General features: G+C 70.5%; 131 protein-coding genes, 8 tRNA genes and 1 pseudogene. 63 read left to right on the plus strand and 77 right to left on the minus strand.

Annotated elements, in window-relative coordinates:
- Both G4D86_RS44025 and G4D86_RS44030 read left to right on the plus strand, forming a co-directional pair.
- A partial coding sequence (locus tag G4D86_RS44025; RefSeq protein WP_164000961.1) for an efflux RND transporter periplasmic adaptor subunit occupies nucleotides 1-977 on the plus strand: 977 nt, incomplete at its 5' end.
- A gap of 17 nt (nucleotides 978-994) precedes the next feature.
- On the plus strand, nucleotides 995-4,135 hold the full coding sequence (locus tag G4D86_RS44030) for an efflux RND transporter permease subunit (RefSeq protein WP_164000963.1): 3,141 nt from the start codon (nucleotides 995-997) through the stop codon (nucleotides 4,133-4,135).
- Nucleotides 4,136-5,718: 1,583 nt separating this feature from the next.
- Here G4D86_RS44030 and G4D86_RS44035 read toward each other — a convergent pair.
- Nucleotides 5,719-6,822, minus strand: a complete 1,104-nt coding sequence (locus G4D86_RS44035) for a putative NPN-dependent ornithine cyclodeaminase (RefSeq protein WP_164000965.1) — start codon at nucleotides 6,820-6,822, stop codon at nucleotides 5,719-5,721.
- 93 nt (nucleotides 6,823-6,915) lie between these two features.
- Here G4D86_RS44035 and G4D86_RS44040 point away from each other — a divergent pair, with 93 nt between their 5' ends.
- Nucleotides 6,916-8,856: a PAS domain-containing sensor histidine kinase gene (locus tag G4D86_RS44040; RefSeq protein WP_164000967.1), complete on the plus strand. Its 1,941-nt coding sequence runs from the start codon at nucleotides 6,916-6,918 to the stop codon at nucleotides 8,854-8,856.
- A gap of 1 nt (nucleotide 8,857) precedes the next feature.
- On the opposite strand, the gene G4D86_RS44045 is transcribed toward G4D86_RS44040, so the two are convergent.
- Nucleotides 8,858-9,418 carry a protein-tyrosine phosphatase family protein gene (locus G4D86_RS44045; RefSeq protein WP_164000969.1) on the minus strand — a complete coding sequence of 187 codons (561 nt, stop codon included), beginning with the start codon at nucleotides 9,416-9,418 and terminating at the stop codon, nucleotides 8,858-8,860.
- Between the two features lie 182 nt (nucleotides 9,419-9,600).
- Here G4D86_RS44045 and G4D86_RS44050 point away from each other — a divergent pair, with 182 nt between their 5' ends.
- Nucleotides 9,601-10,308 carry a LysM peptidoglycan-binding domain-containing protein gene (locus tag G4D86_RS44050; protein ID WP_164000971.1) on the plus strand — a complete coding sequence of 236 codons (708 nt, stop codon included), beginning with the start codon at nucleotides 9,601-9,603 and terminating at the stop codon, nucleotides 10,306-10,308.
- 80 nt (nucleotides 10,309-10,388) lie between these two features.
- Here the strand turns inward: G4D86_RS44050 and G4D86_RS44055 are convergent, their stop codons facing one another.
- Nucleotides 10,389-11,264 carry a LysR family transcriptional regulator gene (locus tag G4D86_RS44055; protein WP_164000972.1) on the minus strand — a complete coding sequence of 292 codons (876 nt, stop codon included), beginning with the start codon at nucleotides 11,262-11,264 and terminating at the stop codon, nucleotides 10,389-10,391.
- A gap of 108 nt (nucleotides 11,265-11,372) precedes the next feature.
- Between G4D86_RS44055 and G4D86_RS44060 the strand changes: the two genes are divergently transcribed.
- The gene (locus G4D86_RS44060) at nucleotides 11,373-11,672 is read left to right on the plus strand and encodes a YiaA/YiaB family inner membrane protein (RefSeq protein ID WP_164000974.1); all 300 of its coding nucleotides are present in this window, start codon (nucleotides 11,373-11,375) and stop codon (nucleotides 11,670-11,672) included.
- Nucleotides 11,673-11,688: 16 nt separating this feature from the next.
- On the opposite strand, the gene G4D86_RS44065 is transcribed toward G4D86_RS44060, so the two are convergent.
- Nucleotides 11,689-11,958, minus strand: coding sequence for a hypothetical protein (locus G4D86_RS44065; protein ID WP_164000976.1), 270 nt, complete (start codon nucleotides 11,956-11,958; stop codon nucleotides 11,689-11,691).
- 76 nt (nucleotides 11,959-12,034) lie between these two features.
- On the opposite strand from G4D86_RS44065, the gene G4D86_RS44070 reads away from it, so the two are divergent.
- Nucleotides 12,035-12,739 (plus strand): ATP-grasp domain-containing protein, encoded by a 705-nt coding sequence (locus G4D86_RS44070; protein ID WP_164000977.1) that lies wholly within the window; start codon nucleotides 12,035-12,037, stop codon nucleotides 12,737-12,739.
- Nucleotides 12,740-12,742: 3 nt separating this feature from the next.
- Here the strand turns inward: G4D86_RS44070 and G4D86_RS44075 are convergent, their stop codons facing one another.
- From G4D86_RS44075 to G4D86_RS44090, 4 genes are all read right to left on the minus strand, one after another.
- Complete coding sequence (locus tag G4D86_RS44075) at nucleotides 12,743-13,513, minus strand: eCIS core domain-containing protein (protein WP_164000979.1); 771 nt, start codon at nucleotides 13,511-13,513, stop codon at nucleotides 12,743-12,745.
- 10 nt (nucleotides 13,514-13,523) lie between these two features.
- Nucleotides 13,524-13,907: a hypothetical protein gene (locus G4D86_RS44080; RefSeq protein ID WP_164000980.1), complete on the minus strand. Its 384-nt coding sequence runs from the start codon at nucleotides 13,905-13,907 to the stop codon at nucleotides 13,524-13,526.
- A 349-nt stretch (nucleotides 13,908-14,256) separates the two neighbouring features.
- Nucleotides 14,257-15,315 (minus strand): type IV pilus twitching motility protein PilT, encoded by a 1,059-nt coding sequence (locus G4D86_RS44085; protein ID WP_240360821.1) that lies wholly within the window; start codon nucleotides 15,313-15,315, stop codon nucleotides 14,257-14,259.
- A 207-nt stretch (nucleotides 15,316-15,522) separates the two neighbouring features.
- Complete coding sequence (locus tag G4D86_RS44090; protein ID WP_164001206.1) at nucleotides 15,523-16,674, minus strand: metallophosphoesterase; 1,152 nt, start codon at nucleotides 16,672-16,674, stop codon at nucleotides 15,523-15,525.
- Nucleotides 16,675-16,917: 243 nt separating this feature from the next.
- On the opposite strand from G4D86_RS44090, the gene G4D86_RS44095 reads away from it, so the two are divergent.
- From G4D86_RS44095 to G4D86_RS44105, 3 genes are all read left to right on the plus strand, one after another.
- Complete coding sequence (locus G4D86_RS44095; protein ID WP_164000985.1) at nucleotides 16,918-17,361, plus strand: cytochrome c oxidase assembly factor Coa1 family protein; 444 nt, start codon at nucleotides 16,918-16,920, stop codon at nucleotides 17,359-17,361.
- A gap of 57 nt (nucleotides 17,362-17,418) precedes the next feature.
- On the plus strand, nucleotides 17,419-17,946 hold the full coding sequence (locus G4D86_RS44100) for a hypothetical protein (RefSeq protein WP_164000986.1): 528 nt from the start codon (nucleotides 17,419-17,421) through the stop codon (nucleotides 17,944-17,946).
- Between the two features lie 108 nt (nucleotides 17,947-18,054).
- Nucleotides 18,055-18,855, plus strand: coding sequence for a TIGR00266 family protein (locus G4D86_RS44105; RefSeq protein WP_164000988.1), 801 nt, complete (start codon nucleotides 18,055-18,057; stop codon nucleotides 18,853-18,855).
- A gap of 89 nt (nucleotides 18,856-18,944) precedes the next feature.
- Here G4D86_RS44105 and agmC read toward each other — a convergent pair whose 3' ends face one another.
- The 5 genes from agmC to G4D86_RS44130 form a co-directional block, all read right to left on the minus strand.
- A complete protein-coding gene (gene agmC / locus G4D86_RS44110) occupies nucleotides 18,945-21,341 on the minus strand; it encodes an adventurous gliding motility protein AgmC (protein WP_164000990.1) in 2,397 nt (798 codons plus the stop codon).
- Between the two features lie 53 nt (nucleotides 21,342-21,394).
- Nucleotides 21,395-21,931 (minus strand): heme NO-binding domain-containing protein, encoded by a 537-nt coding sequence (locus G4D86_RS44115; protein ID WP_164000992.1) that lies wholly within the window; start codon nucleotides 21,929-21,931, stop codon nucleotides 21,395-21,397.
- Nucleotides 21,932-22,053: 122 nt separating this feature from the next.
- Nucleotides 22,054-22,548, minus strand: coding sequence for a hypothetical protein (locus G4D86_RS44120; protein ID WP_164000994.1), 495 nt, complete (start codon nucleotides 22,546-22,548; stop codon nucleotides 22,054-22,056).
- Nucleotides 22,549-22,561: 13 nt separating this feature from the next.
- A complete protein-coding gene (locus G4D86_RS44125; RefSeq protein WP_164000996.1) occupies nucleotides 22,562-23,065 on the minus strand; it encodes a cupin domain-containing protein in 504 nt (167 codons plus the stop codon).
- Nucleotides 23,066-23,098: 33 nt separating this feature from the next.
- Nucleotides 23,099-23,878: a class I SAM-dependent methyltransferase gene (locus tag G4D86_RS44130; protein WP_164000998.1), complete on the minus strand. Its 780-nt coding sequence runs from the start codon at nucleotides 23,876-23,878 to the stop codon at nucleotides 23,099-23,101.
- A gap of 111 nt (nucleotides 23,879-23,989) precedes the next feature.
- On the opposite strand from G4D86_RS44130, the gene G4D86_RS44135 reads away from it, so the two are divergent.
- A complete protein-coding gene (locus G4D86_RS44135; protein WP_164001000.1) occupies nucleotides 23,990-25,315 on the plus strand; it encodes a citrate synthase in 1,326 nt (441 codons plus the stop codon).
- A 17-nt stretch (nucleotides 25,316-25,332) separates the two neighbouring features.
- On the plus strand, nucleotides 25,333-26,280 hold the full coding sequence (locus G4D86_RS44140) for a tetratricopeptide repeat protein (protein WP_164001002.1): 948 nt from the start codon (nucleotides 25,333-25,335) through the stop codon (nucleotides 26,278-26,280).
- A gap of 101 nt (nucleotides 26,281-26,381) precedes the next feature.
- Here G4D86_RS44140 and G4D86_RS44145 read toward each other — a convergent pair whose 3' ends face one another.
- On the minus strand, nucleotides 26,382-31,367 hold the full coding sequence (locus G4D86_RS44145; protein WP_164001004.1) for a beta strand repeat-containing protein: 4,986 nt from the start codon (nucleotides 31,365-31,367) through the stop codon (nucleotides 26,382-26,384).
- Nucleotides 31,368-31,417: 50 nt separating this feature from the next.
- Nucleotides 31,418-34,432, minus strand: a complete 3,015-nt coding sequence (locus tag G4D86_RS44150) for a hypothetical protein (RefSeq protein ID WP_164001006.1) — start codon at nucleotides 34,430-34,432, stop codon at nucleotides 31,418-31,420.
- A gap of 163 nt (nucleotides 34,433-34,595) precedes the next feature.
- Between G4D86_RS44150 and G4D86_RS44155 the strand changes: the two genes are divergently transcribed.
- Complete coding sequence (locus G4D86_RS44155) at nucleotides 34,596-34,889, plus strand: hypothetical protein (protein WP_164001008.1); 294 nt, start codon at nucleotides 34,596-34,598, stop codon at nucleotides 34,887-34,889.
- Nucleotides 34,890-34,961: 72 nt separating this feature from the next.
- Here G4D86_RS44155 and ychF read toward each other — a convergent pair whose 3' ends face one another.
- From ychF to G4D86_RS44185, 6 genes are all read right to left on the minus strand, one after another.
- On the minus strand, nucleotides 34,962-36,071 hold the full coding sequence (gene ychF / locus G4D86_RS44160) for a redox-regulated ATPase YchF (RefSeq protein ID WP_164001009.1): 1,110 nt from the start codon (nucleotides 36,069-36,071) through the stop codon (nucleotides 34,962-34,964).
- Between the two features lie 45 nt (nucleotides 36,072-36,116).
- The gene (gene atpF / locus G4D86_RS44165) at nucleotides 36,117-36,662 is read right to left on the minus strand and encodes a F0F1 ATP synthase subunit B (RefSeq protein WP_164001011.1); all 546 of its coding nucleotides are present in this window, start codon (nucleotides 36,660-36,662) and stop codon (nucleotides 36,117-36,119) included.
- 129 nt (nucleotides 36,663-36,791) lie between these two features.
- Nucleotides 36,792-37,025: an ATP synthase F0 subunit C gene (locus G4D86_RS44170; RefSeq protein ID WP_164001014.1), complete on the minus strand. Its 234-nt coding sequence runs from the start codon at nucleotides 37,023-37,025 to the stop codon at nucleotides 36,792-36,794.
- A gap of 138 nt (nucleotides 37,026-37,163) precedes the next feature.
- Nucleotides 37,164-38,249, minus strand: a complete 1,086-nt coding sequence (gene atpB, locus G4D86_RS44175) for a F0F1 ATP synthase subunit A (RefSeq protein ID WP_164001016.1) — start codon at nucleotides 38,247-38,249, stop codon at nucleotides 37,164-37,166.
- Nucleotides 38,249-38,653: a hypothetical protein gene (locus G4D86_RS44180; RefSeq protein WP_164001018.1), complete on the minus strand. Its 405-nt coding sequence runs from the start codon at nucleotides 38,651-38,653 to the stop codon at nucleotides 38,249-38,251. The genes atpB and G4D86_RS44180 overlap by 1 nt, the downstream gene beginning before the upstream one ends.
- Complete coding sequence (locus G4D86_RS44185; RefSeq protein ID WP_164001020.1) at nucleotides 38,650-38,919, minus strand: AtpZ/AtpI family protein; 270 nt, start codon at nucleotides 38,917-38,919, stop codon at nucleotides 38,650-38,652. The genes G4D86_RS44180 and G4D86_RS44185 overlap by 4 nt, the downstream gene beginning before the upstream one ends.
- Before the next feature lie 433 nt (nucleotides 38,920-39,352).
- On the opposite strand from G4D86_RS44185, the gene G4D86_RS44190 reads away from it, so the two are divergent.
- Together G4D86_RS44190 and G4D86_RS44195 are read left to right on the plus strand one after the other, a co-directional pair.
- Nucleotides 39,353-39,874 carry a YbhB/YbcL family Raf kinase inhibitor-like protein gene (locus G4D86_RS44190; protein ID WP_164001022.1) on the plus strand — a complete coding sequence of 174 codons (522 nt, stop codon included), beginning with the start codon at nucleotides 39,353-39,355 and terminating at the stop codon, nucleotides 39,872-39,874.
- Nucleotides 39,875-40,114: 240 nt separating this feature from the next.
- Nucleotides 40,115-42,712 (plus strand): ATP-binding protein, encoded by a 2,598-nt coding sequence (locus tag G4D86_RS44195; RefSeq protein ID WP_164001208.1) that lies wholly within the window; start codon nucleotides 40,115-40,117, stop codon nucleotides 42,710-42,712.
- A 2-nt stretch (nucleotides 42,713-42,714) separates the two neighbouring features.
- On the opposite strand, the gene G4D86_RS44200 is transcribed toward G4D86_RS44195, so the two are convergent.
- Together G4D86_RS44200 and hemL are read right to left on the minus strand one after the other, a co-directional pair.
- Nucleotides 42,715-44,496: a serine/threonine-protein kinase gene (locus G4D86_RS44200; RefSeq protein ID WP_164001024.1), complete on the minus strand. Its 1,782-nt coding sequence runs from the start codon at nucleotides 44,494-44,496 to the stop codon at nucleotides 42,715-42,717.
- On the minus strand, nucleotides 44,480-45,775 hold the full coding sequence (gene hemL / locus G4D86_RS44205; protein ID WP_164001026.1) for a glutamate-1-semialdehyde 2,1-aminomutase: 1,296 nt from the start codon (nucleotides 45,773-45,775) through the stop codon (nucleotides 44,480-44,482). Before hemL ends, G4D86_RS44200 begins: the two co-directional genes overlap by 17 nt.
- 499 nt (nucleotides 45,776-46,274) lie before the next feature.
- Here hemL and G4D86_RS44210 point away from each other — a divergent pair, with 499 nt between their 5' ends.
- Nucleotides 46,275-47,249, plus strand: a complete 975-nt coding sequence (locus G4D86_RS44210; RefSeq protein WP_164001028.1) for an aldo/keto reductase — start codon at nucleotides 46,275-46,277, stop codon at nucleotides 47,247-47,249.
- 15 nt (nucleotides 47,250-47,264) lie between these two features.
- Entirely contained in the window at nucleotides 47,265-47,762 is a 498-nt protein-coding gene (gene rraA / locus G4D86_RS44215) for a ribonuclease E activity regulator RraA (RefSeq protein WP_164001029.1), read from the plus strand.
- A gap of 4 nt (nucleotides 47,763-47,766) precedes the next feature.
- Here the strand turns inward: rraA and G4D86_RS44220 are convergent, their stop codons facing one another.
- From G4D86_RS44220 to G4D86_RS44245, 6 genes are all read right to left on the minus strand, one after another.
- Nucleotides 47,767-49,683, minus strand: a complete 1,917-nt coding sequence (locus tag G4D86_RS44220; protein WP_164001032.1) for a WD40 repeat domain-containing protein — start codon at nucleotides 49,681-49,683, stop codon at nucleotides 47,767-47,769.
- A 229-nt stretch (nucleotides 49,684-49,912) separates the two neighbouring features.
- A complete protein-coding gene (locus G4D86_RS44225) occupies nucleotides 49,913-50,875 on the minus strand; it encodes a hypothetical protein (protein WP_164001034.1) in 963 nt (320 codons plus the stop codon).
- Nucleotides 50,876-51,006: 131 nt separating this feature from the next.
- Nucleotides 51,007-51,081: transfer RNA gene (locus tag G4D86_RS44230), tRNA-Arg, on the minus strand.
- A 14-nt stretch (nucleotides 51,082-51,095) separates the two neighbouring features.
- Nucleotides 51,096-51,169, minus strand: a tRNA-Arg gene (locus G4D86_RS44235).
- Between the two features lie 16 nt (nucleotides 51,170-51,185).
- Nucleotides 51,186-51,258: transfer RNA gene (locus tag G4D86_RS44240), tRNA-Glu, on the minus strand.
- A 52-nt stretch (nucleotides 51,259-51,310) separates the two neighbouring features.
- Nucleotides 51,311-51,451 (minus strand): hypothetical protein, encoded by a 141-nt coding sequence (locus G4D86_RS44245; RefSeq protein WP_164001036.1) that lies wholly within the window; start codon nucleotides 51,449-51,451, stop codon nucleotides 51,311-51,313.
- Nucleotides 51,452-51,546: 95 nt separating this feature from the next.
- On the opposite strand from G4D86_RS44245, the gene G4D86_RS44250 reads away from it, so the two are divergent.
- A complete protein-coding gene (locus G4D86_RS44250) occupies nucleotides 51,547-52,677 on the plus strand; it encodes a hypothetical protein (protein WP_164001037.1) in 1,131 nt (376 codons plus the stop codon).
- Nucleotides 52,678-52,778: 101 nt separating this feature from the next.
- Here G4D86_RS44250 and G4D86_RS44255 read toward each other — a convergent pair.
- The 3 genes from G4D86_RS44255 to G4D86_RS44265 form a co-directional block, all read right to left on the minus strand.
- Nucleotides 52,779-52,852 (minus strand) — tRNA-Leu (locus G4D86_RS44255).
- 6 nt (nucleotides 52,853-52,858) lie between these two features.
- Nucleotides 52,859-52,930: transfer RNA gene (locus tag G4D86_RS44260), tRNA-Ala, on the minus strand.
- Between the two features lie 114 nt (nucleotides 52,931-53,044).
- Nucleotides 53,045-53,197 carry a hypothetical protein gene (locus tag G4D86_RS44265; RefSeq protein ID WP_164000957.1) on the minus strand — a complete coding sequence of 51 codons (153 nt, stop codon included), beginning with the start codon at nucleotides 53,195-53,197 and terminating at the stop codon, nucleotides 53,045-53,047.
- A 120-nt stretch (nucleotides 53,198-53,317) separates the two neighbouring features.
- Between G4D86_RS44265 and G4D86_RS44270 the strand changes: the two genes are divergently transcribed.
- The 3 genes and pseudogenes from G4D86_RS44270 to G4D86_RS54395 form a co-directional block, all read left to right on the plus strand.
- Nucleotides 53,318-54,088, plus strand: a complete 771-nt coding sequence (locus tag G4D86_RS44270; protein WP_240360822.1) for a helix-turn-helix domain-containing protein — start codon at nucleotides 53,318-53,320, stop codon at nucleotides 54,086-54,088.
- An 88-nt stretch (nucleotides 54,089-54,176) separates the two neighbouring features.
- Nucleotides 54,177-54,566: a VOC family protein gene (locus G4D86_RS44275; protein ID WP_164001041.1), complete on the plus strand. Its 390-nt coding sequence runs from the start codon at nucleotides 54,177-54,179 to the stop codon at nucleotides 54,564-54,566.
- Nucleotides 54,567-54,690: 124 nt separating this feature from the next.
- Nucleotides 54,691-65,259 (plus strand): annotated as a pseudogene (locus G4D86_RS54395) (non-ribosomal peptide synthetase); the annotation flags it as partial.
- A 63-nt stretch (nucleotides 65,260-65,322) separates the two neighbouring features.
- Here G4D86_RS54395 and G4D86_RS44320 read toward each other — a convergent pair.
- The 3 genes from G4D86_RS44320 to G4D86_RS44330 all read right to left on the minus strand — a co-directional run bounded on the left by G4D86_RS44320 (nucleotide 65,323) and on the right by G4D86_RS44330 (nucleotide 65,566).
- Nucleotides 65,323-65,393: transfer RNA gene (locus tag G4D86_RS44320), tRNA-Ala, on the minus strand.
- 22 nt (nucleotides 65,394-65,415) lie between these two features.
- Nucleotides 65,416-65,491 (minus strand) — tRNA-Pro (locus G4D86_RS44325).
- Nucleotides 65,492-65,494: 3 nt separating this feature from the next.
- Nucleotides 65,495-65,566 (minus strand) — tRNA-Gly (locus tag G4D86_RS44330).
- Between the two features lie 369 nt (nucleotides 65,567-65,935).
- On the opposite strand from G4D86_RS44330, the gene G4D86_RS44335 reads away from it, so the two are divergent.
- The 4 genes from G4D86_RS44335 to G4D86_RS44350 all read left to right on the plus strand — a co-directional run bounded on the left by G4D86_RS44335 (nucleotide 65,936) and on the right by G4D86_RS44350 (nucleotide 72,386).
- Nucleotides 65,936-67,294: a hypothetical protein gene (locus tag G4D86_RS44335; protein WP_164001047.1), complete on the plus strand. Its 1,359-nt coding sequence runs from the start codon at nucleotides 65,936-65,938 to the stop codon at nucleotides 67,292-67,294.
- A 134-nt stretch (nucleotides 67,295-67,428) separates the two neighbouring features.
- The gene (locus tag G4D86_RS44340; protein ID WP_164001049.1) at nucleotides 67,429-69,978 is read left to right on the plus strand and encodes an ATP-binding protein; all 2,550 of its coding nucleotides are present in this window, start codon (nucleotides 67,429-67,431) and stop codon (nucleotides 69,976-69,978) included.
- 118 nt (nucleotides 69,979-70,096) lie between these two features.
- The gene (gene mgtE, locus G4D86_RS44345; protein ID WP_164001050.1) at nucleotides 70,097-71,422 is read left to right on the plus strand and encodes a magnesium transporter; all 1,326 of its coding nucleotides are present in this window, start codon (nucleotides 70,097-70,099) and stop codon (nucleotides 71,420-71,422) included.
- 40 nt (nucleotides 71,423-71,462) lie between these two features.
- Nucleotides 71,463-72,386 carry a DUF6929 family protein gene (locus G4D86_RS44350; RefSeq protein ID WP_164001052.1) on the plus strand — a complete coding sequence of 308 codons (924 nt, stop codon included), beginning with the start codon at nucleotides 71,463-71,465 and terminating at the stop codon, nucleotides 72,384-72,386.
- 1 nt (nucleotide 72,387) lies between these two features.
- Here G4D86_RS44350 and G4D86_RS44355 read toward each other — a convergent pair whose 3' ends face one another.
- Both G4D86_RS44355 and G4D86_RS44360 read right to left on the minus strand, forming a co-directional pair.
- Nucleotides 72,388-73,290, minus strand: coding sequence for a tetratricopeptide repeat protein (locus G4D86_RS44355; protein WP_164001054.1), 903 nt, complete (start codon nucleotides 73,288-73,290; stop codon nucleotides 72,388-72,390).
- The gene (locus G4D86_RS44360) at nucleotides 73,290-73,577 is read right to left on the minus strand and encodes a hypothetical protein (RefSeq protein WP_164001056.1); all 288 of its coding nucleotides are present in this window, start codon (nucleotides 73,575-73,577) and stop codon (nucleotides 73,290-73,292) included. Before G4D86_RS44360 ends, G4D86_RS44355 begins: the two co-directional genes overlap by 1 nt.
- Nucleotides 73,578-73,743: 166 nt before the next feature.
- Between G4D86_RS44360 and G4D86_RS44365 the strand changes: the two genes are divergently transcribed.
- From G4D86_RS44365 to G4D86_RS44385, 5 genes are all read left to right on the plus strand, one after another.
- On the plus strand, nucleotides 73,744-74,853 hold the full coding sequence (locus tag G4D86_RS44365; RefSeq protein ID WP_164001059.1) for an AAA family ATPase: 1,110 nt from the start codon (nucleotides 73,744-73,746) through the stop codon (nucleotides 74,851-74,853).
- A complete protein-coding gene (locus G4D86_RS44370; protein WP_164001061.1) occupies nucleotides 74,853-75,710 on the plus strand; it encodes a hypothetical protein in 858 nt (285 codons plus the stop codon). The genes G4D86_RS44365 and G4D86_RS44370 overlap by 1 nt, the downstream gene beginning before the upstream one ends.
- A gap of 118 nt (nucleotides 75,711-75,828) precedes the next feature.
- Nucleotides 75,829-76,278 (plus strand): NADAR family protein, encoded by a 450-nt coding sequence (locus tag G4D86_RS44375; protein ID WP_164001063.1) that lies wholly within the window; start codon nucleotides 75,829-75,831, stop codon nucleotides 76,276-76,278.
- Nucleotides 76,275-77,108, plus strand: coding sequence for an SDR family NAD(P)-dependent oxidoreductase (locus G4D86_RS44380; protein WP_164001065.1), 834 nt, complete (start codon nucleotides 76,275-76,277; stop codon nucleotides 77,106-77,108). Before G4D86_RS44375 ends, G4D86_RS44380 begins: the two co-directional genes overlap by 4 nt.
- On the plus strand, nucleotides 77,105-77,455 hold the full coding sequence (locus G4D86_RS44385; RefSeq protein ID WP_164001068.1) for a hypothetical protein: 351 nt from the start codon (nucleotides 77,105-77,107) through the stop codon (nucleotides 77,453-77,455). The genes G4D86_RS44380 and G4D86_RS44385 overlap by 4 nt, the downstream gene beginning before the upstream one ends.
- A 7-nt stretch (nucleotides 77,456-77,462) precedes the next feature.
- On the opposite strand, the gene G4D86_RS44390 is transcribed toward G4D86_RS44385, so the two are convergent.
- Nucleotides 77,463-79,145, minus strand: a complete 1,683-nt coding sequence (locus G4D86_RS44390) for a rhomboid family intramembrane serine protease (RefSeq protein WP_164001077.1) — start codon at nucleotides 79,143-79,145, stop codon at nucleotides 77,463-77,465.
- Nucleotides 79,146-79,352: 207 nt separating this feature from the next.
- Between G4D86_RS44390 and G4D86_RS44395 the strand changes: the two genes are divergently transcribed.
- From G4D86_RS44395 to G4D86_RS44405, 3 genes are read left to right on the plus strand one after another with little or no spacing between them, the layout of a single operon-like run.
- On the plus strand, nucleotides 79,353-80,243 hold the full coding sequence (locus G4D86_RS44395) for an alpha/beta fold hydrolase (RefSeq protein ID WP_240360826.1): 891 nt from the start codon (nucleotides 79,353-79,355) through the stop codon (nucleotides 80,241-80,243).
- A gap of 34 nt (nucleotides 80,244-80,277) precedes the next feature.
- Entirely contained in the window at nucleotides 80,278-81,315 is a 1,038-nt protein-coding gene (locus G4D86_RS44400; RefSeq protein ID WP_164001082.1) for a sensor histidine kinase, read from the plus strand.
- A complete protein-coding gene (locus G4D86_RS44405) occupies nucleotides 81,312-82,034 on the plus strand; it encodes a LytR/AlgR family response regulator transcription factor (RefSeq protein WP_164001084.1) in 723 nt (240 codons plus the stop codon). Before G4D86_RS44400 ends, G4D86_RS44405 begins: the two co-directional genes overlap by 4 nt.
- 15 nt (nucleotides 82,035-82,049) lie before the next feature.
- On the opposite strand, the gene G4D86_RS44410 is transcribed toward G4D86_RS44405, so the two are convergent.
- The 6 genes from G4D86_RS44410 to lspA (G4D86_RS44435) all read right to left on the minus strand — a co-directional run bounded on the left by G4D86_RS44410 (nucleotide 82,050) and on the right by lspA (G4D86_RS44435) (nucleotide 87,016).
- The gene (locus G4D86_RS44410) at nucleotides 82,050-82,439 is read right to left on the minus strand and encodes a hypothetical protein (protein WP_164001086.1); all 390 of its coding nucleotides are present in this window, start codon (nucleotides 82,437-82,439) and stop codon (nucleotides 82,050-82,052) included.
- 140 nt (nucleotides 82,440-82,579) lie between these two features.
- Nucleotides 82,580-83,089, minus strand: a complete 510-nt coding sequence (locus G4D86_RS44415; RefSeq protein WP_164001088.1) for a KdsC family phosphatase — start codon at nucleotides 83,087-83,089, stop codon at nucleotides 82,580-82,582.
- Nucleotides 83,090-83,097: 8 nt separating this feature from the next.
- Nucleotides 83,098-84,264: an MXAN_5187 C-terminal domain-containing protein gene (locus G4D86_RS44420; protein ID WP_164001090.1), complete on the minus strand. Its 1,167-nt coding sequence runs from the start codon at nucleotides 84,262-84,264 to the stop codon at nucleotides 83,098-83,100.
- Between the two features lie 41 nt (nucleotides 84,265-84,305).
- Complete coding sequence (locus tag G4D86_RS44425) at nucleotides 84,306-85,613, minus strand: prolipoprotein diacylglyceryl transferase (protein WP_164001092.1); 1,308 nt, start codon at nucleotides 85,611-85,613, stop codon at nucleotides 84,306-84,308.
- 122 nt (nucleotides 85,614-85,735) lie between these two features.
- On the minus strand, nucleotides 85,736-86,356 hold the full coding sequence (gene lspA, locus G4D86_RS44430; protein ID WP_164001094.1) for a signal peptidase II: 621 nt from the start codon (nucleotides 86,354-86,356) through the stop codon (nucleotides 85,736-85,738).
- Nucleotides 86,357-86,389: 33 nt separating this feature from the next.
- Nucleotides 86,390-87,016 carry a signal peptidase II gene (lspA, locus tag G4D86_RS44435; RefSeq protein ID WP_164001096.1) on the minus strand — a complete coding sequence of 209 codons (627 nt, stop codon included), beginning with the start codon at nucleotides 87,014-87,016 and terminating at the stop codon, nucleotides 86,390-86,392.
- Between the two features lie 141 nt (nucleotides 87,017-87,157).
- On the opposite strand from lspA (G4D86_RS44435), the gene G4D86_RS44440 reads away from it, so the two are divergent.
- Nucleotides 87,158-87,511 (plus strand): hypothetical protein, encoded by a 354-nt coding sequence (locus G4D86_RS44440; protein ID WP_164001098.1) that lies wholly within the window; start codon nucleotides 87,158-87,160, stop codon nucleotides 87,509-87,511.
- A 55-nt stretch (nucleotides 87,512-87,566) separates the two neighbouring features.
- Here the strand turns inward: G4D86_RS44440 and G4D86_RS44445 are convergent, their stop codons facing one another.
- Nucleotides 87,567-89,186, minus strand: a complete 1,620-nt coding sequence (locus G4D86_RS44445; RefSeq protein WP_164001100.1) for an endonuclease/exonuclease/phosphatase family protein — start codon at nucleotides 89,184-89,186, stop codon at nucleotides 87,567-87,569.
- 190 nt (nucleotides 89,187-89,376) lie between these two features.
- Here G4D86_RS44445 and G4D86_RS44450 point away from each other — a divergent pair, with 190 nt between their 5' ends.
- Complete coding sequence (locus tag G4D86_RS44450; RefSeq protein ID WP_164001102.1) at nucleotides 89,377-90,138, plus strand: Mut7-C RNAse domain-containing protein; 762 nt, start codon at nucleotides 89,377-89,379, stop codon at nucleotides 90,136-90,138.
- A gap of 266 nt (nucleotides 90,139-90,404) precedes the next feature.
- Here G4D86_RS44450 and lepB read toward each other — a convergent pair whose 3' ends face one another.
- Nucleotides 90,405-91,277: a signal peptidase I gene (lepB, locus tag G4D86_RS44455; RefSeq protein ID WP_164001104.1), complete on the minus strand. Its 873-nt coding sequence runs from the start codon at nucleotides 91,275-91,277 to the stop codon at nucleotides 90,405-90,407.
- A 192-nt stretch (nucleotides 91,278-91,469) separates the two neighbouring features.
- On the opposite strand from lepB, the gene G4D86_RS44460 reads away from it, so the two are divergent.
- From G4D86_RS44460 to G4D86_RS44470, 3 genes are all read left to right on the plus strand, one after another.
- Nucleotides 91,470-92,393: a DUF2381 family protein gene (locus G4D86_RS44460; RefSeq protein ID WP_164001106.1), complete on the plus strand. Its 924-nt coding sequence runs from the start codon at nucleotides 91,470-91,472 to the stop codon at nucleotides 92,391-92,393.
- A gap of 10 nt (nucleotides 92,394-92,403) precedes the next feature.
- Nucleotides 92,404-92,904, plus strand: a complete 501-nt coding sequence (locus G4D86_RS44465) for a hypothetical protein (RefSeq protein ID WP_164001108.1) — start codon at nucleotides 92,404-92,406, stop codon at nucleotides 92,902-92,904.
- Nucleotides 92,905-93,299: 395 nt separating this feature from the next.
- Nucleotides 93,300-95,621, plus strand: coding sequence for a Kelch repeat-containing protein (locus tag G4D86_RS44470; RefSeq protein WP_164001110.1), 2,322 nt, complete (start codon nucleotides 93,300-93,302; stop codon nucleotides 95,619-95,621).
- 103 nt (nucleotides 95,622-95,724) lie between these two features.
- Here G4D86_RS44470 and ileS read toward each other — a convergent pair whose 3' ends face one another.
- The 7 genes from ileS to G4D86_RS44505 form a co-directional block, all read right to left on the minus strand.
- Complete coding sequence (ileS, locus tag G4D86_RS44475; protein ID WP_164001112.1) at nucleotides 95,725-98,625, minus strand: isoleucine--tRNA ligase; 2,901 nt, start codon at nucleotides 98,623-98,625, stop codon at nucleotides 95,725-95,727.
- Nucleotides 98,626-98,660: 35 nt separating this feature from the next.
- On the minus strand, nucleotides 98,661-99,626 hold the full coding sequence (locus G4D86_RS44480) for a hypothetical protein (RefSeq protein WP_164001114.1): 966 nt from the start codon (nucleotides 99,624-99,626) through the stop codon (nucleotides 98,661-98,663).
- Between the two features lie 37 nt (nucleotides 99,627-99,663).
- Complete coding sequence (locus G4D86_RS44485) at nucleotides 99,664-99,987, minus strand: hypothetical protein (RefSeq protein WP_164001116.1); 324 nt, start codon at nucleotides 99,985-99,987, stop codon at nucleotides 99,664-99,666.
- Between the two features lie 25 nt (nucleotides 99,988-100,012).
- On the minus strand, nucleotides 100,013-101,053 hold the full coding sequence (locus tag G4D86_RS44490; protein WP_164001118.1) for a TadE/TadG family type IV pilus assembly protein: 1,041 nt from the start codon (nucleotides 101,051-101,053) through the stop codon (nucleotides 100,013-100,015).
- Nucleotides 101,050-102,708, minus strand: a complete 1,659-nt coding sequence (locus tag G4D86_RS44495) for a pilus assembly protein TadG-related protein (RefSeq protein ID WP_164001120.1) — start codon at nucleotides 102,706-102,708, stop codon at nucleotides 101,050-101,052. The genes G4D86_RS44490 and G4D86_RS44495 overlap by 4 nt, the downstream gene beginning before the upstream one ends.
- Nucleotides 102,708-103,472 carry a TadE/TadG family type IV pilus assembly protein gene (locus G4D86_RS44500; RefSeq protein ID WP_420821888.1) on the minus strand — a complete coding sequence of 255 codons (765 nt, stop codon included), beginning with the start codon at nucleotides 103,470-103,472 and terminating at the stop codon, nucleotides 102,708-102,710. Before G4D86_RS44500 ends, G4D86_RS44495 begins: the two co-directional genes overlap by 1 nt.
- Nucleotides 103,473-103,657: 185 nt before the next feature.
- The gene (locus tag G4D86_RS44505) at nucleotides 103,658-105,091 is read right to left on the minus strand and encodes a sigma 54-interacting transcriptional regulator (RefSeq protein WP_205520349.1); all 1,434 of its coding nucleotides are present in this window, start codon (nucleotides 105,089-105,091) and stop codon (nucleotides 103,658-103,660) included.
- Nucleotides 105,092-105,169: 78 nt separating this feature from the next.
- Here G4D86_RS44505 and G4D86_RS44510 point away from each other — a divergent pair, with 78 nt between their 5' ends.
- Together G4D86_RS44510 and G4D86_RS44515 are read left to right on the plus strand one after the other, a co-directional pair.
- Nucleotides 105,170-106,177: an ATP-grasp domain-containing protein gene (locus G4D86_RS44510; RefSeq protein WP_164001122.1), complete on the plus strand. Its 1,008-nt coding sequence runs from the start codon at nucleotides 105,170-105,172 to the stop codon at nucleotides 106,175-106,177.
- A 172-nt stretch (nucleotides 106,178-106,349) separates the two neighbouring features.
- Complete coding sequence (locus G4D86_RS44515; protein ID WP_164001124.1) at nucleotides 106,350-107,021, plus strand: DsbA family oxidoreductase; 672 nt, start codon at nucleotides 106,350-106,352, stop codon at nucleotides 107,019-107,021.
- Nucleotides 107,022-107,102: 81 nt separating this feature from the next.
- Here G4D86_RS44515 and G4D86_RS44520 read toward each other — a convergent pair whose 3' ends face one another.
- A complete protein-coding gene (locus G4D86_RS44520; RefSeq protein WP_164001126.1) occupies nucleotides 107,103-108,113 on the minus strand; it encodes a hypothetical protein in 1,011 nt (336 codons plus the stop codon).
- A 254-nt stretch (nucleotides 108,114-108,367) separates the two neighbouring features.
- On the opposite strand from G4D86_RS44520, the gene G4D86_RS44525 reads away from it, so the two are divergent.
- The 4 genes from G4D86_RS44525 to G4D86_RS44540 all read left to right on the plus strand — a co-directional run bounded on the left by G4D86_RS44525 (nucleotide 108,368) and on the right by G4D86_RS44540 (nucleotide 113,913).
- Nucleotides 108,368-109,678 carry a hypothetical protein gene (locus G4D86_RS44525; protein ID WP_205520350.1) on the plus strand — a complete coding sequence of 437 codons (1,311 nt, stop codon included), beginning with the start codon at nucleotides 108,368-108,370 and terminating at the stop codon, nucleotides 109,676-109,678.
- A gap of 225 nt (nucleotides 109,679-109,903) precedes the next feature.
- Entirely contained in the window at nucleotides 109,904-110,764 is an 861-nt protein-coding gene (locus G4D86_RS44530; protein ID WP_205520351.1) for a carboxypeptidase regulatory-like domain-containing protein, read from the plus strand.
- A 143-nt stretch (nucleotides 110,765-110,907) separates the two neighbouring features.
- Nucleotides 110,908-111,357 (plus strand): hypothetical protein, encoded by a 450-nt coding sequence (locus G4D86_RS44535; RefSeq protein ID WP_164001129.1) that lies wholly within the window; start codon nucleotides 110,908-110,910, stop codon nucleotides 111,355-111,357.
- 192 nt (nucleotides 111,358-111,549) lie between these two features.
- Nucleotides 111,550-113,913, plus strand: coding sequence for a sensor histidine kinase (locus G4D86_RS44540; RefSeq protein ID WP_240360827.1), 2,364 nt, complete (start codon nucleotides 111,550-111,552; stop codon nucleotides 113,911-113,913).
- 1 nt (nucleotide 113,914) lies between these two features.
- Here G4D86_RS44540 and G4D86_RS44545 read toward each other — a convergent pair whose 3' ends face one another.
- Nucleotides 113,915-115,018 carry a TolB family protein gene (locus tag G4D86_RS44545; protein WP_164001134.1) on the minus strand — a complete coding sequence of 368 codons (1,104 nt, stop codon included), beginning with the start codon at nucleotides 115,016-115,018 and terminating at the stop codon, nucleotides 113,915-113,917.
- A gap of 7 nt (nucleotides 115,019-115,025) precedes the next feature.
- Nucleotides 115,026-116,654 (minus strand): golvesin C-terminal-like domain-containing protein, encoded by a 1,629-nt coding sequence (locus G4D86_RS44550; protein ID WP_205520352.1) that lies wholly within the window; start codon nucleotides 116,652-116,654, stop codon nucleotides 115,026-115,028.
- Nucleotides 116,655-117,094: 440 nt separating this feature from the next.
- On the opposite strand from G4D86_RS44550, the gene G4D86_RS44555 reads away from it, so the two are divergent.
- Together G4D86_RS44555 and G4D86_RS44560 are read left to right on the plus strand one after the other, a co-directional pair.
- The gene (locus G4D86_RS44555; protein ID WP_164001136.1) at nucleotides 117,095-117,832 is read left to right on the plus strand and encodes a metallophosphoesterase; all 738 of its coding nucleotides are present in this window, start codon (nucleotides 117,095-117,097) and stop codon (nucleotides 117,830-117,832) included.
- A 61-nt stretch (nucleotides 117,833-117,893) separates the two neighbouring features.
- Nucleotides 117,894-118,475, plus strand: coding sequence for a TIGR02265 family protein (locus G4D86_RS44560; RefSeq protein ID WP_164001138.1), 582 nt, complete (start codon nucleotides 117,894-117,896; stop codon nucleotides 118,473-118,475).
- Nucleotides 118,476-118,484: 9 nt separating this feature from the next.
- On the opposite strand, the gene G4D86_RS44565 is transcribed toward G4D86_RS44560, so the two are convergent.
- Both G4D86_RS44565 and G4D86_RS44570 read right to left on the minus strand, forming a co-directional pair.
- A complete protein-coding gene (locus G4D86_RS44565; RefSeq protein WP_240360828.1) occupies nucleotides 118,485-119,510 on the minus strand; it encodes a hypothetical protein in 1,026 nt (341 codons plus the stop codon).
- A 427-nt stretch (nucleotides 119,511-119,937) separates the two neighbouring features.
- Nucleotides 119,938-121,848 (minus strand): potassium transporter Kup, encoded by a 1,911-nt coding sequence (locus G4D86_RS44570; RefSeq protein ID WP_164001142.1) that lies wholly within the window; start codon nucleotides 121,846-121,848, stop codon nucleotides 119,938-119,940.
- Nucleotides 121,849-122,091: 243 nt separating this feature from the next.
- Here G4D86_RS44570 and G4D86_RS44575 point away from each other — a divergent pair, with 243 nt between their 5' ends.
- A complete protein-coding gene (locus tag G4D86_RS44575) occupies nucleotides 122,092-124,857 on the plus strand; it encodes a sensor histidine kinase (protein ID WP_240360829.1) in 2,766 nt (921 codons plus the stop codon).
- 64 nt (nucleotides 124,858-124,921) lie between these two features.
- On the opposite strand, the gene G4D86_RS44580 is transcribed toward G4D86_RS44575, so the two are convergent.
- Nucleotides 124,922-125,467 (minus strand): hypothetical protein, encoded by a 546-nt coding sequence (locus G4D86_RS44580; RefSeq protein WP_164001144.1) that lies wholly within the window; start codon nucleotides 125,465-125,467, stop codon nucleotides 124,922-124,924.
- Between the two features lie 248 nt (nucleotides 125,468-125,715).
- Entirely contained in the window at nucleotides 125,716-127,716 is a 2,001-nt protein-coding gene (locus G4D86_RS44585; RefSeq protein ID WP_164001146.1) for a S9 family peptidase, read from the minus strand.
- A gap of 253 nt (nucleotides 127,717-127,969) precedes the next feature.
- On the opposite strand from G4D86_RS44585, the gene G4D86_RS44590 reads away from it, so the two are divergent.
- Nucleotides 127,970-128,923, plus strand: a complete 954-nt coding sequence (locus G4D86_RS44590) for an acyl-CoA desaturase (protein ID WP_240360830.1) — start codon at nucleotides 127,970-127,972, stop codon at nucleotides 128,921-128,923.
- A gap of 15 nt (nucleotides 128,924-128,938) precedes the next feature.
- Here the strand turns inward: G4D86_RS44590 and G4D86_RS44595 are convergent, their stop codons facing one another.
- Entirely contained in the window at nucleotides 128,939-129,598 is a 660-nt protein-coding gene (locus tag G4D86_RS44595; RefSeq protein ID WP_164001149.1) for a hypothetical protein, read from the minus strand.
- A gap of 283 nt (nucleotides 129,599-129,881) precedes the next feature.
- On the opposite strand from G4D86_RS44595, the gene G4D86_RS44600 reads away from it, so the two are divergent.
- The 3 genes from G4D86_RS44600 to G4D86_RS44610 all read left to right on the plus strand — a co-directional run bounded on the left by G4D86_RS44600 (nucleotide 129,882) and on the right by G4D86_RS44610 (nucleotide 131,786).
- On the plus strand, nucleotides 129,882-130,481 hold the full coding sequence (locus G4D86_RS44600; protein WP_164001151.1) for a hypothetical protein: 600 nt from the start codon (nucleotides 129,882-129,884) through the stop codon (nucleotides 130,479-130,481).
- Nucleotides 130,482-130,680: 199 nt separating this feature from the next.
- Entirely contained in the window at nucleotides 130,681-131,286 is a 606-nt protein-coding gene (locus G4D86_RS44605) for a hypothetical protein (protein ID WP_164001153.1), read from the plus strand.
- A 164-nt stretch (nucleotides 131,287-131,450) separates the two neighbouring features.
- Entirely contained in the window at nucleotides 131,451-131,786 is a 336-nt protein-coding gene (locus G4D86_RS44610; protein WP_164001156.1) for a hypothetical protein, read from the plus strand.
- Nucleotides 131,787-131,840: 54 nt separating this feature from the next.
- Here G4D86_RS44610 and G4D86_RS44615 read toward each other — a convergent pair whose 3' ends face one another.
- On the minus strand, nucleotides 131,841-135,452 hold the full coding sequence (locus tag G4D86_RS44615) for an ABC transporter permease/M1 family aminopeptidase (protein ID WP_164001158.1): 3,612 nt from the start codon (nucleotides 135,450-135,452) through the stop codon (nucleotides 131,841-131,843).
- Nucleotides 135,449-136,363: an ABC transporter ATP-binding protein gene (locus G4D86_RS44620; RefSeq protein ID WP_164001160.1), complete on the minus strand. Its 915-nt coding sequence runs from the start codon at nucleotides 136,361-136,363 to the stop codon at nucleotides 135,449-135,451. The genes G4D86_RS44615 and G4D86_RS44620 overlap by 4 nt, the downstream gene beginning before the upstream one ends.
- A 140-nt stretch (nucleotides 136,364-136,503) precedes the next feature.
- Between G4D86_RS44620 and G4D86_RS44625 the strand changes: the two genes are divergently transcribed.
- From G4D86_RS44625 to G4D86_RS44635, 3 genes are all read left to right on the plus strand, one after another.
- Entirely contained in the window at nucleotides 136,504-136,959 is a 456-nt protein-coding gene (locus G4D86_RS44625) for a VOC family protein (protein ID WP_164001162.1), read from the plus strand.
- Nucleotides 136,960-137,333: 374 nt separating this feature from the next.
- Complete coding sequence (locus tag G4D86_RS44630) at nucleotides 137,334-138,473, plus strand: hypothetical protein (protein WP_240360831.1); 1,140 nt, start codon at nucleotides 137,334-137,336, stop codon at nucleotides 138,471-138,473.
- Nucleotides 138,474-138,711: 238 nt separating this feature from the next.
- Nucleotides 138,712-139,713: a lipocalin-like domain-containing protein gene (locus G4D86_RS44635; protein WP_164001166.1), complete on the plus strand. Its 1,002-nt coding sequence runs from the start codon at nucleotides 138,712-138,714 to the stop codon at nucleotides 139,711-139,713.
- 260 nt (nucleotides 139,714-139,973) lie between these two features.
- Here the strand turns inward: G4D86_RS44635 and G4D86_RS44640 are convergent, their stop codons facing one another.
- Nucleotides 139,974-140,354 carry an MBL fold metallo-hydrolase gene (locus tag G4D86_RS44640; protein ID WP_164001168.1) on the minus strand — a complete coding sequence of 127 codons (381 nt, stop codon included), beginning with the start codon at nucleotides 140,352-140,354 and terminating at the stop codon, nucleotides 139,974-139,976.
- Here G4D86_RS44640 and tnpA point away from each other — a divergent pair.
- The gene (tnpA, locus tag G4D86_RS54400; protein WP_420821889.1) at nucleotides 140,353-140,730 is read left to right on the plus strand and encodes an IS66 family insertion sequence element accessory protein TnpA; all 378 of its coding nucleotides are present in this window, start codon (nucleotides 140,353-140,355) and stop codon (nucleotides 140,728-140,730) included. The two genes, G4D86_RS44640 and tnpA, sit on opposite strands and share 2 nt — an antisense overlap.
- A gap of 75 nt (nucleotides 140,731-140,805) precedes the next feature.
- A complete protein-coding gene (locus tag G4D86_RS44645; RefSeq protein WP_164001170.1) occupies nucleotides 140,806-141,633 on the plus strand; it encodes a hypothetical protein in 828 nt (275 codons plus the stop codon).
- A 112-nt stretch (nucleotides 141,634-141,745) separates the two neighbouring features.
- On the opposite strand, the gene G4D86_RS44650 is transcribed toward G4D86_RS44645, so the two are convergent.
- From G4D86_RS44650 to G4D86_RS44665, 4 genes are all read right to left on the minus strand, one after another.
- Complete coding sequence (locus G4D86_RS44650; RefSeq protein WP_240360832.1) at nucleotides 141,746-142,060, minus strand: MBL fold metallo-hydrolase; 315 nt, start codon at nucleotides 142,058-142,060, stop codon at nucleotides 141,746-141,748.
- A 146-nt stretch (nucleotides 142,061-142,206) separates the two neighbouring features.
- Complete coding sequence (locus G4D86_RS44655) at nucleotides 142,207-142,494, minus strand: hypothetical protein (protein ID WP_164001172.1); 288 nt, start codon at nucleotides 142,492-142,494, stop codon at nucleotides 142,207-142,209.
- Between the two features lie 143 nt (nucleotides 142,495-142,637).
- Nucleotides 142,638-143,102 (minus strand): beta-lactamase family protein, encoded by a 465-nt coding sequence (locus G4D86_RS53495; RefSeq protein ID WP_240360833.1) that lies wholly within the window; start codon nucleotides 143,100-143,102, stop codon nucleotides 142,638-142,640.
- Nucleotides 143,103-143,512: 410 nt separating this feature from the next.
- A complete protein-coding gene (locus tag G4D86_RS44665; RefSeq protein ID WP_164001174.1) occupies nucleotides 143,513-145,900 on the minus strand; it encodes an ATP-binding cassette domain-containing protein in 2,388 nt (795 codons plus the stop codon).
- A gap of 96 nt (nucleotides 145,901-145,996) precedes the next feature.
- On the opposite strand from G4D86_RS44665, the gene G4D86_RS44670 reads away from it, so the two are divergent.
- A complete protein-coding gene (locus G4D86_RS44670) occupies nucleotides 145,997-146,392 on the plus strand; it encodes a hypothetical protein (RefSeq protein ID WP_164000959.1) in 396 nt (131 codons plus the stop codon).
- Between the two features lie 98 nt (nucleotides 146,393-146,490).
- Here G4D86_RS44670 and G4D86_RS44675 read toward each other — a convergent pair whose 3' ends face one another.
- Nucleotides 146,491-146,778, minus strand: a complete 288-nt coding sequence (locus G4D86_RS44675) for a hypothetical protein (RefSeq protein WP_164001176.1) — start codon at nucleotides 146,776-146,778, stop codon at nucleotides 146,491-146,493.
- A 51-nt stretch (nucleotides 146,779-146,829) separates the two neighbouring features.
- On the opposite strand from G4D86_RS44675, the gene G4D86_RS44680 reads away from it, so the two are divergent.
- Entirely contained in the window at nucleotides 146,830-148,113 is a 1,284-nt protein-coding gene (locus G4D86_RS44680; protein ID WP_164001178.1) for a phytoene desaturase family protein, read from the plus strand.
- Nucleotides 148,110-148,988 carry an RNA polymerase sigma factor SigJ gene (gene sigJ, locus G4D86_RS44685; protein WP_164001180.1) on the plus strand — a complete coding sequence of 293 codons (879 nt, stop codon included), beginning with the start codon at nucleotides 148,110-148,112 and terminating at the stop codon, nucleotides 148,986-148,988. The genes G4D86_RS44680 and sigJ overlap by 4 nt, the downstream gene beginning before the upstream one ends.
- Nucleotides 148,989-149,025: 37 nt before the next feature.
- Here the strand turns inward: sigJ and G4D86_RS44690 are convergent, their stop codons facing one another.
- From G4D86_RS44690 to G4D86_RS44700, 3 genes are read right to left on the minus strand one after another with little or no spacing between them, the layout of a single operon-like run.
- Nucleotides 149,026-149,970: an alpha/beta hydrolase gene (locus G4D86_RS44690; RefSeq protein ID WP_164001182.1), complete on the minus strand. Its 945-nt coding sequence runs from the start codon at nucleotides 149,968-149,970 to the stop codon at nucleotides 149,026-149,028.
- Between the two features lie 39 nt (nucleotides 149,971-150,009).
- Complete coding sequence (locus G4D86_RS44695) at nucleotides 150,010-150,609, minus strand: TetR/AcrR family transcriptional regulator (RefSeq protein ID WP_164001184.1); 600 nt, start codon at nucleotides 150,607-150,609, stop codon at nucleotides 150,010-150,012.
- Nucleotides 150,610-150,667: 58 nt separating this feature from the next.
- Entirely contained in the window at nucleotides 150,668-151,108 is a 441-nt protein-coding gene (locus tag G4D86_RS44700) for a group II truncated hemoglobin (RefSeq protein ID WP_164001186.1), read from the minus strand.
- 171 nt (nucleotides 151,109-151,279) lie between these two features.
- Between G4D86_RS44700 and G4D86_RS44705 the strand changes: the two genes are divergently transcribed.
- Nucleotides 151,280-153,742: a PAS domain-containing protein gene (locus tag G4D86_RS44705; protein WP_164001189.1), complete on the plus strand. Its 2,463-nt coding sequence runs from the start codon at nucleotides 151,280-151,282 to the stop codon at nucleotides 153,740-153,742.
- 6 nt (nucleotides 153,743-153,748) lie between these two features.
- On the opposite strand, the gene G4D86_RS44710 is transcribed toward G4D86_RS44705, so the two are convergent.
- Nucleotides 153,749-154,633, minus strand: a complete 885-nt coding sequence (locus G4D86_RS44710) for a 5'-3' exonuclease (protein ID WP_164001191.1) — start codon at nucleotides 154,631-154,633, stop codon at nucleotides 153,749-153,751.
- Nucleotides 154,634-154,849: 216 nt separating this feature from the next.
- Here G4D86_RS44710 and G4D86_RS44715 point away from each other — a divergent pair, with 216 nt between their 5' ends.
- From G4D86_RS44715 to G4D86_RS44725, 3 genes are all read left to right on the plus strand, one after another.
- Nucleotides 154,850-155,209, plus strand: a complete 360-nt coding sequence (locus tag G4D86_RS44715; protein WP_164001193.1) for a DUF4398 domain-containing protein — start codon at nucleotides 154,850-154,852, stop codon at nucleotides 155,207-155,209.
- A 26-nt stretch (nucleotides 155,210-155,235) separates the two neighbouring features.
- A complete protein-coding gene (locus G4D86_RS44720; protein WP_205520353.1) occupies nucleotides 155,236-156,804 on the plus strand; it encodes an OmpA family protein in 1,569 nt (522 codons plus the stop codon).
- 72 nt (nucleotides 156,805-156,876) lie between these two features.
- Nucleotides 156,877-157,458 (plus strand): GNAT family N-acetyltransferase, encoded by a 582-nt coding sequence (locus G4D86_RS44725; RefSeq protein WP_164001195.1) that lies wholly within the window; start codon nucleotides 156,877-156,879, stop codon nucleotides 157,456-157,458.
- Here G4D86_RS44725 and G4D86_RS44730 read toward each other — a convergent pair.
- The 4 genes from G4D86_RS44730 to G4D86_RS44745 form a co-directional block, all read right to left on the minus strand.
- On the minus strand, nucleotides 157,455-159,560 hold the full coding sequence (locus G4D86_RS44730) for a S9 family peptidase (protein ID WP_164001197.1): 2,106 nt from the start codon (nucleotides 159,558-159,560) through the stop codon (nucleotides 157,455-157,457). The two genes, G4D86_RS44725 and G4D86_RS44730, sit on opposite strands and share 4 nt — an antisense overlap.
- A 106-nt stretch (nucleotides 159,561-159,666) precedes the next feature.
- Nucleotides 159,667-161,892, minus strand: coding sequence for an ATP-binding protein (locus G4D86_RS44735; protein WP_164001199.1), 2,226 nt, complete (start codon nucleotides 161,890-161,892; stop codon nucleotides 159,667-159,669).
- Nucleotides 161,893-162,006: 114 nt separating this feature from the next.
- Nucleotides 162,007-162,789: a hypothetical protein gene (locus G4D86_RS44740; protein ID WP_164001201.1), complete on the minus strand. Its 783-nt coding sequence runs from the start codon at nucleotides 162,787-162,789 to the stop codon at nucleotides 162,007-162,009.
- A gap of 127 nt (nucleotides 162,790-162,916) precedes the next feature.
- The gene (locus G4D86_RS44745) at nucleotides 162,917-163,678 is read right to left on the minus strand and encodes a DUF1338 domain-containing protein (RefSeq protein ID WP_164001202.1); all 762 of its coding nucleotides are present in this window, start codon (nucleotides 163,676-163,678) and stop codon (nucleotides 162,917-162,919) included.
- Nucleotides 163,679-163,799: 121 nt separating this feature from the next.
- Here G4D86_RS44745 and G4D86_RS44750 point away from each other — a divergent pair, with 121 nt between their 5' ends.
- Nucleotides 163,800-164,528, plus strand: coding sequence for an SDR family NAD(P)-dependent oxidoreductase (locus G4D86_RS44750; RefSeq protein WP_164001204.1), 729 nt, complete (start codon nucleotides 163,800-163,802; stop codon nucleotides 164,526-164,528).
- The last annotated feature ends 221 nt before the right edge of the window (nucleotides 164,529-164,749 follow it).

Here is a 164,749-nt window from a genome sequence, read left to right on the forward strand (position 1 = left end):
AGTACCTCGGCTCGCTGATGTCGCGGCAGAGCGTCACGGTGCTGCCGCAGGTGGGCGGCTACGTGCGCCGCATCCACGTGAAGCCCGGCCAGCAGGTGGAGGCCGGAGCGCCCCTGCTGGAGGTGGATGCGCGCGAGGACACGGCCGCGCTCGACAGCGCCCAGGCCCAGCTCAGCTCCACCAAGGTGAACCTGGAACTGGCCCGCCGCACCCTGGCCCGCACGGAGGCGCTCCAGAAGGAGGGCCTCGCGAGCGCGCAGGAACTGGAGGCCGCCCGCGCCCAGGTGGAGGCCGCCGACGCCGCGTCGCGCTCCTCCGCCGCGCAGGTGACACAGCGCCAGGTGCAGCTGCAACTCAACGTGGTGCGCGCGCCCTTCGCCGGCACCGTGGGGGACGTGCTGGTGCGACTGGGTGACTTCGTCAGTGCCACCACGCCGCTGACCAGCGTGGCGCAGGCGGATGTCCTCGAGGTGAGCGTATCGGTGCCCTCCTCGCGCGCCCGTGCGCTCAAGCCCGACACGGTGGTGGAAGTCCTCGACGCGAAGGGGAAGGTGCTGCTCACCAGCACCGTCTTCTTCATCGCGCCGCAGGCCGATCCGCGCACTCAGTTGGTGGAGGTGAAGGCCGCCTTCCGCAACACGGTGGGCCTGCGCCCCAACGAGATGGTGCGCGCGCGCATGGTCTACTCCGTCCGGGACGCCCTGCAGATTCCGGCGCTCGCGGTGGTGCGCCAGAGCGGTCAGCCCTTCGCGTTAGTGGTGCACGAGAAGGATGGCCAGACAGCGGTGGAGCGCCGCCCCATCACCCTCGGTGCACTGGGTGAGATGGCCTACGTCGTGGAGAAGGGCCTGGAGGTGGGAGACCTCGTCGCCATCTCCTCCATGCAGGCGCTGCGTGACGGCATGCCCGTGAAGGTGAAGGCCGCGCCGCGTGCCGAGGCGTCAGCCGGCGGCACTCCCTTCGGTAGCAGCCGCTGAGCAGAGGAACAGAGCCCATGTTCGTCGACTTCTTCATCCGCCGGCCCGTCTTCGCCATCGTCTGCTTCATCCTGCTCACGCTGGTGGGAGCCGTTGCGATTCCCTCGCTGCCCATCGCCCAGTATCCGGACCTGGCACCACCGCAGGTGACGGTCAGCAGCACCTACGTGGGCGCCAGCGCCGAGGTGGTGGAGAGCGCCGTCACCATCCCGCTGGAGCAGGAGCTCAACGGCGTGGAGGGCATGCGCTACATCACCTCCACCAGCAGCAACGACGGCACCAGCACCGTCATCATCACCTTCGAGCCCACGCGTGACATCGAGGTGGCCGCCGTGGACGTGCAGAACCGCGTCAGCCGCGCGTCCGCCCGCCTGCCCGCGCAGGTGAACCAGTCGGGCATCGTCATCAACAAGGCCTCCAGCCAGATTCTGATGTCGGTGGCCCTCTTCAGTCCCGACGAGCGATACGACGCGAAGTTCCTCAGCAACTACGCTGACGTGAATCTCAAGGACGCCATCAAGCGCGTGCGCGGCGTGGGCGAGGTGCGCATCTTCGGCGAGCGCAAGTTCTCCATGCGCCTGTGGCTGGACCCCACGGAGCTGGCGCGCCGCAAGCTCACCCCGCAGGACGTCACGCGCGCACTCCAGGAGCAGAACCTCCAGGTGGCCGCGGGCCAGGTGGGCCAGCCGCCCTCCGACAAGGACCAGCCCTATCAGCTCGCGGTGCGGGCACGGGGCCGGCTGGTGGAGCCGGACGAGTTCGGCGACATCGTCCTCATGCGCCAGAACGACGGCAAGAGCGTGCGCGTGAAGGACGTGGGCCGTGTGGAGATGGGCGCGGAGAACTACAGCTCCCTGCTGCGCTTCGGCGGCAAGGCGGCCGTCGGTCTCGCCATCTTCCAGCTGCCCACCGCCAATGCGCTCGACGTGCGCGACGGCGTCTACGCGGAGCTGGCGAAGCTCTCGCAACAGTTCCCCCCGGGCATGCGATTCCAGACGGGCACGGACACGACGCTCGCGGTGCGCGCCACCATCCACGAGGTGCTCCGTTCGCTGGTGGAGGCGATTGCGCTCGTCATCCTGGTCATCTTCCTGTTCCTGCACGGCTGGCGCAGCGTGCTCATCACCGCCTTCACCCTCCCCGTCTCGCTGGTGGGCACCTTCGCCTTCGTCAGCTTGATGGGCTTCTCCATCAACACCCTCACCCTCTTTGGCCTGACGCTGGCCACGGGCCTCGTGGTGGACGACGCCATCGTCGTCATCGAGAACATCGAGCGGTTGATGATGGAACGGCACCTGACGCCCGTGCAGGCCGCCCGTGAGGGAATGAAGGAGGTGTCCGGCGCAGTCATCGCCATCTCCATCGTGCTGGTGGCGGTGTTCGTCCCGGTGGCCCTGTTCCCCGGCACCACGGGCGCCATCTACCGCCAGTTCGCACTGACCATCACCGCGTCGGTGGCCCTCTCCACCTTCTGCGCCCTCACCCTGACGCCCGCCCTGAGTGCTCGGATGCTCAAGCACCAGCAGGGTGAGAAGTGGGTGTTCTTCCGCTGGGTGGACCGGGCGCTGGACGCGACTCGGACCGTGTACGGCCGGGGCCTGCGCCGGCTGCTGAAGCACCCGGTCATCATCCTGGGCGCGTTCCTGCTGTGCATCGGCGCCACGGTGGCGCTGTTCAAGGCGACGCCCACGGGCTTCATCCCCGACGAGGACCAGGGCTACCTCATCATCTCCGTGCAGGGACCTGAGGGCATGGCGCTCGCCCAGACGGAGAAGGTGATGGCGGAGGTGGAGGCGGTGCTGAAGGACCAGCCGGAGGTGCGCGTCATCTTCGCCAACGGCGGCTTCTCACCCCAGGGCTCGGGCCCCAACATGGCCAACATCTTCGCCGCGCTGAAGCCCTGGAGCGAGCGGCCCGGAAAGGACCAGTCGGTGGCCGCGCTGGTGGAGCGGCTGCGCGCACCGCTCAGTCGCATCGGCGGGGCGCGCGTGGTGCCCTTCCAACCTCCGGCCATCCGCGGCGTGGGCAGCGTGGGCGGCTTCCAGTTCGTCGTCGAGGACACCGCCGGCACCAGCTCGCTGGACCAGCTTGCCTCCGCCGTGCAGACGCTCGTGGCCAGGGGCAACGAGGACAGCCGGTTGCGCGGTGTCTTCACCGGCTTCAATGCCGACACGCCGCTACTCGACGTGGAGGTGGACCGGCAGAAGGCCAAGGCCCTGGGTGTCCCCATCGAGCAGATCTTCGGCACGATGCAGGTCTACATGGGCAGCCAGTACGTCAACGACTTCAACTACGCGAACCGCGCGTACCGCGTCTACGTCCAGGCCGAGCAGCAGTTCCGCGACAGCCCGCGCGACATCGGCGCCTTCTACGTACGCAGCGACAGCGGGGACATGATTCCGCTGGAGTCACTGGTGAAGGTGGAGCCCACGGTGTCCGCGCAGGTCATCCGCCACTACAACCTCTTCCGCTCGGTGGAGATCAACGGCCAGGCGGCGCCGGGCGTGTCCTCTGGGCAGGCGCTGGAGGCGATGGAAGCCCTCGCCGCGCAGCACCTGCCGCTGGGCATGAGCACGGAGTGGACAGGCATCAGCCTGGAGCAGAAGCAGAGCGGCGGACAGACGATGGTCATCTTCGGCCTGGGCCTGCTCTTCGTCTTCCTGGTGCTCGCGGCGCAGTACGAGAGCTTCACCCTGCCGCTGGTCATCATCCTCTCGGTGCCGCTGGCCATCATGGGTGCGCTCGGGCTTCAGCTGCTGCGCGGGTTTGCCAACGACGTGTTCTGTCAGGTGGGGCTGGTCATGCTGGTGGGACTCGCCAGCAAGAACGCCATCCTCATCGTGGAGTTCGCGGAGCAATTGCGCGAGGGCGGCAAGAGCGCCCTCGACGCGGTGGTGGAGGCGGCCGAGGTGCGCCTGCGTCCCATCCTCATGACGTCGATTGCATTCCTCCTCGGCGTGGTGCCGCTGATGACGGCGTCGGGCGCGGGCGCGGCGTCGCGCAACTCGCTGGGCACGGCGGTGTTCGGCGGCATGCTCGTGTCCACGGTGGTGAACTTCGTGTTCATCCCCGGCCTCTACGTGCTGATGCAGCGACTGCGCGGCGAGGCCAGGCGGACCGTCAGCGACCTGGTGGCTCCGCCGGCTCCGTCGCACTGAGACACGCCAGCAGCCGGGTCGAGCGACTTGTGGCGCCAGGGGCCGACCTTGTCCGGGTGTTGGCGGTTACGCGCCCGTTACACCCGCGCGCGCGGCTCGGGGCAACACTTCGTCCGGTCCGGTCAGAGGGGCCGGTCCGTCTCTCCGGACGACCCTGAAGAGGAAGCCAATGCGCGGATGGCAGGTGACAGTGGCAGTACTGGCTGCAGGCCTGGTGGTGTGTGGTGACGCCGGGGAGCCGGGGCCGGGGCCTGTCGTGGGAAACGAGACTGGCGAGCGCGTGGTGGAAGCCCTCTGCGCGCGCGAGGAGCGGTGCGGGGTGTACGCCAGCACGGAAGCCTGTGAACGGGACCTGCGACGCTGGGGCTGGGGTGGGATGTGGCTGGGACTGGGGACGCGCCATGACGCGGCGTTGGCGTCAGGCCGGCTGAGCTATGACGAGGGCGCGGCCGAGCGCTGTGTCGCCACCCTCCGCGACAGCGACTGCCGCCTGCCCGCACTGACCTTCCTCGCGCGACAGCGGGGCATCGAATACGAGCCGGCCTGCCAGGTGCTCCGCGTCGAGGCACCCGCGAGCACCTGCCGGCTCCATGCGGAGTGCGGTGGCGAGGCCTGGTGCCACTTCCCGGGAGACGGCACACCCGAGGGTACCTGCCAGCCCCGGAGTGCGGAGGGAGAGGTCGCCGTCCATCTCATTCAATGCGCACCAGGACTCGTCCTCGCCGAGCCCGGCGGCCGCTGCCAACGTCCCGCTGAAGAGGGAGAGGTCTGCTACCTGCCAGGAGGCGCCGGCATCACCCACCCGTGCGGGCCGGGACTGTGGTGCGACCAGGACGGCGGGACGTGTCAGCGAGCCAGCGCCGAAGGTGACGCGTGCGGAGCCTTCGGGATTCCGCCGTGCGACGAGTCACTCGTATGCAAGGAGGGGCACTGTGGCCGCCGTTCCCGCCCGGGCGAGTCGTGCCGAGCAACACCTGTCCTGTCCACCCTCTACCGCAACGACTGCCAGGAGGAGCTCTTCTGTGACGCGGACCGGGGGGAGCTCGGCACCTGCCGGGAGCAACTCGGAGTGGGCGTCGCCTGCCGCGAATCCTTCGAATGCGCCGGGGACCTGAAGTGCGTCAGCCCCGAACAGGCGCCCGATGGGCCGGGCTTCTGTCAGGAAGAGCCCGGCCTCGGTGCGCCTTGTGCACGGAGCAAGTTCTCCTTCTCCGGCTGTGCCAAGGGCCTCGTCTGCTCCGAGGAGAGCGGACGGTGCGTCCCCTACGTCCCCGAGGGAGAGCGCTGCGGCCCGGAGGCCCTGTGCGCGACGGGCCCGTGCGTGAACGGTCATTGCGCCCCCTATGAAGCCCTCTCCCGCCAGCAAGCGCCGGGCCCGGGCAACCCGCTCCCCCCCATCATCGTCCGCATCAAGAGCCTTGCTCCTCGCGGTCCGGGTCCACGTCCGACGGGCGTTCCGGACAGGGCACACTCCGCCAGTCTGCCGCCATGAGAGGAGCGGTCCCGGGGAAATACCGGGACGACGCGACGACTCGCGGAGGGCGCTGAACGTGGGGCTGGCCGCGCCGTCCCGGCCGCCCTGCTCAGCCCGCCTTCGGCGCCGTGCCACGCGCCGTCAACTCGCGCTCCACGTACAGCCGCAGGATGTGCATGAAGTCCTGCGCGTTCGTCACCACGCCGAAGGCCTGGTGCGTGCCGCGGTCCTTCAGCTTGCTCACCACGAACTCGGACGAGTCCACGCAGATGGTGGGCAGCTCGCGCAAGGAGCCGTCCTTCTCCACCACGAAGGCCGGCAGCATGTTGCCCGTGGCGATGGCGTGCAGCGCGGTGGCAATCAGCACCGACATGGTGGCCTTCACCGCGTGACGGCGCATGGCGTCCTGCGCGGCCAGGTTGTCGGTGACGACATCCGGCAGCGGCCCGTCGTCGCGGATGGAGCCCGTCAGCACGAACGGAACCTTGTGCACCACGCACGCGTGCATGATGCCGTTGGTAATCACCCCTGACTCCACCGCCTTCGCAATCGAGCCCGCCGCGCGCACCTTGTTGATGGCGCGCATGTGCAGGCCATGGCCGCCGGAGGTGGCCTCGCCCGAGCCGCTCATGCCCAGCGTGGTGCCGAAGATGGACGCCTCGATGTCGTGCACCGCCACCGCGTTGCCCGCCAGCAGCGCGCCCACGAAGCCGTTGGCGATGAACCACGTCATGTCCGCGCGCGCCCGCGAGTGCACCAGCGCCGGCCCCGTCACCCACACCGGGTAGCCGCCGCGCTCGCGCTCCTCCACCAGCAGCCGCGCCATGTGCCCGTAGTCGATGGGCTTCTCGCGCGACACCTCGCTCGTCATGAACTTGAACTCTCCCTCACCGCCCTCGGTGAGGTAGGCCATGTTCACGTACACGCCCTGGCTGCCGTCCTCCGCGTGGCCCACCACCACGCGCTCGCCCGCGCGCACGCGCCGGCCCTCGCGGGCCCACAATTCGCCCTGGGCATCCAGCACGAGCGCGCAGTCCATGCGAGGCTCGCGCGGCATGCGCCAGGCGCCGCCGACGCGCACGTAGGTGGGGAGGTTGGTGGTGGAGAAGAAGCCCTCCGGCAGGACGCCGTCCGCGGGCGCCGGCTGGAAGCGCGCGTCCGGACACTGGGCGAAGCGCGCGGCCGTGAAGTCGGGATGGGGAATGGTGCTCACCCCGGCACCATGCGCGGACCCACCCATCCTGTTCAAGTCTCTTGGCGTAGACTTGTCTCCTCCCCCAGCGCAGGCGTCCTTCCGGAGTACCCGGTGACCGTCCTCGACTTCCAACTGCTCTTCGAGAAGAGCCCGGGCCTCTTCCTCGTCCTCGCGCCGGACGCGGACTTCACCATCCTCGCCGTCACGGACGCCTACCTCCGCGCGACGATGACGCGCCGCGGGGACGTGCTCGGCCGGCGCCTCTTCGACGTGTTCCCGGACAACCCGGAGGAAGCCCAGGCCACCGGCACCCGCAACCTGCGCGCCTCGCTGGAGCATGCCCTGGCCACCCGGGCCCCGGACGTCATGCCCCTGCAGAAGTACGACATCCCCCGCCCCGGGGGCGGCTTCGAGGAGCGCCACTGGAGCCCCGTCAACACCCCGGTCCTCTCCGAGGACGGGCAGGTGCGCTACCTCATCCACCAGGTGGACGACATGACCGAGGTGGTGCGCCTCACCCGGCTCGGCGAGCGGGACCGCGGTGAGCTGCTGGCGCTCCAGCGGAACGTGCGTGCCCGCACGGACCTGCACGCGCTGATGGAGCACGCCCCCGCCGCCATCGCCGTGATTCGGGGTCCGGGCCACGTCTACGACTACGCCAACGCGGAGTACCTCCAATTGGTCGGCCGCGAGACAGTCGTGGGCAGGTCCGTGCGCGAGGCGCTGCCCGAAATCGCGGCCCAGGGCTTCATCGACGTGCTGGACCGGGTGTACGCCACCGGAGAGCCCTTCATCGCCGACGAGCTCGTCGTCAGCCTGGACCGCTCGGGCACCGGGAGCCTGGAGGACCGCTTCCTCAACTTCGTCTTCCAGCCCACCCGCGCTCCGGACCGGGCGGTGGACGGCATCTTCCTCCAGGCGGTGGACGTGACGGCCCAGGTGCGGGCCCGGCGCGAGGTGGAGGAGGAGCGCGCCCGCCTGCACGCGGTGCTGGAGAACGCTCCCATGGCGGTGGCCATCGCGGACGCCTCCGGCCGCGTCGTGCTCGCCAACAAGCGCATCGAGGCCGAGCTGCGCCACCCGGCCCACTCCACCACCCAGCACGCGGACTACCACCAGTGGCCCATCCTCCGGCCCGACGGCCTGCCCATCGCCACCGAGGACTACCCGCTCATCCGCGGCCTGCGCGGCCTGGAGGCCCACGGCGAGGAGCTCAACTACGTCTTCGGGGATGGCAGCCAGGGCGTGGTGGAGGCGCACTACGGGCCCGCCCGTGACGCGCGCGGAAACATCATCGCCTCCGTCGTCTTCTTCCGGGACATCACCCAGCGCCGGAAGCTGGAGGAGGAGGCGCGCCAGCGCGCCGGGTTCGAGCAGCAGCTCATCGGCATCGTCTCGCACGATTTGCGCAACCCCATCAGCGCCATCATCCTGTCCACCACGACGCAGCTGCGGCGCACGGACCTGGACGAGCGGCTGCGCCAGCCGCTGGGCCGCATCCTCTCCTCCGCCGAGCGCGCCAACCGGCTCATCCGAGACCTGCTCGACTTCACCCAGGCCCGGCTGGGCGGCGGGATTCCCACGCGGCCAGGGCCCCTGGACTTCCATGCCTTCACCCGGCAGGTGCTGGACGAAATCCAGGTGGCCCATCCCGAGCGCGAGCTGAGGGTGGAGCAGCACGGAGACGGCCAGGGCGCGTGGGACGCGGACCGGCTCGCGCAGCTCGTCGTCAACCTGCTGGGCAACGCCCTCACCTACAGCCCCGCGGGCAGCCCGGTGAGCATGACGACGCGGGGCGAGACTCGCGACGTGGTGCTCGAGGTGCACAACACCGGCGTCCCCATCCCCGCCGAGCTGCGGGCGCGCCTCTTCCAGCCGATGCAGCGCGGCGACAACGGCGACACGCGCAGCCGCAGCGTGGGGCTGGGGCTCTACATCGTCGACCAGATTGTCCGCGCGCACGGCGGCGGCATCACCGTGACGTCCCTGCCGGACGAGGGCACCACCTTCACGGTGCGGCTGCCGCGAGCGCCCCACTCGACGCCCGGGTGAGTCAGTCCTCGGTGTCTTCAGCGGACGGCGGGTTGCTCAGGTGGCTGTAGGCGACGGCGGTCAGGGCCTTGAGCTCGGGCACCTGCCACGCCACCTCGTGCTTCGAGCGCCAGTCCTCCGCCCAGGCCATGAAGGTGCGCAGCTGCGCGGCGCTGGGGGCCACCTGCCAGCGCTGCCGCTTCGCCAGCGTCAGCGCCTCCAGCGGCGGGTGCCCCAGCGCCACCATGCAGCACAGCGCCAGCAGCGCGCTGCGCCCCACGCCGTGCTCGCAGTGGATGTAGACCTTGTGGCCCTGCGCCAGGCGCTGCGTCACCCACTCGACGCCGTCGTCAATCATGTCGCGGCGGATGGCGCGCATGTCCTCCGTGGGCAGGTGCAGCAGGGTGATTCCGTGCTCGCGCAGCACGTGCTCGTCGTCGCGCTCCTCCACCCGCACGTCCACCACGTAGCGGATGCCCAGCTTGCGCGCGAGGTGCTCCGCCGCCTCGATGGGGAAGCGTCCCCCCACCGCCAGCGAGGGCAGCACCCAGTCCAGGTTCAGCCTCCGGAAGGGCTCGCTCATGTGCTCACGGTAGGGATGCCCGGCCCATCCCGGGAGGGCCCCACACTGGGAGGCACGGCCCACCAGGGCTGTAGGTGAAAAACACAGGGGGTACGCAACTTCGAATCTCAGGCTGCGAGAATCATGGCAAGTCCCACCGGTGATGCCCCCCGGCGTCGCCTCAATCTTTCGGAGCCCCCTCCATGAGCTACCGCATTCAGTCGGGTGACACCCTCTCCGGCATCGCCAAGCGCTACAACACCAGCGTCAGCGCGCTGATGAAGGCGAACCCGCAGATCAAGAACGCGGACCTCATCTACACCGGCAAGAGCCTGAACATCCCCGGCTCCAAGGACAGCTTCGAGCCTTCGAAGGGCGGCAAGCCGGGCTCCAAGCCGGGTTCCTCGACGGGCAGCTCCGGCACCAAGGGCACGCAGGGCTCGCAGGCCACCGGCACCAACGGCGGCAACGCCCCCACCGGCAGCGCCTTCGACATCGCGAAGTCGCACCTGAACAAGAACGCGGGCTCGCTGAAGCTGGAGAAGAACGGCGTCGGCAGCGACATGGAGGACTGGGTCCCCAACAACGTCAACTGCGCCAACTTCGTCTCCGCGTGCCTGGAGCAGGCCGGCCTCATCACCAACGCGCAGCACGACAACTCGGTGATGGGCCTGCAGGCCAAGCTGGACAAGGACCCGGACTTCAAGCGCGTGTCCCTGCAGGACGCGAAGCCCGGTGACGTGGTGTCCTTCAAGGTCGGCAGCGGCCAGCACGTGGTGATGTTCGCGGGCTGGAAGGACGGCAAGCCCCAGTTCATCGGCTCCAACAACGTGAACTCGGACGGCTCGCAGCGCATCACCATCAGCTCGATGAACTACCCCATCATGTCCATCCACCAGCACCGCGGCTGAGCTTCCGCGCGGCACTGAGTGAAGCCCACGGGGCTCCGGGTTCCGTCCTCCCAGGACGGGCGCGGGGCCCCGTTGGCGTTCTAGGGCTTGGGCGCCAGCGCCAGCGCGGCCTGCAGGAGCGGGCTGCGGGTGGCCGACTTCCGCCACACGGCGTGGATGACACCCGAGCCCGCGCCGGGCAGCGGCCGCGCCACCACGCCCGCCTCGCGCGGACCGCCGGGCAGCAGCGACGCCAGCAGCGAGTAGCCCAGCCCCGCCGCGACGAAGCCGAGAATCGTCTCCGACGAGTCCGCCTGGTGCAGCCGCTTCGGCTTCACACCGGCCCGCGCCAGTTCCGCGAGCTGCAATTCACGCAGGTGCTTGTCCGTGCTGTACGCGATGAAGGCGTCGTCCTTGAGCTGCGACAGCTTCACCTGTGCGCTCTTCGCCTGCGAGTGGTGCGAGGGCAGCACGAGGAACGGGTGCGTGCGCCCCACCTCGCGCGCCTCCACGTCGTCGGGCACCTCCGGCAGATGGTCCACCACCAGGTCCGTGTCGCCCGAGCGCAGCACGTCCAGCGCGGGCACCTTGGACTCGAAGAGGGCCACCTCGATGTCGGGCCGCTTCGCCTGGAGCCGCCGCAGCCACGCGGGCAGCAGGTAGCGCAGCACGTGGCCGGAGGCGTGGACGCGCAGCGTGCCGCCCACCTCGCCCTTGCGCAGCGACTGCACCACGGTGTCGAGCGCCTCCAGGAAGGGCGCCACGTGCGCGTACAGCGCGCGGCCCCCCGGGGTGAGGACGACGCGGTCCTTGCCCACGCGCTCGAAGAGGGGCACTCCGACTTCGTCCTCCAGGCGTTTCACCTGCTGGTGCACCCCGGGCTGCGTTATCGGATACGGGAATGAGCGCGCCGCTCGCGCGTACCCTTCCGCGCGCGCCACCCGGTAGAAGCCCTCGAGCCGCTGGAGCTGAATCATTCACTGAAGGTTATCAATGGCGCATGGACTAGTTCCATGTGCTTTACGACGCGCAGGTGCATTGTTCTTCCTGTCAGCGAGTACCAATCGTCCCGAGGAGGAAGCACCATGTCCCGCGCCACGCCGAAGGTCGTCGTTCCCCACAGCACCGCCTGGGTCGCCCAGACCTGGCTGTCCTTCGTCCTGTCCGTCGGCGTCACGGCGGTGGGCATCTGGAACCTGCCCGTGGACATCTGGGTGAAGTCCTTCCTGGCCATGGGGCTGCTCTTCACGGTGGGCTCCACCTTCAGCCTGTCGAAGACGGTGAGGGACCAGCACGAGATGGAGCAGCTCGGCACGCGCATCGACGAGGCCCGCGTGGCCCGGCTCCTCTCCGAGCACGACCCGGTGGCCCCGCCGAAGCTGTGACGCGAAAGCGCCGTGCTCAGCGCAGGGGGCGCTTGAGGCAGTAGGTGCTCTCGTGCACCGTGACGAGCTCCCAGCCCTGCAGGCCCAGGAGCTTGAGCTGCGCGATGGTGGCCTTGGTCGATGACTCGCCGGGCCCCCATTGAGGCTGCATGCAGTGGTAGTCCCAGCGCGGAGTGCCCGCCCCCGCCTGGGCGTCCGCGGGGGGAACCCACGGCACCTGGGAAGCGGCGCAGCCGGCCAGGAACACGAGTGCGAGCAGGAGGTTGCGGCGCGTCTGGGTTTGCATGTGCTTGTCACCTCGAAGAGGGCCGGGGTTGGAGTGGCCCTCCGAAATCGCGACGGGTTGTATATAGGTTCCCGCCATGTTCCACGGACTCACCCTGCTCATTCCCGACAAGGCCGACCCGGAGCGGGACGCCGTCGCGCTCACATGGGAGGCAGGAGGCGGCACGGTGCTGAGGCTGGGGCGCTTCTGGAGCCCGCCCGACGTGGACCGCACGCGGGTGCGCCTCTATGGCAACGACACCTTCTGCCTGGTGCTGGCGCAGAAGCTGGGCCTCTCGCTCGTGTCCCCGCCGGATGACCTGCTGCTGAAGGTGGACGCCTCGCTCGTGAAGCGCGAGGTGCGCGGCGCCACGCTGGAGCAGGTGGCCTCGGAAGCCTTCCCCCGCTTCATCAAGCCGCTGGTGCCCAAGGTGTTCCGCGCCGCCGTGTGGCCGGGGCCTGAGGCGCTCGCGGAGGAGTGCCGGGGGCTGGCGCCGGAGACGCCGGTGCTCTCGTCGGAAGTCGCCTCCCTGCGCGCGGAGGCCCGGGGCTGGGTGCTCGATGGGCGCGTGCGCACGTGCGCGGTGTACGAGGGCGAGGGCTCCGTGGCGGAGGCCGAGGCGTTCCTCGCCACCGTCGCGCGCGCGGCACCGCTGCCGCGCACCTGCGTGCTGGACGCGGCGCTCGTCGAGGGCCGGGGTTGGGCGCTGCTGGAGGCCAACGCCGCATGGGGCGCGGGACTCAACGGCTGCGACGCCGCCGAGGCGGCCCGTTGCATCACCGAGGCCACGACAGCCGCCTGACGCTCAGGGCGCGCCGCGCCCTGCCTGAAGACACACGAGCGCCTCGTCCAACAGGGGCAGCGCGGCCTCCGTCCATCCCTTCAGCTTCGCGCGCGCAGGCAGCGGAACGCTCGGAGGAATGAGGCCCACCAGCGCGGCGTCCTCGATGAACTGCGCCTGCTGCTCGGGGTTGAGCTGGGCCCAGCGCAGCGCCTGGCCCACGGCCTTGCGCCAGTTGTAGCCGTCCCCCCACCACTGCGCCGCGAGCGCGGCGCTCAGGTACGCGGTGCCGCCGTGCTGGTGCTGCCACACGTGCGTCAGCTCATGCACCAGCAACCCGAACCCCGGAGGCCCGCGCCCGGGGACGAAGACGATGTCGCCGTGCACGAAGGCCCGGCGGGACACACCCAGCAGCCCCAGCCGTCCCTCCTTCACCCGCACCCGCGCGTAGTCCAGGCTCTCACTGAAGATGGGGTGCAGCCGCGCCACCTCCTCCTCCGTGAGACGGCGCCCCGGCGGCTCGAGCCCCGTCAGAACCTGCACCGCGCTGACCACGCGCCCGGCCAGCATCAACACCAGGTCCGCCGGCAATTGCGCCACGCGTATCAGCCCGCGCTTCAACCGGGGCAGGCCTTCGCAAGGATGCCCGCGCACGCACTGCGCCGTGCCTCCCGCCAGCGAGCCCAGCACCACGCCCACGCCGCGCACCACGCCGAGCGACGCGCTCGCCACGCCCGTCAGCAGGCCATGCCCCGCGTCCACACACCGCTCCGGGAACGAAGGCGCGCGGCTCACCGCGAACTCCTCAGCGTGCGCCCGCAGCCGCGCGAAGACTGGCCACGCCCAGCACGGACTCCATCAACTCGCGCAGCGAGCCGGGACGCCACGGGCGCGCCAGGGCGAAGTGGGTGAGGCACGAAGCGCTGTACGCCGCCGCCGGCTCCGGCCGGAAGTGCGTCGACACCAGGATGCGCGGACCCACGAAGCCCCGCTCCACCAGCCGCACCAGGAAGGCCGGCACCGCGGTGCGCTCGGCGGTGTCCAGGTCCACGACGAGCGCGTCCGGCGTCGCGCCCGCGTCCAGCCGCCGGTCCGCCGACGCCGTGCCCAGCGCGTGGATCAGCTCGAACCCCGACGCCAGCTCCCGGCCAATGGCCAGCCGCAGCAGGGGCGCTTCGGACACCAGCATCACCCGGAGCCCCGAACCAGTCCCACCAGGCCCCGGCGTCAGACGCAGCGCGCCAACCTCCCCCAGGATGGGTGAGGGAACGGACTGCAGACGGCTGGAATGGTGGGCGGGGGCGTAGGACACACCCGGAGAGTAACCAGCAATAGCGGAAATATCAAGCTTTACTTCAATCTCAGTGAAAACCGGCGGTGTGGACCCTGGTGAACCCACATCGGCCACGCCCCGGAACCGCAGGGCAATGAACACACGTTCAGTGTGTCAACCCTGACTCCTGACCGCCTGCACTGGAGTGCAGTTGACCCACACGATTCTCGCTGTCTTGGAAGCAGCGGGCCCCAAGGCCCGGGGCTCAGTCGAACTCGAGCGCGCGCTGGAAGTCGGCGGGGTTCGAGGCCGCGCCCTGCGCAATCTCCAGGGTGATGATGCCGTCGCGGTAGAGCCGCGTCAGGTGCTGGTCGAAGGACTGCATGCCGAACATGTCGCGGCCCTTCTCGATGACGTCCTTCAGCTCGTTGGCGCGGTCCTCGCGGATGTACTGCTCCACGGTCATCGTCTGCGTCATGATTTCCAGCGCCACCGTGCGCCCCTTGCCGGAGGCCCGGGGCAGGAGCCGCTGGGAGATGGTGGCCTTGAGGCAGTCCGCCAGGCGCATGCGCACCATGGCCTGCTCCTCCGAGGGGAACACGGACACCAGGCGGTTGATGGTGCGCGACGCGTCCGTGGTGTGCACCGTGGACAGCACCAGGTGGCCCGTCTCGGACGCCTTGAGCGCGATGTCGATGGTCTCCATGTCGCGCATCTCGCCCACCAGAATCACATCCGGGTCCTGCCGCAGCGCCGAGCGCAGCGCGCGGGCGAAGCTCTCCGTGTCCGGGCCAATCTCCCGCTGGGAGATGGAGGACTTGATGTTCTTGTAGATGAACTCGATGGGGTCCTCGATGGTGAGGATGTGCAAGCTCTCGTTGCGATTGATGTGGTCAATCATCGCCGCGAGCGTGGAGCTCTTCCCCGAGCCCGTCGCCCCCGTCACCAGCACCAGCCCGCGGTCATTGCTCGCAATCTTCTTCAAGACTTGCGGCAGCCCCAGCGTGTCGATGTTGGGAATCTCGTCCGGGATGATGCGCAGGATGCACGCCAGCGAGCCGCGCTGCCGGTAGATATTCACGCGGAAGCGCGCCACGCCCTGCACGCTGTACGACGTGTCCAGCTCCTGCAGCGAATCAATCTGCGCCTTCACGAGCTGGTCGGGGATGATGTGCATCGCCACCTGCTTCGTCTGGTCCGGAACCAGCTTCTCCATCTTCAGCGGCCGCAGCACGCCGTTGACGCGGTAGATGGGAGGGTCTCCCGGGCGGAAGTGAATGTCCGAGGCGCCGTTCTGAACGCCCACCGAGAGAAGCTTGTTCAACGTTGTCAAATCCACCGAGAAGACCCCTCACCGCTGCGCAGCCGCGCGGATTCTAGGTGAATGCGCCTTCAGGTACAGGGGCACGGAGTGGGCCTGGCCAGACGCAACCGGGATACGGGTAAACCCATACCCGAATGGGTAGACCCGTACTCGCCAGCCAGCGGCCGTCCATGCGGGCGCCCGGCACAGAAGGCCGCTCTCAAAGTCTTACACCGCGGTGACGAGCGTGAGCTCCGCGATTTCGGGCGAGGGGCCCAGGCGCAGCGGCGGTCCCCAGTAGCCGGTGCCCCGGTGGGTGTAGACGCGCACGCCGGCGATGGTGGCCAGCCCGCTGATGACGGGTTGCTGTAGCTTCACGAAGAACATGAAGGGGAACACCTGCCCTCCATGTGTGTGCCCGGAGAGCTGGAGGTCCACCGCCACGCCGGCCTGGGCCACATGGAGCGCCGTACGTGGTTGGTGCGCCAACAACAAGCGCGGCACGCCCTCCGGAGCCCCCGCGAGCGCGACGTCGGGACGGCAGGCGTGGGCGGGGATGATGTGGCCCGCGTCGTGGTCCGTCACGCCGGCCACGGTGAGCCGCGCGCCGTCGCGCTCCACCACGCGGTGCTCGTTCTGGAGGACGGTGAGCCGCAGCCGGGCCACCTCCGCCACCCACGCGAGGCCACCGTGGTAGTACTCGTGGTTGCCCGTCACGTAGAAGACGCCCAGGGCGGCGCGCAATTCCGACAGTGGCTGCACCTCGTCGCGCAGCGCCTCCACGTGGCCGTCCACCAGGTCGCCCGTCACCGCGATGATGTCTGGCTTCAGCGCGTTCACCTGCTCCACCACGCGCCGCAGCCAGCGCCCGTCCAGCGTGGGGCCGATGTGGATGTCTGAAATCTGCACCACCTTCAGCCCGTTCAGCCCCGCCCCCAGCCCGACCACCGGCACCGTCACCCGCTCCACCCGCGCCAGGCCGCGCGCGGTGACGAACGCGTACACCACCGCCGGCAGCGACACGCCCAGCACCGCCAGCGCGCGGCCCCGGGCAAGCGCCAGCGAGTCCTCCACCACGCCCGTCCACTGCAGCACCAGGCCGATGAGGTCCGCGGCCACCACCGCGCTCAGGACGATGCCGAAGGCGCCCAGCCACACGTACGCCGTCCACTGGAGCGCGCGCGTCCACGGCGTGGGCTCGCGCCGCGACATGAACATCCCCACGGGCAGCGACACGAAGAGCAGAGCCACCAGCACCGGGCCGAGCACGCTCCACGGCGCGGACCACTGGGGGCTCACGAACAGCCGCGCGGCGATGTACGCGTGCAGGCCGCCGAAGACGGTGAGGATGCCGCCCAGGGACACCAGCCATCGCAGCATCATCCCGGGGCGCGGCCGACGCCTCGCCTTACGCTCCGCACCTTGAGAGCGCTCCGTTACGGACTCCGCGCCTCGAGAGCGCTCCGTTACGGACTCCGCGCCTTTGGACAGCTCCGCCACGGACAGGCACCTCCACCAGGGGTTGACACGCACCGCTCGGGAAGGCGGAACATAACGGCTGCCTCCGTCCCTCGCCCGGCAACCTGCCTGCCTGCCCATCTCCCGCGATATGGAGAGTCGCGCATGCCCCGCCTCCCCCGTGACAGCGCCTGGAAGAGCTGGCTCTTCGCCGGAGCCCTGGTGCTCGGCGGACTCGGGTGCTTCTCCGGGGGCGTGGCCTGGGCGCTGCGCTCCATCTACCGGGGCATGGAGCAGGAATTGCGGCGGGACGACGTCCACCGGCTCGCCCTGCGGACGGCGGAGGCGTCACCGCGCGCCACGGAGCTGCTGGGCGCGCCGCTGACCAGCACCACGCTCACGCTGCGCGCGCACGGCACCACGCCCGAGGCGGGGCTGGTGGACTTCGACCTGGACGTGCGGGGCCCGCGAGGCCACGGCGTGCTCCAGGCCCAGGTGGCCTACACGCCCCGGGTGTGGACGCTGCGCCGGCTGGTCCTCCGTCCGGAGGGCGGCACCGACGTGGAGCTTCCCGCGGGCGACAGCACACCCGCACGCCCTCCGGACTGAGCACCGCCCTGCCGGCGGACGCGGCTGCGGGGGCTCGGTGCTGGCTACGTTGAAGGCATGAAGACCTCACGCCTCCTGATGTTCGGCCTGCTCGCCGCGGCTCCGGCGCTGGCCAGTGAGCCCACGCAGTACCTGGACCTGCGCACCCCCGCAGCGTCCCTCACCGCCCGCGTCACCAAGGACGGGCTCAGCAGCCCGGACCTCCAGCTGGGCCTCGCGGACACCGCGCTGCGCGGCCGGGCGTTCGGGCGCCCGGTCAACATCGCGCTCGGCGATGACCACATCGGCGGCATCTACCTGGGCGGCCCCGTGGACCTGAAGCTGAAGGAGGACGGGGACATCCTGGAGGCGCGAGGCTCGTTCGGCGGCCAGCTCACGAACTTCAAGGTGAGCCCCAAAAGCCTGACGGGCACGGTGGGCCGGTGCAGCTACCAGCTCACGTCCGCGAAGGAGCAGGACCGCTACCAGGGCACGCGCTCCTGCGGCTTCGGGCTGGAGAACCCGGTGACGCTGTCGATTCCGCCGGCCATCGCGGACGACGACGAGACGCTCGCGGCGACGCTGTCCATCGTGCTGGCGCAGTAACCGCGTTGCAGGGCGGCCTGCGTCCGCGACATGTCCGCGCACGCTCGTGGGTTGAGCCATGCGACGGGGCGGGTATGGTGCGCCGTCCCTTAACGACGGAGCGTGTCCATGGCGCAGATGCACGAGGTGGACTTCCACATCTACGGCGAAGACCTGCAGTTCGTCGAGGTGGAGCTGGACCCTGGAGAAGCAGCGGTGGCCGAGGCCGGCACCCTCATGTACATGGAAGACGGCATCGAGATGGAGACCATCTTCGGTGACGGCTCGGAGAAGAAGAGCGGCTTCCTCGGCTCGCTGCTCGGCGCGGGCAAGCGGCTTCTGACGGGCGAGTCCCTCTTCACCACCGTGTTCCTCAACCGCGCCGGCAGAGGCAAGCGCAAGGTGGCCTTCGCCGCGCCCTACCCCGGGAAGATCATCCCGGTGGAGCTGGGCAAGCTCGGCGGAGAGCTGATTGCGCAGAAGGACAGCTTCCTCGCGGCGGCCAAGGGCGTGTCGCTGGGCATCGCCTTCCAGAAGAAGCTGGGCACCGGCCTGTTCGGCGGCGAGGGCTTCATCATGCAGCGGCTCCAGGGTGACGGGCTCGCCTTCATCCACGCGGGCGGCACGCTGCACGAGCGGACGCTGGGCCCCGGCGAGCTGCTGCGCGTGGACACCGGCTGCATCGTCGCCTTCACGCCGACGGTGGACTACGACATCCAGATGGTGAGCGGCATCAAGACGGCCTTCTTCGGCGGCGAGGGCCTCTTCTTCGCCACGCTGCGCGGGCCGGGCCGGGTGTGGCTCCAGTCGCTGCCCTTCAGCCGGCTCGCGGGCCGCATCCTCTCCGCCGCGCGCCCCGGTGGCGCGCGCGACGAGGGCAGCGTGCTGGGCGGCGTCGGCCTGGGCTCCCTGCTGGGCGGCGACGAGTAGCAGCACCCGTGTCACCGGGCCGGCGGCCTTCCGTGAGGAAGGCGCCGCGCCGGTGGCCGGGCGGGCCAGGTCGCCGGGCCCAGTGCGGACTACCGCCTGCGCCGTCTCGCCGCGGCGGCCAGTGCCACCAGCGCCCAGACTCCCGCCATGCCCGCCGGAGCCGCGCCGCACCCGCAGCCCACGTCGAGCGCCGCGGGGCCGCGCACCTGGAAGCGGGTGGCCGGAGACACGGGCCCCGCCGCCGCTCCCGTGACGCTTCCACGCGCCTGCGCCGTGACGCTGTGCTCGCCCACGGACAGGGCCTGGTCGGCGGGCACCGGGTGACGGAAGGCGCCCGTCGCGTCGGCGACTGCGATGGCCACCTCGGCACCGTCCACCGCGAGCGAGACAGACGCCCCGGGCGCGGCGACGCCGGCGAACAGCGGCGTGGAGTCCACCACCTCGCCCTCGGCGGGCACCACCATCACCGGCACCTCGCGGACGCCCGCGTCGGATGTCCCCGTGCCCGCGTCGGATGTGCCCGTGCCCGCGTCGTCGCCGGCTCCCGCGTCCGGCACCTCCGTGCCCGCGTCCGTCTCACCTGAGCCCGCGTCCGCGGGCAGCGCCTCGAAGCGCGTGTACTGGGAGAACGGCCCGCTCTCGCCCGTCTCGGTGTGGGAGTGGACGGTGACGCGGTGCGGACCCGGCGTCAGCGGGCTTTCCTCGGGCACCTGGTAGCGGAAGCGGCCGAACGTATCCACGGGGATGGTGATTTCCGTCCCGTCATCCACCTCCACGCCCACCGTGAGGCCGTTGGGAGCCACCCCCGCGAACAGCGGCGTGGGGCCGACAGTCTCACCGTCCGCGGGAATCACGAGGATGGGCGGCACCAACACCCCGCCGTCCTCCAGCGTGGCGGCGACGCTGAACGTCGTCTCGATCGAGCGCACGCTGTACGCGCCCAGCGACTCGGCCACCATCGTCACCCGGTGATCGCCCGTGGTCAGGGGGTCGATCAGCCCGGGGTAGCTCCCGGAGAACTTGCCGTCAGAGCCTGAACCGACCTGGAGGACCTCCACGTCGTCGATGAAGACGACGACTCGCACGCCCGGGTCCGTGGAGCCCTGGAAGGAGGGACGGGACGGCACGCCCACCGCCCCGTTCGGGGGAGCGATGACCGAGGGCACCATCGGCGACTTGTAGGACGCGAGGTACTGCTGGCCGACGCCCGCGCCGCCCGCGCCCGCGCCATGCACGGTGCCGTCGAACGCCGTCGTCCCGGCGGCGCCACCCGTCACGTCCATCGAGCAGCCCAGCACCGCCCCCTGCACCAGCGCATACCCGCCGCTGCCGCCCCCGCCCGGACCCAACTGGCGGATGGCGTCCGTCACACTGCCTCCCGCGCCGCCTCGCACCTGCACGCCACCACAGTCCGCCCCCCCGGCGGCGCGCACGACGACGGCACCGCCCGCGCCTCCACCGCCCGCGCCATCCCCATCCGCGGTGAGGGGCACCGAGCCGCCGTTCGCGGTGAAGAGGCCAGTGCCCGTCACCGTATTCGCCCGCACGAGCACGAAGCCCCCGCCCGCCCCACCGCCAGAACCGTCGTCGTCGTTGCCCTCCCCCGCGCCGCCGCCCGCACCGAAGAGGGCCTGGTCCACGAGCGAGTACGTCATGGCCGCCCCCCCGAGCCCGCCCTCGTCCCGGCTGCTGTCCGCGTCCGAGGCGGTGCGCCCGCCGACGCCGCCCACTTTGCCGTGCCCGCCACCGCCACCGCCCGAGTTGTGGCAGTTGCCACCGCCACCCCCGTTGACCAGGTGGCCACGCCCGGAGGCCACGCCGAAGCGGCCCACCACCACGCCCTCACCCTTGAGGGAGCCTCCCTGCGCGGGCTGCAGGTCCAGCCCGGTACACCCCTTGAGGTTGGTGTGGTTGGCGAAGACGCCACCCCGGAAGCCCGCGCCGTCCGCGCTGATGACGCCGTGGTTCGTCACCGTGCCCGTGGCGAGGAAGGCGACGATGCCACCACTCTTGCCATCCCACGGGGGCGCGACGATGGCGGTCCCGGTGGGCACGGTGACGTCGGTGTACTCGGGCACCGCCACCACCTGCGCGCCCGGGACGGAGTAGCTGTTCACCAGGGGCGCGGTGAGCCGCAGCTGGGCGGGTGCGGTGCTCACGGACGACACGCGTGCCAGCTCCCAGCGTCCCACCGCGCCCGGCACCACCGAGGTGGAGCCGCCCGAGGCCGTGGTCGCGGGGAAGCCGTTGCTCTGGTGGATGAGCACCAGGGCCTGGGCCTTCAGGCCGCCGACCTGCGCCACGCGCACCACCTTGCTCCCGGCCGGCGTGTCCGTCGACACCGGCTCGGCGAAGTTGACGACGAGCTGGGCCTGCGTGACGGAGAGGGGGCCATCCCGGCCCGTCCCCTGTACGAAGGAGTCCAGCTCCGCCAGCGCGGGGAACGCCGTGTGGAGTACGAGCACGAAGAGGGGAGCAAAGCGCATGGGGCCTCCATGGTGCCCCAGAACCCCGGTGCACGGCGAGCGGGGGGCCCCCTTCAGGAGAGCTGGCTGACCTCCAGCTCGCAGGTGGGGGCGCCCTGGTGCATGCACCGGCGCTCGCTCACCACCACCGGCTGGCCCAGGTGCCGGGCCAGCCCGCGGATGGTGCCGATGCCCAGGCCACACAGCTTCCGGGGTGACGAGTAGGACACCTGGACCAGGTCGCGCCGCACGCGCTGGCAGACGACGCTCGGGGAGCGGAGCCGCGAGTCCCGGCGCACCTGCTGGTGGAGGCGCTCCACGTGCTCCACCATGTCGAGCACCGTCCACTGCGGCTCGACGAGGACGCCGTACGTACGCAGGAGGCTCGGCCCGAGCCGCTCGCCCAGCTCTTCCAGGACGCGCTGCCTTGGCTTGCCCGTCATCCGCGCCGCCGTGTCCACCAGCAAGAGCACTTCCTGATCCGGGTAGTCGCGGAACGCCAGGTAGATGCGCCGGGGGAGGCCCGCCTGCTCCAGCAGGGAGTCCCAGCCGCGAGGCCCCAGCCGATGCTCGGCATAGCCTCGCAGCTCGTGGAAGATGACGCCTTGCATGCCCGGCCCCCTCGGTGCAACGCATTGCGTTCCACCGCACCTGCAAAGTTGCGCGCGAGGGGGTACCACGTCCTCCTGCCCTCCAGGGTGATTGCACCGAGGGCGGGGTCCTGCGTTGAACATCACTCCTTCGCGGCGGTCAGGGCCCTGACATTGCGGGGTGCGAAGAAGGGCTGGCGCAGCAGGCGCGGCAGGACGCGCTTGTCGACGCACCAGAGCTGGAGGGCGTCCTCCCACTCTCCCAACTCAGCCACCGCGCGCACGTCGGGCGCGTCGCGGTAGAGGCTGTTGAGGTTGTGGACGAGGGCGGAGAGGTCCTCCACCTCCCAGCGCTCGGAGACGTCCCCGGCGAGGACCTGCAGCTCGAGCACGGGGCGCTCGCGCACGTCCACCACCTTGAAGCGGCGGGCGGCGCCGCCCATGGCGGTGGTGAGCGAGCCCACCAGTTCATCGGGCCGGACGCCGTAGGCCACGCTGAGGCCACCCTCGAGGAGGCCGGCGTCGCACAGGCGCAGCAGCGAGATGTGGGGAGGCTCCTCGTGCCGCACCACCTCGGCGGCGGCGTCGCGGTCCTTGAGGAGTCGCTCGCGGGCGAGCAGGTCGAGGGGGAAGGCCATTCGGCCCGGCAGCCTATCGCTCCTCGCCGCTCCAGTAGTCCACTTCGGCCGACAGGGGCAGGATGGCGGACAGCGTGCGCGCGGCCTTGTCGCCTCCGGGGGCGGCGCCCGCGAAGAGGACCACCTTCTTCGAGTCCGGGTACACGGTGATGTCCGGCTCCACCATCGTGGAGAACGCGAGGTAGCGCAGCAGCTCCTCGCCGTCGTTGACGAGCTGGTGCGCGCCCTCGGGGCCGATGGGGAGCGCCACGTAGTCCCCCGCCTTCACCGCGACGGTGTCCTCGCCGATGCGCAGCCGTCCGGTGCCGGAGAGGATGAAGTACGCCTCCTCGTTGGCCGTGTGGAAGTGGCGCGGCCACGCATGCTTGCCGGGAGGCAACTCCATCATGCTGCACCCCAGCTTGCGGCCCTTCGCGGCGGCGCCGAGCTGCTTGCGGCGGTAGGCCACCGTCGGGCCCTGCGTGACTTCGTTCCAGGGGACTTCCGGCTCGTGGACGACGTGCGGGTGGGAGGACATGGCAGGGGCTCCTTGCTGTGGACAACGCGCGTCTCAGGGACGCGTCGCCATCAGGGCGAAGATGCGGTGGGGAATGGACAGCGGCTCCTGCGGGAAGCGCTCGGCGAGCAGGGCCGCGAAGGTGGTGTCGAAGCGCGCCACCGCGGAGGCCGGAAGGGACGCGCCCACCCGGGCGTTGGCGCGGATGCGGCCTCGCCAGGACTCGTGGGTGTAGGGCACCGTCACGTCGAAGGTGAAGGACTCCAGGCCGGTGAAGCCCGCGTCGGCGACGTCGCGGAACCACTGCGGGTAGATGCCGATGCCCTGGCCGAAGCCGAGGTACGTCGGCGGCGGGCCGGGGTTGAAGGCGTCGATGAGGGACTCGGTGGCCTCGACGACGCTGCCGGCGGGGGCCAGCCAGTCGTTGTGGGCGATGACGAGCCGCCCCCCCGGGACGAGCAGCCGTGCGGCCTCGCGCGCGGCCGTGGGCCGGTCGAACCAGTGCCAGCACTGCCCGGCGACGACGAGGTCATAGGACTCCGAGGGCAGGCCGGTGCGCTCGGAGGGGGCCTGGTGGAAGTCGATGCGCAGGCCCGCCTCGGTGGCGAGCCCTCGCGCGGACTCCAGCATGGGCGCGGACACGTCGAGCGCGGTGACGGTGCAGCCCTTGCGCGCGAGTCCCCGGGCGATGGTGCCGGTGCCCGTGCCCACGTCCACCGCGCGCACGCCGGGCCGCAGGAGCCCCTCGCGGGCGAGCCGCTCGAAGAAGGCGTCCGGGAAGCCGGCGCGGTGCCGGGCGTAGTCGGAAGACGTGCGTCCGAAATCCACCTGCATGACAGGGCTCCTCTCCACGCATCGGGCCGGGGTGGCCCGGACCACGGGCGCGCACGTGTCGACAACGTATCCAGTCGAGTCGACAATGGGCGCCGTGGAGGCGTGTGAGACATGAGTAGGCGCAAGGGCGGTCGCTCTCAATCTCGATTCGACCATCAACGTGAGGAGGAGCTGCTGCCAGCGGCGGAGGCAGCGGCGCTGCTGGGGGTGAAGCGGGCGACGCTCTACACGTACGTGAGCCGGGGGCTCGTGCGCTGCGTGCCCGAGCGGGGGACGAAGGAGAACCGCTATGTGCGCGCGGACCTGGAGCGGCTGAAGGCACGTCACGACGCGCGGGCGGGGCACGCGGCGGTGGCCTCGGGGGCGCTGCGGTGGGGCGAGCCAGTCATCGACTCATCGGTGTCACAGATAGGCGGAGAGGACCTGGTGTACCGGGGGCACTCGGCGGTGGCGCTGGCGGTGGAGGGGCGCGGCTTCGAGGACGTGGCGGAGCTGCTGTGGTCGGGGACGCTGCCGGCCCAGGCGGCACGATGGTCGGCACCGGAGCTGGCCTTCCCGCCGTCGGAGCTGACGCGGCTGCTGCCGAAAGGCACGCCACCGGTGGCGGCGCTGGCGGCGCTGGTGCCCCTGCTGGGGGCGAGGGACCCGGTGCGCTTCGCGGCGCCACCCGAGGGAGAGAAGGCGCGGGCGCGGCGGCTGTTGCGGCAACTGGCGGCGTGGGTGTGCGTGGCGTCGGCACCGGGCCGGGTGGCGAGGGCGCTGAAGGAGGAGACGGTGGCGGCGTCCCTGGCGACGGCGTGGAACACGGGCGTGAAGCGCGCGCCGGAGTTGATCAACCGGGCGCTGGTGCTGCTGGCGGACCATGAGCTGAACGCGTCCACCTTCACCGCGCGGGTGACGGCGTCGTCGGGCGCGGACCTGTATGCGTGCGTGAGCGCGGCGCTGGCGACGCTGTCCGGGCCGAAGCACGGCGGGGCGTGTGACAGGGTGGAGGCGCTGCTGGCGGAGGTGGGCAGGCCGGAGCGCGCGGCGGAGGTCGTGTACGAGCGACTGCGGCGCGGCGAGTCGGTGCCGGGCTTCGGCCACACGCTGTACCCGGATGGAGACCCGAGGACGCCGCCGATACTGGAGGCGACCCTGTCGGTGCGGCCGGAGGCGCCCCGCGTCCGGGTGGCGAGCGCGGTGAAGGAGGTGATGCGGGAGGCGGGGCATCCACCGCCGTCGGTGGACCTGGGGCTCGTGATGCTGGCGGACGCGCTGGGCCTGCCGCCGGGGAGCGCGGCCACGCTCTTCGCCGTGGGGCGCGCGGCGGGCTGGGTGGCGCACGTGCTGGAGCAGCGCGAGCAGGGCCACCTGTTGCGTCCTCGGGCCCGCTACGTGGCATCGAATCGCCCCGGAATGGGCGCCCATTCCGAAGCTGGCGCAAAGCCCGGCTGAGGCCTTGCAAGCGCCCGATGATATGGTCGGTCCCCAGCGACTTTGACGGCGAGACCTCACATCATTCCCAGAACGGTAAAGCCATGCTTTGGCGGCCTTCCTTCATCAACAATCTCGTCCTCTTGTTTCTGATATCCACCCTGCAGCTCTTTCAAGGTGTGGCGCAAGCAGAGACACCCCGGGCCACAGCGGACTTGAGCTTCGTCAACGGAATCTCAGACCCCCTTTTCCGCGGCTGGCCACTGGTAGTCTTTATTGACGTAAGACACTCACAAGGGGCGCTCGCGAGAATCACCGGAGACAAAATAACGCCCATCACAATTACCACCACTGCAAGAAGTTGGGCTCACCTGGTCAAGCTTGTCGTCAGGAATACCCAGGGAGTCGTCCAGAGTTGGCCCTTCCAGTTGGTGAGGACGCCGAGCAATAGCCTCGTCCTCGACGCCAGCCATTCGGGCCGCCTGATGGTGACGCTGTCGCCGTCGGCCACAGCCGCAATCAAGCAGGGCAAGTACAGGCTACGTCTCTGGTTTGATACCCGGAAGGAAACCACCGAAGCGAGCTGGAAGGGGTGGGCGACAAACGAGGTAGAACTTGTGATCAGTGAAGCACCCACAAGCCTGACCCCAGAGCAGAGATGTGACATGGGACACATGTTTGCCGGCTACCATGTTGCCCAAGGCAACTCCTCACAAGCACTCGCGGCACTGGATTCCGCCTTGACTGAGGCTCCAGAAGAAGTCCTCTGCCTCTCAGCGAGAGCTGAACTTGCCGTTTCAATGGGCAAGACCTACGAGGCCATCGACTTCTATAAACGAGCCATTCTTGCTCAAAACGCCCTGCCCTCGACCGAGCCACGCGGCGACGGAGTACCAGGCATCGAATGCCGAGCGCTCACGAACTCACTTCCGCCAGGTGAGCGCGACCCGCTGGTCGAGTGTGGATACAGAAGAAGCACCCCCTAGAAACACCCGGGCCCCACCCGGATGGCGCATGCCACCCAAGCGGGGCCCGAGAAGCGCCTCACCGGGAGTGCCCGGTGAGGCGGTGACTTCCGTGCTTCGTGCTACCGCGACGCCGTCTTCTGGAAGCCGGGGTCGGCGGCAATCTCCAGCCGGCCGATGCCGAAGCCGCTGCTGCCGACCACGTCATCGCCCAGCTTGTTGCGCAGCAGGCCCTTGAAGCGCCCGCCCAGGTTGGCACCGTCGAACACCACGCCCGACTCGGCGCCCGGCGCCAGCTCCAGCTTGAGCTGGTACAGGACGCTGCCCGTGGGAATGGCCGTGTCCGTCGCCACCGCGCCCGAGCCCGCGGCCTTCTGGCTGAGGCCGCTGGTCAGCACGCCCGCCATCGGACCACTCACCGGCAGCACCGCCGCCACCGCCGGCACCGACGCACCCGCCGACAGGATGGCACCCGCGGTGATGGCACCCTGCGCCGCCAGCCGCACCTTCGTCGCGTCCATCGGCAGGTTGAAGCCCACGCCGTAGCCGCTCAGGTCCTCGGCGGCCACCACGTCCAGCACCAGCTGCGTGCTCGTGGAGGCCGGATTGCGCATCAGCCGGATGCGCCCACCCGCCGGGTCCGTGTACGCCAGCGTCGCGCCGTACACGTCGAACGCGCTGGAATCGGCGCCCACCAGCGAAGCCGCCGACGCCGCCAGCACGTAGCCCTGGCCGGAGCGGTCCACCGTGAGGTCCGTGAAGCGCGCCACACCGGACTGCGCCGCCACCGTCACCGTGCCACCGAGCACCGCGCCATTCGCGTTGCCCAGCGCCAGCGAGACAGAAGCCTGCGACGTCGCCGTGTTGCCGAACGCATCCACCAGGCGCACCGCCACCGCGTTCAGCGGCAGCCCGTTGGGCGTCGAGCGCGGCTGCGCGGAGAACTCCACGCGCGTGGGCGCGCCGCCGACGATGGCGAACGGAGCGCTCGTCGCGGGCGTCAGCGCCCCCAGCCGGGCCTTCAGCGTGTAGCCCTGCCCGGCCTTCTGCAGCACCAGGTCCGGGAAGGTCGCCACGCCACCCGACACCGCCGCCGTCAGCGTGCCGCGCAGCGTGTCACCGCCAGGATTCGCACCCAGCGCCAGCGTCACGTCACCGCTGCCGCTCGTCGCGTTGCCGAACCGGTCCGTCACCAACACCTGCACCGCCGGGCCCATCGCCGAGCCCGCCGGCGTCGTCGCCGCCACCGGAGCGAAGGCAATCGCGGACGCCGCCGCCGGAGTGACGGTGACGGGCCGTGAGTAGACGACGTACAGCTCGGTGAACGCAGCGTTGTACGCCACGAACACCATCTCCGTGTCGCCCACCTTGTCCAGCGACAGCCCGGGGAAGGTGGCCACGCCGTTGACGAGGCCCACCTCGCGATTGCCGCCCACCGACGCGCCGTTCGGGTTGTTGTCGGGGTCCACCGCGGCCGACACCGTCTCACCCGCCGAGCCGAAGCTCGACACCCGGTTGCCGTACGCGTCCTGCGCTTCCACGATGATGGTGCTCATGGGTGCACCGGCCACCACCGTCGCCGGAGGCTGCGTCGTCACCCCCAGCTGGGCCATGGCCCCGGCCGTCACGTTGAACGCGGTGCTGACCGCCGTCAGGCTGCCGGTGGCCGCCTCCAGCGTGTAGCCCGTGCCCGCCTTGCGCACGCCCAGGCCGGTGAACTGCACCAGGCCGTTGACCGCGTTGCGCGACACCGTGCCCGACAGCGAGGCCCCCGTCGGGTTGTTGGCCAGTCGCAGCGTCACCGTGGCGCTCGAGGACGCCCGGTTGCCCAGCGAATCACGGAGCTCCACCTGCACGGGGCCGAAGTCGTCGCCCGCCACGACGCTCCCCGGGTTCGTCAGGAACGCGAGGCTCGCCACCGCCGACGCCACGTTGAACGTGTTGCTCGTCGCCGCGGGCACGGAGCCCAGGGTCGCCGACAGCGTGTAGCCGGTGCCCGCCTGGGTGACGGACAGGTTCGCGAAGGTCGCCACGCCGTTGGAGAGCCCCACCGACGTGCCGCCCGTCAGCGCGCCCCCACCCGGGTTGGCGCCCAGCGCGAGGCCCACGTTGCCGGAGGCGTTGGTGGCCCGATTGCCGAACGCATCCGAGGCCGCCACCTGCACCGCGGGGGTGATGGGCTCACCCGCCGCGATGTTGCTCGGCTGCTGGAGGAAGGCCAGCGAGGCCGGAGCCGCGGGGACGATGTCGAACGTGCTGCTCACCGCCGCCGGCAGCGAGCCCGACGTGGCGCGCAGCGTGTAGCCCGCCGCCGCCTTCTGGATGTTGACCGACGTGAAGCGAGCCACGCCCGCCACCGCAGCTTGCGACACGCTGCCGCCCAGCGTACCGCCGCCGGGGTTGGCGCCCAGCGACAGGTTCACCGTGGCAGTGGAGTTCGTCAGGTTGCCGTATGCGTCGAACAGCTCCACCTCGATAGCGGCCAGGGCCTGGCCCGCGACGCCATTCGTGGGCTGGCTGCGGTAGACCAACGAGGCCGCCGCCGCCGGAGCGATGTCGAACGAGGTGCTCGTCGCGTCGGTGAGCCCGTCCGCCGTGGCGCGCAGCGAGTAGCCCGTGCCCGCCTTCTCCAGGCGCACCGCGCCGAAGGTGGCCACGCCCGCCACGGCCGACTCCGTCACCGTCCCCAGCAGCACACCGCCCGCCGGGTTGGTCGCCAGCGCCACCGTGACGCTCGCCGTGGAGGCCGTGAGGTTGTCGAACGCGTCCAGGATGGACACGCGCATGCCCGGGTTCAGTGCCGCGCCCGCGGTGCCGTTGGACGGCTCGCGGGAGACGACCAGCTTCGCCGGGTCCGCCGCGGAGATGGCGAACGTGCTGCTCGTCGCCTCCGTGAGCGAGCCGGAAGTGGCCTTCAGCGTGTAGCCCGTGCCGGCCTTCTGGACATGGACCGCGGAGAAGCGGGCCACGCCGTTCTGGGCCGCGACGGCCACGGTGCCACCGAGCACCGCACTTGCGCCGCCCTCCAACGCCAGCGTCACTTCGTCCGTGGACGACACCGTGTTGCCGAACGCATCACGGATGGTGACTTCGACGGCCGGAGCCAGCGCCTCACCCGCCACCGCGTTGGATGGCTGACCGGTGAAGGCCAGCGCCGCCGCCGCCGCGGGCGCCACGTCGAACGTGACACTCGCCACGGACTCCAGCTGCCCGGACGCCACCACCAGGGTGTAGTCCAGCGCCGCCACGTTGATGGACAAGTCAGAGAACGTCGCGAGGCCCGCCTCCGCGGCCACCGAGAGTGTGCCGTGAAGCGTCGTGCTGCCCGGGTTGGCCCCCAGCGCCACAGCCACCGTCGCGGTGGACGCGGCCCGGTTGCCGTAGGTGTCCAGCAGCTCCACCTGCACCGCCGGGGAGATGGACACGCCGGCCGTGGCCGCGCTCGGCCCTGTCACATAGGCCAGCCGCGCCGCCGCCGCCGGGGTGATGACGAACGTGTTGCTCGTCGCCTCCGTAAGTGCACCGGAAGTGGCCTTCAGCGTGTAGCCCGTACCGGCCTTCTGGACATGGACCGCGGAGAAGCGGGCCACGCCGTTCTCGGCCGCGACGGTCACGGTGCCACCGAGCACCGCACCCGCGCCGCCCTCCAGCGCCAGCGTCACCTCGTCCGTGGACGGCACCGTGTTGCCGTACGCATCGCGAATCGTGACTTCGACGGCCGGAGCCAGCGCCGCGCCCGCCACCGCATTGGACGGCTGGCCAGTGAAGGCCAGTGCCGCCGCCGCCGCGGGCGCCACGTCGAACGTGCCGCTCGTCACGGCCGCCAACTGTCCGGAGGTGACTTCCAGGGTGTAGCCCCGGGCCGCCACGTTGATGGACAGGTCAGCGAACGTCGCCAGGCCCGCCACCGCGGCCACCGAGCTCGTGCCGTGCAGCGTCGTGCTGCCCGGGTTGGCCTTCAGCGCCACGGCCACCGTCGCGGTGGAAGCAGCGCGGTTGCCGTACGCGTCCAGCAACTCCACCTGCACCGCCGGGGAGATGGCCACGCCAGCCGTGGCCGCACCGGGCCCCGTCACGTAGGCCAGCCGCACCGCCGCCGCCGGGGTGATGGCGAAGGCGGAGGAGTCCACCGCCGCCAGCGAGCCGAAGGTGGCCTTCAGCGTGTAGCCCGTGCCCGCCTTCTGGACGCTCAGCGCATCGAAGGTCGCCACGCCGTTGGCCACCGCCACGGAGGCCGTGCCGCCCAGGGTGGCGCCGTTGGCGGCCACCAGCTCGAGGGAGACATTGCCCTCGGCCTTCTTCGCCACCTTGCCGCGCGAGTCGAGCACCGTCACCCGCACCGGCGCCAGGGCAGCGCCCGCCACCGTGGAGTCCGCCGGCTGCGAGGTGAAGCTCACGCTGGCCGGCACGCCGGGCCGCACGTTGAAGGCCGCGGACTTCACGCCGAGCGAGCCCGAGGAGAAGGCCAGCACGTAGCCCTGGCCGTCCTCTTCGATGGTCAGCTCGTTGAAGGTGGCCACGCCGGCCACCGTCTGCGCGCTGGTGTTGCCGGACAGCGTGGCACCCGCGGTGCCGCCCTCCAGCGCCACCGTCACCGTGGACACTTCCTCGGGGACGTTGCCGTAGGCGTCGTGCAGGCTGACGGCCACCGGAGCGAGCACCCCGCCGACATCCACGTCCGTCGGGACGCTGGTGAGCGCCATCACGGAGGCGGGAGCCGGGCGCACGGCGAAGGCCGCGCTGGCCGCCGTCTGCGTGCCCAGCTGCGCCGACAGCTTCATGCCGGCGGCCGCCTTCGCCACGGAGAGGCTGGTGAAGTGCGTCACGCCATAGTTCAGCGGAGCGCGGGTGGCGCCTTCGAGCCGGGCACCTTCGGGAGCACCGGTGAGCGTCAGCTGCACCGTCCCACCGCGGTCGGTGAGGACGTTGCCGCTGGCGTCGACGAGGGCCACTTCGACATCCCCGAGCTTCTCACCCGCCCGGACCGAGCCGGGCTGGGTGCGGAAGACCAGGGTGGCCTCCGCGGGCTGGGGCTTCGGGTCGTCACCGCAGGCGGTGGCGAACAGCGCCGCGAGCAGCGTGAGACCGACAGCAATGCGCTGTGACACGTGGTTGCGCTCCAGAAGGAACGAATGAGGGGAAGAGGACGCGCGCATGTTCACGGCCGCCCTCCGTAGCGGTTGAGGAGCTGGCTCAGGTCCTGCTCATCCACCGCGTTGGCGGTGCCGACGAGGTCCTGGTTCCAGTCGTAGTAGGGCTTCGCCTGGGTGGCCGGAGTGGTGCCCAGACGGTTGGCCGTGGCCAGCAGGTCCACGAAGTCGAGCTGCCCGTTGCGGTCGTAGTCACCGTTGCCGGCCACGCCGCGCTCGGCGGTGGCGGACGGATAGATTTCCCACATGCCGCGGCCGAAGGTGGAGACGCGCAGCAGGCCGCCCGTGCGGCCGACGAACATGTCCGTCACCTTCACCAGCGGCAGGCCCGCGCCGTAGCGCTCCCACGTGGCCCCCTGGTTGAGGGTCCGGTACACGCCCAGGTCCGTGCCCGCGAAGAGCGTCTGGTTGGTGGTGTCCGACAGGTCGAAGCGCACCACGTTGACCGGCACGTCGGGCAGGTCGCCGGTGATGTTCTGCCACGTCGTGCCGCGGTTGCGCGTGAGGAACACACGGCCCACGCCCGGCGCGAGGGTGCCGCTCGGCGCCACGCTGGAGCCCACGAACATGTCGCCCGGGGTGATGCCGGTGTGGTTCGGCGGGAAGTCCACGCTGCTGGTGAAGGTGGGGAACTCGGTGCCTTCAACGGTGCCATTGCCGTTGAGGTCCACGCCCATCAGGTTCGTCTGCGTCCACGTGCAGGACGCGGCCGGCGTGTCCAGCGTGCAGCCGGACATGATGCGGAAGCGCCCGCCCGAGGCCGCGACGCCGTAGAGGCCGTCCACCGTGGTGGAGACGCCCAGGGCGCGCACCTGGTTGCTGGTGATGCATGCGCCCAGGTGCTGCCACTGGCGGCGGTCCGTGCCGACCGGCGTGCCCACCAGGCGGAAGACGCCGAAGGTGGTCCCGGTGATGGCCGCCGGCCGGTTGCCGGAGCGGAGGCCGACGACCTTGGTGAGGAACGTCACCGCATCACCGGCGCAGCCGCCCGTGGCCGCGGTGGTGGGCGGCGCCAGGGTGCGCCACGTGCCAGCGATGCCCTGGTTGCAACCGTTGGTGGACGCGTCGTCCGGGTCGCACCAGCGGGTGGAGCTGTTCTGCACCGAGCCCCAGAAGATGCTGTCCTCGCCCACGCGGGACGCGGCCACGCCGATGCCGTCGCCGCCGATGACCTGGTTGAAGGTGGTGGGGGAGCTCGCCGTGTCGCGGAAGCGCGTGCCGTTGTCCTGCAGGCCCGCGAAGGCGACGAACTGGTTGCCCGTGGCCGGGTCACCCGACGCGACGTTGTACATCAGGTGCGTCGCCAGGCCCCGGTTGGGGAAGCGCCACGTCACCGTCTCCTGGTTGATTTTGCCGGGGTTGAAGACGTTGGTGGACGTGAAGAGGCCACCGTCGCTGCCCGCCATCACCATGTAGCCGGTGGGCGTGCGCAGCACCTGCGTCACGTGCCAGTCGGCGTGGACGTACGGCAGCAGGCCGTCATCCGTCGTGGAGCCGTCCGTGTACGTGGGCAGCCAGTGCGACACCGCCTCCCAGATGGGCTGGTTGGACAGGCCGTTGATGGTGCGCAGGCCGCAGTAGGTGCCACCGAGGATGACGCGGTTGTCGTCACCCGGGTCCACCGCGACGGTGGAGTTGTACCAGGCCTGCCCGTTGTGCACGTTGACGCTCACGCACTGGGAGGTGTCCAGGAACGTCATGTTGCGAATCTGGCCGTCACCCTGGCCATTGCCGGACACGTCCTGCCACGTGTTGCCCGCGTCCAGGGAGCGCCAGATGCCCGCGCCCGCGGCGATGCTGGAGCGCTTGCCCGTCAGTGCGAACAGCACCGTGCGCGTCGGGTCCTCCGGTGCCGTGCCCGAGGCCAGGGCGATGTGGTTGACGTCCGTCAACGTGGCCGGGTTGTTGTCGAAGTCCGGCAGCGCGTTCGCCACCAGGCGCGAGGACCAGGACAGGCCCGCGTTCGTGCTCACCCAGATGTCGCCCTGCACCGCCGTGGAGGCCGTCGGCGCCGCCGCAGTGGGGCTCGCATAGGCCGTCCCGCTGATGGCCCAGCGGCTCACGCCGCCCACCTGGCCGGTATAGGCAATGGTCCACACGGTGTCCGGCGTCTGCGTGCCGGCGTTGGGCAGGTCCAGCAGCTGGAAGGACGCGCCCGAGTCGGTGGAGCGGTACAGGCCCGCCTCCGTGCCCACCAGGATGATGTTGGGCGCGCTCGGGTCCACCTTCATGGCGCGCACGCGCAGCGCCCGCACCGTCAGCCCGCCCGAGCCGGCCGGGTACGTGCCGGACAGCGCCACCGGCGTGCCCCAGCTCGAGCCGCCATTGGTGGTCTTCACCACCTGGCCGCCGGCCAGGTCCGTGAAGTCCCCCAGGCCCAGGTACAGCGTGTCCGGGTCCTGCGGGTCCATGGCCATGTCACCCACGGCCAGGTTGCCCAGCGTCTCCGTCACCGGGTGCCACGTCGGGTCCGGCGCGAAGAAGTCGTACGTCTTCCACACGCCGCCGCCGGAGGTGGAGATGTACGCGACGTTCTGGTCTCTCGGGTCCACCGCGATGTTGGTGAGGCGGCCGGAGTCCACCTGCGTGTAGAGCGTGCCGTTGTATTGGAACTTCGCGTCCGTGGGCCCCAGGTTCACCCAGGAGTTGGCGTTCTGCCCCAGCCCCTTCAGGCCCGGTGCGCGCGGCATCAGGTGCGCCCAGCGCTCCGACTCGGCGCGGGCCTCGGCCAGCAGCGTGTCCGTGCCCTGCGCGGTGGGGATGCCCCAGTAGGCCTTGTGGGCCATCCAGCGGGCGAAGGCATCGTCGATGTCCTCTTCGCGGTAGGAGTCCTCGAAGAGCTCTTCCTCGACTTCGGCCTTGAGCTGCGGGGGTGCGTCTTCGCCGGGCTGCTGCATGAAGTCCTCGAAGCGCAGACGGCGCTGCTCCTCGGCCCACGTGCGATACGCACGTACGGACGCGGGAGCCGCCAACGCCAGGACACCAGCACCAACAGCCATGGAGACGACAACTCGTCTTCGCATGTGCAAGCGGATCTCTCCAGAGACGGGATTACGGGGTGTGCGGGGGGGGATGGGCACACACGGTAACGGGACACACACCCGTACAGTCAAATCGTGAAAACTCGGTACGGCTGGCAAACAAGCGGTTTGGCAGGCCGGGGCGTCACGGGGAGACTCCCGCGCCGTGGACTCCCGACGCACGCACCCCCGGCTCGCCCTGCTGTCCCTGCTGGGCAACATCTCCCTCGTTGCCTCGTGGGCCGTGCTGCTGACGCGGCCCGCGGGCTGGCAGGTGGTGGGCCCGGTGCTGCTCGCCGGCTTCCTCGTCCTGCGCGTGGGAGGGGCGTGGTTCTACGCGACACGCCAGTCCGGCGGCTCTTCCGTCGCGCGCCGCAGCGCCCTCTTCACCACCGCGCTCGCGCTGGTGGCCGTGGGCCTGTGGGTGTTCACCCTGCTGCGCGGACCGGGCCGGCTCTAAAACGCCAAACGCATCGCGGGCGCTCCCTGGTGGGAAGCGCCCGCGCGGTACGACCCGGTCCTGAAGTGCGGCCTACACGTTGAAGCGGAAGTGCATGCAGTCGCCGTCCTGGACGACGTACTCCTTGCCTTCCACGCGCAGCATGCCCTTCTCCTTCACGGCGGACTCACTGCCCAGCTTCACCAGGTCCTCCCAACGCATGACCTCGGCCTTGATGAAGCCGCGCTCGAAGTCCGAGTGGATGACGCCGGCCGCCTGCGGGGCCTTGTAGCCCTTCTGGATGGTCCACGCGCGGCACTCCTGCTCGCCCACCGTGAAGTACGTCCACAGGCCCAGCAGCTTGTAGCCCTCGCGCGCTATCTTGTGCAGGCCCGGCTCCTTGAGGCCCGCGCTCTCCAGGAAGCCCGCGCGCTCCTCCTCGGGGAGTTGCTGGATTTCGGACTCCATGGCGGCGGCGAGCACCACCACCTCGGCACCCTCCTGCTTCGCCATCTCCCGCACGGCCTGCACGTGCTTGTTGGAGTCCTCCTTGCCAATCTCCGACTCGCCGATGTTGGCCACGTACAGCACCGGCTTGTCGGTGAGCAGGAAGAGGTCGCGGATGACGGCGCGCTCTTCTTCCGTCAGCTTCTGCGCGCGCACGGTGGTGCCCGCGTCCAGGCCCGCCTTCACGCGGTCCAGCAGCACGAGCTCGGCCTTCGCCTCGTCGCCCGCCTTGCCGCCGACCTTGGTGTTCTTCTGGGTGCGCTCGCGGCGCTTCTCCACCGTCTCCAGGTCCTTGAGGCACAGCTCCGTGTCGACGACGTCCCGGTCCCTCACCGGGTTCACCCCACCCTCGACGTGGGTGACGTTGTCGTCCTCGAAGCAGCGCAGCACGTGGAGCACCGCGTTCACCTGGCGGATGTTGCCAAGGAACTGGTTGCCCAGTCCCTCGCCCTTGGAGGCGCCGCGCACCAGGCCGGCGATGTCCACGAACTCGAGCGAGGTGGGAACCTTCTTGAGCGGCTTGATGAGCGCCGTCAGCTTGTCCAGCCGGTCATCCGGCACGGGCACCACGCCGACGTTGGGTTCAATGGTGCAGAAGGGGTAGTTGGCCGCCTGCGCGCCCGCGGCCGACAGCGCGTTGAACAGGGTGGACTTGCCCACGTTGGGGAGCCCGACGATGCCGATGGATAGAGCCATGGTGATTCCCTGGAACGCGCGCGCCGGGGGGCGCGCTTCCCCGAACTAGGCGGTGCGACTGACAGCGCCGGTGCCGCTTGGCGCCAGGCCCTGCACGAACTGGTCGGCCAGCGCGCGGTGCTTGCTGTCGTCCATGCGCTCGTTGATGAGCTTGCCGGCCACCTCAATGGACAGGTCCACCGCCATGGCGCGGACCTCGGCGATGGCCTTCGTCTTCTGCTCCTCGATCTCGCGGCGGGCGCTGAGCTTCAGCTCCTCGGCCTCCTTGCGGCTCTTGGCCATCAGCTCCTCGCGGAACTTCTCCATCTCCGCCTGGATGCGGCGGGTGTCCTCGGCGGCCTGGCGGCGGGCCTCGGCGATGGCAGTCTTCTGGTCGGCGAGCAGCTTCTCCGCCTCGGCGCGCTCACGCTTGGCGCTCTCGACGGCGTTGGCAATCTGCTTCTCGCGCTCCTGCACCAGCTGCAGGATGGGCCCCCACGCCTTCCAGCGCAGGACGAAGAAGACGATGACGAAGGTGACCAGGGTCCAGAAGATGAGGCCCGGTTGGACCGACACGAAGCTGCTGGCGGCGAGGACAGGGGGCAGGAGCATGACGGGTGTCCGGCGTGAGGGAGGGAGGGTTCGAAATCGACGGTGACTGCGACCGGCGAAAGTCGGCACCCGCGATGGACACCCGCGGGTACCGACTCGAGTCCGGTGAAGCTTCGGACTGCGCTCGCCTTAGGAGGCCTTGGTGGCGAGCAGGATGCAGACGACCAGCGCGAACAGCGTGGCGCCTTCGATGAGGGCCGCGGCGATGATCATGGTGGTGCGGATGTCACCACCGGCGGCCGGCTGACGGCCCGTGGCGTCCATGGCGGCGGCGGCGAGCTTACCGATGCCGAGGCCGGCACCGATGATGGAGAGGCCAGCGCCGATACCGGCGGAGAGGAAGGCGAGAGCGAGGTTCGTCATGGAAGCACTTCTTCTTTCGTAGGTGATGACCCGCTTGTGGGGGGGTCGGTTTCATCCCTTTGGGACTACCTCCAGCGGCCTTTCGAACCGCCGGGTCTTCAACGCGGGGCGCCTGAGACCGCGCGCCCCGCCAACTCGTCAGTGGTGGGCGCGGCCGTGGTCGTGGCTGGCGCCACCCTCGTGGTGGCCCTCGTGGCCGTGGTCATCGTGCGCGTGGTGGCCCATGGCGACACCCATGCCGATGAACAGCGCGGACAGCATCGTGAAGACGTACGCCTGCACGAAGGCCACGAACAGCTCCAGCAGGTAGATGGCGAACGCGAAGGGCACGCTCACCGCGGCAACCCCGGGGTGGCCGAGGATGAAGATGAGGCCCAGGAGGAAGAAGAGGACGACGTGGCCCGCCAGCATGTTGGCGAACAGACGCATCGTGAGGGCGAAGGGCTTGGTGAACAGGCCCAGGATTTCCACCGGAATCATGATGGGCCACAGCCACGGGGCCACGCCGCCGGTCAGGTGCTTGAGGTAGCCGCCGATGCCCGCCGCGCGGATGCTGGCCGCCTGGGTGACGATGAAGGTGCACAACGCCAGGGCCAGCGTGACGGCGATGTTGCCGGTGGCCGTGGACATCCAGGGCACCAGGCCCAGCAGGTTCATGAAGAGGATGAAGAAGAACGCCGTCAGGAGGTACGGGACGTAGCGCGGGCCCTCCTCCTTGCCGATGTTCTTGATGGCCAGCTCGTCGCGCACGAAGAGCACCAGCATCTCGATGAGGTTGGCGCCCGTGCCGCGCGGCACCAGCTTCGTCTTGTCGCGGTTGCTCCAGACGAGCATGGTGATGAGCAGCAGGGCCGCCGACGCGAACATGAACACCGTGTGCTTGGTGAGGGACAGGTCCAGGCAGCCCTCCATGAGGCCCGGCATCACCTCGCCGTGGTCCGTCATCTTCGGCGTGCACGCGCCGTCGTGGAACGGGATGAGGAGGGTGGGCAGCGTCCCCAGGTGGATGGGCTTGCCCAGGGGGACTTCCAGCTCCATCTCCCGCGAGTCGGTGACGTGGTGGAGGATGTACCCCGGCACGTCTTCACCGTGCTCACCGGCAGCCGCGGCACCGTGCTCACCCGCGGCGGCGCCGTGCTCTCCAGCGGCGGCCTCACCGTGCTCCGGAGAGGCCCACGCCACGGCCGCGAACAGACTGGCGATCAGCACCATTGCCTTGCGCATCACTCGTCTCCGCCCGCCGCGCTCTTGGACGCGGCTATCACGTAGCTCACTTCAATCAACTGCAGCGCGAAGTAGACGCCGAAGAAACCGGCGACGAATGGCAACGCAGCCATTCCGCGCGACATCACGCCCAGCAACCCCGCCAGCACACTCACCGCCCTGAGGCCGAACACCACACCCACCACCTTCAGCGCGGCGTTGAGGTCGTGCCGCAACGCCCGCCGATTCAGCCCCAGCGCCACCGCTCCGCTGAGCGCCGCCAGCCCCACACCCCACAGCGCGGCGACCTTGTCCTCCACCAGCTTCGGCAGCAGCGCGGCGATTGCCACGCCCACCACCGCCACGCCCGCCTCCAGCCCCGCGTGCGCCCCGAAGGAGTCCTTCTTCGCGCCCTTCCCCGTCACTTCCGCTTCCCCAGTCGGGCCATCTCCCGGAGGAATCCGTAGAAGCCCACGCAAATCCCCAACAGGCTCAGTCCCACCAGCAGCCACGGCCCCGTCCCCAGCCACTTGTCCAGCCAGTAGCCACCCAGCACACCCACCACCGCGCCACCCGTCAGCTTCCACACCGCCGCGAGGTAGGGCTCCGCGGCCCTCATCTGGCGCGCCGTCTCGCCCAGCTCGCCGCCGTCCGAGGCCGGCTTGTCTTCCCGGGGTTCCTTCTCCGCCATTCGACGCCTCCCCAAACCCCGGGAAAACCTCGGGTTTCCTGCGCCACCCGACCCCATCCCCAGCACGCGCGGGCGCCGCTTAGCACCGAATGAGCGGCACACGCAACCGCTACCATCCAGCCCTGGACACCGGCCCCCAGCGGCGATTGCGGCATCCGGAAGCTGCGCTATCGCGATCTGCCCGAGCAGGGGAGAAAACCCTCGCTCCCCGCCTGGCGCGCCGGGTGGCGCTCAGGCTGGAAGCGCCCCGCCTCCTGTCCGCCTTCCAGTCCTGGCGGAGTCCTGGGGGCTCCCATCAAGCAGGGCGGAGGGGCAGGCCGCTCCGTCCCCCTGGCAGCCGGGGCGCCAGCGCTCGCCCCACCGCTCCTCGTCTCCCGGGGGCGGGCGTCGCCAGCTTGCTCTGGCAAATCCCATTCGCATCTCGGAGGACTCCATGCCGAAGCCCCTCGCGCTCACGTCCCCCCGCTTCAAGGACGGAGACCTCATCCCCATCGCCTACACGGGCGAGGGCGATGACCTCTCCCCACCCCTGCAGTGGTCGAACCCGCCGGCCGGGACGAAGAGCCTGGCGCTCATCGTGGAGGACCCGGACGCGCCGGACCCGCGCAACCCCCAGATGACCTGGTCCCACTGGGTCCTCTACAACATCCCTCCCGGCACGCAGGCCCTGCCCGAGGGCGCCACCCCGGACGTGCTCCCCGCGGGCGCGCGCCAGGGGCTGAACGACTGGAAGCGCCAGGGCTACGGCGGCCCCATGCCGCCGGTGGGCCGCCACCGCTACTACTTCCGGATGTACGCGCTGGACACCGTGCTGCCGGATTTGGGCCGGCCCACGCGCCTGGACCTGCTGGACGCCATGGATGGCCACATCCTCGGCGAGGCGGAGCTCATCGGCCTGTACCAGAAGGTCCACCACCGCAGCGCCGAGTACGACGCGGGCGGCGCGCCTCGCTGAGCACGCGACGGGCCCCGGCCCTCGCGCCCCGTCCCGCGCTGACGGGGCGCGTCGGCCGTTCGCCTGACACGGGACGGCCCCGCCGTTCTAGGGGAAAGCCCTGAGGCGCGGCCCTTTGCTGTGGGCTGGTGGGCGAAGTGAGGGGGTCACCCCTACCCCCCGGCTTGAAAGCAGTGGAAGAGTTGGGGGGCCGTGACCGCCGCCACCAACCTCCGGGCTACCTACAGCCCCTTCGATGCGATGCCCCTGGGCGTCGCCGTCATCCGGGACCGCCGCTTCGTGTACCTGAACGAGGCCCTGCTGACGTTCCTGGGACGCCCCTACGAGTCGCTGCTGGGGCAGCCCTTCACCTCGGCGCTGGACGAAGCCAGCGCGGCGGAGCTGGCCGGGCGTCACGCGCGGCGGATGCGGGGCGAGCTCGTCCCCACCATCTACGAGGCGACGGTGCGCACCGCCACGGGCGACCGGCGCACGGAGATGACCGTCATCCCCAACGGAGAGGACTTCGTGGTGATGGTGCGGGACGCCACCTCGCGCAGCCGGCGCCGCGCGGTGCTGCAGCGACTGGCGGAGCTGGGCGCGGGGCTGCCCGCGCTGCGCACCGAGGGCGAGGTGCTGCGCCGGATGTTCTCCGGGCTGGAGGAGCTGGGGCTCGCCTTCGCCTGGCTGTCCCCCGAGGGCCCGGGCGTGCGGCTGGGACAGACCTTCGTGCCACCGGAGCTGGTGCCTCCGGAGGCCCAGACGCTGAGCGGCCGCTGGGTGCGGGACGTGGTGGGCCAGTGGTCCCTGGTGCTGGAGCGGGCCTGGAGCGAGGGCGCGGCCTACTCGCCGGAGCTGCCGCAGGAGGCGGGGCGGTTCCTGGAGGCGAGCGGCCCCGCCCTCGCGGACGAGGTGCGCGTGGGACTGCAGCGCGCCGGGCAGCCGCACGTCATCGCGGTGCGCATCGACGTGGAGGGACAGGGGCGGGCGATGCTCGCGCTGGCGGGGGACTGGCTTCGCGAGGAGGAGCTGCCGTCGGTGCGGCTCTTCGGCGCCCAGGTGTCCGCGGCGCTGGACGCGGCGCTCACCATCTCCCGGCTGTCCGCGCAGAACACGGCACTGGCCTCGCTCAACCGGCTGGCCTCGGAGGCGGCCTCGGCGCCGCACCCACATGCCTTCTTCGGCCCGGGCACCGCGGAAATCGTCGACCTGCTGGGCTGCGACGCGGTGGCCCTGCTGCTGCCGATGGACGGCGCGCCGGAGGTGGAGCTGGCGTACGCGACCGGCCTGGAGGACGACACGTCGGAGCACTTCGCCCACCTGTGGCAGGCGGGTGGCCTGTCCGGCCAGGCGCAGCGGGACGGAGCGCCGCTGGAGCGGGACGTGAGGGCCTGCCCCGGCCTGCTGCGCGACGAGCTGGCCCGGCAGGGCTTCCACACCGTGGTGGTGGTGCCGCTGCGGGTGCGCTCGCGGGGCGTGGGCACCCTCACCGTGCTCTTCCGCGAGCAGCGGCCACTCACCCCGCTGGAGCGCGAGACGCTGCAGGCCATGGGCAGCCACTTCGCGGCGGCCATCGAGTCCCACCGGCTGCTGCACGAGCTGCGCGGGCGCGCGGAGGACATGGCGCTGCTGCACGAGGTGGCCAAGGCGCTGGCGGCCACGCTGGAGCTGGACAAGCTGATGGCCACCGGCGTCACCAGCCTGGCGCGCATCGTCGACACGCCGGATGCGTACGTGCTGCTGCCGGACGTCACCGGTGAGCGGCTGGAGATTCGCTCCGCCACGGGCGGCCACCCGGAGCTGCTCGGGCGAAGCATGCCGCTGCTGCCGGCCTACTCCTCGCTGTCGGCGATGGCGTTCCACACGCGCGAGGTGGTGCTCGTGGAGGACGCCGAGGCGGACCTGCGCGTCAACCAGGAGATACGGCGCGCGGCGGAGGGACGCGCCTTCCTGGTGCTGCCGCTGGTGGTCCACGAGCGGCCGGTGGGCGTCATCATGGCGGTGGAGACGCGGTGGCCGCGCCGCTTCACGCCCGCGGAGGTGGAGCGGGCGAGCGCCATCGCCAACCAGTTCGCGCTGGCCCGCGAGGGCGCGCGGCTGGTGGAGGACCTGAAGGCCAGCTACGTGGAGCTGGCGCGGACGCAGGCGCAGCTCGTGCGCCGCGAGCGGCTGGCGGCGCTGGGCGAGCTGTCCGCGGTGGTGGCCCACGAGGTGCGCAACCCGCTGGGCGCCATCTTCAACTCGGTGGCGTCCATCCGCCGCATCATCGGGCCGGACAGTCCGGCGGTGCCGCTGGTGGACATCGTGGGCGAGGAGGCGGACCGGCTCAACCGCATCGTCGCGGACCTGCTCACCTTCGCGCGGCCGCCCGCGCCGCACCCGTACGCGGTGCCGCTGTCGCCGCTGGTGGAGGACGCGGTGCGCGGCGCGCTGGCGGAAGCCGCTGGCAAGGTGCGCGTGGAATTGGAGCTGTCGGACGACGTGCCGTCGGTGACGGTGGACGAGCGGATGATGCGGCAGGCCTTCCTCAACCTGGCCATCAACGCGGTGCAGGCCATGCCCCAGGGCGGCATGCTGCGCGCCAGCGTGCGGCGCGCGCCGGGCTCGCCGGAGGTGGAGGTGCAGTTCGCCGACAGCGGCCCGGGCATCTCCCCCGAGGTGCGCGCGCGCATCTTCGAGCCCTTCTTCACCACCAAGGCCAAGGGCACCGGCCTGGGCCTCGCGGTGGTGAAGCGCATCATCGAGTCGCACCAGGGACGGGTGGCGCTGGAGTCCCAGCCGGGACAGGGCACCACCTTCCGGCTCTACCTGCCCCTGGATGGGTCCGCGGCCCAGGTGGCGGTGGCCGAGGGCTTCTGAAACTACGGGTGGTGCACCAGCGCCCAGGCCACGCCGAGCCCCAGCGCGCACGCCCCCGCGAAGATGCCCGCGGCGAGCAGGGCGCGGCGGCCCCGTGACGGAGGCACCGTCGCGGCCTCGCCTTCTCCGGTGATGGCGCGGACCAGCTCCAGCCGCCGCGCCTCCACCGACGCCGAGTCCAGCGACTGGGAGATGTCCACGCCGAAGCCCACCTGCGTCTCGCGCGGCGCGCGGCGTGGCGCGGACTTCGCCCGGGGGGTCATCACCGGCGTCACCGTGTCCTCCCTACCGGGGAACATGGGAACGGGCCGGGCACCGCTGGCCCGCGCGGCCTCGGCCTGTTCAATCGCCACGAGGACCTTCGACGCCTCCAGGGCCTCGGTGGCGGCGGCGTCCGGCACGCGCTTGCCGGGAACGGGCACCTTCGACGCCTCCAGCGCTTCGGTGACGGCGTCCGGCACGCGCCCGTCGGGCCCCGGTAGCTTCGACGCTTCCAGGGCCTGGGTGACGACGGCGTCCTCCGCTCGCGGCCCCACTCCGTACAGCGCCGTCACGCCGGCCGTGCCTCGCGGCGCGCCATGCGCTTCCGGGGCGCCGGCACCGCCACGCTCCGCGATTGAAGCACCGTGCGCTGTCGAAGCGTCGGCTCCGGCTGAAGCGTCCGGGCTCTCGGCGTCGGCGCGCTCCTGCGGTACGAAGTCCTCGGGCGTGTCGATGCCGCTGTGCTCGAAGGCGAGCGCGTTGGGCGGGGTGAGCACGGCGACGCTCACCTCGCGCTCGGTGCGCTTGCGGGACGCGTCCTCGCGCAGCAGCTCGCTGAGCGCGTTCTCCTCCGCCACCTTCTCGCGCGGGAAGGCGCTCTCCATGAGGCGCGCGACGTCCGCGTCGCCCACGTTCGGGGTCAGCTTCACCTTGATGCGCGCCAATTCCTCGCCCAGCGCCACCGCGTCCGGGAAGCGGTGCTCCGGCTCGGACGCGAGCGCGCGCATCAGCAGCGCGTCCAGGCTCGCCGGCACGCCCTGGCGGATGCGCCCCGCGGGCTCCCACGTCGGATACGCCGCGCGCCGCCAGCGCTCCACCGGGTCTCCACGCTGCGCCAGCGGCTTCCAGGCCACCAGCTCCCACAAGAGCGCGCCCGCCGCGTACACGTCCGCGCGCCGGTCCACGAAGCGCTTCCGCGCCTGCTCCGGCGACATGTACGTCAGGTTGCCAATCACCACCCGCGGCGCCGTCTGCTGCTCCTTCAGCGTGGACTGCGCCGCGCCGAAGTCGATGATCTTCACCTCGCCCGCGTAGCTGAGGCACACGTTGGCGGGGGACAAATCCCGGTGCACCAGGTGCAGCGGGTGGCCCTCCTCGTCCTTCGCGTCGTGCGCGTACGCGAGCCCCTCGCACAGTCGCTGTCCCAGGTGCAGGAGGATGCCCAGCGGGATGGTCCTGCCGAGCTGCCGCAGCCGGTACGCGAGCCGGCTCAGCGTCTTGCCCTGCACGTACTCCATGGACAGGTAGAGCTCCCCCTCCACCTCGCCCATGGCGTAGACGCGAGCGATGTTCGGGTGCGCGAGCCGCACCATCACCCGGGCCTCGTCGCGGAAGCGGCCGACGAAGCGCGGGTCCGCCATGAGCTGCGGGAGGACCTTCTTCACCACGACGGCGCGGCGCTGCGGCTCCTCACGCGCGAGGAACACCTCACCCATGCCCCCGGCGCCAATGCGGCGCACGAGGGTATAGGGACCGAAGCGAACGGGGCCCGCCAGGGGCTCCGGCTCAACCGGTCTTGCCAAGCGAGCGGAAGGCCTTTCTCGCCGCCGCGAGCACGTGCGCCACTTCGGGCTCGCCAATGGCCAGCGAAACGAACGCCGCCTCGAACTGGCTCGGCGGCAGGTAGACACCCTCGTTCAGCATGGCGTGGAAGAAGCGCCCGAAGCGCGCCGTGTCCGCCTTCTTCGCGGTGGGGTAGTCGTAGACGGCCTCGCTCGTGAAGAACACGGTGAGCATGCTGCCCACGCGGTTGATGGTGACGGGCACCTCCGCGGCCTTCGCCTCGGCGGCGAGCCCTTCCGCCAGCATGCGGCTCACCTCTTCCAGCCGCTTGTACGTGCCGGGCGCCGCGAGCGCCTTGAGGCACGCCATGCCCGCGGCCACCGCCACCGGGTTCCCCGACAGCGTGCCGGACTGGTACACCGGCCCCGCCGGCGCCACCTTCGACATGATGTCCGCCCGGCCGCCGTACGCGCCCAGCGGCATGCCACCGCCAATCACCTTGGCCATGGTGGTCAGGTCCGGCTTCAGCCCGTACAGCTCCTGCGCGCCACCGCGCGCCAGCCGGAAGCCCGTCATCACCTCGTCCATGACGAACAGCACGCCGTGCTTCTGGCAGAGCGCCTGGAGCCCCTCGAGGTAGCCCGGCTTCGGCACCAGCACGCCCATGTTGCCCACCACCGGCTCGATGATGGCGCAGGCGATGTCCTTGCCCTTCTCCGCGAAGAGGCGCTCCACCGCACCCAGGTCGTTGAAGGGCGCGGTGAGGGTCAGCTTCGCGAGCGCCTGCGGCACGCCCGGCGAGTCCGGCAGGCCCAGCGTCTCCACGCCGCTGCCCGCCTTCACGAGGAACGGGTCACCCGCGCCGTGGAAGCAGCCCTCGAACTTGAGGATGAACTCGCGGCCGGTGAAGCCGCGCGCGACGCGAACGGCGGCCACGGTGGCCTCGGTGCCGCTGGAGACCAGGCGCACCATCTCCACCGCCGGCATGGTGGCGCAGATGAGCTCGGCGAACTCGACCTCGGCCGCGGTGGGCGCGCCGTAGGTGGTGCCGCGCTTCGCCGCGTCGATGATGGCGTCGATGATGGGCGGGTACGCGTGGCCGAGGATGAGCGGACCCCAGCTGCCGACGAGGTCCACGTAGCGGTTGCCGTCCACGTCCGTGAGCCACGCGCCAGCGCCCTCACGGAAGAAGATGGGGTCACCTCCCACGCCTCGGAAGGCGCGCACCGGAGAGTTCACCCCACCCGGGATGCGCGCCTGCGCACGGGAGAAGAGGGCCTGACTGTGAGCGTGGTTCATGGCGCGTTCCATAACACGCGGCGCGGGCTCGTCTGCCGTCCACCCATGCCCGCTCCCATGCCCACCGCTTCTCCGTTCCGTCAGGGCCCGATTATGGACGCAGCCCTCGGGAACGGAAGAAACAGGTTTCACCGCAAATCGTCCTAGATTGGATTCTTCCAGCCGGGCTCGGTGAAGGGAGTGCAACGGGCCCATGGAGGAACGCCTGCGGACGTGAACGTGGTGGGCATCGCGAGCGGTGAGCGCGGCCGCCTGCCTGGTGGCCGGCATGGCGGGCACAGGTCGCGCGTCCCTGACAGGAGTACTCCGAGCAACCTCCCGTCCGACCCTGGACAGGTCCTCCGGCCGGAACGTCACTCAGCGGAATGAACATTCCTTCCGCCGGAGTCGGGCCCGGAAACCCGAGCGCTCCCGTACCCTTCCCTTTACCTTCGTGCCCGCAAACCTCGGCGGGGCCCGGACGTCCGGCGACGGCCTCACCGAGCCGGGAGAGACGCGCATGACGCAGAAGACGATGGAAGCACGGAAGGCACTCGGCACGAGCGACCTGAAGGTCTCGCCGCTGTGCCTGGGCGGCAACGTGTTCGGCTGGACGTGCGACGAGGCCACCTCGTTCGCGGTGCTCGATGCCTACGTCGAGGGCGGCGGCAACTTCATCGACACGGCGGACGTGTACTCGCGCTGGGTGCCGGGCAACAAGGGCGGCGAGTCGGAGACGATTCTCGGGAAGTGGCTGACGGAGCGCGGCGTGCGCAACCGCGTGGTCATCGCGACGAAGGTGGGCGCGCAGGTGGAGAGCGGCGCCGGCCTGGGCAGGGAGCACATCCTGCGCGCCGTCGAGGACTCGCTGCGCCGGCTCCGGGTGGACACCATCGACCTGTATTACGCGCACTACGAGGACCCGAAGACGCCGCCCGAGGAGACGATGTCCGCGTTCGACTCGCTCGTGCGCGCCGGCAAGGTGCGTGCGCTCGGCGCGAGCAACCACACGCCGCAGCGGCTCACGGAGTCGCTGGAGGCGTCACGGCGCGGCAACCTCGCTCGCTACACGGTGCTGCAACCGGAATACAACCTGGCCGCGCGGTCCTCCTACGAGGGAGCACTGCGGGACATCTGCGAGCGCGAGGGCCTCGCGACGGCCCCCTACTACGGGCTCGCCTCCGGCTTCCTCACCGGCAAGTACCGCAAGGGCCAGCCGACGCCGCCGTCTCCTCGCGCCGCAGGCGTCCTGAAGAAGTACGACAACGCGCGCGGCTGGGGCGTGCTGGAGGCGATGGACGGCGTGTCCAAGCGCCATGGCGCGACGCTCGCACAGGTGGCGCTCGCGTGGCTCGGCACCCAGCGCACCGTCGTCTCTCCCATCGCGAGCGCGACGTCCGTCGAGCAGGTGCGGGATTTGCTCCGGGCGTTCAAGTTGAAACTGGACGCGGAGGACCTCCGTGCGTTGGACGTTGCGTCCTCACGCGAGCCCTGAGCAGGCTCGAATGCCATGAGCGAGTCCACGACCCTGAAGACCGCCGACCTCTGCGACGAGCACGCGGGCAGCGCGCACTTCCAAATCGCCGAGCCCGGCTTCCTCGACTACGGCGGCCGGCGCGGCTTCTCCGGCCCCATCAGCACGGTGCGCGCGCCGGAGGACAACTCCCTGGTGCGCAAGGCGCTGGAGGAGCCGGGCCAGGGCCGCGTGCTGGTGGTGGACGGCGGAGGCAGCCGCCGCTGCGCGCTGGTGGGTGACATCCTGGCCATGCTCGCGGAGAAGAACGGCTGGGCCGGTGTGGTGGTGAATGGCTGCATCCGCGACGCGGAGGAGGTGGGCCGCACCGCCGTCGGCGTGAAGGCGCTCGGCACGCATCCGCTCAAGAGCAGCAAGCGCAACGAGGGCCAGCGCGACGTGGAGGTGCGCTTCGCCGGCGTCACCTTTACGCCGGGCCACCACCTCTACGCGGACGCGGACGGCATCGTCACGTCGGAGAAGGCCCTGCGCTGAGACCTCAGCGGTGAGGCGCAACCTCCGAGCCCATCCAGGAGTCCCACGCCTCACGAGGCCAGATGACCGCCGTCGTGTCCGTGCTCCCCGAGGCCAGCCACCGGCCATCCGCGGAGAAGGCCACGGCGCGCACGTCATCGCGATGTCCTTCGAGCACTCCGAGCAGCCGCCCATCCAGCCCGCACACGCGCACCTGCCCGTTCTGGTTCCCGAGGGCCACGTGCTGACTGTCCTCGGAGAAGGCGAAGGCCGAGATGGGCACCGGTGACTCCAGCCTGCGCTGGCGCTCCGGGTGCTCCAGGTCGACGAGGACGAGCGTGCTCGGCTGCTCGATGAAGGCGAACCACCGGTCGTCAGGGGTGAACCGCAGTTGCCACGGCGTCGAGTCGCGCGGGAACTGCTCGCAGCACAGCGCCCGACGGTCCAGGTCCCAGATGCGGATGACGGTATGGGCCTCCGGCGGCGACCTGTAGCTCTCCCACGTCGCCAGGAAGCGCCCGTTCCGGGAGAGCGCGCGAGCCTCGCCCTTCACGAGGGGCAGGGGCACCTTCCGGAGCTGCCGTCCCGTGCGCGCGTCGTGCACGATGGCGGGACGCTCCTCTTCATCCTCGCGGAAGTGCGCGAGCAGCGCGGCGTCACCCGACCAGCTGACGCGGTAGGGCCTGAAGCCTCCCTCGGCCTCCACCTCGGCGCCCGTAAGGCCGTCGACGATGACGTCTGGCCACGTGGAGACCCACATGTTCCCGTCCGCCAGGCATGAATGCTCGATGTAGCCGTGACGGGCCCTGAACCGGCGGAACATGTCGTCACACGACACCTGGGTGCCCGTCGCGCAATCCCAGACGCGCAGGGTGCCATCCCACGCGTAGGTCAGCAGCCGGCGCCCATCCCGGGAGAAGGTGACGTCCCAGACACCGCCACGGTGGGCGCGGGCCGGGCCCAGCCTTCCCGTCGACACCTCCAGCGGCAGGAGGGTGGGGCCCTTCCCATAGAAGGCCACGTAGCGCCCATCTGGGGAGGGCACCGGCCGTCCCAGCTCGCCGCCGCAGTCCGTGGGAAGGGGGAACTCCCGCACCATCGCCCCGTGGCGGTGAAGCTCGACCGTGCCGTCCCCCATCTTCACCAGCGTGCCGTCGGGGAGGGAGCACCGCGCGAACGGCAGCGACTCGGGCTCGGTGGGCACCGGCGTACCCGTGCGGGTGTGGAAGGTCATGGGAGACGGATGCGCTCGCGTTTCGAATGCGCAGGTCACCTGCTGGCCATCCCGGGAGAAGTGCATCCAGGGCAGGTAGCTCGGAACGCCATGCACCGCCCATTGCAGGGCTCCGGTCTCGAAGTCGAAGGCGCACAGACGCGCGGGAGGGAGGGCCCTCCACTGCTGTTCGATGGTGAAGACCTGCGTGCCGTCGGGCGAGAAGGTGACGAGCTCTGTGCCAGCGACCGCGTCCTCCTGGCACACCTGGCGAAGGGGCTCGTCACGCTCCAGGTCGAGCACGGCGAAGCCATCCGGTGCTTCGGTCGCGGCCAGCAGCGTCCGGCCATCGAAAGAGAGTGAGAGACAGCGGACGGCTCGCGCGAGCGTCCAGCGCCGCAGCTCGGTGCCGTCCTCCGCGTTCCACAGGCGCACCGTGCCGTCGTGCGCCGCCGTGACGATGCGCTCCGCGGACACGTAGAGCGCCGCGCGCAGGATGTCCGTGTGGCCCGACAGGACGGCGCGCTCGCGGCCGTCCTCCAGGTCCCAGACACGAGCCGTCAGTCCCTTGGCCGACACGAGCCGCCGGGAGTCAGGCGAGAAGCCGACCGCGAACAGCCCGCCGAGGCTCGTATCCGGGGGATGCCAGAAGCGGTGGGTGCCGCAACGGGAGAGGGCTCCTGGGGGCAGCAGGTCACCGAAGACGTCCAGCCGGGCGGGTTCGCGCATATCGGGGCACGCGCGCAGACGGCCAGCGCCAGGATTCCTGACGGGAAGCGGCACCCGCCCATGCACCGAGGCGTGATTCCGCCGCGACGCATGCTCAGCGGCCCGAGCATGCCTCGACCGAGGGGGACCCGCACAATGAGCCAGGGCCCACTCGCCGCTCCGCCACTCCGCCCGCACCCTCGCCGTTCAGGCAGAGCGGCCCACCGGCCTCTCCGCGACGCGCCCTCCCCTACCCGCGCCGCCACCACTTCTTCCGCGCCGCCCGCACGTCGGACCAGTCCACCAGGCAGTCCTGCACGTTCTCCTGGCCGCGCTGCGCGTCGGGCATGTCGCCGGACTCCACGCGGGCAATCAACTCCGGCAGCCGCTCATAGAACGTGGGCGAGCGGTACTGCGGGTGCAACGTCCACAAGCCCGGCGCCGTGCCCTGGAAGTCCAGCCGCCACAGTCCACGCCGGACCAGGGTCCGCGTGACGAGGTTCTCCGGCTCGCGGTACGGCGGATTGCCCGCACGCAGTGCGCGCAGCACGTGAATCGGAGGCGCCAGCTTCGCGCGCAACGGGCCCACGCGACGCACGAAGGCGTCCCGGTCCACGAAGAAGACGCGGCTGCTGAAGCGGCGGTAGCGAAAGGCGCCGGGCACTCGCCCGTCCGGCTCGAACCAGCGCGGGGCTCCCGCCACCGTGCCATCCGCCCGGGGCGGGCCCGAGAGCGGACTGCAGCTCACCAGCTCCTCACGCGCCGCGAGCTGCGCCTCCGCCTCCGCCATCCAGGTGCGCGAGCCGCCACCGATGAGCATGTCCGCGTCCAGGTGCAGCACATGCCGATGCGCCGCCGCCGCCAGCCCGAAGAAGTACGAGTGGTACGGCCCTCCACGCGAGTCCTTCATCGGCAGCCGCGTGCCCCCGAAGAACTGCTCGGACAGGGCGCGGGTGGTCTCCAGCGAGTAGTCCACCGCCACCACGCGGATGCGCGAGTCACCGGCGGACAACTCCGACAGCAGCCGCTCCATCTTCGGCTTGCGCTCCTCCCATGCTCCCGCGAAGCGCGCACCCTGACTACGGTGCAGGTCGATGACCAGCAGCACCTCCTGCACGGAGGGACCGAGCTGGCGGAGCTGGTGCGGAAGGATGAGCCGCGCGTGCGGATAATCCGTGGGCGCGAGGTTGATTTGCAGGGTGACGGGACTCACTGCGTGTCCCCTTGCCACACCCGAGCCTCACGACACAACTGACGGAGATGCACGCCCCGGGGATCGAACCCGGCGAAGTCGGTACGTCAGACCGATGCCGTCTCCAGCTGGCTCGGCGTGCAGACGACATGTGGCCCTGGCAGGAATCGAACCTGCGGCCTCTCGGTTCGCACCCGAGCGCTCTCAATCCGCTGAGCTACAGGACCTGAAGAAAGACATGTGGCCCTGGCAGGGATCGAACCTGCGACCTCTCGGTTCGCAACCGAGTGCTCTCATCCGCTGAGCTACAGGACCAGAAGGGAACTGCGAGTGCCCCGTACGGGAGTCGAACCCGTCTTTCCGCATTGAGAGTGCGGTGTCCTCCGCCAATAGACGAACGGGGCAGGAGGCCGGCTCGGGCCTCGACATGCCCCGTCAGTTGACGGGGAGCGAGGCTCAGAAGCCGGGACGGCTGTTACGGAAGGAAGCGATTCCGTCCAGCCACTCGAGCTCGTCGGGAACGGGCTCGGGCTCGGGGGTCGCGGCCGGAACGGCGAGGCCACGGACAATGTCGTTGCGACGGTCGATGTTCTTCATGGTCACCGCTCCTTTCAGAGGGAAATGACGTACGGGAAACGCGCCTCCTGACACGGGGTTTTCGCTCGGGAGCCCGCCTGCCCTACGCTCGCGCCATGACGGAAAAGGACCGGCTCACGCAGATATGGGACGAGCACGCCGCGTCGGATGCCTGCTACGAGCGCGAGGTGGCGCTGCTCGAAGACCTGGGCCTTCCGGGAGAAGACACGGAGGCGGCGGACTACCAGACGCTCACCCCCGAGGGCCGCGTGCTCTTGGCTGAGGGCGTGATGGAGCTGCGGCGAAACTCCCGACTCTTCGAGGAGGGCTTCACCGCCCTCGCCGAGCTGGACCCCACCCTCCTGCACCCGTACCTCGGAGAGCTGTCACACCAGCATGAATTGGAGTCGCTGGCCTGGACGGATGCGCCTCCCTCCGTCCTCGCTCCGCTGATGGCCGAGCTGAAGACAGACTGGCATCCGCGTAGGGATGTGTCCGTGGAGGACCCGGTGGCCGCGGCGGCCCTGGCGCTCGCGCGCTCCGGACGCGAGGGCGCGCTGCGTGCGCTCGAGGCGTGGGTGGGGGCGCTCGACGCGGGCGCGCGGCAGGAAGCGTTGAGCTGGCTGCGCCGCGCCAACGTGGTGCAGCGCACCTCCGGAAAGCTGGTGCGCAACTTCACGTCCACGTGTCTGGAGGCGCTCCCGGAGGAGGCCGCCGAAGACACACTGACGGAAGCACCCGTGGCGCGCGGGGCGCTGTGGCGCTCCATTCCCGACACGCCCTGCACGAAGTGCGGCTCCGAGTTACAGGATGCGCTCCTGCTCGACGGCGAGGCCGCGGATTGTGGACTGCCCTGGCCCGCGCGCCTGCCCACGTGCCTCACCTGTCTCACGGCGGGCGGGACGGTCCACGTGGAGCTGTCACCGGACAACACGCTGTCGAGCCTGGGCGCGGACGGGACTTCCGCGCACTCCCGAAGCGTGGAACCTCCGGAGTATCAAGAGGTCGAGTTCGTGCGCGGACGCACCTGGCGCAGCATCATGATGAGCGACGGGGAGCGGCTCCATCGGCTGGGCGGAGCACCTTCCTGGGTCGAATACCCGGAGGCGCCACCGTGCCCGCGCTGCAAGGAGCCCATGCATGCCGTGGGTCAGGTGAGGGACGAAGAGGCCCTCTTCTCCGACGTGGGCATGCTGTACGGCGTGGCGTGCGAGGCGTGCCACATCATCAGCACGTTCTCGCAGTAGGACAGAGCGCTCCGACAGGGAATCGAACCCTGTTCACACGGTAGACGGCCGTGCTGCGATCCAATCGCATCCCGGAGCAGAAACGGGACAACGGACAACCATGCCGCGGGCGGGAGTCGAACCCGCAACCTCTGCATTCTGAAGGCAGCGCCTCTACCAATTGGGCTACCGCGGCGTTGAGTGGAACCACCGGGATTCGAACCCGGACCTCTCGGATGCGAACCGAGAATTCTCCCATTGAAACCATGGTCCCATGTCTGTGATTGATGCTGGAGTGAAGTGACCCGGAAAAGCGAGAGGCCGGGTCCCCTCTGGGAGCCCGGCCTCTGGTCTCTTCGTGCCTCGTCTTTCGACGGGACGCGGAAGGTCAGAATCCGGGTGGACTGTCGCCAGCGATATCTCCCAGCATCGCGGCATCAAGAGCGGTGAACAGGCGGGCGAGCGCGAGCGCGTCGATGCCGATGACAGTGTCGTTCAGGTATTCGGGATTCATCGGGCTCGTCAGGTTCGCCGTGTTCATGGTCACCGCTCCTTTCAGCGAAAATAGACGCGCGTTAAATCCATCCCTGACACGTGACAGGTTTTTTGCCCTCGGCCATGCTCCGGGGCCACGGACGGGTGCACGATGGAAGCCGGTGGTGTGGTGACGGGATACGAGGAGTGGGCACCGCCCGCCTCCCTGGCGGAGGCGGTGGACGCCTTCTGGCGCTTCACCGCGCCGCCCCCCGGTGCCGCGCACCTGAGCCACCGGGTGCTGCCCGACGGCTGCACGGACCTCATCTTCCAGTTCCGCGGCGCGCGAGGCCCCACCTGGCTGGCCGACCCGCAGCTCGTCGTCGTGGGCCCCATGGAGCGCTTCGCGCTCGTGGACATCGAGCCCGGCGCGGTGAGCTTCGGCGTCCGGCTCCGGCCCGGGTGGGCACTTCCCCTGCTCGGAGTGAGTCCTCGCGAGGTGTGCGGGCTCAACGTCCCCGTGGCGGACTGCGCGCCGGACCTCGCCGTACTCCAGCGACGGATGGAGGACTGTGCATCACCGGCGCGGGCCCTGGCCCTGTTCCAGGAGACCTTCGCGCGGCGGCGGGCCTCCTCCGGTGCCTCGCCATCCCCCCGCGCAGGGCAGGCGCTGCGCTGGCTCCAGGCGTCGGGAGGCCAGGTGCGCATGTCCGACCTGGCGCGCACCCTGCGGGTCAGCGAGCGCACCCTGCACCGCGACGTGCTGGACGAGGCGGGCGTCGCGCCGAAGCTGCTTGCCCGGGTGCTCCGCTTCCAGCGGGCCCTGGGCCTGCTGCGCTCCCCGGCGGGTGAGGACCTGTCCTCCGTGGCCCTCACGTGTGGCTACTCCGACCAGGCCCACCTGTCGCGCGAGGTCCGTGAGCTCGCGGGCGTGACGCCTGGCGTGCTCGCCGGCTAACGCCCTGTCCGATTCCTTCAAGACAGGCCGGGCGCACCGTGCGAACACCGCCTCACGCTGCTTCCACCTTCCACCGGAGTGCTCCGCCATGAAGCTCGGCTACGTCATCGTCTACGTGCAGGACGTCCCCGCCACCGTCGACTTCTACGAGAAGGCCTTCGGCCTGCAACGCCGCTTCCTCCACGAGAGCAACAGCTACGCGGAGATGGAGACCGGTGCGACGGCGCTGGCCTTCGCGGCGGAGAGCATGGCGAAGGACAACGGCCTCACCGTGCGCCCCAACCGCGTGAAGGAGGACGCGGCCGCGGTGGAGGTGGCGCTCGTCACGACGGACGTGCAGGCCGCCTACGAGCGCGCGGTGAAGGCCGGCGCCCGGGCCGCCCAGCCTCCCAAGCAGAAGCCCTGGGGGCAGACGGTGGCCTATGTGCGGGATATCGACGGCGTGCTCGTGGAGCTCTGCACCCCCATCACCACCTGAGTGAAACACACACGCTCCTGGCGTGAAGGGCGCCATCGAAACGCCTTCTCACTGCCGGAGAGCGGAAACATGAGAAGGTGATAGCCCGAATATCCTCCTCACCATGGATTCAACGGGGTCGAGGATGGATGGCGGGGCCGCCGCGCTCACGCCGGAGCAGAAGCGCGCGCGCCTGGCGGAGCTGTTGCGGAACAAGGCCCGTGAAGTCCACCGGGTCCCCGTGTCCTTCGGTCAGGAGCGGCTGTGGTTCCAGGACCGGCTCAGCCCGGGCAGCGCGGCCTTCAACATTCCCGTGGCCGTGCGCCTGTCCGGGACGCTGGATGACGCGGCCCTGCGCGCCAGCCTCCAGGCGCTGGTGCAACGCCATGCGTCACTGCGCACCACCTTCGTCGAAGAGGACGGGCGCCCTGTCCAGCTGGTCGCCGCGTCGGGGAGCGTGTCCCTGCCCGTGGTGGACCTCCAGGGTTTGCCAGAAGCCGATCGCGAGACCGAGGCGTGGCGGAGGCTCACCACCGATGCGTGTCAGCCCTTCGACCTGGAGAAGGGGCCGCTGCTGCGCACCGTGCTGTACCGGCTGGGTGCGCTCGAGCACGTGCTGCTCCTCAACCTGCACCACATCGTCTCGGACGGCTGGTCCCTGGGAGTGCTGGTCCGGGAGCTGAGCGCGCTGTATCCGGCGCTCGCGGCGGGACAGCCCTCGCCGCTGCCCGCGCCCCGCATGCAGTACGCGGACTATGCCGCCTGGCAGCGCGAGTACCTCCAGGGCGAAGTGCTGGAGTCCCAGGTCCGCTGGTGGCGTGAGCGGTTGGACGCGGATGCGGTGCTGGAGCTGCCCACGGACCGGCCTCGCCCGGCCGTGCCTTCCGGACGCGGCGCCCGCCTCACGGTGGTGCTGCCCCCGTCGCTGCTCGAGGGGTTGAAGTCCCTGGCGCGCGCGGAGGGAGGCACCCTCTTCACCGTGCTGCTGGCCGGCTTCCAGGCGCTGCTGCACCGCTACACGGGCCAGCCGGACATCGTGGTGGGCACGTCCGTCGCGGGCCGTGGCCGCGCTGATTTGGAGGGCCTCATCGGCCTGTTCACCAACACCCTGGCGCTGCGCACGGACGTGTCCGGACAGCCCGCCTTCCGCACGCTGCTGGGCCGCGTGCGCGAGACGACCCTGGGCGCGTATGCGCACCAGGATGTGCCCTTCGAGAAGCTGGTGGATGCGCTCAAGCCCGGGCGCCAGCTCAGTGTCGCGCCTCTGTTCCAGGTCGCGCTGACCTTGCAGAACGCCCCCATGCCTCCGCTGCGGCTGCCGGGGCTGGTGATGGATGCGCAGCCGGTGGACAACCGGACCAGCAAGGCGGACGTGTCCCTGCTGGCGGTGGAGCTGCCGGAAGAACAGGGCCTGCGCCTCGCCGCCGAATACAACACGGACCTGTTCGAGCCCGGCACCGTGCAGCGGCTGCTCGCGCACCTGAGCACGTTGCTCGAAGCCGCCGTCGCGAATCCGGACCTCCGCATCTCCGAGCTGCCCCTGATGGAGTCAGCCGAGCGTCAGCGGATTGGCGGTGCGTGGACCGGCACGTCGGCGCCTTTTCCCGAGGCGTGCATCCACACGCTCTTCGAGGCGCAGGCCCGGCGCACTCCCGACGCCGTGGCGCTGCGGTTCCGGGGACAGTCGCTGACGTATTCGCAGCTCGACGTCCGTGCCAACCAGCTCGCGCACGCGCTGCGCCGCCGGGGCGTGGGGCCGGAGACACGTGTCGCGCTCAGTGTGGAGCGCTCGCTGGAGCTGGCGGTAGGGTTGCTCGGCATCCTCAAGGCGGGTGGTGCCTGGGTGCCGGTGGATCCGCTGCTGCCGCGTGAGCGACTGGCGTTCATGCTGGAGGACAGCGGCGCCTCGGTGCTGGTGACACAGTCCGCCTTGCTGGAGCGCTTCTCCGAGGCGCACCACGCCCGCGCGATCTGCCTCGACTCGGAGAAGGACGCGCTGTCTCGCGAGCGCACGGAAGCGCCGGTGACGGGCGTGGAGCCGTGCCACCTGGCCTACCTGCTCTACACGTCCGGTAGCACCGGCACCCCCAAGGGCACCGCCGTCGAGCACCGCGGCGTCGCGAACCTGGTGACGCAGGAGGCAGTGGCGTACGGCATCGGCCCGGACAGTCGCGTGTTGCAGTTCGCCAGCCTCTCCTTCGACCTGTCCGTGGAGGAGGTCTTCACCACGCTGTGCTCCGGCGCCACGCTGGTGCAGGCGCCGCTGGAGGAGTTGATGCCCGGCGCGCCGCTGCAGAAGCTGCTGCGCGACGAGGCCGTCACCGTCATCAGCCTCACCCCAGCGGCCCTCGCGGCCACGCCCGTCGAGGAGCTTCCGGCGCTGCGCACCATCATCTCCGGAGGTGAGACCCTGCCCGCCGAGGTGGTCGCGCGCTGGGCCACTCCGGGCCGGCGCTTCGTCAACAGCTACGGCCCGACAGAGGCCACGGTGGTGGCCACGCTCACCGAGTGCGTCGCGGACGGGCGCGTGCCCTCCATCGGCCGCCCGCTGGCCAACGTGCGCGCGCACGTGCTGGACGCGCGCGGCGAACCCGTGCCCGTGGGCGTGAAGGGCGAGCTGTTCATCGGCGGCGTGGGTGTGGCGCGCGGCTACGCGGGAAGGCCGGGGCTCACCGCCGAGCGCTTCCTGCCGGACCCATTCTCCGGTGAGGCAGGAGCGCGCCTGTACCGCACCGGCGACGTGGTGCGCTGGCGCGAGGACGGCACGCTGGAGTTCGTCGGCCGCGCGGATGCGCAGGTGAAGGTGCGCGGCTTCCGCATCGAGCTGGGTGAGGTGGAGGCCGCGCTGTCGAAGCTGCCCCCGGTGCGCGAGGCCGTGGTCATGGCGCGCGAGGACGGCCCCGGAGGGAAGCGCCTGGTGGCCTACGTCGTGGCGCACGAGGGCGTGCAGACGGACAGCGCCGCGCTGCGTGCCGCACTGAAGGAGACCCTGCCCGAGTACATGGTGCCCTCGGCCATCGTGGTGCTGCCGGCCATGCCGCTCACGCCGAATGGCAAGGTGGACCGCAAGGCCCTGCCGGCCGCGGACCTCTCGGGGATGGCCGCGCGGGAATACGTGGCACCGCGCACAGCCACCGAGGAGCGCCTGGCAGGACTCTGGCAGGAGCTGCTCGGCGTGAAGCGCGTGGGGGCCGAGGACAGCTTCTTCGACCTGGGCGGCCACTCGCTCCTGGCCACGCAGGCAGTCAGCCGCATCCGTCACGCGTTCGGCGTGGAGCTGCCTCTTCGCCGCCTCTTCGAGTCCCCCACCGTCGAAGCGGTGGCTCGCCTCATCGACGAGGCCCTCGCGGGACGGGCGGCACCGGCGCCGGCCAGACGCCAGGAGTCGCGCCCGCGGCCCACGCGTCCCCTGGAGGATGTCGCGCGCGAGCTGGAGTCACGGAGCTCCGGGACACGCAAGGCCGTTGCGTCTGAAGAGGCCCGGCGCCTGCTGGTGGAGTGGAACGCCACGGCCTCCGAGTACCCGCGTGACTCCACCCTGCCCGAGGTCTTCGCTCGGGTGGTGGCCCGCTCCCCCGACAAGGTCGCCGTCGAGTTCGGTGACGCGACGCTCACCTACCGGCAACTGGATGAGCGCGCGAATCAGCTCGCCTGGCACCTGCGTGGCCTGGGTGTTTCCACCGATTCGCGCGTGGCCGTGGCGCTGGAGCGCTCGCTGGAGCTGATTGTCTCGCTGGTGGGAATCCTCAAGGCCGGTGGTGCCTATGTGCCGCTGGACCCGGGGTATCCGCGTGAGCGACTCGCCGCGATGGTGGAGGACGCAGCGCCTCACGTGCTCATCACCACTCGAGCCTTCGTCGAGGCGCTCCCAGCGGTGACGCACGCGGTGCTCGTGGAAGAGGCTCGACTCTCCGAGCAGCCCACACATGCGCCGCCGCACACCGCGCATCCTCGCAGCCTTGCGTATATCGACTTCACGTCTGGCTCGACGGGGCGGCCCAAGGGGGTCGGCACTCCGCAGGCCGCCGTGCTTCGCACCGTCTTCGGGGTCGACTACGCGCACCTCGGGCCGGATGAGACGTTCCTCCTCATCGCTCCCGTGTCCTTCGATGCGTCCACCCTGGAGCTATGGGGGCCGCTGCTGCATGGGGCCAAGCTCGTCGTCTTCCCGCCACGTCCTCCCAGCGACCTGAAGGAACTCGAAGCCGTGCTGGTGAAGCACGGGGTCACCACGCTGCACCTCACGGCGGGCCTGTTCACCCAGGTGGTGGAGCACGGCCTCACCGCACTGCGCGGTGTGAAGCAGCTGCTCACCGGTGGTGACGTGGTGAGCGCGCCGCATGTGCGCCGGGTGCTGGAGGAGCTGCGCATTCCGGTGACGGCCTGCTACGGCCCCACCGAGGGCACCCTCTTCACCTCCTGCCACCGCATGACGGACGTCGCCCACGTGGGCACCTCCGTCCCCATCGGCCGGCCCATCGGAAACACGCAGGTGTATCTGCTGGATGCCTCCGGCCAGCCCGTGCCCGTGGGAGTCACCGGAGAGCTGTTCGTCGGTGGCGATGGCGTGGCCCGTGGCTACGTGGGCCAGCCCGCTCTCACCGCGGAGCGCTTCGTTCCGGACTCCTTCTCCGGTGTGCCCGGAGCACGGCTCTACCGCACCGGTGACCTCGCGCGCTGGCGGAGTGACGGCGTGCTGGAGTTCCTCGGTCGTGCGGATGCCCAGGTGAAGGTGCGCGGCTACCGCATCGAATTGTCCGAAGTCGAAGCCGCCCTGCTGGCGTGCGACGGGGTGAGAGAGGCAGTGGTGCTCGCTCGCGAGGATGCGCCGGGTGACAAGCTCCTCGTGGGTTATGTGGTGGGCCCCGAGTCGCCCAACCCAGGAGCGCTCCGCGCGCTGCTCAAGGAGCGGCTGCCCGAGTACATGGTGCCCTCGGCCGTGGTGGTGTTGGACGCCTTCCCTCTCACGTCCAACGGCAAGGTGGACCGCAAGGCCCTGCCCACACCGGATGCCACCCTGCTGCGCCGCGCGCCCTCTCGGGCTCCGCGCACGGACACCGAGCAACTGCTCGCGACGCTCTATGCAGAGGTGCTCCACACCGGAACGGTGGGCGCCGAGGACGACTTCTTCGAGCTGGGTGGCCACTCCCTGAGCGCCACGCAGGTCCTCTCGCGCATCCGCCGCGCGTTCCAGGTGGAGCTGCCCCTGGCTGACTTCTTCACCGCGCCCACAGTGGAGGCCGTGGCCCGCCGCCTGGAGGCCCTGGGTGCCGTGCGGAACGCGCTCGCGGTGCCGGCGCTCAAGCCCGCGCCGCGCGGCGAAAGCCTGCCCCTGTCCTTCGCGCAGCAGCGCCTGTGGTTCTTCGCGAAGCTGGAGCCCGAAAGCGCCGCCTACAACCTGCCCGCGGCCGTGCGACTGGAAGGCGTGCTCGACGTGCCCGCCTTCGCACGCGCCCTGCGGGCCTTGCAGCAGCGCCACGAGTCCCTGCGCACGACCTTCCGCGACGCAGAAGCAGGCCCAATCCAGGTCATCGCTCCCGAGCCTCCACTCCCCGCCGGGTGGATGGACCTGGAGACAGTGCCGGAGCAGGAGACCGCGCTGCGGGCCCTCGTCGAGGACGAGGCGCGACAGGTCTTCGACTTCGAAGCCGGCCCGCTCTGGCGCGTGCTCCTGGTGCGCCTGGGCGAGCAGCGCCACGTGCTGCTGCTGACCATGCACCATGTCATCTCCGATGCGTGGTCCATGGGCGTGCTCATCCAGGAATTGACCTCCCTGTATGCAGCCCACCTGGAGGGCCGGACGCCACAACTGAAGCCGCTGCCGGTGCAGTATCCGGACTTCGCCCTCTGGCAGCGCGGCTGGCTGCGCGATGAAGCGCTGGAGGCACAGCTCGGCTGGTGGCGGCGACAGCTCCACGGCGCACCGCGCGCCCTGGAGCTTCCCACCGACCGCCCGCGTCCCCGGACCCAGTCCTTCCGTGGCGCGGCCTGGCCCTTCCAGTTCCCCCGCGCGCTGTCGGATGCGATGCACGCGCTCTGCCGCCGCGAGGGCGTCACGCCGTCCATGGTGGTGCTCGCCGCGTTCCAGACCCTGCTGGCCCGCTACAGCGGACAGGAGGACGTCTGCGTGGGCTCGCCCATCGCCGGCCGGCACCACGCCGAGTTGGAGGGGCTCATCGGCTTCTTCGTCAACACGCTGGTGCTGCGCACTCGGCTGGACGGAGACCCGACCTTCCGCGAGCTGCTCGGCCGCGTGCGCGACGTGGCGCTCGGGGCGTACGAGCACCAGGACGTCCCCTTCGAGAAGCTGGTGGAGGCGCTGCGGCCCGAGCGGGATTCGAGCCGCTCGCCCCTCTTCCAGGTGATGCTCGCGTATCAGAACGCGCCCATGCCCGAGATGATGGGCCCGGGCTTGAGCCTTCACCGCATCGAGGTGGAGGGCAGCACCGCGAAGTTCGACCTGACGCTGGCACTGAGCGACACGGACCAGGGGCTCAAGGGCGTGCTGGAGTACAACACCGACCTTTTCGACGCGGCGACCGCGGGCCGCATGGTCGGCCACCTTCGCACGCTGCTGCAGGAGGCCCTCGCCACGCCGGAGCGCCGCCTCTCCGCGCTGCCCATGCTCACATCCGGAGAGCGTCACCTGTTGTTCGAGGCGTGGAACCAGCCCGCCACTGCCACGGCGGAGGACGCCTGCCTGGAACGGCTGCTCCAGGCGCAGGCCCGTCTGTGGCCGGAGGCCGTCGCGGGGGACCATGAGGGCCACGCCCTCACCTGGGCAGAGCTGCACGCGCACTCTCGCCAGGTGGTCCGTGGGCTGCGCGCGCGGGGCGTGGTGGCACCGGCTGCACCGCCGCCGCTTGTCCCCGTGCCGCGCACGGGCCCCGTGCCTTTGTCCTTCGCTCAGCAGCGACTGTGGTTCATCGACCAACTGGAGCCCGGCGGCGCCACGTACAACATGCCCGCCTTCGTACGGCTGGAAGGTGCGCTGGACGTGGAGTCACTCCGGCGCGCGCTCTCGGAGTTGATGCGCCGGCACGAGGCGCTGCGGACCACCTTCATCCAGGTGGACGGTGAGCCGCGCCAGCGCATCGCTCCCCACGAGGAACTGCGACTGGACCTCGTGGACCTGAGTGGACTGGCGCCCGAGGCCGCCGAGGACACGCTGCGAGGGCAGCTTCGCGGGCAACTGCGGCACAGCTTCGACCTCGCCACCGGCCCGCTCATCCACGCGCGGCTGTGGAAGCGGGGGCCGCTGGAGCACGTGCTCGCGCTGAACATGCACCACATCGTCTCGGACGCGTGGTCCATGGGCGTGCTGCTGCGTGAAGTCGCGGCGCTCTACGAAGCCTTCAGCCATGGCCGGCCCTCGCCGCTGCCCGCGCCCTCGCTCCAGTACGCGGACTATGCCGTCTGGCAACGCCAGTGGCTCCAGGGCGACGTGCTGGACGAGCAGCTCTCCTGGTGGCGCCAGCACCTCTCGGGACTCGCAACGCTGGAACTGCCCACGGACAGGCCGCGCCCGCCCGTGCGGACGTTCCACGGTGCCCAGGTCCCTGTCGTCCTCTCGTCCGTGGCCTCTCGCGCGCTCCGGGCGGTGTGCCAGCAGGCGGGAGCCACGCCCTTCATGGCGCTGCTCGCCGTCTTCCAGGTGTTGCTGTCGCGCTACACGGGACAGGAGGACATCGCCGTCGGCTCGCCCATCGCGGGCCGGCACCACGGTGAACTGGAAGGGCTCGTCGGGTTCTTCGTCAACACGCTGGTGCTGCGCGCCCACGTGGACGTTCGTGCTTCGTTCCTGCACCTGCTGCGACAGGTCCGCGAGACGGCCCTGGGGGCCTATGCCCATCAGGACGTGCCCTTCGAGCAACTGGTGGAAGCGCTCCAGCCCGCGCGAGACTTGAGCCGCGCCCCGCTGTTCCAGGTGCTCTTCGCGTTGCAGAACACGCCCATGCCTTCGCTCCGGCACGGGGCGCTGTCGCTGCACCCACTGGAGGTGGAAGGTGCCGCGGCCAAGTTCGAGCTGCAGCTGAACCTGATGGAAGCGCCCGAGGGCTACCAGGGCACGCTCGACTACAACACCGACCTGTTCGAGGCGCAGACCGCCGCGCGCATGGCGGCCCACTTCGTCACGCTGGTGGAGGCCCTCGCCACCCGGCCCGACGCGCCCCTCGCATCGGTCTCCATGCTGACGACTGCCGAGCGACGGCGGCTGCTGGTGGAGTGGAATGCCACGGCTTCCGAGTACCCGCGTGACTCCACCCTGCCCGAGGTCTTCGCGCGGGTGGTGGCCCGTTTCCCCGACAAGGTCGCCGTCGAGTTCGGTGACGCGGCGCTCACCTACCGGCAACTCAATGAGCGCGCGAATCAGCTCGCCTGGCATTTGCGCGACCTTGGCGTGTCCACGGACTCGCGCGTGGCCGTGGCGCTGGAGCGCTCGCTGGAGCTGATTGTCTCGCTGGTGGGCATCCTCAAGGCCGGTGGCGCCTACGTGCCGCTGGACCCGACGTACCCGCGCGAGCGGCTCGCCGCGATGGAGGAGGACGCTCGTCCCACCGTGCTCATTACCACGCGCGAGCTGCTGGCGAAGCTGCCCGCCGACGGACTGTCCACCGTGGTGCTGGGAGAGGTGTCCCTGGCGGGCCTGCCCACGCAGGCGCCGTCCATGACCGCGCTGCCAGATAGCCTCGCGTATATCGACTTCACGTCTGGCTCGACGGGCCGGCCCAAGGGTGTGGGCACTCCGCAGGCCGCCGTGCTTCGCACCCTCTTCGGGGTCGACTACGCGCACCTCGGACCGGACGAGACGTTCCTCCTCATCGCCCCTGTGTCCTTCGATGCTTCCACCCTGGAGCTGTGGGGGCCGCTGCTGCATGGGGCTCGGCTCGTTGTCTTCCCACCGCACTCGCCCTCGGATGTGTACGAGCTGGAGTCGGTGTTGGTGAAGCACGGCGTGACGACGCTGCATCTCACAGCGGGACTCTTCTCGCAGATGGTGGACAGCCACCTGCCCGGGCTGAAGACGGTGAAGCAGCTCCTCACCGGCGGTGACGTGGTGAGCGCGCCCCATGTCCGGCGAGTGCTGGAAGGAATGTTCATTCCGGTGACTGCCTGCTACGGCCCGACGGAGGGCACCCTCTTCACCTCCTGCCACCGCATGACGGACGTCGCCCACGTGGGCACCTCCGTGCCCATCGGCCGACCCATTGGCAATACGCAGGTATACCTGCTGGATGCCTCCGGCCAGCCCGTGCCGGTGGGCGTCACCGGAGAGCTGTTCGTCGGTGGCGATGGCTTGGCCCGTGGCTACGTGGGCCAGCCCGCTCTCACCGCGGAGCGCTTCGTCCCGGACTCCTTCTCCGGTGTGCCTGGTGCACGGCTCTATCGCACCGGGGACCTCGCACGCTGGCGGAGTGACGGCGTGCTGGAGTTCCTCGGCCGCGCGGACGCGCAGGTGAAGGTGCGCGGCTACCGCATCGAGTTGTCCGAAGTCGAAGCCGCCCTGCGCTCACTTCCCGTCGTGCGCGAGGTGGCCGCGATGGTTCGCGAGGACGTCCCCGGCGACAAGCGACTGGTGGCCTACGTCGTCGCAGACCCAGACGTGGCCTGGGAGCCGGAGGCGCTGCGCCATTCGCTCGCGGCCCGGCTGCCGGCGTTCATGGTGCCCTCCCACCTGGTGAAGCTGGAGGCACTGCCGCTGACGCCAACTGGAAAGGTCGACCGACGACGCCTGCCCGCACCGGACACCCAGCTTCGGAGCGAGAGCGCGCCCTTCATCGCGCCCCGGACTCCACTGGAAGAACAGCTCGCCGCGGCCTTCGCGGACGTGCTGCGTGTGCCTCGCGTGAGTGTCAGCGACGACTTCTTCGCGCTGGGCGGCCACTCGCTGCTGGCCCTGCGCCTGGTCTCCCGCATCCGCGAGCACACCGGGCAGGTGCTACCGGTGGCGGTCCTCTTCCAGGACTCCACGGTGGAGCGGCTCGCGCGGCGGATGCAGCAGGCGTCCGTCTCCACGCGCAACCTGGTGCTGTTGGACGTGGGGAACTCTTCCGAGCGTCCCCTCTTCCTCGTGCACGGTGGCGGAGGCAGCGTGCGGGGCTACTCCGAACTGGTGCGCGAGCTGCGCGGCCACGGCCCCGTATACGGCCTGCACGCTTCCGAGTCGGACGACGACGTCTCCATCGAAGCCCTGGCGCGCGACTACCTCGCACAGGTGCGCGCCGTGCAGCCTCGCGGGCCCTATCTGCTGGGAGGTTGGTCCTTCGGCGGACTGGTGGCGTACGAGATGACACTCCAGCTTCAAGCCGCGGGCGAGCCGGTGGCGTTGCTGGCCCTCCTGGATACCGAAGCGCCCGAGACACAGCCGCGTCCGGCGCCGGATGGGCTCGGCCTGCTGGCGGCCTTCGGCCGGATGCTCGGCGTGTCGTGGCAGGACCTGCAGCTGGACCTGGAGCACCTGCGAAGCCTGGAGCCGAAGGAGCAATTGGCCCGCGTGCTGGAGCAGTCGCCCTCAGTCGACGCGGACGGTGCCGAGCGGCTCTTCGCCCTCGTCCAGCGGCTCGCCGCCGCACAGCAGGCCTACGTACCGGCCAGCACCTGGGCGGGCCCGGCGCTCCTGTTCCGGAGCACCGACTCCCGCATGCGTCCGGAAGACCTGGGCTGGCGCGCGTGGCTCACGGGCGCGCTCACGGTGTGCGAGGCGCCTGGAGACCACTTCACGTTGCTGAGCGCGCCTCACGCCACACAGGTGGCGGAGCGGCTCGGCCATCAGTTGTGGAACCACCGGGAATCGAACCCGGATCTCCCGGACGCCAGCCGGGTGCTCTCCCGTTGAGCCATGATCCCATGTGAAACAGGGTGTTTCGAGTCGGGATGACTGGATTCGAACCAGCGACCTCGCGCACCCCAAGCGCGCGCTCTTGTCCAAGCTGAGCTACACCCCGATAAGCAGTCGGCGGGACTCGAACCCGCATTGTCCTGAGTGGCGCTCAGGTGCCTCACCTCTCGGCCACGGCTGCATGTGTTGCGCACTGACCCGGAAACGGCAGAGGCCGGGTTCCCCTCTGGGAGCCCGGCCTCTGGTCACCTCGCGGCTTCGGGTGACGAAGCGTGCGGGCGTCAGAGTCCGGGCGGTCGACCGCAAGCGGCGGGACCAGGCACGGGGGCGGGAGCGGTGGCAGCAGGGTTGTTGAGGGCTTCGAGGTTCATCAGGTTCGCCGAGTTCATGGTCACCGCTCCTTTCAGCGAAAAGAGACGCGGCGGAAAATCAATGCCTGACACGGGGCTGTCGCATCCTCCGTGTGACACCTCTGGCCACCTGGGGCTGACCCGAGGGGGCGAATGGAGGTAAGAGGGGGAAGGGGCCCTGCTGGACGGCCTCCCCCCCGATGAAGACCGCTCCCCTGCTCGCCCTGACAGCGCTGGTCGCCCTCTGTGGCTGTGCGGCCTCCGACGACTCCTGCATCACCACGCCCCTCTTCAACGGAGGCTCCTCCGGCCCGCCCTCGTTCCGTGTGGGTGTCCCGGCGTCGCTCGAGGTCTCCGCCGTCCAGACGCTCTCCTGCAACGACAGCGCCGCCTCCCAGGTGCCGGACAGCGTCTCCGCGGAGGTGTTCGACCCGGACAACCACCTCCTCCCCTCCGAGGTGAGTCTCACAGTGAACGGAGTGTCCGCCTCCGTCCGTTTCACTCCCAGGACGAGCGGGCGCCACCACGTCCTCGTCGCCTTCGCCCCCGTGGGCAGCGTCCAGCAGCTGGGCGTCTACGTGGCGAAGGACTGGAGCGGGCGCCCCACCGCCACCACGCTGCCGCTGCCCCGCTGCACGCAGCTGGACCGCACCACGCGGGGCACCTGGGTGTGTGATGGCGTGGCGCTGCACGAGGGCGGGCGCACGCAGCGGCTCGGTACCTCCACCACGCTGGCGCCGGACGTGGCGGTGGTCGGGAATGTCGTCTGGGTCGTGGGCAGCGAGGGCCGCGTGCGCCGCTTCGTGGACACGGGCACCGACCTGGAGCTGACCGGCTCGCTGCTGCTCAGCCTCACGGCGCCGGTGATGACCATCCAGAGCCGGCTCGCCTCGGAGCGCGAGCTGTGGGTGCTCGACAGCCAGCGCCTGCACCGCTTCACCTTCTCGGACACCGGCGTCCTCGCCGCCGCGGGCGCCACCCCGTGGACCTCGGGCGCCGAGGGGCCCATGGGCACCGACAGCGCGTCGGGCCTGCTGGTGCGCACGTCCATGGACCGGGTGCGGGTGGTGCGAATCACCGCCTGGCCCAACAGCGAGGCGTGCCCGTTCCAGCTCGGGCCGGACGGCGCCTTCGCCGCCACGGGCGAGCCCTGCCTGCCGCTGCCGGGCCTGCCCGTGGGCTTCGAGGAGGGCGTGGTGTGGACGCGCGTCGGCGAGCCCTTCCAGGCGGCCGGGCAGACGCTGCGGCGGTGGGTCGTCTCCGGCGACACGCTCGTGGAGCAGGGCACGCTGGTGCTGGACGGACAACAGATTGAGGCCGTCGTCTCTCCGCTGCGCGCGGGCTTCATCGTCCCCGACATCCGCCTGGGCACCCACGCGGGCGCCTTCTCCGTGCTGCCGGTGGTGTCCCCGGAGCAGGGCCCACTGGGCCTGGAGCTGCTCCCTGGAAACCCGGCGCTCGGCACCGAGCTGCGCCTCGTCTCCCCCCGCTTCTACTGGGAGGGCGACAACCGCGTGAACAACGCCAGCACCGTGGTGTACGAGCGCTCCGCGGGCTGACGTGCGGACGCTCCTCGCGGAAGTCCTCCCACCGCCGGTGCCGCGAGCGGGGAGGATGGCAACGCGCCGCTCCGCCATCACCTTTGACCCGGATGAAGGAAGCCAGTCCAGGTGCGAGGGAGGCGCTTCCTCCCATGTTCATCGTGGAGGCTCCACCGGGTGCGGGGCTGGACCTGGAGGCCATGCTGGCGCCCCTGGGTCATGCCATCCAGCGCGTGAGCGCCGGGGACGCGGTACCCAGGGGAGGCTCCGCCGGGTCCCCTGCCTGCGTCCTCATCGACGCCCGGAGTGACTGGACAACCGGGTTCGAGACCGCCTTCCACCTGCGCGCGACGCCGGAGCTGGAGCGCACGCCACTGCTGCTGGTGGGGAAGACTCCGTGCGAGGAGGCCGCCCTGTTGCGAGGCTACGCGCTGGGCCGGGTGGACTTCCTGATGGAACCGCTCCACCCGGAGGTCGTGCGCGCCAAGATACGGACGTTCCTCGAGCTGCGGCGCAAGGAAGACTCCGGGCACGAGGCCCAGGCGCGTGCCGGCCATGCGGAGGCCCAGGCGCGCGAGAGTGAGCGCATGCTGCACACCCTGCTCGGAAACATCCCGGGCATGGTCTACCGCTGTCACCGCGAGCCTCCCTGGCCCCTGGTCTACGCCAGCGAGGGCTGCCGGGCCCTCTGTGGCTACGGGCCCGAGGACTTCACCCGGGGCGACATCCGGTGGGGAGACCTCGTCCCTCCGGAGGACTCCGCGCGAATCACGAAGGAGGTGCAGGACGCGCTCGCCGCCCGCGTCCCCTTCACCCTCACCTACCGCATCCACACGCGCTCCGGAGAGGAGCGGTGGATGTGGGAGCGCGGGGTGGGCCTCTACGGGCCCGAGGGCAAAGCCGAGATGCTGGAGGGCTTCATCACCGACGTCACCGCCTTCCGGCACGCGCAGGAGGAGCGGGAGCGGCTCCTGGCCCGGCAGCAGTCGGAGCGGGACCGGCTGGAGTCCATCCTCCAGCAGCTCCCCGTCGCGGTGCACATCGCCGAGGCCCCCTCGGGGCGGACGCTGTACGCCAACGAGGAGGCCGAGCGAGTCCTCGGCCACGCGATGCTGGAGACCACCTGCATCAACGACTTCGCCCGCTACCGCGCCGTCCACCCGGACGGGCGCCGCTACAAGGGGGAGGAGTACCCCATTGCCCGGGTGCTGCTCACAGGCAACCCCTGGAGCGAGCGAGACGTGCTGTACAGCCGGCCCGATGGGGCCCTGCGCATCTTCCACCTCAAGGCCGGCCCCATTCGGGACCGCCAGGGCCAGCTCCAGGCGGTGGTGGCCGGCTTCGTCGACATCACCGAGCTGAAGCGGTCCAAGGAGGACCAGACCTTCCTCGCCAGGGTGAGCAACACGCTGGCCAGCTCGCTGGAGGCGGAGGCCACGCTCTCCCAGGTGGTGCGGCAGTGCATCCCCCACCTGGGCGACGGCTGCTTCCTGGACCTGGTGGACCCCGAGGGCGGCCTCCACCGGCTCGCGGTGGCGCACACAGACCCGGCCCGGGAGCTGCTGGTCCGGGAGCTGTCCCGGCGCTACCCGCTCCAGCTCGAGGCCCCGCACGGGCCCGCCGCGGCCGTGCGCACCGGGGAGACCTGGTGCGAGCCCTTCGTCGACGACGCGGTGCTCTCGCGCATCGCGCTGGACGCGCCGCACCTGGAGCTGCTGCGCGCGCTGGGCATCACCTCGATGCTGTCGGTGCCCCTGCGCGCCAGGGACCAGGTGCTCGGCGTGCTGACGTTCATCCACGGGCGCCCGGACCGGCACCATGACGCGCAGGACCGGCGCGTGGCCGAGGACCTGGCGCGCCGGGCCTCGCTCGCGCTGGACAACGCCCGCCTCTATGACGAAGCCCAGGCCGCGGTGCGCGTGCGCGACGAGTTCCTCAGCGTGGCCTCGCACGAGCTGCGCACGCCGCTGACGCCCCTGCAGCTGACGCTCGCCACGCTGGCGCGCGAGCTGTGGCGGGACGGCATCGCCTCCCAGGACGCGCGGGCGCGGCACCACCTGGACATGGCGCGCGCGCAGGTGCGCAAGCTGACGGCGCTGGTGGGCGCGCTGCTGGACGTGGGGCGCCTCAACCACGGGCGGCTGGCGCTGGAGCTGGCGGAGACGGACCTGGGCGAGGTGCTGCGCGAGGTGGCGAACTGGTTCGCGCTCGAGGCGGCGAAGGCGGGCTCGAACCTGAAGCTCGAGTACTCGGAGGACACGCACGGCCGATGGGACCCGCTCCGGCTGGAGCAGGTTGTCACCAACCTGCTCTCCAACGCCATCCGCTATGGCGCCGGCCGCGACATCCATGCCCGCGCGGAGGACCTGGGAGACCAGGTGCGGCTGACGGTGCGGGACGAGGGCATCGGCATCTCCCCGAAGGACCAGGAGCGCATCTTCGGCCGCTTCGAGCGGGCCGTGTCCGGCCGGCACTACGGCGGCCTGGGGCTGGGCCTCTACATCACCCGCAACCTCGTGGAGGCGATGGGCGGCCGCATCCAGGTGGAGAGCCAGCCGAAGGAGGGCTCCACCTTCATCGTCACCCTGCCCCGCGCCGGCCCCCGGACGGAGAGCGAGGCCGCCGAGACGACCAGCCGTCCGGTGAAGGTGCACGGGGCCGTTGGAGCCCACACGGACGGTGCGGGCTCCGGCCCCGGGTAACAGTCGCGAGAAAAAGCGCGGAAAGTCGCCTGCCTGCCTCTCGCGGTACCCACGGCTCGGGTGTAGAGAGGCCCGCGCGCCGCGTGTACCGAGCGCTCCACCCGCCGGAGGTGAGCCGATGATGGAAAGCCCCCAGAGCGCCGCGCTCTCCATGGAGGACCTGCACGAGGCGTGGCCCGTGCTCTCCATCGACGAGCGGCTGGAGGGCTTCCGGCTGCTGCCGCCCGACGTGGCGGACGACTTCTTCATCGGCCTGTCCGCGCGAGACCAGGCGGAGCTCATCCTCCACCTGCCCCCCGGCGAGCGCCGCACCTGGGTGCGCGTGCTGCCGCCGGACGACCTGGCGGACCTGGTGCAGGCGGTGGAGCCCGAGCAGGTGGACGCCATCCTCTCGCAGCTCGACGACGCCAGCCGCCGCGAGGTCAACGTGCTGCTGGCCTACGCGGAGGACGACGCCGGCGGTCTGATGAATCCGCGCTTCGCCCGCGTGCGGCCGGAGATGAGCATCGACGAGGCCATCGGCTACCTGCGCAAGCAGGCGCGCGAGAAGGTGGAGACTGTCTATTACGCCTACGCGCTGGACGCGGGACAACACCTGCTGGGCGTGCTGTCGCTGCGGCAGCTGTTCCAGGCCGCGCCCGACAAGAAGGTCGCGGACGTCATGCAGCGCGACGTCATCACCGTGGCGGAGAACACGGACCAGGAGGCGGTGAGCCGGCTCTTCAGCGAGCACGGCTTCATGGCCCTGCCGGTGCTCGACGAGCAGCAGCGGATGAAGGGCATCGTCACGGTGGACGACATCGTCGACGTGGTGCAGGAAGAGGCCACCGAGGACATCCAGAAGGTCGGCGGCATGGAGGCCCTGGAGGCGCCCTACTTCGAGGTGGGCTTCTTCGGCATGCTGAAGAAGCGCATCGGCTGGCTGCTGGTGCTCTTCCTCGGGCAGATGCTCACCGCCACGGCCATGAGCAGCTTCGAGGACGAAATCGCCAGCGCCGTGGTGCTGAGCCTCTTCGTGCCGCTCATCATCTCCTCGGGCGGCAACTCCGGCAGCCAGACGTCCACGCTCATCATCCGCGCGCTGGCGCTGGGGGAGATGCGGCTCAAGGACTGGTGGCGCGTGGCCAAGCGCGAGGCGCTGTCCGGCGTGGTGCTCGGCGTGGTGCTCGGCGTGGTGGGCCTGTTGCGCATCGTCATCTGGCACTCGGTGTCCGACGCGTACGGCGAGCACTTCTTCCTCTTGGGGTGCGCGGTGGCCCTGTCGGTGCTGGGCGTGGTGACGTTCGGCACGCTGGCCGGCTCCATGCTACCGCTGGTGCTGCGGCGCTTCGGGTTCGACCCCGCGAGCGCGTCCGCGCCCTTCGTGGCCACGCTGGTGGACGTCAGCGGCGTGGTCATCTACTTCACCGTCGCCAGCCTGATTCTGCGCGGTACGCTGCTCTGACGCTGGCGGGCCGGTAGCCTTCCGCGCGGGAGGCACGGCCATGATTCGCACCACCCTCAGGCGCACGCTCACCCTCGACGCCCCGGAGGAGCCCGGCCGCGCCGCGCACGTGTCCGCGGCCAGTGGCCTGGTGCGCGCGGGGGCGTGGCTCTACATCGTCGCGGATGACGCCCTGCACCTGGCCGTCTTCCCGGTGACGGGCGACGCACCGGGGAAGAGCGTGCGCCTCTTCCCGGGCACGCTTCCCGGCGAGCCCAAGGCGCGCAAGGCGGCCAAGCCGGATTTGGAGGCGCTGTGCCTGCTGGGGCCGCTCGGGGACGCGCCGCATGGGGCGCTGCTGGCGCTGCCCTCGGGTTCCGCCCAGACGCGGCTGCGTGGGGCCGTGGTGCCGCTGGGCGCTGACGGGACGCTGGCGGGCCTGGTGCGGACGGTGGACTGCACGGCGCTGTACGCGCAGCTCTCGCGGGAGCTGGGGCCGCTCAACATCGAGGGCGCGGCGGTGGTGGGCGGGCGGCTGCGGCTGCTCAACCGGGGCAACGGGGACGTGGGCGTGGACGCGCTGGTGGACCTGGACCTGGAGCGCGCGCGGCGCGGGCTGGAGGTGGGCACGCTGGGCCCGGACGTGGTGCGCACCACGCGGCGGTGGGAATTGGGCCGGGCCGGTGGCGTGCGGCTGTCCTTCACGGACGCGTCGCCGCTGCCGGACGGGCGGCTCGTCTTCACGGCGGCGGCGGAGGACACGCGCGACGCCTACGCGGACGGGAAGGTGACGGGCTCGGCGGTGGGCGTGCTGGCGCCGGATGGCTCGCCGGTGTTCCTGGACGCGGTGGACGCGAAGGTGAAGCTGGAGGGCGTGGACGCGCGCGTGGAGGGTGAGCGCGTGCACGTGTTGCTGGTGGCGGACGCGGACGACCCGGCGGTGGCGGCACCGCTCTACGAGGCGGTGCTCGACGTGCCGGCGTGAGTCAGTTGTGCTCGGTGGAGGCTTCTTCGGGCTTGCCGCCCACGGCCTCCAGCGAGCTGCGCGCCGGGCGGTTGCGGTCGAAGGCGGCCTCGCGGCCCACGGCCTCCGAATGCGTGTTGGCGATGCGCTTGCGGGCGCGGGAGATGTAGTCCTGCACGAGCGAGGGGTCCGGGTGCGTCTTCAGCGCCTCCACCCAGGTCTCAATCGCCTTCTCGTTCTCCCCGGAGTCGGCCTTCAGCTTGCCCATCTCGAAGAGGGCGTGCGGGGCGAGCTCGGACTCGGGGAAGCGCGTGCGCAGGTCCGCGAAGGCGCGCGAGGCCTCCTGGCGACGGCCCTCCATCATCGCGATGGCCTGGGCCTGGAGGAAGAGGGAGTCGTCCACGAAGGCGCTGGTGGGGAAGCGCTCGGTGAGGCGGCGCGTCTCCAGCTCGCACTGCTGGTAGTCCTGCAGCTCGAAGTAGAGCTTGGCCACCTGGTAGTGCAGCTCGGCGCCCTGGGGCGGGTTGAGCTTGAGGGCGGCGGTGAGCTGGTCGATGGCGCCGCGCAAGTCGCGGTAGTGCACGCGCAGCAGCTCCGCGAGGATGATGCGGGCGTCGAGCGCCTCGGGCGAGTCGGGGCACTGCTGGATGAGCTCGCGGTAGACGCCGACGGCTTCCTTCACCTTGCGCTGCTCCAGCCAGTAGACGTCGGCGGCACCCTTGAGGGCGCGGGCGCGGAGGACGAGGGCCTCGGCGGACTCGTCGTGGCGGAGGGCGTCGAAGGCCTTGCGGTACTCGACGAGGGCCTCGTCGGGACGCTTCTCGAAGGTGGCGTCGCGAGCGCGCTGGAGGTGGTCCACGGGCTTGTCGCGGCAGCCCGAGCTGGCCAGGGCCAGGAGGGCGAGCGCGAAGCGCAGACGGCGCACTAGCAGGCCTCCGGAATCACGGCGACGCAGCGGGAGTCCTCGCAGCGCACGCACTCGGCGATGGGGGAGACGTCGGTGACGCATACGTTCACGCGGGACGTGCGGGGACAGTCCTCGGAGGTGACGCAACGGTAGACCTCCCCGTTGTCACGGGTGATGTCCTGGGCCGTCGAGCCACAGACCTCCAGGTCATTGCATCCGAGGAGGCCCACCGCGATGGCGGCAAACGCTCCATAAGCGTCGCGTCTCACGGCGGCGGTTCTAGCCGGATTCGCCCGCGCCGTCACGGAACGCGCCGTTTGCCTGCCCGCTGTCTGGCCGGGCGGGCCAGGAGGGGGAAACCGGGAAGACTAGTGTGTCAGGAAGAACCCGGGTGCCTCGTTCCAGGTGCCTCAAGGCCTCCGGGTTGTGGCACCGTGGTGGCTACGCGCGGTTGGGAACCGAGGTCACCGGATGCCATTCAAGCTCAAAGTACGGAACTACCGAGCGCTCCGTCACGTTGAGTGGAGCCCGCAGGGCGTATGCGCGCTCGTTGGGCCGAACGGCGCAGGCAAGAGTACGCTTCTGGATGTGCTCCAACTGCTTCGTCACACCTTCGAGCACGGGATGGCCCGCGCCGTCAATCAACGAGGAGGGATAGGCAGCATCAAGCATTTCGAGGCAACTCCGGATGGCGCCGTGGACTTCTCTCTTCAGCTAGGCAACTCAACGTGGCGCATCGTCACAACATCAGACGAGATTGGTGAGTTTGAATTCCTGAACGAAGGAGACCTACAGCTAGGCGCCCGACAAGACGACTACCTTGAACTTGGCGGCAAGGAACTGCCTCCCGACGAAAGAAGCCTGCTCCGCGTTGCCTCGGATACTTTCCAGCTCTCAGCTGACGCCACCATCCTCCGCAACCTCCTTCAATCCTACCGTTGCTACGTGGAGTACCACCTAGCTCACCTGCGCGAGAGCGGCTCGACCACCACATCGGACAAGACGCTGGACCTGCATGGGCGCAATGTCTTTTCCCTTCTGCGTAACTGGAGGGACGCGCGTGCCGACCGCATCCGGTACGACTTCGTGATGGACAACCTCCGCAAGCTCTTCCCGGATGTCTTCGCGGACTTGGACTACGAGACCGCAGGGACGACAGTAACGGTGCGGGTGCTGACACCAAAGCTCGATAAGAGCTATCCGATTACCTTCGCGCCCAACGGTCTGCTCGTTGCCCTGCTACACCTGTGCGCGGTTGCTTCGGTTCCCAACGAGGGCGTCGTCGCCATCGACGAGGTGGAGAACTCGCTCCACCCCTTCGCCATCAAGCACCTCATCGAGGCGTTCCGGACCTGGTCCGCGAAGACGAACAGCACCGTGCTGCTTGCCACTCACTCGCCCGTAGTGCTCGACCAGTTCCGCGAGTGCCCCGAGCAGGTGTTCGTCATGGAGAAGGGCCAGCGCACCAACCCGATGCCGCTGCCCAAGGTCCGAGATCCTGAGTACCTCTCGCACTTCTCGCTGGGCGACCTCTATGCGCACCTGGAGTTCGGCTCTCCGGTGGAGCCGCAACAGAGCTGATGAAACAGGTCGTCCTCATCACCACGGGCCGGTGCGAGCAACTCGCACTGGGCGACTCGCTGAAGCGCTACTTCCCGGACGCGACGTTCCTCGCGCCGGAACCTCGCGACTCATTCACGAGCACGCGCATACGGCTGACCGCTGCACCACCACCCCGGCCGGGTGGCCCGCTGTCCGTGGTGGACCGGCTTGCGCAGGCCATGGTCGCGATGACCGACCCTGGCCGCAATGGTGTGCCCCCGGACCTCGTCATCGCCGTCGATGACGTGGAGCTGGTGAACCTGGACCAGCTCGAAGTGGTGACCTCGACACTCCGGAACGCGGTGAAGCGCCATCTGGACACCTTCGCGTGGTCCAGCGCCCGGAGGCGGGAGCAGGCCGCGGAGCGCGTCCGCGAGCACTGCTCCTTCCACCTGATGTGCCCCATGGTGGAGGCGTACTTCTTCGGTGAGCCCCAAGCCCTGACGCGCGCTGGCGCGAGGCGAGCCTCCGCCGTCGATGCACGCGCCCACGACCTGGAAGACTTCGCGACCGAAGAGGCCTCGTTCCTCTCGATGCCCGACGGCTCGAAGCACTGGGCGACTCCGGACCGCAAGAAGCACCCGAAGCGTTATCTCCAGTACCTCATCGACCCGGAGGGTGCGGATGCGAGGTCCTACCGCGAGGCTGAAGGCGGTAGACGCGCGCTGAGTGAGCTGGACTGGCCCGGCGTGCTCTCCGTCGAGGACCACACCCAACTGGCCCGCTCGCTCTTCTCGGACCTCGCCGATGCACTGGGCGTGGACAATCCCTGCCCTGGCCCGTGTCACCCGCTCACGGCAAGTCGACGCGCGGACCGCGTGTTGCGCAATCTCTGAGTCATGCCCGAATGGGCCTCGCCCAGGCTCGCGTCAGGTGGACTGCCGGACGACGTCGGACTCGTGTTGTGCCGTCCCAGGCACTGACGCGTTAGGCTGTGCTCCAGGAGTCCCGCTCATGCCCGAGGTCATCGAGTTCTACAGCGTCACCGACGACCACGGCTGGTGCTCGAACTTCGCGCCCTACCCCATCAAGCTCCGCGGCAAGACGTGGCCCACGAGCGAGCACTACTTCCAGGCCCTGAAGTTCGAGGACGCCGACGACCAGGAAGAAGTCCGCCTGACCCGCACGCCGATGCTCGCCGCGCGCATGGGGAGAGACCGCAAGCGCAAGCTGCGCCGCGACTGGGAGTCCACCAAGGTCTCCGTCATGCGCGAGGCCGTCCGCGCGAAGTTCACCCAGCACGCGGACCTCACCCGCCTCCTGCTCGATACCGGTGACGCGAAGCTCGTCGAGCACACGGACAATGACGACTACTGGGGTGATGGCGGCGACGGCAGCGGGAAGAACATGCTCGGCCGCATCCTGATGGAGGTCCGCGAGGAGCTGCGGAAACAACACGCATGAGCCTGCCCCCGCGTCCCCGAGCCGTCGTCACCGGTGCAGGCAGTGGCCTCGGCCGCGCGCTCTGCGAGGAGCTCGCACGGCGACAGGCCCGCGTGCTCGTCTCCGACATCAACGCCGCCGCCGCCGAGGAGACCGCCCGGCGCGTCACCGCCTCCGGTGGCGAGGCCCACATCCACGTGTGCGACGTCTCCAACCCCGAGCAGGTGGAAGCTCTCGCCATGGCCGCCGAGCGCGCCCTCGGCGGCGTGGACCTGCTCGTCAACAACGCGGGCGTGCTGAGCGCGGGCCGCGTGGGAGAGATGCCGCTCGCGGATTGGAAGCACGTGCTGGACGTCAACCTGTGGGGTGTCATCCACGGCTGCCATGCCTTCGTCCCCCGGCTTCGCAAGCAGGGCTCGGGGCACATCCTCAACATCGCCTCGGCGGCGGGGCTCCTGTACGCGCCCGACCTCGCGCCCTACAACGCGTCCAAGGCCGCGGTGGTGGCGCTCTCCGAGACACTCTCCGCCGAGGTGCGCGCCGCCGGCATCGGCGTCACCGTCGCCTGCCCCACCTTCTTCCGCACCAACATCGCCAGCGCGGGCCGCTACTCCGACGGCACGCTCCGCACCCTGGGGACGCGGATGGTGGAGACGGCCCGCGTGGGCCCGGACGTCGTCGCCCAGCGGCTCCTGAAGGCCGTGGACAAGGGCGCGCTCTACGTGCTCCCCATGGCCGATGCACGGTGGGGCTGGCGCTTGCGGCGCCTGGCTCCCGGCCTGTTCCACCGCGCCGTCATCGCCTTCGATGGCTACGTACGCAAGCGCCTGTTGCGGCCGGGCAAGCCATGAGCACACCCGCGACTTCCCTCCGCGGCAACACCTCCACCGCGAGCGCCATCGCCACGGGTCTGTTCGTCCTCGCGGCGCTCACCGTGGGTGGCGGCGCGCTCGGGCTGACCGTGGGCGTGCTTTCGGACAAGGCGGTGAACCATGACGCGCACGGCTTCCCGGGCCTCTTCGGCCTGCTCGTGGGGACTCCGGTGGGCGCGCTGCTCGGGCTCGTCCTCGGCCTGTTGCTGCTCAAGCGTCAGTCTTTCAGTCAGCGATTCCGAACGGGCGCACTCGCGCTCGCGGTGGCTGCGGCCTGTGCGCTCGGCCTGTTCGGCGCGGTGCAGCTCGAGCTCATGCGCTGGTAGGCCCGCCTCACGGCGCCGCCGCGCACAGCTCCAGCTCGACGAGCGTCGCCGGCAACTGGCCGTCCTTGCCCGGCACGCAGAAGGGCTTCACCAACTGCCGCGCCTCGTCCTTGCGCCCCTGCTCCACGAGCACGTGCCCCAGCTCTTCGTGAAGCATGCGCGGCAGCCCGGTGCCCGTGAAGAAGTGCTCCAGGATGTGTTCCTCGGAGAGCGCGGTGCGCAGCTCCCGCTCGGCTCCGGGCAGGTCGTTCGCGTCCATCAGCACCATCGCCTGGAACAGGTGTGAGCGCGGGTCTCTCGGGTAGCGCTCCAGCAATTCCTTCGCCTGTGCCATCCCCTGCCCATTCGTCTTGGGCAGTGACTCCTCGGGAATCAGCTCCAGCTCCAGCACGGAGTCCTTCCAGTACTGGAACGCGAACCCCACGCTCACCACCAGCGCCACCGCCGCCAGTATTCCCACCGCGCCCACCGGCAACGTCGCGGGTGGCACCGGCTCCTTCCGCGACCACACCCGCGCCAGCACCATGCCCACCGCGCCTCCGGCCAGCGCGCCGCCCACGTGCGCCGCGAAGTCGACCTCCCCGCCCGTGCGCGACATGCCGAGCGGTATCAGCGACGGCACCAGCAGCTGCAATGACAGCACCTGCATCTGCGCCCGCTCCGCCCCCGCCGGGATGCGCCGGCTCAGCGCCAGCAGCGCCGCCAGCAACCCCATCAACACGCCCGACGCCCCCACTGACACCACCGTGTCGGCGTTGATGACCATCGACAGCGCCCCACCGCCCAGCGCCCCCGCGAGCAGGAGCAACCCCGTCCACGCGCGGCCCACCAGCCCTTCCACCGTCGCCGTCACGAACCACAGGCAGAAGCCGTTGAGCGCCAGATGGAAGATGTCCCCGTGCAGCAGCGGCGCCATCAAGAGCCGCCACCACTGTCCCGCCTCCACCAGCCCCGAGTTCACCCCGCCCATCGCCACCAGCGTCCGCACGCCCGGCGCAAGCAGCCCGTCCCCCTTCTCCCCCACGCCGAAGAGCTGCTCCGCCGCGAAGCCCAGCACCAGCACCGCCAGCAGCGCGGGCGTCAGCACCGACGTCCGCTCCGGCGGCTCCGCCAGCGCCTCCTCCACCACCACCTGGCGCGGCTCCGACAGCACCCGGCGCAGGTAGCGCGCTGACACCTTCGCGCGGCGCCACGTGCTGGTCCACACGGTACCCGGCGCCGTGGTGTCCACATGCGTCGCGTGCAGGTGCACCTTGTGGAACAGCCCCAGCCGGTACTGCTCCAATCGCTGACGGTCCTCGTCCGTCAGCGGCCCACCACCCACCTCGATGACCTGGAGCCCCACCGGCAGCTTCGAGCCGCTCACCGTGCCCGTGTACTTGAGGCACTCCTTCCCGATGCGCTCCAGCGCCGCGACATCCAGGCCGAAGCGCCGCGAGGGCTCCCGCTCGCGGTCCACGATGCAGACCATCGCCGCGGACAACCCATCCGAGTACGTCAGCACCACGTCCGAGGCCGCGGCCAGCTCCTGCGCCTCCGGCAGTGGCCCCTCCTGGAAGCCCTGCTCCGCCACCAGCCGTCGGGCGAGGTACCGGGCGAAGGACTCCTCTTCCACGGGGACCACCGGCGTGGCGGCGCCCTCCGGCGCGGGCTCGGAGGAGAGGGAGTCGGGCGGCTGCGGGGTGAGCAAGGGGACGTCCCTTCGCGACAGGTGACGCGCGCTAGCGTGCCCGAAACCCGAAGGCCCCCGCCAGCCGCCCCTCCCCCGCGCCACTCATCCCGCCCATGAACCGCTCATGGAGTATTCGCGGTGGCCACGCCCCGGGTGCGTACCGTTCGTTGCGTACCCACTCGGGAGTCGCCCATGTGCCGTTGCCGTGCACCCCTCCTCGTTTCGATGATTGCCGTTGTCCTGCTCACCGGCTGCGCCACGACCTCGGGCGCGAGCGCGGCGTCCGCGCCCCAGCCCTTCCACGTGGAGCGCTCCGGGAAGGGCCGCCCGCTCGTCTTCATCCCCGGCCTCGCCTCGTCCGGTGAGGTCTGGAACGAGACGGTGGCGCACCTGCAGGGCAAGTACGACTGCCACGTCCTCACCCTCGCCGGCTTCGCGGGCCAGCCCGCCATCCCCGCGCCCTTCTTCGCCACCGAGCGCCGCGCGCTCGCGGACTACCTGCGCGCGCAGGGGCTGGAGAAGCCCATCCTCGTCGGCCACAGCCTCGGCGGCGTGCTCGCGCTCGCGGTGGCCGCGGACGTGCCGGAGCTGGTGGGCGGCGTCTTCATCGTCGACAGCCTCCCCTTCCTCCCCGCCTCCATGGACCCGAGCGCCACGGCCGACAGCGTGCGCCCGCGCGCCGAGGAGATGCGCACCCTGATGCGCATGCAGACGGTGGAGCAGCGCAGCATGCAGTCGCGCATGGCCCTGCGGAACTTCATCTCCGACGATAAGAAGGTGGACGTCGCCGCGCGCTGGGGCGCCGACTCGGACGCCGAGACTGTCACGCAGGCGTTCTACGAATTGAGCACCACCGACCTGCGCCCCGAGCTGCCGCGCATCACCGCCCCCACCGTGGTGCTCGGCTCGTGGGTGGCGCTGAAGGGCCGTGTCCCGCGCGAGGCCGTGGAGGCCGTCTACCAGAGCCAGTACGCGAAGCTCCCCGCCCACCGCGTCGTCCTGAGCGATACGGCCCGGCACTTCATCATGTGGGACGACCCGGAGGGCTTCTTCCGCGAGCTCGACAGCTTCCTCGGCGCCCACGCGTCCGTGGCCCAGGTGGAGCCTCACCACTGAGTGTGATGGACTCCCCTCTTCCCGGAGCTTCTCGATGACGTCCTCGCGCGCCAGGGTCTACGTCGCATGCCAGCTCGGTGGCTGGGGCCTCTACGCCCTCGTCAACAGCGTGCTGGCCTGGCGCGCCCCCATCGCTCCCCTCGGGTGGTGGCTGTTCTCCCTCTCGGGCGCCGTGCTCACCCACGTGGCACGCTCGCGGCTCCCTCTGCGCGAGTGGGCGTCGCTGCCCCTGCCCAATCTGAGCGTGCGCGTGCTGGCCACGGCGCTGGGGCTCGGGCTGGTGCAGGACCTGGTGGCCTTCGTGCTGGGCGTGTTCGTGCTGCACCTGTACACGCTGGAGGAGGCCTCGCTGTTCGGCTTCATCAGCAGCACCATCATCTGGACGCTGATGATGCTGATGTGGCTGGTGCTCTACTTCGCCATCCACGCCGTGCAACGCGCGCGGCGGGCGGAGCTGGAGCGCTGGAAGCTGGAGGCCGCCGCCCAGGCCGCGGAGCTGCGCTTCCTCAAGGCGCAGCTCCAGCCGCACTTCCTCTTCAACTGCCTCAACAGCGTGCGCGCCCTCATCTCCGAGGACCCCGCCCGCGCGCAGGAGGTCGTCACCCGTCTGTCCGCGCTGCTGCGCTATGCCCTCGCCGCCCGGGGGCCGGAGACGGTGCCCCTGGAGCGCGAGCTTCAAGTCGTGCGCGACTACCTGGGCCTCGAAGGCGTGCGCCTGGAGTCGCGCCTGCGCGTGCGCGAGGACGTGGAGCCCGCCGCGCTCGGCGTCCCCGTGCCCGCGATGCTCGTGCAGACGCTGGTGGAGAACGCCATCAAGCACGGTGTGGGCCTGACACCCGAGGGCGGTGAGGTGGCCGTCTCCGCCTACGTGCGCGACGGCGCGCTACTGCTCGAAGTCGCCAACACCGCCACGCCCCCTTCCACCACTTCGCGTCCGGAGAGCAGCGGCGTGGGCCTCCGCAACGCCAGCGAGCGGCTGCGCCTCCTGTGCGGCGCGGGTGCCTCGCTCCACCTCGACCAGACGCAGGCGGCCCTCACCACCGCGCGCGTCCGCATCCCCCTTTCCGCATGAGAGTCCTCATCGCCGACGACGAGCGCCTGGCCCGCACGGAGTTGCGCCGCCTGCTGACCGCCTTCCCCGACGTGGAGGTGGTGGGCGAAGCCGCGCACGTGGAGGAGACCTGCCGACAGGTGGAGGCGCTGTCCCCGGACCTGCTGCTGCTCGACATCCAGATGCCCGGTGGGACGGGCTTCGACGTGCTGGCCCGCCTGGAGGAGCCGCCGGACGTCGTGTTCACCACCGCATTCGATGAGCACGCCGTGCGCGCCTTCCAGGTGAACGCGCTCGACTACCTCCTCAAGCCCATTGAGTCCGCGCGGCTCGCCGAGGCACTGGAGCGCGTGCGCCAGCGCGGCCACGGGGCCCACGCGCCCGCACCTTCGCAGCCGGCACCGGGCACTCCGCTGGAGCGCGTGTTCGTCCGGGACGGAGAGCGCTGCTGGCTGGTGCAGCTGTCGCAGGTGCCGCTCATCGCCTCCGAGGGCAACTACGCGCGGCTCGTGCTCGAAGGGGCGCAGCCCCTGCTGCTGCGCTCGCTGAGCTACCTGGAGGAGCGGCTGGACCCGGCGCGCTTCTTTCGCGCGAGCCGCCAGCACCTCATCAACCTGGACTTCGTCGAAGCACTGGAGCCCGGCCCGGGCGGCACGCTGGTGGTGCGCCTGCGCGGCGGCCGCGAGGTGGAGATGTCGCGGCGCCAGTCGCAGCGCTTCCGCGAGCGGATGACGCTCTGAAGCCCGGCGCTCGCGTCAGTTGTTGCCCAGCTTGGGCGCCTTGCCAGAGGTGAGCACCGCGTCCACCGCGGCCACCGAGCCACGGCGGCGCTTCAGCTGGCGCCCCTTCTCTTCCATCTTCTCGTAGTGCTTCATCAGCCCCGCGAGGTGCGCGTTCGCCGCCTGGCAGTGCACCTCCGTCACCTGCTGGTGACGGCGGCCCAGCTCCTCCCACGTCTGGAGCATGGCCTGGTTGCCCAGGAGCCGCTCCTCGACGGAGTCGAGCACGATGTCCATCTCCTGCTCTTCTGCTTCCAGCGAGGCCAGGCGCGCCTCGGCCTCGGGAGGGGGCGACATGCAGCCCGTCGACAGCGAGAGTCCCACAGACGCCACGGCCAGCCCGAGCCACTTCCGCCGAATCCCCACGTCGCCTCCCAAGTGTCTCGCGCGGTCCACCGGCCTCATGCGCGAGACCCAAACTAGGGAGGCACCCCCGGAGCGACAACCCGGGCAGGCACCCCGGGCGACCGTTTTTTCAGCAGGCGACGCTTCTCAGCCGCCGATTCTCAGGGTGCCTGACGGTGGCGGAGGATGAACTCGCACACCTCGCGGGCCGCGCCGAAGCCCGCGGGCTTCTGGGCCACATAGTGCACCTGTGAACGCACCTCGTCGGGGGCTTCCGGCGGCACGGCGGAGAAGCCCACCGCCTTGAGGAGCGGCAGGTCCACCACCTCGTCGCCCATGTAGCCACACCGGTCCGCGGAGACCTTCAGCAGCTCCAGCAGCTTCTCGAAGTGGGCCACCTTGTCCTGACTACCGAAGTGCACGTGTTTCAGACCCAACGACTGCATGCGCATCTGCGCGGAGAGGCTGTCGCCGCCGGAGATGACGGCGACCTCGAGCCCGGCCTCCTGCAGGCGCTTGATGCCCATGCCGTCGCGCACGCTGTACATCTGCGTCCACCCGGAGTTGGGCACCCAGAAGATGCGGCCGTCGGTGAGTGTCCCGTCGATGTCGAAAATCATCACCGACAGGCGGCTCACCCGCGACTTGAGCGAATCCAGGTCCTGGTTCATTCAGGCGCCTACTTCGGAACGGCCTTGAGCGAGGCCTTGCCGTCCTTGATGACGACCTTGAACTCCACGGCCTTGGCGTTGTGCTGCTTGAGCAGCTCCGGCACCTGCTTGCGCAGCGTGGCCGCCACCGACTCGTAGGACAGCTTGGAGGTGTCCTCCTGGCAGCGGCGCTTCGCGGTGACGTACGCGTCGTACACGGCCCGCAGCTTGTCGTCGGACATGCCGCCGGAGCCACCCGCCGCGGGAGGCCGGGGCGCTGGGGTGGCCGCCGAGGGGCCCGTCGGCGTCCGCGCGGTCGCCGCACCCGGCGCCGTGGGAGCACGCGCGGGCGGCACCGCCGGAGCCCCGGGATTCGTGGGCGCCTTCGCGGCCATGCCCGGAGGCGCCGCCGGGGTGCCTCGCGCGGGAGTCCCCGCCAGGGGCGACGTCACCGTGGGCAGGCCGCGCGGAGGCGTGCCCGCCACCGGCGCCACCGAGGGCACCGCCGGAGCCACCGCGGGCGTGCCCTTGAAGGGCGTGCCACCAGCGGCCGGAGTGATGGGCGGCACGGCGGACAGCGGCGCCACCGCCGGGGTGCCGCGCGCGGACGGCGTGAGCGGTGCGACGCCCGGGGCCACGGCGGGAGTGCCCCGTACAGGCGTGCCGCCCGGAGCCGGAGTCGCGGCGCCGGCCAGCGGCGGCTCGTTGGCGGGACGGGGGTGGAGGATTTCCTCCACCTCCTCGAACTCCATGTCGGTGATGTCCTCCGGCAATTCCACCACGCCCTTCTGGGCGTCCTTGCCGGGGGAGGCCTGGCGCTTCTCCGCGCGGCGGCGGGCCTTGAAGAGGTCCCGCTTGTACGTGCCGGCCTCAATCTCCTGCAGCGTGCGCAGCCACAGCCGCTCGTAGGTGAGGTACTTGCCGTGGATGCTCGCCACGCGGAACTTCGCGGCGGTGCTGCGGATGAAGGTGCCCTTGAGGCGCAGGAAGCGCTTCTTCAGGTCCGCGTGCGCGTTGGTGGGCGGGTGGCGCTCGTTGCCCAGGAAGTACTGCTCGTAGAGGTTGCGCAGGGAGGCCACTTCCGCCTCCAGCGCCTCGCACTCCTGGAGCACGTTCTCGCTGGAGCTGGAGTCCGCCGCGCCCTGCTTGCTGGGGGTGTTCCTGGCGGCGGCCGGTCGGTTATCGGGAGGCGGCATGACTCTCTAGAGTGTCCCCAAGTGGCGCTCGCGGATCAACCTCACGCGGCCGAAGGTGTCGGCCCCAGGCCGCCCGCCGCCTCGCCCACCTTGCCGCGCCCGTGGCGCGCCAGCAGCACCGCGCCGAAGCCGAACATGCACAGCGAGATGAACTGGCTGGTGGAGATGTTGTACCAGGCCTCCAGCGGTACCACGTTCGCCAGCCCGTGCGCGCCCGTGGACTCCAGCAGGCCGTGCAGCGTGCCGCGCTCCACATCACCACGGAACAATTCCACCGTGCTGCGCAGCACCGCGTACGCCATCAGCCACAGCGCCAGGATGTGCCCGTGGAAGCGGCGGAAGCGCCGCGCGTACATGAGCCCCACGAAGAGGACGAGCTGGCCCACGGACTCGAAGAGCTGGGTGGGATAGACGCCCAGGGTGTGGCCGTGCTGCGCCACCCAGTCGGCCATGCGCACCGCGCCGGGCGCCGCCTGGTGGAGGATTTCCCCTGTCGCCTCCACGACGTAGCGCACGTCGTCCACCTGCGACGAGTACGCCAGGCTGGACGTCCCGCTGAGCTGGCCGAAGAGGTCCTGCGCCATGCCGCCACCGGGGAAGTGCACCGCGGTGGACGCCGTCGCGGGCGCCACGTCACCCCAGCAGCAGCCGGCGCTGAAGCAGCCCAGCCGGCCCAGGCACTGGCCCAGCGACACGGTGGGGATGCACACGTCCGCCAGCCGCAGGAAGTCCATGCCGTTGGCGCGCGCGAAGAACCAGCACGCCACCGACGCGCCAATGAGGCCGCCGTAGAAGACGAGGCCGCCGCCCAGCGAGAGCACCTGCGTCCAGTCCTTCGCGTAGTCCTGCCAGTTCACGAGCACGAAGAGCAGCCGGCTGCCGCCGATGCCGCCCACCAGCGCCCAGAAGGCCATGTCCATCACCTGCTCGCGCCGCTTCGGGCCCTCCACGTCCACCCACGAGCCGTCGACGAGCTGCACCTTGCTCCACTCGTCCTGCGCCAGGCGCCCCGCCACCGACACCGCGGCGATGAAGCCGCCCGCCAGCAGCACGCCGTAGGTGTGCAGGGGAATGCCCTCGCCCTTCGCGCCCGGGAAGGCGCCCGCCGGCAGCGCGTACTTCAGGCCGTACCACGCCAGCACCGCGCCGATGCCGCCGAAGGCCGCCGCACGCAGGAGCCGGTCCATGGACGTGGCCGGCGCGCGCGTCTTCGTCTTCTCGTCGAGCGGGCCCACCGCGCCGCGCCAGCCGTTGAAGGCGATGTACGCCACCGTCCCCGCTGCGACCGCGTACAGCAGCAGCTGCGTCCAGAGGGCGGTGAAGGTGAAGCGGAAGAGGACGGGAAGCATGGAGACCTGCCGGGGGAGGCGGGAGGGGCGTGAGCCGCGCGAAGGCTACCCTCCTCCGCCGGCGGGGCAAGGCGTGGGAGCGCGCCGGCGCCTGGCCGGCTGCTCGGTCTGCGGGCGGGTGCTTAGGCCTTGGCCTTCGCGTTGGGGGCGGCGGGGGCCGGCTTCTCCTTCCGGACGAAGGCATCCACCAGCAGCATGCCCACGCCGATGCAGATGGCCGAGTCCGCAATGTTGAAGGACGGCCACGTCGCCTTGTCGAACCAGTGCGCCTCGAGGAAGTCGATGACGAAGGCGCGCGCGAGCCGGTCGATGTAGTTGCCCAGCGCGCCGCCGAGCACCAGCGGCAGGCCCCACAGCGCCCACCGCTCCTCGGGCGCCGTGCCGGACAGCTTCCGGAAGTAGTAGGTGATGAGCAGCACCGCGCCCAGGCTCACCACGTGGAAGAGGGGGCCGCGCGTCGAGGGCGGCAGGCTGCGGAACAGGCCCCACGCCGCGCCCGGGTTCTCCGCGTAGCGGATGCGGAAGAAGTTCTCCGCCACCTCGATGTGGCGCTTCGGGCGGTAGTGCAGCCCGTCGAAGCCCTGCGGCGGCGGGGACGAGTACATCGCCCCCAGGCGCTCACCAAGGCTCTCCTTCCCATCCATCTGGGTGGTCAGGTCGCGGACGACGAGGTACTTCGTCCACTGGTCCAGGACGATGACGCCGAGGGTGACGGCGAGGAGGATGACGTATTTGCGCGGCACGGACAGGGGCTTACACCACGAGCCCCCCGCCCGTCACGGATTGGGGCTCTCCGTCAGCGGCGCGGTGACGGGCTGCGGACGGCGCACCCGCAGCGAGTCCAGCAGCATGAAGGCCACGCCCACGCAGATGGCGGCGTCCGCCACGTTGAAGGTGGGCCACCGCATGCCGGGCTGGTTGCGCCAGTGCCAGTCGATGAAGTCGATGACGTAGCCGCGAATCAGCCGGTCCACGAAGTTGCCCAGCGCGCCGCCGGTAATGAGCGCCAGGGCCACGCGCACCAGGCGCTGCTCCACCGCCGTGCGCCGGTACATGAGGAAGATGAACGCCAGCGCCGCCAGGCTCACCACGTGGAAGAAGGCCTTGCGCACCCCGTCCGGCAGGTTGCCGAACAGGCCCCAGGCCGCGCCCGGGTTCTCCACGTAGCGGAAGTGCCAGTAGTCCTCGATGAAGCGGTGCGGCCTCGACACCCGGCGCGGGCCGTCCACCGGCGGCGGGTCGTTGTCCAGGTTGCGCTCGGCGAGGAAGCCCGTCACGCGTGCCAGCCCCTCCTGACCATCCAGCGCATTGGTCAGCCGGGACACGGCCAGGTACTTGGTCACCTGATCTGCTGCGAGCACGGTGACCGCCACGAGGATGAGAAGGCGGAGAGGGGCTTTCATGATGCGTCCCATTCCTCTAACCCGCTCCACGGATTCCTGACAACCCGGAGAGCCCCCCGGCGGCAGCCGGCCCGCCTGCTCTGTCTCCCGGCCGGCACCGGTTTCGGGCATGGTGCCCGCATGCCGCCTGTTGAGCCCGACGTGAATCCTCCTGCATCCGACATGCCCCCACCCACCGAGGCCGCCGCGAAGCCGGCGAAGCCCTCGCTGATGGCCCGCTTCAAGAACCTGCTGCTGGAGTACGGGCCGCTGGCGCTGCTGATGAACTACGTCATCTTCGGCCTGGTCATCGTAGGCTTCTACGCGGCCATCCAGCTCGGCTTCCAGGCGGAGAGCACGGGCGCGAAGGCCGGGAGCTGGGCGGCGGCCTATGCCGCGTCGCAGGTGGTGAAGCCGCTGCGGCTGGCCGCCGTGTTCATGCTGACGCCGCTCGTCGCCCGGATTCCTCCGGTGGCGCGGTTCATCGAGCGCAACAAGCACAAGTGGAGCTTCTGAAGGCCGGCGGCGGCACCGGGGAGCCCGGGCCGCCGCACATGCTTCGAGTCCCGCTTCAGAAGTTGGGGACGTGGAAGTCCTTCACCACGCCCATGTGCTGCATGCTGGCGGCCCCGCTGTCGCTGGAGAGCGCCGGTGAAATCTCCGAGATGGGCGTGTAGACGCGGCTGTCGAGCACCAGCCCGTTGGCGAAGGTGCTGAAGCTCGTGGCCCCCCTGATGACGGTGGCCTGCTGGTACTGGCGCAGGTCCGAGTCCGCCAGCACGTGGTCATACGGCTTGGTGCGGCCGGCGTTGGTGCCGTCCTTGTTGTTCTTGTCCACCGGGTGGGGGCCGGCGGTGTCCACCACCTGCTTGAAGGTGGTGAGGCAGGCCTCGGAGCGCGTGTCCGTGTTGAAGTCGCCGCCAATGACCAGGTAGTCGCTCGCGGGGATGTTGGCCTTGATGCGGGCGACGAGGCTCGTGGCCTCGGCGTTGCGGTCACCGGAGCTGGACGTGAGCAGGTGCACGCTGATGGCCCAGAGGTCCTTCGGGCCGGGGATGTCGATGCGCGCCCAGGCGAAGTCGCGGTTGGAGACGTTGGGGTCGGTCCACTCGCCAGACTCGATGATGGGCCAGCGGCTGATGATGCCGTTGGGAATCTGCGCGCCGGACTCGCGGAAGTAATAGAAGCCGGTGCCAATCTGGTCGACCATCGAGCGCATGTCCGCGGCCGAGTCCGTCAGGTAGTTGAACTCCTGGATGAGCACGACGTCCGGCTTCACGCCCTGCATCAGCCGGATGCCGTGGCCCGGGTTGTAGTCCTGGCCGTTCCCGCTGGTGATGTTGGCCGCCATGACGCGGATGTCCGTGTAGCCCTGGGGCGGCGTGCCCGCGTCCGTCCCGGCGTCCGTGACGGTGCCCGCGTCGGTTCCAGTGCCTGCATCCGTGCCGCCAGTGCCCGCGTCCGTCCCGCCAGTGCCCGCGTCCGTCACCGTGCCCGCGTCCGTGCCGCCAGTGCCCGCGTCCGTCACCGTGCCGGCGTCCGTCACCGTGCCCGCGTCCGTACCGCCGGTGCCCGCGTCCGTCACCGTGCCCGCGTCCGTGCCGCCGGTACCCGCGTCCGTGCCGCCGGTGCCCGCGTCCGTCCCGCCAGTACCCGCGTCCGTCACCGTGCCCGCGTCCGTGCCGCCAGTGCCCGCGTCCGTCACCGTGCCCGCGTCGGTGTCGTCGATGCCCGCATCGCCCTTCGGTCCGCCGTCCGCCTCGGTGCCCGCGTCCTTCGAGCCGCCCGCGTCCGTCTCCACGGGGATGACGCCAGCGTCGGCCCCCGCGTCCTCGCTCCCGGCATCGTCCGTGCCCGCGTCGAGCGCCGCGCAGACCTCGTTCGGCACGCAGTAGCCCGCGCCGCCGTCCTCGTTGCCCACGCAGCACGCCGCCTGGGACGGCTCACACGCAGCCTGCGGATCACACGCCGGCACGCAGATGGAGCGGCCGTAGTGCTCGACGAAGCGGCAGGACGCCCCCTCCGGGCAGGTGGTCGCCGCGCGCGAGGGCTCGCAGTCCGCCCACAGCACGCCACCGTCCGCCAGCGGCAGCGGGACCTGCGGGGTTACCGGGTCCTCCCCACCGCAAGCGAGGACGAGGGCCGTGAGCGACATCGCCGCACACAGGAGGGAAGTAAGCGTCTTCTTCATGCGGACGAGCCCGATGTTGTGGTGTCGAGGGGGGGTGCTGGGCCGTCGCGCCAGGGCGCGGACGACCCGGTGAGTATAGAAGGTTGCCGTGTGACAGTCTTGTGACTTACCGCTCGGCTACATGTTTACACCCACGATTTCCGGCCTAGGAGCCATGGAAGCCCGGACAGAGCCGTGCGATGGAGCGCGCATGCAGCCAAAGCCCGGGGTGACGGTGCGCTTCTACGGGGCGCTGAACGACTTCCTGCCGCCGGAGCGGAGGGGTCAGGAATTCACCCACGCGCTGCAGGGCACGCCCTCGGTGAAGGACCTCATCGAGTCGCTGGGGCCGCCGCACCCGGAGGTGGACGTGGTGCTGGTGGATGGGGAGCCGGTGGGCTTCGCGCACCGGGTGGCACCGGGCTCGCGCGTGGTGGCCTACCCGCCCTTCCACTCGCTGGACATGGCACCGGAGGCGCGCGTGGGGCCGCCGCCGCAGGAGGTGCCCCGCTTCGTGCTGGACGTGGGGCTGGGGCGGCTGGTGGGTTTCCTGCGGATGCTCGGCTTCGACTCGCTGTGGCGCAACGACTACGCGGACGACACGCTCGCGCGCCTGTCGCATGACGAGGACCGCATCCTGCTCACGCGAGACATCGGCGTGCTCAAGCGGGGCGAGGTGGTGCGAGGCTACTTCCCCCGCTCCACGGACCCCGCGCACCAGTTGGTGGAGGTGGTGCGCCGCTTCGGCCTCGCCTCGCGCATGCGGCCCTTCTCCCGGTGCCTGGCCTGCAACGGCCCACTGACCTCCGCCGAGCCAGACGCCGTGCGCGGCCGGATTCCCGAGCGCGTGGCGGAGCAACACTCCCGCTTCCAGCAGTGCGCCGATTGCCGGCGCGTCTACTGGGCGGGCACCCACCAGCAGCGCATGCAGGCGCTGGTGGACAAGCTACGCGCGCTGGGAGACGCGGGGTAGGCGCGCCTCAAGCCCGAAGGGCGAGGCTCCACTTCCTTCGCATTCAGCAGGTGCGCTTCGTGGTGGAGCGGAGCAGGGTTTGGCCAAACGGCCCGCGGCGCACGGTGGGAGCGGCGTCGCCGAGCAACCTCCGCGTTCCCTTCACCTCCGCGCGCGCAGCCTGATGCGGGTGGCGCCGCTGACGGGGCTGGTGAACGTGCTGGATTGAAATTCCCAGGACGCCAGAGTGCACCCGGTGGCGGAATGCACGAACCGAGGACGGGGCGTTATGGGACGCGCTGGCCGATGCGCGCCCAGCGGACTCCCCGCGTGGGGGACAGCGAGAAGTGCACGGCGGTGGCCACGCCCTTGAGGTGGTTCATGGGCACGGCGCCCCAGTAGCGCGAGTCGTAGCTGTTGTCCCGGTTGTCCCCGAGCACGAACAGGTACCCTTCGGCCACGCGGCAGCCGCTCCCCGATGCCTCCATGCCCTGGGGACAGCCGCTCGCGTCTTTCGGAAACGTGGAGGGTGCCACCTCGGGACTCTGCCGGACCTGGTAGTGGTGCGCACCGAGTGTCTCCGCGTACAGCTCGCATCCGCCTCGTGGGTCGGTGAACTCGAGGCCCGCGCAGTCCGGGAGGCGCTCCCTCGCGACAGCCTGCCCATTCAGGAAGAGCTGCCCGTTCCGGAGAGCCACCGTGTCTCCGCCCACGGCGACGACGCGCTTGACGTAGTTCTTCGTCGGGTCGTCCACGCTGGTGAATACGATGACCTCTCCGCGCTCCACCGGGCGGCGGCGCATGGGCGCGGATACCGTCTTGTCCGAGAAGAACTGATCGCCGTAGAGCAGCGTGGGCTCCATGCTGGCACCAGGGACCCTCCAGGGCTCGGCCACCAGGGTGCGGACGCCCATCACAGCCTGCCCGCCCAGGATCGCAAAGCAGACCACGCAGAGCACGGTGATGCCGCGCGAAGGGACGCCTTTCGCGGGAGGTGCCACGCGTCCCGCGTCCACCGCGGCGGCCAGAAGGACCCCCAGCAACGTCACTAGCGCCGCCACTCCCACGAAGGGCACCAGCGCGAAGCAGATGAGCACAGCCGCGAGGAAGAAGAGGCCGCGCCCCCACAGCCCCAACGCCCAGTGCCCTGCCCCAGGCATGGGCACGAGGCTCACCAACACCGCGAGGACACGGCGGCGGCGGGACACGCGTGGAGGAACAGGGGATGCGGGAACAGGTACCTCGGACATGGCCTCACAGTAACGCAGCCGGTGGAGATGCCCACTGCGCGCGGACCACCCGATGACTGCTCGTCTTGGAATCACTTCAAGACCTGCTAGGTTTCCAGCACCATGCGGCCCTCCCTACCCACACGGTCTGCCCTGCTGGTCGTGCTGTTCGCGTCTACCGCCCTCGCCGGTGACCGCGACGCTCTTTCCGTCCGAAGCCTGCTGCTCTCCGAGCACCCGGATGACGCCACCCATCGCGTCTACGTGAAGGGACAGGTCGTCACGGCGCTCCGCTTCGAGCAGCTCGTAGACCCGACCCGGACGAAGCTGCTCGGATGGGAAGGCCGGTTCGAGCCACTGGGTGTCGTGGGCCGCAAGGTCATCCTGGAGCCGCTCCGGGACCTCGACGCGGACGAAGGCATCCCCCTGCTGGTGACGCTCGCGGATGGAACGGAGGTTCCATTCCTCCTGCGGCCGCCCCAGCCGGAAGCGACTTGGCGAGCCGACCAGCAGGTCAACGTGTTCAAGGACCGCGAGAGCCATGCGGCCATGTCCTCGGCGCTGAATGACGCGCTCAAGGAGAACAGGGTCCTGAAGGAGCAGAATCAGCGCTTCCGCGAGGAGGAAACCTCCGAGGACCATGCGCTCGCGGCATTGCTGGCCTCTGGGGCCCTGGAGCAGACACCGTTCGTGATCGCCTCCTACTTCTCCGGCAAGGATGAGGAGCTGGTGGGTACCGGCTCTGTGTACAAGGGCAAGGGAAAGGTGGGGGTCGTGCTCAAGCTCAAGAACCTCCATGCAAAACAGCCGTGGAGCATGAAGTCCGCCCGGCTGACGACGCTGAAGAGCGGCAGTGAGCGGCCGTTCGCCGTACGCGCCACGACCCCATCCATCGCTCCGGGTGCGTCCGGGGTGCTCGCCTTCGTCGCGGACAAGAGCGCGTTCATGGACGGTGGAGCGCTGACGACATTGTTCCTGGAGGTCTACCGGCACGACGGGGTCCGGCAGGCCTTCGTTGAGTTGGAACCGCAGCTTGGTGCTAAGTAACGCCAGAGGCATGTCCTCCCACCACTTCGCGCTCCTGTATTGCGCCGCCCTGCTTGTGACGACCTCGGGCTGTCCCGGCTCCGCGACGAGCGGTGTGGCCCTTCGCTCGGACGGAACTCCAGGACCGGAGGAGTGTCCGGAGAAGACCCGTGAGGTGATGGGCTATCTGGGGCTGCACGTCGGAGACGCCGCGCTCGTGCAGATCGACGCGAACCAGCCCCTCAGGTCGCCCGTCGTCCTCTACGAGGGCCCCATCGAAAGCGTGCTCGAGGACGACCTGGGCATCATCGAAGCACCCAGCCGGCTCTATGGTCGCGTCTGGACGAGCGGGCCCCAGGTGGTCATCCGGTACTACGAGGCCCATCGGCTGAGTGACGGCAAGAGACTGCCCATCTGCGCCGTGGCCCGGCTCGGCTCCGGGCAGCTCCGCAAGCGGCCCGAGTCCAAGCCCGGAACCGCCATCATCGACACCTACGTCACAGGGGCCTTCATCGTGGAGGAGTTCAGGTGAGAGGCCTCACAGGCCTCCCCTGAAGCAGGGTCCACCGAGCGCGAGCAGAGGACATGCCCCGAACCTCCGAGGCACGTCCCCATCACTCGCGAGCGAGGCGGATGCCACCAGGACGGCGAGCAGGGCGAACCGGGCAGGTAGGGGGTTCCACATGGGACCTGGACCGCACCAGGTCAAAGCAGACATCACCATGCCCGGCGCGCCAGATGGCAGACGTGCGACATCCGGGCAGGGATTTGCAAATGCTTGCTGCAAGGGTTTACTCCCGGCGCCAGCCTCCCGTTCCTGACGGCGGGCCGGTGCAAGGAATTGCCCTTCCCATCAATCACTGCTCGTCCACCTCGGTTTCCGGGGGCCGAGGCCATTCCCTGCTCCCCTTCAGGCAAGGACTCTAGATGCACAAGCGAAGCAAGGCACAGTGGTCACTGCTCTGCCTCATGGCCGTGGTGGTGTCTTCCACGCTGGGCTGCGGCACGCCCCCTCCCACCGAGCAGACCCCACCCGCCTCGGGCTCCGTCCAGTTCGCGGGCTCCGTTCCCCAGGCGCTCGCGGGAGATGACGTCACCCGGGTCACCGTCACCCTCACGGCCACGGGTGCGCCCACCACCACCACGGCGCTGACCCTGGCGAACGGGACCTGGAGCGGAACGCTCTATCAGGTGCCCGCGGGCACCGACCGCACCTTCACCGCCGAGGCCTTCAACGCCGAGGGCGTGCTGCGCTATCGGGGTCAGGCCACGGGCGTCACCATCACCGCGGGCGAGACGGCGGTGGTCGCCATCACCCTCCAGGCCATCGACACGACTCCTCCGTTCGACAACACCGTCCCCTGCATCGACTCGCTCGTGGCCTCGGCCAGCATGGTGCTCCCGGGCGGCAGCATCACCCTGACGGCCACGACGCATGACGCGGACGTGAATGACACGTTCGCCCATGCCTGGACGGCCACGGGCGGCGGCTTCTCCTCCACGGGAACGACGACGACGTGGACCGCTCCTCAGACTCCAGGGGCCTATGTCCTCACGCTCACCGTGACGGACTCGCGTGGTGCGTCCGCCAGCGTCAACGTCACCGTCAACGTCATCTCCACGGACGGAGGGACGGCGGGCAACGCCAGCATCAGCGTCTCCTTCAACACGTCACCCACCGTGCGAGGCATCACCGTCTCCCGCTCGCCGGTGCCGGTGGGCCAGGGCACCACCGTCACCGTGGATGCCATCGACGGCGAGGGCGACGCGCTGGCCTATCAATGGACGGCCTCCTGCACGGGCACGTGGACCCAGGCAACCGCTTCGAGCGCGACCTTCACGCCCAACGCGGTGCCCGCCGGCGAGTCGTGCGGAAACTGCGCGCTCACCGTCGCCGTGATGGATGCGCGGGGCGGGCAGAGCCAGGGCACCCTGCGCATCTGCGTGGGCCCGGAGACGGGCGTGAGCATCCCGCCCCGCATCGTCCTCACCCACCAGTCCGCAACCTCCGTGGCCGGCGGCGGCAACGTCACCCTGCGAATCCTGGCCGAGGACGGCGACGGCAGCGCGCTCAGCTTCCACTGGGCCGCGAGCACCGGCACGGTGGGCACGCCGACGAACAGCTTCACCTCCAGCGAGGTCCACTGGACGGCCCCGGCCTGCGTGGACTCGGGCGCCTTGCCGACCCTCACCGCCACCGTCACCAACGCGAAGGGCTTCTCCGCCTCGCATACGTTCAGCGTCGGCGTCCTCAACGGCTCGGATTGCGGCAGCAGCGGCGTGGGGCGGTGGATTGCCACCGGCAACATGCTCACGGCGCGCTACCTGCCCACTTCGGTCCTGCTCGCCTCCGGCAAGCTGCTGGTGTCGGGAGGCTTCAACACGGACGTGCTGGCCTCGGCGGAGCTCTATGACCCGGCCACGGGCACCTGGAGCGCCGCGGGCATCATGAGCCGTGGGCGCTGGTACCACACGATGACGCTCCTGCCCTCCGGCAAGGTCCTGGTCCTTGGCGGCGGCACCAACGTCACGGCCACCGGCGAGCTTCGCAATGTCGACATCTACGACCCCGCGACCAACTCCTGGACGGCGGGCGAGCCCATGACCTTCTCACGCTCGGGACACACGGCCACCCTGCTCCCCTCGGGAAAGGTGCTGGTCACCGGAGGAACCTCCGCCGAGACGGGCGGCGGCCGCTTCCCCGAGCTGTATGACCCGGCGACCAACACCTGGACGCCCCTGGGCCCCGCGTACCCGCGCGCCTACCACGTGACGATTCCCCTGCCGTCCGGGAAGCTCCTTCTCGTGGGCGGTAGCGCCAGCGGCGAGCTCTACGACCCGGCCACGGACACGTGGGCACTTGCCACGGGCCTCCTTGGCACGACCTGGGACCGCGCCTGGCTGCAGCCCTCCGGAAAGGTGCTGCTGAGCTATGGGGCCTCCTTCGCGCTGTATGACCCGGTGACCCATACCCAGTCGAACGTGGGCACGCTGGTCCACAACCGTTCGTCCTCGGCCAGGGTGATGCTGCCGTCCGGCAAGGTGCTCGTCACCGGTGGCACCCAGGACACCGGTATCATCACGGAGCTCTTCGACCCGGCCACGGGCACCTCGTCCTTCTCCGTGAACATGCCGTCATCCCGCTACGGCTGCGTCGACTTCCCACTTCCGTCGGGCAAGGTGCTCATCGCGGGCGGCTACTCCGCGAGTGGTGGGTACTTCAACACGGCCCTGCTCTACACGCCCTGAGGTGATGACCCGCGCTCGCGGGCAGCGTGAGTGACGAACAAAAAGAGGCCCCGCGCGCGGAGCTGGCGCGGGGCCTCGGTTCCTTCGGACAGGCGTCGCGGGCTCAAGCCGCCAGCGCGTCGCGGCACTTGAGGCACACGTCACCGCCGTGCCCCACGGCCTCCGAGTACGTCCAGCAGCGCGGGCACTTCTCGCCCTTCGCCGGCAGCACCTCGGCCATGACGCGCAGGCCGTCGCCGAACGCCTGCGCCACGTCCAGCACCTGCGACTTCTCACCGGCGGAATCCGACAGCTCCACCTGGCTGGTGATGAACAGGCCGGGCAATTCGTCCAGGTGCGCCTTCAGGAAGTCGCGCGCCTTCGCATCCGCCGTCAGCACCACCCGCGCCTCCAGCGACGCGCCGATGAGCTTGTCCCGCCGCGCCGCCTCCAGCACGCCCTGCACCGCGCTGCGCACCGCGAAGAGCTTCCCGTACCGCTCCGCCAGCGCCGGGTCCATCTTCGCCGCCGGCTCCGGGAAGCCCGCCAGGAACACGCTCTCCGCGGACGTGCCCGGCAGGTACTGCCACGCCTCTTCCGCCGTGAAGCTCATCACCGGCGCCAGCAGCCGCAGCAGCACCGACGCCACCTCGTGCAGCACCGTCTGAGCGCTGCGCCGCGCCTGGCCGTCCGTGCGCGACGTGTAGAGCCGGTCCTTCAGGATGTCGAAGTACACCGCGGACAAGTCGCCCGCGACGAAGTCCAGCACCGTCGCGTAGACGAGGTGGAACTCGTAGTCCTCGTACGCCTTGCGCACCCGCTCCACCACCTGCGCCAGCCGGCCTCGCGCCCACTGGTCCAGCGGCAGCAACTCCTCCGCCGGCACCGTGTGCTTCGCCGGGTCGAAGTCATACAGGTTGCTCAGCGCGTAGCGGATGGTGTTGCGGACCTTCCGGTAGCTCTCCGACAGGCCCTTGAGAATCTGGTCCGACAGGCGCACGTCGTTGCGGTAGTCGCTCGCCGCCACCCACAGGCGCAGCACCTCGGCGCCGTACTGGGTGATGATCTTCTCCGGCGCGACGGTGTTGCCCACGCTCTTCGACATCTTCTCGCCCTTGCCGTCCACCACGAAGCCGTGGGTGAGGCAGGCCTTGTACGGAGACATGTCGCGCGTGCCCACCGCCACCAGCATGGACGAGTGGAACCAGCCGCGGTGCTGGTCGCTGCCCTCCAGGAAGAGGTCCGCCGGAATCCGCTGCCGCTTCTCCAGCACCGCGGAGAACATGCACGCCGAGTCGAACCACACGTCGAGGATGTCCGTCTCGCGGCGGAACTCCGTCTTGCCGCAGCGCGAACACTTGAAGTCCGCGGGCAGGAACTCCTTCACCGGCGTGCGGTACCAGACGCCCACGCCCTCGGTCTCCACCCGGTCCGCCACCTTGTCCATCAGCTCGGGAGACACCACCGCCTCCTCGCAGCCCTCGCAGTAGGCGATGCAGATGGGCACGCCCCACGTGCGCTGGCGGCTGATGGTCCAGTCCGGCCGCGTCTCCAACATTCCGCGGATGCGGCTGTGCCCCCACGAGGGCACCCACTGCACCTTGTCCACCTCGTCCAGCACCGCCTGGCGGAACGTCTTCTCGCCGCGGAACGGCTTGTCCAGCGGGATGAACCACTGGTACGTCGCGCTGAGGATGATGGGGTTGTGGCAGCGCCAGCAGTGCGGGTAGCTGTGCGCCACCGTGTCCTTCGCGTCGTTCAGCAGCGCGCCCTTCTCCACCAGCGTCGCGATGACGAGCGGGTTGGCCTCGAACACCTTCTTGCCCGTGAGCGCCTCGCCCACCGTGTCGTCGTAGCGGCCGTCCGGGCGCACCGGGTTGTAGATGTCCAGCCCGTACTTCAGGCCGACCTCGTAGTCCTCCTGGCCGTGCCCCGGCGCCGTGTGCACCAGGCCCGTACCGGCCTCCAGCGTCACGTGCTCACCGAGCAGGATGCGGCCGCGCCGCTCGTAGAACGGGTGCTGGTACGTCAGGTGCTCCAGCTCCTCGCCGCGCACGTAGCCGAGGATGCGGGACGGGTCCACCAGCGCCGCCGCGGACACCTCGCCGCCGGGCAGCTCCACGTGCTTCACCGCCAGCTCGTCCGCCTTCACCTCCGCCAGCACCTTGGGCAGCAGGTCCTTGGCCACGCAGATGACGCGCGCGCCGAGCTGGTAGAAGACGTACTCGAACTCCGGGTGGACGGCGATGGCCAGGTTGGCCGGCAGCGTCCACGGCGTGGTGGTCCAGATGACGAACGCGACGTCCTTGCCCTTGAGCACGGGCAGCTTGTCCGCCACTTCGGGGCCGGCCTTGAAGGCCACGTACACGGACGGGGACTCGTGGTCCTCGTACTCCACTTCCGCCTCGGCCAGCGCCGTCTGGTCGGTGAGGCACCAGTACACCGGCTTCTTGCGGCGGTAGAGCATGTCCCGGCGCGCGAAGTTGGCGAGCTCGCGGATCTCCTGCGCCTCGTAGGGGAAGTCGAGCGTCTTGTACGGCTTGTCCCACGACGCGAAGGTGCCCATGCGCTGGGCCTCGCCCTTCTGGATTTCGATGAACTCCAGCGCGTAGGCGCGGCACGCCTCCAGGAAGGCGTCGCGCGACAGGGTGCGCTTGTCCACCTTCTTGTCCTTGAGGCGCTTCTCCACGGCCTGCTCGATGGGCAGGCCGTGCGTGTCCCAGCCGGGGATGAAGTCGCACAGGCGCCCGGCCATGTTGCGGTACTTCACCACGATGTCCTTGAGGACGCGGTTGAGCGCGTGGCCGGCGTGCAGGTGGCCGTTGGCGTAGGGCGGGCCGTCCGGCAGCACGAAGCGCTCGGCGTTCGCGTTGCGCTCCAGAATCTTGCCCCAGATGCCCCGCTCTCCCCACCACCCGAGCATCCGCGGCTCGAGCTGCGCCAGGTTCCCCTTCATGGGGAACTCCGTGCGCGGCAGGTTGACGCTGTCCTTGTAGTCCTTCTCTTTCGGGGGCGTGTCGCTCATGGCGAGAGCGGCCGTAACACGCTCCCCTGGTGCCTTCAATCGCCGCCGGGAGTCGCCGCCTCCGGGGCGACGGTGCGGCGCAGCACCACCACGGACAGCTGCCCGGGCGCGAGGGGCTTGAGGATGAGCTCCACCTCCTCCTGCCCGGCCCGGAAGCGACGGGGCTTCGCCTCCTTGAAGCCCGCCTTCGCCAGCTCCGTCTTGTAGAAGGCGTCGACGTCCGCCTCCTTCGCGCGCACCGAGTAGGTGACGGAGCGCACCGTCTCCAGGTCGCTCGTCAGGACGCCTTCCGCCCCGGAGTACACCGGCGCCACCGTGGACGTGGCGCCCGGCGGCTTCGACATGTCGGCCTCGCCCAGATACAGCGTGGTGGTGCCGTCCGGGTTGGGCTGGAAGATGACGGAGTAGGTGATGAACCGCTCGGGGTCCAGGGCGGTGAGCATCGGCTCGCGCAGCTTCTGCGGCTGCTGCTCCACGGGGGCGACGTAGAGGCCCCACTCCAGCCACCGCTCCACGATGTGCTGCATCAGCGGTTCGATCTTCTCCGCGCTGCGCACCGCCTTCATCCGCACGGGGACGCCGTCCGCCAGCATCACCCCCGGCACGTCGATGATGTCCTTCACCCGGGGCACGTCCCAGACGAAGGGCTGCTTGTAGACGGGCGGCAGATTCATGCCCGGCGGTATCTCCGTGTGGAGGGGCTCCGGCTCCAGCTCCTCGACCGGGGGCAGGTAGTTCGACTTCGGAGGCGGCAGCATCTGCGGAGGCGGCGTCACCGCGGGCGGCTTCGCGGCCGCCGCGCTGGAAGGCTTCGCGGGCGCCGCGCTGGAAGGCTTCGCGGGCGCTCCGCCGGACGGCTTCTCCGTCTTCGGGGGCTTCGCCTTCTGCGCGGGCTTGTTCGCGGCGGGGCGTGCACTGGCGTCCGCCGGGGCTGAAGCCCGTTCTTCGGCCGCACCGGTGCCACTCAGGCCCAGCACCAGCACCAGCACACTCCACTTCATGCGCTACCTCGGCTCCACGGCCCGCGGCTCCCGTCCGTCATTGGTCTTCCGGCACGGACGCCGCCTTCTCCTTCCCGCTGGGCCCGTCCTTCGGGCAGCTGGTCTTGCACGTGTTGAAGGTCCGCTCGTACTTCTTGGTGCACTGCGTGGCGCAGGCCTGGAAGCGGGCACCGTCGCCGCCCTTGCTGGGCATGGCGGGAGAGGGGCAGCGGTCCAGGCAGGCCTGGAGGCTCTCGCCTCCCTTGGTGGCACAGTTGCCCTCGCACGTGGCCCGGTCGGCCAGGGCCGGAGAGGTGGTCAGCAGCGCGCCCAGGAATGCCATGGTGGCCAGGGCGAAGAAGGAGGGTCGCGTCGTCTTCATGGGTGGGCTCATCCTTGTCTGTGTTTCAGTCGCAATCTCTACCGAGGAAGCAGCGGCCCTTGCCCAGTCGTCTCAGCCACGAGTAACCGTACGTGGGCGTGGACAGCGCCATGGGGGAGCCGGGCGTGGTGGGGAACATGCCGGAGCCCCGCAGCTGGTCCAGGATGGGATACTGGTTCATGAGCATCTCCTCGCCCGGCGCGCTCATGAAGAAGTAGCGGGAGTTGATGGGCGCGGGGAAGCCGAGCACCGCCAGGGGCATCATGTCCGCCATCCACGGGATGATGATGGCCGTGGGCAGGTAGGTGCCGTACACCGCGCTGAAGAAGGGCAGGTTGAGGCAGGGAATGGGGACGTAGATGGGCGGATTCATCTCGTACGGCATCTGACCGAGCAGCATCTGGCAGGTGCGCGTCTCGCTGCTGAGGATGTTGCCGCCGGCCAGGCCCCAGTCATCCACCAGCATGCTGAACTCGCCCTGGCACTGGCCCGCCACCGGGCGGCCCGTGGAGCACACGCGCAGGTTGCTGAAGTTGGTGTCCACGTGCTGCTCTTTGTACAGCCCCTTCTCCCCGTTCCCGTTGTTCTCCAGGAAGGAGGTGGGGATGCGAATCGCGGTCAGGTCCGCCTGGGCGGTGCAGTGCGCGGGGCCCTGGTCGCGGTAGATGAGCCGCGTGGCCACGGTGCCCTCCCAGTCCGGCCCGGCGCCTCCGGTGTCGCAGTTCACCGTGAGGTTCTGCCCCCGGGTGAAGGCCTGGGTGATGCCCGCGGCCCGGTTGATGTACGACAGGCCGTTGAAGTCCGCGTAGCGGCGCGCGGCGTCCCGGCCCGCGTCCTCCACGGAGTCGTCCGCCTCGGTGTAGTCGAGGGCGGTGGTGTGCATCTTCCGGTGGGTGCTGTTCCACAGGGCGGAGATGGCGGACTCCTGCACCTTCAGGGACAGGTAGCCCACCTCCGCGAAGTGGATGCCGAAGGCGATGACGGTCACCATCAGCGTGGTGCCAATCGCGGTCTCAACGAGGGCCGCGCCACGCTCACGGCGGCGGGACGGGATGCGCTGGCTCATTGAATCCCCTTGAAGCCCACGCCGCGGAGGGCGTCGAAGGTGTCGGCCGCGACGCCGGACGCGTTGCGCAGGGTGTTGGAGGCGTCGTTCAGGCCGGAGTCGTCGATGTCCGGCGCGACGAGGGTGGCGCGCCAGTACGGGTTGAGGAGGTTGGGCGGCTCGGCCCAGTGCTCGATGCCGAGGCTCTCACCGCGGTGGTAGTAGGTGATGCCCGTGGCCAGCGCCGTCTGCACCGAGTTGGGCGTGCCGTCCGCCAGCGTCAGGCCCCGCGAGTCGAACTCCGTGCCGGGGCCGCTCGACTTGAAGCGGAAGCGGGTCATGAAGTTCCAGGGGTCCGCCACCGGGCGCGCGGCCATGTCCCGCTGCACCAGCGCGAAGTTCTTGGGCTGCGCGTAGTTGTCGTCCTCGTCGACGACCTGCAGGGTGTTGTAGTCGACGAAGGCCGGCCAGATGCCGGGGCAGCTGGAGATGCCGCCCGTGCACGGCACGAGGAAGTGGACGAAGGGCATGGGGTCGCGGCCGCCGGTCCACTGGTGCCGGAAGCTGATCCCCGAGGCCACCACCTCCGACTTCACGTCCTCATTGGACCCCGGCATGACGGGCGGGCACGGCAGGCCGCCACCGTTGAGGATGTGCAGGTAGATGCCGAAGATGGTGCCCTCGTCCTGCGCGGTGACGGCGGAGCCGTAGGGCGGGAGCATGTTCATCACCGCGTCCATGGTGCCCAGGATGGCGGGCTGCTTGAAGTACGCCGTCCCCTCGCCCGTGAGGATGAGGAAGCTGGTCCGGCCCGAGCGGACCATGGCCAGGAGGAGGCGAATCATGTGCGGCACGTAGTGCTCGAACGAGCGGTGGGTGACGAAGCGGTAGCCCCGGCTGCCCATGGCCGCGTTGACGGCGTGGGCCACCGTCAGGGGCAAATCACACAGGGCGCCGCTGTCCGTGCAGGCCATTCCGCCCCGCAGCTCGCTGCGGTTCAGCGTCAGGCCCCCGGGAGTGCGCCACTCCGAGCGGCGGCCCCCTGGCGCGGCCCGGTCCGTGATTTCCCGGGCGAACTGCTGGTCTCCCAGTGAGTCCACCAGGTCGCCGTAGGTTTCATGTTGCGAGGTGTAGATGGCGAGCTGCGCCGTCTGGTGGAGCAGCAGCTGCAGTGCGGCCCGGATATCCGCGCCCCGGAAGATGGGGTCGATGATGCGGTCCTCGTTGCGGAAGGCGTTCATCAGGGCGTTCAAGTCACTCACGCCCTTGCGGCCACACCGGCAGGCGCGGGCGCAGGCCCCGTTGAAGGGCGCGCAGGCGCACAGAATCTGCATCAGCTGGTAGGGCCACTTGGCGCTGCTGAAGGACGAGCGCGCGCCGTTCAGGTAGGCCCGGTACATCGTGGTCCAGGAGATGATGCTCTGCGCGCCAGCCTGGGCCACCGCGTGGCCAATCTGCACACGGTTGAGCACGGCGATGTTGTTGAACGTGCGCGCGGTCGCCACCGCGTTGGTGTAGGCGGCCGCGTCCGCCACCGTCTGCACCTCGATGCGCTCACGCACCTTCATCGAGTAGGACAGCGTCAGCACCACCATCAGCACCACGAGCAGCATGCTGAGCACGAACAGCACCATCGTCTGTCCGCGCCGGAGGGAGGAGAAGCGGGGCGCGTTCATCAGGGCACCGGTGGGCAGTTGGGGGTGGGGAAGAAGCGGGACTTGAGCGGCGTCATCATCCGCATCGTGAAGGTCGTCTCGATGGGGAAGACGTACTGCTTCCGGTTGTAGCGGTTGAGCATCTCCGTGCTCAGGTCACCGGCGAGCGTGAACGGGCTCGTGGTCTCCCCGCGGTTCCAGTTGGCGTTGCGCTCCGCGAGGATGAGCGGGTTGGCCGCCGTGTAGTCCTCGATGCCCAGGTGCGCCATGAACATGCGGGACATCACCCAGTTGGCGAAGGGGATGCGCAGCGGGAACCAGTAGATCATCCGCACCTCGAGCTGCCGCAGGTGCCCGGGCTCGTCGAAGCCGCGGTCCTGTGGGCTGCCCACGCCGCCGCCCTCGATGTGCCGGTAGATCCACACGATGCTGCCGTCATGCCCGTTGTCGATGCCGGCCGAGTAGCGGTTGTCCCGGCGGGCCGCGAAGGCCGCCGCCAGCTTCTGCGCGGGGCCCGTCCCGGGCGTGGCGCTGCCCAGGTAGGAGTGGAACGAGGGCAGCAGCGAGAGGATGGCCGAGTGGGTCATCCTCTCGCAGTCGCCGTAGCCGACCGACCCTGCGCGCGTGGCCCGGAAGACGGCGTAGTGGGCCAGCACCCGCGCCTGCATCATCATGAAGAGCTGCAACGTGCCCAGCACGAGGAACACGACGAGGGGAAGCGTCAACGCCGCCTCCACCATCGCCTGCCCGGATTGCCTCCCTCCCGCTGGACGCAGTGAATTCATGGCGCCCATATGTTCCGGGGATTCCACTCGGATCGCACATCCGTCAACTTGACGGGACCTGACAGACCTTCGCCCTACAGGAGACCACACCTCTGTAACAGGACTGTGTCGAGCGCCGGACACCCAGGCCTGAAGGGACGGGTCCTCCGGAGGGGGCGGGGACGGCCGGCCGGACAGCGGGGAGCCTAGCGCGGCTTCATGCCCTTGGTGTCGAGCTGGTACTTCTTCACCAGCCGTTCAATCGACTTGCGGTGCAGGCCGCTCTCGCGGGCGGCGCGGGAGAGGTTTCCCTCGCAGCGCGTCAGGACGCTGGTGACGTACTCGCGCTCGAAGTTCTCCAGCAGCTGCTCCTTGGCGTCCTTGAAGGAGAGGTGCTCGTTGAAGGGCAGCGGCCCCTCGCGGGCCTGGCCGCGCACGCGAGGCGGCAGGTGGGTGGGGAGGACCTCCTCACCCTCGCTGAAGGTCAGCACGTGCGACAGCACGTTCATCAGCTCGCGCACGTTGCCCGGCCACGCGTAGGACATCAGCATGCCCAGGGCCTCCGCGGAGAAGCGCTTCTTGCCGTGCTTGCCGACGACTTCCGGATCCGCCAGCGCGCGCTTGAGGATGAGCGGGATGTCGTCCCGGCGCTGGCGCAGCGGCGGCAGCTGCACCGTGATGACGGACAGGCGGAAGTAGAGGTCCTCGCGGAAGTTGCCCGCCTGAATCTCCTTCACCAGGTCGCGGTTGGTGGCGGCGATGACGCGACAGTCCACCTCGATGACGTCGTTGCCGCCCACGCGCCGCACCTCGCGGTTCTCCAGCACGCGCAGCAGCTTCGGTTGCAGGTCCAGGCGCAGCTCGCCCAATTCGTCGAGGAAGATGGTGCCGCCGTGGGCGCGCTCGAAGGCGCCGGGGCGGCCGGCCACCGCGCCGGTGAAGGCGCCCTTCTCGTGGCCGAACAGCTCGCTCTCGATGAGGTTGGGAGGGATTGCGCCGCAGTCCAGCACCTCCATGGGGCCCTGCGTGCGGCCGGACAGCTCGTGGATGGCGCGCGCCACCAATTCCTTCCCGGTGCCCGTCTCGCCCTGGATGATGACGGACACGTCCAGCGGGGCGATCTTCTTGATGAGGCCGAATATCTGCCGCATCTTCATGCTCTGCCCCACCATGCCGCACAGCTCGCTGTCGCGGTCGGGCTCGATGGTGACCTCTTCGTCCAGCGGCGCGAAGGTCAGCATCGAGGAGCCGGCGCGAATCTGCGAGCCGGGGGACAGGTAGGCGCGTTCAATCCGCCGCCCGTCGAGGAACGTGCCGTTGGTGGAGCCCAGATCCACCAGCAGGTAGCCGCGCTCGGTGAACTGGATTTCGAAGTGATGGCGGCTGGCGGTGCGGTCCTCCACGAGGACCAGGTCGTTGCCGGGATGAGCGCCGCAGCGCAGGCGCTCCTTGTCGCTGACCACGGAGCGGCCGGTGTCCGGGCCGGAGGAGACGGACAGCCGACACTTGTGGAGCTTCACCGTGGTGCGGGGGTCCACCACGAGCGTCTCCCCCAGGAGCGGGGAGTGGGCGAGGTCCTGCCCGATGTCGCCGGGGCTGGTGTGGATGTCATCAGGGTGCTGCGGAGGGGGAGCACTCATCTGACGTGAGGATAGCAAACGGCACCCACTCGGCCCGCCCTGTCGGGTGGGACGGTGCTAGGCTCCCGCGCCCCGCCCATGTCTCCCCGCAAAGTGAAGTCGAAGAAGGCCCCGGCCCTGCCTGGGCTCCAGGCACCCGAGCGTCCCGCGCGAGCGCCCCGCCGCCCGCGCGCGAAGAAGACGGTAGCCATCCTGTCCCGCAAGCGGTCTCTCTATTCCACCCGCCGGCTGGTGGAGGCCGTGAAGGAGCGGGGACACCGGCCGTTGGTGTTCGACACACTGCGCTGCTGCCTGTTGCTGGCCCAGGGCGCGCCGAGGATGACGTACCGCGGTGTCGAGGTGCGCGGCGTGGACGTGGTGGTGCCGCGCATCGGCGCGTCGATTACGGCCTACGGGCTGGCGGTGGTGAACCACTTCGAGATGATGGGCGTGCCCGTCCTCAATCCGCCCACGTCCATTGCCCGCAGCCGCGACAAGCTGCGCGCGCTGCAGTTCCTGGCGCGCGCGGGGCTGGACATCCCCCGCACGGTGATGGCGCATGACCGCAGCAACGTGCGCCGGCTGGTGGAGGAGGTGGGAGGGCTGCCCATCATCATCAAGCTCATCAAGGGCACCCAGGGCGTGGGCGTGATGATCGCCCACACGCTGCCGGAGGTGCAGACCATCCTGGATACGTTCTGGGACCTGGGTCAGGAAATCGTCCTCCAGGAGTTCGTGGCGGAGAGCGAAGGGCGCGACGTGCGGGCGCTCGTGGTGGGCAGCCGGGTGGTGGGCGCCATGCGCCGCAAGGCGAAGAAGGGCGAGTTCCGCTCCAACATCCACCGTGGCGGCGAGGGGCAGGCAATCGAGCTTCCGGCGTCCTACATGGAAGCAGCGGTGCAGGCCGCGCGCGTGCTGGGGCTGGAGGTGGCGGGCGTGGACATGCTGGAGGGCCGCGCCGGGCCCCGGCTGATGGAGATCAACTCCAGCCCGGGCTTCGAGGGGCTGGAGGGCGCCACGGGGCAGGACATCGCCGGGGCCATCATCGACCACGCGCTGGTCTACGCCGAGCAGAAGGCGGGCGGGTTGCGGGCTCGCGAAGGGTGAGCAAGGAAGCGCTGACCCCCACCGTGTGAGGTTGCCCGCACGCTTGGAAGCAGGCGGGCCCCCAGGGCAAGGCGCCTTGCATGCTCCTCAGGAACACAGGAATGCAATTCGTGCCGGGTTGTCCTGAGGAGTTGGCATCGGCGTGGAGAGCCCTCTAATCTGGCGGCCCTCCATGAAAACGCTGCACAAGCCGCTGCAGATCACCGTGTACCAGGATGTGCTCTGTGCCTGGTGCTACCTCGCCGACCAACGCCTGGACGTGCTGCGCCAGGAGTTTGGCGAAGCCCTCCGCTGGAGCGTCAGGCCGTATCCGCTGCGCCTCCAGGACGCGCTTCCCACGGAGCGCGAGAAGCGCGGGCTCGTGGAAGAAGTGCAGCGCGCGCAGCGCGAGCCGGACCCCGCCGCGAGCCTGCTGTCCACGGACCTGTGGCTCGGGGGAGACCCTCCGCGCACCAGCGTGCCGGCGCTCGCGGCGCTCGAGGCCGCGCGGCTCCAGGGCCCGCAGGCGCGCGCGTTCCTCGCGAAGTCCATGCAGCGCGCCGCGCTGGAGCAGGGCATCAACGTGTCCCGCACCGACGTGGTGTTCGAGCTGGCGTCGCGCGTGGGCCTGGCGATGAACGAGTTCTCCGCGGCCTTCCGCTCGGAGGAGACGCGCCGGCTCATCCTCGACGAGCACCGCGACGCGGCCAACCGCGGCGTGCGCGGCGTGCCCACGCTGGTCATCGGCGGCCGGTGGATGCTGTGCGGCCTGCGCGAGCTGACCGAGTACCGCGAGCACATCCTCGCGTGCCTGGGGAAGTCCTCCGTGCCGCGCTCGGGTTCCGCCGAGCGGCTGGTGCACTGAAGCCCCCGGGCCCGCGCTACTTCGCGCGGGCCCTTGCAGCGCCCCCCGGGCCCGCGCCACTTCGCGCGGGCCCGTTGCGTTTCAGGCCTCCTCCGCTCCGTTGCTGACCGCCAGGTAGAGGCCCGCGAGCAGGAGCTGGAAGAAGGCCGCCGCGGGAAGCACGCCCACGCAGCAGGCCAGGACGCCCGCCATGGTGATGAGGGAGCCGAGCAGGAACGTCCCCACCATGGCCAGGCGCTGCCCGCGCGCATAGGCGAAGCAGCGGCGCAGCGTCTCGACGGGGCTGGGGTTCTCGCTCCGCGCCATCTCCGGCTGCACCAACATCAAGGGCAGTATCAGCCACATGCCCGGGAAGATGTAGAGCACACCGCCCACGAGCACCATCATCGCCAGGCTGGGCCCCAGTGAACCGAGGACCCGCACCAGCTCCGCGGACGTGTCCTGCCCTCCGTTCGCGCCCGTCCAGTCCGCGCCCCGGAGTGCGTCGAGGCCTCCCGTGAGGGCCGCCGCGCCCAGCGCGCCGCCGAAGATGAGCACCACGACGGGAATCATCAGCGCGAAGGTGAGCAGCGTGGTGAGCAGGTACGGCACGGCCTTGTGGAACTGGGTGAACATCCGCGCCACGTCCGCGCGCCGGCCGTCGAGCACGTCGAACAGCATCCGCATGAAGCCGATGGACACCAGGCCCTGCACCACCGTCGACAGGATGAAGCCGATGACGAGGAACAGGCCCGTCACCGCCCAGTGGTCCGCCATCCCGCCGACGAAGGAGAGGATCTGGGAGATGACGTTGCCCACCAGGGAGCCGGCGATGACGATGAGCACGCCGACGCAGATCATCACCCACTCGCGCTTGAAGGCGCCCCAGCACGTCTCCAGCAGCGCGCCGACGCTCCATTGCTCACGGCTCAGCGCGAAGGCCTGCCCCAGCCCGGCGCGCTCGCGGCACGTGGGGCAGGTGAGCTGGAGGCCGCCCTCGCTGCACGTGTCGCACATGAAGTTGCCGCAGCGCGTACAGGTGCGCGACGCCCGCTGCTCGGGGTGAAGCGGGCAGAGCGCGCCCGCCCCCCGTCCGAAGTCCATCTCCGCCATGGTTCCCCGCTCCTCGCTTGGCGGCCCACCAGTCCACCCGGCTCGGGCCGCACACATTTCCACCTACACTACCCGGGGCAGTGTCCACCAGAGGACGGCAGAGGGTATCGTGCGAAGGGGAAGGCGCTCTGGGCGGGGCGATCAGCCAGGGAAACGTTCCCCGGTGTGAATTTCCGTCGCCTTGCCGCGTCTCCTCCCGTGTGGTCGCGAAAGTGGAGAGCCTGCCGCTCCACTCCGCCCAGGAGAATGCTCACATGCGCCGCCTGCTCGCACTCGCCATCCCGCTCGCCCTGATGATGGGGACCGGCTGTGTTGCCCACGTTCATGACGGCCCGTACCGGAGCACCTACCGGACGGTCGAGGTGGACTACAGCTACTCGGGTGACCACCCCGTGCCGGACGAGTACGGCGGGGGCTGGTGCTCGGACGTGCACACGCACGTGCACGACTACCGGCCGACGACGACGTACTACACGTACACGGACAACGTGTACTACTACCGGGGCCCGTCGGTGGTCTGGTACTGGGACTACCACCCGCTCGTGGTCGGGGGTTACTGCAACCTGCACGGGCGCCACTCCCACGACTACTACCCGAGCTCCGGCCCGGGCTACCGCTACGAGCGCAACCGCGGCTACGTGTGGGACCGGACGCACCGGGCTTCCCCCGTGTACAGCTACGTGGGCTCCTCGCGCGGCGCGGCTCGCTCGTCGAACTACAACAACCGTGACTCGTCCTACAGCCGTCCCCCGCCGCCGTCCGGCACGGGCTACGGCACGACGCCTCCGCGTGGCAGCGGCAACGGCAACAACGGCGGCTGGGGCAACGGCGGCAGCCACTCCGGTGGCGGCTACGGCAACAGCGGCAACGGCAACAACGGCGGCTACGGCAACGGCAACTCCGGCAACGGCAACTCCGGCAACGGTGGTGGCTACGGCAACCCGCCTCCCGGGCGCGGCGGTGGCCGGGGCCACGGTAACGACGACGACGACAACCACGGCAACAACGGTGGCGGCTACGGCAACGGCAACCACGGCGGCGGTAACTCCGGCAATGGCAACGGTGGCGGCTGGGGCAACTCCGGTAGCGGCAACGGCAACTCCGGCAACGGCAACTCCGGTGGCGGCTACGGTGGCAACTCCGGCAACGGCAACTCCGGCAACGGCAACTCCGGTGGCAACTCCGGCAACGGCAACTCCGGTGGCAACTCCGGCAACGGCAACTCCGGTGGCAACTCCGGCAACGGCAGCGGCTGGGGCAACTCCGGCAGCGGCAGCTCGGGTGGCAGCTCTGGCGGTAGCGCCACGCCGCCTTCGGGCCGTGGCAACTCCGGCGGCCGGGGCAACAGCAGCGGCAGCAGCAGCGGTGGCAGCAGCAGCGGCAGCGGCTGGGACCGTGGCGGCAGCAGCCGGGACTCCTCCAGCGGTAGCAGCAGTGGTAGCAGCAGCGGCAGCGGCTGGAGCAACGGTGGCTCGCGCTCCGGCTCCAGCAGCAGCGGCTCCTCCTCCGGTTCGACGCCGGCGGGACGCGGCCGCTCCGGCAAGAGCAACGGCGGCTGGCGCTGACCTGAGGACCGCCGCGCACCGGAGCGGGTATTCCGGAGCGCGGCGGGTGACGCACCCAGGCTGATGGATTCCCGACACCGGGCCGTGTCCCCTGTCCGAGACGGACAGGCGGGCCGCCCGGTGTCTCTCTTTGCGCAGTGCACACTCCACCTGGCGTCGGGCAGGGGACGGACGGCGGGCGGGGTGGATTGCCGCCGCGAGAGGCCGTGAAGATGTTGCCGGCCGATGAAGCGCCCTTACCTGATTGCCACCTGTGTCCTGCTTGGGCTCGCGTCGGGCTGCGGCTCCGGCGGTTCTACACCCGACCCCGGCGTCCGCACCGAGGATGCCGAGGCCGTGGACCTGGACAACCTCCGCATCCGCATCAGCGGCCGCGCCGAGGTGCTGCCCGAAGCCGCGCGCCTGCTCGAGTCCCGGGGCCAGTCGCTCCCCTCGCTGGATGGCGTGCCCATCTCCATCGAGGAGCCGCTGCGCCTGTCCGTCAATGACGTGAACGCCAGCCTCGGCACCGGCGCGCTGTCCGGAGACGGAGACTTCAGCGTGGACGAGGTGCCCGTGCGCGAGGTGCACCAGAGCGTCGCGGTGGGCATCGTCGCGCCGGGCTTCGTGCACACGGCCACCGTCGTCTACGACACCGCCTTCACCGGCGCACGGCCGCGCACGGACCTCATCGACGTGCACGCCTGGGCACTGCCGGAGGCCTTCCACGACGCGCTCTCCGCCGCCGTGGGTGAGGCCCGCCTGCGCGGCCACACAGGGGACAAGGCCGTCACGCTGCGCGACGCGGGCTTCGTGCTCGGCCGTGTGGTGGACCTGGACGGCCGCCCCGTGGTGGGCGCCCGCGTGACGCTCGACCGGGACGACCTGGCCGACCGCGTCTACTACCCCACCGAGGACTTCGCCGCCGTGAAGCAGGACGGCACCGACGTGCACGGCCTGTTCCTCTACGTCCACACCGGCGCGGACGCGGACACGTTCCGCCTGGGCGTGGAAGGCGCGGACGCGTATGTCCCGCGCAACGTGGGCGCCGCGCCCGGCTGGGGACTCTTCCTCACCGTGTACCCGGGCAACTTCCCGCCTCCGTAGTGGCGGAGAGCGGGCACGCCGCCTGCTCCCCCGCTCCCTTGCTCTCCTGACGGACGCGCCGGGCCCGCGGGCTCGGAACGTGCCTCGCTCCCACCTTGCGGACGGAGGTGCGCGTTGCGCACCGCGGACGGAGGTGCGGCGCCATGGAGCGACACATCATGCGGGGCTACGCGAGCCTCCCGGTGCGCAAGCACGAGCGCTCGCCCGCGACTCGCCGCCGGCCGCGACGGTGGCTCCCGGAGGACCGCTTCGAGCGGGACAATGCCCTCGCCTCCCTCTGGGGCATGGTGGGCGCCACCGTGGCGCTGTTCCTGGCGCCCGGGGTGAATGGCTTCATCGCCGGTTGGGCGGGCAGTGGAGCCCTGGGCGGCTCGCGGCGGGCGCTGCGGGTGGCGCTGCTGGCCGTGGGGCTCGCGGCGCCAGCGCTGTGGCTCCTCCTGGGTCCGCTGCACCTGCCCGTCCTCGGCCTGTACCCGGGCGTCGGCACGGGGAAGGCCATCCTCCTGTCGGTGGCCGGGCTGCTGCTGGGCGCGGGGGCGCGGGGCCTGCCGTCATGGGCGGCACGCGGCCTTCGCTCGCGCTCACGGGCCTGAAGCCTCGCGCAGCTCTCGCGCGCCCCCCGACCGCCCACCTGTCGACGCCCTGCCCCGCTGGCCGATGCCGGACCCGCGCGCGAGATGCATGACTTTCCGGGGCGCCCATGCCGAAGGACGGGCCCTTCCTGGACCGGGCCCGCTGCCTGGCCGCAGGGCTGGAGGAAGACCGCGCTTCGGGGGACGCCAGGGATGAGCAGGACCGGAAGGCCCCAGAGTCGCACCGCGGCCACGGTCCGCGCGCTGGCGTGGCTCGCGGCGCTGGGCGTTCCCGCCATCGGGGTGCTGACCCTGGTGGGCCACGTGCGCAACGTGACGGTGCTGCGGTCGGTGATGCCCGGCTACCCCGAGACCCAGCCCACGACCGGCCTGGCGCTGATGCTCGGAGGACTCTCGCTGGGCCTGCGGCTGTCACGCCGTGCCTCCGGGCTCCGCTCCGCGCTGGCGGTGGCCTGCGCGGTGGCGATGCTGGCCATTGGCGCGGTGAGCCTCCTCCATGACGTCACGGGGCTGGACGCGGGCCTGGTCGCGGCGATGAGTCGCTCCTCGCCGCTCACCTCCGTGTGCCTGGTGCTGCTGGGCTCCGCGCTGGCGATGCTGGGAAGCCCCCGGCGGCGGGCGAAGACGCGGGACGCGCTCACGGTGCTGGCGATGCTGCTGGCGCTGCTGGGCTTCAACGGCCTGCTGCTCGGCCCGCTGGTGGGGGAGGCCCCCCTGCCCTTCCTCGCGCAGCGGAGCATGGGCCTGTCCACGTCGATTGCGCTGATGCTGCTGGGCCTGGGGACGCTGTGCGCGCGGCCGCAGCAGGGGCTGGTGGCCCGCGTCACGCGCGACACGCTCGGCGGGTTCCTCGCGCGCCGGCTCGTCCCGGTGGCGCTGCTGGGGCCGCCGCTGCTGGGCGTGGCGCTGGTGCTGCTGTACGGCGCGGGCCTCATCAACCACGAGGCGAAGCTGCCCCTCTTCGCCACCGTGGTGTGCGCGGGCGGCACGGGGCTGGTGCTGCTGGCGGCGCGCGCGCTGGACGTGCTCGAGGTCCGCCGCCGGGAGACCACCGCCGCGCTGGAGGCCTCCGAGGCGCGCTACCGCGGGCTGCTGGAGACGGCGCCGGCCCCGGTGCTCACGGTGGACGCGCGCGGCCTCTTGCGCTTCGTCAACGCGGAGGCGGAGCGGGTGTTCGGCTACCGGCGCGAGGAGCTGCTGGGGCGCGAGGTGGAGGTGCTCGTTCCCGAGGGACTCTTCGGCGGCCGCCGCCTGGATGCCGCGCCGGATGAGCGCGCCCTGCACGGGCTGCGCAAGGACGGCTCGCAGGTGCGGCTGGAGGTGCGGCTGAGCCTCGTGTCGGACCAGGAGGGGACGAGCCTGCTCGCCCTCCTCCGCGACGTCACCGAGCGCGAGCGGTTCCTCGCCGGGGTGCAGCGCGCCCACGAGGAGGCGGAGATGCAGCGCAGCCTCCTCCAGGTGGTGCTGGACCATGCGCCCGTGGGCGTCGTCTTCGTGGACCCGGAGGCCGGCACGGTGGTGACCAACCGCGTCGCCGACCTGATGTATGACCTGCCCCAGGCGCCGATGCGGCAGGCCGAGTACGTGAAGCTCCTGCGCTACCCGGACGGGCGACCCGTGGGGATGGAGGAACTGCCCTCCGCGCGCGCCGCCGCGACGGGCCAGGCGGTGGGCCCGGAGGAGTACCTCATCGTCCAGCCGAACGGGCACACCGTGCCCGTGCTGGCCACGGCGGCGCCCATCCCCGGGCCCTCGGGTGGGCCGCGCGGCGTGGTGGTCAGCCTGCAGGACCTCACCACGCGCCACGAGCTGGACCAGCTGCGCGAGGAATACGTGGGCCTCATCTCGCACGACCTGCGAGGCCCCCTGCAGGTCATCAACCTGCGGGCGAGCCTGCTCCAGCGCGGCCTGCACGCGCGCCACCTGTCGCGCGAGGAGGGGCTCACCGAGTCCATCCTGCACAGCGTGGGGTGGATGAGTTCCATGATTGAAGACCTCCTGGAGGGCTCGCGGCTGGAGGCGAAGCGGGCCCCGCTGCGCCGCGAGCCGAGGGACCTGGTGCGCTTCCTGGAGGAGACGCTGGAGCGCGACGTGCCCCCGAACCTGCGCGAGCGCTTCCGGCTGGAGGTGGCCGGCCCGGTGCCGCAGGTGTGGCTGGACCCGACGCGGCTGGAGCGGGTGCTGGCCAACCTGCTCGGCAATGCCGCGAAGTACAGCCCGCCGTCCCTGCCGGTGGTGGTGCGTGCCCGGGCACAGGAAGGGCGGGTGGTGGTGTCCGTGAGCGACGAGGGCCCGGGGCTGGCCCCCGAGGACGCCGCGCACATCTTCGACAAGTACTACCGCACGCAGCAGGGCAGCGCGGCTGACGCGAAGGGGCTGGGCCTGGGGCTCTACATCAGCCGCCTCATCGTCGAGGCGCACGGCGGCCACATCTGGGTGGAGAGCGAGCCCGGCAGGGGCGCCACCTTCCTGTTCAGCCTGCCGGTGGAGCCCCCGCGCGAGGAGCCCGGCCCCGGCCCGCTGCCGGGCGCGACGGGGCCGGGGAACAACGCCTGAGTCACGGGCGCCGGGCCACCCAGCGCGGCAGCCAGTCCGCGCCCTTCGCGGTGGTGAGCCGCGTCTGCCCGGTGCCATCCGCGCGCATCAGGTACACGTCCGTGTCTCCCTGGCGCTCGGACACGAAGGCCAGGTACTTCCCGTCCGGGCTCCACGCCGGCATGTCGTCCCGCTGCTGGCCGTCCGTCAGCGCCACCGGCGCGCCGCCGGCCACGGGCGCCACCCAGATGCGGCTCTTGCCACCCGGCAGGCGGCTCACGTACGCCAGCTTCTGCCCATCCGGGCTCCACGCAGCCTCGCGCTCCTCACCCTCGACGGCCGCGCCGGACACCGGCCGCAGGTTCGCTCCGTCCGGGCGCACCAGGTAGAGCTTGTCCTGGCCCTGGCGGTCGCTGATGAACGCGAGCCACTTCCCGTCAGGGCTCCACTGCGGCGAGCGGTCCTCCTTGTGGAAGGCGGTGATGCGCCGCTCCTGCGTCCCGTCCGCGCGCGCCACGTAGATTTCCGGGTCGCCCTCGCGGCTGCACACGTAGGCCACCTCCGTCCCGTCCGGTGACACCGACGGCTCGAAGCAGCCCTGCTTCACCTGCGTGAGCGGCACCTCCGGCACGCCCTCGCGAGGCTGGAGCTTCACCACGTCGCTGAAGCCCTTCGCGTCGGACTCGGCCACCAGCCACGCGCCGTCCGGTGACCAGCTCGCGTTGCGCGCGCGCGCCCGGGGTGCGTTGAGCGGCACCGCCGCCCCGCCGCCTTCGAGGGGCACCACGCGCAGCTGCTGGAACTGGAGCCCGCCCTGCTCGCGCACGGCCACCACCAGCAGTGACTTCCCGTCTGGCGACGGCGGGCCGGGGTACTCGTCCTCCTCGCCCTTCGTAAACTGGGTCTCCTTCCCGTCCGGAGTCGCCAACCACACGTCCTTCTGCCCCGCCCGCTCCGACAGGAAGGCCACCACGCCCGGAATGGCGCGTGCTTCTTCCTTCGACAGCGGCCCGGCGCCAGACGCCCCGCCACACCGGCCGGAGCACCCGACGCCGAGCACGGCGAGCGCGGTGAGACACCGCGCCCGCCACGGCCAGGAACGCTGCTTCCGTTCGAGGCCCCGCATCGTCATCTCAGCGAACCTGGATGGCGTCCGCCATGACGACGTAGCCCGCGGTGGTCCAGCGGCTCAGCTGCACCTTGTTCCAGCCGGCCGGGAACGACCAGGTGCCCAGCGTGTTCCACTTGCTGCCGTTGGCCTGCTGGTTCACGTTGACCGTCACGTTGCCCGAAGAGGTGGTGACGATGAAGGGCGCGGCCGGAGCACGGTTGGTGCCCGCCACCCACCAGGCGTCGATGGTCTTCGTGGCGGCGGCCGGCAGGTAGAACTCGAAGACGGCCGGCGCGGAGACGGCCTCGGTGGCGGCGTAGTAGTAGCCGCTGCCGTAGTAGCCGGTGCTGTAGCCGTCCGTCCACGTGCCCACGGTGGAGAAGCGCGCGTTGGCGGCGTTGTTGTTGGCGTTGTTGCTGTCGACGACGATGGCGCCCGTGGGCGTGCCGCCGTCACCGCAGTAGCTCTTGATCTTGCTGATGTACGAGGACCACGGCCAGTTCGGACCCGGGTCCGTGCGGGTGGCCGGCTGCAGCCGCCCGTGCGCCACGATGTGGTAGCTGTCGCGGACGATGCCCTGGCCCTGGGTGATGTCGCAGGACAGCTTCGCCGAGGCGTCAATCTGGCCGGCGGGGAACGAGGACTGGCTGGCGAAGCCGCCGTGCTCGATGCCGACGGAGAAGTGGTTCACCGACACGCCGTTGCTGCCGCACATGACGCTGCCGTTGAGGCTGCAGTCATAGGAGGCGCCCACGTGCCAGGCGCGGCTGGACTCGCGCACGAGCTGCGAAATCTCCGTGCCGCCCTCGTTCACCACGTAGTGGGCGCTGACGCCCGCGTCGGGGTTGACCAGCCAGCCCCAGCAGCCCGCGTAGTTGCCCTCACAGGTGTGGATGATGATCATCGACACGTCCGTGCCCGTCGGACGCGCGTTGTAGTTGGGCGAAGGGTGCCAGATGGAGGCGGCGTAGTCCGGGCCGGCCGCGAGGGCCTGCATGCGCGGCAGGGCGAACTTCGCCTCCACCGACGCGGGCTCCAGCGAGACGGCGACCTTGCCGTCGGGGGTGAAGGCACCCTCGCCCGAGCGCAGCACGGCGTACACGTCGTTGTGGATGTAGTGCGCCTGCACGTCGGCGTCGGCGATGTCCGTCAGGCGGACGGCCACCGGGGCCCACGCGCCCAGGTCCGCGCGGTCGATGCCCGCCTCGGCGGCGTACTTCGACAGCAGCGCGGCGCCCGCGCGGAGGTTGGCGAGCGCTTCGGTGCGCACGGCCGCCTCGGACACGCCGGCCAGGGCCGCGCCCTCGGTGATGTGCTTCCCACGCAGGGCCAGGAGGCCGAACGCGGCGGGACGGCCCTCGAACTCCTCGGCGCCCTGGACGAACTCCCAGCGCGTCTCCGCGTAGGAGATGGCCTTGAGCAGATTCACCGGGACGTTGAACTCACCGGCGGCCTTGGCGAACAGCGCGTCCAGCTGCACGGGGGTGCGGCGGGCGGCGTCCGCCACCGCGCGGGCGGCGTCCTGGGCCGCGTTGGACGGCGTCTCCGAGGCGGGGGGCGCCTCCGGGGCCGGGGCTTCCGGCTGGGGACCGCAGGCCGTCAGGGCCATGGCCGCGGCGGCGGCCGCGAAAGTCTTGCGCAGCAGATGCATGGGAACTCCAGTGAGGGGGGTCAGCAGCTCCACGGTCCGCCCCCACTTCCGGGAGCGGCGCAGGGGCGGGCCATGAGCAGCATGCGTGCCAATCACGCTCTCCCCGCGAAACCCTGCTTTCCTGACTCCAGGTGGAGCATGGATGCTCCACTCGGGAGTCAAGAAATCGGCCGCCGTTACGCCTTTGAAACCTCGCAACCCCTTGGAATCATGGACCCCAAGACTCCAGGGCCCCCGACCTGGTGCGTCGGAGTGGCCCCTGCGTGTCTCACTGACGCATTCCGGGACAGGCGCAAGGTAAACAAATTTTACTCTTTTCCCGTACCTCTCGCTTTTTGGCGTGGCGCCGGAAGCGAAAGGGGGAGGCCGCCCCTCCGGGGTGCATGCCGGGAGGCAGGGCGGTGCCGACAGCGACGGGGGCTTCCGCTATGAGGAGGGGCATGCGGCTCTTCGGTATTGGCGACACGCACCTGCCCTCCACGCGGCAGAAGGACATGCACCGCTTCGGGTGGACGGAGCATCCGCTCCCGCTCCAGCGGGCGTGGGACGAGCGGGTGCGCCCGGAGGACGTGGTCATCGTGGCGGGCGACATCTCCTGGGGCACACGCGCCCACGAGGTGCTGGACGACCTGGCGTGGCTGGACGCTCGGCCGGGCCGCAAGGTGCTGGTGCGCGGCAACCATGACTACTGGTGGGGCGACTCGGCGTCGAAGCTGCGCAAGCTGCTGGAGCCGTACCGCACGATAGAGGGCTTCCTCCAGAACAGCGCCGTCGTCATGGGCCCGTGGGTGATTGCCGGCAGCCGGCTGTGGACGGCGCCCGAGGCCCCGCCCATGCCCGGCGGAGAGATGGGCGACGAGCCGGCGGACCTCGGCTACGTGGAGCGAGAGACGCGCCGACTGGCGGCTTCTTTCGACGACGCGAAGAAGAAGGAGGCGGCCAGCCCCACGCCGCTGGTGCGCGTGGTGGCGGTGCACTTCCCGCCGGTGTACGCGAACCAGAAGGCCACCGCCTTCAGCGAGCCGATTGAAGCCTTCGCGCCGAAGGTGTGTGTCTATGGACACCTGCACGCGGAGGGAATCGCCGCGGGCTTCACGGGGGAGCGGGCCGGGGTCAAGTACGTGCTGGCGTCGTGTGACGCGGCGCGCTTCGCGCCGGTGCTCCTCGACGAGGTGTAACTCAGGCTAGGGTCCCGCCACTTCCTTCCGGGGGCCATGGGCGGGAAGCAGGAGTGGTGTCATGCCGTCCAACAAGGCGGAGCTCGCCTCGCGCATCGCCGCCGCGAAGCCCGGCGACTCGGTGCGCGGGCTGTTCTTCAAGACGGTGTTCGGCGTCCTCGAGCAGCACGGCGGCCGCTCCGCGGTGGAGGCGGTGCGCGTGGGCGAGCTGGCGACGGACTACTGGGAGCTGCGCTCGTACCCGGTGCAGGACTTCCTCACGCTGCTCTACCGCGCGGCGGACGCGCTGGAGGACACGCTGGGGCCGGAGAACGCCGTGTACCACGCGTGCGGCGAGACGGGCGTGACGCGCTACTCCACCGGGCCGGGCATGCTCATCTTCGGCATCATCTCCCGGGGCGACCCGCAGAAGCTCTTCGCGGGCGCGCAGATGGGCTACAGCGCGGCCGTCTCCTACGGCAGCCGGGAGTACCTCACCACAGGGGCGAAGTCCGGCACGCTGCGCGTGCGCCGGGACATGCTGCCGCCCGCGTACCATGAAGGCATCCTCACCGGCGCGCTGAAGGTCCTGGGGCTGAAGGGCACCGCGAAGGCCCAGGCGCACGGCATCGACCGCGTGGACTACGACATCCAGTGGGAGTAGCGCCGCGCTTCAGTCCACGCGGGTGAAGGTGACGTCCAGCTCCGCCACCACGCGCTCGCCGACGGAGGCCTGGCAGGTGAAGGTGTGGTCATTGCCCTCGTGCGCGCGGCGGACGGCGCCGAACGTCACCGTCTGCCCGGCGAACGCGAGGCTGTCCGCGGACAGGCGCACGTCCTTGGTGAGGCAGCGCGCCCAGGGCGCACCCTCCAGGCGGCGCAGCAGCGTGGTGGCCACGCGAGTCATGCCGCTCGCCACAATCGCCACCGGCATCACCGGGTGCAGTGCGAAGTGGCCCTTGCACATGTCCGGCGTCACCGGGCCGAGCGTGGCGCGCAGGGACTCGCCATCCGGGCGCCAGTCGCGCAGGGCCAGCGGCTTGCTGTACGGGTTCTGCCGCAGCTTGGCCCACTCCTCGGGGGTGCGCTGCACGCTCTCGTCCCGGCGCGGCTCGCGGCGCATGTCCACACGCGCCTCACCGAACAGGCGCGTGAAGGCGGCGGCGGAGAGGACGTTGTAGTCCACCTCCAGGCGGAACAGCGGCGTGCCGTCCTCCAGCGACAGCAGCGTCTGCGCGGTGGCGGTGCGCTTGCCGGTGAACTGCGCGCGCGCCAGGCCCCAGAGCAGCTCCGTGGAGCGGGCCATGGCCTCCGGGCGCAGCCACTGCCCGCGCGCGCCGCACGCCAGGTAGAAGTGCTGGCCGTCCTTCGGCGACATCAGCGCGGACGCGCACGAGCCGAGGATGGCCAGGTGACGCCCCGACTCCGCGATGCTGATGGGGCCGGCCTCCGCGTCCGGGTCCTGCTGCACCGGGATGCGCGCGACGACCTCGCCCTCGCCCATCACCGTCACGTCCTTCAGCGCGTAGTACGGATCGCGCACGCAGATGCGCGGGTACAGGTCCGCGTGCGTCAGCACCGTGTGCGGCGCCAGCCCTTCGAGCGTCTCCAGCGGCTCCTGCGCCTGATTCCAGGAACCCTGGGTGGCGCCGGTGGTGACGAGCGAGGGAGCGGGGACGAAGGAGGTGGCGTCGAGCATGGGAGACTGACCTTTATTCGGACACAGGGTGTCGGGGGACACCTGCTCGCCTTGTAACCGAGGGAGCTTCCGGTGGTACAGAACTTTTTCTGTTACCCGGAAATATTCTCGTCCGAAGGCCCGAATAGTTGCCTCCACCCGGTAATTTTATGTCGGAGACATAAAATCGAGCATGGCTCGGCCGGTCGGAAGCTGCCCGGGGCGGAGAAGTTTCGCATCCGACGCAGGGAGTCAAGTACGGACTGGGGTGAAGCCCACCCCTTGGCTCGTAAATGTCCACCAATGAATCCGAGTACTTAGGAAAGCCCGGATTCGGGGACACACGAAGCCCTCCAGCGGACATCGGGGGGCTACCAGGGGGCGTCGCGGAAGGGCTCGGGGACGCGGGCGCGCAAGCCGGGAGACACCCCGGCCCGTCAGCAGCCGCCTACAGCTCCACCTGGCTGCCCAGCTCCACCACGCGGTTGGGCGGAATCCGGAAGTACGCCGTGGCGCTGCGCGCGTTGCGGCTCATCCAGGAGAAGAGCGCCTCGCGCCAGATGGCCATGCCCGGCTTCTTCGTCGGAATCAGCGTCTCCCGGCCCAGGAAGAAGCTCGTGCCCATGAGCTGGAACTGGAGCCCCTTCTCCCGGCAGCGCTTCAGCACGTCCGGGATGCTGGGGTTTTCCATGAAGCCGTAGCGCGCCACCACCCGCACGAAGCCCTGCTCCAGCGGCTCCACCTCCACCCGCTCCTCGCCCGGCACATGCGGCACGTCTTCCGGCAGAATCGTCAGCAGCACCACCTGCTCGTGCAGCACCTTGTTGTGCTTCAGGTTGTGCAGCAGCGCCGGCGGCGTGCCCTCCGCGTTGCCCGTCATGAAGATGGCCGTGCCCGGCACCCGCACCGGCGGGTGGTCCCCGAAGCTGTCCAGCAGCTCCTTCAGCGGAATGCTCGCCGCGCGCAGCTTGCCCGCCAGGATGTCGCGCCCCCGCTTCCACGTCGTCATCAGCGTGAAAATCATGAGCGCCAGCAGCAGCGGCAGCCACCCGCCAGCGACAATCTTCACCGTGTTGGCCGCGAAGAACGACAGGTCCACCACCAGGAACAGGCCCGCAATCGGCAGGGCCAGCGCCCGGCCCACGCCCCACCGCTCGCGCGCCACCACGTAGGCGAGGATGGTGGTGATGGCCATCGTCGTCACCGCCGCGATGCCGTACGCCGACGCCAGCGCGCTCGAGGAGCGGAAGGTCAGCACCAGCGCCACCACGCCAATCAGCAGCACCCAGTTGAGGCCGGGCAGGTAGATCTGCCCCATCTCCTCCGCCGATGTGTGCACCACCTCCATGCGCGGGCTGTAGCCCAGCTGCATGGCCTGCCGCGTAATCGAGAACGCCCCGGAGATGAGCGTCTGCGAGGCGATGATGCCCGCCGCCGTGGCCAGTGCCACCAGCGGGTAGAGCGCCCAGTCCGGCGCCAGCAGGTAGAACGGGTTGCGCGCCGCGCTCGCGTCACGCAGCAGCAGCGCCCCCTGGCCCAGGTAGTTGAGCGTCAGCCCCGGCAGCACCAGGAAGAACCAGGCCCGCTTGATGGGCTTCCACCCGAAGTGGCCCATGTCGGCGTAGAGCGCCTCGCCGCCCGTCACCACCAGGAACACCGCGCCCAGCACCAGGAAGCCGTGCTTGCCGTTGTGGAGGAAGAAGAGCGCGCCCTCGTGGGGTGACAGCGCCCACAGCACATCCGGGTTGTGCAGCACCTCCTTCAACCCCAGCACCCCCAGGGTGGCGAACCACACGCACATGACGGGGCCGAACACCGCGGCGATTCCCGCCGTCCCGTGCCGCTGCACCAGGAAGATGATGACGATGATGACGAGCGTAATCGGGATGACGTAGGGCTCGAAGACGGGCGTGGCCACGTTGAGGCCCTCCACCGCGCTGAGCACGGTGATGGCCGGAGTGATGACCCCGTCGCCGTACAGCAGCGCCGCGCCGAAGATGCCCAGCGTCACCAGCACCGGCCGCGCCTTGTGCACCTGCCCCCGGGGGCGCTGCATGGCCAGCGCCATCAGCGCGAGGATGCCCCCCTCCCCCCGGTTGTCCGCCCGCATCACGAAGATGAGGTACTTCACCGACACCACGGTGACGAGCGACCAGAAGATGAGCGACAGCACGCCCAGCACGTTCTCCGGCGTCGGGCTGACGCTGTGCGGGCCGTGGAAACACTCGCGCAGCGCGTACAGCGGACTCGTCCCGATGTCGCCGTAGACGATGCCCAGGGCCCCCAGGGCCAGGAGCGCTGTTCGCTTGAAGGAGTCCGGGGCCTCGCGGGCTGCTGCTCCGCCCGAGACTCCCGTCATGGTGGCTTTCACGCCCCCCGCTTTAGCCGAACCCCGGCCGTGAGCAACGGACGTGACACGCCGCTCCCCGCTTTCCAACGCCAGGGTACACCTATGTACGCCCGGGTAGGTACGCACCGGGAGCCACAGGACCGCGGACCGGGGTTGCGCGTACGAGGCCAACAGTCGGGGACGCGGGGTGTTGGCCACCCGAGAAGCCAACCTGTCCCGGCACACCGGGGTCATCCCCCGTTCGTGACCTCCATGTTCCCATTCCTGAACGGGGGCGCGATGACCAGCTCGGCGGTTTCCAGATGGGGTGAGCCTTGGCAGTACGGGGCGCAGGCACCAGAGGTGGAGGAGCGGCTGGCGCTGCTGGCCGAGGCCTCGCGGGTGCTGGCCGACGTCAGCCTGGAGCCCCCGGCCGTCATGGAGCGGCTGTGCGAACTGGTGGTGCCCCTGCTGGGCGCGGCCTGCGCGCTGCGGCTGACGTCCGAGGACGGCCGGTGGCTGCGCACGGTGGCCTCGGCCTGTGCCTCGCCGGAGACGCGGCCCCTCTTCCAGTGCCTCATCGCCCCGGTGCTGCGCGCGGACGAGGGCCCCTCCGCCGAGGTGCTGCGCTCGGGCCAGCCACTGTGGGTGCCGCGCCAGGAGGTGGAGGAGCTGCGCCGCCTGGTGCCGCCGCAGCACTACGGCCTTTTGGAGCGGCTTCCCTTCACCCGCTCGCTGGTGCTGCCGCTGCGCACGCGGGGACGGGGGCTGGGGACGCTCACCGTGTGGCGGGAGCCGGCGGCGGCGCCCTTCGAGGCGGGGGAGCAGCTGCTCCTCCAGGAGCTGGCGGACCGGGCCGCGCAGGCGCTGGACGTGGCGCGTGCGTACGCGGGGGAGCGGCGGGCCCGGCAGGCGGCGGAGGTGGCCGCGGGCCGGCTGGCGCGCCTGCAGCGGGTGACGGCGGAGCTGTCCCAGGTGCTCACCGCGCCGCGCGTGGCGGAAGTCGTGGTGGACCAGGGCGTGGAGGCGGTGGGCGCGCGCGGCGGCGGCTTCTGGCTGGTGGAGCCCGGCGAGGGACAGGCCCGGCTGCTGCGCTGCACAGGTGAGGACGCGCGCATGCTGTCCGGCGTCTTCAGCGTGGTGCCGCTGGAGCACGCCTCGCCCATCGCCGAGTCCATCCGCGAAGCGCGCCCGGTGTGGCTGGAGACGCCGGACGCGCTGGCCCTTCGCTTCCCGGAGCTGGCCGAGCGCTGCCGGCGGGCCCAGGGCAGCCCGGCGCCCTCGTCGGTGTGCCTGCCGCTGTCGGTGGACGGGCGCGCGCTGGGGGCGCTGCTGTTCACCTTCTCCGAGCCGCACGCCTTCGACGACGACGAGCGCGCCTTCCTGGAGCTGCTCGCGCACCACGCCGCGCAGGCGCTGGCGCGAGCCCGACTGCTGGAGCAGGAGCAGCGCGCGCGGGCGGCGCTGCGCGAGGCGCACCAGACGCTGGCCGCCATCATCCAGGCGTCGCCCGCGGCCATCATGCTGCTGGACATGGACGGCAGGGTGCGGCTGTGGAACCCCGCCGCGGAGCGCATGTTCGGGTGGACGGCGGACGAGGCGCTCGGCCAGGTGATGCCGGCGGTGCCCGCGTCGCGGCAGGAGGAGTTCCACCGCTACCTGGAGGGCGTGGCGCAGGGCCGCGTGCTGACGGGCGCGGAGACGGAGGGGCAGCACCGGGACGGCACGCCCATCCAGGTGGCGCTGTGGACGGCGCGGGTGTGCCCGCCGGGCGGTCCCGTGCAGTGCCTGGGCATCCTGGTGGACATCACCGAGCGCCGGCGCAGCGAGGACGCCCAGCGCTTCCTCGCGGGCGCGGGCGGGGTGCTCGCCGCGAGCCTGGAGCAGGAGGAGACGCTGGAGCGCGTGGCGCACCTGGCGGTGCCCGCGTACGCCGAGACGTGCGGCGTCTTCCTCGCGGACGAAGCGGGCGGGACGCGCTGCGTGGCCACGGCGTGCGTGGACGACGGCGCCCCGCGCACACCGGAGGGTGCCCCGGGCCCGGGAGCCGCTGTGTCCTCCGACGCACCGGCGGGTGTCCCTGCCCCGTGCCTCGAGGTGGTGTCACGCGTCATGGCGTCCGGAGAGCCGGCGCTGCATCCAGGCCTGGACCAGGACGAGTCCGGGGACGCGCGTGCCTGGCTGTGCGTGCCGCTGCAGGTCCGCGGGCAGACGCAGGGGGCGCTGACGTTCGTCACCTCGCGGCGCCCGTACGACGCGAGGGACCTGGAGCTGGCGCAGGAGCTGTCGCGGCGGGCGGCCCTCGCCATCGACAACTCGCGGCTGTACCGCGAGGCGCGCCAGGCCATCCGCCTGCGCGAGGAGTTCCTCTCCATCGCCAGCCACGAGCTGAAGACGCCCATCAGCGCGCTGCAGCTCCATGTGCAGCTCCTCCAGGCGGCCCTGGAGCGCTCACCCGGCGGCATTCCTCCCGAGCGCCTGCGCCGGGGACTGGAAGTGGTGGGACGCCAGCTGAAGCGGCAGACGAAGCTCGTCGACGAGCTGCTGGACGTGTCCCGCATCAGCGCGGGACGGTTGGAGCTGAGCCTGGAGCCGCTGGACCTCGGCGCGCTGGTGCGCGAAGTGGCCGAGCGCTTCGAGCCCGAGCTGGCGCGCACCGGCACGTCGCTGGAGCTGGCGCTGGTGCCGGACGCCCTCGGACAGTGGGACCGGCTGCGGCTGGACCAGGTGCTCACCAACCTGCTGTCCAACGCGGTGAAGTACGGCCGGGGCCAGCCCGTGCGCGTGGAGCTGACGGCCACCGCCGAGCGCGTGCGCCTGGACGTGCGTGACGGGGGCATCGGCATCGGCGCGGAGCACCTGTCACGCCTCTTCCACCGCTTCGAGCGCGCCGTGTCCGAGCGCAACTACGGCGGCTTCGGGCTGGGGCTCTGGATTGCGCGGCAGATGGTGGAGGCGATGGGCGGTCACATCGCCGTGTGCAGCAACCTGGGCGTGGGCTCCACCTTCACCGTGGAGCTGCCCCGGGCCGCGAGGTGAGGGGCGCCTTGCGCGTCCCCCACCCGGGAGCGCCGTGCGCGTTGCGCACGGCGGGCCCCGCGGCTCACAGCGCCAGGAGCAGGATGGCGGCCTTCTCCTCGGGGGAGGCGGCCATGAACTCGTCCGGCAGCCAGACCTCGGACGGCGGCGTGGAGGCGACGTCGCAGCTGCGCCTGCCCACGTAGAAGCGGCCATCCTCCTGCGCCTTCAGCCGGTAGGTGCAGTCGCGGACGTAGACCTTCATCTCGTTGGGGCTCAGCTTCAGGTCCACCGGGCGCCCGCCGAAGCCGCCCTTGGCGACAATCGCGTCGCCGTCCTTCGCCACCTTCAGGTTCACCGTGGCGCCGCCCAGCACCCCCTTCACCTGACCGTCCTTCACCTCCAGCGTGACGGTGCCCAGGTACGTGCGGCCCCGCAGCTCACCGGGGCCACGCGTGAGCTGGAAGTCCATCCCCGTCACCTCTCCCGGCGTCATCACCAGGTTGAACTGCTCGCGGGCAATTCGCAGGTTGATGGCGTCCTGTCGGGGCGCCGACACCGCGACCCCCGCCCCCAGCAACATCCCCACCACCAGCACACCCCGGCGCAGCGGCATCAGAAAGCGCTTCATACGGAATCCTCCCTCTCCCAGGCTTGGCTCCGGGAGTCTTAACGTCCGTCCGCACAGCACATACCGGCCAGGCCTCCACCCCGCGCCAACCTCCGGGAATCACACCTGGAATCTGCGCACGGCCCCGGCTCCTCCTCGCGGCCCGCATGCCCGCCCGCCCGCTCGCCAGCCCCGCCCCGGGAGCGGGCTCCCATGTCGGGCCCGCCCCTGGGAAACGGGCTCCGAGGCCGCAAGTCGCACGAAGCCGGCTATTTCGAGCCGGAAGCGCCACCCGCCTGCGCGGGCGGAGTGCCCAGGTGCTTCTCCAGGAACATCAGCGCGGTCATCTGCGCGTAGTCGCGGTTGTCTTTCTTCTGGAAGCCGTGGCCCTCGTCGGTGGCCAGCATGTACCAGACGTCCGAGCCGCGCTTGCGCACCGCCTGGACGACCTGCTCCGCCTCCGACTGCGGCACGCGCGGGTCATTGGCCCCCTGCTGCACGTAGAGCGCGGCGCGAATCTTCTCCACCGCGCCCAGCGGGGAGATGCGCTCCTGCACCTTGCGCACCTCGGCGTCGCGCTCGTCGCCGTACTCCGCGCGCCGCAAGTCGCGCCGATACGCCTGCGTATTCTGGAGGAAGCTGCCCAGCGAGGAGATGCCCACCACGTCCACCGCGGCCTTGATGCGCTCCGGGTAGAAGGTCACCGCCGCCAGCGTCATGTAGCCGCCGTACGAGCCGCCGTAGACACCCACCCGCGCCGCGTCCAAATCCTCACGCGAGGCGATGAAGTCCAGCGTCGCGCCGATGTCCGCGAGGCTCTGCTCGCGCTTCACGCCGTCGTCCATGGCCCGGTACGTCTTGCCGTACCCGTCCGAGCCGCGCACGTTGGGCACCAGCACCGCCATGCCCAGCTCCGTCACCAGGTACTGGGTGAAGTTGCTGAAAGTGGGGAGGCTCTGCGACTCGGGGCCGCCGTGGAAGACCACGACGACGGGCACCTTCCCGGTGGCGTGCTTCGGCTTGTAGAGGAAGGCCGGCACCTTCACGCCGTCGGTGGACGGGTAGCGCACCAGCTCCGGCATCGTGAAGATGTCCGTGTCGATGCCGCCCACCTCCGAGCGCGTCCACCGCGTGGGCTTGCGCGTCTTGAGGTCCACCGTCCACACGTCCGAGGGCGAGCGTGCGTCGCCCATCGCGAACGCCAGCAGGTCCGAGCGCTGGAGCGGGAAGCGCAGCGTGGACACCACGCCCTTCGGAATCTCCACGGGCGCCAGCTTCTGCGTGCGCGTGTCCAGCAGGTACACGCGGACATAGCCGTCCTCGTTGAGGCCCACCGCGAGCTGGCGGCCGTCCGACGACAGCGCCGCGCTCACCACGTTCCACCGCACCGACTTCGTCAGCGACACGGGCGTCCCGGTGAGGGGCGCCTTCGCCAGCTCCAGGCGGTACAGCTCGGCGAAGTCGCCGTAGCGGTCCGTCACGAAGTACACGGCCTGGCCGTCCTGGGTGAAGACGGCGGCGCCGACGCTGCCCTTGCCCTCCTTCGGGGTGAGCTGGCGGCGCTCGCCCGTCTCGAGGTCCACCACGTGCAGGTCGGCGTCGTCCACCGCGCGAGTCTGGATGACGAGCAGCTTCGAGCCGTCCGGAGAGAACTCCACCGGGAGCCATGTCCCCTCCGCCTCGGTGACGCGGCGGGCCTGCTTCGGGTCGCTGGTGGAGGCCACGTACACGTCCGTGTCCTTGCCGTTGCGGCCCGTGCCGCCGTACGTCACCTGGCGGCCGTCGCGCGACACGCGCAGGCCTTCGTGGCGGCTCTTGCCGTCGGTGAGCAGCTCCGAGCGGCCCGTGCGGCGGTCCAGGCGGAAGAGCTGGAAGAACTCACCGCCGCCCTTGTCCTGCAGGTAGTAGATGGCCTGCGGGTTGCCGGGCTGGAAGCGCGCGTTGTTGATGGGCTCGTCCGTGAAGGTGAGCTGCGTGCGCGCGCCCATGGGCATCTCCACCACGTGAAGCTGGTTGGTGTCCGCGAAGCGCGTGGCGATGAGCACCTGCTTGCCGTCGCCCGTCACGTCCACCAGTGAAGCCGAGCGCGCCTCCAGATATTGGTCCAGCCGCTGGCGCAGTTCCGGCGGCACGGGCGGCACGTTGCTCACCCAGACGTTCGGCTGACCGGGCAGCGGGGCGATGCCGGGCACCTGCGACGGCGCCTTGGACGAAGGCGCGGCCTGCGCGGCGAGCAGCGACACGATGAGGGGAAGGGCTCCAAGGGTCATGGGCGCGCAAGGTAGCAGCGCCCCTCTGAGCAAACCTAGACGTGGGTACTCGCGACTGCATCCTGACGCACAGCGACAGTGTCCCTCTTCGAGCTGCGCCCGAACCCACTCCCTCCGCCCTGTCCACGCCGTGCACGGCGCACCGTGAACGGCGTTGACAGTGCCGCCCGCGCGCCCGTGCAACCGCGCGGAATCAGGCCCTGTCCAAGGTGGCAGGGCGCTTGCGATGGCCTCCCTCCGAAAGGAGCAGGCCATGGACACGCGGTGGGGTGAGGCGAAGCTGGACGCGGGGAAGGTGTTCCGCTGGTGCCTGGTGCACGTGGGCGCGGTGGCGGGCGGCTGGCTGTTCTTCTCGTGGAGCGCGGTGGCCGTCTTCGCCGTGCTCACGGTCGTGACGATGTGTCTGGGCGTGTCGGTGGGCATCCACCGCGGCCTCATCCACCGCGCCTTCCGCGCGCCGCTCGAGGTGGAGCGAACGCTCGGCTTCGTGGGCACGCTGGCGGGCCTGGGCGGCGTCATCGGCATGAGCCGCATGCACCACCTGCGCGACTTCCACCAGAACCAGCCGGAGGCCGACTGCCCTCCCTACTTCGGCTACCGCGATGGCTTCGCGCGCGTCATGGCGTACGCCCTCTTTCACACGTGGCACGCACGGGACATCGCCGTGTACCCGCCCGTGGAGCCGCGCGTCGCGGAGGACGCGTTCTTCCGCGCCCTGGAGCGCGCGGGGCTGTGGCTCCAGGTGCCCCTGGCCCTGACGCTGTATGCGATTGGCGGCGCCTCGTGGGTGGCCTGGGGTGTCTTCGTGCGGCTGGCGCTCACGCAGGACGGCTTCTGGTGCGTCCACTTCGTGAGCCACGTGGAGGGCGAGCAGCCCTACGAATTGCCCGGCTGCGCGGAGCAGGGGCGCAACGCGGGGTGGCTCGCGCTCGTGAGCATGGGTGAGTCGTGGCACAACAACCACCATGCGTATCCGGGCTCGGCGCAGATGGGGCTCGGCTGGCGGCAGCCGGACCCGGGCTGGTGGACGGTGCGCGCGCTCGCCGCGCTGGGGCTCGTGCACGACGTGAAGGCCCTCGCGGACCTGCCGCTGCGCGCCGGGGCTCGCAGGCGGAAGGAGCCCCGGCAGCCCTCGCGGCGCCAGGGTGGCCGCAAGCCCCGACCTCCCATGCGGCGCCACGGAGGGCCCCGCTTCCAGCCCGTGTGAGGCACGCCCGGCGCTTCAGAAGGCCCAGCCCACCGACAGGTCCACGCGCTCGCCGACGGACCAGGAGTGGGTGCGGGTGTCCTGATGGAGGACCACCCCGTCGGAGTTGGGTCCCGACGCACTAGACTTCAGGATGTCGCTGGCATACCGGGCGTCGAGCCCCGCTCCGAACTGGATGGCGAGCCCCCGCCCCACGATGGTGCTGTACCCCAGCAGGGCCGCGCCGCCGACATTCCAGCTCCGAAAGTCGGACGGGCCGAAGGCCAGCGTCCCTTCGCCGCCGCTCTTATGCCATTGATGGGACACCCCGAGCCGTGGCGACACCCAGAGTCCCTCGGGCGCGGTCCCCGTCAGGAAGATGCGGGCCAGCGGCTCGGCGCCCAGCAGGTACCCGCGCTGGTCGGACGCCCCGTTGATGCCGGGATTGCCCACGACCTCGGAGCGGTACTCCGAATGGGAGAGGCCTGCCCGCAGGCCGAGCCCCACTGACAGGCGCGGGCCCACCACGCGCTCACCGCTCACCTCCAGCAGGCCGTTCCCAAGGAGTCGCAAGACGGAGATGCCCAGGATGGTCTGGCGCGCCTCCGGCTCGGACGGAGGCGACGCGTCCGTCGTCGCGGCGCTCGCGGACATGGACAGCAGGACGGTCATCAGCAGCGTGTGAATGTGCTTCATCGGTGAGAGCCCCCTCTTGAGAGTGGATGGGCCCGGCCTTCCGGGCGTGTGCTCGGGCCTTGTGCAACCGCCGTGCACAACGTCGCGCCAGAGGGAACACCGGGACTCAAGGGCAGCTCACTGTGCCAGCGTGTCAATGCCTCACGGGCAAGGCCTGTCACGCTGACACCCTGGGCGCGCACTCCACCGACAAGAAAACGGAACCCGTGGCTTTCGTGCCCGGCCCGGCCTCTTTAGGAGGCGCGGGTGAAGTGAATCCTGACGGGGGAGGTCATAAACGAAGATGACGAAGACCCATGTGCTGGTGGCCGTGGTGCTGTCCGCGCTGACTGCTTGCGGTGGTGACGAGAACGACGACGGGAACCCCACCCCGCCCGCCGAGACGGACAGTCGACCGAACATGACCGGGAGCTACGCCGTCTCCGGCACGATGACAGTCTCGGGCAACGGAAGCTCCGACACCACCCAGGTGCGGGACACCGTGCGGATTGCCAACGACACGACCTCCACTTCCAAGGCGGCGCTGCGCCTCGACGTGGCCTCCCTGGGCTGCGGCCCTCGCGCGAGGATGAGCGCGGAGAAGGCCTTCACCGTGGCCAGCACGTCGTGCCCGCTGCCTCCGGAGAACGGCTGCACGTATACGCTGGAGTACTCCAAGGGTAACGGCCACAGGGATGGCAACGGAACGCTCTTCGTGACGCTCCAGGGGCAGTTGACGGCCCGCTGCGGCGGAGGGACGGCCGCCGCTGCCATCTCCATGGAGCTGACCGGCTCGCGGACGGGCCAGTCGCGGCCCGGCACGCGCGAGGACGCGCTCACGGGCACGGCGCCCACCTCGCTGCGCGCCACGATGGACCGGCTGGCGCTCTCCGCCCCGCACTAGACGTGACGGCCGCTCCACGGCCACACCGTGGAGCGGTCCCTCTCGGGGCAGATCAATGCCTCACAGTCAATGCCTGCCACGCTGACGCGCTGAATGCTTGCCCCGCGGACAAGAAAATGGAGTCCGCGACTTTCGCGCCGGGCCCCGTCTCCCTAGGAGGCGAGGATGGAGTAGACACTCCAGTGGGAGATCATGAACGATGATGACGAAGACCCGTCTGTTGGTGGCCGTGGTGCTGTCCGCGCTGACTGCTTGCGGTGGTGACGAGAACGAGGGAAGCGCTGATGACGCCCCCGTGGAGCTCGACCAACGCTCCTACATGACGGGGACCTACGTCGGCCTGGTGACGCTGACGCACGGGAGCGGCGTCGGTTCTGTCGTCACCGAGTTGCAGGACGCCCTGGTCATCACCAATGACAAGACCTCCACCTCGAAGGCGGCGATTCGCCTCGACATACGCATCATGGGCTGCGGCACCCGGGCGGTGGTGACCGGACCGCGGTCCTTCACCGTGAGCGAGACGACCTGCCCGCTGTCCTCGGAGCCCGGCTGCACGACCTCGATGAACTACACCGGGGGCGGTGGTGAGAGGGATGCCGAAGGGAATCTCCAGGCCTCCCTCAAGGGGCACATCACGGTTGACTGCGGCCCCGGCGAGGACTCGAAGCTCGACGTCTTCATGACCATGAGAGGCTCGCGGCTGAACCAATCCCTGCCCGGCACACGCGAAGACGCGCTCACGGGCATGGCGCCCACCTCGCTGCGCGACGCGATGGACAGGCTGGCGCCCTCCGCCTGGCGTTGAAGCGCAGCCCCGCCCTTCGACTCCGGCCGCGGGCCTGACACCGTCCGACGTGCATTCCGAGCCTGCCGCTCCACGGCCACATCGTGGAGCGGCGGCTCACACCTGGCACCCGACTCCACTTCGAGGCAGGCAACCCGCGCCGGGCTATTGCAGACTGTCCCGACATGAATCGATGGAAGCTGGCGTTCTTCGCGGTGCTGGGGCTCTGGGTGCTGACGCTGGTCGTCGGGGCGTACTCGGCGGTGGACGGGGCCGTCAGCGCGACCTATCAGCGTGAGGGCTACGCGGACTGCGAGGCGCACCGCGACTGGCTCGACGCGATGCTGCGCGGGCAGGTGACGCGCGCGGAGGTGAAGACGGCCCGTCCCAAGGTGACGCGCACCGTGGAGGACCACAGCGCCGTGCTGGAGCCCGGCGACGTCAGCGTCCACTACGACGCGAACGGCCGGTACCTCTCCTCCCAGCTCGGCGCGAGCAGCACGCCGGGCTACGAGCCGTAGCCGCGCACACGCGGGACGGGTACCCGGATAGGCGGGCCCCGTCCCGAGCGAAGCTCACAGCTTCAGCACCGCGCTCTCACGCCGCAGCTGGAGCACGCGCACGTCCGGGTCCACCACCCACCGCTCGGGAGCGAAGTCGGCGCGCACCGTCACCTCCGCCTTCTCTCCCGCGCCCAGCACCACCGTCTTCCGCGCGTCCCGGTAGTCGGGGGACTGGGTCGCCGGGCCCTTCGCGGCCTCCTCCTCCGTCCGCTCCGGGAAGCGCTCGCCCTTCACCGCGGCCACCTCCACCGGCATGCGCCCGGTGCCGGTGTTCTCCACCGTCACCGTGGCCACCCACTGCGCGCCCTCCTGCTTCACGCTGGCGGCGGACAGCCGGTACTCCGGCACGTGGACCTCGTGGAACCACTGCTGGACGAAGGCGTCATAGGCCGCCGCGTCCTTCGCGAAGGGCCGCATCGCCGCGGTGAAGTCCTGCAGCACCGGGTGGTCCGCGCTGGAGATGTACTGGCGCAGGAAGGCCTGAAGGCCCGCGTGCATCGCCTCGCGGCCGAGCAAATCTTCCATCATCCAGAACACCCAGCCGCCCTTGTCGTAGAGGACGGTGTTGTCGCCCTCGCGCGAGTTGTCCAGCTTCACCAGCGACTGCTCCGCGTCCAGATGGCGGTCCTTCGCGTAGCGCTCCTCCAGCCGCTTCGCGATTTCCATCCGCATCGCGGGCCCTTCCAATTGCTCGGCCAGCTTCAGCGCCGAGTAGTGCGACGTGCCCTCCGACAGCACGTCGCCGCCCGGGCCCTTGCCCGGAATCAGCATGTTGCCCCACCACTGGTGTGCCGCCTCGTGCGCGGTAATCAGCAGCACCGCGTTCGCCTTCGACGTGCTCTTGGTGAGGAAGCCGATGCTCTCCGAGAAGGTGATGTTGGTGGCGAAGCCCTGCGCGTACGTGGCCAGGCCGGGGAACTCGGACAGCTTCAATTCCTTCCATGGATACGGGTAGAACCACTCCGAGTAGTACTTGCGCGCCGCGTTCAGTCCGCGCCGCATCTCCTCCACGTTGTAGACGTGGGACGGATGATGGAAGACGGCCGTGCCCTCACCGCGCAGCACCGTCCACTTCCCCGCGACGATGTTGAACATGCTCATCGGGTGGTCGCTCTTCCACACGCTGGCGCGGCGGCCGTCCTTCACCTCGTCGCTCTCCAGCACACCCGCGGAGTTGAGCGTGTAGTCCGCCGGCCCCGTCACGCGGATGCGCGTGGTGAAGGGCGTACCCATGCCCCAGGCGGCCTCCGTCTGCCCCTCGTAGTACCTGTCTGAGTACACGCGTGGCTCGTACTTGTTCTCCTTCGGGTCCACTCCAATGTCGTCGAGGAAGCCGATGACGGGCGCGAACGAGGGACCGAAGCTGGTGAGCACCACGCCCGACGGCAGGATGAACTCCTCCACCTTCCCGCCGCTCTTCGTCGCGCCCCGGGGGAAGCGGCCGTGGAAGTCGAAGCCCACGCGCAGCACCGTGCCCGGCTGCATGCCGCCCACGGGCTTGAAGACATACAGCCGCGAGCGGTCCTCCGCCTCGGACTCCTTCCCATCCACCGTCCAGCGCACGTCCTCCCAGTGGTCCCCGCCGGTGAGGGCGAAGGACTCCAGCGCCTTGTCGTGCCGGTTCACCAGCGTGTACGTGCCGCGCGTGTGGAACGTGCCGGCCTCGGGCTCCAGGTCCACGTCCAGGTCCACGTCCTGAATCGCGGGCTGCGGCGCGTCCTTCCACGTGGCCAGGTTCTTCTGCCAGTACTCCTTGGCGCGCTTCTTCGCCGCGTCCCCCTGCCAGCCCTGCCCCACCTGCACCGCCGCGCCGATGAGCGCCACCGCCGGCACCACCATCCACGGCGTCAGCCGCCACGCGCCGCTCAAGAGCCCGCGAGGCTTCAGTCGCTCCAGCAGGCTCACCGAGTCCGGCGCCCGCCGCCCGTCCAGCCGCACCGCCAGCGCCGCGAAGAACGCGGCCAGCCCGAGCGCGCCCACCCGGTTGAGGACGAGCACCGTGCGGTCCAGCTCGAACGGCCCCAGGTCCGACCACAGCACCGTGCCCCACAGCGGCCAGTTCGTCGCCCAGTTCAGCTCGCCGCGCACCGCCGCGAAGCCGGTGAGGCACAGCACCGCGAGCGCAAGGCCATACGCGCCGAAGCGCCCGCCGGCCACCGCGCGCGCCGCCAGCACGAAGCACGTCCACAGCACGAAGGTGGGCAGCATCAGCAGCCCCCAGACGATGGCGTACGGCACCAGCGACACCGGCACGTTGCCCTGGGCCAGTTGCACCAGCGACACCGCAAGCCACGTCACCATCAGGATGGCCACGCCCACGAGGCTGTTGGCGAACGCCTTGCCCAGCAGCACCGACAGCGTGCGCACCGGCGTGGCGTCATGGATGGGCGCGAAGAAGTAGGCGCGCTCCCGCTCCAGCGACTCCACCGTGTAGAACATGAGCAGCAGGCACACGAGCGTGGACGCCTGCCCCATGCTCCGCACCGCGAAGTGCCCCGGCGTCGCCAACAGCGGCGTGTCGAACGGGCCCACCGCGTTGAGCGACTGCACCACCGTCTGCAGCAGGATGATGGGCACGAAGAGGTAGAGCCCCGGCTGCGACAGCAGGCCCCGCGCCTCCACGCGCGCCACGTCCCACAGCCCGGACAGCAGCCCCGGCGCGCGCACGCCCATGTTCAGCGACGCCAGCGGCGCGTGCTCGCGGAAGGTCCCCAGCGGCGTGGCGGGCGGCACGTCCGCCAGCGTCTTCCCCTTCACGGTCCGCACCGGCGCGCCGCGCAGCCCCTGCGCCACGTGCCGCGCACTCCAGGCCACGCCGCCCAGTCCCACCGCGATGAAGCCCAGCCGGCTGAAGACGAAGAGCGCGTCCAGCCCCACGCGCTCGTGGTTGTAGAACTCCACGCCCCGGTCGACCTTCACCCACGTCTCGCTCAGCCACCGCAGGCCCGCGGGCTCTACCGCCATGAGCAGGCGATTCACGCGCGGGTCCAACCACCCGGGCGACCAGTCCCAGAGGAAGAACGCGCAGATGAACATCAACACCACGGGCAGGAAGTAGACGAGCACCGGCCGCCGCGTCAGCTCGCCCACCGCGAAGGCCGTGCCCGCCATGAACACGAGCAACGGCACGCCGAAGAAGAGCGCCGGCCGCACGTAGTTGAGCAGCGACAGCGGGCCCCGGTACTCCGCGTTCTCCCCCGCCGGCACCACGTGGTGGAAGAACACCAGGAAGGCCACCATCGCCCCGAGCGCCAGCCCGTACGCGGCCAGCACCGCGAGGAACTTGCCCCACACGTACTCGCGCGGCGTCAGCGGCGTGGTGTGGAGGATGGGGCCCACTCGCGCTTCCTCATCCGCGATGACGCCCATGCCCGCGCCCACCGAGATGAAGAACGTGTAGAGGAGGAAGGTGAGGAAGATGAGCGTCTGCGAGACGGCGAACTCGCTCGTCACCCACGCCTTCTGTCCGCCCACCTGGCTGGCTCCGGACTCAATCGTCACGTTGCCGGACGACAGGCCCCACACCACCAGGAAGGTGATGAGCAGCAGGATGACGAACAGCGGGCGGCGCACCTGGTGCGCGAGCTCCGTGCGCACCACGGTGCCCAGCCGTTGCGCATTCATCGCGCCACCTCGTGGACGGGCGCGGAGGCCTCGGCGGGCGTCTGCTCGTCCTTCATCAGGAGGAGGTACGCGTCCTCCAGCGTGGGCGTCACACGCTCGAAGCCCGCGGGCACGGCGGCGTTCGGCGCGTGGATGCGCACGCGGTTGCGGCCCTCGAAGAGCACGGCCTGGGTGACGCGGCGGGTGCGCTGGAGTTCGGACAACTCAGCGGCGGAGGCGGTGCCCTCGAAGATGGTGCCTTGAATGGCGGCCTTCGCGTCGGTGGGGGAGGTAATCGCCACCACACGGCCCTGGCGGATGACGGCGAAGCGCGGGCACAGCATGGCCACGTCCTCGACGATGTGCGTGGACAGCAGCACCGTGCGCTCGTGGGCCACCTCCGCCAGCAAGCGGTAGAAGCGCAGGCGCTCCTCGGGGTCCAGGCCCGCGGTGGGCTCGTCCACGATGATGAGCTTGGGGTTGCCCGCCAGCGCCTGGGCGATGCCGAGCCGCTGCCGCATGCCACCCGAGTACTCCTTCACCTTCCGCTTCGCGGCGAAGGTGAGATTCACGCGCTCGAGCAATTCCGCGCACAGCTTCTTCAGGCCCTGCGGCGCGGTGACGCCCTTGAGCTTGAGGAGGTACAGCAGCATCGCCTCGCCCGTGAGGTACGGGTAGAAGCCGAACTCCTGCGGCAGGTAGCCCAGGTGCGGGCGCAGCGCCTCCGGGTTGCGGACGATGTCCGCCCCGTCCAGCGTCACCTCCCCCGAGGTGGGTTCCAGCAGGCCCGACAGAATCTTCATCAGCGTGGACTTGCCGGCGCCGTTGGGTCCCAGCAGGCCGAACATGCCGCGCGGCACGTCCAGGTCCACGCCGCGCAGGGCGGCGACGGGGCCCGGGTACACCTTCACCAGATTGCGGAGGGAGAGCATGCCCCCATGTACGCCTGGACCCCTGGGGTCATTTCCATCCACTGCTTTACAGACTACTGAACAGGCTTGCAGACCAGGGCTCGCGTCGCGCAGTCTGCCGCTCCCCGCATGGCGCGGGCCCCACCCCCGGAGGAGCACACATGCCCAAGGCGATTCCCGATGGCTACCACTCGATCACGCCGTACCTCGCGCTGAGCGACGCGACGAAGGCCATCGAGTTCTACAAGACCGCCCTCGGCGCGACCGAGCTGTACCGGATGCCGATGCCCGGCGGAAAGGTCGCCCACGCGGAGCTGCAGATTGGCGACTCGCGCATCATGGTGTCCGACGAGTACCCGGACATGGGCGCCAAGAGCCCGAAGCACTTCGGCGGCACGCCGGTGGGCCTGTGCATCTACACGGAGAACGTGGATGCGCTCGCCGAGCGCTTCGTGAAGGCCGGAGGCAAGGTGGTGCGGCCGCTGGAGAACCAGTTCTACGGCGACCGCTCCGGCCAGTTCGTGGACCCCGAGGGCTTCAAGTGGACGCTCGCGCAGCACGTCGAGGACGTGTCGCCCGAGGAGATGAACCGCCGCATGGCGAAGATGGGCGGGTAGTGCTCCTGGCAGGCCGCTGAAGAAGTTTCGGGCCGGGCGCGCTGCTTCCGAGTGGGCCCGGCCCATCACAGGGCATCGAGCGACACACTCCACACTCGACCCTTCGGGCGGATTGCTGTCCGTCCCCCGTGTGAAGACCTTGCCGGTGGCTTCACTGGGGGGCGCACATGCGGGGTTCGCGGAGGTCCAGGTTCGTTGGACTGTGGGGCGGTGTGTTGCTCGGGACGATGGTGCTGGCCTGTGGGTGTGGGCCGCTCAGTCCCGGCGAGGCCTCCAGGCAGGGGGAGGACGTCGCGTCCGAAGCATCGAGCGCGGCACCAGACTCCGACGACGGGGAGGGGCTGGCGGCCGGGTCCCTGGATTCGAAGGGCTTCGTGCCGGCCCCGGTGGCCCGGGGCACGCCGTCGGTCGCGTTCGGAAAGGGCAAATACCTGGTCGTCTGGGAGGATGAGCGGGACGGCGGCGTGTACGGCACGCGCGTGAGGACGGACGGCAGGCTCCTCGACCCGGGCGGACTGCGGCTGAACCCCAGGGCCGTCCGTGGCTTCGCGCCCGTCGCCGCCTTCAACGGCACGCACTTCTTCGTCGTGTGGCAGGCGGGCACCGGTATCTCCGGGGTGCGCGTGGCGACGGACGGCACCGTGGTGGGTCCGGTGTTCGACGTGGTTCCCCCGGGCACGGTCTCCCTGCCGCTGGGCCTCGCGTGCTCCCCGAAGGTCTGCACGGTCACCTACAACATCGTCGCCGAGATGGAATCGATCATCTCCTTCACGCGAGTCCGCTGGGACGGCGGCGTGCTTCCCGACGTGGACCACACCGTCAGTCCCGCCGGGAATCTCGCGGGGGAGTCCTCGGTGGCGTGGAACAACAACCAGAAGCAGTTCCTCATCGTCTGGATTGACGCGCGGGGCGGCACAGCCTCGCCCGATATCTACGGCGCCCGCGTGAAGGAGGACGGCACGATTCTGGATGACGGGGGCTTCCCCATCTCCCAGGCGACCGGCTCGCAGCGCCGGCCGGACGTGACGTGGACGGGGCGGCGCTACCACGTCGTGTGGGGTGATGACCGGAGCGGCACGTTCGACATCTACGGCGCCCGGGTGCGCTCGAATGGGACGGTGGAGGACCTGGCTGGCATCCCCATCTCGACCGCGCCCGGGGAGCAGACACTGCCGCGCGTCGCGCACCACGAATCCAAGTCCCTGGTCGTCTGGGATGACACGCGTGGCGGCCAACACCGCATCCGGGGCGCGCGCCTGGGCGAGGATGGACGCGTGTGGGATTCCTCCGGCTTCGCCATCTCCCAGGGCGACCTTCCGAACGAGTTCTTCCCGGACGTGGCCTACGGCGACGACCGCTTCTTCACCGCCTACGCCGCGGAGGTGGAGTACTCGCCCTTTGGCACCCACTTCGTGCTGGGCACGCGAGTGAGGCACGACACCCGGGTGCAGGACTCGCCGGCGTTGGTGCTCACGCGGGTGCCCGGCACGGCGCCTTCCGCGCCCTCCCGGTGAAGTGTCCGTCCGCTCCGGCCCCGGGCTGCACGCAGCCGCATGTCGAACCGCGCCTCGATTCGCGCCGCAATCCGCTGCTGCACTCCCTCCGACAGGCCCACCGTCTTCCCGAAGGCCTTGATGCCCCAGCGCGGATCCGACGGCAGGGAGATGAACACCGCGCTCCCTGCAGCGGCGAGGCCGAGGCCGCGCGCTATCCGCGGTTTGAGTTGCCGCGGCGCTATGGAATCATCAGGCGATGCGCAACTGGCACGCGATGGTTGTCGGATTCGTGGCACTCGCAGTCGTGACGTCCGCACACGCGGAGACGCTCGGTGCCTGGACGTACATGCCCCCGGCGAGCTTCGAGGGCGTGAAGAAGCCCGCGCAGCATGAGTACACGCGCATCACGGGGACGACGTTCTGCTTGCTCGGGGTGTTCGTGCCACGCCAGGAGGGCAGCAATCTCGCATCGGATCTCAAGCTCGAGTGGTCGAACATCGTCGCTTCGAAGTTCACGGCAACCCATGTGACGACGCGCCCTGCGAAGAAGCTGAAGAGCGGGCTCACGGAGTACGTGAGCGCCGCGTCGCTCGCTGATGCCGCCGGTAGCTACTACGGAGAGCTCGCGGTGATTCGTGAGCGCGGTGTGGTCGGTAGCCTCATGCTCGTGTCGAACAGCTCCAAGACAATCACGAGCTGCCATCCCGCAATGGCAGCCGTGATCGAATCGATCGCGTTCGCAGCGGTCGCGGCGCCCGCTCCGGCGCCAGCGGCCACCGCAACGACGGATACGCCCGCCTCCTCGCTCATCGGGACCTGGAGCACGAGCTCGAGCAACGCGGACCCACGGACCGGAGTCATGCGGGACGGATCGATCATCCGGCAGTACCGGTTCTCCGCCGACGGCACGTACCGTTTCTACAGCGAGGGCTTTGGCGGCCAGTTCGGGTCCGACACCTGGCGACTCGTGTCTGAGACCGGCACGTACAAGCGGACCGGCGACACCCTCACGCTCTCACCCACCAAGGTCACCGGCACGGTCCACAAGGGCGGCTCCAAGTCGAGCTACAATCCCCCGGTCGAGAAGATGACGTACGCGGTGAAGAAGCACTACTTTGAAGGCATCGGGGAGTGGAACCTGGTGCTGACGCCGACGGCGAAGACCGCGCGCGACGGCGAGTTTGCCGTCAACGCGGCCTTCAAGGACTCGTACCTCTACCGCGATCAGTACAAGCCCTCCTGGAAGTACCCGCCCTGAGCATGACGACACCGTTCACCGGCTTCTCGAAGACCGCTCCGCGCTTCTTCCACGAGCTCGCTCTTCCGACGCTACGCGGTCTTCATCCACGCGCTGATGCGGGGTGACAGGGACAACCAGGCCCTGCACATGACCCTCTCCATGCTGGAAAGGCTGGAGAGGGGCGCCCTGCGGCTCCCCATGGTGGTGGATGGCAAGGTGATAGCCCCCGGCTGAGAGCATGAGAAAGCTGGGAGGCGCATGGGCAGTGTGGGTGAGGCTCAGGTGTCCTGGGGCAGCGCGGCCACCAGCGCCTCCAGTGCCGCGCGCCCGCCGAGGAACACCGGCCAGCCGTCGCCCACCAACACCGTGTCGATGCGCGTCCTGGCCAGCAGCCCGCGGACAGATGCCCGCGCACGGGCTGCGTCCTTCAGCTTCGCGTCCGGCAGGAGGTTGAGCCGGCCGCCCATATGGCCGCGAAGGAGGTCTCCCGTCAGCAGCGTCGTGTCCTCCAGGAGGAAGGCCAGCTCGCCGGGCGTCTTGGAGCCGTGCAGCTCCAGGGCTTCCAGGCCGGGGACGAGCGTCTCGCCGTTGGCGAGCCGTATCCGCTGCATGAGCCCCGTCTGGTGGAGGTGAGCCGGCGCGCGCAAGGTGGGGCGCATGGCAAACGCGGAGCTGTGGAAGAAGCGGGTTGAGAACTGGCGCACGAGTGGGCTGAGCGCAGATGAGTACTGCGAGGGCCAGGAGTTCACGACGGGCCCGTTGTACCGGTCGTCCAGTCGTCTGGCGGGGGCGCCGCATACCCCATGGATGCCACTGAGGTTGATAGCTATCTCCTTGCTGCGGCACTCGTACTCGGGAGGGCAGGCATCAGTTCACTCGTGGCGCCCGTCTGCTCCTTCTTCGACTCCTGCCTTGCCGCTGCATCAGGCACTGCCCTTCGAGAGCGTTGCCGCACCCACGCCCGGCCCCCACAAGTGGGGCCAGGAGCGAGGGGCGCGGTTGCAGCGACGAGGAGCCGAATCAAGTATTGGGTAAGGGTGCCTGTTGTTGAGAGTGAGGGCGGGCGAGGTGCCTGACTCGGGGGCGCTTCATAGAAAGGATGGGGACATCATGAAGTGGGAGAAGAGCTGGCACAAAGAGGAAGAAGAGAGCCACCGACGGAGCAGACGCATCAGAAGGATGGGGGCGCTGTGGAGTGGGGGAAGGGCTGTCCTCGCCGCCGGGCTCACCCTGCTCATGGCCGGCGGTCCGACGGCCATGGCTGCGGAGAGCGCTCCGGCGGGCGACGTGGCGGCGATGGAGCGGGCTCTCAAGGAATCCGAACAGCTCGCCAGCAAGGTTGTTGAACCCGGGTCGCCTGAGGCCGTGGCCGCCCGTGAGCAGGCCGAGGCGCTTCAACGGTCCAGACAGGTCACCCTGCACCTGCCCGACGGCTCGGCCGCGGACGTGTCCCAGGCCCAAGTCTACCGCCTTGCCGCTGGCGCCACCCTGGTCCGGGTGCCAATCACCGGCCTGACCGCCGGAAGCGCGGTCGGCTACGCGTTCGACGCGAACCGCCGGCTCACCCAGACCGTCGAGATCCACCTCATCGAACACAGCGCTACCTCTGGGCAGGCCCGGGTCTGGATCGACGGTCGGCAGGTCCTCGACCGCCAAATCACTGAGAAGGACAAAGAGGCCGCCGCGAACACCCTGGCGACCGCGTCCCTGAGACTGGAAACCGGCGACGCCAACGCCCGCGCCCTGGGCCTCAACTGGGGCAAGTTCGAAGACTGCCTCAATAGCGCCGGCATCGCCAGCTGGGTCATCTCGTCGCTCAGCACCATATGTAGCGCCGCCTGCCTCGTCACTGCGGGCGCCGGCTGCATCCTGTGCATTGCTGCGGCTGGCGGGCTTACCGCGGGGGTCGTCAAAGCCTGCGTCGACAGGGCCTCGTAGAACAAACGTATCCGCTGCATGAGCCCCGTCTTCCGTGAGCCGGGATGTCCGGCGCAAGCCGACAGGGTGAACGGAGCCCTGCTAGCGCCGGCTCAGATCTGCAAGGCGGGGCTCATGCAGCGGATACGGCGAGCCACCGGTCGCATTTCAGGGGAAAGGTATCGGACTCGGCGCGGGGGCCGGCGACCTTCGCACCGAAGTCCGCGACCAGCTCCCGCGTGGCGCGCACATGCTCCGAGTTGGTCAGCACGACCCAGGCCGCCCCACTCAGCGAGCGCAGGTGCGCGGCATCATGCGTGGACAGCGGGAGCGGGTCGAAGACCACGTTCCCTGCAGGGCGGACCCAGAGGACGCTGTGGAAGTCCAGGTTGCGCGCCTCGTCGAAGCGAGCCCATCCATAGAGGTCTTTGCGGTGCAGGGCTTTCATGGCGCCCCAGCCTGCACGCATGGCGTGCCGCCGGGAAGCGGTGCCCCGCCGTCTACACGGCAAGGCCGCCCCAGGGCCGCGTGGCCCGGCCGGCCCTCCCTCCAGGGCATGCCGGGCTACGCGGCACCAGCACCAGCTCATCCCTGTTATTCGTACGGATTGGCCTCGATGACCTCGCACTTGTAGACGCAGTTCCGGACGTTGTTGACGCACGTGCTCGAGGTCAGCGTACAAAGCTGCCCCAGTGGCTCAAATTCAGGCCGATAGGAGCACGAGAAGAGGCAGCCCGAGGGCGGTTTCGTCCCGGTGGTCAGCTCCGACGTGCTTGAGCCGACGGGCGGATGCTCTTCCACCAGCTCCCGCACCTCGCCAGCCTCACCTGCGCCACACCCAATGAACAACGCCGCAGCAATACCAAACAGCAGCTTCTTCATGTGTGATACCCCCTCTTTGACTTCAGGGGCTATTAAACTACTGGCCGACACACGGTTGCAATAAGGGCCGCGGACTCGAAGGGCACGCACTCCTTCGTCATCAACGGTGAACCGAACCTCATGCCGTGAGCACCGGGCCTCGCTCAGCGGCCGTCCCAGAACGCCCTGTCGCCGTACTCCCAGCTCCAGGGCACGCCGGCTTCGCCGAGCACGAAGCGCACGAGGTGAGGGAACGCGGGCTCGGCACGCACGTCGTTGGCCAGGAGCAGCACGCAGCGGCGTCCGCGCGGCAGGCACACGAGGGTATTGCCGGTGCTGTCGTTGTGGCCGCCCTTGAAGAACCCCCTCCCCTGCGGGCCGTCGAACACGACCACGCCCAGGCCCGCCGCCAGGTCCTTGCGCCGCTGCTCCGGCGGCAGCTCGTCCTGCAAGGTGGGGAACTGACTCCGGGTGGTGATGGGCAGATGCGGCGCGGTCATCTCGGTGAGGGCCCGTGGAGCCAGGAGCTCGCCGCGCACCAGCGCAGCCGCGAAGCGCGACAGGTCGTCGATGGTGGTGTCCATCGAACCGGCCGCGCGCACGGTGCTGCGCTCGTCGTGCGGTTCCACGGTGCCGTCGGCCATCCAGCCGTCGGCTAGGTTGCGAGCGAAGTCCGGCCGCCACTGCCCTTGCATTGCGCGCGCCGTAGGCCCTGACCGCCACCACCTGTCCGTCGTCAATCACCGCGAGCGCGAGCCCCTTCGCGCCCGTGGCGGCCATCGCGCGCGCCGCTTCGGCATCCAGGGCGGCCACATCGGGGACGGGCTGCGTCTCGCGGGGAGTCGGCGCCGTGGCACAGCCACTCGCGAACAACACACACAAGGACCAGGCACGCCGCGCGTTCATGAGATCCACTCCCGAGCAGTGCTGGCTCACCACCAGCGAAGTTGGGAGCGTTGCTTACTGCAAGAGGCTGGCGCGCGAAGGGTCCACGCGCCCAGCCTGGGCCGAATGGGTCAGCCGGCTGAGGTGCTCACCTTCAGCGACCCGTGACAGCCTTTGAACGGCTGCCGACGAATGCCGCCAGGTGCTTGCCGGTCAGCGTCGACTTCGCCGCCACGAGGTCGGCCGGGGTGCCTTCGAACACGACTCGCCCGCCGTCGTGGCCCGCCCCCGGCCCGATGTCGATGAGCCAGTCCGCGTGCGCCATCACCGATTGATGGTGCTCGATGACGATGACCGACGTCCCGGAGTCGACCAGCCTGTCCATCAGCCCGAGCAACTGCTCGAGGTCGGCCAGGTGCAACCCGGTGGTCGGCTCGTCGAGCACGTAGACGCCGCCTTCGGCCCCCATGTGCGTCGCGAGCTTGAGCCGCTGCCGCTCGCCACCCGACAGCGTCGTGAGCGGTTGACCGAGCCGCAAATACCCGAGCCCCACGTCGGCCATGCGCCGCAGGATTTCGTGCGCGGCCGGCGTACGCCCCTTGCCAGTGCCGAAGAAGGCGACCGCGTCCTCGACGGACAGGTCGAGCACCTCGGCGATGTTGAGCCCACCGAGCCGGTAGCCCAGCACCGACGCCTGGAACCGCCGGCCCTCGCAGTCCTCACAGACCGAGGTGACGCCAGCCATCATCCCCAGGTCGGTGTAGATGACCCCTGCGCCATTGCAGGTCGGACAGGCGCCCTCGGAGTTGGCGCTGAACAGGGCGGGCTTCACGCCGTTGGCCTTCGCGAACGCCTTGCGGATCGGCTCCAGCAAGTCCGTGTACGTCGCCGGATTGCTCCGCCGCGAGCCTCGAATCGGGGTCTGGTCGACCGACACCACCCCTTCCCTGCCGCTCACCGAGCCGTGGATGAGGGAGCTCTTGCCCGACCCGGCCACCCCGGTCACCACCACCAGCACGCCGAGCGGGATGTCGACGTCCACGTTCTGCAGGTTGTGGGTGCGGGCACCGCGCACCTTCATCACCCCCGACGGCTTGCGCACCGACGGCTTCAGGGAGGCCCGGTCACTCAGGTGTCGCCCGGTGAGCGTGCCGCTGGCCCGCAGCCCGTCGACGGTTCCCTCGAAGACCACCTCGCCGCCGGCCGTGCCGGCACCGGGGCCGAGGTCGACGACGTGGTCGGCGATGGCAATCACCTCCGGCTTGTGCTCGACCACGAGGACGGTGTTGCCCTTGTCGCGCAGCCGCAGCAGCAGGTCGTTCATCCGCTGGATGTCGTGGGGGTGCAGCCCGACGGTCGGCTCGTCGAAGACGTAGGTCGTGTCGGTGAGCGAGGACCCGAGGTGGCGAATCATCTTGGTGCGCTGCGCCTCACCGCCCGACAGCGTGCCGGACGGCCGGTCGAGGCTGAGGTAGCCCAGGCCGATCTCCACGAACGAGTCGAGCGTCTGCCGCAGCGTCGCCAGCAACGGTGCGACGGACGGCTGGTCCAGACCGCTCACCCACTTCGCCAGGTCGTTGATCTGCATCGCGCAGGCGTCGGCGATGCTGATTCCCTTGATCTTCGAGGACCGAGCGGCCTCGCTGAGCCGGGTGCCGGCACACTCGGGACAGGTGGTGAAGGTGACCGCGCGCTCCACGAACGCCCGGATGTGCGGCTGCATCGCGTCGACGTCCTTGGTCAGGAACGACTTCTGGATGCGCGGGACGAGGCCCTCGTAGGTGAGGTTCACGTTCCCGACCTTCACCTTGGTCGGCTCCTTGTAGAGGAAGTCCTGGCGCTCCTGTTTGGTGTACTTGCGGATGGGCTTGTCCGGGTCGAGGAAGCCCGACTCCCCGAAGATGCGCACGTGCCAGCCGTCGGCCGTGTAGCCGGGAATCGTGAGCGCCCCCTCGTTGAGCGACTTGCTGTCGTCATACAACTGGGACAGGTCGATGTCGGTGACCGAGCCCATGCCCTCGCAGCGCGGGCACATGCCGCCGGTGAGATTGAAGACGCGCTTCTCCGTCTTCCCGGCTCCCTTCTCGACTGAAATCTGCCCGACCCCGCGGACCGACGGGACGTTGAAGGAGAAGGCGTTGGACGAGCCGATGTGCGGCTTGCCGAGGCGGCTGAACAGCACCCGCAGCATCGCGTTGGCATCGGTCACCGTGCCGACCGTCGAGCGGGAGTTGGCGCCCATCCGCTCCTGGTCGACGATGATGGCGGTCGTCAGTCCTTCCAGTACGTCGACCTCGGGCCGGGCCAGCGTCGGCATGAAGCCCTGCACGAACGCGCTGTAGGTCTCGTTGATCATCCGCTGCGATTCCGCGGCGATGGTTCCGAACACCAGCGACGACTTGCCCGAGCCCGAGACGCCGGTGAACACCGTCAGCCGCCGCTTGGGAATCTCGACGCTGACGTCCTTCAGGTTGTTCTCCCGAGCTCCTTGGACGCGAATCAGGTCGTGGCTGTCTGCGGGGTGCTGCTTGGAGGAGGCCATGTCCGAGATTCTGGCATCGAATATCGACAAGGGGAGCGGTCGATTTCACGCAACGGTGTCACCCGGCCTGTCTCTTCCCGTCAGGAGGGGGCGTTCATGCCCCCCATGACTCCTCGGGAGGACGACATGAAGGCGACGACGCGGTACCTGGTGCTTCTCTCCATGCTGGTGGTGGGCTGTGGTGACTCGAAAGAAGACGACGTGGACGAGGACACCCAGTCGTTCCCAGAGACGCTCGAGTGTGGCGACATCCGCTGCAAGCGCGCCACTCAATACTGCGCGACCATCGGAACCGCTGTGACGAGCTATCTGTGTCTGGAGAAGGAGGCGAGCTGCAAGAGCTGCGACTGCGTGGACCTGGAATCAGACCTCACCATCCAGACCGGGCGCGAGGACTGCACCGCGACCGCCAGGCTCGATGTGTACTTCTCGTGCGCCTATTTCGATGATGTGGACTACATCAAGACCTCCTGCATCGTACGCGCTCGCTGAGAGCCTGAGACGGATGGGGACTCTGCTCGCGGGCACGACGGCCCACGCGCCGACCCGTGGAGGTCCAGGCTGGCGCGTGGGCCGCCCTCCGCGAGGTGTCAGCCCCCGCAGCGGTTGAAGTTCTGGTCGACGTAGTACTGGCAGCAGCCCGCGTAGGCGCCCAGGCAGGTCTGGGTGCCGAGCGCCTGGGTGGCCCACTGGGAGGCGGTGGAGTACGAGCCCGCGCAGGCGTCCGCGCACAGCGTGTTGGAGATGGAGGAGAGGGTTGCAGCCCCTGAACGGGGAGCCTCGAAATTCTTCGACGAGCGCTGAATCTGGACGGACTCCGTGGATACGGACGGGCCCTGGAATCCTGGCGATGGATGGAGCACGCGGCGCGGATGCATCGGGGCGACCAGGGGGTGTCACAAACGCTCGGGTGACCCGGTCTTCAGGGCATGAGCTCGATACGGGAACAGCGAGACGTGGTGGTGATTGGCGGAGGGATTGGCGGACTGGCCGCTGCCGCCCTCCTTGCGCGCGGGGGACGGACCGTCACCCTGGTGGAGAAAGCGCCTCGGTTCGGCGGTCGCGCCATCACCACGGAGCGGGAGGGCTTCAAGTTCAACCTCGGCATTCACGCGTTCTACTCGGGAGGGCCCGGCGAGGCCGTGCTGCGCGAGCTTGGCATCACCCTCTCGGGCGGGCAGACAGACCGCTCGCTCTACGAGTGCCAGGACGGAGCTCGCATCGGCCGGCTGCCAGTGGATGCGGACTCACTTGCGACCAGCGAGGTGCTGGACCCTGCGTCGCGCGCGGAGCTCGCCCAGCTTCTCCGCCTGCTCAGGACCGAGCCCCTTCACGTCTGGAGGGGTCGGCCCGTGAGCGCCTGGCTGGAGAAGCATGCGCGGCATCCCGTGGTGCGGCGCCTCCTCGAAGCGGTGGTCCGGCTCGCGACGTACACGCACGCGCCCGATGAGGTCGATGCGGCGTATGCGCTGTCGCTCGTGGGCTCGCAGCGCGGAGCACTCCTCCTCGACGGGGGTTGGCAGACCCTGGTCAATGGGCTCGAGAGCGCGGCACGTGCGGCGGGCGTGGAGATGATTCACGGCGCCGCCGTCACGGGCATCGAGCTCGGACCGCCGCACACCGTACGACTCCCGACCCGCACCCTTCACACGACGGCCGTGGTGGTCGCCACCGATGTGATGGCCGCGGCGCGACTGCTCGGGTGCCCCTCGGTCGACGCGTGGGCGGCTCGCGCGCGGCCCGTGCGCGCGGCGTGCCTGGACCTCGCGCTGCACGCGTTGCCGGATCCCCGGCGCCTGGTGGTCCTGCGCCTGGACCAACCTCTCTACTACTCCGTACACTCCCGCTCGTGCCGGCTCGCTCCGGTCGGCGGCGCGTTGCTCCACCTGGTCAAGTACCTGCCCTTGAGACCGTCTGACCTCGACGAGGACCCACGCGAAGACCGTCGCCAGCTCGAAGCCTGGCTGGATGAGCTCCAGCCCGGATGGCGCGAGGTGGTGGTGGCCTCCCAATACCTTCCCCGCATCCAGGTCTCAGGGGGCGCCGTGACGGCCGGACAGCAGGGGCTTCAGGGGCGCCCCTCTCCCATCGTTCCAGACGCGCCCGGCGTGTACCTGGTGGGGGACTTCGTCGGAGCGCAGGACCATCTGGCGCACGCCAGCCTGGCCAGCGCGGAAGCGGTTGCGCGGGACGTCTTGGAGCGCGCGGCATGACGGCGAGCGGCGACGAGCTCTTCCTGGCCCACCGGGCGGCACTCCTCTCCATTGCCTACAACATGCTGGGCCGCGTTGCGGAGGCGGAGGATTGCGTTCAGGAAGCCTATCTCCGCTGGCAACGCGCCAGCCGGGCCGAGGATGGCGAAGCCATTGCGTCGCCGCAGGCGTACCTGCGCCGCGTGGTCGCGAACCTCTGTATCAACCGCCTCCAGTCGGCAGCCGCTCGGAGGGAGTCCTACGTGGGCGTCTGGCTCCCGGAGCCGCTGGTCGAGAGGGAGGCCACGCCACCGGGCGAGACCGCCGCCGAGCAATCCGAGACCCTCTCGATTGCGCTCCTCCGGGTGATGGAGTCGCTGTCACCGGTCGAGCGCGCGGTGTTCCTGCTCCGGGAAGTCTTCGAGCGACCGTACCCCGAGATTGCACGCGCCGTCGGCAAGAGCGACGCCTATTGCCGACAGCTCGTGCACCGGGCGAAGGAGAGACTCGCCCTGGGGCAATCCCGATTCAGCGTGTCATCGGACGAGCATGAGAGGCTCGCCCTGCGTTTCGCGGAGGCGTGCGCGAGCGACGACGTTCATGCCCTCGTCGAGTTGCTGTCCACCGACGTGACTCTCTACAGCGACGGAGGCGAGACACGCGAACCCGTCCACCACGCGGACGCAGTCGCGCGGTTCATCCTGGCCGGCAGGGAACGCTTGAGCCAGGGCTCCTCGTGGTCGTGGCGCATCGCCAGGGTCAACGGGAAGCCCGGTGTCGTGATTCTCGTCGATAGCTCCGTGTACGCCGTCTTCGCGCTCGAGGTCCGCGCGGGGCGAATCGACGAGGTCGACATCATCGTCTCGCCCTCGAAGCTGCGCCATCTCCAGGCGTGAACATGTCGGGCGCCAATTCCATCGGGCGTCAGGACCTTCAGCCCCCGTGCACCATGCGCAGGTAGCCGCGCGGGGCCGCCGCCGAGGCCGAGGCCAGCAGCTCCGGCGCCGGCCACGCGTTGCTCGGGCGGCCCTCCGCGAGGAAGGACACCGCGGGCGTCACCACCTCCGGTGCATACAGGATGCGGTGGTGGCCCAGCCCCTCCGTGCGCGTCAGCTTCGCGCCCGGCCACGCGCGAGCCACCGCCTCACCCGCCTCCAGCGGCACCTCCCGGTCCCCCACGTCGTGGAAGATGCGCAGTGGCACCTGCAACAAGGGTGCGAAATGGGGAAGGGCCAGATCCCGCAGCCGCATGTCGAACCGCGCTTCGATTCGCGCCGCCATCCGCCGCTGCACGTCCTCCGACAGGCCCACCGTCTTCCCGAAGGCCTTGACGCCCCAGCGCGGGTCCGACGGCGGGGAGATGAACACCGCGCGCTCCATCCGCATCCCGTCCCGCAGCGCCACCGCCGTGGCCGCCGCGCCGAACGAGTGCGCCACCACCGCGTACGGCCCGCCCGTGGCCCGCCCCACCCGCGCCACCATGTCCGCCATCTCCGGCAGCGAGCTGGTGCGCCCGGACGACACCCCGTGCCCCGGCGCGTCGTACGTCACCACCGAGAAGCCCGCCTCCACCAGCGGCGCCACGAAGGCCGTGAGCTGCCCGCCGTAGCCGCTCCACCCGTGCACCAGCAGCACCCGCGGCCCCTCGCCCCAGCTCCACACCGCCACCTTCTCGCCGCCCAGCTTCAGCACCCGCTGCTGCCCCTGCGCCAGCACCGCCTCGGCCGTGCGCGAGCGCCGCGTCCGCTGGGGCGTCAGGAACAGCCGCTCCGCCCACGCCGCCGCCAGCCCCGGAGCCACCGCGCCCAGCCCCTTCGCCGTCGCCCGTACTCCCATCAGCGCCATTTTCGTCCGAACGTTCGTGCTATTTTCTGCCATGATGAGGTCCTCCTCGGAAGGACTCGGGAACAACAGAAGTCAGTGGGTGGGGTTGCGGGCGGCGGCCAGCAGCGCGTCGAAGGCGCGCCGGGCACGGTCCTCGGCCCTGGGGTCTCTCATCAGCCGCCGCGAGTGGTGGAAGCCCAGCATCGCCGCGTACTCGTCGTGGGCGAACTGCTCCACGTCCACGTCCTTGCGGAAGTGCCCCTCCGCCACGGCGATGCGCGCGGCCTGGGCCAGGCAGTCCAGCCAGTCCCGCTGGCTCTGCACCAGCGTGTCCCGCGCGGGCCCCTCCGCGTCGTCCAGCTCCGCCGCCGCCGCCACGAAGATGCAGCCACCCTCGAGAATCTTGTCCCTGTCCCAGGTGAGCCAGCCCTCGAAGAGGGCGCGCACCCGGGGCTCGCCGCGGGGCCGGGTGAGGGCCGGGCGGACGACGCGCTCGGTGAACAGCTCGGTGGCCGTCTGGAGCACCTGCACCTGGAGCTCCGTCTTGGACTTGAAGTGCGCGAAGAGGCCGCTCTTGGAGAGGCTCAGCTCCTCCGCCAGCCCGCCGATGCTCAGCCCGTGCAGCCCCACCCGGCTCGCCAGCCGGATGGCCGTCTCCAGGATGGTCTGATGGGTGAGCTCGCCCTTGCGCATGACCTGTATTTAGAACGCTCGTGCTTTTTACGCAAGCCCTTCTCGGCCCTCGACGGCGTCAGCCCTCGGTATTGCGGAGGAAGTCGGCCACCTGGGCGAAGCGCTCGTCGAGGAAGCGGCGCAGGCCGCCGGTGACGCCGCGCGCGTCCAGGGCCCGGCGCATGGAGCGCAGCCACGCGTCGCGCATGCCGGTGTCCACGGGCAGGTGGCCGTGGCGCATGCGCAGGCGCGGGTGGCCGTGGCGCTCGGAGTAGTGCTGGGGCCCGCCCAGCCAGCCCATGAGGAAGAGGCCGAAGCGCTCGCGCGTGCCCGCATTCACGCGACCCTCCGCATCCAGCTCGTGCAGCTTCGCCAGCGCTGGCTCCTCGGCATCCATGGCGTCGTAGAAGGCGTGGGCCAGCGCGCGCGTCGCCTCCTCGCCGCCGAGCCGCTGGTACGGCGTGTCATCCAGCGTGGGGACCCAATCATCCGAGGGAGGCATCTTCAGTTCGACGGGCATGGCTTCCTTCAACTCCGGGGACACGGCGCGTCCATCCTGGCGCGGTGGGCCTCCTTACGCACGCGTAAGGATTGCGTGCCGGGCGAGCGGGCAAGGTGGCGTACGGTGTACATCCCGACCAATGGAGAATTGACCGGGGAAACACGTGGTTGCTAAGGGCTCAGGCTCCCCGTGAATCCCCCCTCCAGCGGCACATCGTCCGCATCCCCCCTCCTGCCCCTGGTCTGGGTGCTGGACGACAGCCCGGCGGAGTCGGAGGCCATCCGCCGCGCTCTGGCCCCCACCTGCCAGGTCGCTACCTTCGCGGACGGGCCGGCGCTGCTGGAGGCCCTGGGGCCACAGAGCGCGCCCGAGGTGCTGGTGGTGGACTGGTACCTGCCCGGCATGACGGGGCTGGAGGTGTGCCGCTTCCTGCGCGGCAACCCCGCCACCGCGCACCTGCCCGTGCTGCTGCTCACCTCCAACACGCGGCCGCCCGACGTGGTGGAGGGGCTGACGGCGGGCGCCAACGACTACGTCTTCAAGCCCTTCCGTCCGGCGGAGCTGGCCGCGCGGGTGGACGCGCTGGCGCGCTGGGAGCGCACGCGCCGCCAGGCCCTGGAGGACGAGCGCGCGCGGCGCCTGCTCGCCGAGGGCACGCTGTCCGAGGTGCAGCGCGCCGAGGAGCGCGCCTGGCGCAGCGAGCTGCGCTTCCGGCTGGCGGCGCGCGCGACGCGGGACGCGGTGTGGGAGTGGGACCCGCGCACCGACTCCGTGGACTGGACGAGCGGCGTGCACGAGGTGTTCGGCTACGCGCCCTCGGACGTGCGCGACACGTTCGACTGGAAGGTGGAGCGCCTGCACCCGGAGGACCGCGCCCGCGTGGTGAAGGGCATCCAGGCGACGCTGGCGGGCACGGAGCACGAGTGGCAGGGCGCGTACCGCTTCCGGCGCGCCAACGGAACCTGGGCGCACGTGGTGGACCGCTGCCACATCGTCCGTGACGCGAAGGACCGGCCGGTGCAGGTGGTGGGGGCCATGCAGGACGTCACCGAGCGCCAGGAGGCGGAGGCCGCGCGCACCCGGCTGCTGGAGCTGGAGCGCCGCGCGCGCGAGGAGGCGGACCGGCAGCGCGCCCTGCTCGCCACCCTCTTCGAGCAGGTGCCCGCGCTGCTCGGCGTGCTGCGCGCCCCGGAGCAGCGCTTCGTGGTGGCCAACGCGCGGATGCGGCAGCTCCTCGGGAACCGCCCGCTGGTGGGGCGCCCCATCCGCGAGGCGGTGCCGGAGCTGGAGGGCCAGGGCTTCCTGGAGCTGCTGGACACGGTGTTCGCCACCGGCGAGTCCTTCAGCGCCCGGGAGATGCCCGCGAGCATCGACCGGCGCAACGACGGCGAGCTGTCCGAGGGCTACTTCGACTTCATGTACCAGCCCATGCTGGGCACGGAGGGCCAGGTGGAGGCCGTCATCCTCTTCGCGGTGGAGGTGACGGACACGATGCTGGCGCGGCGCAAGGAGTCCGAGCTGGCCGGGGCGCTGCGCGAGAGCGAGCAACGGCTGCGCTCGGCGCTGGCGGCGGCCAACGTGGGCACGTGGCGGCTGGACCTGGCGTCGCGGATGATTCTGCGCGACGCCAACTACAACCGCATCCTGGGGCTGGAGGCGCGCGAGGCCGCCTTCCCGCTGGACGACGTGTACGCCCGCATCCACCCGGAGGACCTGCCCACCGTCCAGGCGCACACCGAGCGCGCCATCCGCGAGCGCGGGGCGCTCGAGGCCGAGTACCGCATCCTCCGCGCGGACGGCACGGTGCGGTGGCTTCGGGACCAGGGGCGGGTGCTGACGGACGCGCGGGGCGAGCCCACGCACTTCACCGGCGCGCTGGCGGACATCACCGAGCCGAAGCGGCTGACGGCGGAGATGCGCGCGCGGGCGGACTTCGAGCGGCAGCTCATCGGGATTGTCAGCCACGACTTGCGCAACCCGCTGAGCGCGATAACGCTGGCGGTGTCGGTGCTGCAGCAGCGGGGCCGGCTGGACGAGCGGATGGGGCGGCACGTGGAGCGCATCCACCGCTCGGCGGAGCGGGCGACGCGGATGATTCGCGACCTGCTGGACTTCACGCGGGCGAGGCAGGGCGGAGGCCTTCCGGTGTTCCCCCGGCCGGTGGACCTGCACGAGGTGGTGCACGCGGTGGTGGACGAGGTGCAGGCGGCGTCCCCGGGCCGGCGCATCCACTCCGAGCACGTGGGGAGCGGCGTGGGGACGTGGGACCCGGACCGGCTGGCGCAGGTGCTCAGCAACCTGGTGGGCAATGCGCTGCAGTACAGCCCGCAGGACACGCCGGTGCGCGTGGTGGCGCGGGGCGGGGAGCACGGGGTGGAGCTGGAGGTCCACAACCAGGGGACGCCGATTGCGCCGGAGCAACTGCCGCGCATCTTCGAGCCGCTGGAGCGCGGCGTGGAGCGGCCGGAGGACCGCGGCGGGCGCAGCATCGGCCTGGGGCTCTACATCGTCCGCAGCATCGTCCAGGCGCACGGCGGCACGGTGGAGGTGACGTCCACGGCCGACGCGGGCACCACCTTCACGGTGCGCCTGCCGCGCCATGCCCCTGTGTCCACGTTGAGCCGGGACGGCGTGGACGAGGCGGTGGGGTAGAGCGCCCTACGCCGTCCAGCGCTTCGGGCGGCGCTTGAGCGTGGTGCTCCCCAGCCTGTCGCACAGCGCCTCGAACCGCGCTCGCGGCACGCCCTTCCACTCCAGGTCCGCCAGCGACGCCGTGCCCGGCAGCGGCGCATCCGTCACCAGCGTGGCCAGCTTGCGGTACAGCAGCGCGTCCTCGCGGTGCTCGCGCAGCGTCGCCGCCAGCTTCTCCGCGCCGCGCGGGCGCACCGTCCAGGCGGAGGCCTCGGCTGGAATCGCCTCCAGGTGGCCGTAGGCGCTCAGCAACGCCGAGGCCCCCTTCTCCCCGAAGCCCGCCAGCCCGGGGATGCCGTCCGCGTCGTCCCCCATCAGCCCCAGCAGGTCCGGCACGCTCGCGGGCAGCACGCCCAGCTTCGCGCGCACTCCTTCCTCGTCGAACTCCTTCTCCTGCCGCCGGTCCACCTGCACCACCCGCTTCCCCCGCACGCACTGGCCCAAATCTTTATCCGGCGTCATCAGCCGCACCTGCTCCACCTCGCCCGCGAAGCGCGCCGCCGCCGTGGACAGCGCGTCGTCCGCCTCGAACTCCTTCATGGACCACGCGGTGACACCCAGCGCGCGCACCGCCTCTTCCGCCAGGTCGAACTGCGCGTGCAGCTCCGGCGGCACGCCCTCGTCGCTCTTGTACCCGGCGAACAGCGCGTTGCGGAACGAGCGGATGGGGTTGTCGAACGCCACCGCCACATGCGTCACCGATTCCGTGGCGTCGTGCAGCAGCATGAGCAGCGACGACATCAACCCCACCGTCGCCTTCACGTCCTGCCCACCCGGCGCCTCATGGCCGGGGCGGGGCGAGAAGTGGGCTCGGTACAGCTCATACGTCCCATCCACGAGGTGCAGGCGCATACGCCCCGTCTACCTCCGCCGGGTGTGTCCCGGCCAGTCCCCTCGTGCGCCGTGACAAGGGGCTTCACACTCCGGGGCAGGTGCCTGCGTGCCTGCCCGGCCCCTCTTCAGGCGTCTCCGCCGAGAGCGCATTGTCGGCCGGGAGAGGCGGACCCAACTCTGGCTTTGGGCGCGGAGTCCCGCGCCCGGTGTTGCCCTGACGGCTGGAGGTGAACCGTGCGCCCGAAGCTGATTGCCGCCGTGATGTGCCTGACCCTTGTCGGGTGTGCCGGCCAGCAAGTCATTTCCGCTCCCACCGAGCGCCGTGTGCAGGCCGAGGCCTCGCTGAGGGCCGCGGAAGGCGCTGGCGCCAGCCGCGTCCCCGAGGCCGCCCAGCACCTGGAGTATGCCCGGCAGCAGATCGCCGACGCCGAGCGGCTGCTCGTCGAAGGCGAGCAGGAGGCCGCGGAGCTGCGCTTCATGCAGGCCGAAGCGGACGCGGACCTGGCGCTCGCGCTGGCCCGCTCGGTGCCCCTTGAACGCGAGGCGCGGACGGCCACCCAACAGGCCGAGTCCGCGCGCCGCAGCCTCCAGTGAGCCGCCCACCCCGAGAGGAGAGCGTCATGGTGCTTTGGAAGCGTGGATGGAAGGCCCTCGTCGGGGCCACGGCGTTGGTCGCGGTGGGCTGCGCGTCGGGTCCCCCACCTCGGGAATTGATGGACGCGCGCGCCGCCTACGAGCAGCTGTCCACCAGCCCCGAGGGCCGCGAGCGCCCGGAGGACGTCGCCGCGGCCCATGACGCACTCCTGGAAGCAGAGCGGGAGTATGACCGCAGCAAGGACTCGCCCCGGGCACGCTCGCTCGCGTACGTGGCGCTGCGCAAGGCGGAGACCGCCGACGCCCGTGGCACCGCGGAGCTCGCCGCGCGTCAGCGGGCCCAGGCCCAGGCGTCGCTCGCGCAGTCGCAGGCGGCGCAGCAACAGCGCGTCCAGTCGGAGCTGGAGGCCGCCCGGCAGCAGCTGGCCCAGGCCGAGCAGGAGCGGCAGGCGGCGCTCGCGCAGCAGCAGCGCGCCTCGCAGATGGCGCAGTCGCAGCAGGCCGAGGCGGAGCGCCTGCGGGCGGACGCGCAGCGGCGCCAGCAGGAGGCCGAGCAGCTGAGGGCCCAGGCCCAGCAGCGGCAGACGGAGGCGCAGCAGCTGTCCCAGGAGACGGCGCGGCGCCAGTCCGAGGAGCAGCGCCGCGTGCAGGCCGAGGCCGAGGCGCAGCGGCTGACGCAGCAGAACCAGGAACTGCAGCAGCGCGCGTCTCAGCTCGAGTCGGAGCGCCAGGCGCGCGTGCAGGCCGAGCAGCAGGCCGAGCAGGAGCGGCAGGCGCGGGTGGAAGCGGAGCGCAATGCCACCGCGGCGCTGACGAAGCTGCAGGAGACGGAGAAGGGCCTGAAGGTGCGCGAGGAGGAGCGCGGCATCGTGGTGACGCTCTCTGGCAGCGTGCTCTTCGCGTCGGGCGCGGTGGACCTGCTGCCCGCGGCGCGCGACAGGCTGTCCGAGGTGGCGGACGTGCTGAAGGAGACGCAGAGCCCGCTGCTCATCGAGGGCCACACGGACTCGCAGGGCAAGGACGAGTACAACGAGGACCTGTCGTACCGCCGTGCGGACCGCGTACGTGAGTTCCTCACGTCGCGCGGCGTGCCGGCGGAGCGCATCAACATCCGGGGCTTCGGTGAGTACCGGCCGGTGGCGTCCAACGGCTCGCCCGAGGGCCGGGCCAACAACCGGCGTGTGGAAATCGTCATCGAGCGCGACCAGCGGGCCGTGGGCGGCAGTGGCGCGCAGCAGCAGGGCACGGGCGGCACGGGCTCGCAGCAGCAGCCCTCGCGGGAGGGCACGCAGGCCCAGCCGCCGCAGCAGGGCACGGGTGGAAGCCAGCTGCCGCAGGCCACGCCGCCGGAGCGTGGGACGACGGGCGGCGCCCAGCAGGCCACGCCCCCGACGGGTGGAAGCGGCACGGGCGGCAGCGGGCAGGACGTGGGCACGGGCCACTCCGCGCCTCCGGGACAGCCCGCGACGCCGAGCGGCGCCGACGAGCAGCACCACGGCGGGAGCGGTTCGATCGACACCGACGTCCAGGAGGGCGCCACCCCACCGCAGCCCGGCGCCCAGCCCGGGCAGAGCGACACGCAGCCGCCGCGCTGAACCGGGCTCCCTTCAGCAGTCGCGAAGACCTCCGCCTCCGGGACGCAGTAGCCTCGGGGGCGGTTTCGCGCCATGACCTCCGACACCACCGCCCTGCTCACCACCGAGCGTCTGTCCCTGGCGCTGCTCCCGCCGGACGCCGCGTGGCGGGTGCTCGCCTACCACGAGGCGAACCGTGAGCACTTCGACCCGGTGTCCCCCGCGCGGCCCGCCAACTTCTTCTCCGTCACCTACTGGCGCACCCGGCTCGCGCAGGACCGCGAGGACTTCCGGCATGACCTGTCCCTGCGCCTGTTCCTCCTCCCGCGCGCCGAGCCCCTCACCACCGCGCCCGTCATCGGCAACATCTCCCTCACCCACATCCGCCGAGGCCCCCTCCAGGCCGCGGACCTCGGCTACGCCCTGGACCAGCGCTACGAAGGCAAGGGACTGATGACGGAGGGCCTGCGCGCCATCCGCGACTACGCCTTCGGTCCCATGGGCCTGCACCGCCTCCAGGCCAATTACCTGCCGGAGAACCTCAGGAGCGCCGCCGTGCTGAAGCGCCTTGGCTTCGTCGTGGAGGGCTATGCCCGCGACTTCCTCCTCATCGACGGCCGCTGGCGGGACCACGTCCTCACCAGCCTCGTCACGTCGCCACCCGACGCGCGTTAGCGCATCGGCATCGGCACCTTCGCCGGGGGCAGGTTCGGCGGCGGCAGGTGCGCGTCGAACCACTCCACCATCCGCACCGCCCGGTCCTTCAGGTGCTCCGGCTTGCGCAGCCCGTGTCCCTCGTCCGCGTAGATGACCAACTGCGTCTCCACGCCCAGCGCCTTGAGCGCCTTGAAGAACTCGTAGCTCTGCGACGCCGGCACCTCCACGTCCCGCTCCCCGTGCTCGAGCAGCGTCGGCGTGCGCACCAGCTTCACGAAGTTGATGGGCGAGCTGCGCGTGTACACGTCCGGCTCGTCGTACACGGACGCGCCGAAGTACGGCAGCATCCACGTGTCGATGTGGTTCGTCCCGTAGTAGCTCTGCCAGTTGGAGATGCCCGCCCCCGCCACCGCCGCGCGGAAGCGCTGCGTCTGCGTCACCGCCCACATCGTCATGTAGCCGCCGTAGCTCCACCCCGTCACGCCCAGCCGCGCCGGGTCCACCGGCTCGCTCGCCAGCACCGCGTCCACGCCCGACATGATGTCGCGCAGGTCGCCGTACCCGAAGTCCCGCCGGTTGGCCTGCACGAACTCCGCGCCCTGCCCGAAGCTGCCGCGCGGGTTGGGGAAGAAGACGTAGTAGCCCTGGCTCGTCAGCAGCAGCGCCATCGACTGGAAGCCGGACACCACCCCCGACGCCGGCCCGCCGTGAATCACCGTCGCCATCGGCGCCCGCGCGCTGCCCACCGGCGCCGTCGGCGGCGCCAGCAGCCAGCCCTGCACGTCCCGCCCCTCGCTCTTCCACGTCACGCTGCGCACCGGCCCCACCGGCAGCTTCAAGTCCGCGTTGAGGCGCGTGACGGGCTTCCACTCCCCCACCGGCCCCACCCACACGTCCGGCGCGCGCGTGAAGGACTCGCGCACCACCGCGCTCGTCACGCCGTCCTCCGCCAGCGACGCGCCCACCACCCCGCCCGCGCTGATGCGCTCGGGGCCCTTCCACAGCATCGTCACCCCGCCCTTCACCGGGTCCACCGCCCCCAGCGCCGAGTCCCCCATCACCTGCGCGCCGAACACCACCCGCCCCTGCACCACCCAGTCCAGGCTCGTCGCGGTGGCCTTCATCCCCGGCGTCAGGTTGCGCGCCTTGCCGCCCGCCACCGGCACCGCGTACACGTCCCCGCCGTTGGAGCCCTGGTCGCTCATCAGTCCCTCGATGAACGCCAGCTGCTTCCCGTCGGGGCTCCACGTGGGCTCGGTGAGCTGCCACTTCGGCGTGTACAAGAGCCGCGCGCGGCCCGACTTCACCTCCACCACGTGCAGCTTCGCCACCCACCAGTTCGCATCCCCCGGCGGCGGCGCGGCGGTGATGGCGAGCTGGTCGCTGTCCGGGCTCCACGCGTACTCGTAGACGAAGAGGCTCTCCGGCGTCACCTTCCGCACGGCGCTGTCGTCCACGTCCACCACGGCCACGCGCCGCACCGGGTGCGCCTCCTGCACCACGCCCGTCTCGCGCGCCGCGGGGCCGGTGGGGCCCTTGGCGTGCTCGGCGCCCTCGCCCTCGATGACGAGCAGCGCGATGGAGTCCCCGTCCGGCGACCACCGCGGCGCGGAGGCCGGCCCCTGGAAGGACGTCAGCTTGCGCACCGGGCCTTCGGACACGTTGGCGACGTAGAGCTGCACCGGCCCGCCCAGCCCCGCGTCGGAGAGGAACGCCAGCTTCCGCCCGTCCGGACTCCACGCCAGCGAGGACTCGTTGCACGAGCGCATCGCCAGGCAGACGGTGATGCGCTCGGGCTTCGCGTCGGATTCGGTGAGGTCCAGCACCTGGATGATGCTGCCGCCCGGGTTCGCCCCGGCGGCTTCCGAGCCGGACTCCACCCACGCCAGGCGCCGGCCATTGGGCGACAGGGCCACCTGCCGGAAGCGCACGGTGTGCTGGAGCGCCTCGTAGACGGAGTCGAGCGGCGGCCGGACGGCCTTCGCCACCGCGCCCTGCAGCGCCACGTCCGCGCGGCGCACCTCGACGCCCGCGTCGCCCGCGTGGCCTTGCTGACCGAGCACCGGCCCCGCGCCCAGCAGCACCGCACCCAGTCCGAAGATTCTCGCCACCCGCCGCATCAGGTCCCCCAGGAGGTCGTGGAAGAGGCACCCAGCCTACAGGAGCGGGCCGCGAATGGTACGCGCACCGCTTCACGTGACGGGGACGCCCTCCCGGCGACTTGACTCAGCGTGGAAGGACGACGGTGAACGTGGCCCCCTGCCCCGGGGCGCTGTCCACGTGGATGCGGCCGCCCAGCGCGTCCACCACCTGCTTCACAATCCAGAGCCCCAGGCCGAAGCCGCTGTAGTGACGCTCGCTCGCCAGCCGCTCGAACTTCTGGAACAGCCGGGCCTGGTCCTCCGCGGAGATGCCGAGGCCCCGGTCCTTCACCCGCAGCGTGACGGCGTCCACGCCGTCCTCCAGCACCAGGTCCACCGGCTGGCCGTGGCCGTACTTGAGCGCGTTGGACAACAGGTTCTGCACCACCTGGTCCAGCCGCAGCCGGTCCCACACGCCCTCGACGGAAGCCGGGATGCGCAGCCGCAGCTCGCACCCGACGCGCGCCGCGTCCTCGGCCGCGCGTGCCGCCACTTCGCGCGCCAGCTCCGCCAGGTCCATCGGCTCGGGCTCCAGCTTCAGCCGGCCCTCGGTGATGCGCGAGACGTCCAGCAGCTCGCGGATGAGGCTGGCCAGCCTCGCCACCTGCCGCTGGGCGGACTGGAGCTTCGGGCCCACCGCCGGGCGGCCGGGGTGCGCGTCCAGCGGCAGTTGCTCCACCGCGCGCTGCAGCGTTTGCAGGTTGAGCGCCAGCGAGGTGAGCGGCGTGTTCAGCTCGTGCGAGGCCACGCCGAGGAAGGTGTCGCGCGCGGCAACGGCCTCCTGCGCCTCGCGGTAGAGGGTGGCGTTGTCGATGGCGGTGGCCGCGCGCAGCGCCAGCTCCTGGGCCAGGTGCAGGTCCGCCTCGGTGTAGCGGCGGTCCGAGTCCGCGTACACCAGCGTCAGCGCGGCGATGGTCCGGCCCCGGCTGCGCAGGGGCACGCAGATGAGGGAGCGGACGCCCAGCGCCCACACCGCCTCGCGCCGCCCCGGGTCCGGCACCGCGGCGGCCATCAGCTCCGGGGTGAGGTGCTTCAGGAACTCCGGCTCGCCGGTGCGCAGCACCTTGCCGATGCCTCCCACCGCGCTCAGCAAGGGGGGATAGCGGGCGTGGAAGTCCATGGCCACCCGCACGCGCTCCGGGTCCTGGTGGGCCACCACCACCTTGCGCACCTGGCCGTCGGGCTCGGGCATGTCGACGGCGCACCAGTCCGCCAGCGTCGGCACCGCCACCCGGGCCACCGCCGCCAGCGTGCGCTCGTAGTCCAGCGACGAGGCCAGCAGCGCGCCCGCCTCGGCGAGGAAGCGCGTGCGGGCCTCGGCGCGCTTGCGCTCGGTGAGGTCCGTGCTCTGCGCCTCGAACAGCCGCGCCCGCTCCAGCGCCTGCGCGGCGTGCTGGGCGAGAATCTCCAGGAACCAGCGCTCCGCGTCCTCGAAGGGGTGCGCGCCCTGGAAGCCGAAGGACACCCCGCCGATGGCGCGCCCCTCCACGTGCAAAGGCAGACAGGCCGCCGCCATCTCGTTGCGCGAGCCCACCCCGTGGGCGCGCTCCTCCGCGGCGGGCACCCGCCGCGCGTACTCGGCCCAGCTCGGCATCCACACCGGCGCGCCGTGCCGCACCGCCTCCGCCACGGGCACCGGGGCGTCCACCGGGAAGGCGTCGAAGACCGCCAGCGTCGGCGCGCTGAACCCGCGCGACTGCATCAACTGGAGCCGCCGCCCCGTGCCGTCCATCAACCAGATGCCGCCGTTGATGGCGCCGAGCGCGGCCACCCCCACCTCCAGCACCGCCCCGGCGACCTCCGCGCCGGAGAGCGCCTGCCCCAGCAACCGCGTCACCTCCTGGAGCCGCCGGGCATACTCCGCCGTGCGCTCCGCGCGCGTCCTCGCCTCGCGCTCCGCCTCCAGCAGCACGTCCGCGGGGAGCCGGGCCCTCGCGGCCTCCCCGGGCACCGGGGCCTGTCGGGGCTCCGCGAGGTCCGCGGCGATGAGCCACAGCGCCTCCGCGCCGGCGTGGACGCGCACGTCCAGCCGCCGCGCCGGGGCGAGGCGGTGCTCGAAGCGCTCCGGCCGCCCGCGCTCCGCCACCCGCACGAGGGCCTCGTGGAGCGCACGCCCGTCCTCGCTGGGGAGCACCTCTCCCAGCCCGCGGCCGACGAGCTCGCCGCGCGCACCGCCGAAGAGCCGCTCCGCGGCGGCATTCACGTACCGGAGGCGGCCCTCCCGGCTGAACGCCGCGATGGCCTCGGAGAGCTGCTCGAAGAGGTCCCCGGGGAAGCCGAGCCCGGGGTGCGACTCGGTCGGTGTGGACACGGTTGCAGAGGTAACACCAACACCGTGCCCATCGAATTGCCCTGAAGCGCCCCGGCCCGGCAAGTGTCCACGGCCGGGGCAATCCGCCTGTCAGCGACTGAACCGCGCCGCCGCTCAGAAGTTGAGGCCGAGCTGCAGCTGCGCCAGCGGGCCGCTGGTCATCGTCTTGCGCGGGAAGTACCAGCCGGCCAGCGCGGACAAATCCACCGGGCCCCACGAGTAGCCGACGAGGCCGCCGGAGAGCATCTCGAACTCGCGGCCGGTGCCCTTCACCTCGCCCGGCTCGTCCACCACCTCCTGCTGGAAGCGCGTGTTGACGCCGACGATGAGCTTCTCGCCCAGCAGGTAGCCCAGGCCCACGTGGCCCTCGATGTCCGCCTCGCGCTTGGACACGCCGGTGCCGGCGACGAAGTTGGCGGTGCCCAGCACCTGGCCCCAGCGCTTGCCCGCCGCGAGGAACACCTCCGCCTCGCCGCCGTCGGACGCGAAGCCAAGCTGCTTGTAGCGCAGGCCCGCCGACGCGTTCAGCCCGTCCGCGGCCTGGTTGAAGAACTGGTACTTCACCTGCGCCTCCGGGCTGAAGCCCTTGCCCGTGCCCATGCGCAGCTCACCGCCCGCGCGCAGCGACAGGTGCTCGAGCACGGTCATCTCCACCCGCTGGGAGATGCCGTACGAGTCGCCCACGCCCGTGCCGCCCTCCCGGGCACTGCCGCCCGTCTCCGCGCGCACGTCCGTGGGCGGCGTGGCCGCGCTCTCGGACAGGGTGAAGAAGCGGTCCATGCTGTTGAGGTTCTGCTCGAGCGCGGTCGTCGTCGTGTCCTCCGCCAGCACGACGGCGGGCGCCAGCGAGAGGCCAGCGGCCAGGACCAGGGAAGTGAGGGACTGGGAAGTGGGCATGGCGCGGGAGCATAGAGAGTTTTCAGCCCGCCGTTCCTACCCGAGGGCCCGCGCGCAGGGCGGGCAACCGGGGAGCGACCCGGTGTCCCAAATGACGCGCCGTGCCCCACACGCGGAGCGCGGCGCGTCATCCACGCTTCGTCATGTCGAAGAGCGCACGCGCCTGGGGGCCGAGGAAGCCGTCGAAGTCCGGCGCGCGCTGCGCAATCTCGAAGTACGCGTAGGGCCACGCGCGCGAGCCGCCGCCCTCGAGCGTCACCGGCAGCGGCGCGGCGTGGGTGGCCGTCTGCCGCAGCGACGTGCCGGCGGCGCCCTCGATGTCCGCCTTCATGGGCACGCCCGCCTCGCGCATGCGCCGCTGCCACGCCTCCACGTCGTCCACCGTGCCGGTGAAGTGGTTCACCTTGCGCCCGAAGGCGAGCAGCCAGGCGCCGTACTGCGACTCCTTCTCCAGCTCCAGCAGCGCGGCCTCGGACGGCGGAGGCGGCGGAGAGAACCACGCGGCCAGCGCGTCCACGTCCTCGGGCGACGGCGCGGGCACGTCTTCGGGCAGCGCGGCGAGCAGCTCGCGGGCGCGCGGGGACAATTCCTCCTGCTTCAGCTCGGAGATGAAGACGCGCGGCAGCCCGGCGGGATGGGACATGTAGATGGCGGACAGGTGCGCGTCCGGGAAGGTGTACGTGCCCGCGGCCTTCCAGCCGAGCCGCTCGAAGGGGCGCGAGAAGAGGGCGATGCCGCCGCCGGGCCGCGCCAGCGAGCGCAGCGCGACGTGGTCATTGCGGAAGCGGCCTCCGGAGAGCTGGACGAAGGTGCGCGCGTAGGGGACCTCGGCGGAGTAGCGCTCCCAGAGCAAGTCGAGCAGGCGGGTGGCTTGGTCGGTCGTCGTCATGGCGCGGCAATGTAGCGCCCCGTCCCGGGGAACGTCGCCGTGCGCGGTGCACCGTTGGCCGGGTGACGGGGCCCCTCACGTCGCATGGCCGCGCGGGTCCGGGCGGGTTAACCGGCCGGCCATGACGACGACTGCGAAGTCGGCCACGAAGGTGGCCGCGGTGGTGGGAGCGGGCCCCGGGCTGGGCACGGCGCTGGCCTGGCGCTTCGCCCGCGAGGGCTACACGGTGGGCCTCTTCGCCCGGAGCGAGGGGACGCTGCGCCAGGTCCAGCACGCCGTCCAGCAGGCCGGGGGCCTCGCGAGCAGCTACCCCACGGACGCCACGGACGCGGACGCGGTGAAGGCGTCCTTCGCCCGGCTGCGCGAGGAGCACGGCGCCCCGGAGGTCTGCGTCTACAACGCCGGCGTCTTCCACATGGCCGGCTTCCTGGAGACGGCGCCCGAGGACTTCGAGGCCTCGTGGCGCATCAACTGCCTGGGCGGCGTGCTGTGCGCGCGCGAGGTGCTGCCCGCCATGCTGGAGGCGGGACACGGCACGCTGCTCTTCACCGGGGCCACCGCGTCGCTGCGCGGCGGCGCGCGCTCGGCGAGCTTCGCCGCGGGCAAGTTCGGCCTGAGGGCCCTGGCGCAGTCACTGGCCCGCGAGTTCGGCCCGCGCGGCATCCACGTGGCCCACGTCGTCATCGACGGCATCATCGACACGGACCGCTCGCACGCCCGGGGTGGACCGAAGCCCGCGCACCGGCTGTCGCCGGACGCCATCGCGGAGACGTACTGGCAGCTCCACCGGCAGGACGCTTCCGCGTGGACGCAGGAGCTCGACGTGCGGCCCGCGCCCGAGAAGTTCTAGCCGGGAGGAGAAAAAAACTACACCGGCAAATATGGCCTGAGCCCCGGGTGTTGCCCTTCTGAGAGGGGATACCGCCATGGCTCGAACGACTGCTCGCCCCGTTGCAACCCGTGAGGTGAGGGTCGACAGCGAGCGCCGGCGCTGCGAGGCGTGCGGCACGCGGACGCGTGCGGATTGGCGCTCGCGGCGCTGCGTGACGACGCTCACCGGCTGCGTGGGGC

The sequence above is a fragment of the Pyxidicoccus caerfyrddinensis genome, from assembly GCF_010894405.1.
Classification (GTDB): domain Bacteria; phylum Myxococcota; class Myxococcia; order Myxococcales; family Myxococcaceae; genus Myxococcus; species Myxococcus caerfyrddinensis.

What these genes read in the sequence shown, in the direction of transcription:
- G4D86_RS44720 (WP_205520353.1), top strand. Translation starts at nt 155,236, where the DNA reads ATGGTGCTTTGGAAGCGTGGATGGAAGGCCCTCGTCGGGGCCACGGCG.
- G4D86_RS44350 (WP_164001052.1), top strand. Translation starts at nt 71,463, where the DNA reads ATGATTCGCACCACCCTCAGGCGCACGCTCACCCTCGACGCCCCGGAG.
- G4D86_RS44470 (WP_164001110.1), top strand. Translation starts at nt 93,300, where the DNA reads ATGCACAAGCGAAGCAAGGCACAGTGGTCACTGCTCTGCCTCATGGCC.
- G4D86_RS44625 (WP_164001162.1), top strand. Translation starts at nt 136,504, where the DNA reads ATGCCCAAGGCGATTCCCGATGGCTACCACTCGATCACGCCGTACCTC.
- G4D86_RS44520 (WP_164001126.1), bottom strand. Translation starts at nt 108,113, where the DNA reads ATGGCGGAGATGGACTTCGGACGGGGGGCGGGCGCGCTCTGCCCGCTT.
- atpF (WP_164001011.1), bottom strand. Translation starts at nt 36,662, where the DNA reads ATGCTCCTGCCCCCTGTCCTCGCCGCCAGCAGCTTCGTGTCGGTCCAA.
- G4D86_RS44450 (WP_164001102.1), top strand. Translation starts at nt 89,377, where the DNA reads ATGCAGCCAAAGCCCGGGGTGACGGTGCGCTTCTACGGGGCGCTGAAC.
- hemL (WP_164001026.1), bottom strand. Translation starts at nt 45,775, where the DNA reads ATGAACCACGCTCACAGTCAGGCCCTCTTCTCCCGTGCGCAGGCGCGC.
- G4D86_RS44620 (WP_164001160.1), bottom strand. Translation starts at nt 136,363, where the DNA reads ATGCTCTCCCTCCGCAATCTGGTGAAGGTGTACCCGGGCCCCGTCGCC.
- G4D86_RS44515 (WP_164001124.1), top strand. Translation starts at nt 106,350, where the DNA reads ATGAAAACGCTGCACAAGCCGCTGCAGATCACCGTGTACCAGGATGTG.
- sigJ (WP_164001180.1), top strand. Translation starts at nt 148,110, where the DNA reads ATGACGGCGAGCGGCGACGAGCTCTTCCTGGCCCACCGGGCGGCACTC.
- G4D86_RS44530 (WP_205520351.1), top strand. Translation starts at nt 109,904, where the DNA reads ATGAAGCGCCCTTACCTGATTGCCACCTGTGTCCTGCTTGGGCTCGCG.
- G4D86_RS44490 (WP_164001118.1), bottom strand. Translation starts at nt 101,053, where the DNA reads ATGAGCCAGCGCATCCCGTCCCGCCGCCGTGAGCGTGGCGCGGCCCTC.
- G4D86_RS44525 (WP_205520350.1), top strand. Translation starts at nt 108,368, where the DNA reads ATGCGCCGCCTGCTCGCACTCGCCATCCCGCTCGCCCTGATGATGGGG.
- tnpA (WP_420821889.1), top strand. Translation starts at nt 140,353, where the DNA reads ATGGCAAACGCGGAGCTGTGGAAGAAGCGGGTTGAGAACTGGCGCACG.
- G4D86_RS44665 (WP_164001174.1), bottom strand. Translation starts at nt 145,900, where the DNA reads ATGGCCTCCTCCAAGCAGCACCCCGCAGACAGCCACGACCTGATTCGC.
- G4D86_RS44750 (WP_164001204.1), top strand. Translation starts at nt 163,800, where the DNA reads ATGACGACGACTGCGAAGTCGGCCACGAAGGTGGCCGCGGTGGTGGGA.
- G4D86_RS44370 (WP_164001061.1), top strand. Translation starts at nt 74,853, where the DNA reads ATGAAACAGGTCGTCCTCATCACCACGGGCCGGTGCGAGCAACTCGCA.
- G4D86_RS44425 (WP_164001092.1), bottom strand. Translation starts at nt 85,613, where the DNA reads ATGCTTCCCGTCCTCTTCCGCTTCACCTTCACCGCCCTCTGGACGCAG.
- G4D86_RS44380 (WP_164001065.1), top strand. Translation starts at nt 76,275, where the DNA reads ATGAGCCTGCCCCCGCGTCCCCGAGCCGTCGTCACCGGTGCAGGCAGT.
- G4D86_RS44555 (WP_164001136.1), top strand. Translation starts at nt 117,095, where the DNA reads ATGCGGCTCTTCGGTATTGGCGACACGCACCTGCCCTCCACGCGGCAG.
- G4D86_RS44510 (WP_164001122.1), top strand. Translation starts at nt 105,170, where the DNA reads ATGTCTCCCCGCAAAGTGAAGTCGAAGAAGGCCCCGGCCCTGCCTGGG.
- G4D86_RS44505 (WP_205520349.1), bottom strand. Translation starts at nt 105,091, where the DNA reads ATGAGTGCTCCCCCTCCGCAGCACCCTGATGACATCCACACCAGCCCC.
- G4D86_RS44340 (WP_164001049.1), top strand. Translation starts at nt 67,429, where the DNA reads ATGTTCATCGTGGAGGCTCCACCGGGTGCGGGGCTGGACCTGGAGGCC.
- G4D86_RS44615 (WP_164001158.1), bottom strand. Translation starts at nt 135,452, where the DNA reads ATGAATGCGCAACGGCTGGGCACCGTGGTGCGCACGGAGCTCGCGCAC.
- G4D86_RS44545 (WP_164001134.1), bottom strand. Translation starts at nt 115,018, where the DNA reads ATGCGGGGCCTCGAACGGAAGCAGCGTTCCTGGCCGTGGCGGGCGCGG.
- G4D86_RS44245 (WP_164001036.1), bottom strand. Translation starts at nt 51,451, where the DNA reads ATGAAGAACATCGACCGTCGCAACGACATTGTCCGTGGCCTCGCCGTT.
- G4D86_RS44585 (WP_164001146.1), bottom strand. Translation starts at nt 127,716, where the DNA reads ATGACCCTTGGAGCCCTTCCCCTCATCGTGTCGCTGCTCGCCGCGCAG.
- G4D86_RS44120 (WP_164000994.1), bottom strand. Translation starts at nt 22,548, where the DNA reads ATGGCCTTCCCCCTCGACCTGCTCGCCCGCGAGCGACTCCTCAAGGAC.
- G4D86_RS44250 (WP_164001037.1), top strand. Translation starts at nt 51,547, where the DNA reads ATGACGGAAAAGGACCGGCTCACGCAGATATGGGACGAGCACGCCGCG.
- G4D86_RS44740 (WP_164001201.1), bottom strand. Translation starts at nt 162,789, where the DNA reads ATGCCCACTTCCCAGTCCCTCACTTCCCTGGTCCTGGCCGCTGGCCTC.
- G4D86_RS44645 (WP_164001170.1), top strand. Translation starts at nt 140,806, where the DNA reads ATGAAGTGGGAGAAGAGCTGGCACAAAGAGGAAGAAGAGAGCCACCGA.
- G4D86_RS44420 (WP_164001090.1), bottom strand. Translation starts at nt 84,264, where the DNA reads ATGCCGCCTCCCGATAACCGACCGGCCGCCGCCAGGAACACCCCCAGC.
- G4D86_RS44115 (WP_164000992.1), bottom strand. Translation starts at nt 21,931, where the DNA reads ATGCAAGGCGTCATCTTCCACGAGCTGCGAGGCTATGCCGAGCATCGG.
- G4D86_RS44210 (WP_164001028.1), top strand. Translation starts at nt 46,275, where the DNA reads ATGACGCAGAAGACGATGGAAGCACGGAAGGCACTCGGCACGAGCGAC.
- G4D86_RS44065 (WP_164000976.1), bottom strand. Translation starts at nt 11,958, where the DNA reads ATGCAAACCCAGACGCGCCGCAACCTCCTGCTCGCACTCGTGTTCCTG.
- G4D86_RS44730 (WP_164001197.1), bottom strand. Translation starts at nt 159,560, where the DNA reads ATGCGGCGGGTGGCGAGAATCTTCGGACTGGGTGCGGTGCTGCTGGGC.
- G4D86_RS44535 (WP_164001129.1), top strand. Translation starts at nt 110,908, where the DNA reads ATGGAGCGACACATCATGCGGGGCTACGCGAGCCTCCCGGTGCGCAAG.
- G4D86_RS44580 (WP_164001144.1), bottom strand. Translation starts at nt 125,467, where the DNA reads ATGAAGCGCTTTCTGATGCCGCTGCGCCGGGGTGTGCTGGTGGTGGGG.
- lspA (WP_164001096.1), bottom strand. Translation starts at nt 87,016, where the DNA reads ATGAAAGCCCCTCTCCGCCTTCTCATCCTCGTGGCGGTCACCGTGCTC.
- G4D86_RS44080 (WP_164000980.1), bottom strand. Translation starts at nt 13,907, where the DNA reads ATGCTGGTGTCCGAAGCGCCCCTGCTGCGGCTGGCCATTGGCCGGGAG.
- mgtE (WP_164001050.1), top strand. Translation starts at nt 70,097, where the DNA reads ATGATGGAAAGCCCCCAGAGCGCCGCGCTCTCCATGGAGGACCTGCAC.
- G4D86_RS44605 (WP_164001153.1), top strand. Translation starts at nt 130,681, where the DNA reads ATGATGACGAAGACCCGTCTGTTGGTGGCCGTGGTGCTGTCCGCGCTG.
- G4D86_RS44070 (WP_164000977.1), top strand. Translation starts at nt 12,035, where the DNA reads ATGTTCCACGGACTCACCCTGCTCATTCCCGACAAGGCCGACCCGGAG.
- G4D86_RS44465 (WP_164001108.1), top strand. Translation starts at nt 92,404, where the DNA reads ATGTCCTCCCACCACTTCGCGCTCCTGTATTGCGCCGCCCTGCTTGTG.
- G4D86_RS44570 (WP_164001142.1), bottom strand. Translation starts at nt 121,848, where the DNA reads ATGACGGGAGTCTCGGGCGGAGCAGCAGCCCGCGAGGCCCCGGACTCC.
- G4D86_RS44125 (WP_164000996.1), bottom strand. Translation starts at nt 23,065, where the DNA reads ATGTCCTCCCACCCGCACGTCGTCCACGAGCCGGAAGTCCCCTGGAAC.
- G4D86_RS44100 (WP_164000986.1), top strand. Translation starts at nt 17,419, where the DNA reads ATGAAGACCTCACGCCTCCTGATGTTCGGCCTGCTCGCCGCGGCTCCG.
- lepB (WP_164001104.1), bottom strand. Translation starts at nt 91,277, where the DNA reads ATGCCTGGGGCAGGGCACTGGGCGTTGGGGCTGTGGGGGCGCGGCCTC.
- G4D86_RS44400 (WP_164001082.1), top strand. Translation starts at nt 80,278, where the DNA reads ATGACGTCCTCGCGCGCCAGGGTCTACGTCGCATGCCAGCTCGGTGGC.
- G4D86_RS44375 (WP_164001063.1), top strand. Translation starts at nt 75,829, where the DNA reads ATGCCCGAGGTCATCGAGTTCTACAGCGTCACCGACGACCACGGCTGG.
- G4D86_RS44695 (WP_164001184.1), bottom strand. Translation starts at nt 150,609, where the DNA reads ATGCGCAAGGGCGAGCTCACCCATCAGACCATCCTGGAGACGGCCATC.
- G4D86_RS44055 (WP_164000972.1), bottom strand. Translation starts at nt 11,264, where the DNA reads ATGATTCAGCTCCAGCGGCTCGAGGGCTTCTACCGGGTGGCGCGCGCG.
- G4D86_RS44550 (WP_205520352.1), bottom strand. Translation starts at nt 116,654, where the DNA reads ATGCATCTGCTGCGCAAGACTTTCGCGGCCGCCGCCGCGGCCATGGCC.
- G4D86_RS44060 (WP_164000974.1), top strand. Translation starts at nt 11,373, where the DNA reads ATGTCCCGCGCCACGCCGAAGGTCGTCGTTCCCCACAGCACCGCCTGG.
- G4D86_RS44610 (WP_164001156.1), top strand. Translation starts at nt 131,451, where the DNA reads ATGAATCGATGGAAGCTGGCGTTCTTCGCGGTGCTGGGGCTCTGGGTG.
- G4D86_RS44140 (WP_164001002.1), top strand. Translation starts at nt 25,333, where the DNA reads ATGATATGGTCGGTCCCCAGCGACTTTGACGGCGAGACCTCACATCAT.
- G4D86_RS44190 (WP_164001022.1), top strand. Translation starts at nt 39,353, where the DNA reads ATGCCGAAGCCCCTCGCGCTCACGTCCCCCCGCTTCAAGGACGGAGAC.
- G4D86_RS44385 (WP_164001068.1), top strand. Translation starts at nt 77,105, where the DNA reads ATGAGCACACCCGCGACTTCCCTCCGCGGCAACACCTCCACCGCGAGC.
- G4D86_RS44690 (WP_164001182.1), bottom strand. Translation starts at nt 149,970, where the DNA reads ATGGCAGAAAATAGCACGAACGTTCGGACGAAAATGGCGCTGATGGGA.
- G4D86_RS44395 (WP_240360826.1), top strand. Translation starts at nt 79,353, where the DNA reads ATGATTGCCGTTGTCCTGCTCACCGGCTGCGCCACGACCTCGGGCGCG.
- agmC (WP_164000990.1), bottom strand. Translation starts at nt 21,341, where the DNA reads ATGCGCTTTGCTCCCCTCTTCGTGCTCGTACTCCACACGGCGTTCCCC.
- G4D86_RS44700 (WP_164001186.1), bottom strand. Translation starts at nt 151,108, where the DNA reads ATGCCCGTCGAACTGAAGATGCCTCCCTCGGATGATTGGGTCCCCACG.
- G4D86_RS44030 (WP_164000963.1), top strand. Translation starts at nt 995, where the DNA reads ATGTTCGTCGACTTCTTCATCCGCCGGCCCGTCTTCGCCATCGTCTGC.
- G4D86_RS44095 (WP_164000985.1), top strand. Translation starts at nt 16,918, where the DNA reads ATGCCCCGCCTCCCCCGTGACAGCGCCTGGAAGAGCTGGCTCTTCGCC.
- G4D86_RS44640 (WP_164001168.1), bottom strand. Translation starts at nt 140,354, where the DNA reads ATGCGCCCCACCTTGCGCGCGCCGGCTCACCTCCACCAGACGGGGCTC.
- G4D86_RS44195 (WP_164001208.1), top strand. Translation starts at nt 40,115, where the DNA reads ATGCCCCTGGGCGTCGCCGTCATCCGGGACCGCCGCTTCGTGTACCTG.
- G4D86_RS44335 (WP_164001047.1), top strand. Translation starts at nt 65,936, where the DNA reads ATGAAGACCGCTCCCCTGCTCGCCCTGACAGCGCTGGTCGCCCTCTGT.
- ileS (WP_164001112.1), bottom strand. Translation starts at nt 98,625, where the DNA reads ATGAGCGACACGCCCCCGAAAGAGAAGGACTACAAGGACAGCGTCAAC.
- G4D86_RS44265 (WP_164000957.1), bottom strand. Translation starts at nt 53,197, where the DNA reads ATGAACACGGCGAACCTGACGAGCCCGATGAATCCCGAATACCTGAAC.
- G4D86_RS44670 (WP_164000959.1), top strand. Translation starts at nt 145,997, where the DNA reads ATGCCCCCCATGACTCCTCGGGAGGACGACATGAAGGCGACGACGCGG.
- G4D86_RS44480 (WP_164001114.1), bottom strand. Translation starts at nt 99,626, where the DNA reads ATGAAGTGGAGTGTGCTGGTGCTGGTGCTGGGCCTGAGTGGCACCGGT.
- G4D86_RS44220 (WP_164001032.1), bottom strand. Translation starts at nt 49,683, where the DNA reads ATGCGCGAACCCGCCCGGCTGGACGTCTTCGGTGACCTGCTGCCCCCA.
- G4D86_RS44725 (WP_164001195.1), top strand. Translation starts at nt 156,877, where the DNA reads ATGACCTCCGACACCACCGCCCTGCTCACCACCGAGCGTCTGTCCCTG.
- G4D86_RS44495 (WP_164001120.1), bottom strand. Translation starts at nt 102,708, where the DNA reads ATGAACGCGCCCCGCTTCTCCTCCCTCCGGCGCGGACAGACGATGGTG.
- G4D86_RS44540 (WP_240360827.1), top strand. Translation starts at nt 111,550, where the DNA reads ATGAGCAGGACCGGAAGGCCCCAGAGTCGCACCGCGGCCACGGTCCGC.
- G4D86_RS44150 (WP_164001006.1), bottom strand. Translation starts at nt 34,432, where the DNA reads ATGCGAAGACGAGTTGTCGTCTCCATGGCTGTTGGTGCTGGTGTCCTG.
- G4D86_RS44105 (WP_164000988.1), top strand. Translation starts at nt 18,055, where the DNA reads ATGGCGCAGATGCACGAGGTGGACTTCCACATCTACGGCGAAGACCTG.
- G4D86_RS44090 (WP_164001206.1), bottom strand. Translation starts at nt 16,674, where the DNA reads ATGCTGCGATGGCTGGTGTCCCTGGGCGGCATCCTCACCGTCTTCGGC.
- G4D86_RS44655 (WP_164001172.1), bottom strand. Translation starts at nt 142,494, where the DNA reads ATGAAGAAGCTGCTGTTTGGTATTGCTGCGGCGTTGTTCATTGGGTGT.
- rraA (WP_164001029.1), top strand. Translation starts at nt 47,265, where the DNA reads ATGAGCGAGTCCACGACCCTGAAGACCGCCGACCTCTGCGACGAGCAC.
- G4D86_RS44600 (WP_164001151.1), top strand. Translation starts at nt 129,882, where the DNA reads ATGACGAAGACCCATGTGCTGGTGGCCGTGGTGCTGTCCGCGCTGACT.
- G4D86_RS44045 (WP_164000969.1), bottom strand. Translation starts at nt 9,418, where the DNA reads ATGAGCGAGCCCTTCCGGAGGCTGAACCTGGACTGGGTGCTGCCCTCG.
- G4D86_RS44560 (WP_164001138.1), top strand. Translation starts at nt 117,894, where the DNA reads ATGCCGTCCAACAAGGCGGAGCTCGCCTCGCGCATCGCCGCCGCGAAG.
- G4D86_RS44135 (WP_164001000.1), top strand. Translation starts at nt 23,990, where the DNA reads ATGAGTAGGCGCAAGGGCGGTCGCTCTCAATCTCGATTCGACCATCAA.
- G4D86_RS44405 (WP_164001084.1), top strand. Translation starts at nt 81,312, where the DNA reads ATGAGAGTCCTCATCGCCGACGACGAGCGCCTGGCCCGCACGGAGTTG.
- G4D86_RS44445 (WP_164001100.1), bottom strand. Translation starts at nt 89,186, where the DNA reads ATGAAGAAGACGCTTACTTCCCTCCTGTGTGCGGCGATGTCGCTCACG.
- G4D86_RS44710 (WP_164001191.1), bottom strand. Translation starts at nt 154,633, where the DNA reads ATGCGCCTGCACCTCGTGGATGGGACGTATGAGCTGTACCGAGCCCAC.
- G4D86_RS44170 (WP_164001014.1), bottom strand. Translation starts at nt 37,025, where the DNA reads ATGACGAACCTCGCTCTCGCCTTCCTCTCCGCCGGTATCGGCGCTGGC.
- G4D86_RS44500 (WP_420821888.1), bottom strand. Translation starts at nt 103,472, where the DNA reads ATGAATTCACTGCGTCCAGCGGGAGGGAGGCAATCCGGGCAGGCGATG.
- G4D86_RS44590 (WP_240360830.1), top strand. Translation starts at nt 127,970, where the DNA reads ATGGACACGCGGTGGGGTGAGGCGAAGCTGGACGCGGGGAAGGTGTTC.
- G4D86_RS44185 (WP_164001020.1), bottom strand. Translation starts at nt 38,919, where the DNA reads ATGGCGGAGAAGGAACCCCGGGAAGACAAGCCGGCCTCGGACGGCGGC.
- G4D86_RS44365 (WP_164001059.1), top strand. Translation starts at nt 73,744, where the DNA reads ATGCCATTCAAGCTCAAAGTACGGAACTACCGAGCGCTCCGTCACGTT.
- G4D86_RS44050 (WP_164000971.1), top strand. Translation starts at nt 9,601, where the DNA reads ATGAGCTACCGCATTCAGTCGGGTGACACCCTCTCCGGCATCGCCAAG.
- G4D86_RS44275 (WP_164001041.1), top strand. Translation starts at nt 54,177, where the DNA reads ATGAAGCTCGGCTACGTCATCGTCTACGTGCAGGACGTCCCCGCCACC.
- G4D86_RS44415 (WP_164001088.1), bottom strand. Translation starts at nt 83,089, where the DNA reads ATGAACCAGGACCTGGATTCGCTCAAGTCGCGGGTGAGCCGCCTGTCG.
- atpB (WP_164001016.1), bottom strand. Translation starts at nt 38,249, where the DNA reads ATGCGCAAGGCAATGGTGCTGATCGCCAGTCTGTTCGCGGCCGTGGCG.
- G4D86_RS44575 (WP_240360829.1), top strand. Translation starts at nt 122,092, where the DNA reads ATGTTCCCATTCCTGAACGGGGGCGCGATGACCAGCTCGGCGGTTTCC.
- G4D86_RS44595 (WP_164001149.1), bottom strand. Translation starts at nt 129,598, where the DNA reads ATGAAGCACATTCACACGCTGCTGATGACCGTCCTGCTGTCCATGTCC.
- G4D86_RS44485 (WP_164001116.1), bottom strand. Translation starts at nt 99,987, where the DNA reads ATGAAGACGACGCGACCCTCCTTCTTCGCCCTGGCCACCATGGCATTC.
- G4D86_RS44680 (WP_164001178.1), top strand. Translation starts at nt 146,830, where the DNA reads ATGAGCTCGATACGGGAACAGCGAGACGTGGTGGTGATTGGCGGAGGG.
- G4D86_RS44460 (WP_164001106.1), top strand. Translation starts at nt 91,470, where the DNA reads ATGCGGCCCTCCCTACCCACACGGTCTGCCCTGCTGGTCGTGCTGTTC.
- G4D86_RS44635 (WP_164001166.1), top strand. Translation starts at nt 138,712, where the DNA reads ATGCGCAACTGGCACGCGATGGTTGTCGGATTCGTGGCACTCGCAGTC.
- G4D86_RS44650 (WP_240360832.1), bottom strand. Translation starts at nt 142,060, where the DNA reads ATGAAAGCCCTGCACCGCAAAGACCTCTATGGATGGGCTCGCTTCGAC.
- G4D86_RS44675 (WP_164001176.1), bottom strand. Translation starts at nt 146,778, where the DNA reads ATGCATCCGCGCCGCGTGCTCCATCCATCGCCAGGATTCCAGGGCCCG.
- G4D86_RS44745 (WP_164001202.1), bottom strand. Translation starts at nt 163,678, where the DNA reads ATGACGACGACCGACCAAGCCACCCGCCTGCTCGACTTGCTCTGGGAG.
- G4D86_RS44130 (WP_164000998.1), bottom strand. Translation starts at nt 23,878, where the DNA reads ATGCAGGTGGATTTCGGACGCACGTCTTCCGACTACGCCCGGCACCGC.
- G4D86_RS44565 (WP_240360828.1), bottom strand. Translation starts at nt 119,510, where the DNA reads ATGCTCGACGCCACCTCCTTCGTCCCCGCTCCCTCGCTCGTCACCACC.
- ychF (WP_164001009.1), bottom strand. Translation starts at nt 36,071, where the DNA reads ATGGCTCTATCCATCGGCATCGTCGGGCTCCCCAACGTGGGCAAGTCC.